At 61.7% G+C, this 224,661-nt stretch carries 224 protein-coding genes, 4 tRNA genes and 1 rRNA gene; 143 read left to right on the plus strand and 86 right to left on the minus strand.

Annotated features, from left to right (window positions below; translation table 11 throughout):
- From rrf to bfr, 49 genes are all read left to right on the plus strand, one after another.
- Positions 1 to 78 (plus strand): 5S ribosomal RNA (gene rrf, locus AC788_RS22215); the annotation flags it as partial.
- A gap of 151 nt (positions 79 to 229) precedes the next feature.
- The gene (gene birA, locus AC788_RS11460; RefSeq protein WP_049860767.1) at positions 230 to 1,222 is read left to right on the plus strand and encodes a bifunctional biotin--[acetyl-CoA-carboxylase] ligase/biotin operon repressor BirA; all 993 of its coding nucleotides are present in this window, start codon (positions 230 to 232) and stop codon (positions 1,220 to 1,222) included.
- Complete coding sequence (locus tag AC788_RS21865) at positions 1,219 to 1,386, plus strand: hypothetical protein (RefSeq protein ID WP_177327965.1); 168 nt, start codon at positions 1,219 to 1,221, stop codon at positions 1,384 to 1,386. The genes birA and AC788_RS21865 overlap by 4 nt, the downstream gene beginning before the upstream one ends.
- A gap of 290 nt (positions 1,387 to 1,676) precedes the next feature.
- Positions 1,677 to 1,761, plus strand: a tRNA-Tyr gene (locus AC788_RS11465).
- A gap of 24 nt (positions 1,762 to 1,785) precedes the next feature.
- Positions 1,786 to 1,859, plus strand: a tRNA-Gly gene (locus AC788_RS11470).
- A gap of 26 nt (positions 1,860 to 1,885) precedes the next feature.
- A tRNA-Thr gene (locus tag AC788_RS11475) sits at positions 1,886 to 1,961 on the plus strand.
- Positions 1,962 to 2,171: 210 nt separating this feature from the next.
- Positions 2,172 to 2,247: transfer RNA gene (locus tag AC788_RS11480), tRNA-Trp, on the plus strand.
- Positions 2,248 to 2,292: 45 nt separating this feature from the next.
- Positions 2,293 to 2,661: a preprotein translocase subunit SecE gene (gene secE / locus AC788_RS11485; protein WP_043192508.1), complete on the plus strand. Its 369-nt coding sequence runs from the start codon at positions 2,293 to 2,295 to the stop codon at positions 2,659 to 2,661.
- A gap of 9 nt (positions 2,662 to 2,670) precedes the next feature.
- Entirely contained in the window at positions 2,671 to 3,204 is a 534-nt protein-coding gene (gene nusG / locus AC788_RS11490) for a transcription termination/antitermination protein NusG (RefSeq protein ID WP_010443972.1), read from the plus strand.
- 115 nt (positions 3,205 to 3,319) lie between these two features.
- Positions 3,320 to 3,751, plus strand: a complete 432-nt coding sequence (gene rplK, locus AC788_RS11495; RefSeq protein ID WP_049860768.1) for a 50S ribosomal protein L11 — start codon at positions 3,320 to 3,322, stop codon at positions 3,749 to 3,751.
- Complete coding sequence (rplA, locus tag AC788_RS11500) at positions 3,751 to 4,446, plus strand: 50S ribosomal protein L1 (protein WP_043192511.1); 696 nt, start codon at positions 3,751 to 3,753, stop codon at positions 4,444 to 4,446. The genes rplK and rplA overlap by 1 nt, the downstream gene beginning before the upstream one ends.
- 203 nt (positions 4,447 to 4,649) lie before the next feature.
- Complete coding sequence (rplJ, locus tag AC788_RS11505; RefSeq protein WP_049860769.1) at positions 4,650 to 5,150, plus strand: 50S ribosomal protein L10; 501 nt, start codon at positions 4,650 to 4,652, stop codon at positions 5,148 to 5,150.
- A gap of 80 nt (positions 5,151 to 5,230) precedes the next feature.
- Complete coding sequence (gene rplL / locus AC788_RS11510; protein ID WP_043192515.1) at positions 5,231 to 5,599, plus strand: 50S ribosomal protein L7/L12; 369 nt, start codon at positions 5,231 to 5,233, stop codon at positions 5,597 to 5,599.
- Positions 5,600 to 5,815: 216 nt separating this feature from the next.
- On the plus strand, positions 5,816 to 9,889 hold the full coding sequence (gene rpoB / locus AC788_RS11515) for a DNA-directed RNA polymerase subunit beta (protein WP_049860770.1): 4,074 nt from the start codon (positions 5,816 to 5,818) through the stop codon (positions 9,887 to 9,889).
- Positions 9,890 to 9,953: 64 nt separating this feature from the next.
- Positions 9,954 to 14,153, plus strand: coding sequence for a DNA-directed RNA polymerase subunit beta' (gene rpoC / locus AC788_RS11520; protein WP_043192517.1), 4,200 nt, complete (start codon positions 9,954 to 9,956; stop codon positions 14,151 to 14,153).
- A 218-nt stretch (positions 14,154 to 14,371) separates the two neighbouring features.
- Complete coding sequence (rpsL, locus tag AC788_RS11525) at positions 14,372 to 14,743, plus strand: 30S ribosomal protein S12 (protein WP_003186084.1); 372 nt, start codon at positions 14,372 to 14,374, stop codon at positions 14,741 to 14,743.
- A 101-nt stretch (positions 14,744 to 14,844) separates the two neighbouring features.
- Positions 14,845 to 15,315, plus strand: a complete 471-nt coding sequence (gene rpsG, locus AC788_RS11530; RefSeq protein ID WP_010490886.1) for a 30S ribosomal protein S7 — start codon at positions 14,845 to 14,847, stop codon at positions 15,313 to 15,315.
- Between the two features lie 30 nt (positions 15,316 to 15,345).
- The gene (gene fusA / locus AC788_RS11535; protein WP_049860771.1) at positions 15,346 to 17,448 is read left to right on the plus strand and encodes an elongation factor G; all 2,103 of its coding nucleotides are present in this window, start codon (positions 15,346 to 15,348) and stop codon (positions 17,446 to 17,448) included.
- A 30-nt stretch (positions 17,449 to 17,478) separates the two neighbouring features.
- Positions 17,479 to 18,672 (plus strand): elongation factor Tu, encoded by a 1,194-nt coding sequence (gene tuf / locus AC788_RS11540; RefSeq protein WP_049860772.1) that lies wholly within the window; start codon positions 17,479 to 17,481, stop codon positions 18,670 to 18,672.
- A gap of 141 nt (positions 18,673 to 18,813) precedes the next feature.
- Entirely contained in the window at positions 18,814 to 19,125 is a 312-nt protein-coding gene (gene rpsJ, locus AC788_RS11545) for a 30S ribosomal protein S10 (protein WP_003186070.1), read from the plus strand.
- An 81-nt stretch (positions 19,126 to 19,206) separates the two neighbouring features.
- Entirely contained in the window at positions 19,207 to 19,842 is a 636-nt protein-coding gene (gene rplC, locus AC788_RS11550) for a 50S ribosomal protein L3 (protein ID WP_043192521.1), read from the plus strand.
- Positions 19,843 to 19,854: 12 nt separating this feature from the next.
- Positions 19,855 to 20,457, plus strand: coding sequence for a 50S ribosomal protein L4 (gene rplD / locus AC788_RS11555; protein WP_043192522.1), 603 nt, complete (start codon positions 19,855 to 19,857; stop codon positions 20,455 to 20,457).
- On the plus strand, positions 20,454 to 20,753 hold the full coding sequence (gene rplW / locus AC788_RS11560; protein ID WP_002555488.1) for a 50S ribosomal protein L23: 300 nt from the start codon (positions 20,454 to 20,456) through the stop codon (positions 20,751 to 20,753). Before rplD ends, rplW begins: the two co-directional genes overlap by 4 nt.
- 14 nt (positions 20,754 to 20,767) lie before the next feature.
- Entirely contained in the window at positions 20,768 to 21,592 is an 825-nt protein-coding gene (gene rplB / locus AC788_RS11565; protein WP_043192523.1) for a 50S ribosomal protein L2, read from the plus strand.
- A 16-nt stretch (positions 21,593 to 21,608) separates the two neighbouring features.
- Positions 21,609 to 21,884 carry a 30S ribosomal protein S19 gene (gene rpsS / locus AC788_RS11570; RefSeq protein ID WP_002555486.1) on the plus strand — a complete coding sequence of 92 codons (276 nt, stop codon included), beginning with the start codon at positions 21,609 to 21,611 and terminating at the stop codon, positions 21,882 to 21,884.
- An 11-nt stretch (positions 21,885 to 21,895) separates the two neighbouring features.
- Positions 21,896 to 22,228 carry a 50S ribosomal protein L22 gene (gene rplV, locus AC788_RS11575; RefSeq protein WP_003103908.1) on the plus strand — a complete coding sequence of 111 codons (333 nt, stop codon included), beginning with the start codon at positions 21,896 to 21,898 and terminating at the stop codon, positions 22,226 to 22,228.
- A gap of 13 nt (positions 22,229 to 22,241) precedes the next feature.
- Complete coding sequence (rpsC, locus tag AC788_RS11580) at positions 22,242 to 22,928, plus strand: 30S ribosomal protein S3 (RefSeq protein ID WP_003176422.1); 687 nt, start codon at positions 22,242 to 22,244, stop codon at positions 22,926 to 22,928.
- A 12-nt stretch (positions 22,929 to 22,940) separates the two neighbouring features.
- Entirely contained in the window at positions 22,941 to 23,354 is a 414-nt protein-coding gene (gene rplP, locus AC788_RS11585; RefSeq protein WP_003176421.1) for a 50S ribosomal protein L16, read from the plus strand.
- On the plus strand, positions 23,354 to 23,545 hold the full coding sequence (gene rpmC, locus AC788_RS11590) for a 50S ribosomal protein L29 (protein ID WP_002555481.1): 192 nt from the start codon (positions 23,354 to 23,356) through the stop codon (positions 23,543 to 23,545). Before rplP ends, rpmC begins: the two co-directional genes overlap by 1 nt.
- A gap of 2 nt (positions 23,546 to 23,547) precedes the next feature.
- Entirely contained in the window at positions 23,548 to 23,814 is a 267-nt protein-coding gene (rpsQ, locus tag AC788_RS11595; RefSeq protein WP_043192528.1) for a 30S ribosomal protein S17, read from the plus strand.
- Positions 23,815 to 23,837: 23 nt separating this feature from the next.
- The gene (gene rplN / locus AC788_RS11600) at positions 23,838 to 24,206 is read left to right on the plus strand and encodes a 50S ribosomal protein L14 (RefSeq protein ID WP_003243907.1); all 369 of its coding nucleotides are present in this window, start codon (positions 23,838 to 23,840) and stop codon (positions 24,204 to 24,206) included.
- Positions 24,207 to 24,217: 11 nt separating this feature from the next.
- Positions 24,218 to 24,532 (plus strand): 50S ribosomal protein L24, encoded by a 315-nt coding sequence (rplX, locus tag AC788_RS11605; RefSeq protein ID WP_049860773.1) that lies wholly within the window; start codon positions 24,218 to 24,220, stop codon positions 24,530 to 24,532.
- A gap of 20 nt (positions 24,533 to 24,552) precedes the next feature.
- Positions 24,553 to 25,092, plus strand: a complete 540-nt coding sequence (rplE, locus tag AC788_RS11610; RefSeq protein ID WP_049860774.1) for a 50S ribosomal protein L5 — start codon at positions 24,553 to 24,555, stop codon at positions 25,090 to 25,092.
- Between the two features lie 13 nt (positions 25,093 to 25,105).
- Positions 25,106 to 25,411 (plus strand): 30S ribosomal protein S14, encoded by a 306-nt coding sequence (rpsN, locus tag AC788_RS11615; protein WP_049860775.1) that lies wholly within the window; start codon positions 25,106 to 25,108, stop codon positions 25,409 to 25,411.
- A gap of 212 nt (positions 25,412 to 25,623) precedes the next feature.
- The gene (gene rpsH / locus AC788_RS11620) at positions 25,624 to 26,016 is read left to right on the plus strand and encodes a 30S ribosomal protein S8 (protein ID WP_043192534.1); all 393 of its coding nucleotides are present in this window, start codon (positions 25,624 to 25,626) and stop codon (positions 26,014 to 26,016) included.
- A gap of 12 nt (positions 26,017 to 26,028) precedes the next feature.
- Entirely contained in the window at positions 26,029 to 26,562 is a 534-nt protein-coding gene (gene rplF / locus AC788_RS11625; RefSeq protein ID WP_043192535.1) for a 50S ribosomal protein L6, read from the plus strand.
- A gap of 10 nt (positions 26,563 to 26,572) precedes the next feature.
- On the plus strand, positions 26,573 to 26,923 hold the full coding sequence (gene rplR / locus AC788_RS11630) for a 50S ribosomal protein L18 (RefSeq protein WP_043192536.1): 351 nt from the start codon (positions 26,573 to 26,575) through the stop codon (positions 26,921 to 26,923).
- Positions 26,924 to 26,926: 3 nt separating this feature from the next.
- On the plus strand, positions 26,927 to 27,427 hold the full coding sequence (gene rpsE / locus AC788_RS11635) for a 30S ribosomal protein S5 (protein WP_043192537.1): 501 nt from the start codon (positions 26,927 to 26,929) through the stop codon (positions 27,425 to 27,427).
- A gap of 2 nt (positions 27,428 to 27,429) precedes the next feature.
- Positions 27,430 to 27,606, plus strand: a complete 177-nt coding sequence (gene rpmD, locus AC788_RS11640; protein ID WP_003176408.1) for a 50S ribosomal protein L30 — start codon at positions 27,430 to 27,432, stop codon at positions 27,604 to 27,606.
- Positions 27,607 to 27,609: 3 nt separating this feature from the next.
- Entirely contained in the window at positions 27,610 to 28,044 is a 435-nt protein-coding gene (rplO, locus tag AC788_RS11645) for a 50S ribosomal protein L15 (protein WP_049860776.1), read from the plus strand.
- Positions 28,045 to 29,376 carry a preprotein translocase subunit SecY gene (gene secY, locus AC788_RS11650; RefSeq protein ID WP_043192540.1) on the plus strand — a complete coding sequence of 444 codons (1,332 nt, stop codon included), beginning with the start codon at positions 28,045 to 28,047 and terminating at the stop codon, positions 29,374 to 29,376.
- Between the two features lie 28 nt (positions 29,377 to 29,404).
- Positions 29,405 to 29,521, plus strand: a complete 117-nt coding sequence (rpmJ, locus tag AC788_RS21365) for a 50S ribosomal protein L36 (RefSeq protein WP_002555468.1) — start codon at positions 29,405 to 29,407, stop codon at positions 29,519 to 29,521.
- 129 nt (positions 29,522 to 29,650) lie between these two features.
- Positions 29,651 to 30,007, plus strand: a complete 357-nt coding sequence (gene rpsM / locus AC788_RS11655) for a 30S ribosomal protein S13 (protein WP_008374135.1) — start codon at positions 29,651 to 29,653, stop codon at positions 30,005 to 30,007.
- A 30-nt stretch (positions 30,008 to 30,037) separates the two neighbouring features.
- The gene (gene rpsK, locus AC788_RS11660; protein WP_002555466.1) at positions 30,038 to 30,427 is read left to right on the plus strand and encodes a 30S ribosomal protein S11; all 390 of its coding nucleotides are present in this window, start codon (positions 30,038 to 30,040) and stop codon (positions 30,425 to 30,427) included.
- 18 nt (positions 30,428 to 30,445) lie between these two features.
- A complete protein-coding gene (gene rpsD, locus AC788_RS11665) occupies positions 30,446 to 31,066 on the plus strand; it encodes a 30S ribosomal protein S4 (protein WP_043192542.1) in 621 nt (206 codons plus the stop codon).
- Between the two features lie 22 nt (positions 31,067 to 31,088).
- The gene (locus AC788_RS11670) at positions 31,089 to 32,090 is read left to right on the plus strand and encodes a DNA-directed RNA polymerase subunit alpha (protein WP_007924176.1); all 1,002 of its coding nucleotides are present in this window, start codon (positions 31,089 to 31,091) and stop codon (positions 32,088 to 32,090) included.
- Positions 32,091 to 32,132: 42 nt separating this feature from the next.
- Entirely contained in the window at positions 32,133 to 32,519 is a 387-nt protein-coding gene (rplQ, locus tag AC788_RS11675) for a 50S ribosomal protein L17 (RefSeq protein ID WP_043192543.1), read from the plus strand.
- Positions 32,520 to 32,701: 182 nt separating this feature from the next.
- The gene (locus AC788_RS11680; RefSeq protein ID WP_049860777.1) at positions 32,702 to 34,150 is read left to right on the plus strand and encodes a catalase; all 1,449 of its coding nucleotides are present in this window, start codon (positions 32,702 to 32,704) and stop codon (positions 34,148 to 34,150) included.
- A gap of 154 nt (positions 34,151 to 34,304) precedes the next feature.
- A complete protein-coding gene (gene bfr, locus AC788_RS11685; protein WP_049860778.1) occupies positions 34,305 to 34,769 on the plus strand; it encodes a bacterioferritin in 465 nt (154 codons plus the stop codon).
- A gap of 138 nt (positions 34,770 to 34,907) precedes the next feature.
- Here bfr and uvrA read toward each other — a convergent pair whose 3' ends face one another.
- On the minus strand, positions 34,908 to 37,742 hold the full coding sequence (gene uvrA, locus AC788_RS11690; RefSeq protein WP_049860779.1) for an excinuclease ABC subunit UvrA: 2,835 nt from the start codon (positions 37,740 to 37,742) through the stop codon (positions 34,908 to 34,910).
- Positions 37,743 to 37,907: 165 nt separating this feature from the next.
- Here uvrA and AC788_RS11695 point away from each other — a divergent pair, with 165 nt between their 5' ends.
- The 12 genes from AC788_RS11695 to AC788_RS11740 all read left to right on the plus strand — a co-directional run bounded on the left by AC788_RS11695 (position 37,908) and on the right by AC788_RS11740 (position 48,309).
- Positions 37,908 to 39,302: an MFS transporter gene (locus AC788_RS11695; RefSeq protein ID WP_049860780.1), complete on the plus strand. Its 1,395-nt coding sequence runs from the start codon at positions 37,908 to 37,910 to the stop codon at positions 39,300 to 39,302.
- A gap of 9 nt (positions 39,303 to 39,311) precedes the next feature.
- On the plus strand, positions 39,312 to 39,842 hold the full coding sequence (locus tag AC788_RS11700) for a single-stranded DNA-binding protein (protein WP_049860781.1): 531 nt from the start codon (positions 39,312 to 39,314) through the stop codon (positions 39,840 to 39,842).
- Between the two features lie 132 nt (positions 39,843 to 39,974).
- Positions 39,975 to 40,826, plus strand: coding sequence for a site-specific integrase (locus tag AC788_RS11705; RefSeq protein WP_236690509.1), 852 nt, complete (start codon positions 39,975 to 39,977; stop codon positions 40,824 to 40,826).
- Positions 40,827 to 40,884: 58 nt separating this feature from the next.
- Complete coding sequence (locus AC788_RS22010) at positions 40,885 to 41,262, plus strand: hypothetical protein (protein WP_236690515.1); 378 nt, start codon at positions 40,885 to 40,887, stop codon at positions 41,260 to 41,262.
- On the plus strand, positions 41,255 to 42,814 hold the full coding sequence (locus tag AC788_RS11710; protein ID WP_049860782.1) for a site-specific integrase: 1,560 nt from the start codon (positions 41,255 to 41,257) through the stop codon (positions 42,812 to 42,814). The genes AC788_RS22010 and AC788_RS11710 overlap by 8 nt, the downstream gene beginning before the upstream one ends.
- Positions 42,807 to 44,078, plus strand: coding sequence for a hypothetical protein (locus AC788_RS11715; protein ID WP_236690510.1), 1,272 nt, complete (start codon positions 42,807 to 42,809; stop codon positions 44,076 to 44,078). Before AC788_RS11710 ends, AC788_RS11715 begins: the two co-directional genes overlap by 8 nt.
- Positions 44,079 to 44,174: 96 nt before the next feature.
- Positions 44,175 to 44,495: an IS66-like element accessory protein TnpA gene (gene tnpA / locus AC788_RS21370; protein ID WP_082223649.1), complete on the plus strand. Its 321-nt coding sequence runs from the start codon at positions 44,175 to 44,177 to the stop codon at positions 44,493 to 44,495.
- A complete protein-coding gene (tnpB, locus tag AC788_RS22015) occupies positions 44,492 to 44,827 on the plus strand; it encodes an IS66 family insertion sequence element accessory protein TnpB (RefSeq protein ID WP_004575513.1) in 336 nt (111 codons plus the stop codon). The genes tnpA and tnpB overlap by 4 nt, the downstream gene beginning before the upstream one ends.
- Before the next feature lie 63 nt (positions 44,828 to 44,890).
- Entirely contained in the window at positions 44,891 to 46,426 is a 1,536-nt protein-coding gene (tnpC, locus tag AC788_RS11725; RefSeq protein ID WP_049860783.1) for an IS66 family transposase, read from the plus strand.
- Between the two features lie 22 nt (positions 46,427 to 46,448).
- The gene (locus AC788_RS11730) at positions 46,449 to 47,033 is read left to right on the plus strand and encodes a nucleotidyltransferase family protein (protein ID WP_082223660.1); all 585 of its coding nucleotides are present in this window, start codon (positions 46,449 to 46,451) and stop codon (positions 47,031 to 47,033) included.
- Between the two features lie 15 nt (positions 47,034 to 47,048).
- On the plus strand, positions 47,049 to 47,855 hold the full coding sequence (locus AC788_RS11735) for a hypothetical protein (protein ID WP_236690511.1): 807 nt from the start codon (positions 47,049 to 47,051) through the stop codon (positions 47,853 to 47,855).
- Positions 47,848 to 48,309 (plus strand): hypothetical protein, encoded by a 462-nt coding sequence (locus tag AC788_RS11740; protein WP_049860784.1) that lies wholly within the window; start codon positions 47,848 to 47,850, stop codon positions 48,307 to 48,309. Before AC788_RS11735 ends, AC788_RS11740 begins: the two co-directional genes overlap by 8 nt.
- A gap of 518 nt (positions 48,310 to 48,827) precedes the next feature.
- Here AC788_RS11740 and AC788_RS11745 read toward each other — a convergent pair.
- The 4 genes from AC788_RS11745 to AC788_RS21625 form a co-directional block, all read right to left on the minus strand.
- Complete coding sequence (locus tag AC788_RS11745; RefSeq protein ID WP_049860785.1) at positions 48,828 to 49,496, minus strand: SLATT domain-containing protein; 669 nt, start codon at positions 49,494 to 49,496, stop codon at positions 48,828 to 48,830.
- Positions 49,497 to 49,700: 204 nt separating this feature from the next.
- Positions 49,701 to 51,137: a reverse transcriptase domain-containing protein gene (locus AC788_RS11750; RefSeq protein ID WP_049860786.1), complete on the minus strand. Its 1,437-nt coding sequence runs from the start codon at positions 51,135 to 51,137 to the stop codon at positions 49,701 to 49,703.
- A 694-nt stretch (positions 51,138 to 51,831) separates the two neighbouring features.
- Positions 51,832 to 52,386: a hypothetical protein gene (locus AC788_RS11755; protein ID WP_049860787.1), complete on the minus strand. Its 555-nt coding sequence runs from the start codon at positions 52,384 to 52,386 to the stop codon at positions 51,832 to 51,834.
- Positions 52,379 to 53,491 carry a hypothetical protein gene (locus AC788_RS21625; RefSeq protein WP_152965740.1) on the minus strand — a complete coding sequence of 371 codons (1,113 nt, stop codon included), beginning with the start codon at positions 53,489 to 53,491 and terminating at the stop codon, positions 52,379 to 52,381. Before AC788_RS21625 ends, AC788_RS11755 begins: the two co-directional genes overlap by 8 nt.
- A gap of 976 nt (positions 53,492 to 54,467) precedes the next feature.
- On the opposite strand from AC788_RS21625, the gene AC788_RS11760 reads away from it, so the two are divergent.
- The 3 genes from AC788_RS11760 (at position 54,468) to AC788_RS11770 (ending at position 57,569) form a co-directional block, all read left to right on the plus strand.
- Positions 54,468 to 55,601, plus strand: a complete 1,134-nt coding sequence (locus AC788_RS11760; RefSeq protein WP_049860788.1) for an acyltransferase family protein — start codon at positions 54,468 to 54,470, stop codon at positions 55,599 to 55,601.
- A gap of 161 nt (positions 55,602 to 55,762) precedes the next feature.
- Positions 55,763 to 56,647: a sugar nucleotide-binding protein gene (locus tag AC788_RS11765; RefSeq protein WP_049860789.1), complete on the plus strand. Its 885-nt coding sequence runs from the start codon at positions 55,763 to 55,765 to the stop codon at positions 56,645 to 56,647.
- Entirely contained in the window at positions 56,640 to 57,569 is a 930-nt protein-coding gene (locus AC788_RS11770) for an NAD-dependent epimerase/dehydratase family protein (RefSeq protein ID WP_049860790.1), read from the plus strand. Before AC788_RS11765 ends, AC788_RS11770 begins: the two co-directional genes overlap by 8 nt.
- 65 nt (positions 57,570 to 57,634) lie before the next feature.
- Here AC788_RS11770 and AC788_RS11775 read toward each other — a convergent pair whose 3' ends face one another.
- The 5 genes from AC788_RS11775 to AC788_RS11795 form a co-directional block, all read right to left on the minus strand.
- A complete protein-coding gene (locus AC788_RS11775; protein ID WP_049860791.1) occupies positions 57,635 to 58,333 on the minus strand; it encodes an OmpW/AlkL family protein in 699 nt (232 codons plus the stop codon).
- Positions 58,334 to 58,427: 94 nt separating this feature from the next.
- A complete protein-coding gene (locus AC788_RS11780; protein WP_049860792.1) occupies positions 58,428 to 58,943 on the minus strand; it encodes a DUF3299 domain-containing protein in 516 nt (171 codons plus the stop codon).
- A gap of 11 nt (positions 58,944 to 58,954) precedes the next feature.
- On the minus strand, positions 58,955 to 60,220 hold the full coding sequence (locus AC788_RS11785; protein ID WP_049860793.1) for an ABC transporter permease: 1,266 nt from the start codon (positions 60,218 to 60,220) through the stop codon (positions 58,955 to 58,957).
- Entirely contained in the window at positions 60,220 to 60,939 is a 720-nt protein-coding gene (locus AC788_RS11790) for an ABC transporter ATP-binding protein (RefSeq protein ID WP_049860794.1), read from the minus strand. Before AC788_RS11790 ends, AC788_RS11785 begins: the two co-directional genes overlap by 1 nt.
- 3 nt (positions 60,940 to 60,942) lie before the next feature.
- Positions 60,943 to 61,542 (minus strand): DUF2796 domain-containing protein, encoded by a 600-nt coding sequence (locus tag AC788_RS11795; RefSeq protein WP_049860795.1) that lies wholly within the window; start codon positions 61,540 to 61,542, stop codon positions 60,943 to 60,945.
- A gap of 183 nt (positions 61,543 to 61,725) precedes the next feature.
- On the opposite strand from AC788_RS11795, the gene AC788_RS11800 reads away from it, so the two are divergent.
- Positions 61,726 to 62,082 carry a hypothetical protein gene (locus AC788_RS11800; RefSeq protein ID WP_049860796.1) on the plus strand — a complete coding sequence of 119 codons (357 nt, stop codon included), beginning with the start codon at positions 61,726 to 61,728 and terminating at the stop codon, positions 62,080 to 62,082.
- Between the two features lie 40 nt (positions 62,083 to 62,122).
- On the opposite strand, the gene trxA is transcribed toward AC788_RS11800, so the two are convergent.
- Complete coding sequence (trxA, locus tag AC788_RS11805; RefSeq protein ID WP_049860797.1) at positions 62,123 to 62,995, minus strand: thioredoxin; 873 nt, start codon at positions 62,993 to 62,995, stop codon at positions 62,123 to 62,125.
- 100 nt (positions 62,996 to 63,095) lie between these two features.
- Positions 63,096 to 63,557: a YbaY family lipoprotein gene (locus AC788_RS11810; RefSeq protein WP_049860941.1), complete on the minus strand. Its 462-nt coding sequence runs from the start codon at positions 63,555 to 63,557 to the stop codon at positions 63,096 to 63,098.
- 107 nt (positions 63,558 to 63,664) lie between these two features.
- On the opposite strand from AC788_RS11810, the gene nrdR reads away from it, so the two are divergent.
- The 10 genes from nrdR to ribA all read left to right on the plus strand — a co-directional run bounded on the left by nrdR (position 63,665) and on the right by ribA (position 71,253).
- Positions 63,665 to 64,129: a transcriptional regulator NrdR gene (gene nrdR, locus AC788_RS11815; RefSeq protein WP_161804299.1), complete on the plus strand. Its 465-nt coding sequence runs from the start codon at positions 63,665 to 63,667 to the stop codon at positions 64,127 to 64,129.
- Between the two features lie 5 nt (positions 64,130 to 64,134).
- On the plus strand, positions 64,135 to 65,298 hold the full coding sequence (gene ribD / locus AC788_RS11820) for a bifunctional diaminohydroxyphosphoribosylaminopyrimidine deaminase/5-amino-6-(5-phosphoribosylamino)uracil reductase RibD (RefSeq protein WP_049860798.1): 1,164 nt from the start codon (positions 64,135 to 64,137) through the stop codon (positions 65,296 to 65,298).
- Between the two features lie 45 nt (positions 65,299 to 65,343).
- Positions 65,344 to 66,006, plus strand: coding sequence for a riboflavin synthase (locus tag AC788_RS11825; RefSeq protein WP_049860799.1), 663 nt, complete (start codon positions 65,344 to 65,346; stop codon positions 66,004 to 66,006).
- Positions 66,007 to 66,040: 34 nt separating this feature from the next.
- Positions 66,041 to 67,132 (plus strand): bifunctional 3,4-dihydroxy-2-butanone-4-phosphate synthase/GTP cyclohydrolase II, encoded by a 1,092-nt coding sequence (ribBA, locus tag AC788_RS11830; protein WP_049860800.1) that lies wholly within the window; start codon positions 66,041 to 66,043, stop codon positions 67,130 to 67,132.
- A 133-nt stretch (positions 67,133 to 67,265) separates the two neighbouring features.
- Positions 67,266 to 67,742 carry a 6,7-dimethyl-8-ribityllumazine synthase gene (gene ribH, locus AC788_RS11835; RefSeq protein WP_049860801.1) on the plus strand — a complete coding sequence of 159 codons (477 nt, stop codon included), beginning with the start codon at positions 67,266 to 67,268 and terminating at the stop codon, positions 67,740 to 67,742.
- Complete coding sequence (nusB, locus tag AC788_RS11840; RefSeq protein WP_049860802.1) at positions 67,739 to 68,239, plus strand: transcription antitermination factor NusB; 501 nt, start codon at positions 67,739 to 67,741, stop codon at positions 68,237 to 68,239. Before ribH ends, nusB begins: the two co-directional genes overlap by 4 nt.
- A 17-nt stretch (positions 68,240 to 68,256) precedes the next feature.
- Positions 68,257 to 69,222 (plus strand): thiamine-phosphate kinase, encoded by a 966-nt coding sequence (thiL, locus tag AC788_RS11845; RefSeq protein WP_049860942.1) that lies wholly within the window; start codon positions 68,257 to 68,259, stop codon positions 69,220 to 69,222.
- Positions 69,219 to 69,728: a phosphatidylglycerophosphatase A family protein gene (locus AC788_RS11850; RefSeq protein WP_049860803.1), complete on the plus strand. Its 510-nt coding sequence runs from the start codon at positions 69,219 to 69,221 to the stop codon at positions 69,726 to 69,728. The genes thiL and AC788_RS11850 overlap by 4 nt, the downstream gene beginning before the upstream one ends.
- Positions 69,729 to 69,765: 37 nt before the next feature.
- Complete coding sequence (locus AC788_RS11855; protein WP_049860804.1) at positions 69,766 to 70,509, plus strand: substrate-binding periplasmic protein; 744 nt, start codon at positions 69,766 to 69,768, stop codon at positions 70,507 to 70,509.
- A gap of 102 nt (positions 70,510 to 70,611) precedes the next feature.
- Positions 70,612 to 71,253 (plus strand): GTP cyclohydrolase II, encoded by a 642-nt coding sequence (ribA, locus tag AC788_RS11860; protein WP_049860805.1) that lies wholly within the window; start codon positions 70,612 to 70,614, stop codon positions 71,251 to 71,253.
- 45 nt (positions 71,254 to 71,298) lie between these two features.
- Here ribA and dxs read toward each other — a convergent pair whose 3' ends face one another.
- The 6 genes from dxs to AC788_RS11890 form a co-directional block, all read right to left on the minus strand.
- Positions 71,299 to 73,197, minus strand: coding sequence for a 1-deoxy-D-xylulose-5-phosphate synthase (gene dxs, locus AC788_RS11865; protein WP_049860806.1), 1,899 nt, complete (start codon positions 73,195 to 73,197; stop codon positions 71,299 to 71,301).
- Positions 73,198 to 73,267: 70 nt separating this feature from the next.
- Complete coding sequence (gene ispA, locus AC788_RS11870) at positions 73,268 to 74,155, minus strand: (2E,6E)-farnesyl diphosphate synthase (RefSeq protein ID WP_049860807.1); 888 nt, start codon at positions 74,153 to 74,155, stop codon at positions 73,268 to 73,270.
- A complete protein-coding gene (locus AC788_RS11875; RefSeq protein WP_049860808.1) occupies positions 74,152 to 74,394 on the minus strand; it encodes an exodeoxyribonuclease VII small subunit in 243 nt (80 codons plus the stop codon). The genes ispA and AC788_RS11875 overlap by 4 nt, the downstream gene beginning before the upstream one ends.
- Before the next feature lie 80 nt (positions 74,395 to 74,474).
- On the minus strand, positions 74,475 to 75,512 hold the full coding sequence (locus AC788_RS11880) for an NAD(P)-dependent alcohol dehydrogenase (protein ID WP_049860809.1): 1,038 nt from the start codon (positions 75,510 to 75,512) through the stop codon (positions 74,475 to 74,477).
- Positions 75,509 to 79,600, minus strand: a complete 4,092-nt coding sequence (locus tag AC788_RS11885; RefSeq protein ID WP_049860810.1) for an SDR family oxidoreductase — start codon at positions 79,598 to 79,600, stop codon at positions 75,509 to 75,511. The genes AC788_RS11880 and AC788_RS11885 overlap by 4 nt, the downstream gene beginning before the upstream one ends.
- Positions 79,601 to 79,614: 14 nt before the next feature.
- A complete protein-coding gene (locus AC788_RS11890; protein ID WP_236690512.1) occupies positions 79,615 to 80,562 on the minus strand; it encodes a DMT family transporter in 948 nt (315 codons plus the stop codon).
- Between the two features lie 62 nt (positions 80,563 to 80,624).
- Here AC788_RS11890 and AC788_RS11895 point away from each other — a divergent pair, with 62 nt between their 5' ends.
- A complete protein-coding gene (locus AC788_RS11895; protein WP_082223652.1) occupies positions 80,625 to 81,563 on the plus strand; it encodes a LysR substrate-binding domain-containing protein in 939 nt (312 codons plus the stop codon).
- 4 nt (positions 81,564 to 81,567) lie between these two features.
- Here AC788_RS11895 and cysC read toward each other — a convergent pair whose 3' ends face one another.
- Genes cysC through AC788_RS11925 form a run of 6 tightly spaced genes read right to left on the minus strand, consistent with a single transcriptional unit; the run spans position 81,568 to position 87,346 of the window.
- Positions 81,568 to 82,152, minus strand: coding sequence for an adenylyl-sulfate kinase (cysC, locus tag AC788_RS11900; RefSeq protein WP_049860813.1), 585 nt, complete (start codon positions 82,150 to 82,152; stop codon positions 81,568 to 81,570).
- Positions 82,145 to 83,299 (minus strand): aromatic ring-hydroxylating oxygenase subunit alpha, encoded by a 1,155-nt coding sequence (locus AC788_RS11905; protein ID WP_082223653.1) that lies wholly within the window; start codon positions 83,297 to 83,299, stop codon positions 82,145 to 82,147. Before AC788_RS11905 ends, cysC begins: the two co-directional genes overlap by 8 nt.
- A complete protein-coding gene (locus AC788_RS11910; RefSeq protein WP_049860814.1) occupies positions 83,292 to 84,395 on the minus strand; it encodes a mandelate racemase/muconate lactonizing enzyme family protein in 1,104 nt (367 codons plus the stop codon). The genes AC788_RS11905 and AC788_RS11910 overlap by 8 nt, the downstream gene beginning before the upstream one ends.
- A complete protein-coding gene (locus tag AC788_RS11915) occupies positions 84,392 to 85,711 on the minus strand; it encodes an NAD(P)-dependent oxidoreductase (RefSeq protein WP_049860815.1) in 1,320 nt (439 codons plus the stop codon). Before AC788_RS11915 ends, AC788_RS11910 begins: the two co-directional genes overlap by 4 nt.
- 19 nt (positions 85,712 to 85,730) lie before the next feature.
- Positions 85,731 to 86,672, minus strand: coding sequence for a 2-oxoglutarate and iron-dependent oxygenase domain-containing protein (locus tag AC788_RS21375; protein WP_082223654.1), 942 nt, complete (start codon positions 86,670 to 86,672; stop codon positions 85,731 to 85,733).
- Positions 86,669 to 87,346, minus strand: coding sequence for a class I SAM-dependent DNA methyltransferase (locus AC788_RS11925; protein WP_049860816.1), 678 nt, complete (start codon positions 87,344 to 87,346; stop codon positions 86,669 to 86,671). Before AC788_RS11925 ends, AC788_RS21375 begins: the two co-directional genes overlap by 4 nt.
- 492 nt (positions 87,347 to 87,838) lie before the next feature.
- Here AC788_RS11925 and AC788_RS11930 point away from each other — a divergent pair, with 492 nt between their 5' ends.
- The gene (locus tag AC788_RS11930) at positions 87,839 to 88,366 is read left to right on the plus strand and encodes a glyoxalase superfamily protein (RefSeq protein ID WP_049860817.1); all 528 of its coding nucleotides are present in this window, start codon (positions 87,839 to 87,841) and stop codon (positions 88,364 to 88,366) included.
- A 12-nt stretch (positions 88,367 to 88,378) separates the two neighbouring features.
- Here the strand turns inward: AC788_RS11930 and AC788_RS11935 are convergent, their stop codons facing one another.
- The 4 genes from AC788_RS11935 to AC788_RS11950 all read right to left on the minus strand — a co-directional run bounded on the left by AC788_RS11935 (position 88,379) and on the right by AC788_RS11950 (position 91,526).
- Positions 88,379 to 89,152 (minus strand): amino acid ABC transporter ATP-binding protein, encoded by a 774-nt coding sequence (locus AC788_RS11935; RefSeq protein WP_090360605.1) that lies wholly within the window; start codon positions 89,150 to 89,152, stop codon positions 88,379 to 88,381.
- Positions 89,145 to 89,807, minus strand: coding sequence for an amino acid ABC transporter permease (locus tag AC788_RS11940; RefSeq protein WP_049860818.1), 663 nt, complete (start codon positions 89,805 to 89,807; stop codon positions 89,145 to 89,147). The genes AC788_RS11935 and AC788_RS11940 overlap by 8 nt, the downstream gene beginning before the upstream one ends.
- Before the next feature lie 12 nt (positions 89,808 to 89,819).
- Positions 89,820 to 90,461 (minus strand): amino acid ABC transporter permease, encoded by a 642-nt coding sequence (locus tag AC788_RS11945; RefSeq protein WP_049860819.1) that lies wholly within the window; start codon positions 90,459 to 90,461, stop codon positions 89,820 to 89,822.
- 171 nt (positions 90,462 to 90,632) lie between these two features.
- Positions 90,633 to 91,526, minus strand: a complete 894-nt coding sequence (locus AC788_RS11950) for a transporter substrate-binding domain-containing protein (RefSeq protein WP_082223655.1) — start codon at positions 91,524 to 91,526, stop codon at positions 90,633 to 90,635.
- A 287-nt stretch (positions 91,527 to 91,813) separates the two neighbouring features.
- Here AC788_RS11950 and pdxR point away from each other — a divergent pair, with 287 nt between their 5' ends.
- Positions 91,814 to 93,310, plus strand: a complete 1,497-nt coding sequence (gene pdxR, locus AC788_RS11955; RefSeq protein ID WP_049860820.1) for a MocR-like pyridoxine biosynthesis transcription factor PdxR — start codon at positions 91,814 to 91,816, stop codon at positions 93,308 to 93,310.
- Between the two features lie 77 nt (positions 93,311 to 93,387).
- Here the strand turns inward: pdxR and AC788_RS11960 are convergent, their stop codons facing one another.
- A complete protein-coding gene (locus AC788_RS11960; protein ID WP_049860821.1) occupies positions 93,388 to 94,710 on the minus strand; it encodes an aspartate aminotransferase family protein in 1,323 nt (440 codons plus the stop codon).
- Positions 94,711 to 94,940: 230 nt separating this feature from the next.
- Between AC788_RS11960 and AC788_RS11965 the strand changes: the two genes are divergently transcribed.
- Complete coding sequence (locus AC788_RS11965) at positions 94,941 to 95,726, plus strand: aldolase (RefSeq protein WP_049860822.1); 786 nt, start codon at positions 94,941 to 94,943, stop codon at positions 95,724 to 95,726.
- 368 nt (positions 95,727 to 96,094) lie between these two features.
- Here AC788_RS11965 and ppa read toward each other — a convergent pair whose 3' ends face one another.
- The 4 genes from ppa to exaC all read right to left on the minus strand — a co-directional run bounded on the left by ppa (position 96,095) and on the right by exaC (position 100,040).
- Positions 96,095 to 96,622 (minus strand): inorganic diphosphatase, encoded by a 528-nt coding sequence (ppa, locus tag AC788_RS11970; RefSeq protein WP_049860823.1) that lies wholly within the window; start codon positions 96,620 to 96,622, stop codon positions 96,095 to 96,097.
- Positions 96,623 to 96,893: 271 nt separating this feature from the next.
- Entirely contained in the window at positions 96,894 to 97,685 is a 792-nt protein-coding gene (locus tag AC788_RS11975) for a zinc-dependent peptidase (protein WP_049860824.1), read from the minus strand.
- 4 nt (positions 97,686 to 97,689) lie between these two features.
- Positions 97,690 to 98,337 carry a DedA family protein gene (locus AC788_RS11980; RefSeq protein WP_049860825.1) on the minus strand — a complete coding sequence of 216 codons (648 nt, stop codon included), beginning with the start codon at positions 98,335 to 98,337 and terminating at the stop codon, positions 97,690 to 97,692.
- 182 nt (positions 98,338 to 98,519) lie between these two features.
- A complete protein-coding gene (gene exaC / locus AC788_RS11985) occupies positions 98,520 to 100,040 on the minus strand; it encodes an acetaldehyde dehydrogenase ExaC (RefSeq protein ID WP_049860826.1) in 1,521 nt (506 codons plus the stop codon).
- Between the two features lie 187 nt (positions 100,041 to 100,227).
- Between exaC and mpl the strand changes: the two genes are divergently transcribed.
- Positions 100,228 to 101,577, plus strand: a complete 1,350-nt coding sequence (gene mpl / locus AC788_RS11990; protein WP_049860827.1) for a UDP-N-acetylmuramate:L-alanyl-gamma-D-glutamyl-meso-diaminopimelate ligase — start codon at positions 100,228 to 100,230, stop codon at positions 101,575 to 101,577.
- Positions 101,574 to 102,203 (plus strand): flavin prenyltransferase UbiX, encoded by a 630-nt coding sequence (gene ubiX, locus AC788_RS11995; RefSeq protein WP_043192628.1) that lies wholly within the window; start codon positions 101,574 to 101,576, stop codon positions 102,201 to 102,203. Before mpl ends, ubiX begins: the two co-directional genes overlap by 4 nt.
- Positions 102,204 to 102,218: 15 nt before the next feature.
- On the opposite strand, the gene AC788_RS12000 is transcribed toward ubiX, so the two are convergent.
- Positions 102,219 to 102,860: an oxidoreductase gene (locus AC788_RS12000; RefSeq protein WP_049860828.1), complete on the minus strand. Its 642-nt coding sequence runs from the start codon at positions 102,858 to 102,860 to the stop codon at positions 102,219 to 102,221.
- A 40-nt stretch (positions 102,861 to 102,900) separates the two neighbouring features.
- Complete coding sequence (locus AC788_RS12005; protein WP_049860829.1) at positions 102,901 to 104,610, minus strand: C13 family peptidase; 1,710 nt, start codon at positions 104,608 to 104,610, stop codon at positions 102,901 to 102,903.
- Positions 104,611 to 104,833: 223 nt separating this feature from the next.
- On the opposite strand from AC788_RS12005, the gene AC788_RS12010 reads away from it, so the two are divergent.
- From AC788_RS12010 to AC788_RS12020, 3 genes are read left to right on the plus strand one after another with little or no spacing between them, the layout of a single operon-like run.
- A complete protein-coding gene (locus AC788_RS12010) occupies positions 104,834 to 105,199 on the plus strand; it encodes a CidA/LrgA family protein (protein WP_049860830.1) in 366 nt (121 codons plus the stop codon).
- Positions 105,196 to 105,912 carry an LrgB family protein gene (locus AC788_RS12015; protein WP_049860831.1) on the plus strand — a complete coding sequence of 239 codons (717 nt, stop codon included), beginning with the start codon at positions 105,196 to 105,198 and terminating at the stop codon, positions 105,910 to 105,912. Before AC788_RS12010 ends, AC788_RS12015 begins: the two co-directional genes overlap by 4 nt.
- Before the next feature lie 11 nt (positions 105,913 to 105,923).
- A complete protein-coding gene (locus AC788_RS12020; RefSeq protein WP_049860832.1) occupies positions 105,924 to 106,514 on the plus strand; it encodes an LON peptidase substrate-binding domain-containing protein in 591 nt (196 codons plus the stop codon).
- A 36-nt stretch (positions 106,515 to 106,550) separates the two neighbouring features.
- Here the strand turns inward: AC788_RS12020 and AC788_RS12025 are convergent, their stop codons facing one another.
- Together AC788_RS12025 and AC788_RS12030 are read right to left on the minus strand one after the other, a co-directional pair.
- Positions 106,551 to 107,870, minus strand: a complete 1,320-nt coding sequence (locus tag AC788_RS12025; protein WP_049860833.1) for a bifunctional DedA family/phosphatase PAP2 family protein — start codon at positions 107,868 to 107,870, stop codon at positions 106,551 to 106,553.
- 3 nt (positions 107,871 to 107,873) lie between these two features.
- Positions 107,874 to 108,545, minus strand: coding sequence for a DNA-3-methyladenine glycosylase (locus AC788_RS12030; RefSeq protein WP_049860834.1), 672 nt, complete (start codon positions 108,543 to 108,545; stop codon positions 107,874 to 107,876).
- A gap of 168 nt (positions 108,546 to 108,713) precedes the next feature.
- On the opposite strand from AC788_RS12030, the gene AC788_RS12035 reads away from it, so the two are divergent.
- The 13 genes from AC788_RS12035 to AC788_RS12095 all read left to right on the plus strand — a co-directional run bounded on the left by AC788_RS12035 (position 108,714) and on the right by AC788_RS12095 (position 120,974).
- Positions 108,714 to 109,985 carry a glutamate-5-semialdehyde dehydrogenase gene (locus AC788_RS12035; protein WP_049860835.1) on the plus strand — a complete coding sequence of 424 codons (1,272 nt, stop codon included), beginning with the start codon at positions 108,714 to 108,716 and terminating at the stop codon, positions 109,983 to 109,985.
- A 1-nt stretch (position 109,986) separates the two neighbouring features.
- Positions 109,987 to 110,676, plus strand: coding sequence for a nicotinate-nucleotide adenylyltransferase (nadD, locus tag AC788_RS12040; protein WP_049860836.1), 690 nt, complete (start codon positions 109,987 to 109,989; stop codon positions 110,674 to 110,676).
- A 17-nt stretch (positions 110,677 to 110,693) separates the two neighbouring features.
- Complete coding sequence (gene rsfS, locus AC788_RS12045; RefSeq protein ID WP_049860837.1) at positions 110,694 to 111,101, plus strand: ribosome silencing factor; 408 nt, start codon at positions 110,694 to 110,696, stop codon at positions 111,099 to 111,101.
- Between the two features lie 8 nt (positions 111,102 to 111,109).
- Positions 111,110 to 111,577 carry a 23S rRNA (pseudouridine(1915)-N(3))-methyltransferase RlmH gene (gene rlmH, locus AC788_RS12050; RefSeq protein ID WP_043192648.1) on the plus strand — a complete coding sequence of 156 codons (468 nt, stop codon included), beginning with the start codon at positions 111,110 to 111,112 and terminating at the stop codon, positions 111,575 to 111,577.
- A 15-nt stretch (positions 111,578 to 111,592) separates the two neighbouring features.
- On the plus strand, positions 111,593 to 113,488 hold the full coding sequence (gene mrdA / locus AC788_RS12055; protein ID WP_049860838.1) for a penicillin-binding protein 2: 1,896 nt from the start codon (positions 111,593 to 111,595) through the stop codon (positions 113,486 to 113,488).
- A gap of 31 nt (positions 113,489 to 113,519) precedes the next feature.
- Entirely contained in the window at positions 113,520 to 114,623 is a 1,104-nt protein-coding gene (gene rodA / locus AC788_RS12060) for a rod shape-determining protein RodA (RefSeq protein ID WP_049860839.1), read from the plus strand.
- A 17-nt stretch (positions 114,624 to 114,640) separates the two neighbouring features.
- Positions 114,641 to 115,651 (plus strand): lytic murein transglycosylase B, encoded by a 1,011-nt coding sequence (gene mltB, locus AC788_RS12065; RefSeq protein ID WP_049860840.1) that lies wholly within the window; start codon positions 114,641 to 114,643, stop codon positions 115,649 to 115,651.
- The gene (locus tag AC788_RS12070; protein ID WP_049860841.1) at positions 115,651 to 116,679 is read left to right on the plus strand and encodes a septal ring lytic transglycosylase RlpA family protein; all 1,029 of its coding nucleotides are present in this window, start codon (positions 115,651 to 115,653) and stop codon (positions 116,677 to 116,679) included. The genes mltB and AC788_RS12070 overlap by 1 nt, the downstream gene beginning before the upstream one ends.
- 122 nt (positions 116,680 to 116,801) lie before the next feature.
- The gene (locus tag AC788_RS12075) at positions 116,802 to 117,962 is read left to right on the plus strand and encodes a D-alanyl-D-alanine carboxypeptidase family protein (protein ID WP_049860842.1); all 1,161 of its coding nucleotides are present in this window, start codon (positions 116,802 to 116,804) and stop codon (positions 117,960 to 117,962) included.
- Between the two features lie 79 nt (positions 117,963 to 118,041).
- Positions 118,042 to 118,317: a DUF493 domain-containing protein gene (locus AC788_RS12080; RefSeq protein ID WP_049860843.1), complete on the plus strand. Its 276-nt coding sequence runs from the start codon at positions 118,042 to 118,044 to the stop codon at positions 118,315 to 118,317.
- A complete protein-coding gene (gene lipB, locus AC788_RS12085; RefSeq protein WP_049860844.1) occupies positions 118,317 to 118,964 on the plus strand; it encodes a lipoyl(octanoyl) transferase LipB in 648 nt (215 codons plus the stop codon). Before AC788_RS12080 ends, lipB begins: the two co-directional genes overlap by 1 nt.
- A gap of 1 nt (position 118,965) precedes the next feature.
- Positions 118,966 to 119,997, plus strand: a complete 1,032-nt coding sequence (gene lipA / locus AC788_RS12090; protein WP_049860845.1) for a lipoyl synthase — start codon at positions 118,966 to 118,968, stop codon at positions 119,995 to 119,997.
- A gap of 65 nt (positions 119,998 to 120,062) precedes the next feature.
- A complete protein-coding gene (locus AC788_RS12095; protein WP_049860846.1) occupies positions 120,063 to 120,974 on the plus strand; it encodes a S66 peptidase family protein in 912 nt (303 codons plus the stop codon).
- Between the two features lie 25 nt (positions 120,975 to 120,999).
- On the opposite strand, the gene AC788_RS12100 is transcribed toward AC788_RS12095, so the two are convergent.
- From AC788_RS12100 to leuS, 4 genes are all read right to left on the minus strand, one after another.
- The gene (locus AC788_RS12100; RefSeq protein WP_049860847.1) at positions 121,000 to 122,319 is read right to left on the minus strand and encodes a lytic murein transglycosylase; all 1,320 of its coding nucleotides are present in this window, start codon (positions 122,317 to 122,319) and stop codon (positions 121,000 to 121,002) included.
- Positions 122,320 to 122,582: 263 nt separating this feature from the next.
- Entirely contained in the window at positions 122,583 to 123,620 is a 1,038-nt protein-coding gene (gene holA / locus AC788_RS12105) for a DNA polymerase III subunit delta (protein ID WP_049860848.1), read from the minus strand.
- A 74-nt stretch (positions 123,621 to 123,694) separates the two neighbouring features.
- Complete coding sequence (locus AC788_RS12110; protein ID WP_049860849.1) at positions 123,695 to 124,300, minus strand: LPS-assembly lipoprotein LptE; 606 nt, start codon at positions 124,298 to 124,300, stop codon at positions 123,695 to 123,697.
- Between the two features lie 72 nt (positions 124,301 to 124,372).
- Positions 124,373 to 126,979: a leucine--tRNA ligase gene (gene leuS / locus AC788_RS12115; RefSeq protein ID WP_049860850.1), complete on the minus strand. Its 2,607-nt coding sequence runs from the start codon at positions 126,977 to 126,979 to the stop codon at positions 124,373 to 124,375.
- Positions 126,980 to 127,231: 252 nt separating this feature from the next.
- Between leuS and AC788_RS12120 the strand changes: the two genes are divergently transcribed.
- Both AC788_RS12120 and AC788_RS12125 read left to right on the plus strand, forming a co-directional pair.
- Positions 127,232 to 127,558 (plus strand): hypothetical protein, encoded by a 327-nt coding sequence (locus tag AC788_RS12120; RefSeq protein WP_049860851.1) that lies wholly within the window; start codon positions 127,232 to 127,234, stop codon positions 127,556 to 127,558.
- Between the two features lie 59 nt (positions 127,559 to 127,617).
- Positions 127,618 to 128,382 (plus strand): YdcF family protein, encoded by a 765-nt coding sequence (locus tag AC788_RS12125; protein ID WP_049860852.1) that lies wholly within the window; start codon positions 127,618 to 127,620, stop codon positions 128,380 to 128,382.
- Between the two features lie 35 nt (positions 128,383 to 128,417).
- Here AC788_RS12125 and lnt read toward each other — a convergent pair whose 3' ends face one another.
- The 5 genes from lnt to miaB all read right to left on the minus strand — a co-directional run bounded on the left by lnt (position 128,418) and on the right by miaB (position 133,793).
- Positions 128,418 to 129,935 (minus strand): apolipoprotein N-acyltransferase, encoded by a 1,518-nt coding sequence (gene lnt, locus AC788_RS12130; RefSeq protein WP_049860853.1) that lies wholly within the window; start codon positions 129,933 to 129,935, stop codon positions 128,418 to 128,420.
- Between the two features lie 33 nt (positions 129,936 to 129,968).
- Positions 129,969 to 130,808 (minus strand): HlyC/CorC family transporter, encoded by an 840-nt coding sequence (locus tag AC788_RS12135; RefSeq protein ID WP_049860854.1) that lies wholly within the window; start codon positions 130,806 to 130,808, stop codon positions 129,969 to 129,971.
- Positions 130,809 to 130,814: 6 nt separating this feature from the next.
- Positions 130,815 to 131,315, minus strand: a complete 501-nt coding sequence (ybeY, locus tag AC788_RS12140; protein ID WP_049860855.1) for an rRNA maturation RNase YbeY — start codon at positions 131,313 to 131,315, stop codon at positions 130,815 to 130,817.
- Positions 131,308 to 132,315: a PhoH family protein gene (locus AC788_RS12145; protein ID WP_049860856.1), complete on the minus strand. Its 1,008-nt coding sequence runs from the start codon at positions 132,313 to 132,315 to the stop codon at positions 131,308 to 131,310. The genes ybeY and AC788_RS12145 overlap by 8 nt, the downstream gene beginning before the upstream one ends.
- 149 nt (positions 132,316 to 132,464) lie before the next feature.
- Positions 132,465 to 133,793 (minus strand): tRNA (N6-isopentenyl adenosine(37)-C2)-methylthiotransferase MiaB, encoded by a 1,329-nt coding sequence (gene miaB, locus AC788_RS12150; RefSeq protein WP_043192685.1) that lies wholly within the window; start codon positions 133,791 to 133,793, stop codon positions 132,465 to 132,467.
- A gap of 133 nt (positions 133,794 to 133,926) precedes the next feature.
- Here miaB and AC788_RS12155 point away from each other — a divergent pair, with 133 nt between their 5' ends.
- Positions 133,927 to 134,253, plus strand: coding sequence for a DUF1820 family protein (locus tag AC788_RS12155; RefSeq protein ID WP_043192686.1), 327 nt, complete (start codon positions 133,927 to 133,929; stop codon positions 134,251 to 134,253).
- Between the two features lie 24 nt (positions 134,254 to 134,277).
- Here the strand turns inward: AC788_RS12155 and AC788_RS12160 are convergent, their stop codons facing one another.
- The 4 genes from AC788_RS12160 to AC788_RS12175 form a co-directional block, all read right to left on the minus strand.
- Complete coding sequence (locus tag AC788_RS12160; protein ID WP_049860857.1) at positions 134,278 to 134,832, minus strand: tetratricopeptide repeat protein; 555 nt, start codon at positions 134,830 to 134,832, stop codon at positions 134,278 to 134,280.
- Positions 134,833 to 135,147: 315 nt separating this feature from the next.
- Entirely contained in the window at positions 135,148 to 136,431 is a 1,284-nt protein-coding gene (hemL, locus tag AC788_RS12165) for a glutamate-1-semialdehyde 2,1-aminomutase (RefSeq protein WP_049860858.1), read from the minus strand.
- 17 nt (positions 136,432 to 136,448) lie between these two features.
- Entirely contained in the window at positions 136,449 to 137,075 is a 627-nt protein-coding gene (thiE, locus tag AC788_RS12170; protein ID WP_049860859.1) for a thiamine phosphate synthase, read from the minus strand.
- 34 nt (positions 137,076 to 137,109) lie between these two features.
- A complete protein-coding gene (locus AC788_RS12175) occupies positions 137,110 to 137,907 on the minus strand; it encodes a hydroxymethylpyrimidine/phosphomethylpyrimidine kinase (RefSeq protein WP_049860860.1) in 798 nt (265 codons plus the stop codon).
- A 310-nt stretch (positions 137,908 to 138,217) separates the two neighbouring features.
- On the opposite strand from AC788_RS12175, the gene AC788_RS12180 reads away from it, so the two are divergent.
- The 3 genes from AC788_RS12180 to AC788_RS12190 all read left to right on the plus strand — a co-directional run bounded on the left by AC788_RS12180 (position 138,218) and on the right by AC788_RS12190 (position 142,878).
- Positions 138,218 to 140,644 carry a hybrid sensor histidine kinase/response regulator gene (locus AC788_RS12180; RefSeq protein ID WP_049860861.1) on the plus strand — a complete coding sequence of 809 codons (2,427 nt, stop codon included), beginning with the start codon at positions 138,218 to 138,220 and terminating at the stop codon, positions 140,642 to 140,644.
- Positions 140,645 to 140,724: 80 nt separating this feature from the next.
- Positions 140,725 to 142,194: an AMP nucleosidase gene (gene amn / locus AC788_RS12185; protein ID WP_049860862.1), complete on the plus strand. Its 1,470-nt coding sequence runs from the start codon at positions 140,725 to 140,727 to the stop codon at positions 142,192 to 142,194.
- Between the two features lie 117 nt (positions 142,195 to 142,311).
- A complete protein-coding gene (locus AC788_RS12190; RefSeq protein ID WP_161804300.1) occupies positions 142,312 to 142,878 on the plus strand; it encodes a pseudouridine synthase in 567 nt (188 codons plus the stop codon).
- Between the two features lie 118 nt (positions 142,879 to 142,996).
- Here the strand turns inward: AC788_RS12190 and AC788_RS12195 are convergent, their stop codons facing one another.
- Positions 142,997 to 143,482: an Lrp/AsnC family transcriptional regulator gene (locus tag AC788_RS12195; RefSeq protein ID WP_049860864.1), complete on the minus strand. Its 486-nt coding sequence runs from the start codon at positions 143,480 to 143,482 to the stop codon at positions 142,997 to 142,999.
- A gap of 473 nt (positions 143,483 to 143,955) precedes the next feature.
- Here AC788_RS12195 and AC788_RS12200 point away from each other — a divergent pair, with 473 nt between their 5' ends.
- Positions 143,956 to 144,984 carry a DUF6515 family protein gene (locus AC788_RS12200; RefSeq protein WP_049860865.1) on the plus strand — a complete coding sequence of 343 codons (1,029 nt, stop codon included), beginning with the start codon at positions 143,956 to 143,958 and terminating at the stop codon, positions 144,982 to 144,984.
- A gap of 190 nt (positions 144,985 to 145,174) precedes the next feature.
- Here the strand turns inward: AC788_RS12200 and AC788_RS12205 are convergent, their stop codons facing one another.
- Positions 145,175 to 146,044 (minus strand): cation diffusion facilitator family transporter, encoded by an 870-nt coding sequence (locus AC788_RS12205; protein WP_049860866.1) that lies wholly within the window; start codon positions 146,042 to 146,044, stop codon positions 145,175 to 145,177.
- Between the two features lie 8 nt (positions 146,045 to 146,052).
- A complete protein-coding gene (locus tag AC788_RS12210; protein ID WP_049860867.1) occupies positions 146,053 to 146,472 on the minus strand; it encodes a hypothetical protein in 420 nt (139 codons plus the stop codon).
- Between the two features lie 430 nt (positions 146,473 to 146,902).
- Here AC788_RS12210 and AC788_RS12220 point away from each other — a divergent pair, with 430 nt between their 5' ends.
- Positions 146,903 to 147,919 carry a hypothetical protein gene (locus AC788_RS12220; RefSeq protein ID WP_152965743.1) on the plus strand — a complete coding sequence of 339 codons (1,017 nt, stop codon included), beginning with the start codon at positions 146,903 to 146,905 and terminating at the stop codon, positions 147,917 to 147,919.
- A 70-nt stretch (positions 147,920 to 147,989) separates the two neighbouring features.
- Entirely contained in the window at positions 147,990 to 149,051 is a 1,062-nt protein-coding gene (locus AC788_RS12225; protein ID WP_049860870.1) for a hypothetical protein, read from the plus strand.
- A gap of 78 nt (positions 149,052 to 149,129) precedes the next feature.
- Here AC788_RS12225 and AC788_RS12230 read toward each other — a convergent pair whose 3' ends face one another.
- On the minus strand, positions 149,130 to 149,417 hold the full coding sequence (locus AC788_RS12230) for a winged helix-turn-helix transcriptional regulator (protein ID WP_049860871.1): 288 nt from the start codon (positions 149,415 to 149,417) through the stop codon (positions 149,130 to 149,132).
- A 191-nt stretch (positions 149,418 to 149,608) separates the two neighbouring features.
- On the opposite strand from AC788_RS12230, the gene AC788_RS12235 reads away from it, so the two are divergent.
- Positions 149,609 to 150,046 carry a YqaA family protein gene (locus tag AC788_RS12235; protein ID WP_043192698.1) on the plus strand — a complete coding sequence of 146 codons (438 nt, stop codon included), beginning with the start codon at positions 149,609 to 149,611 and terminating at the stop codon, positions 150,044 to 150,046.
- A 78-nt stretch (positions 150,047 to 150,124) separates the two neighbouring features.
- Positions 150,125 to 152,632 (plus strand): ATP-dependent helicase HrpB, encoded by a 2,508-nt coding sequence (gene hrpB, locus AC788_RS12240; protein ID WP_049860872.1) that lies wholly within the window; start codon positions 150,125 to 150,127, stop codon positions 152,630 to 152,632.
- Between the two features lie 9 nt (positions 152,633 to 152,641).
- Here hrpB and AC788_RS12245 read toward each other — a convergent pair whose 3' ends face one another.
- The 3 genes from AC788_RS12245 to AC788_RS12255 all read right to left on the minus strand — a co-directional run bounded on the left by AC788_RS12245 (position 152,642) and on the right by AC788_RS12255 (position 156,398).
- Positions 152,642 to 153,832 (minus strand): OprD family porin, encoded by a 1,191-nt coding sequence (locus AC788_RS12245; protein WP_236690516.1) that lies wholly within the window; start codon positions 153,830 to 153,832, stop codon positions 152,642 to 152,644.
- 101 nt (positions 153,833 to 153,933) lie between these two features.
- Entirely contained in the window at positions 153,934 to 155,238 is a 1,305-nt protein-coding gene (locus tag AC788_RS12250) for a CitMHS family transporter (RefSeq protein ID WP_043192708.1), read from the minus strand.
- A 77-nt stretch (positions 155,239 to 155,315) separates the two neighbouring features.
- The gene (locus AC788_RS12255; RefSeq protein WP_049860874.1) at positions 155,316 to 156,398 is read right to left on the minus strand and encodes a 4-oxalomesaconate tautomerase; all 1,083 of its coding nucleotides are present in this window, start codon (positions 156,396 to 156,398) and stop codon (positions 155,316 to 155,318) included.
- 157 nt (positions 156,399 to 156,555) lie between these two features.
- Between AC788_RS12255 and AC788_RS12260 the strand changes: the two genes are divergently transcribed.
- Positions 156,556 to 157,446, plus strand: coding sequence for a LysR family transcriptional regulator (locus tag AC788_RS12260; RefSeq protein ID WP_043192710.1), 891 nt, complete (start codon positions 156,556 to 156,558; stop codon positions 157,444 to 157,446).
- Between the two features lie 61 nt (positions 157,447 to 157,507).
- Here the strand turns inward: AC788_RS12260 and AC788_RS12265 are convergent, their stop codons facing one another.
- The 8 genes from AC788_RS12265 to rutR form a co-directional block, all read right to left on the minus strand.
- Positions 157,508 to 158,284: a substrate-binding domain-containing protein gene (locus AC788_RS12265; protein ID WP_049860875.1), complete on the minus strand. Its 777-nt coding sequence runs from the start codon at positions 158,282 to 158,284 to the stop codon at positions 157,508 to 157,510.
- Between the two features lie 222 nt (positions 158,285 to 158,506).
- Positions 158,507 to 159,298, minus strand: a complete 792-nt coding sequence (locus AC788_RS12270; protein ID WP_049860876.1) for an outer membrane protein OmpK — start codon at positions 159,296 to 159,298, stop codon at positions 158,507 to 158,509.
- A 179-nt stretch (positions 159,299 to 159,477) separates the two neighbouring features.
- Positions 159,478 to 160,236: an SDR family NAD(P)-dependent oxidoreductase gene (locus tag AC788_RS12275; protein WP_049860877.1), complete on the minus strand. Its 759-nt coding sequence runs from the start codon at positions 160,234 to 160,236 to the stop codon at positions 159,478 to 159,480.
- Between the two features lie 43 nt (positions 160,237 to 160,279).
- Positions 160,280 to 161,206: an ABC transporter permease gene (locus AC788_RS12280; protein WP_049860878.1), complete on the minus strand. Its 927-nt coding sequence runs from the start codon at positions 161,204 to 161,206 to the stop codon at positions 160,280 to 160,282.
- On the minus strand, positions 161,206 to 162,318 hold the full coding sequence (locus AC788_RS12285) for an ABC transporter permease (RefSeq protein WP_049860879.1): 1,113 nt from the start codon (positions 162,316 to 162,318) through the stop codon (positions 161,206 to 161,208). Before AC788_RS12285 ends, AC788_RS12280 begins: the two co-directional genes overlap by 1 nt.
- A complete protein-coding gene (locus AC788_RS12290; RefSeq protein ID WP_049860880.1) occupies positions 162,311 to 163,825 on the minus strand; it encodes an ABC transporter ATP-binding protein in 1,515 nt (504 codons plus the stop codon). Before AC788_RS12290 ends, AC788_RS12285 begins: the two co-directional genes overlap by 8 nt.
- Positions 163,822 to 164,913, minus strand: coding sequence for a BMP family ABC transporter substrate-binding protein (locus AC788_RS12295; protein ID WP_049860881.1), 1,092 nt, complete (start codon positions 164,911 to 164,913; stop codon positions 163,822 to 163,824). Before AC788_RS12295 ends, AC788_RS12290 begins: the two co-directional genes overlap by 4 nt.
- A gap of 212 nt (positions 164,914 to 165,125) precedes the next feature.
- A complete protein-coding gene (rutR, locus tag AC788_RS12300) occupies positions 165,126 to 165,848 on the minus strand; it encodes an HTH-type transcriptional regulator RutR (protein WP_049860882.1) in 723 nt (240 codons plus the stop codon).
- Positions 165,849 to 166,127: 279 nt separating this feature from the next.
- Between rutR and rutA the strand changes: the two genes are divergently transcribed.
- Genes rutA through rutF form a run of 5 tightly spaced genes read left to right on the plus strand, consistent with a single transcriptional unit; the run spans position 166,128 to position 169,659 of the window.
- The gene (gene rutA / locus AC788_RS12305; protein WP_043192722.1) at positions 166,128 to 167,210 is read left to right on the plus strand and encodes a pyrimidine utilization protein A; all 1,083 of its coding nucleotides are present in this window, start codon (positions 166,128 to 166,130) and stop codon (positions 167,208 to 167,210) included.
- Entirely contained in the window at positions 167,210 to 167,950 is a 741-nt protein-coding gene (gene rutB / locus AC788_RS12310; RefSeq protein WP_049860883.1) for a pyrimidine utilization protein B, read from the plus strand. The genes rutA and rutB overlap by 1 nt, the downstream gene beginning before the upstream one ends.
- 10 nt (positions 167,951 to 167,960) lie before the next feature.
- On the plus strand, positions 167,961 to 168,344 hold the full coding sequence (gene rutC, locus AC788_RS12315; RefSeq protein WP_049860884.1) for a pyrimidine utilization protein C: 384 nt from the start codon (positions 167,961 to 167,963) through the stop codon (positions 168,342 to 168,344).
- A gap of 20 nt (positions 168,345 to 168,364) precedes the next feature.
- The gene (gene rutD, locus AC788_RS12320; RefSeq protein WP_049860885.1) at positions 168,365 to 169,147 is read left to right on the plus strand and encodes a pyrimidine utilization protein D; all 783 of its coding nucleotides are present in this window, start codon (positions 168,365 to 168,367) and stop codon (positions 169,145 to 169,147) included.
- The gene (rutF, locus tag AC788_RS12325) at positions 169,144 to 169,659 is read left to right on the plus strand and encodes an NADH-dependent FMN reductase RutF (protein WP_049860886.1); all 516 of its coding nucleotides are present in this window, start codon (positions 169,144 to 169,146) and stop codon (positions 169,657 to 169,659) included. Before rutD ends, rutF begins: the two co-directional genes overlap by 4 nt.
- Positions 169,660 to 169,668: 9 nt before the next feature.
- Here the strand turns inward: rutF and AC788_RS12330 are convergent, their stop codons facing one another.
- Complete coding sequence (locus tag AC788_RS12330; RefSeq protein ID WP_049860887.1) at positions 169,669 to 170,322, minus strand: YciC family protein; 654 nt, start codon at positions 170,320 to 170,322, stop codon at positions 169,669 to 169,671.
- Positions 170,323 to 170,542: 220 nt separating this feature from the next.
- Between AC788_RS12330 and AC788_RS12335 the strand changes: the two genes are divergently transcribed.
- The 5 genes from AC788_RS12335 to AC788_RS12355 all read left to right on the plus strand — a co-directional run bounded on the left by AC788_RS12335 (position 170,543) and on the right by AC788_RS12355 (position 175,033).
- Positions 170,543 to 171,262, plus strand: a complete 720-nt coding sequence (locus tag AC788_RS12335; RefSeq protein WP_049860888.1) for a DUF2076 domain-containing protein — start codon at positions 170,543 to 170,545, stop codon at positions 171,260 to 171,262.
- A gap of 307 nt (positions 171,263 to 171,569) precedes the next feature.
- Complete coding sequence (locus AC788_RS12340; protein ID WP_043192734.1) at positions 171,570 to 172,049, plus strand: LabA-like NYN domain-containing protein; 480 nt, start codon at positions 171,570 to 171,572, stop codon at positions 172,047 to 172,049.
- 12 nt (positions 172,050 to 172,061) lie between these two features.
- Positions 172,062 to 172,673 (plus strand): 3'-5' exonuclease, encoded by a 612-nt coding sequence (locus tag AC788_RS12345; protein WP_049860889.1) that lies wholly within the window; start codon positions 172,062 to 172,064, stop codon positions 172,671 to 172,673.
- Between the two features lie 86 nt (positions 172,674 to 172,759).
- The gene (gene yedA / locus AC788_RS12350; protein WP_049860890.1) at positions 172,760 to 173,647 is read left to right on the plus strand and encodes a drug/metabolite exporter YedA; all 888 of its coding nucleotides are present in this window, start codon (positions 172,760 to 172,762) and stop codon (positions 173,645 to 173,647) included.
- Positions 173,648 to 173,698: 51 nt separating this feature from the next.
- A complete protein-coding gene (locus AC788_RS12355) occupies positions 173,699 to 175,033 on the plus strand; it encodes a DEAD/DEAH box helicase (protein WP_049860891.1) in 1,335 nt (444 codons plus the stop codon).
- A gap of 170 nt (positions 175,034 to 175,203) precedes the next feature.
- Here AC788_RS12355 and AC788_RS12360 read toward each other — a convergent pair whose 3' ends face one another.
- The 7 genes from AC788_RS12360 to AC788_RS12390 all read right to left on the minus strand — a co-directional run bounded on the left by AC788_RS12360 (position 175,204) and on the right by AC788_RS12390 (position 184,064).
- Positions 175,204 to 176,430 carry a TIGR03862 family flavoprotein gene (locus AC788_RS12360; protein ID WP_049860892.1) on the minus strand — a complete coding sequence of 409 codons (1,227 nt, stop codon included), beginning with the start codon at positions 176,428 to 176,430 and terminating at the stop codon, positions 175,204 to 175,206.
- A gap of 338 nt (positions 176,431 to 176,768) precedes the next feature.
- Positions 176,769 to 177,683, minus strand: coding sequence for a lysine exporter LysO family protein (locus AC788_RS12365; protein ID WP_082223657.1), 915 nt, complete (start codon positions 177,681 to 177,683; stop codon positions 176,769 to 176,771).
- A gap of 157 nt (positions 177,684 to 177,840) precedes the next feature.
- Positions 177,841 to 179,604 (minus strand): acetyl/propionyl/methylcrotonyl-CoA carboxylase subunit alpha, encoded by a 1,764-nt coding sequence (locus AC788_RS12370; RefSeq protein WP_049860893.1) that lies wholly within the window; start codon positions 179,602 to 179,604, stop codon positions 177,841 to 177,843.
- Complete coding sequence (locus tag AC788_RS12375; protein ID WP_049860894.1) at positions 179,601 to 181,220, minus strand: 5-oxoprolinase/urea amidolyase family protein; 1,620 nt, start codon at positions 181,218 to 181,220, stop codon at positions 179,601 to 179,603. The genes AC788_RS12370 and AC788_RS12375 overlap by 4 nt, the downstream gene beginning before the upstream one ends.
- Before the next feature lie 9 nt (positions 181,221 to 181,229).
- On the minus strand, positions 181,230 to 182,036 hold the full coding sequence (locus tag AC788_RS12380) for a putative hydro-lyase (protein ID WP_049860895.1): 807 nt from the start codon (positions 182,034 to 182,036) through the stop codon (positions 181,230 to 181,232).
- Positions 182,033 to 182,803: a LamB/YcsF family protein gene (locus AC788_RS12385; RefSeq protein WP_049860896.1), complete on the minus strand. Its 771-nt coding sequence runs from the start codon at positions 182,801 to 182,803 to the stop codon at positions 182,033 to 182,035. Before AC788_RS12385 ends, AC788_RS12380 begins: the two co-directional genes overlap by 4 nt.
- A 28-nt stretch (positions 182,804 to 182,831) precedes the next feature.
- Positions 182,832 to 184,064, minus strand: a complete 1,233-nt coding sequence (locus AC788_RS12390) for an NRAMP family divalent metal transporter (RefSeq protein WP_049860947.1) — start codon at positions 184,062 to 184,064, stop codon at positions 182,832 to 182,834.
- 270 nt (positions 184,065 to 184,334) lie between these two features.
- On the opposite strand from AC788_RS12390, the gene AC788_RS12395 reads away from it, so the two are divergent.
- From AC788_RS12395 to AC788_RS12410, 4 genes are all read left to right on the plus strand, one after another.
- Positions 184,335 to 185,000: a GntR family transcriptional regulator gene (locus tag AC788_RS12395; RefSeq protein ID WP_049860897.1), complete on the plus strand. Its 666-nt coding sequence runs from the start codon at positions 184,335 to 184,337 to the stop codon at positions 184,998 to 185,000.
- A 153-nt stretch (positions 185,001 to 185,153) separates the two neighbouring features.
- Entirely contained in the window at positions 185,154 to 185,714 is a 561-nt protein-coding gene (locus AC788_RS12400) for a GNAT family N-acetyltransferase (protein ID WP_049860898.1), read from the plus strand.
- Between the two features lie 166 nt (positions 185,715 to 185,880).
- On the plus strand, positions 185,881 to 186,750 hold the full coding sequence (gene tesB, locus AC788_RS12405; RefSeq protein ID WP_049860899.1) for an acyl-CoA thioesterase II: 870 nt from the start codon (positions 185,881 to 185,883) through the stop codon (positions 186,748 to 186,750).
- Positions 186,747 to 187,334 (plus strand): HAD family hydrolase, encoded by a 588-nt coding sequence (locus AC788_RS12410; RefSeq protein WP_049860900.1) that lies wholly within the window; start codon positions 186,747 to 186,749, stop codon positions 187,332 to 187,334. Before tesB ends, AC788_RS12410 begins: the two co-directional genes overlap by 4 nt.
- A gap of 60 nt (positions 187,335 to 187,394) precedes the next feature.
- Here the strand turns inward: AC788_RS12410 and ypfJ are convergent, their stop codons facing one another.
- A complete protein-coding gene (gene ypfJ, locus AC788_RS12415) occupies positions 187,395 to 188,282 on the minus strand; it encodes a KPN_02809 family neutral zinc metallopeptidase (RefSeq protein WP_049860901.1) in 888 nt (295 codons plus the stop codon).
- Positions 188,283 to 188,425: 143 nt separating this feature from the next.
- On the opposite strand from ypfJ, the gene pcaH reads away from it, so the two are divergent.
- A complete protein-coding gene (gene pcaH / locus AC788_RS12420) occupies positions 188,426 to 189,145 on the plus strand; it encodes a protocatechuate 3,4-dioxygenase subunit beta (protein ID WP_043192756.1) in 720 nt (239 codons plus the stop codon).
- Positions 189,146 to 189,157: 12 nt separating this feature from the next.
- Positions 189,158 to 189,763 (plus strand): protocatechuate 3,4-dioxygenase subunit alpha, encoded by a 606-nt coding sequence (pcaG, locus tag AC788_RS12425; RefSeq protein WP_049860902.1) that lies wholly within the window; start codon positions 189,158 to 189,160, stop codon positions 189,761 to 189,763.
- Between the two features lie 121 nt (positions 189,764 to 189,884).
- Here pcaG and AC788_RS12430 read toward each other — a convergent pair whose 3' ends face one another.
- Entirely contained in the window at positions 189,885 to 190,709 is an 825-nt protein-coding gene (locus tag AC788_RS12430) for an aldo/keto reductase (protein ID WP_049860903.1), read from the minus strand.
- A 24-nt stretch (positions 190,710 to 190,733) separates the two neighbouring features.
- A complete protein-coding gene (locus tag AC788_RS12435) occupies positions 190,734 to 192,455 on the minus strand; it encodes an FAD-dependent oxidoreductase (RefSeq protein WP_049860904.1) in 1,722 nt (573 codons plus the stop codon).
- A gap of 140 nt (positions 192,456 to 192,595) precedes the next feature.
- Between AC788_RS12435 and AC788_RS12440 the strand changes: the two genes are divergently transcribed.
- From AC788_RS12440 to AC788_RS12450, 3 genes are all read left to right on the plus strand, one after another.
- Complete coding sequence (locus AC788_RS12440; RefSeq protein ID WP_049860905.1) at positions 192,596 to 193,372, plus strand: IclR family transcriptional regulator; 777 nt, start codon at positions 192,596 to 192,598, stop codon at positions 193,370 to 193,372.
- Between the two features lie 128 nt (positions 193,373 to 193,500).
- Positions 193,501 to 194,562, plus strand: a complete 1,062-nt coding sequence (locus AC788_RS12445) for a Gfo/Idh/MocA family protein (RefSeq protein WP_049860906.1) — start codon at positions 193,501 to 193,503, stop codon at positions 194,560 to 194,562.
- Between the two features lie 54 nt (positions 194,563 to 194,616).
- Positions 194,617 to 195,432, plus strand: a complete 816-nt coding sequence (locus tag AC788_RS12450; RefSeq protein WP_049860907.1) for a sugar phosphate isomerase/epimerase family protein — start codon at positions 194,617 to 194,619, stop codon at positions 195,430 to 195,432.
- Positions 195,433 to 195,560: 128 nt separating this feature from the next.
- Here the strand turns inward: AC788_RS12450 and AC788_RS12455 are convergent, their stop codons facing one another.
- Complete coding sequence (locus tag AC788_RS12455; RefSeq protein WP_049860908.1) at positions 195,561 to 196,901, minus strand: MFS transporter; 1,341 nt, start codon at positions 196,899 to 196,901, stop codon at positions 195,561 to 195,563.
- Between the two features lie 556 nt (positions 196,902 to 197,457).
- Here AC788_RS12455 and quiC point away from each other — a divergent pair.
- Both quiC and AC788_RS12465 read left to right on the plus strand, forming a co-directional pair.
- A complete protein-coding gene (gene quiC, locus AC788_RS12460) occupies positions 197,458 to 199,368 on the plus strand; it encodes a 3-dehydroshikimate dehydratase QuiC (protein WP_049860909.1) in 1,911 nt (636 codons plus the stop codon).
- Between the two features lie 94 nt (positions 199,369 to 199,462).
- Entirely contained in the window at positions 199,463 to 200,134 is a 672-nt protein-coding gene (locus AC788_RS12465) for a TetR/AcrR family transcriptional regulator (protein ID WP_049860910.1), read from the plus strand.
- A 177-nt stretch (positions 200,135 to 200,311) separates the two neighbouring features.
- Here AC788_RS12465 and AC788_RS12470 read toward each other — a convergent pair whose 3' ends face one another.
- The 4 genes from AC788_RS12470 to AC788_RS12485 all read right to left on the minus strand — a co-directional run bounded on the left by AC788_RS12470 (position 200,312) and on the right by AC788_RS12485 (position 205,198).
- A complete protein-coding gene (locus AC788_RS12470; protein WP_049860911.1) occupies positions 200,312 to 201,163 on the minus strand; it encodes a shikimate dehydrogenase in 852 nt (283 codons plus the stop codon).
- Between the two features lie 68 nt (positions 201,164 to 201,231).
- Positions 201,232 to 202,665 carry an MFS transporter gene (locus AC788_RS12475; RefSeq protein WP_330218329.1) on the minus strand — a complete coding sequence of 478 codons (1,434 nt, stop codon included), beginning with the start codon at positions 202,663 to 202,665 and terminating at the stop codon, positions 201,232 to 201,234.
- 158 nt (positions 202,666 to 202,823) lie between these two features.
- Positions 202,824 to 203,909: a tRNA (uridine(54)-C5)-methyltransferase TrmA gene (gene trmA, locus AC788_RS12480; protein ID WP_049860913.1), complete on the minus strand. Its 1,086-nt coding sequence runs from the start codon at positions 203,907 to 203,909 to the stop codon at positions 202,824 to 202,826.
- A complete protein-coding gene (locus AC788_RS12485; RefSeq protein WP_049860914.1) occupies positions 203,906 to 205,198 on the minus strand; it encodes an NCS2 family permease in 1,293 nt (430 codons plus the stop codon). The genes trmA and AC788_RS12485 overlap by 4 nt, the downstream gene beginning before the upstream one ends.
- 237 nt (positions 205,199 to 205,435) lie before the next feature.
- Here AC788_RS12485 and AC788_RS12490 point away from each other — a divergent pair, with 237 nt between their 5' ends.
- The 6 genes from AC788_RS12490 to AC788_RS21380 all read left to right on the plus strand — a co-directional run bounded on the left by AC788_RS12490 (position 205,436) and on the right by AC788_RS21380 (position 212,117).
- Positions 205,436 to 205,954: a (2Fe-2S)-binding protein gene (locus AC788_RS12490; protein ID WP_049860915.1), complete on the plus strand. Its 519-nt coding sequence runs from the start codon at positions 205,436 to 205,438 to the stop codon at positions 205,952 to 205,954.
- Positions 205,951 to 206,940: an FAD binding domain-containing protein gene (locus tag AC788_RS12495; protein ID WP_049860916.1), complete on the plus strand. Its 990-nt coding sequence runs from the start codon at positions 205,951 to 205,953 to the stop codon at positions 206,938 to 206,940. Before AC788_RS12490 ends, AC788_RS12495 begins: the two co-directional genes overlap by 4 nt.
- Positions 206,937 to 209,126, plus strand: coding sequence for a xanthine dehydrogenase family protein molybdopterin-binding subunit (locus AC788_RS12500; protein ID WP_049860917.1), 2,190 nt, complete (start codon positions 206,937 to 206,939; stop codon positions 209,124 to 209,126). Before AC788_RS12495 ends, AC788_RS12500 begins: the two co-directional genes overlap by 4 nt.
- 330 nt (positions 209,127 to 209,456) lie before the next feature.
- Positions 209,457 to 210,893 (plus strand): cytochrome ubiquinol oxidase subunit I, encoded by a 1,437-nt coding sequence (locus AC788_RS12505; protein ID WP_049860918.1) that lies wholly within the window; start codon positions 209,457 to 209,459, stop codon positions 210,891 to 210,893.
- A gap of 2 nt (positions 210,894 to 210,895) precedes the next feature.
- Complete coding sequence (gene cydB / locus AC788_RS12510) at positions 210,896 to 211,903, plus strand: cytochrome d ubiquinol oxidase subunit II (protein WP_049860919.1); 1,008 nt, start codon at positions 210,896 to 210,898, stop codon at positions 211,901 to 211,903.
- Between the two features lie 52 nt (positions 211,904 to 211,955).
- A complete protein-coding gene (locus tag AC788_RS21380) occupies positions 211,956 to 212,117 on the plus strand; it encodes a DUF2474 domain-containing protein (RefSeq protein WP_082223659.1) in 162 nt (53 codons plus the stop codon).
- An 85-nt stretch (positions 212,118 to 212,202) separates the two neighbouring features.
- Here AC788_RS21380 and AC788_RS12515 read toward each other — a convergent pair whose 3' ends face one another.
- Positions 212,203 to 213,327: a methyltransferase gene (locus AC788_RS12515; RefSeq protein ID WP_049860920.1), complete on the minus strand. Its 1,125-nt coding sequence runs from the start codon at positions 213,325 to 213,327 to the stop codon at positions 212,203 to 212,205.
- A gap of 150 nt (positions 213,328 to 213,477) precedes the next feature.
- Between AC788_RS12515 and AC788_RS12520 the strand changes: the two genes are divergently transcribed.
- The gene (locus AC788_RS12520; protein WP_049860921.1) at positions 213,478 to 214,254 is read left to right on the plus strand and encodes a ferredoxin--NADP reductase; all 777 of its coding nucleotides are present in this window, start codon (positions 213,478 to 213,480) and stop codon (positions 214,252 to 214,254) included.
- A 154-nt stretch (positions 214,255 to 214,408) separates the two neighbouring features.
- Here AC788_RS12520 and mscL read toward each other — a convergent pair whose 3' ends face one another.
- Positions 214,409 to 214,861 carry a large-conductance mechanosensitive channel protein MscL gene (mscL, locus tag AC788_RS12525; RefSeq protein WP_049860922.1) on the minus strand — a complete coding sequence of 151 codons (453 nt, stop codon included), beginning with the start codon at positions 214,859 to 214,861 and terminating at the stop codon, positions 214,409 to 214,411.
- A gap of 211 nt (positions 214,862 to 215,072) precedes the next feature.
- On the opposite strand from mscL, the gene radA reads away from it, so the two are divergent.
- From radA to AC788_RS12540, 3 genes are all read left to right on the plus strand, one after another.
- Entirely contained in the window at positions 215,073 to 216,440 is a 1,368-nt protein-coding gene (gene radA / locus AC788_RS12530; protein ID WP_049860923.1) for a DNA repair protein RadA, read from the plus strand.
- A 151-nt stretch (positions 216,441 to 216,591) separates the two neighbouring features.
- Entirely contained in the window at positions 216,592 to 217,827 is a 1,236-nt protein-coding gene (locus tag AC788_RS12535) for a M20/M25/M40 family metallo-hydrolase (protein ID WP_049860924.1), read from the plus strand.
- Between the two features lie 106 nt (positions 217,828 to 217,933).
- A complete protein-coding gene (locus AC788_RS12540) occupies positions 217,934 to 218,626 on the plus strand; it encodes an HAD-IA family hydrolase (RefSeq protein ID WP_049860925.1) in 693 nt (230 codons plus the stop codon).
- A 51-nt stretch (positions 218,627 to 218,677) separates the two neighbouring features.
- Here AC788_RS12540 and AC788_RS12545 read toward each other — a convergent pair whose 3' ends face one another.
- Together AC788_RS12545 and AC788_RS12550 are read right to left on the minus strand one after the other, a co-directional pair.
- Positions 218,678 to 219,046 (minus strand): PilZ domain-containing protein, encoded by a 369-nt coding sequence (locus tag AC788_RS12545; RefSeq protein ID WP_049860926.1) that lies wholly within the window; start codon positions 219,044 to 219,046, stop codon positions 218,678 to 218,680.
- Between the two features lie 40 nt (positions 219,047 to 219,086).
- A complete protein-coding gene (locus AC788_RS12550) occupies positions 219,087 to 219,548 on the minus strand; it encodes a methyltransferase family protein (RefSeq protein ID WP_049860927.1) in 462 nt (153 codons plus the stop codon).
- A 173-nt stretch (positions 219,549 to 219,721) separates the two neighbouring features.
- On the opposite strand from AC788_RS12550, the gene AC788_RS12555 reads away from it, so the two are divergent.
- The 3 genes from AC788_RS12555 (at position 219,722) to yjiA (ending at position 223,110) form a co-directional block, all read left to right on the plus strand.
- Entirely contained in the window at positions 219,722 to 221,788 is a 2,067-nt protein-coding gene (locus AC788_RS12555) for a carbon starvation CstA family protein (protein WP_049860928.1), read from the plus strand.
- An 18-nt stretch (positions 221,789 to 221,806) separates the two neighbouring features.
- Complete coding sequence (locus AC788_RS12560; RefSeq protein ID WP_049860929.1) at positions 221,807 to 222,004, plus strand: YbdD/YjiX family protein; 198 nt, start codon at positions 221,807 to 221,809, stop codon at positions 222,002 to 222,004.
- Positions 222,005 to 222,150: 146 nt separating this feature from the next.
- The gene (gene yjiA, locus AC788_RS12565; protein WP_236690514.1) at positions 222,151 to 223,110 is read left to right on the plus strand and encodes a GTPase; all 960 of its coding nucleotides are present in this window, start codon (positions 222,151 to 222,153) and stop codon (positions 223,108 to 223,110) included.
- Positions 223,111 to 223,312: 202 nt separating this feature from the next.
- Here yjiA and glyA read toward each other — a convergent pair whose 3' ends face one another.
- Positions 223,313 to 224,566 (minus strand): serine hydroxymethyltransferase, encoded by a 1,254-nt coding sequence (glyA, locus tag AC788_RS12570; protein ID WP_043192788.1) that lies wholly within the window; start codon positions 224,564 to 224,566, stop codon positions 223,313 to 223,315.
- Positions 224,567 to 224,661 lie beyond the last annotated feature (95 nt).

Raw genomic sequence — 224,661 nt, forward strand, 5'->3', positions numbered from 1 at the left:
CCCGAACTCAGCAGTGAAACGATGCATCGCCGATGGTAGTGTGGGGTTTCCCCATGTGAGAGTAGGTCATCGTCAAGATTCAATTCCGAAACCCCTATCTGCGTGAGCAGGTAGGGGTTTTGTCTTTTCCGCATCTCGCGTTTCCAATCGTTATCCTTCATTTTTGCCAGTGTTCGAAGCTTACGGGCATGGCTATCATTGCGGCCTTACCACAGGCGCCGAGTTGGCTATGTCACCATTACTGGATTTGCTTAAAGACGGTCAGTTTCACTCGGGCGAAGTACTTGGCGAAGTCCTGGGGGTTAGCCGTAGCGCTGTGTGGAAACAGCTTCAGCAGTTGCAGGCAGAGCTTGGCATCGAGGTGCACAAGGTTCGTGGCAAAGGTTATCGTCTGGCTGACCCGATCTCTTCGTTGTGCCTGGAGGCAGTGAGGGCAGGAGCACCTGCTGGCTGGGACGTACGTATCATGCAAAGCGCTGATTCCACCAATGCCCAGGCACTGCACGCCATAGCCAAGGGATGCCCACTGCCGCTGCTGGTGCTGGCAGAGCGTCAGACTGCAGGCAGAGGGCGACGAGGCAGGCCGTGGGTGAGCCCGTATGCACAAAACCTCTATTACAGCCTGGCGCTGCGCATAGAGGGCGGTATGACGCGTTTGGAAGGATTGAGTCTGGTTGTCGGTCTTGCCGTGGTACGAGCCCTGCATGCGCAAGGCGTGAGCGAGGCAAGACTCAAGTGGCCCAACGATATCCTGGTGGGAGACAAGAAGCTGGCAGGGATACTGCTGGAGCTGGTCGGTGACCCCAGTGACGTGTGTTACGTGGTGATCGGTATCGGTATCAACGTGAACATGAAGCTGAATACCGAGGTGGATCGACCTTGGACGTCCATGCGTCTGCAGCGCATGAGTCTGGTGGACCGCAATGTTCTGGTTACCGAGCTCACTGACCAATTGCAGTGTTACCTGGAGCGTCATGCAGTGTCCGGCTTCGAGCAGTTGCGCGAGGAATGGGAGGCCCTTCATGCTTGGCAGGGCAGGTCGGTGGTACTCAGTGCCGGTTTGAAAGCCATTGAGGGCCAGGTACTTGGAATAGACGGACAAGGTGGCCTGCGGCTCGCGGTGGACGGAGCAGAGCAGGTATTCAATGGCGGAGAGCTGAGTCTGCGACTTGCAGCAAACGACCAGCCCTTAGCGGCTTCTGACCAAGGCGAGGAAAGATGATGCGCTGGCTGGTACTGCTTCTATTGGTGCTCAATGTGTTTTATGCCGGGTGGCACAACCAGGAGTTGCCGGTACGACCAAAGGAATTCGAGCCGCTCTCTACCTACAAAGGCGAGCGGCACAACATCCAGCTGCTCAACGAAAAGCCTGCGAGTGAGCACTGACTGACTTGCGCTGCGTGTGCCTGCAGGTCTGAATGCCCAAGGCACGACTTGCAATGACTCGTGTATCGAGGGCCCAGCAGGGGCTCAATGAATTCAATAACTTAAAACGTAAAATAATCGTATCCAGGGTATTGCAAGGGTGTAATGGTTTGCATAGAATGGCGCCCGCTTCACAGCGATGGTGCGAATGCCCGGCGATGTGAAACGGCTGTCAATGTAGCTAACCTCAAGATTTTAATGAGAAAAAGCTTGACAGCAAGGTGGCATAGCGTAAAATGCCGCCACGTTAAGGAGGGGTTCCCGAGCGGCCAAAGGGATCAGACTGTAAATCTGACGTCTACGACTTCGAAGGTTCGAATCCTTCTCCCTCCACCATTTTTAGCGTGAGCCGCAAGCTCCGCGGGTATAGTTTAGTGGTAGAACCTCAGCCTTCCAAGCTGATGATGCGGGTTCGATTCCCGCTACCCGCTCCAAGTTTGCTGTTTGTGCATGGTTTCAAGCTCTTGTAGCTCAGTTGGTAGAGCACACCCTTGGTAAGGGTGAGGTCAGCGGTTCAAATCCGCTCAAGAGCTCCATTTTTGCAAGGCAGATATGAAAATATCTGCCTTTGTTTTAATGGTAGACGTGTCTTGCTCCTGTGGGCATTGCAGGTCTCTGCTGTTGGCATCTTGGGTTGTGAGGTCCATGCCAGGTGAAGTGTTATCTTCTCTTGTGCAATTCGGAAGTCCAATCAGGTGTTGAAATAGCTTTCCCGGGTCGGCATAATGTTCGGCCTGATTTGTTTTAGGTCAGTAGCTCAATTGGCAGAGCGACGGTCTCCAAAACCGTAGGTTGGGGGTTCGATTCCCTCCTGACCTGCCAGATTCACACGGTGTGTCTGGCTTTCTTTTCACAGGATCCTCCTAGATGACTCCCAAGGCTGAAGCCCCAGAATCTCGTTTCGATCTGCTGAAGTGGCTCGTTGTTGTCGCTTTGGTCGTGGTTGGCGTGGTTGGTAATCAGTACTACTCCGCGTCGCCGATCCTGTACCGGGTGCTTGCACTTCTTGCCATTGCTGCTGTGGCTGCCTACGTGGCTCTGCAGACCGCCAAAGGCAAGTCGTTCTTCGTCCTGGCAAAGGAAGCGCGCACCGAAATCCGTAAAGTCGTTTGGCCGACTCGCCAAGAGACCACACAGACCACGCTGATCGTAGTTGCGGTCGTTCTGGTCATGGCGTTGCTGTTGTGGGGGCTAGATTCCCTGCTCGGCTGGCTTGTTTCCTTGATTGTTGGCTAAGGGTGTCCCGTGGCTAAGCGTTGGTACGTTGTGCATGCTTACTCGGGTTACGAGAAGCATGTTATGCGCTCTTTGATCGAGCGTGTAAAGCTGGCTGGTATGGAAGACGGTTTTGGCGAAATTCTCGTCCCCACTGAAGAAGTGGTCGAGATGCGAAATGGCCAAAAGCGTAAAAGTGAACGCAAGTTCTTTCCAGGCTATGTGCTGGTGCAGATGGACATGAACGAAGGCACTTGGCACTTGGTCAAGGACACGCCTCGGGTCATGGGTTTCATCGGCGGCACGGCGGACAAGCCGGCTCCGATCACAGACAAGGAAGCTGAAGCTATCCTGCGTCGTGTTGCTGATGGTAGCGACAAGCCCAAGCCCAAGACGTTGTTCGAGCCAGGCGAAGTGGTTCGCGTCACCGATGGTCCGTTCGCGGATTTCAACGGTACCGTCGAAGAAGTCAACTACGAAAAGAGCCGGATCCAGGTCGCGGTGCTCATTTTCGGTCGCTCTACTCCGGTAGAGCTCGAGTTCAGTCAGGTCGAAAAAGTCTGATTGGAAACGGATCCCATACCCCGCAGGCGTAAGCTGCGGGGTTTTGTCGTCACTGGGATAAAACGCAAGCAACTGGGGAGCCGCAAGGCGCTCGTACCCAATAGTGGAGTAGCTCATGGCTAAGAAAATCACGGCTTACATCAAGCTGCAAGTAAAGGCCGGCCAGGCCAACCCTAGCCCGCCCGTCGGCCCGGCCCTCGGCCAGCATGGCGTGAACATCATGGAATTCTGCAAGGCCTTCAACGCCCGTACTCAGGGTCAAGAAGCCGGCTTGCCGACTCCTGTAATCATCACTGTCTACAGTGACCGTAGCTTCACCTTCGAGACCAAAAGCACCCCTGCTTCGGTACTGCTGAAGAAAGCTGCTGGCCTGACCAGCGGCTCCGCCCGTCCGAACACCGTCAAAGTCGGTACCGTGACTCGCGCTCAGCTCGAAGAAATCGCTAAAGCCAAGAATGCGGACTTGACTGCCGCTGACATGGAAGCAGCCGTGCGTACCATCGCCGGTTCTGCTCGCTCCATGGGCCTCAACGTGGAGGGTGTGTGATGGCTAAGCTGACCAAGCGCCAAAAAGCTATTGCTTCCAAGATCGAAGCAGGCAAGCTGTACAACTTCGAAGATGCGGCTGCGCTGCTGACCGAACTGTCCACCGTCAAGTTCAGCGAATCCGTTGACGTGGCTGTGAACCTGGGCGTCGACCCACGTAAATCCGACCAGGTCGTACGTAGCGCTACCGTGCTGCCACACGGCACTGGCAAGACCGTACGTGTTGCCGTGTTCACCCAGGGTCCTGCTGCCGAAGCCGCTCTGGCTGCCGGTGCAGACCGCGTTGGCATGGACGACCTGGCTGCCGAAATGAAAGGCGGCGACCTGAACTATGACGTCGTCATTGCATCCCCGGATGCCATGCGCGTAGTAGGTCAGTTGGGTCAGATCCTCGGTCCACGTGGCCTGATGCCTAACCCGAAAGTCGGCACCGTGACGCCAGACGTCGCCAACGCCGTCAAGAATGCCAAGGCTGGTCAGGTTCGCTACCGCACCGACAAGAACGGCATCATCCACACTTCCGTTGGCAAGGTCGGCTTCGACGCCGTCAAGCTGAAGGAAAACGTTGAGGCCCTGATCGCTGATCTGAAGCGTATCAAGCCAGCTTCCTCGAAAGGTATCTACGTCAAGCGCGTTACCCTGAGCACCACCATGGGCCCAGGTCTGGTCATCGACCAAGGATCGCTGGACGCGTAAGACTTTGCCGATGGCTCGGGCGACCGGGCCATCGGCTGAAAAATTGGGGTCCCTGCCTGGCGGGGGCTATCCAAGACCGTAGGCGACGCAAGTCTTAAACCACAAGCCTACGCAGATGGTGCTCCCGGTTCCTTACCGAATCAGACACCAAAACGACATCCGGCCTCGGTTGGATGAAACGGTAACAAGCAGGAGTTGAACCCGTGGCAATTAAACTTGAAGACAAGAAGGCCATCGTCGCTGAAGTCAACAAGGCTGCCCAAGTTGCTCTGTCCGCTGTCGTGGCTGATGCCCGTGGCGTAACAGTAGGCGCTATGACCGGACTCCGTAAAGAGGCTCGTGAAGCTGGCGTATACGTACGTGTCGTACGTAACACCCTGCTCAAGCGCGCCGTTGCAGACACTCCTTACAGTGTTCTGAACGACGTGTTCACTGGCCCGACCTTGATCGCCTTCTCCAACGAACATCCAGGTGCTGCTGCCCGTTTGTTCAAGGAGTTCGCTAAAGGTCAGGACAAGTTCGAGATCAAGGCAGCTGCGTTCGAGGGTAACTACCTCGCAGCTAACCAAATCGACGTGCTGGCAAGCTTGCCGACCCGTGACGAAGCCATTTCCCAGCTGATGAGCGTGATTCAAGGCGCTACCAGCAAACTGGCTCGTACTCTGGCGGCCCTTCGCGACCAGAAAGAAGCTGCAGCAGCCTGAGGCTGAGCGACTTCTCTCTACGTTTATTGTTTATTTCGATGGCCGCCTAGGCCGTCACCCCAATACAGGAATTTATAGTCATGTCTCTGACTAACGACCAAATCATCGAAGCAATCGGCGAGAAATCCGTTCTGGAAATCGTTGAGCTGATCAAAGCGATGGAAGAAAAGTTCGGCGTTTCGGCTGCTGCCGCTTCCGCCGGTCCAGCTGCTGGTCCAGCTGCCGTTGTTGAAGAGCAAACTGAATTCAACGTCATGCTGCTGGAAGCTGGCGAGAAGAAAGTAAACGTCATCAAGGCAGTTCGTGAACTGACCGGTCTGGGCCTGAAAGAAGCCAAGGCTGTTGTTGACGGCGCTCCTGCCATGGTTCTGGAAGCTGTTGCCAAAGACGCAGCCGACAAAGCCAAAGCAACGCTGGAAGAAGCAGGCGCCAAAGTCGAGCTCAAGTAAGCATCGACCTTGCGTCTCCAGCCCGAGCGTCAAGCGAAAGGCTGATGGCTGGTGGCTCATGCCACCGGCCTTTTTCCGTTACTGGCAGTCGATCAGGTCGACGCCGGCAACGCGCTGTAACCACCCGAGGGTGGCGCAAACCACGGGGTTTGCACGATTTTCTGGCTGCTCCCGTCGGGAGAAGCCACAAGCAGGTGACCAAGCTGGGGAACGCTGATGGCTTACTCATATACTGAGAAAAAACGTATCCGCAAGGACTTTAGCAAGTTGCCGGACGTCATGGACGTACCGTACCTCTTGGCTATCCAGCTGGATTCGTATCGCGAATTCTTGCAGGCGGGCGCGACCAAGGACCAGTTCCGTGATGTCGGTCTGCATGCGGCCTTCAAATCCGTTTTCCCGATCATCAGCTACTCCGGCAACGCTGCTCTGGAGTACGTTGGTTATCGTCTGGGCGAACCGGCCTTTGACGTCAAAGAGTGCGTACTGCGTGGCGTGACCTACGCCGTGCCGCTGCGTGTAAAAGTGCGCCTGATCATTTTCGACAAAGAATCGTCGAACAAAGCGATCAAGGACATCAAAGAGCAGGAAGTCTACATGGGGGAAATCCCCCTGATGACCGAGAACGGTACCTTCGTAATCAACGGTACCGAGCGCGTTATCGTTTCCCAGCTGCACCGTTCGCCAGGTGTGTTCTTCGACCACGACCGTGGCAAGACGCACAGCTCGGGCAAGCTGCTCTACTCGGCCCGTATCATTCCTTACCGTGGCTCCTGGCTGGACTTCGAGTTCGATCCGAAAGACTGTGTATTCGTCCGTATCGACCGTCGTCGCAAGCTGCCTGCCTCGGTGCTGCTGCGCGCCCTGGGTTACAGCACCGAGGAAGTCCTCGATGCGTTCTACACCACCAACGTATTCCACGTGCAGGGCGAGCAGCTCAGCCTGGAACTGGTGCCCCAGCGCCTGCGCGGTGAAATCGCCGTTCTCGACATCGTCGACGACAAGGGCAAGGTCATTGTAGAGCAGGGCCGCCGTATCACTGCCCGGCACATCAACCAGATCGAAAAGGCCGGCATCAAGCAGCTGGAAGTGCCACTGGACTACGTCCTGGGTCGCACCACGGCCAAGGCCATCGTGCACCCGGCCACCGGTGAGATCCTGTGCGAGTGCAACACCGAGCTGACCACCGAACTGCTGCTCAAGATCGCCAAGGCGCAGGTCGTTCGCATCGAGACGTTGTACACCAACGACATCGATTGCGGTCCGTTCATCTCCGACACCCTGAAGATCGACTCCACCGGCAATCAGCTTGAAGCCCTGGTGGAAATCTATCGCATGATGCGTCCAGGCGAGCCGCCAACCAAGGATGCTGCCGAGACCCTGTTCAACAACCTGTTCTTCAGCCCTGAGCGCTATGACCTGTCTGCGGTCGGCCGCATGAAGTTCAACCGTCGTATCGGTCGTACCGAGATCGAAGGTTCGGGTGTATTGAGCAAGGAAGACATCGTTGCCGTATTGAAGACCCTGGTCGACATCCGCAACGGCAAAGGCATCGTCGATGACATCGACCACCTGGGCAACCGTCGTGTTCGCTGCGTGGGCGAAATGGCCGAGAACCAGTTCCGTGTTGGCCTGGTGCGTGTAGAACGCGCGGTCAAGGAACGTCTGTCGATGGCCGAAAGCGAAGGCCTGATGCCGCAGGACCTGATCAACGCCAAGCCAGTGGCTGCCGCGGTCAAGGAGTTCTTCGGTTCCAGCCAGCTGTCGCAGTTCATGGACCAGAACAACCCGCTGTCCGAGATCACCCACAAGCGTCGCGTCTCCGCGCTCGGCCCTGGTGGTCTGACCCGCGAACGTGCAGGCTTCGAAGTGCGTGACGTTCACCCGACGCACTATGGTCGCGTGTGCCCGATCGAAACGCCGGAAGGCCCGAACATCGGTCTGATCAACTCCCTGGCGGCCTATGCGCGCACCAACCAGTACGGCTTCCTGGAAAGCCCGTACCGTGTGGTGAAAGACGCTCTGGTCACCGACGAGATCGTGTTCCTGTCCGCCATCGAAGAAGCCGATCACGTGATCGCTCAGGCTTCGGCCACGATGAACGACAAGAAGGTGCTGATCGACGAGCTGGTAGCCGTACGTCACTTGAACGAATTCACCGTCAAGGCGCCGGAAGACGTCACCCTGATGGACGTTTCGCCCAAGCAGGTCGTGTCGGTAGCCGCATCGCTGATTCCGTTCCTCGAGCACGACGACGCCAACCGTGCGTTGATGGGTTCGAACATGCAGCGTCAGGCTGTACCTACCCTGCGTGCCGACAAGCCGCTGGTCGGTACCGGCATGGAGCGTAACGTTGCCCGTGACTCCGGCGTTTGCGTCGTGGCTCGTCGTGGCGGCGTGATCGACTCCGTCGATGCCAGCCGTATCGTGGTCCGGGTTGCCGATGACGAAGTCGAGACTGGCGAAGCCGGTGTCGACATCTACAACCTGACCAAGTACACCCGCTCGAACCAGAACACCTGCATCAACCAGCGTCCGCTGGTCAACAAGGGTGACGTGGTTCAGCGCAGCGACATCATGGCCGATGGCCCGTCCACCGACATGGGTGAACTGGCGCTGGGTCAGAACATGCGCATCGCGTTCATGGCGTGGAACGGCTTCAACTTCGAAGACTCCATCTGCCTGTCCGAGCGTGTGGTTCAGGAAGATCGCTTCACCACGATCCACATCCAGGAACTGACCTGTGTGGCCCGTGACACCAAGCTTGGCCCAGAGGAAATCACTGCCGACATCCCGAACGTGGGTGAAGCGGCGCTGAACAAGCTGGACGAAGCCGGTATCGTTTACGTAGGTGCCGAAGTCGGCGCCGGCGACATTCTGGTCGGCAAGGTGACGCCTAAAGGCGAAACCCAGCTCACGCCGGAAGAAAAACTGCTGCGCGCGATCTTCGGCGAGAAGGCCAGCGACGTTAAGGACACCTCCCTGCGCGTGCCTACCGGCACCAAGGGTACCGTCATCGACGTACAGGTCTTCACCCGCGACGGTGTCGAGCGTGATGCTCGTGCTCTGTCGATCGAGAAGAGCCAGCTGGACGAGATCCGCAAGGACCTGAACGAAGAGTTCCGTATCGTTGAAGGCGCGACCTTCGAACGTCTGCGCTCGGCCCTGATGGGTCAGATCATCGAAGGCGGCGCTGGCCTGAAGAAAGGCACCGAGGTGACCCACGAGGTCCTCGACGGTCTGGAGCATGGTCAGTGGTTCAAGCTGCGCATGGCCGAAGACGCGCTGAACGAACAGCTCGAGAAGGCTCAGGCCTACATCGTCGATCGTCGCCGTCTGCTGGATGACAAGTTCGAAGACAAGAAGCGCAAGCTGCAGCAAGGCGATGACCTGGCTCCGGGCGTGCTGAAGATCGTCAAGGTCTACCTGGCCATTCGCCGTCGCATCCAGCCGGGTGACAAGATGGCCGGTCGTCACGGTAACAAGGGTGTGGTTTCCGTGATCATGCCTGTCGAGGACATGCCGCACGACGCCAACGGTACGCCGGTGGACGTGGTACTCAACCCGCTGGGTGTACCTTCGCGTATGAACGTTGGTCAGATTCTTGAAACCCACCTGGGCCTCGCGGCCAAGGGTCTGGGCGAGAAGATCAACACCATGCTCGAAGAGCAGCGTAAGGTAGCTGATCTGCGCAAGTTCCTGACCGAGATCTACAACGAGATCGGTGGCCGTCAAGAACAGCTGGAAACCTTCTCCGACCAGGAAATCCTGGATCTGGCGAAGAACCTCAAGGGCGGCGTTCCAATGGCTACCCCGGTGTTCGACGGTGCCAAGGAAAGCGAAATCAAGGCCATGCTGAAATTGGCCGACATGCCGGAAAGCGGCCAGATGCAGCTTTTCGACGGTCGTACCGGCAACAAGTTCGAGCGTCCGGTTACCGTTGGCTACATGTACATGCTGAAGCTGAACCACTTGGTGGACGACAAGATGCACGCGCGTTCCACTGGTTCTTACAGCCTGGTTACCCAGCAGCCGCTGGGTGGTAAGGCGCAGTTCGGTGGTCAGCGTTTCGGGGAGATGGAGGTGTGGGCGCTGGAAGCATACGGCGCGGCATACACCCTGCAAGAAATGCTCACAGTGAAGTCGGACGATGTGAACGGTCGTACCAAGATGTACAAGAACATCGTGGACGGCGATCACCGTATGGAGCCGGGCATGCCCGAGTCCTTCAACGTGTTGATCAAAGAGATCCGTTCTCTGGGTATCGATATCGATCTGGAAACCGAATAACACGTGACGCGAATCGGGAGTGGACGGCTACCGTCCACTCCCTGCTCCGCCAGGAGGAAAGGCCTTGAAAGACCTACTGAATTTGCTGAAAAACCAGGGTCAAGTCGAAGAGTTCGATGCGATCCGCATCGGCCTCGCGTCGCCTGAGATGATCCGTTCGTGGTCGTTCGGTGAAGTTAAAAAGCCGGAAACCATCAACTACCGTACGTTCAAGCCTGAGCGTGACGGCCTGTTCTGCGCCAAGATCTTTGGCCCGGTCAAGGACTACGAGTGCCTGTGCGGTAAGTACAAGCGCTTGAAGCACCGTGGCGTGATCTGTGAGAAGTGCGGCGTCGAAGTCGCGCTGGCCAAGGTTCGTCGCGAGCGCATGGCTCACATCGAACTGGCTTCGCCGGTCGCTCACATCTGGTTCCTGAAATCGCTGCCGTCCCGTATCGGTCTGCTGATGGACATGACCCTGCGTGATATCGAACGCGTTCTCTACTTCGAGAGCTACGTCGTTATCGATCCGGGCATGACTACCCTTGAAAAGGGCCAGCTGCTGAACGACGAGCAGTACTTCGAAGCACTCGAAGAGTTCGGTGACGACTTCGACGCCCGCATGGGTGCCGAGGCCGTCCGCGAGCTGCTGCACGCCATTGACCTGGAACACGAGATCGGTCGCCTGCGCGAAGAGATTCCGCAGACCAACTCGGAAACCAAGATCAAGAAGCTGTCCAAGCGCCTGAAGCTGATGGAAGCTTTCCAGGGCTCCGGCAACCTGCCTGAGTGGATGGTGTTGACCGTTCTGCCGGTTCTGCCGCCAGATCTGCGTCCACTGGTTCCACTGGATGGCGGTCGTTTCGCAACGTCCGACCTCAACGATCTGTATCGTCGAGTGATCAACCGTAACAACCGTCTGAAGCGCCTGCTGGATCTGTCGGCTCCCGACATCATCGTGCGCAACGAAAAGCGCATGCTGCAGGAAGCTGTGGATGCGCTGCTCGACAACGGTCGTCGCGGTCGTGCCATCACTGGTTCGAACAAGCGTCCTCTGAAATCCCTGGCTGACATGATCAAGGGTAAGCAGGGTCGTTTCCGTCAGAACCTGCTCGGCAAGCGCGTTGACTACTCGGGTCGTTCGGTAATTACCGTAGGCCCGACCCTGCGCCTGCACCAGTGCGGTCTTCCGAAGAAGATGGCTCTGGAACTGTTCAAGCCGTTCATCTTCGGCAAGCTGGAAATGCGTGGTCTGGCGACCACCATCAAGGCCGCCAAGAAGATGGTCGAGCGCGAGCTGCCAGAAGTGTGGGACGTACTCGCCGAAGTCATTCGCGAACACCCCGTGCTGCTCAACCGCGCACCGACCCTTCACCGTCTGGGTATCCAGGCGTTCGAGCCGGTATTGATCGAAGGCAAGGCCATCCAGCTGCATCCGCTGGTCTGCGCCGCGTACAACGCCGACTTCGACGGTGACCAGATGGCGGTTCACGTACCGCTGACCCTGGAAGCCCAGCTCGAAGCTCGTGCGCTGATGATGTCGACCAACAACATCCTGTCGCCAGCCAACGGTGAGCCGATCATCGTTCCTTCGCAGGACGTTGTACTGGGTCTGTACTACATGACCCGTGAAGCGATCAACGCCAAGGGCGAAGGCCGTATCTTTGCCGACCTGCAGGAAGTCGACCGCGTTTTCCGCGCCGGCGAAGCTGCCCTGCACGCCAAGATCAAGGTTCGTATCAACGAAACCGTCAACGATCGTGATGGCGGCAGCGTGAGCGGCACCCGTATCGTCGACACCACTGTCGGCCGTGCGCTGCTGTTCCAAGTCGTGCCTAAAGGCCTGTCCTTCGACGTCGTCAACCTGCCGATGAAGAAGAAGGCGATCTCCAAGCTGATCAACCAGTGCTACCGCGTGGTAGGTCTGAAAGAGACCGTGATCTTCGCTGACCAGTTGATGTACACCGGTTTTGCCTACTCGACGATTTCGGGTGTTTCCATCGGCGTTAACGACTTCGTTATCCCGGATGAGAAAGCTCGCATCATCGGTACTGCGACCGACGAAGTGAAAGAGATCGAAAGCCAGTATGCGTCCGGCCTGGTAACCCAGGGCGAGAAGTACAACAAGGTGATCGACCTCTGGTCCAAGGCCAACGACGAAGTGTCCAAGGCAATGATGTCGAACCTCTCGAAAGAGAAGGTCATCGATCGTCATGGCAACGAAGTCGACCAGGAATCGTTCAACTCGATGTACATGATGGCTGACTCCGGTGCCCGGGGTTCGGCTGCTCAGATTCGTCAGTTGGCCGGTATGCGTGGCCTGATGGCCAAGCCGGACGGCTCGATCATCGAGACGCCGATCACCGCGAACTTCCGTGAAGGTCTGAGCGTACTTCAGTACTTCATCTCCACTCACGGTGCTCGTAAGGGTCTGGCGGATACCGCCTTGAAGACTGCGAACTCCGGTTACCTGACTCGTCGTCTGGTAGACGTGGCGCAGGATCTGGTGGTGACCGAGGTCGATTGCGGTACCGAACACGGCCTGCTGATGACCCCGCACATCGAAGGCGGCGACGTCGTCGAGCCTCTGGGCGAGCGCGTACTGGGTCGAGTGATCGCCCGTGACGTGTTCAAGCCAGGCACCGACGAAGTCATCGTTCCAGGCGGTACGCTGGTAGACGAGAAGTGGGTTGAATTCATCGAGCTGAACAGCATCGACGAAGTCATCGTGCGCTCGCCGATCAGCTGCGAAACCCGCTACGGTATCTGCGCCAAGTGCTACGGTCGTGACCTGGCTCGCGGGCATCAGGTGAACATCGGTGAAGCGGTCGGCGTTATCGCTGCCCAGTCCATCGGTGAGCCGGGCACCCAGCTGACCATGCGTACGTTCCACATCGGTGGTGCGGCAAGCCGGACCTCGGCTGCAGACAGCGTCCAGGTGAAGAATGGCGGCACCGTCCGTCTGCACAACCTGAAGCACGTAGAGCGTGCCGACGGCAACCTGGTAGCCGTGTCGCGTTCCGGTGAGTTGGCGATTGCCGACGAATTCGGTCGTGAGCGTGAGCGTTACAAACTGCCGTACGGTGCAGTGATTTCGGTGAAGGAAGGCGACAAGGTCGACGCTGGCGCCATCGTGGCCAAGTGGGATCCGCACACTCACCCAATCGTCACCGAGATGAAAGGTACCGTGACCTACGTAGGCATGGAAGAAGGCATCACGATCAAGCGTCAGACAGACGAATTGACCGGCCTGACCAACATCGAAGTACTCGATGCCAAGGATCGTCCAGCGGCGGGTAAGGAAATTCGTCCAGCTGTGAAGATGGTCGGCGTCGATGGCAAGGATCTGCTGCTGCCGGGTACCGACGTACCGGCCCAGTACTTCCTGCCAGCCAACGCCCTGGTCGGCGTGGCGGATGGTGCGCAAGTGGGTGTGGGTGACGTTATCGCCCGTATCCCGCAGGAAACATCGAAGACGCGTGACATCACCGGTGGTCTGCCGCGTGTTGCCGACCTGTTCGAAGCGCGTCGTCCGAAGGAAGCTTCGATTCTGGCGGAAGTCAGCGGCACCATTGCGTTCGGTAAAGAGACCAAGGGCAAGCGCCGTCTGGTCATCACTCCGAACGACGGTACCGATCCGTACGAAGAGCTGATTCCGAAGTGGCGTCACCTGAACGTCTTCGAAGGCGAACAAGTGAACCGCGGCGAAGTGATCTCCGACGGTCCAAGCGATCCACACGACATCCTGCGTCTGCTGGGTGTGAGTGCGCTGGCCAAGTACATCGTCAACGAGATTCAGGACGTATACCGTCTGCAAGGCGTGAAGATCAACGACAAGCACATCGAGACGATCCTGCGTCAGATGCTGCGCAAGGTTGAGATCTCCGAGTCGGGCGACAGCAGCTTCATCAAGGGCGACCAGATGGAACTGACCCAGGTACTTGGCGAGAACGAGCGTTTGAGCGGTGACGACAAGTTCGTTTCCAAGTTCACCCGTGTTCTGCTGGGTATCACCAAGGCGTCGTTGTCCACCGAATCGTTCATCTCGGCGGCTTCCTTCCAGGAAACCACTCGAGTGCTGACCGAAGCGGCGGTTACCGGCAAGCGCGACTACCTGCGCGGCCTGAAGGAAAACGTGGTCGTGGGTCGTCTGATCCCGGCCGGTACCGGTCTGGCGTATCACAGCGAGCGCAAGCGTCGTCGTGAACTCGACAAACCAACCCGCGTCAGCGCCAGTGAAGTTGAAGCTGCGTTGACCGAAGCGCTGAACTCAAGCGGTAATTGAGACCAGCGGTAGTGATGACAGGGCCTCGGTAGCCCTTGCAGGCTCCGCAACGACACGAAAGTCGCGGCGGAGTGGGCAGGGGAGGCCGGGGCCTTGTCTTGACTGGGGACGAGATCCTCTTTAGACTCTTGTACCCCTAAATTTGGCGGGATTGATTCCTGCCATTTTTGCTTTTCTTGCAAGACAATAGCGTCGCAAGACAACAGTGGAGCTAGTAGATGGCAACTATCAACCAGCTGGTACGTCAGCCGCGTAAGCGTATCGTCGAGAAATCCGACGTACCTGCGCTGCAGAACTGCCCGCAACGTCGTGGCGTGTGCACCCGTGTGTACACCACCACGCCGAAAAAACCTAACTCGGCACTGCGTAAAGTATGCCGTGTGCGTCTGACCAACGGTTTCGAGGTTTCCTCGTACATCGGCGGTGAAGGCCACAACCTGCAAGAGCACAGCGTGGTACTGATCCGCGGCGGTCGTGTAAAAGACTTGCCAGGTGTTCGTTACCACACCGTTCGCGGCTCCCTGGATACCTCCGGCGTCAAAGGTCGTAACCAAGGTCGTTCGAAGTACGGTACCAAGCGTCCGAAGTAATCGGCGTTTGCGGAATACTGCAGTTATCTATTTTTCTGAGTCGATAAGAGTAAGGTCGGGCCTGTCCCGAGCTAACCTGAAGACCGTTTGAGGGCTTATCCATGCCAAGAAGACGCGTAGCAGCCAAGCGCGAAGTGCTTGACGATCCAAAATACGGCAGCCAGATCCTGGCCAAGTTCATGAACCACGTGATGGAAAGCGGCAAGAAAGCCGTTGCCGAGCGTATCGTTTATGGCGCGCTGGACAAGGTTAAAGAACGCAAGAACAGCGACCCCCTGGAAATCTTCGAGAAAGCTCTCGACGCCATCGCTCCGCTGGTCGAAGTGAAGTCGCGCCGTGTAGGCGGTGCTACTTACCAGGTTCCGGTCGAAGTTCGTCCGTCCCGTCGTAACGCTCTGGCAATGCGCTGGCTGGTAGACTTCGCGCGCAAGCGCGGTGAAAAGTCCATGGCTCTGCGCTTGGCCGGCGAACTGCTGGACGCTGCCGAAGGCAAAGGTGCTGCAGTTAAGAAGCGTGAAGACGTTCACCGTATGGCTGAAGCCAACAAAGCGTTCTCGCACTACCGCTTCTAAATTCGGCGTCACTTATTTTGCGAGGGCTTTATGGCTCGTACAACTGATATCAATCGCTACCGTAACATCGGTATCGTCGCTCACGTGGATGCGGGTAAAACCACCACCACCGAGCGCGTCCTGTTCTATACGGGCGTGAACCACAAGATGGGCGAGGTGCATGATGGCGCCGCGACCATGGACTGGATGGTGCAGGAGCAGGAGCGGGGTATTACCATTACTTCCGCTGCTACTACCGCGTTCTGGGAAGGCTCCAACAAGCAGTTCCCACGGCACCGCTTCAACATCATCGATACCCCCGGCCACGTTGACTTCACTATTGAAGTAGAGCGTTCGCTGCGTGTACTCGACGGTGCGGTCGTGGTGTTCTGCGGTACCTCCGGTGTCGAGCCTCAGTCCGAAACCGTATGGCGTCAAGCCAACAAGTACGGTGTTCCACGTCTCGTCTACGTGAACAAGATGGACCGTGCCGGTGCCAACTTCCTGCGCGTGATCGGTCAGATCAAACAGCGCCTGGGTCACACCCCGGTGCCGATTCAGCTGGCCATCGGTGCAGAAGACAACTTCCAGGGCCAGATCGATCTGATGTCCATGGAAGCGGTCTACTGGAACGACGCTGACAAAGGCATGGCTGCACGCCGTGAGCCGATCCCTGCCGAGCTGCAGGAACTGGCTGACGAATGGCGCAGCAACATGGTCGAGGCTGCGGCCGAAGCCAGCGAAGAGCTGATGAACAAGTACCTCGAAGGTGAAGAACTCACCAACGACGAAATCAAGGCCGCTCTGCGTCAGCGTACCATCGCTGGTGAAATCGTCCTGGCTGTTTGCGGTTCCTCGTTCAAGAACAAGGGCGTTCCCCTGGTTCTGGATGCGGTCATCGACTACCTGCCGGCCCCTGTCGACATTCCTGCCATCAAGGGTTCCGATCCGGATGACGAGACTGTGGCCATGGAGCGTCATGCAGACGACAGCGAGCCGTTCTCGGCTCTGGCGTTCAAGATCGCTACCGACCCATTCGTGGGTACCCTGACCTTCGCCCGTGTCTACTCGGGTGTGTTGAGCTCCGGCGACGGCGTGATCAACTCGGTCAAGGGCAAGAAAGAGCGCGTGGGTCGTATGGTGCAGATGCACGCAAACACCCGCGAAGAGATCAAGGAAGTACGCGCTGGCGACATCGCGGCCTTGATCGGCATGAAAGATGTCACCACCGGTGACACCCTGTGCTCGGCCGACAAGCCGATCATCCTGGTTCGCATGGACTTCCCGGAGCCGGTAATCTCGGTTGCCGTTGAGCCCAAGACCAAGGATGACCAGGAAAAAATGGGTATCGCACTGGGCAAGCTTGCTCAGGAAGACCCGTCTTTCCGCGTCAAGACCGATGAAGAGACTGGTCAAACGATCATCTCGGGTATGGGTGAGTTGCACCTGGACATTCTGGTTGACCGCATGCGCCGCGAGTTCAACGTAGAAGCCAACATCGGTAAACCGCAGGTTTCCTACCGTGAGAAGATCACGAAGGCCTGTGAGATCGAAGGCAAGTTCGTTCGTCAGTCCGGCGGTCGTGGTCAGTTTGGCCATTGCTGGATCCGTTTTGCTCCTGCTGACGAAGGTCAGGAAGGTCTGCAGTTCGTGAACGAAGTCGTAGGTGGTGTTGTTCCGAAGGAATACATCCCGGCGATCCAGAAGGGTATCGAAGAGCAGATGAAGAACGGCGTCGTTGCCGGCTATCCGCTGATCGGCCTGAAGGCGACCGTTTTCGATGGCTCTTACCACGACGTCGACTCCAACGAGATGGCGTTCAAGGTGGCTGCCTCCATGGCGACCAAGCAGCTGGCCTCCAAAGGCGGCGGTGTTGTGCTTGAACCGATCATGAAGGTGGAAGTTGTAACACCTGAGGACTACATGGGTGACGTGATGGGAGACCTGAACCGTCGTCGTGGTCTGATCCAGGGTATGGAAGATACGGTGTCCGGCAAGGTTATCCGTGCCGAGGTTCCGTTGGGCGAAATGTTCGGTTATGCGACCGATGTTCGTTCCATGTCCCAGGGTCGCGCGAGCTACTCTATGGAATTCTCCAAATACTCCGAGGCTCCGTCGAACGTCGTCGAAGCTATCGTTAAAAAACAAGGCTGATTCAGCCCCTTAGGCTAGGAGTTTATTGTCGTGGCTAAAGAAAAATTTGATCGTTCCCTACCTCACGTCAACGTCGGCACCATCGGCCACGTTGACCACGGTAAAACCACTCTGACCGCTGCTCTGACTCGCGTCTGCTCCGAAGTTTTCGGTTCGGCTCGTGTTGACTTCGACAAGATCGACAGCGCACCAGAAGAAAAAGCTCGTGGTATCACCATCAACACCGCGCACGTCGAATACAACTCGACCATTCGTCACTACGCTCACGTTGACTGCCCAGGTCACGCTGACTACGTGAAGAACATGATCACCGGTGCTGCCCAGATGGACGGCGCTATCCTGGTCTGCTCGGCCGCTGATGGTCCGATGCCACAAACCCGTGAGCACATCCTGCTGTCCCGTCAGGTAGGCGTTCCGTACATCGTGGTCTTCCTGAACAAGGCTGACCTGGTAGACGACGCTGAGCTGCTGGAACTGGTCGAGATGGAAGTTCGTGACCTGCTGTCCACCTACGACTTCCCAGGCGACGACACTCCGATCATCATCGGTTCGGCTCGTATGGCTCTGGAAGGCAACGACGAAAACGAAATGGGCACCACTGCCGTTCGTAAACTGGTTGAAACTCTGGACAGCTACATCCCAGAACCAGTTCGTCTGACCGACAAGCCGTTCCTGATGCCAATCGAAGACGTGTTCTCGATCTCCGGTCGCGGTACTGTTGTTACCGGTCGTATCGAGCGCGGTATCGTTCGCGTACAGGATTCGCTGGAAATCGTTGGTCTGCGTGACACCACCGTCACCACCTGCACCGGTGTTGAAATGTTCCGCAAACTGCTCGACGAAGGTCGTGCTGGCGAGAACTGCGGCGTGCTGCTGCGCGGCACCAAGCGTGACGACGTTGAACGTGGCCAGGTTCTGGTCAAGCCAGGTTCGGTCAAGCCGCACACCAAGTTCACCGCAGAAGTCTACGTTCTGAGCAAGGAAGAAGGCGGTCGCCACACTCCGTTCTTCAAAGGCTACCGTCCACAGTTCTACTTCCGTACAACTGACGTGACTGGTAACTGCGAACTGCCAGAAGGCGTTGAAATGGTAATGCCAGGTGACAACATCCAGATGACTGTCACTCTGATCAAGACCATCGCAATGGAAGACGGCCTGCGTTTCGCTATCCGTGAAGGCGGTCGTACCGTCGGCGCCGGCGTCGTAGCCAAAATCATCGAGTAATCGTTGATCGCTTGAAAGAGCCCCCGCTTAGCGGGGGCTTTTTTATTGGGTTGACACTCGATAGGCGCGTCTATAGAATTGCGCCTCCTTTTAACGGGTGCATTGCGCCCGGTGGGAACAGCAGCCGGAGTCTGAAATCCAATGCAAAATCAGCAAATCCGTATCAGGTTGAAGGCTTTCGACCATCGCCTGATCGACCAATCCACCCAGGAAATCGTGGAAACCGCGAAACGTACTGGTGCTCAGGTGCGTGGTCCAATTCCACTCCCTACCCGTAAAGAGCGGTTCACTGTTCTGGTTTCCCCGCACGTCAACAAAGACGCGCGTGACCAGTACGAGATCCGTACTCATAAGCGCGTTCTGGACATCGTCCAGCCAACGGACAAAACCGTTGATGCGCTGATGAAGCTTGATCTTGCGGCAGGTGTGGAAGTGCAGATCAGCCTCGGCTAAGACTTGGGTCTTAGTCGTGTAACGCTCTGAAATGGGCGGCCATAGCGGGTGAAAGCCCCGTACACTCATGAGGTTTACAACATGACTATTGGTGTAGTCGGTCGTAAATGCGGTATGACCCGTATTTTCACCGAAGAAGGTGTCTCCATTCCGGTCACGGTCATTGAGATCGAGCCGAATCGCGTCACCCAGTTCAAAACTGAAGAAACTGATGGCTATCGTGCAGTGCAAGTCACTGTAGGCGAGCGTCGTGCTTCGCGCGTGACTGCTGCTCAGGCAGGTCACTTCGCCAAGGCGAACGTTGCTGCCGGTCGTGGCGTCTGGGAATTCCGCCTTGCAGAAGGCGAGTACCAGGCTGGCGACTTGATCAATGCTGAACTCTTCGCAGCGGGCCAACTGGTAGACGTTACCGGTCAGTCCAAAGGTAAAGGCTTTGCCGGTACCATCAAGCGTTGGAACTTCCGCGGTCAAGACAACACCCACGGTAACTCCGTTTCCCACCGCGTCCCTGGCTCCATCGGCCAGTGCCAGACTCCTGGCCGTGTATTCAAGGGCAAAAAAATGTCCGGTCATATGGGCGCTGAGCGCGTGACCGTGCAGTCCCTGGAAGTTGTGCGCGTCGACGCTGAACGCAATCTGCTGCTCGTCAAGGGTGCTGTTCCTGGCGCAACCGGCGGCAACCTGGTTGTGCGTCCGGCAGCCAAGGCTCGCGGTTAAGGGGAAGCGAAAATGCAATTAAATGTAAATGACGCTCAGGCGATCGAAGTTTCCGAACTGACTTTCGGCGGCGAGTTCAACGAGACACTGGTGCACCAGGCAGTCGTGGCCTACATGGCTGGCGGTCGTCAGGGCAGCAAGCAGCAGAAGACCCGTTCCGACGTTCGTGGTGGCGGTAAGCGCCCTTGGCGTCAAAAGGGTACTGGCCGCGCGCGTGCCGGTACTATCCGTAGCCCAATCTGGCGTGGCGGTGGTACCACTTTCGCAGCTCGTCCTCAGGATCACACCCAGAAGCTGAACAAGAAGATGTATCGCGCAGCACTGCGCTCCATCCTTGCTGAGCTGGTGCGTACCGATCGTCTGGTCGTGGTTCAGGACTTCGCTGTCGAAGCACCGAAAACCAAAGACCTGCTGGGCAAGCTGAATGGCATGGGCCTCACCGACGTTCTGATCGTATCGGACTCCGTCGACGAGAACCTGTACCTGGCTGCTCGCAACCTTCCGCACGTCGATGTACGTGACGTTCAAGGTTCCGACCCAGTTAGTCTGATCGCATACGACAAGGTGTTGATCACCGTGTCGGCCGTGAAGAAATTCGAGGAGCTGCTGGGATGAACCAGGAACGCGTATTTAAAGTTCTGCTTGGCCCGCACGTTTCCGAGAAGGCTACGGTTCTGGCAGACAAGAAAGGTCAGTTCGTTTTCAAGGTTGCTACCGACGCAACCAAGCTGGAAATCAAGAAGGCCGTCGAAAGCCTGTTCAGCGTGAAAGTAGAGCGTGTTACTACCCTGAACGTACTGGGTAAAAGCAAGCGCACTGCTCGCGGTCTGGGCAAGCGTAATGACTGGAAGAAGGCAGTTATCTCCCTTCAGCCAGGCCAAGATCTCGATTTCAGCAGCAGTGCTGAGTAAGGAAGGGGTGCATCATGGCAATCGTTAAATGCAAACCGACTTCCCCTGGCCGCCGTTTCGTGGTCAAGGTGGTCAACCAGGAGCTGCATAAAGGCGCTCCTCACGCACCGCTGCTCGAGAAAAAATCGAAGTCTGGTGGTCGTAACAACAATGGCCGTATTACCACCCGTCACATCGGTGGTGGTCACAAGCAGCATTACCGCATGATCGACTTCCGTCGCAACGACAAAGATGGCATCACCGCCACTGTCGAGCGTATCGAATACGATCCTAACCGTACTGCTCACATCGCTCTGGTTCTGTACGCAGACGGCGAGCGTCGCTACATCCTCGCACCGAAAGGCGTGAGCGCTGGCGACCAGCTGATTGCAGGTGCTCTGGCACCAATCAAGCCAGGCAACTCGCTGCAGCTGCGCAACATCCCGGTTGGTAGCACCATCCACGGCATCGAACTGAAGCCGGGTAAAGGTGCTCAGATCGCTCGCTCTGCTGGTGCTTCGGCTCAGCTGATCGCTCGTGAAGGTGTCTATGTGACCCTGCGCCTGCGTTCGGGCGAAATGCGCAAAGTGCTGTCCGAGTGCCGTGCAACGCTGGGTGAGGTTTCGAACTCCGAGCACAGCCTGCGCTCGCTGGGTAAAGCCGGTGCCAAACGCTGGCGTGGCGTTCGCCCAACCGTTCGTGGCGTTGCCATGAACCCGGTTGACCACCCACATGGTGGTGGTGAAGGTCGTACCTCCGGTGGTCGTCATCCGGTATCGCCATGGGGCTTCCCGACTAAGGGCGCGAAGACTCGTGGTAATAAGCGTACCGACAAAATGATCGTCCGTCGTCGCAAGTAAATAGAGGGATACGACAGTGCCACGTTCTCTGAAAAAAGGTCCTTTTATTGATCTTCACCTACTGAAGAAGATCGAAGTGGCGGCGGAAAAGAACGATCGCAAACCAGTTAAGACCTGGTCGCGTCGTTCGATGATCCTGCCACAAATGGTCGGTCTGACCATCGCAGTACACAACGGTCGTCAGCACGTCCCCGTTCTCGTGAACGAAGACATGGTCGGCCACAAACTGGGCGAGTTCGCCGGTACCCGTACATATCGCGGGCACGTGGCTGACAAGAAAGCCAAGCGTTAAGGGGTAAGGAAATGGAAGTAGCCGCTAAGTTGTCGGGCGCTCGAATCTCCGCCCAGAAAGCCCGCTTGGTCGCCGACCAGATCCGCGGGAAGAAGGTGGGCGAAGCGCTCAACCTGCTGGCTTTTAGCAGTAAAAAAGCCGCGGAAATCATGAAGAAAGTGCTGGAGTCGGCCGTAGCCAACGCCGAGCACAACGAAGGCGCAGACGTTGATGACCTGAAGGTCAGCACCGTTTTCGTCAACGAAGGGCGTTCGCTGAAGCGCATCATGCCTCGTGCCAAAGGCCGGGCTGATCGCATCGTCAAGCGGTCTTGCCATATCACTGTCAAGGTTGCTGACAAGTAACGGAGTCGATCAGATGGGTCAGAAAGTACATCCCATTGGCATTCGCCTGGGAATCGTCAAGGAGCACACCTCCGTCTGGTACGCAGACGGTCGGACTTATGCGGACTACTTGTTCGCAGATCTGAAGGTGCGTGAGTATCTCCAAGACAAACTAAAAAGCGCGTCCGTAAGCCGTATCGATATCCATCGTCCGGCCCAAACTGCACGCATCACCATTCACACCGCTCGTCCTGGTATCGTTATCGGGAAGAAAGGTGAGGACGTTGAGAAGCTGCGTCAGGACCTGACCAAGCAAATGGGTGTGCCTGTGCACATCAATATCGAAGAGATCCGCAAGCCGGAGCTCGACGGTATGCTGGTTGCGCAGAGCGTAGCTCAGCAGCTGGAGCGTCGTGTGATGTTCCGTCGCGCCATGAAGCGCGCCGTACAGAACGCCATGCGCATTGGTGCCAAAGGCATCAAGATCCAAGTGAGCGGTCGTCTCGGCGGTGCTGAAATCGCACGTACTGAATGGTATCGCGAAGGTCGTGTGCCATTGCACACCCTGCGTGCCGACATCGACTATGCCAACTACGAAGCTCACACCACCTACGGTGTGATCGGTGTGAAGGTTTGGATTTTCAAAGGCGAAGTAATCGGTGGTCGCCAAGAAGAACTGAAACCACAAGCACCTGCGCCTCGTAAAAAAGCTGCTAAGTAAGGGGTACGCCAAATGTTGCAACCTAAGCGTACGAAGTTCCGCAAGCAGATGACTGGCCACAACCGTGGTCTGGCTCAGCGCGGTAGCAAAGTCAGCTTCGGCGAGTTCGCGCTGAAGTCTGTAGCTCGTGGTCGTCTCACCGCTCGTCAGATCGAGTCAGCGCGTCGTGCACTGACCCGTCACGTAAAACGTGGCGGCAAGATTTGGATCCGTGTATTCCCGGACAAGCCTATCTCCAAAAAGCCCCTCGAAGTTCGTATGGGTAAAGGTAAGGGTAACGTGGAATATTGGGTTGCCCAGATTCAGCCAGGCAAAGTCCTGTATGAAATCGAGGGTGTTTCCGAAGAGCTGGCGCGTGAGGCTTTCGCCTTGGCGGCTGCAAAGCTGCCTCTCGCCACCTCCTTTGTTAAGCGGACGGTGATGTGATGAAAGCGAATGAACTTCGTGAAAAATCAGCACAGCAACTGAACGAGCAACTGCTCGGCTTGCTGCGCGACCAGTTCAATCTGCGCATGCAGAAAGCAACTGGCCAGTTGGGGCAGTCTCACCTGCTCTCGCAAGTGAAGCGCGACATCGCTCGCGTGAAAACTGTGCTCAACCAGCAGGCAGGTAAGTGATCATGGCTGAAGCCGAAAAAACCGTCCGTACGCTGACTGGCCGTGTGGTCAGCGACAAGATGGACAAAACCATCACCGTATTGATCGAGCGTCGCGTAAAGCACCCGATCTACGGTAAATACGTTAAGCGTTCGACTAAGCTGCACGCTCACGACGAAACCAACCAGTGCAAGATCGGCGACAAGGTCACTATTCGTGAAACCCGTCCGCTGGCCAAGACCAAGTCCTGGGCACTGGTTGACGTTCTCGAACGCGCTGTTGAAGTCTAAGGGCTAGGGGTCGGAGAAATTCTATGATTCAGACTCAATCCATGCTCGATGTGGCCGATAACAGCGGCGCTCGTCGCGTCATGTGCATCAAGGTACTGGGCGGCTCGCACCGCCGGTACGCTGGCATCGGCGACATCATCAAGGTGACCGTGAAGGAAGCAATTCCTCGTGGCAAGGTGAAGAAGGGTCAAGTGATGACTGCTGTTGTAGTCCGCACTCGCCACGGCGTTCGTCGTGCTGACGGCTCCATCATCCGCTTCGATGGCAACGCTGCTGTTCTGTTGAACAACAAGCAAGAGCCAATCGGCACCCGTATCTTTGGGCCAGTGACCCGTGAACTTCGTTCTGAGAAGTTCATGAAGATCGTCTCGCTCGCCCCAGAAGTGCTGTAAGGAGATCCGACATGCAAAAGATTCGTCGTGACGACGAGATCATCGTGATCGCCGGCAAAGACAAAGGCAAGCGCGGTAAGGTGCTCAAGGTTCTCGCTGACGACCGTCTGGTCGTTGGTGGGGTCAACCTGGTGAAGCGTCATACCAAGCCTAACCCGATGTCGGGCGTACAGGGCGGTATCGTCGAGAAAGAAGCGCCTCTGCACGCTTCCAACGTCGCCATTTTCAACGGCGAAACCAACAAGGCTGACCGCGTTGGTTTCAAAGTAGAAGAAGGCAAAAAAATTCGTGTCTTCAAGTCGACCCAAAAAGCGGTTGATGCTTGAACACTGCTAGGTAGAAGACCATGGCACGACTGAAAGAGATTTACCGGAAGGAAATCGCTCCCAAGCTTAAGGAAGAACTTAAGCTGGCGAACGTGATGGAAGTTCCGCGCGTTACCAAGATCACCCTGAACATGGGTCTGGGCGAAGCGATCGGCGACAAGAAAGTCATCGAGCACGCTGTAGCCGACATCGAGAAGATCACCGGCCAGAAAGCCGTTGTGACCTTCGCTCGTAAATCCATCGCGGGCTTCAAAGTCCGTGAAGGCTGGCCGATCGGTGTCAAGGTGACCTTGCGTCGCGAAAAGATGTACGAATTCCTGGACCGCCTGCTGGCGATCTCCCTGCCTCGGGTACGCGACTTCCGCGGCCTGAATGCCAAGTCCTTCGATGGTCGTGGCAACTACAGCATGGGCGTGAAAGAGCAGATCATTTTCCCGGAAATCGATTACGACAAGATCGATGCTCTGCGCGGTCTGGACATTACCCTGACCACCACTGCTCGTTCGGATGAAGAAGGTCGCGCCTTGCTGCGTGCTTTCAACTTCCCGTTCCGCAACTGATTGGAGTAGGAAAATGGCCAAGAAGAGCATGAAGAACCGTGAGCTGAAGCGTCAGCTGACGGTAGCTAAATACGCCAAGAAGCGTGCTGAGCTGAAAGCTATCATCGTCGATCTGAACGCAAGTGAAGAAGAACGCTGGAATGCTTCCGTAGCTCTGCAGAAGCAGCCACGTGACGCAAGCGCCTCGCGCATGCGTAACCGCTGCCGCCTGACTGGTCGTCCACATGGCGTATACCGCAAGTTCGGCCTGGGCCGTAACATGCTGCGCCAGGCCGCCATGCGCGGTGACGTACCAGGTCTGGTAAAAGCCAGCTGGTAAGTCGGACCGGCCTGGTGCCGGCGGAAAATTGAGCAATCAACCGACCGCCGGTGTCATGGCGATTGAATCAAGCCCCTTATGGGGCTTGATTCATTTCTGGCGTACGTCTAGAATTGCCGGCTCGCCTGAGTCCGGGTTTTTGGACCGGATCACACGCTCGGCGACGTTGTAGCCGCAAGGCTAATTATTTTTGTATCAGGAGCGTCTAGCCCATGAGTATGCAGGACCCGTTAGCGGACATGCTAACTCGAATCCGTAATGCCCAGATGGCTGAAAAGTCCGTCGTAAGCATGCCATCTTCCACGTTGAAGGTAGCTGTGGCCAAAGTTCTGAAGGACGAAGGTTACATCGCGGGTTTTCAGGTAAGCAGCGAAGCAAAACCGTCGCTTTCCATCGAGCTGAAATACTTCGAAGGCCGTCCGGTCATCGAGGAAGTCAAGCGCGTAAGTCGTCCAGGCCTGCGTCAGTACAAATCCGTTGAAGATCTGCCAAAAGTTCGTGGCGGTCTCGGCGTATCCATCGTCTCCACCAACAAAGGTGTGATGACGGATCGTGCTGCGCGCGCTGCCGGTGTCGGCGGCGAAGTACTTTGCACAGTGTTCTAAGGGGGGATAAGCATGTCTCGCGTCGCTAAGAACCCCGTTAAGCTGCCAGCTGGTGTCGAAGTCAAATTCGCCGGCCAACAGCTTTCGGTGAAGGGTGCCAAGGGCACTCTGGAACTGAACGTTCACTCGTCGGTTGAAATCGTTGAAGAGGCTGGCGAACTGCGTTTCGCTGCCAAGAATGGCGATCAGCAGACCCGTGCAATGGCCGGTACCACTCGCGCTTTGGTCAACAACATGGTCCAGGGCGTAAGCCAAGGCTTCGAGCGCAAGCTCCAGCTGGTCGGTGTTGGCTACAAGGCACAAGCAAAAGGCACAGTGCTGAACCTGTCGCTGGGCTTCTCTCATCCGGTGGATTACGAGTTGCCGCAAGGCATCACCGCTGAGACTCCTAGCCAGACCGATATCCTGATCAAGGGCATCGACAAGCAGCTGGTGGGTCAAGTGGCCGCTGAAATCCGCGATTTCCGTCCGCCAGAGCCTTACAAAGGCAAAGGTGTACGTTACGCAGACGAAGTCGTCCGCCGTAAAGAAGCCAAGAAGAAGTAGGGCATAGCAAATGACCGACAAAAAAGTTACTCGACTGCGTCGCGCTCGCAAAGCACGCCTGAAAATGCACGAACTCGAAGTCGTGCGTCTCTGCGTGTTCCGCTCTTCGCAGCACATCTATGCCCAGGTCATCTCGGCCGACGGCAGCAAGGTCCTGGCAAGTGCCTCGACTTTGGACAAAGAATTGCGTGATGGTGCCACTGGCAACATTGACGCGGCCACTAAGGTTGGCCAGCTGGTCGCTTCGCGTGCTAAGGCCGCTGGCGTCTCGCAGGTGGCTTTCGACCGCTCTGGCTTCAAGTACCACGGTCGCGTCAAAGCGCTGGCCGATGGCGCTCGTGAAGCTGGGCTGGAGTTCTAAGTTATGTCAAATAACGACCAAAAGCGCGACGAAGGCTACATCGAGAAGCTGGTTCAAGTTAACCGCGTTGCCAAGACCGTCAAAGGCGGCCGTATCTTCACCTTCACCGCGTTGACCGTGGTAGGTGATGGCAAGGGCCGTGTTGGCTTCGGCCGTGGCAAGTCTCGTGAAGTGCCTGCTGCCATCCAGAAAGCTATGGAAGCAGCTCGTCGCAACATGATTCAAGTGGACCTGAACGGGACCACCTTGCAGTACGCCATGAAGTCCGCCCACGGCGCTTCGAAGGTGTACATGCAGCCTGCTTCGGAAGGTACCGGTATCATCGCTGGCGGCGCAATGCGTGCCGTTCTCGAAGTCGCTGGTGTTCAGAACGTTCTGGCCAAGTGCTACGGCTCTACCAACCCCGTCAACGTGGTTCACGCTACGTTCAAGGGTCTGAAAGCCATGCAGTCCCCGTCGTCCATCGCCGCCAAGCGCGGTCTGAACGTTGAGGAGATCATCTGATCATGGCTACCGTAAAAGTTACGCTGATCAAAAGCATGACCGGCCGTATCCCTAACCACAAACTGTGCGTTAAGGGTCTGGGTCTGCGTCGCATCGGTCACACTGTAGAAGTCCAGGATACTCCCGAGAATCGCGGGATGATCAACAAGGCCTACTACATGCTTCGCGTAGAGGGTTAATCGATGAAACTCAATGATCTGAGTCCAGCTCCCGGTTCGCGTCGCGAAAAGCACCGTCCGGGTCGTGGTATCGGTAGTGGTTTGGGCAAGACCGGTGGCCGCGGCCACAAAGGTCAGACCTCCCGCTCCGGTGGCACCATCGCTCCAGGCTTTGAAGGCGGTCAACAGCCGCTGCATCGTCGCCTGCCGAAGTTCGGTTTCGTTTCCCTGAAAGCCATGGACCGCGCAGAAGTGCGTCTGTCCGAGCTGGCCAAAGTGGAAGGCGACATCGTCTCCGTGCAGTCCCTGAAGGATGCCAACGTGATCAACCAGAACGTTCAGCGTGTGAAAATCATGCTGTCGGGCGAAGTGACTCGCGCTGTAACCATCCAGGGTATCGCCGCCACCAAAGGTGCGCGTGCGGCTATCGAAGCAGCTGGCGGCAAGTTCGAGGAATAAATGGCTAAGCAAGGTGCTCTCTCAGCGCTAGGCAAGGGCGGTATGTCTGAACTCTGGGCTCGTCTGCGTTTTCTGTTCCTGGCGATCATCGTCTACAGAATTGGCGCACACATCCCGGTTCCAGGTATCAACCCGGACCGACTCGCAGACCTGTTTCGACAGAATGAGGGGACCATTCTTAGCTTGTTCAACATGTTTTCCGGCGGCGCGCTGGAACGGATGAGCATCTTTGCACTGGGGATCATGCCGTACATTTCGGCATCGATCATCATGCAGCTGATGACCGCCGTGAGCCCGCAGCTGGAGCAGTTGAAGAAGGAAGGTGAAGCTGGCCGTCGCAAGATCAGCCAGTACACCCGCTATGGCACCGTCATCCTGGCCTTGGTGCAGGCGATCGGCATGTCGATCGGCCTGGCCAACCAGGGTGTGGCGTTCACTGCAAGCTTCAGCTTCTACTTCGTGGCGGTCTCCACGTTCGTGGCGGGCGCCATGTTCATGATGTGGCTGGGTGAGCAGATTACTGAGCGTGGTGTGGGTAACGGTATCTCGATGTTGATCTTCGCGGGTATCGTTGCTGGTCTTCCGAGAGCGATTGGGCAGTCTTTCGAGTCTGCACGTCAGGGCGACATCAACATCTTCGCGCTGGTTGCAATCGGTCTGCTGGCGGTGGCGATTATCGGTTTCGTGGTGTTCATCGAGCGTGGTCAGCGGCGAATCGCCGTTCACTATGCCAAGCGTCAGCAGGGCCGCAAGGTCTTCGCTGCGCAGACGAGCCACTTGCCGCTGAAAGTGAACATGGCCGGTGTGATTCCTGCCATTTTCGCGAGCAGCATCTTGCTGTTCCCGGCTTCGCTGGGCTCCTGGTTCGGTCAGTCCGAAGGTATGGGCTGGTTGCAGGACGTCTCGCAGTCGATCGCTCCTGGTCAGCCGTTGAACATTCTGCTGTTTAGTGCAGGGATCATTTTCTTCTGCTTCTTCTATACGGCGTTGATGTTCAATCCGAAAGACGTAGCGGAAAACCTGAAGAAGTCCGGTGCCTTTATTCCGGGTATTCGTCCAGGCGAACAGTCGGCGCGCTACATTGATGGCGTTCTGACTCGTTTGACCATGTTCGGTGCCCTGTACATGATGTGCGTCTGCTTGCTTCCACAGTTTCTGGTGGTGGCTGCAAACGTTCCGTTCTACCTTGGCGGGACCTCGTTGCTGATTGTGGTAGTGGTTGTGATGGACTTTATGTCCCAAGTACAATCGCACCTCGTTTCGCACCAGTACGAATCCCTGATGAAGAAAGCCAACCTGAAAGGCTACGGTGGCAGCGGTCTGCTGCGCTGACAGTCCCTTAAGGTTCGAGGAGTTGGCAATGAAAGTTCGTGCATCGGTGAAAAAGCTGTGCCGTAACTGCAAAATCATTCGTCGCGAAGGCGTCGTTCGAGTCATTTGCAGCGCAGAGCCGCGTCACAAACAGCGCCAAGGCTGACTGTGATGTGCTACAAGCCCGGCAGCTAGTGCGCTGCCGGGTTGATTATTTGTTATTACAGCGATATTATCTCGCGCCCTATTTCTTGGCTTCCGGGGCGTAGGTAGCTGTCAATTGGAGTCCCACTGAATGGCCCGTATTGCAGGCGTCAACATTCCAGATAACAAGCACACTGTTATCTCGCTGACCTACATCTATGGTGTTGGTCGCACTACTGCACAGAAAATCTGTGCAGACACTGGGGTCAACCCAGCCGCAAAGATCAAGGATCTGAGCGACGAGCAGATTGAACAGCTGCGTGGCGAAGTGGCGAAGTTCACCACCGAAGGTGATCTGCGCCGCGAAATCAACATGAAAATCAAGCGCTTGATGGATCTGGGCTGCTACCGCGGTCTTCGTCATCGTCGTGGTCTGCCAGTACGCGGTCAGCGTACCAAGACCAACGCGCGTACCCGTAAAGGTCCGCGTAAGCCGATCCGCAAGTAATCGCACCAGCGAATCGACAGGAATCTAGTCATGGCAAAACCTGCTGCTCGTCCTCGTAAGAAAGTCAAAAAGACAGTGGTTGATGGCATCGCCCACATCCACGCGTCTTTCAACAACACCATCGTGACCATTACCGATCGTCAAGGTAACGCCCTGTCCTGGGCTACTTCCGGCGGTTCGGGTTTCCGCGGTTCTCGCAAGTCCACCCCGTTCGCTGCCCAGGTGGCTGCTGAGCGTGCTGGTCAAGCTGCGCTGGAATATGGCCTGAAGAACCTCGACGTCAACGTCAAGGGTCCAGGTCCAGGTCGTGAGTCCGCTGTCCGTGCATTGAACGGCTGTGGCTATAAGATCGCCAGCATCACCGACGTGACGCCAATCCCGCATAACGGGTGCCGTCCGCCGAAGAAGCGCCGCGTGTAATTCAGGAGACGATAGATAATGGCTCGTTACATTGGTCCAAAATGCAAACTGGCTCGTCGTGAAGGCACTGACCTGTTCCTGAAAAGCGGCGTTCGCGCCCTGGAATCGAAGTGCAATATCGAAGCAGCCCCAGGTATCCACGGTCAGCGCCGTGGCCGCCAGTCCGACTACGGCACCCAGCTGCGTGAAAAGCAGAAAGTCCGTCGTATCTATGGCGTTCTCGAGCGTCAGTTCAGCGGTTACTACAAGGAAGCTGCCGGCAAGAAAGGCGCAACCGGTGAGAACTTGCTGCAACTGCTCGAATGCCGTCTGGACAACGTTGTATACCGTATGGGCTTCGGCTCGACTCGTGCCGAATCCCGTCAGTTGGTATCGCACAAGTCCGTCAGCGTCAACGGCAAGACCGTTAACGTTCCGTCCTACCAGGTTCGTGCTGGTGACGTGGTCGCGATTCGCGAGAAAGCAAAAAACCAGCTTCGCATTGTCCAAGCTCTCGATCTGTGTGCCCAACGTGGCCGCGTAGAATGGGTAGAAGTAGACACTGAGAAGAAGTCGGGCGTTTTCAAGAACGTTCCTGCTCGCAGTGATCTGTCCGCCGACATCAACGAAAGCCTGATTGTCGAGCTCTACTCCAAGTAAGGGCTAGAAAATAGGTGCATCCATGCAGATTTCGGTAAATGAGTTCCTGACGCCCCGCCACATTGATGTGCAGGTCGTCAGTCCAACCCGCGCCAAAATCACTCTCGAGCCTCTCGAGCGTGGTTTCGGCCATACCCTGGGCAACGCGCTGCGACGCATCCTGTTGTCCTCAATGCCCGGCTGCGCAGTAGTCGAGGCCGAGATTGACGGTGTACTCCACGAGTACAGCGCCATCGAAGGTGTACAGGAAGACGTCATTGAAATCCTGTTGAACCTGAAAGGCCTGGCTATCAAGCTGCACGGTCGTGACGAAGTTACGCTGACCTTGTCGAAAAAGGGTTCGGGGGTGGTTACCGCTGCCGATATTCAGCTGGATCATGATGTCGAGATCGTTAATCCCGATCACGTAATCGCTAACCTGGCGTCTAACGGCGCCCTGAACATGAAGCTCGTCGTAGCTCGTGGTCGTGGTTATGAACCGGCCGACTCGCGTCAAAGCGATGAAGACGAAAGCCGCAGCATTGGTCGCTTGCAGCTCGACTCTTCGTTCAGCCCGGTACGTCGTATCGCATACGTGGTGGAAAACGCCCGTGTCGAGCAGCGCACCAACCTGGACAAGCTGGTTATTGATCTGGAAACCAACGGTACCCTGGATCCTGAAGAGGCCATCCGCCGCGCCGCAACCATCCTGCAACAGCAGTTGGCTGCGTTCGTCGATCTCAAAGGTGACAGCGAGCCTGTGGTAATCGAGCAAGAAGACGAGATCGATCCGATCCTGCTTCGCCCGGTTGACGATCTGGAACTGACTGTACGTTCGGCTAACTGCCTTAAGGCGGAAAACATTTACTACATCGGCGACCTGATTCAGCGTACCGAAGTAGAACTGTTGAAGACTCCGAACCTGGGCAAGAAATCCTTGACCGAAATCAAGGACGTTCTGGCCTCCCGCGGTCTGTCCCTCGGCATGCGCCTCGACAACTGGCCGCCTGCAAGTCTTAAGAAGGACGACAAGGCGACTGCCTGATCGTCGTAATCACCGAACGTAGTGTTTGGTAAGGAATGAACCATGCGTCATCGTAAAAGTGGACGTCACCTGAGCCGTACCAGCTCGCACCGCAAGGCCATGTTTCAGAACATGGCGGTGTCGCTGTTCGAGCACGAGCTGATCAAGACTACCCTGCCGAAAGCCAAGGAACTGCGCCGCGTTGCCGAGCCGCTGATCACTCTGGCCAAGGTAGACAGCGTTGCAAACCGCCGTCTCGCTTTCGACCGTACTCGCTCGAAAGAAATGGTTGGTAAGCTGTTCAACGATCTGGGCAAGCGCTATGCAACCCGTCAGGGCGGCTACCTGCGTATCCTCAAGTGCGGCTTCCGCGCTGGCGATAACGCACCTATGGCGTACGTCGAGCTGGTTGATCGTCCTGTCGGTGGCTCGGTTGAAGCTGCCGAATAAGACGAAAAGTCTGTTCTGAAAAAACCGGGCCCTGGCCCGGTTTTTTTATGCCTGCTCGTTAGCCAAAATCTATCGGCTAAAGATAATTTCCCGATTAGTGCTATGGATAGGATTCTTGGATACTTGCTTCAAGCCGCTCAAGTCGGCACCTACACAGCAAGCCAGACCAAGGAACATCGTCCATGAGCCAGAGCAAGATCCTCACCACTGCCAGCGGCGCACCTGTCGCCGACAACCAGAATTCCCGCTCGGCGGGACCTCGTGGTCCCTTGTTGCTGGACGATTTCCATCTGATTGAAAAACTCGCGCACTTCAACCGCGAGAACATTCCAGAACGTCGCGTGCATGCCAAAGGTTCGGGCGCGTACGGTACCTTTACCGTTACTCGGGACATCACTGAATACTCCAGCGCCAAGCTGTTCAGCGCGGTAGGCAAGCAGACCGAAACCTTCTTGCGGTTCTCCACCGTGGGTGGCGAGCGTGGTTCGGCAGATACCGAGCGCGACCCGCGTGGTTTCGCGCTCAAGTTCTACACCGAGGAAGGCAACTGGGACATCGTAGGCAACAACACGCCGGTGTTCTTCATTCGCGATCCGATGAAGTTTCCAGACTTTATCCACACACAGAAACGCTTGCCTCAGAGCAATCTGAAAAGCGCGCAGATGATGTGGGACTTCTGGTCGCATTCGCCTGAGTCATTGCATCAGGTCACCATCCTGTTCTCGGATCGGGGTATTCCTGATGGCTATCGTCACATGCACGGCTTTGGTAGCCATACTTACAGCCTGATCAACGCCAAGGGCGATCGGCACTGGGTCAAGTGGCACTACAAGACGGCTCAGGGGATCAAGAACCTGGCACCTGCCGACGCGGCTCGTATTGCCGGCACCGATCCGGATTACGCTCAGCGCGATCTGTTCGATGCGATCGAGCGTGGGGATTACCCCAAGTGGCGCGTATGCATGCAGATCATGAGCGAGGACCAGGCGAACCGTCATCACGAGAACCCCTTCGACGTGACCAAGACCTGGTCGCAGAAGGAGTTCCCGTTGATCGAAGTGGGCATGCTGGAACTGAACCGTAATCCGCTGAACTACTTTGCCGAAGTCGAGCAAGCGACCTTTGGCCCGAGCAACATGGTGCCCGGTGTAGGGCTGTCACCTGACCGCATGCTGCAAGGTCGTGTGTTCGCTTACGCCGATGCCCACCGCTATCGCGTCGGCACCAATCACCAGCAGCTGCCGGTGAACGCGCCGCGCAGCCCGGTCCATTCGTACCAGCGAGACGGCTCCATGGCGTTTGGCAGCAATGGCGGTGCAGCACCCAACTACGAGCCGAACAGCTATGCAGATGCGCCCAAGCAAGCGCCTCAGTACCGCGAACCTGCCTTGGCCTTGCAGGGCGATGCGGATCGCTTCGATCATCGCGTGGACGCGGACTACTACAGCCAGGCTGGTGCTCTGTTCCGTTTGATGAGTGCCGAGCAGCAGGCGCTGCTGATCGACAACATCGCCGGTGCGATGATGGGTGTGAGCGCGGACGTGGTGGAGCGCCAGCTGCAGCACTTCTACCATGCGGATGAAGCCTACGGTAATGGCATCGCCAAAGCATTGGGCATCCAGCTCGGCTGAACCTAAGTGATAAAAAGAACCGCCCTCATTTGGGCGGTTTTTCGCTTTATTTCGTCACTTTTTCTCTGCTTTTTAGCGTATTTCTGCACCGCAGGCCGTGACGTATCCGCGACCTTGGTTCAAACTATGCCTTTCTGCTAGGAGATCTACGGCGATGCAAGGCCACCCGGACGTAATCGATTACCTCAATACTTTGCTCACTGGCGAGCTGGCTGCCCGTGACCAGTATTTCATCCACTCGCGGATGTACGAGGACTGGGGCTTCGCCAAGCTCTTCGAGCGTATCAATCACGAAATGGAAGAAGAGGCGGGTCATGCCGACGCCTTGATGCGCCGCATCCTGATGCTCGAAGGCACGCCGCGCATGCGCCCGGACGATCTCGAGGTCGGGACCGATGTGCCGAGCATGATCGCCGCCGATCTGCGTTTGGAATACAAGGTGCGCGCTGCGCTGTGCAAGGGGATCGAGTTGTGCGAACAGCACAATGACTACGTGACCCGCGACATTCTGCGCGTGCAGTTGGCAGATACCGAGGAAGACCATACGTATTGGTTGGAAAAGCAGCAGGGGCTGATCAAGTCGATTGGGCTGGAGAATTATCTGCAGTCGCAGTTCTGATCGATGGCAGGCTGTGGTTTGATTCGGCCGGTGGAATGTAGAGATCGCTGACGCGGCTTGCGCCGCTGCTACAGGGGTCGCGCTGCTGATACAGGGATTGTGTTGAGAAAAGCCCCGCTTGCGCGGGGCTTTTTGTTTTCAGGCTTTGTCGCGTTCCAGCAGGGGCTTGAGGTAGTGGCCGGTATAGGACTGCTTCATCTCGGCGACCTGCTCCGGGGTGCCGACGGCGATGATCTGGCCACCTTTGGATCCGCCTTCCGGACCCAGGTCGACCAGCCAGTCGGCCGTCTTGATGACGTCCAGGTTGTGCTCGATCACCACCACGGTGTTGCCGTGATCGCGCAGACGATGCAGCACGTCGAGCAATTGCTGGATGTCGGCAAAATGCAGGCCTGTTGTGGGTTCGTCGAGGATGTAGAGGGTTTTGCCCGTGTCGCGCTTGGACAGTTCGCGCGACAGCTTGACCCTCTGCGCTTCGCCACCAGACAGCGTGGTCGCCGACTGGCCCAGCTTGATGTAGGAAAGGCCCACGTCCATCAGCGTCTGCAATTTGCGGGCAAGCGCCGGTACCGCGTCGAAGAATTCACGAGCTTCCTCGATGGTCATCTCGAGTGTTTCGTGGATGTTCTTGCCCTTGTACTTGATCTCCAGGGTTTCGCGGTTGTAGCGCTTGCTCTTGCAGACGTCGCACGGCACGTAGATGTCAGGCAGGAAGTGCATTTCGACCTTGATCAAGCCGTCGCCCTGGCAGGCTTCGCAGCGTCCGCCCTTGACGTTGAAGGAGAATCGGCCCGGGCCATAGCCGCGTGAACGCGACTCAGGAACCCCGGCGAACAGTTCACGGATCGGCGTGAACAGCCCGGTGTAGGTGGCCGGGTTGGAGCGTGGCGTACGTCCGATCGGGCTTTGATCGATGTCCACGACCTTGTCCAGGTGCTGCAGGCCATTGATGCTGTCGTGTGCAGACGCTTCCAGCGTGGTTGCGCCGTTCAGGGCAGTTGCACTGAGGGGGAACAGAGTGTTGTTGATCAGCGTCGACTTGCCCGAGCCTGACACGCCGGTCACGCAGGTGAGCAGGCCGATCGGGATCTCCAGATCGACGTTGCGCAGGTTGTTGCCGCGGGCGCCCTTCAGGGTCAGGGCAAGCTTCTTGTTGCGTGGTGTGCGCTTGGCAGGTACGGCGATCTTCACGCGGCCGGACAGGTACTTGCCAGTCAGTGAGTCAGGATGGTCCATGACCTCCTGTGCGGTACCCTGGGCGACGATGTGGCCACCGTGGACGCCGGCGCCGGGGCCGATGTCGACCACGTAGTCGGCGAGGCGAATGGCATCTTCGTCATGCTCGACGACAATGACGGTATTACCGATGTCGCGCAGGTGCTTGAGGGTACCCAGCAGGCGGTCGTTGTCGCGTTGGTGCAGACCAATGGATGGCTCGTCGAGGATGTACATGACGCCCACCAGGCCCGCGCCGATCTGGCTGGCCAGGCGGATGCGCTGGGCCTCGCCGCCGGACAGGGTGTCGGCGCTGCGGTCCAGGGTCAGGTAGTCCAGGCCTACGTTGACGAGGAACTGCAGGCGCTCGCGGATTTCCTTGAGGATCTTGTCGGCGATTTCACCCTTGCGACCGGTCAGACTGAGGCTGCCGAAATAATCCGTGGCATCGCCGATCGGCAGACCCGTGACGGCAGGCAGGGTTTTTTCGCCCACCCATACGTGACGTGCCTCGCGGCGCAGGCGAGTGCCGCGGCAGTCTGGGCATGGCTGGGTGCTGAGGAATTTGGCGAGTTCCTCACGCACGCTGGCCGATTCGGTTTCGCGGTAGCGACGCTCGAGGTTGGGCACGATGCCCTCGAAGGGGTGCGAGCGCTTGACGATATCGCCCCGGTCATTCAGGTAGCGGAAGTCGACATTATGGGTGCCGCTGCCGGTGAGGATGACTTTCTGCTGATCGGCAGGCAGTTCATTGAACGGCACGTCCAGGCTGAACTGGTAGTGGCTGGCAAGCGAGCCGAGCATCTGGAAGTAATAGACGTTGCGCCTGTCCCAGCCGCGGATCGCGCCCTCGGCCAGGGTCAGCTCGCCGTTTACCAGGCGCTTGTTGTCGAAGAACTGCTTCACACCCAGGCCATCGCAGGTCGGGCAGGCACCGGCCGGGTTGTTGAAGGAGAACAGCTTGGGTTCCAGCTCGCTGATCGCATGTCCGCAGATCGGGCAGGCGAAACGTGCGGAGAAGATGATCTCTTCGAACGCGTCGTCATCCATCGAGGCGACCAGGGCGATGCCATCGGCCAGCTTCAGGGCCGTCTCGAAGGATTCGGCCAGGCGTTGCTGCAAGTCGGAACGGACCTTGAAGCGGTCCACGACGACTTCGATGGTGTGCTTCTTCTGCTTGTCGAGCTTGGGCAGTTCGTCCATCTCGTAGAGCTTGCCGTTGATGCGTGCGCGGACGAAGCCCTGGGCGCGCAGCTCTTCGAAAATGGCCAAGTGTTCGCCTTTGCGCTCACGGATGACCGGGGCCAGCAGCATCAGCCGCGCGCCTTCGGGCTGGGCCAGGACCAGGTCGACCATCTGGCTGACGGTCTGGGCTTCCAGCGGGATGTCGTGATCCGGGCAGCGCGGCGTCCCTACGCGGGCGTAGAGCAGGCGTAGGTAGTCGTAGATCTCGGTGATGGTGCCGACGGTGGAGCGGGGGTTGTGCGACGTCGACTTCTGTTCGATGGAAATGGCCGGCGACAGACCTTCGATGGTGTCGACGTCGGGCTTTTCCATCATCGACAGGAACTGCCGGGCATAGGCCGACAGCGATTCGACGTAGCGGCGTTGGCCTTCGGCGTAGAGGGTGTCGAAAGCCAGGGAGGATTTGCCTGAACCCGACAGCCCGGTGATGACGATCAGTTTGTCACGGGGCAGGGTCAGGTCGATGTTTTTCAAATTGTGGGTTCGAGCCCCACGTACCAGAATCTTGTCCAAGGCGGCCTCGCGCGGCGGGCGTAAACAGGTGAGTATACGGGGCTTGTCAATGGCACCGCACGGTGCGTGCGCGCAAAGATGAAGAAGGCGCGTCATAGCGTCGCCATCTGTGCCGTTAATGGGTGGGACTGGTAGAATCGTCACCGGTTCACACGAGGTTTATCCATGCACGATCCCCACAGCGAACGCATGAGCAGCGGTGAAACCCGCGCAGCCAGCGGGTTGGCCCTGGTGTTCGCTTTCCGCATGCTGGGCATGTTCATGGTCTTGCCGGTACTGGCGACCTATGGCATGGACCTGGCAGGTGCCACCCCGGCCTTGATCGGTCTGGCGATCGGCGCCTATGGCTTGACCCAAGCCTTTCTGCAAATCCCTTTCGGGGTCATTTCCGACCGCATCGGCCGTCGCCCGGTGATCTACGGCGGCCTGGTGATCTTCGCCATCGGCAGTGTGGTCGCGGCCCAGGCCGATTCCATCTGGGGCGTGATCGCAGGACGCATCCTGCAGGGTGCCGGCGCGATATCGGCGGCGGTCATGGCTCTGCTCTCGGACCTGACTCGCGAGCAGAACCGCACCAAGGCGATGGCCATGATTGGCATGAGCATCGGTGTGTCCTTCGCCGTGGCGATGGTGGTCGGGCCGCTGCTGACCCGCGCCTTCGGCCTGCATGGGCTGTTCCTGGCGACCGGTGTGCTGGCTCTGGTCGGCATCGCGCTGGTGGCCTTCTTGGTGCCCAAGGCGACTGCCCACACTCGGCATCGCGAGTCGGGCGTGGCCCGTGGCGAGATGCTGGCCACGCTCAAGCACCCCGACCTGCTGCGCCTGGACCTGGGCATCTTCGTCCTCCACTCGATCCTGATGGCCAGCTTCGTTGCGTTGCCGCTGGCGCTGGTGGAGCGCGCCGGGTTGCCCAAGGAACAGCATTGGTGGGTTTACCTGACGGCGCTGGTCGTATCTTTTTTCGCAATGATTCCGTTCATCATCTACGGCGAAAAGAAGCGCAAGATGAAGCGTGTTCTGCTGGGCGCGGTGGCAACCCTGATGCTGGTGGAGCTGTTCTTCTGGGCGTTCGGCGACGGTCTCAAGGCGCTGGTGATCGGTACGGTGGTGTTCTTCACCGCGTTCAACCTGCTCGAGGCGTCGCTGCCTTCGTTGATCAGCAAGGTTTCGCCGGCCGGTGGGAAGGGGACGGCCATGGGGGTGTATTCCACTAGTCAATTCCTGGGGTCGGCCATGGGCGGCATCCTGGGTGGCTGGCTGTTCCAGCACGGTGGCCTGGGTGTGGTCTTCATCGGATGCGCGGCGCTGTGCGCCCTGTGGCTGGCCATAGCTGTTACTATGCGCGAACCACCCTACGTGACCAGTCTGCGCTTGCCGCTTTCGCCCCAAGCGATGCGCGAGACGGGATTGGCCGAGCGGTTGAAAACCGTGCCCGGTGTAACAGATGCGGTGGTGGTAGCAGAAGAAGCTGCCATCTATATCAAATTGGACAAAGAAATTTTGGATCGCACCGCCCTCGAGCGCCTGGTCAACCCAGCGCCGACTGCGTGCGAAGCCTAGGAGAACGATATGGCCCGTGGGGTTAACAAAGTCATTTTGGTCGGCACCTGTGGTCAGGATCCGGAAATTCGCTACCTGCCCAACGGCAACGCGGTCACCAACCTGAGCCTGGCCACCAGCGAGCAGTGGACCGACAAGCAGAGCGGCCAGAAGGTCGAGCGTACCGAGTGGCACCGTGTGTCGATGTTCGGCAAGGTCGCGGAGATCGCCGGTGAGTACCTGCGCAAAGGCTCGCAGGTGTACATCGAAGGCAAGCTGCAGACCCGCGAGTGGGAAAAGGACGGTATCAAGCGGTACACCACCGAGATCATCGTCGACATGCAGGGCACCATGCAGCTGCTGGGCGGCCGTCCGCAGAACAACGACCAGCAGGGCGGCGGTGGCAACAACTACCAGCAGTCGGCACCGGCTCCCCGTCAGCAGGCCCCGCGTCCACAGCAGTCGGCACCGCAGCAGCGTTCGGCTCCGCCTGCCCAGCAGCAGCCGGCGCAGCAACCGGCTCCGGACTTTGACAGCTTTGATGATGATATTCCGTTCTGAAGTGTAGGTTTCTCAGAACCGTAAACATTAGGAGCGAAGCCATTGATTTGGCTTCGCTTTTTTGTTGTTTGCAGATTTTTAAGGAGTAGAGGCTACATTTGTTAAGCGTTTACCTTTCAAAGGTGTAAACAAATGTCCCTCAATCCCTACGCGGTAAAGACGCTTGTATTGGCTTCTGGAGAACGCTTGCCCGTGCTGATTGCACTGGCTACGGGTGCTCCCCTATTCGAGCCCTCTGTTTACGTGCTCAGCCAGATTCGGGCCACCAACAGAGCGAGCAACACGATTGACCAGGTCTTGCGGTCGATCATGGTACTGCAGCTTTTCCTCGACTCAAGTGGAATTGATATCGCGCATCGAGTCCGTCAGGGCGGAGTTTTTCGTCTAAGCGAGCTCGATGAACTTGCCCGGCACTGTAGGCGGCCTATTGCGGATCAGTTGAAGCACAGTTCACTTCCCCGCTCTCAGCAATCCATTCGTAAAACCTCCGCGGAAAGCGTGCGACTTCTTCAACGACAGCCCTCCTGCGCTGAGGTGGGGGGCCATACCGCAGCTAACCGTATTCGGGTCATCCGTAACTATCTTGACTGGCTAGTGAGATACCACATGGCTACCTATCGCTCGGGTGCAAGTGAGCGAGAGCGGCTTTGGAATGAGTGGACCTCTTGCAAAGATGCACTGGACGCGCGGCTGCCGCGTCACAAGGGCCGGAATACCATCGGGCAGCGGGAAGGGCTTCAGCCAGAAGTGACGGAGCGACTTCTCAACGTTACGTCACCGACATCGCCGGAAAACCCATGGAAAGGGGAAGGCACATGTATTCGAAACGCTCTCCTGGTCCGCTGGTTCTATGAGCTTGGTCTGCGTCGTGGCGAAGTTTTGAACGTAAAAATTCCCGACATTAATTTTCAGTCGGAGCAGCTAACGGTGGCTAGGAGGGCAGACGATCCGGAGGATCCCCGAAAGGACCAACCTCTGGTTTAAGACGCGCGACCGAAAGATTCCGTTAACCTCAGACCTTTGTAAGCTGACGCACGAATACATAACGAACACACGCCGAGCAATTGAGGGGGCCAGGCGTCATCCATTTTTATTTATTGCCATGGGCACAGGAGCGCCCCTGTCGCTCAGTGGCGTAAATGCGGTCTTCGCCGAACTGCGGAATGCTTTTAATGGTGAGTTCGATACAGTAACTCCGCATGTTCTTCGCCACACTTGGAATGATCGCTTCTCGGAGGTAATGGACAGAGCGAAAATTTCCGAAGCCGAAGAAGAGCGCATGCGTTCGTTCCTAATGGGATGGGCACCGACCTCAAAGACCTCTGTGAGCTACACCCGTCGGCATGTGCGATTGAAAGCTCAGCAAGTCTCCCTAGCGATGCAAACTAAGCAAACAGAGGGGGTGTCGAGTTATGACTGAAAGCCGGACGATTACCTGTCTGTCGGCGAGTAGTCCCAGCCTGCCAACCACTGTAAGGGCGCTAAACGGAGCAGTTTTCGATCCAAGTGCCAAACGTTGGGCGTTCCACGATGGTCTCCGTTCAGTCAGTGTGAATTTTGAGAGCCTGCTAGCCTGTGCGACAGACGAATTGATTGCGGCAGCTAGGTTTCCCTTTATTTGGTACGCCGAAAATGCTGATGGGAGGACTGTTATCAGCCTATTTGGCAACTTCAAGCGATTGCTGGAATCGGTATCGGCTGCTCAGGGGCAGCCCGTCGGTATCGTTGATGCGTCGTTGCTCGCCAGCTATCGAGCATCCTTGACAAGGGAAACCGAGTGGAAGCTTGGAGCCTTGAGCGGCTTTTTCAAGAAGTGGCACGGTTTGGGCGTCCCAGGCGTGACGGAGGCTGCCGTACGCTTGCTGAAGAACTCTCGGCTCAGAGGGAATCGCAAGGGGACTGCAGTCCTGACGATGGACCCGCTCAGAGGACCGCTTACGGATATCGAGCGCTCAGCCGCGCAGGCAGCCCTTAACGATGCCTACGTCGCCAGAACGATTGCTCTGGAAGACTATCTTTTGGCATGGCTCTGTTTGCTCTTAGGGCAGCGAAATATCCAATTTGCGATGTTGAAGGTAGACGATGTCAAGGAGATTACGAAGGCTGATGGGACCTCGGAGTACGTGCTCCGTGTGCCCAGGGTTAAACAGGGAGCGGAGGCGCGACGAAAGCAATTCAAGGAACGGCTGATAGCCCCCAGCATTGGAAAGATGCTCGTAGGCTACGCGAGCAGCGTTCGCAGACGTTTCGAGGAGGACGATAAATTCTCTATTGCGCCATCGCAAGCTCCGCTCTTTCCTCAGAGGGGGAAGACGAGAATAGCTCGCCCAAGCTTTCACCATCACACATCACCTGAGGGGATAGGGAGCAGAATCAGAGCAGTATTTGAAGTTTTGCAAGTGTTCTCGGAGCGGACCGGTGAGCCCGTCAAAATTACATCTAAACGGCTGCGACATACGGTGGCCACTGCAGCGGCAAGAGAAGGGCATGGTGAGCTGGTCATCGCTGAATTACTCGACCACAGCGATACACAAAATGTCGGGATCTATGTGAAGGCTACGCCGGAAATCATCGAGCGGATCGATCGTGCCGTGGCGCTTCGAATGGCCCCGCTTGCTCATGCCTTTGCGGGTGTCGTCATTGGTCGTGAGTCTACCGCGATCTGTGGCCACGATCCGGCGAGTCGTATTGTCGATCCGCGCTTCGACGAAACGATGAAACCGATGGGGAACTGCGGTCTCGAAGGGTCGTGTGGTTTTTTGGCTCCTATCGCTTGCTACACCTGTAGAAACTTCCAAGCTTGGATCGACGGCCCTCATGACGCAGTGCTGGAGTATCTTTTGATTGAGCGTGAGCGTCTGAGCGCGGAGGTGGACGCGCGTATCGCAACAGTAAATGACCGCACGATTCTTGCCGTTGCCGAAGTGGTTCAGCTTGTACGAGAGAGGCGTGAGGAGGTGAAGGGTGCCTGATAGCGTAATAGTCTTCTCTCCAAAGGCAGAGCGCGATGCTGCCGAAAATCTGAGCGCATTTATTTCAATGAGCCGCTCCCAACTCACCATCTTCGGAGCCGGCCTGCAATTTGACGATATGGAGTGGGATGTCACCGAGGCCATTCAGCAAAAAGGGCGTGGAAAGGAGCGGGTCCGGATCTACTTTTCTACTCAAGAGTCAGCAGGAGATACGTTACCGACTCAGATGGCTGAGCCCTTTGTGCTTTTTGCGAAAGCGTATGTCCGATATATGCAAGGTATACGACCGACCAAGAATCAAGCTTTTCGCGTCACTGCGCTGCGGGCCCTTGATGCTGCCTTCAGACAGAGTGATCACCCATCTCTAGTGATGATTGATGGAGAGACATTCAATCGCGCGGCGCGAGTAATTGCTGAACGGCTTAAACAGTCTACAGCCTATCGAGTTGGTACTCAGCTTGAGCTGATTGCCAAATTCATCTCCGAACACCGTTTAACAGCAACTCCTCTCTCATGGCGTTGCCCTATCAAACGACCGCTCGACGCCGTCCGAGTGGGGCCAGAGTTTGACAAACGCCGCAGCGAAAAAATGCCATCTCAAGCCGCACTGGATGCGCTCCCTAAGACGTTCCTTGTTGCCACCCAACCCAAAGACCTGCTGTTTTCATCGATAGCCGCGATTCTCTGTTCTGCGCCTGATCGCATCAATGAGGTGTTGTTGCTTACCGACGACTGTGAGGTTCATGAACAAACGTCGGACGGTAAAGCTGCCTATGGCTTGCGATGGAAACCGGCTAAGGGGGCTGATCCAATGGTTAAATGGATTATCCCCTCGATGGCTCCTGTTGTCGCTGAGGCCATCGCCAAAATCAGACGACTGACGGAAGACGCGCGGTGTATTGCTAGATGGTACGAGCTGAATCCAGAAAAGCTTTATCTACCTCAGAATTTAGAACACCTTAGAATCAAGCCGCTTCTGACTATGGATGAGGTTAAAGAGATAATATTGCAGGAGGAAGGATCAGCTTCCTTTGCCAGTTTATGGTGTTCTACAAATAACGTATTGCTGATTAAGAGCAGGGGTCGCATGTGCGCGCGATTTGCTGATGTCGAAAAGGCAGTCATAGCTCTTCTTCCGGTCGGATTCCCGCTGTTAAACGCGGAACTGGGGCTTAAGTTTTCAGAGGCGCTCATCCTCGTACGGCGTAATGAACTGCACTCCGCAAGAAGTACATTTGGATGTGTCGTGGAGCCAGTGAGGTAAGCGTCCGGCGAACTCACCTTCCGAACTCCAGCATTAAGGGCGATGGTGTCCGCGTATTTTTAAGTGGACGCGATCACCCTTATCGCCAGGATTTCCATGCGCCAACGAAGCTCTTATCCGAAACCATTCAAAGCCCAAGTCGTTCGGGAATGCCTGCAACCTGGCGCAACGGTGTCCAGTGTCGCCATCAGCCACGGCATCAACGCCAATGTCATTCGCAAATGGTTGCCGCTTTATCGAGACCAGCCCGCAGCAACTTCACTACCGGCATTCGTCCCGCTAAAAGCCGCACCTAAACGGCCAGTCGAAGCGTCAGTGATCATCGAGTTGCCCATCGCCGGCCAAGTGATCACCGTTAAATGGCCAACCTCAGATCCCGAGGGCTGCGCGCAATTTATCCGGGCTGTCGCTCGATGATCCGTATCGATGCAATCTGGCTGGCCACCGAGCCGATGGACATGCGCGCCGGCACCGAAACGGCATTGGCCCGCGTGATCGCGGTGTTCGGTGCGGCGAAGCCGCACTGCGCTTATCTATTCGCCAATCGCCGGGCTAATCGAATGAAAGTGCTGGTGCATGACGGCGTGGGCGTCTGGCTTGCAGCGCGGCGGCTGAATCAAGGCAAGTTCCACTGGCCCGGCATTCGCCATGGGTGCGAGGTCGAACTCGACAGCGAACAACTCCAGGCTTTGGTGCTGGGCCTGCCGTGGCAGCGCGTCGGCGCAGGTGGTGTGATCAGCATGCTGTAATCGCTGACCATTTGACCGGTCTGCTTGTCGTTGTTTCGGGCCTGCTCTGGCACAATCGGCGGCATGACTTTCTCGCCCATTCTCGACCAGATGACTCCGGAACAGCTTCGTGCCTTGGCGGCACAGGCGTTGCAATTGCAGTCCCAGGTCGAGGCGATGAGCAGGAAGATCCAGAACGATGAGATCCTCATCGAACAGTTCAAGTTCGAAATCGCCCTGCTCAAACGCCACAAGTTTGCCAAGCGCAGCGAGCAAATCAGCCCGGCGCAAGGCAGCTTGCTGGATGACCTGCTCGATACAGACCTTGAAGCTATCGAGGCCGAGCTGAAACAGCTTCTTCCCGCTTCGTCACAGGCCGAGCCACGGCAATCGCCCAAACGTGCGCCATTGCCACCGCAGTTTCCGCGCACTGTGATTCGTCACGAACCAGAAAACACCCAGTGCGCCTGTGGCTGCCAACTTCAGCGCATCGGCGAAGATGTCAGCGAAAAGCTGGATTACATGCCAGGCGTGTTCACGGTCGAGCAACATGTGCGTGGCAAATGGGCCTGCCGTCATTGCGAAACACTGATCCAGGCGCCGGTGCCAGCGCAGGTCATCGACAAAGGTATTCCAACCGCAGGCCTGTTGGCCCACGTGATGGTGGCCAAATTTGCCGATCACTTGCCACTCTACCGGCAGGAGAAAATCTTTGGCCGCGCCGGGCTGGCCATCGCTCGCTCGACCTTGGCCCAGTGGGTCGGACAAACCGGCGTGCGACTCCAGCCGCTGGTCGATGCTCTGCGTGAAGCGGTGCTGAGCCAAAGCGTAATTCACGCCGATGAAACACCGGTACAATTGCTTGCGCCGGGCGAGAAGAAAACCCACCGAGCCTACGTCTGGGCCTATAGCACTACGCCGTTTTCGGCGCTCAAAGCGGTGGTTTACGACTTCAGCCCAAGCCGTGCCGGCGAACATGCGCGTAACTTCCTGGGCAACTGGAGCGGCAAGTTGGTCTGCGATGACTTCGCTGGCTACAAAGCTGGTTTTGAGCAAGGCATCACTGAAATCGGTTGCATGGCCCACGCCCGTCGCAAGTTTTTCGATCTGCATGTGGCGAACAAAAGCCAGTTGGCTGAACAGGCGCTGCACTCGATAAGCGGCTTGTACGAGATCGAACGCCAGGCGCGGGACATGAGTGATGAAGATCGTTGGCGAATACGTCAGGAACTGGCGGTACCGATCAGCAAAACACTGCATGAGTGGATGTTGGCCCAGCGTGACCTAGTGCCCAACGGATCAGCCACGGCCAAAGCCCTCGACTACAGCCTAAAACGCTGGGTAGCGCTGACGCGTTACTTGGACGACGGGGTTGTGCCCATCGACAACAACCAAGTCGAGAACCAGATACGACCATGGGCACTCGGGCGCTCGAACTGGCTGTTTGCCGGGTCGCTGCGCAGTGGTAAACGAGCGGCTGCGATCATGAGTTTGATCCAGTCGGCGCGCATGAACGGGCATGACCCGTATGCCTATCTCAAAGATGTGCTGACGCGGTTGCCGACACAGCGGGCCAGTGAGATCGGGCAATTGCTGCCGCATCAGTGGGTGCAGGCCTAGCTTCAATGAGGTGATCTTCCAAGTGGACAATAGCTCGACAATTCAAGCAATTATTTCGAATGACCCCATTCGGCGAAGGATGCTCGAAATAGTGCGCTCCTTAAACTTGCCCGACTGCTGGATAGGAGCAGGTTTCGTCCGAAACGCGGTTTGGGATCATCTGCACGGTCGCAGCGTATCTACGGTCTCAACAGACGTTGATGTCATCTGGTTTGATGCCACGCGTTCTACCCACGAGCAAGATGAAGCCCTGGAGGCAGTCCTCAGAGACTTAGACCCGAACGTACTGTGGTCTGTGAAAAACCAAGCGAGAATGCATGTTCAGAACGGCGATGAGCCCTATCAGTCGGCGACCGATGCAATGCGTTACTGGCCAGAAACTGCCACAGCTGTAGCGATAAGACTGCGGGAGGACGGCACATATGAAATCGCTGCCCCGTTGGGGTTTGATGATCTTTTCGACTTGATAATCCGGCCAGCAGGAAGGTTCGCTACAGATAAAAATACTATCTATCAAGACCGCGTCACGTCCAAAAACTGGTTGAAGGTTTGGCCAATGCTTACGCTCTCGGGGCTACCTCCCAGCCGTTGCGTCAAGGTGACTTAACCGGACGCTTACCCAGTGAGCACCAATCAGGTCAATACAGCGCTCGGAACGAGAAGTGCGCATGGTTTTGAGTCGATATTTGACCGCCTTGGATTCACTGAACCGGACGGGAGTCGAATTCGAGTTTCTACCCATCAGTTTCGCCAATACCTGAACACCCTTGCTCAGTCGGGTGGGATGAGTCAATTGGACATTGCGAAGTGGTCGGGCCGTTTGGATGTCCGTCAAAACAAGGCGTATGACCATGTGACCGCAGATCAGATGGTTGCGAAAATTCGTGAATCCATTGGCGATCAAACCCTCATGTTTGGTCCGCTTGCAACGCTGCCAAAAAATATCCCGCTCTCACGAGATGAGTTCGCACGGCTTAAGATTCCGACGGCGCACACGACTGATTTAGGCTTCTGCGTGCATGACTACACGATGATGCCATGTGAGCGACATGCGGATTGTATCAACTGTAATGAGCATGTCTGTGTGAAGGGCGACGAAGGCAAGACTATGAGGGTGAGACGTCGATTAGAAGAGGCGAAGCAACTGCTAAGTCGTGCTCAGGAAGCTACGACACAAGACTACTACGGCGCTGACCGATGGATGGAGCACCACCAGAAGACGGTGCAGCGATTAGCACAGCTCACAGAGATTTTTGACAACCCTGCCGTTGCGGTTGGGGCTGTCATTCAGTTGGCGGATGTTCCGATTGTACCTTGGCCAGGTGTGGAGCAATCACTAGAGGGGCGTGACGCTTCTGATGGGAATTCGACGATGAGGCGCTTGGCTCCGGCGGACGTAAGCCGTATGAAAGGAAGTGAGCATGGTTAAGCGGCGGGCGAAAAATATTGATGACTGCGCCATCCAACAAATTGTTGGTGTGTTGGACGGGTGGGCAGCCAAGCTTTCCTGGGATTTACTCGTTGATGAGATTGAGAAGCGCTTGGGTGTTCGTTATACACGCCAGACCCTCGATAAACACGCTCGGATAAAAATTGCGTATCAATGCACAAAACAGAGGCTTAGCGAGGCGTACAGTCCCGAGCACCAGAAAAAACTAGCTTGCCAGGAGCTTGGGCCGATTATGGAGCGTCTTGAGCGATTGGCTGTAGAGAACGCTCGCCTGCGGGCGGAAAATGGGCATATGTTAGAGCAGTTCGTGACGTGGGCTTATAATGCACATTTAAAGGGATTGACGAAGGAATACCTCAATACTCCTCTTCCCAGAGTCGATCGTGAAGTGACTCTAGGCACACTTGGCAGGAGGGCTAATGGCAAAGTCTAAGCTTTACAAAGTATCTGATTTCAATAACTTTATACGCCGATTGGGCTGGTGGCTCTCTCACGAGCCAGCATCGGCCCATCGTCAGACGTCCTGTGGTACCTTGGCAGTTTAAGCCGGTGCCTTAATAATACGGTCTGACGTATTGGCTGAAGTCGACGCAGAGCGTGGGATCGGGGACACGTTGCGGCACCCTTTGAGGAGCACTCAGAGCGGTTACGATTCTGCTGACTAGCAGGGCATTCGTATATCGCCGATACTGCTTGGCTACGCGTAATTTACTAATTTCTATAGATAATTACAGTCTTGCAGGCTTGCAGATGTTGTCGGTGATATACGAATCCGCAGGCTCAAATGGGCTGACCGGCCACCCTGTCTCCTACTTGGGCGGAAAAGCCCCGACAGTAAGGAGGCTCGTGGCCACAGTATAAATCGCCGAAACACTGCCGCGAGGGTGAGTAGGGCGCGGTTTCTCATGTCCCACTAAGGTAGTTTTGTGCCATTGAGTAGTAATGTGTCAATTAAGCCAGGTTGTTGCCGCATGAAACTGTGGAAATGAAATGGATGCTTTTGATTACAGGGATCGTAGACATAATAATAATAGACCAGAGAATCAAGTAATACCAAATGCTAGAAAGCTGCCATTTGAATGAAGTCCAGTAAGCGCTATACCACTTGATGTTTCTTGCTGCGAACTCTGGTGATTCTCTGTGCTGACTGACAAAGTAAAAGTCGTCAAGGGGCGTGTGGTTAATGTCGCAGCGGCTTTTCACTTCCTCGTAGCGGGACAGATATTCTTCTGAAGATGCCCAAGCTGCGTCTTCAGATAAATTGGTTTTGGAGGCTTGGAGACTAATTTCTTTTCGAAGCGCATTCAGCTCTTGCGCGTTTTTGTAAAGGGCATCTGCGTTCGAGCCATTTCTGGCACCCCATTCCATCAGGGATATAATAAGGATGAAAATGCCCGATAAAATTGAAATGGATGTCAAATAGCTGTTTAGCGCAGGTGTAGCGCCCACCTCTGTAGCGTAAGTTTGCTGTATGACAGCTAAAGCAATACTTAATGCAGAAAAGAAAGCCAAGCTTATCGTCGAAAAGTTTTCTTTTCTTTTCAATCGACGCGCAGCGTGATAACGGGCACTGGATGTTCGCCAGACATCATCTTGAAGGCTTTTAAGATACGTTGACATGGTTCATCCTGAAAAGTTGGAAGGTGGGGGCGCCTAAGGTTTTCAGTCAGATCCTCTCCTGCAGCGCTCACTGGGTGAGCCGACAAGAGGTATAACACTTTGTGTCACGCCCATTTTCAGAGCCCGGAGCACTTCCGCTTCGGCCCTGAGGCCGAAGGTACCGCGTCAGCGGTAGGCGCCACCCGCGGTCACTATACCTCAAAACTAGTAAACTTCACCCTCATCCTCATGCATTTTTGCCAATACAAATTTAACGTAGGATTCGTAACGCTCATTGATTTGCGCCTCAGTCAATGGGATGGCCGGGTCAACTCGCCCCCGGACCTCGAGAAAACGCAGTTTCTGCGCAACGCTGACGTTCAAGTCGTAATCGCGAATGTAGCCAGCTCGGGGACTAAATTTCATTTCGAAGTGAGCGCGTACCAGCTTCTTAAGAGGCGGACTACCCCCTTCGATTAGAGTTGGTACTCTGCTGACCATCCGTAAGATCGCTTGATCCATTTGATGAAGGAGCCTTTCGTCAGTGATCTGGTTGAAATAGGCTATCCAGCCGTAACGTTTATTTCCACTGAGGGCGCCTGTGATTTTTTCGTTTAGCTCTAAAAAGAAAATTTCTATTAGGCGTTCTTTATTCAAATACTTGTGCTTTTCCAGTCTGCGCGAATAGTTGTGCTTAAAGTCGCTGACCTTGGCTGCAATGGTTTGTAAGAAGCGCTCAAAGGTTGAGTCGCGAACTGTAATAGTGGGTAGTCGGAATTCATAACCTAGGTATGAGAACTTTCTATCAATCCTGCCAATATAGGTTTTATCGGAATTTCGGCCGTGTAAGGTGAGTCCTCGGGTGCGTAGGCGTCCCCGTAGAGAGTTGTAGGCAGAAGTAATGGTGTCGGGGTCGCCATACATAAGGACGTCGTCCACGTAGCGATAATACGTGATGTCAGGGATGGCCCTCATGACTTCATCTACTTCGGTCATATAAATGGCGGCAAGTATATTGGAGATGGCAAGCCCTTGCGGAACACCTACGTCTTGTCGGTAACTGGAATATTGAGATCGGCGCGTGTTTTTTGGGATTGTGGGTGTTTGCAGAGCGTGCGATATAAGCAAAATAGCCGGTTCACAACCTATTTTTTTCTTTAGAAGACGAATCAGTCTCGGTTGCTGAATAGAGTCATAGAATTTTTCAATGTCAGTGCAACATATCAGCGTTTTTGAAACGTCTAGCTTTGCCATGTCTTCAGCTACGGCTCTCACGTAGGTGCTGGCCACGTTCCTGGGTACGGTATCAGGAAATACTATAGCTAGATACTTATGGAGTTGATGCAGTACAACGCGGTCTCTGATGGTTGGTATTCCTATGATGCGCGGGTGCTTACCTCGCCCTTTTAGCTTCAGTTTTTCCAAAAAAGGCGAAAACCTAAAAGTACCATCTAGGCATTTTTGTGAGACCGTTTCTAATTCTAACTCCGACCTGGCTGAGTATTGAAAGCCATTGATTCTATCAACGCCTTTAGCCTGTGAGTTTTTGAATTTCTCTCTGTAAGCAAAGACTAGGGCGTTAGGAGAAAACATTCTCCTGAATAGTGTGCTTTCATTAATAAATCCGTGCTCGAAAAGTGTTGGATCAATAGCTCTGCCCATTTCTCCTCCCTGAACAGTTGAGTGCGCTCTCGAAGCATCTAGACTTGAGAGATTGATGATGGCATTGTAGCTCCATATGGCTTAGAAAAGGGAAGCCGTCAGCTGTCTACTACAGGTTGACAGCGCAGAGCCCTGGGCTCGCTTACCGCATGGCGTGCCGTTCCATTCGAAAATAGCTTTCACGCCCCGGACACGGCCTAAATATCTATATTCGCTGTCAGATCAGTTGCTTCGCGAAACCATGTTAGCAGCGGCTCCGTGGAATTTGCATCGCCGCTCGCTGGCTCGAACTGGCACCAACGATTCTGATGTGTGATCAGCTTTCGAATTCAAAATCAAGGATGCTCAAGATGGTGACAGGGGCCTGTCCACATCCCTTGGCAAGGTGAAGAAGTGAGTTTGGAAACTACCATGTCTGGTGAAGGCCATTTCGGATGGCATCGCTTTCATTTCATTGAACGCATGCCCGCCGATTTCATTGCGTAACTCATGAATTTCTCTCATAGGCGCCAAAATCTCCTTGGAGTGCTCGGCGCTGATCGAGCTTGCCACCATGATTTCTTACAGAATTATCAGGCCGCTTCGAAGGAGCTAGTTGAGCGCCTGTAAATCCGTGCAACGCTATTTCTCTGACCAACGCGATGGGTTAGGCAGAAGGTCCATTTTTCTTTACTGGGTGCAATGTATTGCTGACTTAGTTTTGTTTTTTTGGAAGTTCCTGCCTTTCAAGCCCTTCAGAGGCACTTCTATGTATTATTTTTTCAGCATAAGAGAAAAAAACCCTTAGTGTGGTTTTAGCCGCCCATACCGCACAAAAACATTGAATAACATAGCATATCGACAAGGGATAAAGAGAGTAATATCCAACCTGAGTCTTAAGATCTACTACTCCCGAAAGTCCATAGACGTACGAAATTACGAGTAATGTAATTAGAACGATCAGACTAAGAACTGCAGTTGTGGATATGTCCTTGAAAGCTACAACTTCATCATTTGACACGATATCCTTCACATTGCTTTTTGTAAGGGATTTCAATGCGCGTGGAAAAACTAACGCAATCCACGCTCCGCTAATCCCGAATAAAATCATTGCAATATTGATTAGCGAGTTTGTCAGGTTTACAATGTCAATTTCCTTTTTTTCAAAGGCCAATAAAACTTCTGCTTTATATTTGTAGATGAAAATGCATAAAACCGCAGCGATAATAGCGTGAATAATAACCGCCGCGGCTGTGCTTTTTTTAAGCATTATATGCCTCTATTTCATTTTCTGAAATTGGAGTTTTTGATAAAGGGTCAGCTGAATCACTATTTTCTGACTTGTGCGTTGTGACTCCCAATGGATTACGTGACATCTCTATAAACTCTTCGATTTTGTTATTCTTGTTGAAGAATGAGACCAAATCATGCGCTTTGTATGGCCACTCCTTGCCATTTAAATCAATAGAGGATGCTTTGCGCGCTTGAGTTCCATTGAGGTAATAAATGTGTTGCGATGTTTCAGTTGTTGTTCTTTTCGTAACCTTAAATCCAACGGTATCTTGTTTGCCATTCAGCTTTACGCATTCAATGTATTCGTCAATTTCACTCAGGCTTGTGAAATTTACTGGCACACTTATGCTAACAGTGCTCGATTTTCTTACTTCGCCAACGGTTTTTCGCACCCATGGACGCAACGCATTGAAAACAGCACCAAGATCCCTGGTTACGGTTTCAGTAGCTGTAATTTTATCTTTCATTACCACGCTTGAGATTGCCGAGAAATTCATTCTCAAGTATTCTTCAATCGTCTTGCTTGTAAATTTATTAATGCTGAAGGAAAAATAGCATGGTTTATCCTCTTCATTCGAAGGGTCGGCTTTCAATACGATTTCTTTATCTTTTTTAACGCCGTGCCCAGAAAAGTTATGAATGAAGTCTGATAAATAGTTTGTAAGCAATGACGAGTCGCCAGAAGCGCCGGGAAATTCCATTACCACAATTGAGTTGGTTTGAGCGGAAATGTAATAATAGGCGGGCATGCCGATTATTCCAGAAGCGTCACCTTTTGCTTGTTTCAAATCGCAACCAATTACCCCATTTTTTGGGAGGGATAAAATCTTCCTGCTTCCATAACTTGTGACTCCAAGCCACAATATGACAATAAAATCGCCATTGGCTAGTTTTTCAATGTCGTAACAATATACTTCTTCCTTGCGCGCCGAACTCATGCGGCTATTTTTTGCGGTTCTCCCCTTAATAAATGAGCTTAATAATTCAATGAAGTACGAGATGTCTGTTATTTTTGGCGTGTGTGTATAATCAAACAGGCCTATCCTTTCAATTTCAAAAAGTTTTAATTTACACTCGCTCAATTTCGCTCTCGCCCGTAGTGGTAAAAGGCCATATAAGCACATTTTTTTTTTGCGGCCTAGATAATTTCATCGATAGAATTGGCTCACCCAGCGGCAGGGAGGCTAAGCCACTGTGCCAGGATCGTCCATCGAGCGAAACGTCTTGGGGAATCTCGCGGTAATGGTGAGGTCATGCACCGAACTGCCGGTGATTTTGCAGGTAAAGTCGTGGTGTCCCCTGAAGGGCGACTGTACATTTCGCTCCATATGGCGGCTTCGTAACCTTGCGATGAGTCGCGTAGGATCTATAGCCACGCCGCGTGCATGACCATGGTTCTCATTGTGCCGCTGTCCTGTCGAGTAGGGATCAGCGCTGCCTTTAGAGGCCTTACCGTGATGTCGGTCAAGCCGGCAACCAATGATCAGGCGCTGTTGGGACAACCTTGCCTGCAACTGAGATGGTCACTAGAGAACGGGCGTGAGCGCGTTTCTGTGTCGTCGAGGACAGCCAAGGCCTGAAAATCCCGATCCGGCCGCTGGGTAGCGAGTCAGGTCCTGAATCAGGAAAAATGTAAACAACCCGTGCCTCCAATGCAGTTGTATTTACAATTTTTTGGAAGCAGCCACGCCTCTGATTTCTAGGGTCATGATTTCAGAGGAAAATTGGCGTTGTTTACAGCTTTCTGGTGAATAGAGCCGTTCTAAGCTGCCCGCTTGAACCGAAAAAGCCCCGCTGCCACCCGGCAGCGGGGCTTTTTGTTGCTCGCCAAAAAGCAGGCGAGGTCGCGGCTTGCAATCGGCCTTCGCAGCCTGATTTGGCGTCAGTTTTTCAGCTGTTTTTGCAGCGGCAAAATATAAATATATGCATCGCGTATTTTCTTGCCGCAGCCCCGTCGCTTCACTAAGCTTTTTCGAAACTTCGCGTCCTGTTGCCCACGTGCTGTTGCTTACAGCGCAATGCCTGCAGCCGATACATCCCTTCGAACGGAATCATTCCATGGCATCAGGTCATCGCTTTCATGCGCTCGACAGTCTTCGCGGCATCTGCGCATTGGCGGTGGTGTTGTACCACCTGCATGTGGTGGGCAGCCTGACCGAGCTGGCGTTCTTTCGCAGTGCCGATCTTTTCGTCGACTTCTTCTTCGTGCTCAGCGGGTTCGTGATCACTCATGCCTATGGTGCGCGGCGCGATCTGGACCTGCGGCGGTTCTTCATTCTGCGTACGTTTCGTCTGGCGCCACTGCATGTGTGCCTGCTGGGAGTGTTCATCGTCTTCGAGTTCGTGAAGTGGGGCGCGGCGCAGCAGGGGGTCAGCTTCAACAAGGAGCCGTTCACCGGCATGTATGCGCCTTCGCAGATCCTGCCAAACCTGTTGCTGATCCAGGCATGGACGCCGTTGACCGAGAACATGTCGTTCAACTATCCGTCCTGGAGCATCAGCATCGAGTACTACATGTATCTGATTTTCGCCGCGGTGGTGCTGTGCACGTCGGCGCGGCGGGTGCTGGTGTGGGCGGGGATCGTCATCGTCGCCGTGGCGATGCTGTACAGCGGGGCGGGGCCGTTTACCGAGCTGGCCTACAAGGGGCTGGCCTGCTTCTTCGCCGGTGCCTTGTGCTACAAGGTGTTCGAAGCGCTGCGCCAACGGGTGCAGCTGGGGTTTGGCGTGGCATCGCTGCTGGAAATGCTGGCGGGCGCTTTGATTGTGTGGACCTTGAGCAGCGACAGCCCGAACAAGGCCGTGCTGGCCGGCGGGCTGTTCTGCGTGACGGTGACCTTGTATGCGTTCGATGCCGGCATTGTTTCCAGCCTGCTCAAGGCGCGTCTGTTCGAGTTGCTGGGGCGGCTGTCATACTCGATCTACCTGACCCATGTGATCATTTTGAGTGTGTTGATCCTGCTGTTCATGGTGCTGGAGAAGAAGACCGGGTTGCCACTGGCGCCGGTGTTCGGAGATTTCCGTTATCTGGACAGCGGTTATCCGTGGCTCAACAACCTGCTCGTGGGCCTGGTATTGCTGGCCGTGATCGGAATTTCCTTCGTCACCTACCACTTGGTCGAGGTCAACGGACAGAAGTGGGGGCGTCGTTTACTGGGGCAGCGATTGCCTGCGCAGGCCGTGCCGGGCTGAGGCTGCGGCGCTGCCACGAACCCCTCTTTTTGATAGCGCGTGACGTCAGCGTCAGAAAAACGCAAAATGGCTGTTCGATTCGAGTGCGGGCGAAGGTTTGATCGTCGACCACGCGCCTGCGGTTAATCTGAACTGTCAATTTGAACGGACCTGCTGACTCTATGCGAATGCGCCTTATGCTGTTGGGCGGTGGGAATGCCCTGGGGCATGCGCTGATTCGCCTTGGAGCGGAAGAGGGCATCGGCTTCCTGGCTCCACGTCCACCGGACGCTGGTTGGGATGCGGCCAGCCTCACCGACCTGCTCGATGAAACCCGCCCCGATGCGCTGATCAACCTGGCGTACTACTTCGACTGGTTTCAGGCCGATGCCGTGAGTCAGGCGCGCCTGGACCAGCAGGAGCTCGCGGTGGAGCGTCTGGCCGAGCGATGCCAGGAGCATCAGATCGTGCTGCTGCAGCCTTCCAGCTATCGTGTGTTCGATGGCTCGCGGGCCACTGCCTATAGCGAAAAGGACGAGCCGGTGCCTCTGGGCCTGCGCGGTCAGGCACTTTGGCGAATCGAGCAGAGCGTGCGTGCGGCCTGCCCGCGGCATGTGCTGTTGCGTTTCGGCTGGCTGCTGGACGACAGCGCCGACGGCGTACTGGGCCGTTACCTGCGGCGTGCCGAGTTGCCGCAACCCTTGCCTCTGGCCGATGACCGACGCGGCAATCCGACCCCCGTGGACGATGCTGCACGGGTGATCCTCTCGGTGCTCAAGCAGCTGGACTGTGAAGCGCCGCTGTGGGGCACCTACCACTACGCCGGCAACGAGGCGACCACCGCCCTGGCCCTGGGCCAGGCGATCATCAGCGAAGCCAAGACGCTGCATTCGCTGGCGATCGATGCGCCCACCGCGCAGGCCCACGCCGCGCGACCCGATGCAGGGGAAGAACCGCAACACGCGGTACTGGCCTGCAAGAAAATTTTGCACACTTTCGGCATCAAGCCGCGCGCCTGGCGTTCGGGGTTGCCGAGCCTTCTGGACAGATACTACCGACATGGTTGATACACCCATTCTGATTACCGGCGGCGCCGGTTTCATTGGCTCCCACCTGGTCGATGCGTTGTTGGGCGCCGGTCACTCGGTGCGGGTGCTCGATGACTTGTCCACGGGCAAGCGCAGCAACCTGCCGATGGAAAACCCCCGGCTGGAACTGATCGAGGGCGATGTCGCCGACGCCGCGCTGATGACCCAGGTGGTGCGCGGCTGCAAGGCGGTGGTGCACCTGGCAGCGGTCGCTTCGGTGCAGGCCTCGGTGGACGATCCGGTGAAAACCCATCAGAGCAACTTCATCGGCACCCTGAACCTGTGCGAAGCCATGCGCCTGGCAGGGGTCAAGCGTGTGCTGTTCGCTTCCAGCGCCGCGGTGTATGGCAACAATGGCGAGGGCGAAGCGGTTGGCGAAGACACCACCAAGGCACCCTTGACGCCCTATGCCTCGGACAAGCTGGCCAGTGAGTACTACCTGGACTTCTACCGTCGCGAGCATGGGCTGGAGCCGGTGGTGTTTCGCTTCTTCAATATCTACGGGCCGCGGCAGGATCCTTCTTCGCCCTACTCGGGCGTCATCAGTATTTTCAGCGAGCGGGCGCAGCGTGGGCAACCGATCAGCCTGTTCGGCGATGGCGAGCAGACCCGCGATTTCTTCTATGTGGGCGATCTGGTGACCTTGCTGATGCAGGGGTTGCAGCAGCCGAATGTGCAGGCGGGGCCGGTGAACGTCGGGCTGAATCAGGCGACTTCATTGAATCAACTGCTGGCGGGGCTGGGGGCTGTGCTGGGTGGTTTGCCGGCGGTGAGCCATGGGCCGGCGAGGGGGGGCGATATCCGTCATTCGCGGGCCGACAATACCCGACTGCTGGAACGCTTCAAACTGGGGCCGGTGACGCCGCTGGAAGAAGGGCTGCGGCGCCTGCTCGGGTTGTAGGCTTTTCACTTTCACGTGCCAGCCCACGCCCGCAACGGGCGAAGGGCGGGCGACGGCAAGCGCGTCTAGAACTTGTAGCCTACACCGACCATGTACACCCACGGGTCGACTTCCAGGTCGACCTTGGTGCGGCCTACGCCCAGCGCCGTAGGACCGTCGACGCTGGCCTTGGTGTCGATGTCGACGTACCAGACCGACGCGTTGACCATCATGTGCTCGCTGAGCATGTAGTCGAACCCCAGTTGCCCGGCGAAGCCCACCGAATCCTGAATCTTCAGGTTGTTGAAGCCCTGTTGCTTGCGCGCACCGCTCAGGTCTTCGTCGTAGAACAGGGTGTAGTTGATGCCCACGCCCGCGTACGGCTGGAAGCGCGATGTCGGCGCCAGTGGGTAGTACTGCAGGGACAGGGTGGGAGGCAGTTGCTTGACGTCCGCCAGTTTCCCGTCCAGCCCGGCGATGCCGGTGGCAGCGCTGACTCCGCGTACACCCACGGTGTGCTGGAATGGCGTGGCTGCCAGCAGCTCGATGCCGACGTGGTCGGTGAGCATGTAGGCGAAGGCCAGGCCCAGTTGGGTGTCGCTGTCTAGGGTGGACTTGGTGCCCGCGACCTTGGCGCCGTCCAGCTTGAGTTGGCCGCTGTCTTCATTGGGGGCGGTGGTGGCGGCGCCGGCGCGGATGATCAGATCGCCGGCCTGGTGTGCCTGGGCCAGGGGGGTTGCCAGCGCCATGGCAATCAGTGAGGCGCCGAGCAAGGACTTGTTCATGGGAGCTCCATTGGGCAATGCGAAGGAAATTCGCCCAATGGTAGTCAGTGCACCGGCTCGGTTTTTTGATCTGGCTCAATAAAAGGCCAATGGCTCAGTCCGGTAGTTCGTAGGGGTAGATCTTCGCAGCAGCCATCTGGTAGCCGGCCTGCGCCAGCTCGCTGGTGCTGGCCTTGACCTGCATCGGCCCTTCGATCCAGTAAGGCTGGTAGAGCTCTTCGACCTTCACCCCTACGGCGCTGGTCACATGCACGATCTGGTTCGACGGCGGGGGCGGCACATGGATGCAGGCGCCGAAGTAAGGCACCAGCAGAAACTCGGTGGTCCGTCCCGACTCGTTGACCTCCAGCGGCACGATGTAGCCGGGGATGCGCAGCTGCTGACCGTCCAGTGCTTGGACCACCGGTGCGTCCGGCGCCTGCTGATGGGCGGCGGGCCCGGCTTCGGCCAGCGCGGTGCCCATCTGCGCTAGGTCGTGCATGGGTGTCATCTGCGGTACCAGCTTGGGCGCATCCGGCGGGATCAGTGCCTCCCAGCTGACTTCCTTGAGCTCGGCCGCGGACAGCGACAGGCTGGTCAGCAGTAACAAGGCCATTACCGCGCGCAACATAGGTTGAATCCTCACAGGTGGATCGACAGGCCGTCGGCCAGGGATTGTCGGTAGGCGCGCCAGGCCGGTATCGCGCCCATGACCACGGCGGCTGCGAGGATGATGCCCAGCAACGACCACTCATAGACACTGGGCAGGCTCAAGGGCAGGTACAGGCCGTAGTTGGACTGCACGTAGCCTTGGGCGCAGGCAATGCTCAGGTACAACAATGCCATGCCGGCCAGGATCCCCACCAGCGCCAGGGCGAAGGCTTCAAGAATCAGCAAACCGGCAATGTGCCAGGGACGGGCGCCGACCGAGCGCAGAATGGCCATCTCGCGGCGGCGCTCGTTGAGGCTGGTGACGATCGCCGTGAGCATGCCGATCAGACCGGTGAGCACGACGAACACCGAAATGACGAACAGGGCTTGTTCCGCCGTGCCCATCAGACTCCACAGCTCTTGCAGGGCGACGCCGGGAAGAATCGCCATCAGGGGTTCGCCGCGAAAGTCGTTGATGTCGCGTTGGAGGGCGAAGGTGGCGATCTTGCTGTTGAGGCCGACCATGAAGGCGGTGATGGCGCTGGGTGTCAGGTCCATGTTGCGCGCCTGGTCGGCGCTGATTCGTCCGGCGCCGCGGGCCGGTACGCCGTTTTTCCAGTCGATGTGGATGGCTTCCATGCCGCCCAGGCTGATGTGCAGCGTGCGATCGACCGGCGTGCCGGTGCGCGCCAGGATGCCGACGACGGTGAACGGCTTGTCGTCGTGCTTGACCAGGCTGATGGCCGCCACGCCGTGGGCCAGCACCAGTTTGTCGCCGAGTTTGTAGTGCAGGGCGTCGGCCACCTCCGCGCCGAGCACGACTTCGAAAGGATCGGTCTGGAAGGCGCGGCCCTGGGCCAGTTGAAGGGACTGATGACGGCCGTACTGGTAGTGCTCGAAATAACTCTGGTTGGTGCCCATGACCCGGTAGCCGCGGTGGGAGTCACCCAGCGAGATGGGGATGGCCCATTTGACCTGCGGGTTGCTGGCGTAATGCTCGAAGCTGTCCCAGCGGATGTTGTTGGTGGCGTTGCCGATGCGAAACACCGAGTAGAGCAGCAGATTCACCGAGCCGGAGCGGGCGCCGACGATCAGGTCGGTACCGCTGACGGTGCTGGCGAAGCTGGCGCGGGCTTCGTGGCGCACACGTTCCACAGCCAGCAGCAGGCACACCGACAGGGCAATGGCGAAGGCGGTCAGAAATGCGGTGAAGCGGCGATTGGCCAGGCTGGCCAGGGCAAGACGAAGCAGGTACATCAAGACACCTCGGATGAGGCAGGGCGCGCTGCGCGATTGAGCTCGGCCAGGGATAGATGACGGTCGAACAAGGGGGCCAGGCTTTGATCGTGACTGACGAACAGCAGGCTCGAGCCCGCTGCGCGGCATTCGGCGAACAGCAGTTGGATGAAGGCTTCGCGGGCATCGCTGTCCAGGGCCGAAGTCGGCTCGTCGGCGATCACCAGTTCGGGCTGGCCGATCAGCGCGCGTGCGGCGGCGACCCTTTGCTGCTGACCGATGGACAGGGTGTCGGCGCGACGCTGGAGCAGGTCCGGGTCGCGCAGTCCCAGGTGAGCCAGCAGTTGGGTAGCCGCCTGGGCAACACTGCCATGGCGCTGCCCGGCGCGATCGGCGCGGCGTCGGGAGAAGCGGCAGGGCAGTTCCACGTTTTCGCGCACCGACAGGAACGGCAGCAGGTTGAATTGCTGGAAGATGTAGCCGGTGTGCTCGACGCGAAACCGGTCACGGGCGGCGAAGCTGAGCTCGCTCAGGTTCTGACCGAGCAGGTGGACGCTGCCGCGTTGCGGAGTGTGCACGCCACCGAGCAAGCCGAGCAGGGTGGTTTTGCCGCTGCCGCTGGGGCCTTTGAGAAAGAGGGTTTCCCCACGCTCCAGGCGGAACGCAGGGATATCCAGCAACATCGCTTGGCCGGGCCAGGCAAAGCCCAGTTCGGCCAGCTCGATCAATGCATCGCTCATGGGTCAGAGTTTCAGGCTGCTTTGCGTGGGAGTGAGGTCCGTGCCCTGTTGGCCGGACGGGCCGATCAGTTGTACCTGAATTTTCTGGGTGGCGGGGAAGGTACTGAACAGGCGCGCAAGGTCCAGGTGGTCAAGGGCCTTCGGCGACGCGCAGGTGAAGTGGTAGTGGGCGTGAATCTCGCTGTGCTCGTGATGGTGCTCATCGCCTTGCTTGGCTTCGGTGGCGCCGTGCTCGTGATCCGGCTTGTCGCCGAACAGCGGGCTTTCCAGTTCCTGGTCGGTGACCTTGCAGCCCGCTGCGGCGGGCAGGCTGAACAGCGCCAGGGGTTGCTCCAGGGTCTTGCGGGCTGCGGCGACCTTGGCTTTGTCGGCATCGCTGCTGGCGGCGTGTTCGAAACCCACCAGGTTCATGGCCGGGCTTTGCAGTTCCAGTTCCAGCGTCTGCCCATCCAGGGCAGCGTCGAGGCGGGCCACGCCATGTTCATGGGCGCCGAGGCTGCCGTGCTCGTGCTCGTGTTCATGCTCGTGATCGTGGCCCTCTTCGTGGGCGTGGACGACGAGGGGCAGAAGGGCAAAGGGCAGGGCAAGCATGAGACGGCGCATAAGGGAATCTCGTGAGCGGTATGGAAACGCAATGTTATAACAAATTTACATTTTGTGACCATGCTTGGGGAAAGATTCATGTTCGCTTCAGGCAGCGGGCGCGGACGGCATGATGTCGAAGGCGGGATTGCTTCACTGGCGGGGCGCTGCTACAACGAGGCCTCGTTATGAAAGGGCATCCGCATGATCAGAATCAAAGGCACCGTCGGCAATCTGCCGGTGGACCTGGCCATAGAAATGGACGCCCAGGATTGGGCGCACCTCACCGGCCCATTGGCGACGGCTGTCGAAGCTGCGCCGACGTCGGCAGCGACGCCCGCGCCGGGCAAGGGCAAGGCGCAGGACGACGGCGCCTGGCGCAGCGTGCTGTTGCTGCTGGAGCAGGCGGGGCGTATCGAGGGGCCGGCGTTGCTGGATCAGGTCCAGGGGTTGGTGGGTGACGTGGCGGCCGGCAAGCGAATGCTGGTGCGCTTGCGCCATTGTCCGCAGGTGAAGGTGGAAGCCGGCGCGGATGCGCCGGTCTATTGCTGGGTCGGCTAGCGGGTAGGACCGTTCGCCTGGCAGGTCCCTGTGCAATCCATCAGTACAGGGCGGCGAACAGCTTGCGGCGGTAGGTGGTCACCAGTGGGTGATCGTTGCCGAGCAATTCGAACACTTGCAGCAAGGTCTTGTGCGGCAGCCCTTCGCTGTAGCTGCGATTGCGTATGAACAGCTGGAGCAAGCCGTCGAGGGCGGCTTCGTAATGCTGGCGCGACAGCTGCTGGATGCACAACTGGTACGCCGCTTCGTCGTCGCCCGCGTCGCGACCCAGGCGGGCCTTGAGATCGGCCACGTCGGGCAGGGTCTTCGCCTGGCGCAGGAACGTCAGCTGCGCCTTGGCACCGGCCAGCGCAGCCTTGTGCTCATCGCCGCTGACGGCGTCGAGCACCTGCTGCGCTTCGTCCAGCTCGCCGCGTTCGGCCAGGCAGCGGGCGAACAGGATCAACGCCCCAGGGTTGGCATTGTCTTCGGCCAGCAGCCCCTTCAAGGTCTGCTCGGCTTCGCCGAAACGGCTCTCGCTGAACAGTGCCTGCGCCAGTTCCAGCGGATCGGCTGCTGGCGGTGGCGGCATCTGCACATGGGGTTCGAGCAGCGCGCGAATGGTCGATTCAGGCTGGGCGCCTGCGAAACCATCCACCGGCTGACCATCCTTGAACAGCACCACGGTAGGCAGGCTGCGAATGCCGAAGCGGCCGACGATGTCGGGTTCGGCGTCGCAGTCGACCTTGGCCAGAACCAATTCGCCGGCATAGCTTTCGGCGATCTGTTGCAGCAAGGGCATCAGCACCTTGCAGGGGGCGCACCACTCGGCCCAGAAGTCCACCAGCACGGGCTTGATGTAGGAATTCTGGATGACGGCCTGATCGAAATCGGCAGTGGTCACGTCGAAGATGTAGGGGGTTTCTTGACTCATGTGAATCTCGAGGATCAGCGGTTCGGTGGACTATAAGGGATTCGAATCAGGCCCACCACCGCCGCTCGGATGGCCAGGTGGCGGGCGCTGTCAGGCCGTTTCAGGGGGCTTTGATCATTTCCAGGTTGCCCAGCAGTTGGGTGGTCGGTTGGCTGATCTGCACCGCAGGCAGGTGCAGGATCAACTGCCCCGACTGACTGGCACGGGCCCGCAACTCGACCCGCGAGCCTGCCGGGAAAGCCTCGGCGGCAAAGCGCAGTTGGAAGGGCAGTGGCTGATTGGTGCCGCGTTGCTTGGCGCTGGCCAGCAGCTTTTGCGGACGTCCCTTCGAATCGATCACCAGCAAGGCCATTTCAACCTCGGCACCGGCAGGCACGCCGAGCAGGTTGCCGCTGAGTTGACGCTGGTAGGCGGGCAACGGGCCGAGTTCGACGGGGGCCTTGATGACCGGCGCAGGCGCGGCTGCAGGCGGTGTGGCGCTGGCCGCGGGCTTGGGCGCATCACTGCTGCAGGCGGCGAGCAGGCTGAAAAGAGCGAGCAGAACGAGCGACTTGGACGGCATTTCGAGATCCAACAAAAGTAGATCCGTCTGTATACCGCAAAGGCTCGGGCTTGTCTTGCCAGTGGGATGCGCTACCATGGCCCTCCCTTTTTTTGTTGCCTGCCACCATGCACTGTCCCTTCTGCGGTGCCAACGACACCAAGGTCATCGATTCACGCCTGGTTGCCGAGGGCGAGCAAGTTCGCCGGCGCCGTGAGTGCCTGGCCTGTGGTGAGCGTTTCACCACCTTCGAAACCGCCGAACTGGTGCTGCCACGGCTGATCAAGCAAGACGGCAGCCGCCAGCCCTTCGACGAGGAAAAGCTGCGCGCCGGCATGCAGCGGGCCCTGGAAAAACGCCCGGTCAGCGTCGAGCGTCTTGAAGCGGCGTTGGTACACATCAAGCATCAGTTGCGCGCCACGGGCGAGCGCGAGGTCAAGTCGCTGGTCGTGGGCGAGTGGGTCATGACCGAGCTGCAGAAGCTCGATGAAGTGGCCTACATCCGTTTCGCTTCGGTCTACCGACGCTTCCAGGATCTGGACGAATTCCGTGAGGAAATCGACCGTCTGGCCCGCGAGCCGGCCAAGGAGTGACCTGCATGTCCGATCTGGCAGCCAACGACGCCCGGCACATGGCCCGTGCCCTGGAACTGGCACGCAAGGGGGTGTATTCCACGCACCCCAACCCGCGCGTGGGGTGCGTGATCGTGCGGGACGGCGAAACGGTTGGCGAAGGCTGGCATGTCCAGGCCGGAGGCCCTCATGCCGAAGTTCATGCACTGCGTCAGGCCGGTGATCGCGCCCGCGGTGCTACGGCCTATGTAACGCTGGAGCCGTGCAGCCACCATGGACGTACACCGCCGTGCGCCGAGGCGTTGGTCGAAGCAGGGGTGGCGCGGGTGGTGGTGGCGATGCAAGACCCCAATCCGCAGGTGGCGGGGCAGGGCCTGGAACGTCTGCGGCAAGCGGGCATCGCCGTTACCTGTCCGCTGCTCGCGACCGAGGCGCGTGCGCTGAACCTCGGTTTTCTCAAACGCATGGAGCACGGCCAGCCATACATTCGGGTGAAACTGGCCATGAGCCTGGACGGGCGCACGGCCATGGCCAGCGGCGAGAGTCAATGGATCACCGGGCCCGCTGCGCGCTCGGCGGTGCAGCGCCTGCGGGCGCAATCCAGTGCAGTGCTGACCGGCGCCGACAGTGTGATCGCCGACGGCGCCCGCATGACCGTACGCGCTGCCGAGCTGGGGCTGGATGCCGAGACCGTCGAACTGGCGACCCGCCGCACCCCGCTGCGCATCCTGATCGACGGCCGCCTGCGAGTGCCGCTGGATGCACCGTTCTTCCAGGCAGGGCCCGCGCTGGTGGTGACCTGCGCAGACGCGGCAGCGCATCCGCAATACGCCCATGGTGGCCATGAGTTGCTGAGTTTGTGTGGCGAGGACGGCCGGGTCGATCTGCTGAAGTTGTCCATCGAGCTGGCACGGCGAGGCATCAATGAAGTGCTGGTGGAAGCCGGGGCGAGTCTGGCCGGTGCCTTCGCGCGGCAAGGCCTGGTGGATGAATACCAGCTGTTCATCGCCGCCAAGTTCATGGGCTCCACGGCGCGACCGTTGCTCGACTGGCCGCTTGAGCGCATGAGCGAAGCGGCGCCTTTGCAGATCATCGAAATGACCGCGGTGGGCGACGACTGGCGGGTGATCGCCGTCCCGGCCCCAAACCCCGCGCCACAGCCCGCTACGGTGCCGACAAAGCGCGTATAATTTTCGGCTTGCGCCTGGCGCCAGCCCAGTTCTGGAGGAGAACTCATGTTCACCGGTATCATCGAATCCATCGGCAGCATCCGTGCGTTGACCCCCAAGGGCGGTGACGTGCGCGTCCACGTGGACACCGGCAAGCTCGACCTGGGTGACGTCAAGCTGGGCGACAGCATCGCCATCAATGGCGTCTGCCTCACAGCCGTCGAACTGCCAGGCCATGGTTTCGTTGCCGACGTCAGCCGCGAAACCCTGGACTGCACCGCCTTCCACCAGCTCAAGAACGGCAGCCGGGTCAATCTGGAAAAGGCCCTGACCCCCACCACGCGTCTGGGTGGGCACCTGGTCAGCGGCCATGTCGACGGTGTCGGCGAAGTGGTTTCGCGCCAGGAAAATGCCCGAGCCGTGGAATTCCGTATCCGCGCGCCCAAGGAACTGGCCAAGTACATCGCCCACAAGGGTTCGATCACCGTCGACGGCACCAGCCTGACCGTGAACGCCGTGGACGGCGCCGAGTTCGAGTTGACGATCATTCCGCACACGCTGAGCGAAACCATCATGGACGACTACCGTCCCGGTCGCCTGGTCAACCTCGAGGTCGATCTGCTGGCGCGCTACCTGGAGCGACTGCTGCTGGGCGACAAGGCCAGCGAGTCGAGTCATGGCGGGATCAGCGAAAGCTTTCTGGCCGCCAACGGCTACCTGAAATCCTGAACAGTCTGCTGTTCTGAACACAAGGGGGTGCCGCGTGGCGCTCAACACGATCGAGGAACTGGTGGAAGATATCCGCCAGGGCAAGATGGTCATCCTGATGGATGACGAAGACCGCGAAAACGAAGGCGACCTGATCATGGCCGCCGAATGCTGCAAGGCCGAGCACATCAACTTCATGGCCCGCCATGCGCGCGGCCTGATCTGCATGCCGATGACTCGCGAGCGCTGCGAGACGCTCAAGCTGCCGCTGATGGCACCGCGCAATGGGTCGGGCTTTGGTACCAAGTTCACCGTGTCCATCGAAGCAGCTACCGGCGTCACCACGGGCATCTCTGCCGCCGACCGCGCACGCACGGTTCAGGCTGCGGCCGCTCGCGAGGCCCGCGCCGAAGACATCGTCAGCCCCGGGCACATCTTTCCGCTGATGGCGCAGGCGGGCGGCACACTGGCCCGCGCCGGTCATACCGAAGCGGCCTGCGACCTGGCGCGCATGGCCGGTTTCGAACCGGCCGGGGTGATCTGCGAGGTGATGAACGACGATGGCACCATGTCGCGTCGCGCCGAGCTGGAAGTGTTCGCCGCCGAGCATGACATCAAGATCGGCACCATCGCCGATCTGATCCATTACCGGATGATCCATGAACGTACCGTTCAGCGGATTGCCGAGCAGCCGCTGGACAGTGAGCTGGGCCAGTTCAACCTGGTGACCTACCGCGATTCGGTGGAAGGCGACGTGCACATGGCGCTGACCCTGGGCACCGTGTCGCCGGACCAGCCGACCCTGGTGCGGGTGCACAACATGGACCCGTTGCGCGACCTGCTGATGGTCAAGCAGCCCGGCCGCTGGAGCCTGCGGGCCGCGATGAGCGCGGTGGCCGAGGCTGGCAGCGGCGTGGTGCTGCTGCTCGGTCATCAGCAGGACGGTGATGTGTTGCTGGCGCACCTGCGCGAAAGCGCCGGGCAGGCCACGGCAAAAACACCGACCACCTACAGCATCGTCGGCGCCGGTTCACAGATCCTGCGGGACCTGGGCGTGCGCAAGATGCGCCTGCTCAGTTCGCCGATGAAGTTCAATGCGATATCCGGATTCGATCTGGAAGTTGTAGAATACGTGCCCTCCGAATAAAGATAGGCTGCAAGGTTCGCCGCAGTACCGCCCAGATGGCGGTGTGCTCGAACCGCAGCGTCGATATTCGTGATCCATTATCCGCAGAGGCCGCCCACAGGCGGCCTGGCTCTTTAAGATGAGACAGACCCGAATGACCCTGAAGACCATCGAAGGTACCTTCATCGCCCCCAAAGGTCGCTACGCCCTGGTGGTTGGCCGCTTCAACAGCTTCGTCGTCGAAAGCCTGGTGAGCGGTGCCATCGATGCCCTGGTTCGCCATGGCGTCAGCGAAAGCGACATCACCATCATTCGCGCCCCCGGTGCGTTCGAGATTCCGCTGGTCGCACAGAAGGTCGCCCAGCAAAGTGAATACGCCGCGATCATCGCCCTGGGTGCGGTCATTCGGGGCGGTACGCCGCACTTCGAATACGTCGCCGGTGAATGCACCAAGGGCCTGTCCCAGGTGTCGATGGAGTTCGGCGTGCCGGTCGCCTTCGGCGTACTGACCGTGGACACCATCGAACAGGCCATCGAGCGTTCCGGCACTAAGGCCGGCAACAAGGGCGCTGAAGCCGCGCTTTCGGCCCTGGAAATGGTCAGCCTGCTGGCGCAGTTGGAGGCCAAGTGATCAACGACGAAAGCGATCGCTTCAACCCGCGCGATCCCAAGCCTGCAGACGCCGGCAAGCCTTCGCGCAGCGCCAAGCGCCGTGAAGCCCGCCAGTTGGCGACCCAGGCCCTATACCAGTGGCACATGGCCAAGCACTCGTTGAACGAGATCGAAGCGCAGTTTCGCGTCGATAACGACTTCAGCGACATAGATGGCGCCTACTTCCGCGAAATCCTGCACGGTGTGCCGGCCAGCCGCGATGAAATCGACAGCGCGCTGGCGCCCTGCCTGGACATCACCATCGAGGAGCTCGATCCGGTCGAGTTGGCCGTGCTGCGCCTGTCCACCTGGGAACTGCTCAAGCGTGTCGACGTGCCGTACCGCGTGGTCATCAACGAAGGCATCGAGTTGGCCAAGGTGTTCGGTTCCACCGACGGCCACAAGTTTGTCAATGGCGTGCTCGACAAGCTGGCGCCGAGCCTGCGTGGCCCGGAAGTAGCAGCGCACAAGCGCTGATCGCGGACATGCAGCCCATGGGCGAATTCGAGCTGATCCGACACTATTTCGCTGCGGCGTCCTGTGCGCGGGCCGGCGAGGGTGTCGCCTTGGGCATCGGCGACGACTGCGCCTTGCTGGCACTGGCGCCGGGTGAGCAGATGGCGGTTTCCACCGATACCTTGGTGGCGGGCGTGCATTTTCCCGACGGTGCCGATCCTTTCCTGCTGGGCCAGCGCGCCCTGGCCGTTGCGGCCAGCGACCTGGCCGCCATGGGCGCCAGCCCCTTGGGCTTTACCCTGGCCCTGACCTTGCCCAGCGTTTCGGCGCAATGGCTGGAAGAGTTCGCCAACGGCCTGGATGCCATGGCCGAACGCTGCGCCCTGCGCCTAGTCGGCGGCGACACGACCCGTGGCCCGCTGAGTTTGACCCTGACGGTCTTCGGCAGCATTCCCCGAGGTCAGGCCCTGACCCGCAGCGGCGCCCGACCGGGTGATCTGCTGTGCGTGGGCGGCAAGCTGGGCAACGCCGCAGGTGCCTTGCCACTGGTGCTCGGCCAGCGTCGCGCCGAGCCGGAGGTGGCCGGGCCGTTGCTGGCGCACTACTGGTCGCCGATGCCGCAGTTCGTACTGGGCCAGGCATTGCGTAGCCGGGCCAGCGCAGCGCTGGACATCTCCGACGGCCTGCTGGCCGACTGCGGCCACATCGCCAAGGCCTCGAAAGTCGCCTTGCGGGTGGAACGCGAGCGGCTACCGGTGTCCAATGCCCTGCAGGCGCTGCTGGGATTGGAAGGTGCCTGGTCGGCAGCCCTGAGTGGGGGTGACGACTATGTACTGGCGTTCACCCTGCCTCCTGAAGAAGAAGCCAGCCTGCGCGCGCAGGGCGAGGTGTTTTTCGTCATCGGCCAAGCGAGTGTTGGCGAAGGCGTCACGCTGGTCGATCATCACGGCCAGGACATCACCCCGACCATCCGGGGCTACCAACATTTTGCGGAGACACCGTGACAGACCATCCCAACCAGGTTCCAGCGGAGTTCGTGCCCCCCTCGGTGTGGCGTAATCCATGGCATTTCCTGGCCTTCGGTTTCGGTTCCGGAACCTTGCCCAAGGCGCCGGGCACCTGGGGGTCGATGGTCGCCGTGCCGTTCATTCCGTTGTGGCAGATGCTCCCGGATTGGGGCTACTGGCTGATGCTGGGTGTGAGCATGCTGTTCGGCATCTGGCTGTGCGGCAAGGTCGCCGACGATTTGCGTGTGCACGACCATGAAGGCATCGTCTGGGACGAGATGGTGGGCATGTGGATCACCCTGTGGCTGGTGCCCGAAGGCTGGGTGTGGTTGCTGGTGGGGTTTCTGGTGTTCCGCTTTTTCGACATTCTCAAGCCGTGGCCGATTCGCTGGATAGATCGCCATGTGCATGGGGGTGTGGGTATCATGTTCGACGATGTGCTGGCCGGGGTCTTCGCCTGGTTGGCCATGCAACTGCTGGTGTGGGGCTGGAGCTTCGTGTGAACCGGCCTGGCTTGGGTCGGCTATGAGGGCGCAACGGATGGGTCGATGGCGATGGCTGCTGGGCGCAGCGGTGCTGATCTGCGGGGCGGCCATCGCAGGCGCGTTGCCGCAGCCGGCCCGCATCGATCTGGTCAGTGAGGCATGGGAGGACTACACCGACGCCGATGGCAAGGGCTTGGCCTGGGACGTGTTGCGAGAAGTGTTCCAGCCGGCGGGTGTCACCGTGGTCATCCACATCGCGCCTTACATCCGCTCGGTGGGGTTGGTGCAGCAGGGTCAGGCCGATGCCTGGGTCGGTTCGTACCAGAACGAGACGCAGGCCCTGTACCCACGTTGGCATTACGACACCGATCATATCTACGCCCTGAGCCTGGTCGACAAGCCTCAGGTCGATTTCACCAGTCTGGGCGGCTATCGCCTGGCCTGGGTACGGGGCTACCAGTTCCAGAAATACCTGCCGAACGTGAAAATCTACAACGAGGTTCAGCGCCGCAACGGCATCCTGCCCATGCTCGAACACGACCGTGCCGACTATTACGTCGATGCCCTGACCGAAATCGAAGTCATCCTGCGCGAGGCGGCCGATCCCGCCCGTTTCAAGCGTATACACGTGGCCGAGCTGCCGTTGTACCTGGGCTTCAACGACAGCGCACGTGGGCGGGCGTTGCTGGCCATCTATGACCAGCGCATGGAGCAATTGGTCCAAGGCGGACAGTTGCGCGGGATCTACCAGCGCTGGGGCCAACCTTATCCATTCGATGCCCCCCAGCCAGCGCCTTGACCGGCGTGTGTAAAGCGCGCCACGATCATCCGCTGAGCAGGCCCGCAGAGCTGCTGTTACAATACTGCCCTTGTCAAGTTCATCAAGAATCAGGAGCACCCGGTGCCCGTCGTTTTTGTCGCTGCTTCTCAGCTTCCCACGCCTTTCGCTTTGTTCACCATGCATGGTTTTCTCGATGAGGCCACAGGCCGCGAGCATGTCGTGCTCAGCCTGGGCGATGTGGCTGACGGTGCACCCGTGTTGGGGCGCCTGCATTCGGAATGTCTGACGGGGGATGCGCTGTTCAGCCAGCGCTGTGACTGCGGATCGCAGCTCGAGGCCGCGTTGCAGGCCATTGCCCGTGAAGGCCGTGGCGTATTGCTGTACCTGCGTCAGGAGGGTCGAGGTATTGGCTTGCTGAACAAGATCCGTGCCTATGAACTGCAGGACGGCGGTGCCGATACGGTCGAGGCCAACGAGCGCCTGGGCTTCGCTGCCGATCAACGCGACTACGGCATGTGCGAACCGATGCTCGAACACCTGGGTGTCAAAGCCTTGCGCTTGATGACCAACAACCCGCGCAAGGTCAAAGCGTTGACCGACATGGGCATCAACGTTGCCGAGCGGGTGCCACTGCACACCGGGCACAACCCGCACAACAAATACTACCTGGCGACCAAAGCCGGCAAGCTTGGCCACATGATGGGCAACGAGCATCAGGGCGAAGTCGTCGGCACGATCCGCAAGGGTAGCGAAGGGCTGTAGTGTGCAATGCAGGGCCGACGCCGTCGGCCCTGCATTGCGATGTCGTCAGCGCTGCAACAGACGCTGACGCAGGGTGATGGCGGCTTCGATGCCGGCGGCATCCAGGCCGCACTCGGCCAGCATCTGCGCCGGCTTGGCGTGTTCCACGTAGGTGTCCGGCAAGCCCAGGTGCAATACAGGCTTGAGCACGCCTTCGCGGGCCAGGAACTCGCTGACCGCCGAACCGGCACCGCCCATGATGGCGTTCTCTTCCAACGTGACCAGCAGATCGTGACTCTCGGCCAGTTCGCGCACCAGTTGCTCGTCCAGCGGTTTGACGAAGCGCATGTCGGCGACGGTGGCATCCAGCTTCTGCGCCACCTTCAGTGCATCGGCCAGCTGCACGCCGAACACCAGAATGGCGATGCCACGGCCTTGCCGACGGACCACGCCCTTGCCGATCTCGATGCTGTCCAGGCCTTGGTGAATCGCCGCGCCCGGACCGTTGCCGCGTGGGTAGCGCACGGCTGCCGGACCTGGGTAGTGGTGACCGGTGCTGAGCATCAGGCGCAGCTCGTTTTCATCGCTGGGCGTCATCACCAGCATGCCGGGGATGCAGCGCAGGTACGACAGGTCGTAGCTGCCGGCGTGGGTCGGGCCGTCCTCGCCCACCAGGCCGGCGCGGTCGATGGCGAACAGGACGTCGAGGGTTTGCACCGCCACGTCGTGGATCAGTTGATCGTAACCGCGCTGGAGGAACGTCGAGTAGATCGCGACTACCGGCTTGGTGCCCTCACAGGCCATGCCGGCAGCCAAGGTCACCGCATGCTGCTCGGCAATGGCCACGTCAAAATACCGTTCGGGGAAGCGCTCGCTGAACGCCACCAGGTCCGAACCTTCCTTCATGGCCGGGGTGATGCCGACCAGGCGAGGATCGGCTTCTGCCATGTCGCACAGCCATTGCCCGAATACGCCCGAGTACTTCGGCCCGCTGGTCTTGGCGGGGGCGGCGCCCGGCGCGCCGAGCGGGTCGGGCTTGGTGGTGGCGGGGGAGCCGATCGGGGCGACCTCGGCCGGAGCGAACCCCTTGCCCTTCTTGGTGACCACATGCAGGAACTGCGGACCCTTGAGGTCGCGCATGTTACGCAGGGTGGCGACGAGTGTCGGCAGGTCATGGCCGTCGATCGGGCCGATGTAGTTCCAGCCCAGTTCTTCGAACAGGGTGCCGGGAACCAGCATGCCCTTGGCGTATTCCTCGGTACGGCGGGCGATTTCCCACGCACCGGGCAGGCGCGACAGGACCTTCTTGCTGCCCTCGCGCATGCTGGTGTAGGTGCGGCTGGAAAGAATCTTGGCCAGGTAGTTGGACAGGCCGCCGACATTGCGCGAAATCGACATGTCGTTGTCGTTGAGGATCACCAGCATGTCGGCGTTGACTTCCGGCGCATGGTTGAGCGCTTCGAAAGCCATGCCTGCGGTCAGGGCGCCATCGCCGATCACGGCAATGGCTTTGCGCCCGCTGTTCTGCAGGCGTGCGCCGATGGCCATGCCCAGCGCGGCGCTGATGGACGTGCTGGAGTGCCCGACGCCAAAGGTGTCGTATTCACTTTCACTGCGTCGCGGGAAGGCGGCGATGCCGTCCTTCTGACGCAGGCTGGCCATGCGTTCGCGGCGACCTGTAAGGATCTTGTGCGGGTAAGCCTGGTGGCCGACGTCCCAGACCAGACGATCGTCGGGTGTGTCGAAGACGTAGTGCAGGGCGATGGTCAGCTCGATGACGCCCAGACCGGCACCGAAATGCCCGCCGGTCTGGCCGACCGTGTAGAGCAGCTCCTGGCGCAGTTCGTCGGCCAGTGTTTCGAGCTCGGCTTCGCCCAGACGGCGCAGGCCGGCAGGAGTGTCAGCACGGTCGAGCAGAGGCGTCGCCGGGCGTTCGCGGGGGATCTCTTGAAACGTCGTGGGCATCAGGCGAATCGTTATGAGTTTTAAGAATGGAGCAGTTTACCTGATGCGGCGGCGGCTGCGCACGCGCTCGTCAGTTGCGTCGCGTCACAATGTAACGTGCCAGCTCGCGCAGCGGCTCGGCCGCGGCATCGAAAGGCTGCAACGCGTGCAAGGCCTGATCGCGCAGATCCAGGGCGTAGGCCTTGGCGGCTTCCAGACCGAGCAGGGCCGGGTAGGTCGGTTTGTTCAAGGCGATGTCGGCACCTTGCCGCTTGCCCAGAGTAGCGGTATCGCTTTCGACGTCGAGGATGTCGTCCTGCACCTGAAAGGCCAGTCCTACCGCTTGGGCATAGGCTTGCAGCGATTCGAGCTGCGCGGATTCGGCACGCGCGCTGGCCAGCGCGCCGAGGCGTACGCTGGCCTCGATCAAGGCACCGGTCTTGTGCCGGTGCATGAATTCGAGGGCGTGCCGGTCGAGCTGCAGACCCACCGAGCCCAGGTCGATGGCCTGGCCACCGACCATGCCGGCGGGGCCTGCGGCCTGGGCCAGCACCTGGACCATGCTCAGCCGGATAGCGTCGCTTTGCGGGCTCAGGCTCGGGTCGAGGAGGGCAGTGAAAGCCAGGCTCTGCAGGCCATCACCGGCAAGGATCGCGCAGGCTTCGTCGAACGCCTTGTGGGTGGTCGGCTGGCCACGGCGCAGATCGTCATCGTCCATGGCCGGCAGGTCGTCGTGCACCAGCGAGTAGGCATGGATCAGTTCGACCGCGCAGGCCGCGCCATTGGCCTGGCTTGCGTCGCCACCCAAGGCTTCGCACGCGGCGTAGGCCAGCAGCGGACGGACCCGCTTGCCACCGTTCATGACGCTGTAGCGCATGGCCTGGTAAAGCCGGGTCAGCTCTGCCGACGGGGGGATGAACAAACCTTGCAGCGCGCCATCCACGCGTTGTTGGCAGAGAGCCTGGTAGGCAGCGATCATTCAGGCTGTTCCGTGTCGAAGGGTTCTTCTGAGAGTTCGCCGTCCTTTTCCAGCAGCACCTGGACTTTCTGCTCGGCCTGGGCGAGCGCGCTCTGGCAGTCACGGGTGAGGCGGATACCGTTCTCGAAAGCGCTGAGCGAGTCTTCCAGCGAAAGCTCGCCGTTCTCCAGGCGTTCGACCAGCGTCTGCAGGTCGGCAAGGGATTGTTCGAAATCCAGGGAGGCTTTTTTGCGGGCCATGGCAGCGGTCTCGGCGAGAAGGATTGAAACCGGGCGACGTTATCAGACAGGCGGCTGCGGGGCAAATGGGAGCAACGCGGCTACTGGGGCTGGCTCTGCACGTCGCCGACGTGCACCACGGCGCGGTAGCGCACCCGTCCGTTGCGCAACTGCCGTATGGCCTGATTGACGTCTTCCATCGGCCACGACTGCACCCACGGTCTTACTTCGCGCGTCGCCGCGAAGTCCAGGGTGTCCAGAATATCCTGACGCCCACCGACATTGGCGGTGGTAATGCTCAAGGTCTTGTACATCATGGAGGCGATATCGAAGGTCACCGGTGGCGGCATGCCGGCGAAACACAACGTGCCGAAGGGCCGGAGCATGTCGACGATGGCCGTCCAGTCGCAGGTGACCGAGCTGGTCACCAGAATGTAGTCCAGGGCGTTGCGCACCTGTTTGCACTCGACAGGATTGCTCAGGTCGACGAAACGATTGGCACCCAAGGTCCGGGCATCGCGTTCCTTGTGCGGGCTGCTGGACAGCGCAGTGACGCGACAGCCGCGCTTGGCTGCGAACTGGACAGCGAGATGGCCCAAGCCACCAATGCCGACGATGCCGACCGCCATGCCGGGCCACGTGGCGCGTCTGAGCGCCGTGTACACGGTGACGCCTGCGCACAGCAGAGGCGCGGCGTGTTCGCTGCTCAGCGTGGTAGGGATGGGGAATACGAAGCGGCTGTCGCAGTGCATGTAGTCGGCCAGCCCACCGCGTTCGCCATGGGTGCAGGTGGCGATCAGGCAGGGGCAATGCTGCTCTTCCCCCCGAAGGCAGAATTCACAGCCCAGGCAGGCGCTGCGGTACCAGCCAACGCCGACCCGTTGGCCAAGGCTCAGGCCTGCGACGTTTTCACCCAAGGCACTGACGTGGCCAATCACTTCGTGCCCGCACACCTGTGGGTAGACACTCGCATCGCCCCAGTGGCCATCGATCAGGTGCAGGTCACTGCTGCACAGGCCGCAGTGAGTGACCTGGATTTCCACATCCATCGGCCTCAAGGGCGGGCTGCGGTAGCTGAGCGTCATCAGTTCGCGCTTGGATTGAGCGGCCGCCCACGCGGTGACCAGGCGTCCGTTCATGGACGGGCCTGCTCGAGGCTGTGGAGCAGTTGTCGAGTCAGCCGTGCGGCCCATCCCGAGTTGAGGCGAGGCGCCGAGGGCCCTGGGAATTCCAATTCGTTGCGCGCCGGTGTGGCGGCCAGGTCATCGAGAATCATCGGCAGGATCAAGCGGGTCTTGGCGATGATCGGGTGCTGGCGGGTGTCGCTGTCCAGGCGCTGTCGCCAGCGGTCCAGGGGTAGCGGGGCGAAGCTGCCCGGTGCGAGGGTGTCGGCCACCCAGCCACACAGGACCTTCCAGGACAGGGCTCCGTTTGGATGGCACAGGTTGGACGCTCGACCCAGTGTGCCGGCGGGTAGCTGGATCGCCAATTGCGCCAGGACCTGCGCGGCGGCGTCGACGGGTGTCAGGTCGATACCGCCGTCGAGGTCGGCTGGCCAGCATCCAAGTAAAATGCACGTGCCCAGTAGCAGGCACACGTAGTCGCTGTCGTTGACGGTGCTGTGCTCAACCCCGAGGGGCGCCGCCAGGTCGCCGCAACGGACGATGGTAACGGCCAGGCCATGTTCGCGTGCGGCGTTCAGCGCCATGGCTTCGGCAACCTGCTTGCTCTCTTCGTACCCAGTTCGCGCGCTACCGCCCCCGGCGAGAGTGGACACCAGCAGCAGCGGCATCGCACCATCGAGGGCCAGTTGCACGATCTGAGCGGTGCCTTCGACATTGCACGGCACCAGATTGGCATAGGGCTTGACCCAATTGACTTCGGCCCCTGCGTGAACAACGCAATCGACGGTTGCCGCCAGGCTCTGATAAGTATCTGCAGACAGCCCCAGTTGCGTGGCGGTGAGGCCGCCACATTCGATCTGCAGCTTGCCCAGCCAGTCCAGCGGCACGCCGGTTGGCACCAGGCCATGGCGGTGCAGGCTGTCCAGGCAGCGTTGCCGCGCTTCTGCCAGGTCCCTGGCACGGACCAGGCAGACCACCTGTTCGACCTCGAGCTGACGGGCCAGGGTGGCCAGGATGAATGCGCCGAAAAAACCCGTCGCGCCGGTCAGCAGGATGCGCTTGCGTGGTTTGGCTCGGTAGGCGTGGAGAACCTGTGCGCCGCTTTGCGGCCCAGGATTGAACGCGTAACGCGCTGCCTCCACAGCGACTTCGCGCAGGACCGAGGCCACAGGCAACCCGGCCTGGGCGCGATCAATGGCCAATGCCATGCCTTGCAGTCGCGTGTCCTTGATCAGTGTGGAGAGGGAAAGCTGTACATCGAAACGCTGGTTGAGTTCGAGCAGCAATTCGCTCAGTTGCAGGCTGCCGCCGCGGTCAAAGAAATCATCGTCTTCGTGCAAGGCCGGAATGTCGTCGCCCAGCAGGGTGCGCCAAACTGCGGAAACCTGTGCCTGGGTGGCGGTCAACGGCACTTGGTCTTCAGGCAGTGAAACGGCTTGCCCCAGGTAGGCTGCGCTCAACGCCCCGCGTTTCTGATTGCGGCCAGCGTCCAGGCTGGCCAACGCGTAGTAGGCGCTGGGTACCGCAAAGAAAGGCAGGTTCAGTGCAGCCCAGGCGCGCAGGGCAGTGGCTGTGGGCAGTTGCTTGGGGTTGGCAGGCACGACGTAGGCCAGCAATTGTCGGGCGGCGCCTTCGTGACGGCTGCCGACATAGGTTTGGGCCACCAGCGGATGGCTGTTCAAGACCTGCTCGACGTTTTCCGGATGCACCTTGTAGCCGCGGATCTTGAGGTGGGCGCTATCACGCCCGAGCAACCGCAGGCGGCCGTTGCCCAGCCAGATCACCCGATCGCCGCTGTCGAACAGCTGGCCGTTCAGCGCAGCGTCAGGCTGCCCGAGGTAGCCAGTGAACATCCCTGGCGTACGCAGGTGCAGGTGACCTGCGACGCGGTGGGGCACCGCCTGCCCGTCCCGGTCAAGCACCCGGGCTTCGACACCCCTGATCAATTGCAGGCTGCCGTCATCGTGTTTGAGCGCAACGTCGCCGGCTTCGTTGGAACCGTACAGGTCGATCAGGTGACAGTCGGGCAGTAATGCCTGCACGTGTGAACGCAAGGCCGCCGACAGGTTCTCCCCGCTGCTCCAGAGCACTTCCAGGCCCGCGCAGCAGGCCACGAAACGAACTTCTTCACGGACCAGGCCCTGCAACAACGATGGGGTAATCATGATCTGCTGCAGATGGTTGTCGGCGATGAAGTTCATCAGTCGGATCGGGTCCAGCACCACCTCATCGCCGATAAGCACCGTGGTACACCGGCTGAGCAGCGGGTAATACAGGTAGCTGGTCAGCCAGGCATTGAAGCCTACTCGTTGCCCAGGCTGCAGATAGCTCTGCCACAAGCCCAGGGAATCAAGCACGGCAGACGGTGGCATCAACGCCACCTTGGCAGGGCCGCTGGTGCCCGAGGTCAGCAGGCCGTAGGCGATGGCCGAACGAGCGGGTGCCCATGACGGACAGTCGGCAGGTACCTGGCGGGCGAATTGGCTTTCCAGCAAATGGGGCTGCGTGGCATCCAGCTGTCGCGCGCCATCGGCGTCGCACAGCACCAGGCAATCGCCCAGGCGCTCGAGCAACTGATGGCAATGTTGAGCGCTGTACCAGGCAGGCACCTCGAGATAGCGGCGGCCGGCCAGGGCACAGGCGGTCATGGCCACGGCCGTGTGGATGTTCTTGCGCTTGAACAACACCGCCCAGGCATCAGGCGCCAGGCGGGCTCGCAGCACCTGTGCCAACCGCTGCGCCTGATCGTGCAGTTGCTGCAGGGTCAGGCTGTCGCGCCCATCGCTGACGGCGACGTGATCCGGGTCGGCGGCCACGCAGGCATTGAACGTATCCAGCCAGTCAGGCACGGCTACCGGGCTCAGGTTGTGATGGTTGAAGGTGCCCCAGTCATCGAGACTGCGTTCGCGCAAGCGTTGCAGTTGCAAGGTGCAGGCCTGAGGCGCTGTCAGTGGCGAGGGGCCGGTTCGGCCTTGTGCATCCAGCAAATGGAAGCCGGTTTCGGTCAGCAGCCCGATCACGCAGGCTTGCGCCATCAGCTTGTCGATGGACGGCCGCTGCGCTGCGATGTCCGCTTCCCGGCACACCAACAACAGCGGCTGGCCGAGCAGTTCATGCAGTGGGGCCGGCGCGTCGGTCTTGGCCCAGGTGAGTGCCGAGGTATCCAGGGCATGGCAGTCCACCCTGGGGAACTGGGCCATGGCCCAGAGCAGGTGACCTAGGTCCTCGCTGCCGCTGTGCAGCCCGCTGTGCAGCAGGACGATATCCAGATTCGCCGAAGGTGCGCGGTGCAGATTGCTGAGCGTCCCGGCGGTACTGGCAGGTCGCTGCAGGCCGGCTAGCAGGGCGAAGAATCGATACGTCGGCTGGGCGTTGGCGGCGGTTTCGTCGACCACGGCGGGGTAGGCTTGCTCAGGGTGGTGCACGGGTGCAAAACCGGTCGAGCGTTGCGCCTCTTCGTGCCAGCCCTTGAAAAACTGCCAGGCAGGTACCGTTTGTGCTTCCCATTGCAGCATGGTCGGGTTGAACGGTACGCCCAGAAAGTCGCACAACGTGCTCAAGCCGCTGGCGCTGTCGTGCATCAAGTCCTGATCGCTTTCCAGGGCCAGCAGACTCTGGGCCGGGCACACTCGGTGCACGCGCCGGTACAGCGCCAGCAGTTCCTCGAATCCCGACTCCTCGGCATCGAACCACGTGTCCTCGCCCTGAGTGCCGACGCGATACAGTGAGCGCATGACCGCCTCCGGCTCGCGGACCAGAAACACATGCTTGAACTGCTGCAGCCAGTCGTCGCTGATCTGGGCAAAGTCGCAGAACCAGGCGATTTCCTTGCTCAACAACACCGACTTCCCTTCGGGCAATGGCGCCAGGGCCAGCGCGTCCAGAGCCTGGCCATAGGTGGGCACCAGGTCCCGGTTGCCGGTCTTGCGGTGGGTGTCGAGTACGTTGCGGTATTTTTCAGGCCAGTGCTGCATCAGGAACGGCTCGCTCAGTCGTTCGTGAAGTACGTGCACGGCGGGGTGTTCCATCACGCAGCGTTCAAGTGCAGTAGAGCGACTTCTGGACACGGCCCAGATGATCACTCGCAGCGGTCGCATCAACATGTCCAGCTCCTTGGTCAACCACGCAGCACCCAGACCCCGGATGCGGCAATCAGGCCCATGCCCACGATCATGATGGCGTCGGGGACTTCATTGAACAGGGCAAAGCCCCAGAACATCGCAAACAGCAGGTAGCTGTAATCGAACGTGCCCACGATCGTGCTCGGGCCTAACTGATAGGCCTTGGCAACGCCCACGCTCATCAGCACCATCAGTACCGCAAGTACACTCAGCAATCCCCACTGCGCAGGCCCCAGCGATACCCAATGCGGCGCCAGGAAACCTTCGTGCACAGGCTCCGATGATGGGCTCTGCAACCGATGGCCCAGCAACACCAGTGCCCCGACCAGGCACAGGCAGAGGTTGAGATTGAGCGCCAGCGACAACGCGCAGTGGCTGGCGCATCGAGTGCGCGTCACTACAGCCGCCACGGCGTAAAGCAAGGCTGCCAGCACCGGCAACAGCGACATGGCGGAAAAATGTTCAGCCGTTGGCCGCAGGATCAGCAGTACGCCAAGGAAACCCAAAGCAATGGCCATCCAGCGACGTGGATTTACCTGCTCGCGCAGCACCTTTGCCGACAGCAGGGCAATGAACAGCGGCGCGGTATAGAGCGCCAGCGCGGCCAGGCTCAGACTCACATGCGGCAGTGCAGCGTAGAAGGCGATCCACATCAGCGTGAGGGCCGCACTGCGCAGCAGTGTCCAGCGATCCCATGTCAGTTGAAGCCCCGTGGTGCTGCGCTGCGACAGGCACAGCCACAGCAGGAGCAGGGCAATGGCGATCGTGGAACGAATGACGTACAGCTGCCATACCGTGAACTGGGCGCTGCCCAGCTTGATCAATGCATCGGATGTCGCGACCAGGAATACCGAACCGGTGATCAGCCCCGCACCTGCGCGTGTATCGTTGAGGTGCCGTCGCTGTTCCATGCCGTGGTGAGTCCAGGCGGTGAGTCTTTGCATGATGCCCTAAAAGGTGACATGGTCTGTAACGACCATTTATTCGGCCAGGGCAACTTCAGGTTATGGAAAACCTCCGGCGTAAATTACCGCCACTTTCAAGTCTCATCCCATTCGAAGCAGCCGCCAGGCTACAGAGTTTCTCCCGTGCGGCGGACGAGTTGCACCTTACCCAGACCGCCATCAGCCGCCAGATTCGTTCGCTCGAAGAGAACCTGGGTGTGCAGTTGTTCGATCGCAAGAGCCGTGGCGTTTTTCTTACCGACGCCGGTGAAAGCTATCGCCAGACGGTTGCCGCCGCCTTGCGGGATATTGCCCAGCGGACCGAAGAGCTGCGTCAGCATCAGTCGTCGGCACGGGTCGTGGTGCTGTCGTCGCAATTGGTCGAAGCGTTCTACCTGTTCATGCCCGCGCTGGCAGGCTTTCATCAGAAGCATCCGCAGATCGAATTACGCCTGCATTCGACATTGGCTGCTATCGGTGACGAGCGCGAGCGCTTCGATGTGGCGGTCCAGACCCTGGGCCGTGCCAGTGCCGATCACGTCCTGCTGTTCAGCGCACCTGATGAAGTCTTCCCGGTCTGCAGCCCTGCCTACTTCGATAGCATCTGCCGGCGGTTGACCCTTGAAGAGTTGCCCAACTGCCGCCTGCTGCACTACGAGCCGAGCAGGCAAGATTTCGTGGGCTGGGACCAGTGGCTGGAATATGTCGGTGCGCCGTTTCGGGTGGGTCGCAAGGGGATGGGCTTCAACAGTTTTCCGGTCATGATGCAAGCGGCGTTGGAAGGCCATGGCGTGGCACTGGGCTGGGGGATGACGACACGGCAGATGCTTGAAGATGGCAGGTTGGTGCGCCTGTTCGACAAGCGCTTGGCGATGACCGACGCACTGGGCGTCTACAAGTGGCATGCCAATCCGCTCTCGCCGGCGGCCGGCCTGTTGGTGCAATGGCTGCAACAGCTTTTGCTCGAGTTCAAGCCCGGCGTGGAGTCGGTCTCGGCCTGAGGGGTCACATCACCGCGTTGCGCAGCGACAGGCAGCCAAGCAACGACTGCACGCAGCACGTGGCACTCATGTTGGCGGTCGTCAGCCTGACCTGGGGAGCCAGCGGCGCTTCGTAAGCGGCGCTCACGCCGGTGAAATGGCTCAGGGCACCGCCGCGTGCCTGGCGATACAGGCCTTTGGGATCCCGCGCTTCGGCGAGCGCCAGGGGGGTATCGACGAAGACTTCGACGAAGGCATCGCTGCCGATGATTTTCTGCGCCAGCGCCCGGTGTGCAGAGCGCGGCGAGATCAACGCGGCCAGGACGATGCAGCCCTGGAGGCAGAACAGGCGCGCGACTTCAGCGGTTCGACGTACGTGCTCCAGGCGGTCGCTATCGCTGAAGCCGAGGTCTTGGCAGAGCCCACGCCGCAATTCGTCACCGTCGAGCACTACACAGGCATAGCCCAACTCTTCGAGCTCCACTTGCGTGGCCCGGGCGATGGTGGTCTTGCCAGCGGCGGGGATGCCGGTCAGCCACAGCACCGTGGGGCGCGTGCTGGCCAGCCGCCGGTGTGGCAGTCGAAAGGTGCCGTGGGGGGATCTAAGCATCGCGTGCTCCAGGGTCGGCAAGTGCTGCCAGTACCCTCTTCTGGATATCGTGTACGGCATGTTCGCTGAAACCGCTGCGCAGCGCATCCACCATCAACCGTCCCCCAGAGTAGCCCAGGCTGTGCAGGCCTTTCTGGACACTCTCGCACAGGGGCAGATCTTCTTCACGGACCACCGCAACGAAATCGATCACGGCCTGCTCCTGGGGATCGGGCTGGGGGCCTTGGGTGAACCATTGCACACGCTGCTCACAGCGTTGCGGTCCCGTGGGTACGTGATGCAACAGGTTCATGTACCCGCCCGGATAGACCTCGATGCACAGGTTTGGCCAAACGTACCAGGCACCGAATTCGCCCGTGCGCGGCGCGCCGGGGTTGGTCGCGTAGCCTTGCCGTTCGCCTTGGTCGGCGCTCAGATGGGCATGGAAGCCCGGATGCAGATCGATACGGTAGCTGCTCAGGTCCAGTGTCTGCTGCGACAGGCTGGGATGACAGCCGGGGCAGTGATAGCACTCTGAATAGTTTTCCACCGAGACCTTCCAGTTTGCCTGCAGTGCATAGGTATGGCTGTAGCTGTGGTAGAGCGACTCTGGCGCAGGCGAGAAGCTGCGCAGTTGCGCCTCCAGCCCGGCGAGCTGGCTGGCCAATGGTGCGGCGTCGGGGTCCAGATTGAAGAAGACCAGCCCGCACATCACCTCCAGGCGCACGCTGGCCAGGCGGGCACGCCCAGGTTCGAAACCTGCCACGTCGCAGCTGTGCCGAGCGCTGAGCAAGCTGCCTGCGTGGTCGTAGCGCCAGGCATGGTAGGGGCAGGTGATTGCGCCACGCAGTTGCCCGCAGCCTTCGAGCAGGCGATGGGCGCGGTGCTGGCAGACGTTGTGGAACGCCCTGAGCTGGCCGTCCTGGCCATGCACCACCAGTACGCTCTGCTGGCCGATGTCGCAGACGATAAAGCTGCCTTCGACCGCCAGCGCGGAAACATGGCAGGCGTACTGCCAAGTGCGATGGAAAATGGCCTGCAGTTCCTGATCGTAATGTGCGGCGTCGAAATAGAAAGCGCCGGGGAGGTTGTAGGCGTGCTCGGCATCGGGATGAAAAGCACCGACGTCGAGGCTCGTACAGAGGTGTTCTGCGCCATATTCATTCATGGACGGCCACCGCATCGCCCAGGGTTTGCGGGCACAAGGTCAGGCCCAAGCCGGGGCTGTCATCCAGTCGCGCAATGCCGCGGGTCACGCTTACGCCGCCATGTGCGGTGACGATGCTGTGATGGCGGCAGGCGTTCCAGCTGGCGCGCAGGTATTGATGGGGGGTGGCGATGGCCAGGTGCATGGCCGCAGTGTCGGCGATCTGGCTGCCGCCCACGTCTTCGATGTTCATCTGGATGCCGCGCTCAATGCAGTAGTCGCGCAGATGCCGGGCCTTGGTCAGCCCGCCGACCCGGGCGATCTTCAAACCGATGACCTGGGCGGTATGGCGGGCACAGGCGCGGTACAGATCGCCGGCGTCGTGAATGCATTCGTCCAGAATCAGCGGCTGGTGCGTCAGCCTGCGCACATGCTGGCACTGTTCCAGTGTCTGGCAAGGCTGCTCGAAATGAACCTCGGGGTCCTTGACGGCGTTCATCACCGCGATTGCCTGGGCCGGCAGCCAAGCGCGATTGGCGTCGAAGGTCAGGTGGTCTCCGCGCACGCGATCGGCCAACAGGCTCTGGATCCGTGAAAGGTCGGCCGACACACCCGATCCGACCTTGCACGAATGGGTCCGGTAGCCTTCGGCATGCGCTTGGTGCATGTCGACAACCATCTGCCGGGGCGTTGAGGTGGGGATGCTGCTTTGCAGGGTCAATTCGGTGTTCAGGCGTCCGCCGAGGAGCGTGTGCACTGGCAGGTTGCAGTAGCGCCCCAGAATGTCCCAGCAAGCCATGTCCACGGCGGTCTTGACGTAGGGGTGGCCTGGCAATGCCAGGTCCATGACCTGATTGATCGCATTCAGGTTCAGCGGGTTGCAGCCCAGCAGATGAGGCGCCAGTTCGGCCAGTCCGGCGCGCACGCCGCGGGCGAAGGCCGGCAGGTAGGACGAGCCCCACGGACAGCTTTCGCCGATCCCGGACAAGCCTTGGTCCGTCTCGATCACCACGATGGTACTGTCCAGCGCGCTGTAGTGCAGACGTCCGCCGGACAGTGCGTAGGGCTTGTCCAGAGGCAGGTCCACTTGGTAGATGCGCAGGCGGCTGATTTTCATGATGCCTGCCTCGCAGGCTGGGGGGCGAGCACAGTGTCGAGCGCCAGGGCTTGCAGAATGGGCAGATGCAACGATTCCATCAGCCTTGGGAAATCGTGCAGCAGTGCCACATGAGGTACATAGCTGTCACGTTGATCATCCACCCAGCTGGCGCCACAACTGTGGCTGACCACCTGCTCGAGCAGCGATGGCTCCAGGCCCATGGCGTCCCCCAGTTGCAATGCTTCCTGCAGGATGGTGTGGTTGGTCCAGGCCATGACTTCCAGTAGGCACTGGGCGTAGTGGCCGCATGCAGGATGGGTGAGCGTATAGCCAAAGTGCTCCGGCAGGCTGGGCTTGCGTCGGCCGCGTGCGTCGATCACGAAAGTGTCGGGATGGCGATAGGTTCGGTCGGCGCCATAAGGCGAGGGTGCGGTGAAACCGTCGATCAACAGGCGACGCTGGTTTTCGGCTTCCATCAATGCCACCACCTTGAGGTGGTTGGCGTGGGCCGGGTAACGACCGCCGGCCTGGCGATAGCGCGCCTCGATCAGCCGACCCAGTGGCAGGTCAACGCCGAGCTCGTCGGCCAGAGCCACCGTCAGGGCCATGTCCTTGACGGTGATTTCCAAGGTGCAGGAGTGATCGTAACTGCCGTCCAGGAGCATTGGCGTGACCTGGTCGACGACGAAGCAGTTGGCTTGCGAATGCTTCGCCACATTCCATAACCAATGCAGGTCCAGTCCCTGGTTCTGGGCTACCAGCAGCAACTCGCCCCACGCCAGGGTCGCGCAGTAGAACAGCAGGTTGGTCAGTAACTTGACCGACTGACCATGGCCGATGGCACCCACGTGGAAGCGGTGTTGACCCATCGCGTCCAGTGCCGGACGGGCAATGTCATAGGCCTTTTTCTCACCGCCGACATAGAAGCAGACGTTGTTGAAGTCCACGCCCATGTGCGAGAGGTTGCTCACGGGGGCCTCCAGGCTCATGACGCCGCGCAGCACGGCCATTCGGGCGATGTCCAGGGTGTTGTGGTAATCGGTGGTCGAGGTGTCGATCCATACTGCACCGCTGGCCAGGGCGGTGAGTGCGCCATTGTTGCCGATCATGGTTTCGCGCACATGGCTGGGCAGTGGCAGGCAGGTGATCAGGATGGCGTTGCCCACGGCCGCTGCCGCAGGGGTCGATGCCCACTGCGCGCCTTGACCGCAAACCCAGCGTTCGCAGCTGGGATCATGATCGTGGACAGTCACGATGAAGCCTTTTTTCAGCAGTGCAGTCACGAACGGGCGCCCCATGTTGCCGGCACCGATAAAGCCAATGGAAAGGGTCATCGAGCGATTCCTTGAATGTTCAAACCAGTTGGCGGGCCCTTCCAGCGCCCTGTTTGCGTACCCAGATCGAGTCGAAGTTGTCCAGCATGACTTCGGCCGTGGAAAAGCTTGGCCCGTCGTCGATGGGCGTGATGATCGCGTCGATGTCCGGGTAGATGAAAAAAGCCAGAGACACCCGAGCGCTGGGCTGACGATGCAGGACTTGGTGAGCGGTACTGACCAGACGTCCATGGGTCCAGCGTTGCAGCAGATCACCCAGATTGACCAGCACGGCGTCTTCCAGGCACGGCACGTCGCGCCACTGGCCGCGGGTATGGACGCGCAGTGACGGCTGCGGCAGGGGTTGCTGGATCAGCACGGTAAGAAAGCCGTTGTCGGTGTGCTTTCCGGCCGTTCCCGACCTGGCCGGGTAATACGAGGCGCGCTGGATCAGGGTTGGCCGGCGAAAATGTGCATCGAAGGCGTGCGCAGGCAGGGTCAGCGCGGTGGCGATCGCACGGCGCAGGTTCGGGAACAGGTGTTCCATGACCTCGCCCTGCAAGGCATAGGCGCTGGCGTTGAGGCCAGGAGCCACATGCTCGTCGGGCAGTACGCTGGGGCCACTGAAGGGCGCGCATCCGGGCCGGTCGATGCCCCAGTCCAGATGCTGCTTGTTGTCCGGGCCGGCATCCGGGTGCAGGGTTTCGCCGTATGCACCGACGTAGCCGCGTGCAGTGGGCGGGTAGCCGGGCTGCTGATCATGACCGAAACGCTGCTTGACCGACTCGGGTAGCGCGAAAAAGGCCTGGGCGGCGTTCAGGTATCGCTCGATCAGCACGGCCGAGAGGCCATATTCGACCAGATAGAAAAAGCCGTCGTGCACGCATGCATCGTGCAGCTGGGCAACAGACTGCGGTTCGCATGCGGCCAGTTGCGCAAGGGAAATGACCGGCAGTACCGGTGTGTCATGAGCGCCGTTCATGCGACGTGCAAGGCCAGGTAGTGGGCTTTGGCGTTCTGCAGGTAGCGGGCCGACATCTGCCCTTGCAGTACGCTCACCCCCTGCTCATCCTCGAGTGCCTGCAGCAGTGGCTCGAAGCCGGCGGTGTCGTAATAGGCCTCGCGAATGCTCACCACCACCACGCCACCCGATTGCGTCATGCCGATCAGGCCACGCAGCGCGGAGGCCGGCAGATGCCCAGGAATAAAGGCACCGCAGCACACAACCGCATCGAAGCGGCGGAGCATATCGGGCGGCAGCGGCTGGGTCAGATCTATCTGGCTGTACAGATGCTGATAGGCCTGGGTAGCTTGGGCCTGGTCGATCATGGGTTTGGACAGGTCACACCCGCTGATCTGGCGATAGCCGCGTTCATGCAGCGTACGCCCGACCAGGCCGGTACCGCAGCAGGCATCGAGAACACTGCTGACGTGGCGGACAGCGGGGCACTGCGCCACGGCGTCGAGCAGATCGACCACCATGGTTGGGCCGCAATAGGCTTCGGCTTCGACATCGGCATCGTAGTGACGAGCCCAGTGATCGTAGTAACGCTCCAGATGGTGAGTGCTGTGGTGCGACAGCGCATCAGCAATCGAACGGGTGCTCGAAGTCTTCGGCGCAAGAGCCGAAGGTATGACGGTGGTGGCTGCATCCATGATTCGAATCTCGAAGGAAAACTGTTGGGCGGGTTGGCTGTCGTAAGAGTTAGCAGCGCCGCCAGACAGGGTCAATCGAGCTGAAATGGCCTTGATTCGAAAGAAAATTTACAGCCGCAGACGGGGCTCCTGGGCTGGCACGGTGTTGCACGCGCGTCGATCAAGGCAGCGTACCGCCGCCCCCCGGAAACACGCCTTGTCGGGACTGTAAGATCCTTTACGACGCACGATCACGCGCAATCGCCAATGCCCGATCCATGATTTTTTCGCCGGGCACGCCGTCAATTTAATCGTGGCTCACAGAGCAGGATTCACGGCACTTTTCGGGATGACCATCGTCCTGTTTTGCGCTAGGCTCTGCGACGGCCCATGCTGCCCGCCGCTCGCTCCGCAAGGAAAGGTGAAAGCATCTTCGAGCAACGCCCTCATACCTCTCTTGATCGTCGAGGTCTGGCAACGCGAGCACCAGCATGCATCGACTCGGGAGTTGTCATGTTTTCTATCGAGCAAGCCAAGCAGATGGCCAGGACGTTGCGCGTTGGGCTGCAGGCGCAGGGTCATGAAGTGTCCCATTCCAGCGCTTTGGAAATGGTCGCCCGGCAACTGGGGCACAAGGACTGGAACACCGCATCAGCCAGCCTGGCGCCGATCGCTTCTTCGATCATCGGCTTCGACCGGGCCATCCCCATCCTGCGGATTTTCGACGAACCCAAGGCCCGCGAGTTCTACCTGGACTTTCTGGGCTTCGAGGTCGAGTTCGAGCATCGTTTCGAGGCCGACCTGCCGCTGTACCTGGGCGTCGTGCGCGGAGCTCTGCACCTGCATCTATCCGAACATCATGGCGATAGCTCGCCAGGCTCGACCGTGTTCGTGCCGATGCAGGGTGTGGAAGCGTTGCGCGACGAACTGCTGGCCAAGCGTTATGGCTATGGGCGCCCGCAGATCGTCGATCAGGGGTGGGGAAGGGTATTGGAAGTGTATGACCCGTTCGGCAACCGGATTCGCTTCTGCGAAGGGTGACAGCGGCCTGATCTAGGCCGTGATTTCGAGAAACTTGCGCACCCGTTCGGTATCAGGGTTGCTGAAGAACTTCGACGGTGGGGCTTTTTCGATGATCCGGCCCTTGTCCAGAAACACCACTTGATCGGACACGGCGCGGGCGAACTCCATTTCGTGGGTGACCACGATCATGGTGTAGCCCTCGCTGGACAGGTTCTTCATCACCTGCAACACCTCGCCGACCCGCTCGGGATCGAGTGCCGAAGTGGGCTCGTCGAACAGGATCACCTCCGGGCTCATGGCCAGCGCTCGGGCAATGGCCACCCGTTGCTTCTGGCCACCGGACAGCGTGTAGGGGTAGGCCTCGTGCTTGTCGGCCAGGCCGACCTTTTCCAGCAGTTCCACGGCGATGGCACGCGCTTGGTCCTTGGGCATGCGCTTGACGTAGATCGGTGACTCCATGACGTTCTGGATCACGCTCAGGTGCGGCCACAGGTTGAAGCCCTGAAACACCATGCCGGTGCGGGCGCGCAGCGTGGCCAGCTCTTTGCTGGTCATCTTGCGGCGGGTCTGCTCATTGATGCCGATGCGCTGGCCAGCGATGTGGATGCTGCCCCGATCCGGCTCCTCCAGCCAGTTGATGCAGCGCAGCATGGTCGACTTGCCGGAGCCCGAGGAGCCCAGCACGCTGACCACTTCGCCCTTGTTCACCACCAGGTCGATGTCGCGCAACACCTCGACGCCGTCGAAACTCTTGGACAGCTTGCGGATACTGACCGCCGGGATGGCGATGCTGGGTTCAGACATGGTCGAATCCTCTTCTGGCGCCGAAACGGCCGGCGCGCTTGAGCGCCAGCTCCAGGCAGATGCTGATCAGCCAATACATCACGATCACCACCACGAACGCCTGGGTCGGGATGAAATAGGTGGACTGCACCGAGTTGGCGGCGGCAGTGAGTTCCTGCACGGTGATGATGGTCAGAAAAGCGGTGTCCTTCAGCGCAATGATCAACTGGTTGCCCAGCAGGGGACGGGTCTTGATCAGCAGTTGCGGCAGGGTGATGTGCAGGTACAGACGCAGCGGGGTGAAACCGTGCGCCTTGGCGGCTTCGATGTAACCCTCGGGCAATACCAGGCGGCTGCCGCGCAGGATCTCGGCGAAATACGCTGCATGGTAGATCACCAGTGCCAGCAGGCCGGCGGTCCAGGCGCTCATGCGCAGACCCAGTTCCGGTAGGCCGTAATACAGCAGGTAAGCGAGAATCAGGAACGGCAGGGTGCGCATCAGGTTGATCCAACCGCGCACGACTATGGACAGCCGGTTGCGCTCCTCGAGCAGGAACACCCAGGCGCAGCCCAGTACGAAGGCGCAGAGGATCGATAGCGCGAACAGCCCCAGAGTGGCCAGCAGGCCATCGAGGAACAGCGTCCGTGCCTCCCACAGAATGGTCCATTCAGTCATGTCGATGATTCCTCACATGGCCAGCCGATTGGCTTTTCGTTCCGCCAGCCCTTGCAGCTTGAGCAGTACGCCGATGATCAGCATGTACAGCACGGCGGCGGCGAGGATGGGCGGCAGCGGATCGTAGGTCACCGCCGAGATGCGGTTGGTGACGCGGGTCAGGTCGACGATGCCGATCACGGCCACGGCCGGGCTGCCCTTGATCAGAAACGACATCTCGTTGACCAGGCCGGGCAGGCTGGTGGTGATCATTTGCGGCAACATGATGCGGCGAAAGAACACCCCACCGGTCATGCCGCAGGCCAGCGCGGCCTCGCGCTGGTCGCGGGAGAAACTGAGGAAGGCGGCACGCCAGATTTCCGCATTGAACGCGGCGGTGTTCAGGGTCATGGCGACGATGGCGGCCGTGTTGCGGTTCATGTTGATGCCGAACACCGGCGCCGAGAGGAACAGGAACAGCACCAGGGTCACCAGCGGTGTGGCCCTGGCCAGGCTGATATAGAGCACCAGCAATTGCTCGACGAACGGGACCTTGGCCAGGCGGATCAGGGCGATGACCAGACCCAGGACGACACCGATGCCGATGGCGATGCCGCATAGCCACAGGGTGGTCCAGGCGCCTTCGAGCAAGAGTAGCCAGGCGTGTGTGTTCATGGCAGGCATCCTTGGCTGGGGGTTTTGCGTTGTATGTTCCGGCCTCTTCGCGGGCAGAGCCCGCTCCCACAGGGATGAGTGATAAGCCGCGTAGACCTGTGGGAGCGGGGCGGGCGGCGAGCCATCTGCCCGCGAAGAGGCCAGACCGGTACAACCCGATCATTCAGGCGATCACTTCATCCCCGCCAACGTGTGGAACTGCTCGACGTTGGTGATCGGCTCCTTGGGCATGTCCGGGAAGGCTTCGCCGAACCACTTGGTCTGCAACGCGGCCAGACGCCCGTTGGCGCGGATCTGGTCCATGAAGCCGCTGAGGAACGTGAGCAGCTCCGGGCTGTTCTTCGGCACGGGCCAGGCGGCGAAGCCGGCGCCCGACACGGCAATGCCCTTGGCGAAGGTGTCGCCGCGGGTCTTGATCAGGTCGTTCACCGAGATCAGCGCGTTCACGGCGTAGTCCAGGCGACCGTTGGCCAAATCGGCGTAGATTTCCGGGTACGACGGATACTCCACCACCTTGCCCATCTCGCAACCCTTGTCCTTCATCATTTTCTTGAGCTCGGGCAGGCGTGCCAGCAGTGCGCTGCCGGCCTGCACGCCGACGGTCTTGCCGCACAGGCTGGCGATATCGCTGAGGCGCTTGTCATCGGCACGCTTGACGTAGAAGTGCTGGGCGGACGCGAAAGGCGGGGCGAAGTTGAACACGCGCAGACGTTCATCGGTGACCAGGGCGCCGGTGAAGGCCACGTCGTACTGGCCGGAAGAAACCGACGCAAGCAGCCCGGTCCAGGGCAGGATGTCTTGCTTGACATCGATGTTCTGGGTTTTGGCGTAGGCCTTGAGGTCCTCCAGCAGCTCCTTGTGAAAGCCTTCGGGTTTGCCATCGACGATGTAGTTGAACGGTGCGTAGTCATCCTCGGTGGCGACACTCAGGAAACCTTTGCTCTTCACCTCGGCGAGGTCGGCATGGGCGCCGAACGAGGCCGAGAGTACCAGCGTGGCCAGGCTCAACGTGCGCAGCAGGCCCAGGGATGTGCCGGTCATCGAACGCTTGCGGGGTTGCTTCATGGATGCTGCTCCCGAGGGTTGAAATAGGCCTGATCGTTTCGCTGAACGAAGGCGTTCAGTGGCATGGCCTCAACCTTAGTGAGGCGTCTGCGCACAGCGATAGGGGCAGTTGGGCACATTCGACTGGCCAGTTGCGTGCGCAAAAAAGCATGGCGCGCTATTTGCAAAGTCCATCGATCGGCATGGGTGCCAACAGGTTGGCTCGCCCTGGGAACCGGGCGGGTCCAGGACAGGTGAAAGCGCTTCGACGCGGATCAATCCGCGGCGGGCCATCGCGGAGCGAGAGCATGATCGATCACGTGTTTTACCTGGATTTCGACCAGCAGCGCGGCTTGCAGGAGCAACTGCGCGAGTCTCTGGTGTCGGCGATTCTGGGCGGAGGGTTTCCACCCGATGAGCCCTTGCCGTCGTGCCGCAAGCTGTCCCAGCAATTGAGCATCTCGCGCAATACCGTGGCACTGGTGTACGAGAGCCTGCTGGATAACGGCTATCTGGTGAGCCGCCCTCGCAGTGGTTACTACCTGCATGCCGACTACTGCGGCGGCGATGCGCGCAACGCCTGGCCATCGTTCAGTCGTCACCGTCCGGTCGGCTACAGCGATACCTGCGATGCGGAGCGCGCTCCGGATTGGGCCGGGCGCCTGAAGATGCTCCCCAGTTTGAAGCACGGCGTCCTGCGGCCCGGTGACTGGAGTGGCTTCAGCTACCCGTTCATCTACGGGCAGCCCATACGGGACTTGTTCCCGTTGGAACGCTGGCGTGAAGTGTCGCGCAATACCCTGCGCAGCGAACGCGATCAAGGCTGGTTGTGCGATCGTTTCGACCGCGACGATCAGATGCTCATCGAACAGCTGCGCACCCGCGTGCTGCCCAAGCGGGGCATCTGGGCCAGCTCTGACGAAATCCTCCTGACCCTGGGCTCGCAGAACGCGCTGTACCTGCTGGCTACATTGCTGATGACGCATGGCGTCAAGGTGGCCATCGAGAACCCCGGTTTTCGCGATGCCCTGAGCATCTTCGAATTGCAAGGCGCTCACGTGCACAAGCAGGACATCGACGCTGAAGGGCTGGTGGTGGATGCTCGCCTGGACGACTGTGACTACCTCTATGTGACGCCGGGCCATCAGGTGCCCACCGGCATCGCCATGAGTGCCGCACGACGGACCCGTTTGCTGCAGCATATTCGCCAGCACGACCAGATCCTCATCGAGGACGACTACGACGCCGAGCTCAACCTGGACCATCATCCGCAGCCCGCGCTCAAGGCCAGCGACAGCAGTGGACGGGTGATCTACCTGAGCAGCTTGTCGAAAGCCTTTTCACCGGGGCTGCGCCTGGGTTACATGGTGGCCGATGCCGAACTGATCAGCGAGCTGCGGGCCCTGCGCCGCTTGATGTACCGGCACCCGCCGTTGAACAACCAGCGCATGCTGGCCGAGTTTCTCGCTCAAGGTCACTACGATGCCCACCTGCGCCGCTTTCGCGAGGAGCATGGGCGGCGACGTGCCTCGATGCAGGACGCTGTGAGCCGATGTCTGAGCAGTTGCCAGCACCTGGGCAGCGATAGTTCCAGCGCATTCTGGCTCAAGGCACCGGCCGGCGTGGATACCCAGAAACTGGCGTGGGCGGCGGCGCAGAAGAGCATTCTGATCGAATCCGGAGCGCAGTTCTTCTTCAAGCCCGCACCGCCCGGGAATTTCATGCGGCTGGGGTTTCATGCCATCGACGCCGACAAGATCCGGCCAGGGATAGAGCAGTTGGCCGGGGTGCTGGAGGGTGTGTGAGGAGCTTGAGTCTTGTGGTGCTTGTGCTGGCCTCTTCGCGGGCGGCGAGCTCTCTGCCCGCGAAGAGCCCAGCCCATTCACCGCATATACCTGCCCGAAAACTCACCGATCACCTCATCGAAAATCCCCAGCGCTTCCTCCACCTGGGCGGCATTGACGATGCACGGCGGCACCACGTGCAAGCGGTTCTCGACGATGAACGTCAGCAATCCGCGCGCCTGAAACGCCGCTTTCATCTGGCCCATCACCGGAGCGGCCAGCGGCGTCTTGAGCTTTCTGTCGCTGATGAACTCCAGCGCCCAGAACAGGCCGATCCCGCGGGCCTCGCCGATCAACGGGTACTTCGCCGCCAGCGCCCGCAAGCCAGGCCCCAGCACTTCATGGCCGATCTGCCGGGCGTTGTCGACGATGCCTTCCTCGGCCATCACATCCAGCGTCGCCACAATGGCCGCCATGGCCAGCGGATGCCCGGAATAGGTCAGGCCGCCGGGGAAGAAATGGTCATCGAAATACTCGGCAATGGGTTTGGAAATCATCACCCCGCCGGCGGGCACGTAGCCGGAGTTGACCCCTTTGGCGAAGCAGATCAGGTCCGGCACGATGTCGAAATGGTCCAGTGCCAGCCAGCTGCCGGTGCGCCCGAAACCGGCCATCACTTCATCGAGAATCACCAGAATGCCGTACTCGTCGGCCAGCGCGCGCACGCCGGCCAGGTAGCCCTTGGGCGGCACCAGGATGCCGGCCGTGCCGGGTACGCTTTCCAGCAGGATGGCCGCAATGGCAGCCGGGCCTTCGCATTCGATGACCCGGCGCAGGTACTGCAGTGCGCGTTCACATTCTTCCTGCTCGTTGGTGGCATGAAACTCGGTGCGAAACAGGTACGGATTGAAGAAATGCACATGGCCGCGGGCGAATTCATTGGGCACTCGCCGTGGATCGCCCGTGGCGACGATGGCCGCGCCGGTGCTGCCATGGTAGGAGCGGTAAGCGGAAAGAATCTTGTCGCGCCCGGTGAACAGCCGCGCCATGCGCATGGCGTTCTCGTTGGCGTCCGCGCCGGCATTGGTGAAAAACACTTTGCTGAAGTGGCTCGGCGCCCGCGCCAGGGTGCGCTTGGCCGCCCCACCGCGCATCAGGTTGGCCGTGGCTGGGGCCACCGTGACCAGGCTGCTGGCCTGCTCGACGATGGCCGCGATGACTTTCGGATGCTGATGGCCAATGTTGGTGTTGACCAACTGACTGCTGAAGTCCAGATACTCGCGCCCCTCGTAGTCCCACAGCGTGCAGCCCTGGCCACCGGCGATCACCAGCGGGTTCAGCGCGCCCTGGGTCGACCAGGAATGGAACACGAATTCGCGGTCCAGGGCGTACACGTAGTCGTTGGAAACGGGCGTGCTCATGGGCTACCTCTGCAGGATCGTAGTCAGCCAAGGCTGGTGGCGGGGCCGTGAGCGCACGGCGGTGGCTCACGATAGGAACAAACAGGGCCGCGTCCGTAGGGCCAGATGGGCTGAAACAGTGGGTCAGGCAGTTCGACTGGCCCAGGCAAACCGCGTAACTGTCCCTTGGCCCGCGGCTGGTTTTGGCTACGCTTGGCAGTCTCTCTCCAGCATTTTCAGGACCCGTGACCATGGCTCATAGTTTCGATATCCACCCCGCTGTCAGCCCTATGACGCGTACGGCCAGTCTCGACAGCCCCGAGATCCGTCAGGCGCGCATCGACTTGGCGGCCTGTTTTCGCATGGCGGCGAAACTGGGTATGGCCGAGGGGATCTGCAACCACTTTTCCTTTGTGCTGCCCGGCCATCCGCAGTTGTTTCTGGTCAACCCGTTCGGTCTGGCGTTCGCCGAAGTCACCGCGTCCTCGTTGCTGATCTGCGATTTTCAGGGGCGGGTCCTGGCCGGTGAAGGCCAGCCGGAGGCGACGGCGTTTTTCATCCACGCCCAACTGCATCGCCTCAACCCGCGTGCCACCGCCGCGTTCCATACCCATATGCCCAACGCCACGGCGCTGTGCATGCTCGAAGGCGACCCCTTCGTGTGGGCCGGGCAAACAGCGTTGAAGTTCTATGAGCGGATGGTGGTGGACGAGCACTACAACGGCCTGGCCCTGGACGATGCCGAGGGCGAGCGCATTTCGCGCGCGGCCGGTGAGGCGGATATCGTCATGCTCAAGAATCACGGCCCGCTGGTGCTCGGCCCCAGCATCGCCGAAGCGTGGGATGACCTGTACTACTTGGAACGGGCCGCCGAAGTGCAACTCAAGGCCATGGCCAGCGGCCGTCCGCTCAAGCCCGTACCCCACGCCATCGCCAGCGCCGCGTGCCGGCAGATGCTGGTCGGCAACGCCGAAAGCGCGCGTCTGCATCTGGAAAGTGTCAAGCGCGGTCTGGCGGGCAGCGGCTACGACCTGTAGATGCAGCGAGTTATCATGAAGAGGCTGGACTCGATGGCGACCCGAAGGACGCTTTCGCGGCCGATGACCGCTCCTACAGGAGTGTACGGTGTTTCGTAGGAGCGGTCTGTGGCCGCGAAACAGGCGCTGCGCAGTTTCTTGCAGCCATTAAAAAGCCGGCTTATGGCCGGCTTCTCGTCGACGATCTTGCCTTACTTTTGGTAAGCCGCAACCGCCTGCAAACTGTTGACCAGCCTGAGCTGGTGAGGGCCAAAGAATACGCACGGGCGGGTGCCTGTGCAAATCTCTTTTTCCCCTCAAGGCCAAATGCCTTCACCGCGCCCATGAAAAACCCCGGCCTTGGCCGGGGTTTTCGGTACAGCGACGGATCAGCCTTTGTACGCGGCGACCGACTTGGTGATTTCGGCGCGGGCAGCGTCTGCGTCGCCCCAGCCTTCGATCTTCACCCATTTGCCTTTTTCGAGATCCTTGTAGTTCTCGAAGAAGTGCTTGATCTGTTCCAGCAGCAGCGGCGGCAGATCGGTGTATTCCTTGACGTCCACATACAGCTGCGACAGCTTGTCGTGCGGTACGGCGATGACCTTGGCGTCGCCGCCGCCGTCGTCGGTCATGTGCAGGATGCCGACCGGACGGGCGCGGATGACCGAGCCTGGCGCAACCGGGTAAGGGGTGACGACCAGCACGTCGAGGGGGTCGCCGTCATCGGCCAGAGTGTTGGGGATGAAGCCGTAGTTGGCCGGGTAGAACATCGGCGTGGCCATGAAACGATCGACGAACAGGGTGTCGCTGTCCTTGTCGATTTCGTATTTGATCGGCGCGTGGTTGGCCGGAATCTCGATGGCGACGTAGATGTCGTTCGGCAGGTCTTTGCCAGCCGGAATCTTGCTGTAGCTCATTGGGCGTTGCCCCCGTGGTTTGGGCCAGTCTGAAGGCCGTGCAGGCCGAAAATGTGGGCGCGATTATAGGCACATTGTAGGACCGCATGCCACACGCGCCGCGGTCCGGCCCCGGTCGTGTGCAGCGCCTGCCGACGCGGCTTGCGCCGCTGCTACAGGGAATGGGTTTGCCATTAAACGTGGCGTTGGGGAATGGGATTGGCTGTCGACGACCGACGCGGTACGGATGAACGCGGTCCCCTGTAGCAGCGGCGCAAGCCGCGTCCGGGCGTTATGCAGGTCGGGGGAGGGCCGCGAGCCGTTCGAGCGGATCCTGGCGATAGAACAGGCGCAACTGCTCGTAGACCTGCAGATAGGCCTCGTGCAGCAAATCCGGCGCGGCGAAGAAATACTCGCTGGTGACGGCGAAGAACTCCGCCGGGTTTTCCGCCGCATAGGGGTCGATGGCCGTTTCCGCATCCGGATCGGCATCGAGCTGGCGATTGAGGTCGTCGTAGGCGTGCTGCATGGCGCTGGCCCAGTCGCTCACACGCATGTCGCCGTGCAGCGGTGGCAGGCCGTTGGCGTCGCCGTTGAGCATGTCGAGCTTGTGCGCCAGTTCGTGGATGACCAGGTTGTAGCCGTCCCAGCCACCGCTGGTCATCACCCCCGACCAGGCAAGGATGACCGGCCCCTGTTGCCAGGCCTCGCCACTGTGCTCGCCGTCCCACTGGTGCTCCACGCCGCTGGGATCGCGGTAACGCTGCGGGCTGACGAAATCGTCGGCGTACAGGACGATTTCGTGAAAGCCCTGATACCAGTCCAGATCGCCCAATTGCAGCAACGGTAACTGCGCCTGTGCCGCAAGGTGAAGGCGGGCGCGATCGTCGAGTTCGACACCGGGCAGACACGTCAGAGCCTTGTCCTGCAGGAACAGCACGCAGGCCTCGCGCAGGTGCTGGTCCTGCTGTGCATCGAGGCCATCGAGAATCGGCAGGTCTTCACGCACCGTTTGCCACAGTGCTTCATCGACACGGTGGCGGTCCAGAATCCGCTGGCGCCGCCAGGCCTTGTACGACCACATGATTTCAGCGCGACGGGGCAGGGCCGCCCATACGGCTGCGCACCAGGCCGATGATCATCGGCAGCAGCGAAATCAGGATGATCGCGACGATCAGCAGGGTCAGGTTCTGTTTGATGAACGGCATGTTGCCGAAGAAGTAGCCCAGGGTTACCAGGCCGCAGACCCACAACACCGTGCCCAGCACGCTGAAGCCCAGGAAGCGCGGGTAGTGCATCTTGCCGACACCAGCCACGAACGGGGCGAAGGTGCGCAGGATCGGCAGGAACCGCGCCAGGGTCACGGTCTTGCCGCCGTGGCGGGCATAGAAGGCGTGGGTCTGATCCAGATAGTCGCGACGGAAGATCTTGGAATCCGGGTTGCTGAACAGCTTGTCGCCCACGGTACGCCCGACGATGTAGTTGGTGCTGTCGCCCAGGATGGCAGCGGTCATCAGCAGGCCCGCGAGCAGGAACGGGTCCATGCCGCCACCGGCCGCCACGGCACCAGCGATGAACAACAGCGAGTCACCGGGCAGGAAAGGCATCACCACCAGGCCGGTTTCGCAGAAGATCACCAGGAACAGGATCGCGTAGACCCAGGTGCCGTACTGGGTCACCAGCATGTTGAGGTACACATCCAGGTGCAGGATGAGGTCGATGAAGCTGAATTCCATGGCGGGTACCTGTGCTGATTCGATCTTTGAGAATCCGCGCAGTATACCGATGGGTGAAGCAGGTTTGTTGGTGGGTTTACCAGGCACGCGCAACCGACCGACGGTCGCGTGTCGGTCCAGCGAAACTGACAAGGTCGGCAGAGCAGGCAAGGGAAGCCAAGGCATCCCTCGCTGTCGTTGGGTCAGAAGAAGCCCAGTGGATTGATGTCGTAGCTGACCAGCAGGTTCTTGGTCTGCTGGTAGTGGTCGAGCATCATCTTGTGGGTCTCGCGGCCCACGCCGGATTTCTTGTAGCCACCGAACGCGGCATGCGCCGGGTACAGGTGGTAGCAGTTGGTCCAGACCCGTCCGGCCTTGATGCCGCGGCCCATGCGCCAGGCACGGTTGATGTCGCGGGTCCAGACCCCGGCACCCAGGCCGAACTCGGTGTCGTTGGCGATGGCCAGGGCTTCGGCTTCGTCCTTGAAGGTGGTGATGCTGACCACCGGGCCGAAGATTTCCTCCTGGAACACGCGCATCTTGTTCGTGCCTTTGAGCAGGGTCGGCTGGATGTAGTAGCCGGTCGACAGGTCACCTTCGAGTTTCTGCACCTGACCGCCGGTGAGCAGTTCGGCACCTTCACCCTTGGCGATTTCCAGGTAGGAGAGAATCTTGTCGAACTGCTGCTCCGACGCCTGGGCGCCGACCATGGTGTCGGTGTCCAGCGGATCGCCGCGCTTGATCTGCTCGACCTTCTTCATGACTTCCTTCATGAAGGCCGGGTAGATGGATTCCTGCACCAACGCGCGTGAAGGGCAGGTGCACACCTCGCCCTGGTTGAAGAAGGCCAGCACCAGGCCTTCGGCGGCTTTCTCGATGAAGGTCTGCTCGGCCTGCATGATGTCTTCGAAAAAGATGTTCGGTGATTTGCCGCCCAGCTCCACCGTCGAGGGAATGATGTTCTCGGCAGCGCATTTCATGATGTGCGAGCCCACCGGTGTCGAGCCGGTGAAGGCGATCTTGGCGATACGCTTGCTGGTGGCCAGCGCTTCGCCGGCCTCCTTGCCGAAACCCTGGACCACGTTGAGCACGCCCGGTGGCAGCAGGTCACCGATCAACTCCATCAGTACCGTGATGCCCAGCGGCGTCTGTTCGGCCGGCTTGAGCACCACGCAGTTGCCGGCGGCCAGTGCCGGGGCGAGCTTCCAGGCGGCCATCAGGATCGGGAAGTTCCAGGGGATGATCTGCCCGACCACGCCCAAGGGTTCGTGGATATGGTAGGCGACGGTGTTGCCATCGATTTCGGCGGCGCTGCCTTCCTGGGCCCGCAGGCATCCGGCGAAGTAGCGGAAATGATCGGCCGCCAGCGGAATGTCGGCGTTCAGGGTTTCGCGAATGGCCTTGCCGTTGTCCCAGGTTTCGGTGATGGCCAGGGTTTCCAGATTCTGTTCGATACGGTCGGCGATCTTCAGCAGGATCAGCGAGCGAGCCTGTACCGATGTCGTACCCCACGCCTCGGCGGCGGCATGGGCGGCGTCCAGCGCCTTGTCGATGTCGCGGGCATTGGAGCGGGGGAATTCGGCGATGGGCTTGCCGTTGACGGGTGAGGTGGTGGTGAAGTAGTTGCCGTCCACCGGCGCGACGAATTCGCCGCCAATATAGTTGCCGTACTTGGCCTTGAACTCGACCTTGGCGCCTTCGGTGCCCGGGTGTGCGTAACGCATGGGGAGTCTCCTGCTGTTGTGGTTCTGTGGAGGACGCGCGGTAGCGCCCCTTAAGCGTAGAACAAAGCCGGGCAGGGCGCCTTGAAACCACTGCAGGGCGGCAGGCCGGAGGCGGGTGATCGCCAATCAAAGGATGCGATTTTTCCTACCCTACGCTACCCTGCCTCGACGTTTTACGAGGCCAACCATGCACATTCACATTCTCGGTATCTGCGGCACCTTCATGGGCTCTCTGGCGGTGCTCGCCAAGGAACTGGGCCACCGTGTCACGGGGTCGGACGCCAACGTCTATCCGCCCATGAGCACCCAGCTGCAGGCTCAGGGCATCGAGTTGACCCAAGGCTACGACGCCGCTCAGCTGGAGCCTGCACCCGATCTGGTGGTGATCGGCAATGCCCTGTCGCGCGGCAACCCCGCGGTCGAATACGTGCTGAACAAAGGCCTGCCCTACGTTTCCGGCCCCCAATGGCTGGCCGACCATGTGCTGCAGGGGCGCTGGGTGCTGGCCGTTGCCGGCACCCACGGCAAGACCACCACCAGCAGCATGCTGGCCTGGGTGCTGGAGCATGCTGGCATGGCGCCGGGCTTCCTGATCGGCGGCGTGCCACAGAATTTCGCGGTGTCCGCCCGCCTGGGGCAGACGCCGTTCTTCGTGGTCGAGGCAGACGAATACGACAGCGCGTTTTTCGACAAGCGCTCCAAGTTCGTCCACTACCGTCCGCGGACTACGATCCTCAACAACCTGGAATTCGATCACGCTGACATCTTCCCCGACCTGGCGGCTATCGAGCGTCAGTTTCATCACCTCATCCGCACGGTGCCCAGCGAGGGGCTGGTCATCCACCCCACTACCGAGCCGGCTTTGAGTCGCGTGATCGAGATGGGTTGCTGGACACCGGTGCAGACCACGGGCGAGAACGGTCAGTGGCAGGCGAATCTGCTCAGTGCAGATGGCTCGCGCTTCGAGGTGTCGTTCGAAGGTGTGGTGCAGGGCACGGTGGATTGGCCGCTGACCGGCCAGCACAACGTGGCCAATGCCTTGGCAACCCTGGCCGCCGCCCGCCACGTCGGCGTGGTTGCGCCGTTGGGTATCGAGGCACTGTGCGCGTTCAAGAGCGTCAAGCGGCGCATGGAATGGGTCGCCGAAGTGCAGGGCGTTACCCTCTACGACGATTTCGCGCACCACCCCACGGCCATCGCCACGACGTTGGACGGCCTGCGCAAGCGCATTGGTGATGCGGCATTGATCGCGGTGATCGAGCCGCGTTCCAACTCCATGAGGCTTGGCGCCCACCGCGACGGCCTGCCCGAGAGCGTCCGCGACGCCGATCAGGTGATCTGGTACGCGCCCCCCAATCTGGGCTGGGACCTGGCCGCGACGGCGGCGCAGTGCCCGGTCCCGGCGGTCGTGGCCGATTCGCTGGAAGCGATCATCGAGCGGGTCAAGGGCCAGGCTCGGCCCGGCACCCATGTGGTGATCATGAGCAACGGCGGCTTCGGCGGCCTGCATCTGAAACTGGCGGAGGCGCTTAAATGAGCGGTCCGCAGCGCATCACCCTGGCCATGACCGGCGCCTCGGGCGCGCAGTATGGCTTGCGCCTGCTCGACTGCCTGGTGCGTGAGGACCGCGAGGTGCATTTCCTCATCTCCAAGGCCGCGCAACTGGTGCTGGCCACCGAGACCGACGTCACCCTGCCGGCCAAACCGCAGGCCATGCAGGCTTTTCTCAACGAGTACACCGGAGCGTCCGCCGGGCAGATCCGCGTGTATGGCAAGGAAGACTGGATGTCGCCGGTGGCCTCGGGTTCCGGCGCGCCCAGTGCGATGGTGGTGGTACCGTGCTCGACGGGAACGCTGTCGGCCATTGCCACCGGCGCCTGCAACAACCTCATCGAGCGCGCCGCCGACGTCACCCTCAAGGAGCGTCGGCAGTTGATTCTGGTGCCGCGGGAAGCACCGTTCTCGACCATTCACCTGGAAAACATGCTCAAGCTGTCGCAGATGGGCGCGGTGATTCTGCCGGCGGCACCGGGTTTCTATCACCAGCCGCAGACCATCGACGACCTGATCGACTTCGTCGTCGCGCGCGTACTGAATCTGCTCGATATTCCCCAGGACATGCTGCCGCGTTGGGGCGAGCACCACCACGGCAGCGACGACTGAGGCGCGGGCGGCAAGCTATTTGCCCAGGCGCCGCAGCTCGTCCGATTCCACCACGCGCACGCCGTCCTGTTCCTCCAGCGCCAGGCGCCACAACGCACGGGCCAGTTGCAGCGCTTCGATGCCGTGGTACTTGCCCGGAATCAGTTTCGACAGGGGCCCGGCAATGCGCTCGGCCAGGCGTGCCTCGACGCGGTCACCGATCAGCAGCGAAGGCCGGGCGATGGTCAGTTGCGGCCAGCCCTGCGCACGCAGGGCCTCTTCGGTTTCGCCCTTCACCCGATTGTAGAAAACCGAGGATTGCGGGTCGGCGTCGATGGCGCTGATCAGCAGAAAGTGTCGCGCACCCAGTTCCAGGGCGCGCTGGGCATAGGCGACGATGAGCGTATGGTCGACTTCGCGAAACGCCTCCTGGGAGCCGGCTTGCTTGATGGTCGTGCCCAGGCACGAGAAGGCGATGTCCACCGGCCCTTGCAGGTCTGCCAGCAGGGGCAACAACGGCCCCACCGGGTTTTCCAGGTGCGCGTGCTCGGCGAGGGGGCGGCGGGTGGGCGCCAGGACTCTTTTCACGGTGGGTTCGGCGAGCAGGCGATCGAGCAGGTGCTCGCCGGTCAGGCCCGTGGCGCCCGCGAGAAGGATGTGCTGCGGCGTCAAGTACATGCGGTATCTCCCTTGATACAGGCAGCGTGAAGCGGATGCCCTATGGCGTGTTCTCAGGCGCTGCGGCAGCGTGCAATGCGCGCTTGGCCTGTTGTTGGCGCAATCGCTGCCAATGCGCGAGCACCCCCTTGGGCGCCCAGATCTGTGGCTGCGAGGCCTCGTAATTGTCGGCGATCTCCCGTTCGGCAACGTGCCGGCTGGCAAGTTCGAATGCCTGCTGCAGGTCATCCGTCTGGTTCAGGGCCTGGGCGAACAGGGCATCGCCGAAATAGGTGAAGTCGGCCTCTTCGGAGCAGCCGAAGGACACGCGGTCGGCTCGCGAGGCGGTCATGATCAGGGTTTTCTCGTCCCTGAGCGCCGGGATGAACCCGCCCGAGTAGCAGGCCGAGATGACCACCACCTTGTCACGGCCCTTGAGCGGTGCCAGCACGGCGGCCAGTTCATCGGCCGGCAGGTCGCCCAGTTGCAGGCGAGGTTGGTCGAGCACCAGTTCGTGCTCGCTGGTGCCGTGGCTGGTCAGGTAGATGAACACCAGGTCTTCCGGGCCGCTGCGCGCCGCCAGCGTCTGGACGCTGCGGCTCAGGGTCTCGCGACTGGCCATCACGCGATCGGCCAGGTGATCGCGATGGTTGGCCAGGGTGATCTGGCCGACGGCGCCGAAACGGCTGGCGAGCATGCCGGTGACGTAGTCGGCTTCGCGCATGAACACGCTTTGCTTGCCATCCCCGGCCAGCGCCAGGCTGTACAGTTCGATCGCCGCGGTGGACGGCGGAACGGCGGCAAGCGCCTGCTCCAGCAGCCGGCCTTGGTTGAGCAGCCCCTGCTCCAGCGGATCGGGCAACAGGTGGCCCTGGGCATCGCGGATGCGCTGGCCATTGAGCCAATAGCCGACCTGGGTGCTGCCATCCTTGAGGGTCAGGGTGCCCTGGCCTTGATAGGTGTCGTTCTCGAAGGTGCCGCTGTAGGTGCTGCCGTCGGCCAGGGCCAGCCAACCCTTGCCGCTGAAGCGCCAATCGGCGAATTCGCCCTTGTAGTGGCTGCCATCGCTGGCGAACATTTCGCCCTTGCCGCTGAGCACGCCTTCCTTGAAGGTGCCGATCCACACGTCGCCTGCGGCATTCTCGTAGCGGCCACGGCCGTGCAGCTGGTTGAGGTGGAAGTTGCCGATGTACTGGTCGCCGTCGGCGTTGCTGAACGTGCCGTGGCCTTCGAGCAGGCCGTTGACGAAGGTGCCAGTGAACTGATTGCCCGCCGCATCGCTGCGCGTGCCTTCGCCATTGGGTTTGCCGTGGGCGAACCAGCCCTGGTACTGGCTGCCATCGTCGAGCTCGATGTGGCCTTCACCCCAGTACTGATCTTCCTTGAAGCCGCCGCGGTACGACACGCCGGCTTCCTTGAAGGTGCCTTCGCCCTGGCGCCGTCCCTTGACGAAGCCGCCGGTGTAGGTGGTGCCGCGCGCGATCAGCGTTCCCTGGCCATGAAACAGTCCATGGTCGAAGCCGCCGGTATAGACCTCGCCATTGCGCCCGTGCCATTGGCCCAGGCCCTGCCACTGGCCGTCCTTGAACTGCCCGGCGTAGCCGCTACCGTTGGGGTAGTCGACCCGGCCCTGGCCCTGCAACAGCCCATTGACCACGTCCCCGCGATAGCGACCGCCATCGGGCAGTCGCGCATCGGGCGGCGACAGTGGCTCGCCATCTCCGCAAGCGGCGATCAACAACGACAGGGCGAGGGGAACGAGAGGGCGCATGAGCGGGTCCGGGCGACTGAGGCGCCGAGTATGCCGCAGATGCAAGGGTGGAAAACAGATGCAGGGTGCTTTTCGGCCACGCGCTGCCTGCACGCCGACAGCGTTCGGATCATCGTCGCCTGCCTGCTCGGTCCGTAACCCGCCAAGGGGTGCGCCATCTTGCATCACCCAGGCGTACGCCCGAGGTGCTTATAATGCCTGGCTTGCGAAGGAGACCCCCCCAATGTTGCTACGCGGTTTGACCTGGCTGGTCCTGTTCCAGCTGTTGGGCACGGCCCTCAATCATCTGATCCTGCCTGTGTTGCCCGGCCCGATCATCGGTCTGGTGCTGCTGCTGATCTACCTGATGGTCCGTGGCGAGGTCAGCGAGCCGCTGAGCCTGGCGGCCAACAACCTGTTGCGCTATCTGCCCTTGCTGCTGGTGCCGCCTGCGGTGGGCGTGATGGTGTATGCCCAGCAGATCGCCGATGACTTCTGGGCCATCGTCGGCTCGCTGGTGATTTCCGTCACGGTATCCACGGTGTTCGTCGGCTGGCTGATGCAGCGCCTGATCCGTCGCCGCCGACACGACACCCCGGTGCAACCATGATGCTGGACTGGCAGGGCGCGGTGCAGGCCGTCATCCATCATCCGCTGTTCGGCATCGGCATCACCCTGGGCGCCTATCAACTGGTGCTGGCCGGCTACGAGAAGACCCGCTGGATCTTCCTGCAACCGGTGCTGCTGTCGATGCTGCTGCTGGTCGCGGTGCTGGTCGGCTGCGGGATCAGCTATGCCGAATACCGCAAGAGCACGGAAATTCTCGGCATTCTGCTGGGCCCGGCGACGGTGGCCCTGGCGGTGCCGCTGTTTCTCAACCTGCGGCGGATTCGTCAGCTGCTGTGGCCGACGCTGATCACCTTGGGCCTGGGCGGCCTGTTCGCCACGGCCTTGTGCCTGCTGCTGGGGCGTTGGCTGGGGGCCGATCACATGATTCTGATGACCATGGCGCCCAAGTCGGTCACCTCGCCGATCGCCATGCTGGTGGCGGAGCAGATTGGTGGCGTCGCAGCGCTGGCGGCCGTGTTCGTGCTGATCACCGGCGTCATCGGTGGAATCTTCGGCCCCGGCCTGCTGTCTCTGCTGGGCGTCGAGCATCCGGCGGCGCGCGGGATGGCACTGGGCCTGAACGCGCATGCGGTGGGCACCTCGGTGGCACTGCAGGAAAGTGAAGAAACCGGCGCCTTCGCGGCGCTGGCCATGAGTCTGATGGGCGTCGGCACGGCGGTTTTCCTGCCGTTGGCCATCAGCGCATTCGCGTGAGGACACAAGCCATGACATTGCCGCTCTTTCCCCTCAACACCGTGCTGTTCCCAGGCTGCGTGCTGGACTTGCAGCTCTTCGAGGCGCGTTACCTGGACATGATCGGTCGCTGCATGAAGCAGGGCACCGGATTCGGGGTGGTCGGTATCGTCGACGGCGCAGAAGTCGGTCACGCGCCGAGCGCGCACGCCCATGTGGGCTGTGAGGCGGTGATTATCGACTTCCAGAAGCAGGACAATGGCCTGCTGGGTATTCGCGTGAAAGGTGCGCGGCGCTTCCGCGTCGAGCGTACCGAGGTGCAGAAGGATCAGTTGCTGGTGGCCGACGTCAGCTGGCTGGATGAGCAGACGGACCCGCCGCTGACCGAAGAGCATGCCGATCTGCAGGCCCTGTTGCAGGCATTGGCCGAACATCCGATGGTCGCCGCTCTGGGCATGACCGAAGGCGCGCACGGACAGCAGTCGTTGGCCAACCAGTTGGCCTATCTGCTGCCGTTCACCGAGCAGGAGAAAAGCCGATTGCTGGCCCAGAGCGACCCTGGCGTGAGCCTGACGCAGATCCAGGCCCTGCTCGATACCCTGCAGGGCGACGCCCAGGCCTGATCTTTCGCAGGATCATGGGCGTTCCCCGCGCTTGGGCTACATATAGCGATACTGTTCCAGTGCCATCGGCAGCCCGTGCACGGCGAAGAAGCCGAGCAGCAGCGCGCACGCTGGCACCACCAGCCACCAGACATGCAGGGGCATGGCCGGCAGCGGCTTGCGATATTCCACGGCCGCCAGGCACGAGGCGCAGACGAAGCAGGCCAGCATGGTTCCGGCCATGATATCGGTCGGCCAATGGGCGCCCAGGTAGACCCGCGACAAGGCAATCGACAGCGCTGGAATGCTCGCCAGGATGACCCAGACCAGGCGCATACGCGGCGTCTGCCGACGTCCGGCCAGGATCGCCAGGCTCAGAAAGAACGCGAAGGCCGCCGAGCTGTGCCCGCTGGGCATGCTGAAGGTGGTCAGCGGTTCGAGCAACACGTCGGGCCGCTGCCGCGCCACCAGGTGTTTCAGCGAGCCGTTGAGCAATGCGGTGATCAGCATGGTCGAGCAGGCGAACAGGGCCGGCCGCCATTGGCGAGTGATCAGCAGCAGTGCGGTGAGCAATCCGGCCACCATGAACTGGGTGCGGAAATCACCGATGCGTGTCACCAGCACCACGAAGGTTTCCGCGGCCTCGCTGCGGTGCTCCTGCACCAGGGTCTTGAGGCCGTTGTCCAGCGCGCTCAGGTGCGGGAAGCCGAAGAACAAGGCAATCAGCATGATCAAGGAGGCGAGGGCGATCAGCATCGTGCCGCGCTCGCGGTTGCGCCAAGTGGCATGCAGGCTCAGGCCCATCAGCAGGGCGATGCAGGCAACGACGATACCTGCCTGTGGCCAGAAGTCATCGGGCAGGGGCAGGCGGAATGCCGCGCCGGTTGCCCAGCCTGGTAGCAGATAGGCCACCGACCAGCCGGCTGCCGCCACCAGGCTGACGAGGATGAAGCGCGGCAAGGGCATGTCGAGCATGCCGGCGACCATGGGCAGCATCGGCCGCAGCGGGCCGATGAAGCGGCCGACCAGCAGGCTGGCGACGCCGTAGCGCTGGAAATAGCTCTCGGCGGTCTCCAGCCATTGCGGGTGCGTGCGCAGCAACGGCAGGCCACGGATGTTCTGGTGAAAGCGCCTGCCCAAGGCGTATGAAATGGCGTCGCCCAACAGGCCGCCGGCGTAGCCCAGCAGCAGGGTTTCGCTGAGCGACAGCGCACCGTTGCCCGCCAGCACCGCCACGGCGAATAAAACCACCGTGCCGGGTACGACGATCCCGGCGATCGCCAGGCATTCGATGCAGGCGATGGCGAAGATCGCCACGCCCAGCCACTGCGGATGCAACGTCAGCCAGCCTGTCAGACTGTCCAGCCATTCGCCCATGAGTCAGGTTCCTTGAAAGATCGAGAAGTAATCGCGGCCTTCGATCTGGCCGCGACGCAGGGGGTTGCGCGTGCAGAAGCGGGCATAGCCGGCATCCACGAAGCGATAGGGCAGGTGTTCGTCACGGCCCAGCGGAATGCCCAGGCGCGTGGTCTGCACCACGTGCGGGACAGTGGCGCCGACGTTGTCGACGAACAGGTGCTCGGTGTCGAAGCGCTGGGCGTCCCACACCGGCACTTTCAGGCCCAGGGCCTTGCACAGCAGAGTCTGCCCGGCGCACAGGCGCTCGGCCGGACGTGGCTGGCCGCTCGCATCGGGATTGTTGAGCTGCATCTGGACGAAGGCGTTGTCGTCGGTGCAGGCGTCGAGCCAGGGGTAGGCCGACTTGATCAGCACCGCGTTGCCCGGCCCCTGGGCACTGAAATTCAGCGAATCGCCACCGCGGGCGTAATACATATAGATGTGGCCGCCGTCCAGGAACAGCGCGCGGCGCTTGTGGGTATAGCCAAGCGAGGCATGGCTGCCGCGATCCGTGACGTAGTACGCCTCGGTTTCGATGATGCGCGCCGACAGCCAATAGGGACCCTGACGGTGGCGAATCACCTTGCCGAGCAACGCACGGGCCAGGGATTGCGCGTCGGTATCGAAGAAGGCGTCGGGCAACGGGTTGAACATAACGGGGTCCATTCGGTGTCGCGGTGGATGATAGCAATTGCACATCGGCCAGGCCCGTGGACATATGTTTAAAGAGGTGTTTTCGACCATCCGCCCGTCACCGCTGTTAGTGGGCGTACGTGACAGCTATAATCAGCCGCTTTCCTCTTTGCCAAGACCATAGAGACCATGACCGAGTCCGTTCTTGACTACATGACCCGCCTGGGTCGCGCCGCCCGCGAAGCCTCGCGGGTCATTGGCCGTGCCAGCACCGCGCAGAAGAATCGCGCCCTGCAGGCGGCGGCCAGTGCCTTGGACAGCGCCCGCGCCGAACTGGTTGCCGCCAACGAGCAGGATTTGGCATCGGGTCGCGCCAATGGCCTGGACGCGGCCATGCTCGAGCGCCTGGCGCTGACCCCTGCGCGCATCGACGGCATGATCGTCGGCCTGCGCCAGGTGGCCAGCCTGCCGGACCCGGTCGGGGCGATCCGCGACATGAGCTACCGGCCTTCGGGCATTCAGGTCGGCAAGATGCGCGTGCCCCTGGGCGTGGTCGGTATCATCTACGAGTCGCGGCCCAACGTGACCATCGACGCCGCCAGCCTGTGCCTGAAGTCGGGCAACGCGACCATCCTGCGCGGCGGCTCCGAGGCCATCCACTCCAACCGTGCCATCGCCGCCTGCATCCAGCGCGGCCTGGCCGAAGCCGGCTTGCCCGCCGCCGTGGTGCAGGTGGTCGACACCACTGACCGCGCGGCGGTCGGCGCCCTGATCAGCATGCCCGAGTACGTGGACATCATCGTGCCGCGCGGCGGACGTGGTCTGATCGAGCGCGTCGGCCGCGAGGCCAAGGTGCCGGTGATCAAGCACCTGGACGGTATCTGCCATGTGTTCGTCGACGCCGGGGCCGACCTGGCAAAGGCGCAACGCATCGCTTTCAACGCCAAGACCTACCGCTACGGCATTTGCGGGGCCATGGAAACCCTGCTGGTCGACCAGTCGGTGGCGGCCAGCTTCCTGCCGCCGATGGCCGCCCAGTTCCGCGAGAAAGGCGTCGAGCTGCGCGGTTGCCCGCGCACCCGCGACCTCATCGACGCGGTACCGGCCAGCGAAGAGGACTGGGATACCGAGTACCTGGCGGCCATCCTGTCGATCCGTGTGGTCGACGGCCTGGACCAGGCGATCGAGCACATCAACCACCACGGCTCGCACCACACCGATGCGATCGTGACCGAGCAGCAGGGCCACGCCCGGCGTTTCGTCGCCGAAGTCGACTCGGCCTCGGTGATGGTCAATGCCCCGACCTGTTTCGCTGATGGCTTCGAGTATGGTCTGGGCGCCGAGATCGGCATTTCCACTGACAAGATCCACGCTCGCGGTCCAGTGGGGCTGGAAGGCCTGACCTGCGAGAAATACGTGGTGATCGGCGACGGCCAGCTGCGCGGCCAGGAGCCGGTCTGAGTTGACCGCACCGAGCCGCCCCGGTCCCCACGCTGTACACTCCCGCGCTGCGCGTCGAATCGGCGTGCTGGGCGGTACCTTCGACCCGGTGCACATCGGTCATCTGCGCGGCGCCGTGGAGGTGGTCGAGGCACTGGGTCTGGACGACCTGCGGCTGGTGCCCAGCGCGCGGCCGCCGCACCGCGACCAGCCGCAGGTATCGGCCGAGCAGCGCTTGGCCATGGTGCGTGCCGCGGTGCAGGGTCTGGCGCCCTTGAGCGTGGATGACCGCGAACTGGCGCGCGACAAACCGTCGTACACACTCGACACCCTGGTGTCGATGCGTGCCGAGCTGGACCCGCAAGACCAGTTGCTCCTGCTGCTGGGCTGGGACGCCTTTTGTGGCCTGCCCACCTGGTACCGCTGGGAAGAACTGCTGCAGCACTGCCATATCGTCGTGTTGCAGCGACCTGATGCCGACACCGAGCTGCCCGATGCCCTGCGCAATCTGGTGGCGGCGCGTTCCATCAGCGACCCGCAAGCCCTCAAGGGGCCCTGCGGGCAGATTACTTTCGTCTGGCAGGCACCGCTCGCGGTGTCGGCCACCCAGATCCGTCAACTGCTGGCCAGCGGCAAGTCGGTGCGTTTCCTGGTGCCTGACGCTGTACTGGCCTACATCGAGGCGCACGGGCTGTACCGTGCGTCCAATTGAACTGAACGAGTTTTTTTATGAGCAATAAGCAAGCAATCCCCGCAGAAGAAATCGTCGAGCTGACCAAAGCCGCTCTGGAAGACGTCAAGGCCCAGGACATCCTGGTCATCGACGTGCGCGACAAGAACAGCATCACCGACTTCATGGTCATCGCCACCGGTACCTCCAACCGCCAGATCAGCGCCATGCGCGAGAAGGTTCGCGAACTGGTCAAGGCCAAGGGCGTCAAGCCGCTGGGCGAAGAAGGCGCGGGCGACAGCGACTGGGTCCTGCTGGACCTGGACACCGTGGTGGTGCACATGATGACCGCCGCCGCGCGCCAGTTCTACGACCTGGAACGCCTGTGGCAGGGCGCCGAGCAGAGCCGTGCCGCCAGCGCTGCGCACCATACCCCTGGCCACCAGGCTCTTAACGACCAAGAGTAGCCTGGGCCATGCGTCTGCGTCTGATCGCGGTGGGTTCGCGCATGCCCAAGTGGGTGGAAGAAGGCTGGCATGAGTATGCCAAGCGTCTGCCTGCCGAGCTTGCGCTGGACCTGGTCGAAATACCGCTGAACACCCGCGGCAAGAATGCCGACGTCGCACGCTTCATCCGTCAGGAAGGCGAAGCGATGCTGGCCAAGGTCGGCCCGGGCGAGCGCATCGTCACCCTGGAAGTGCACGGCAAGCCCTGGAGCACCGAGCAGTTGGCGGTGGAGCTGGATCGCTGGCGCCTGGACTCGCGCACGGTGAACTTCATGGTCGGTGGCCCCGAGGGGCTGGCGCCGGAAGTCTGCGCCCGTGCCGAGCAGCGCTGGTCGTTGTCGCCGCTGACCTTGCCTCACCCGCTGGTACGGATACTCATCGGCGAGCAGCTGTATCGCGCCTGGACCGTACTGTCCGGGCACCCTTATCACAAATAGGCCGTAAACCAGCCGATGTCCCAGCCGATTCGCCTCAAGGACCACGAGAAAGACGCGCGCACCGTGCGCAGCCGCGTCGTGGTCGGTGCGGCGGCGATTCTGGTGCTGATCTGCGTCCTGATCGCGCGCCTGTATTTCCTGCAGGTGATCCAGTACGAGTATCACTCCACCCTGTCGGAAAACAATCGGGTGCACGTGCAGCCGATCCCGCCCACGCGCGGGCTGATCTTCGATCGCAATGGCGTGGTCGTGGCCGACAACCGGCCCAGTTTCAGCCTGAGCATGACCCGCGAGCGCTCCGGCGACTGGCGTCAGGTGCTCGACACCATCGTCGAGGTGCTGGAGCTCAGCGACGAAGACCGGCAATTGTTCGAACGGCGCATGAAACAGGGACGCCGGCCGTTCGAGCCGGTGCCGATCCTGTTCGAGCTCAACGAAGAACAAATCGCCCGGGTCGCGGTGAACCAGTTTCGTCTGCCCGGTGTGGAAGTGGTCGCGCAGTTGGTGCGGCACTACCCGCAGGGCGCGCATTTCGCGCACTCGGTGGGCTACGTCGGACGCATCAACGAGAAGGAACTCAAGACCCTGGATCCGGTGGACTACAGCGGTACTCATCACATCGGCAAAACCGGCATCGAGCGCTTCTACGAGCCGGAACTGCACGGCACGGTGGGTTACGAGGAAGTCGAGACCAATGCTCGCGGCCGTGTGCTGCGGGTGCTCAAGCGGACCGATCCGAAACCGGGCAAGGACATCGTCCTGAGCCTGGACATCAAGCTTCAGGAAGCCGCCGAAGAAGCGTTGGGCGGTCGGCGCGGTGCCATCGTGGCGATGGACCCGCGCACCGGTGAAGTGCTGGCCATGGTCAGCCAGCCCAGTTTCGACCCCAACCTGTTCGTCACCGGCATCGGTTTCCAGGCCTACGCCGACCTGCGCGACTCGATCGACCGACCGCTGTTCAACCGTGTATTGCGCGGCCTGTATCCACCCGGTTCGACGATCAAGCCCGCAGTGGCGATCGCCGGCCTGGATTCCGGCGTGATCAACGCCGGTTCGCGGGTGTTCGACCCCGGCTTCTATCAGTTGCCCAACTACGACCACAAGTACCGCAACTGGAACCGCACCGGCGATGGCTGGGTGGACCTGGACACCGCCATCATGCGCTCCAACGACACCTATTTCTATGACTTGGCGCACAAGCTGGGCATCGACAAGCTGGACAGTTACATGGGCCAGTTCGGCATCGGCCAGAAGGTGTCCTTGGACATGTTCGAGGAGTCGCCGGGTCTGATGCCTTCGCGCGAATGGAAGCGCAAGACCCGTCGCCAAGCCTGGTTCCCCGGCGAAACGCTCATTCTGGGTATCGGCCAGGGCTACATGCAGGCTACTCCGCTGCAACTGGCCCAGGCCACAGCCCTGGTGGCCAACAAGGGCAAATGGAATCGTCCGCGGCTGGCGCGCACCATCGAGGGAGCGCCGCCGGTGGACGAAAACCCCATGCCCGACATCGTGCTGCGCAACCCCTCGGATTGGGGCAAGGTCACCCATGGCATGGAGATGGTCATGCAAGGTGCCCGCGGTACCGCGCGCAAGGCGGCCATCGGCGCCAAGTACCGCATCGCCGGCAAGTCCGGTACGGCTCAGGTCGTCGCCATTCGCCAGGGCGAAAAGTACGACCGCAGCAAGGTCCAGGAACGTCATCGCGACCATGCCCTGTTCGTCGGCTTCGCGCCTGCCGACAACCCGCGCATCGTGGTGTCGGTGATGGTCGAGAACGGGGAGTCCGGTTCAGGCGTCGCCGCGCCTGTGGTGCGGCAGATCATGGATGCCTGGCTGCTCGGCCCCGACGGCCAGTTGAAACCCGAATACGCCAGCGCCGCGGGCGCGGAGATCACCGCCCTTGAAGAGTAATTTCGACCGCATCCTCTCCAGCGAGGATGTGATGCGTCGCCGCGCGACGTTCCTGCAACGCATCCACGTCGACGGCCCCCTGCTGATCCTGCTGCTGACCCTGGCGGCCGGCAGCCTGTTCGTCCTGTATTCGGCCAGCGGCAAGAACTGGGACCTGCTGATCAAGCAGGCGACCTCGTTCGGTCTGGGTCTGGTCTCGATGTTCGTCATCGCCCAGCTGGAGCCGCGCTTCATGGCGCGCTGGGTGCCCCTGGCCTACGTGGCCGGGGTGATATTGCTGGTGGTGGTGGACGTGATGGGCCACAACGCCATGGGCGCCACGCGCTGGATCAACATTCCCGGGGTCATCCGCTTTCAGCCCTCGGAATTCATGAAGATCATCATGCCGGCGACCATCGCCTGGTACCTGGCCAAGCGAACCCTGCCTCCCACGCTCAAGCACGTGGCGGCCAGCCTGGCCCTGATCGGCATTCCCTTCGTGCTGATCGTGCGTCAGCCGGACCTGGGCACGTCGCTGCTGATCCTGGCTTCGGGCGCCTTCGTGCTGTTCATGGCCGGGCTGCGCTGGCGCTGGATCCTCAGCGTGCTGGCTGCCGCCGTGCCCGTTGCCGTGGCCATGTGGTTCTTCATCATGCACGACTACCAGAAGCAGCGGATCCTGACTTTCCTCGACCCGGAGAGCGATCCGCTGGGGACCGGCTGGAACATCATCCAGTCCAAGGCGGCCATCGGCTCCGGCGGCGTGTTCGGCAAGGGCTGGCTGCTGGGCACCCAGTCGCACCTGGACTTCCTGCCCGAAAGCCATACCGACTTCATTATCGCGGTGCTGGGCGAGGAGTTCGGCCTGGTCGGTATCTGTGCGCTGCTGTTGATCTATCTGTTGTTGATCGGCCGCGGGCTGGTGATCACTGCGCAGGCCCAGACCCTGTACGGAAAGTTGCTGGCCGGCAGCCTGACCATGACTTTTTTTGTTTACGTTTTCGTCAATATCGGTATGGTCAGTGGCCTGCTGCCGGTGGTGGGGGTGCCGTTGCCATTCATTAGCTACGGCGGAACTTCGTTGGTGACCCTACTGTCAGCGTTTGGCGTTTTGATGTCGATCCACACCCATCGCAAGTGGATCGCACAGGTTTGAATAAGGTGAGCAATTGCATGCAAGTAATGCGTAGCTGGGCAGCTCGAAGCGTTCCCTGGATCGGCCTGATGGGCCTGTTGGGGTCGGCACAGCAAGCCAGCGCCGGCGACTACGGTGGCTCACCGCAGGTGACCCAGTTCATTGGTGAGATGACCCGCGACTATGGCTTCGCCAGCGACCAGTTGAACGAGGTGTTCAGGGAAGTCGAGCGCAAGCAGTCTATTCTCGACGCGATCTCGCGTCCCGCCGAACGGGTCAAGCCGTGGAGCGAGTACCGGCCGATGTTCATTACCGATGCGCGTATCGCCCGCGGCGTCGACTTCTGGCGTCAGCACGAAGCGGTACTGGCCCGTGCGGAACGCGAATACGGCGTCCCGGCGCAGGTCATCGTCGCGATCATCGGTGTCGAAACCTTCTTCGGCCGCAACACCGGCAATTATCGGGTGATCGATGCGCTGTCCACCCTGAGCTTCGATTACCCGCCGCGCGCGCCATTCTTCCGCAAGGAGCTGCGCGAGTTCCTCATGCTGGCGCGCGACGAGCAGCTCGATCCGTTGACCCTCAAGGGCTCGTACGCGGGGGCCATGGGCCTGCCGCAGTTCATGCCCAGCAGCTTCCGCGCCTATGCGGTGGATTTCGACGGCGACGGCCACATCAATATCTGGACCGACGCCGATGACGCCATCGGCAGCGTCGCCAGCTATTTCAAGGAGCATGGATGGGTCGCCGGCCAGCCAGTGGTCAGCCGGGCCAGCGTTTCCGGTCCACAGGTCGACGATGGCTTGAGCCCGGGCATCGACCCGGTCAAGAATGTCGGGCAGTTGCGGGCGCTGGGCTGGTCGAGTCATGATGCGCTGCGCGACGACCTGCCAGTGACCGCCTTCCGCCTGCAGGGCGCCGAAGGTCCGGAATACTGGATGGGCCTGAAGAATTTCTATGCAATCACTCGCTACAACCGCAGTGTGATGTACGCCATGGCTGTGCACCAACTGTCGGAATCGCTGGTTCAAGCACGGGGCGTCAAGTAATGCGGGCAATGCCGATACGTACATCCTCAGCCATCGCGGCCATCGCGGCCTGCGCGGCACTGGGCCTGTTGCTCGCCAGCTGCTCGTCGACCCCGCCGCCGTCGCGTACCGTCAAGCAATCGGGCCCGACCGTCAAAGCCATTCCCGGCCTGAACATCAATCGGGCTCACAAGGACGGCGCGCCATGGTGGGACGTCGACGTGTCGAAGATCCCCGACGCCGTACCGACCCTGCACACCGGTCCCTACAAGGCCAACCCCTACACGGTGCTGGGCAAGACCTACTTCCCGATAGCCGAGTCGCGCCAGTATCAGGCCACCGGCACGGCGTCCTGGTATGGCACCAAGTTCCACGGCCAGAACACCGCCAACGGTGAGGTCTACGACCTGTATGGCATGAGCGCGGCGCACAAGACCCTGCCGCTGCCCAGCTATGTGCGCGTGACCAACCTGGACAACAATCGCACGGTGGTGCTGCGGGTCAACGACCGCGGGCCTTTCTATTCCGACCGGATCATCGACCTGTCCTATGCTGCCGCCAAGAAGCTGGGCTACGCCGAAACGGGCACTGCGCGCGTCCGGGTCGAGGGGATCGATCCTCAGGAATGGTGGGCCCAGCGTGGTCGCCCGGCGCCGCTGGTGCTGAACCATGGGCCGGTGGTGGCTCAGGCCCGGCCCAACATCACGCCGTCGGCCGGCACGGTCGAGCAATACACGCCGCCGCCCCAGCAACACGCGGTCGCCACGCTGCCGGTGCAGATGGACGCAAAAAAAAACGGTTCTGCACAAGCGTCTGGCCTGTATCTCCAGGTGGGAGCGTTCGCCAACCCCGACGCTGCGGAGCTGCTGCGTTCCAAGCTGAGCTCGATGGTCAGCGCACCGGCCTTCACCAGCCAGATCGCGGTCAACCAGCAGACGTTCTATCGGGTGCGCCTGGGACCGATCAATTCCCAGGGTGAAGCCCAGCAGATACAGGACAACGTGCGCATGGCCAACCTCGGCGTGCCCAAGTTGGTGACACTGGATTGAACCGCGCCGCCTGCGGGCGGCGCTGCAATGAACGCCCGGCAACGGGCGTGCGACACCGGGCCGCCCGCCCACAACAAGACTGCCCGCAAGGGCATGTGCCCATCAGCAATTTCGAGAGACGGATGAACATCACCACATTTGCCAAACGCCTGTGCCTGCTTGTACCGCTGATCATTGCCCCTGCCGCTTGGGCGGCAGATCAGATGATGCCAGCGCCGCCGCAACTGGCTGCCAAATCCTACGTGCTGATGGAAGCTTCCAGCGGTAACGTGCTGGTTGAAAACAACGGCGACCAGCGTCTGCCGCCAGCCAGCCTGACCAAACTGATGACCGCGTACATCGCCACCCTGGAGATCCGTCGCGGCCAGATCGGCGAGAACGACCCGGTCACCGTCAGCGAAAACGCCTGGCGCACCGGCGGCTCGCGGATGTTCATCAAGGTCGGCACCCAGGTGTCGGTCAGCGACCTGTTGCACGGCATCATCATCCAGTCGGGCAACGACGCCTCGGTGGCGCTCTCCGAGCACATCGCCGGCAGCGAAGACGCCTTCGCCGACATGATGAACACCACCGCCGGCAAACTGGGCATGAGCAACAGCCACTTCATGAACCCGACCGGTCTGCCGAACCCTGAGCACTATTCCACCGCTCACGACATGGCACTGCTGGCTCGCGCCATCATCCACGAAGACCCGGCCCACTATGCGATCTACTCGCAGAAGGAGTTCTTCTGGAACAACATCAAGCAGCCCAACCGCAACCTGCTGCTGTGGCGTGACAAGACCGTCGACGGTCTGAAGACCGGCCACACCGAAGAAGCCGGCTACTGCATGGTGTCCTCGGCCGTGCGCGACGGCATGCGTCTGATCGCCGTGGTGTTCGGCACCAACAGCGAGCAGGCCCGTGCAGCCGAAACCCAAAAGCTGCTGACCTACGGCTTCCGCTTCTACGAAACCCAGACCTTCTACCAGAAGGGCACCGAGCTGGCCAAAGCGCCGGTGTGGAAGGGCGACATCCGCGAGATCAAGGCCGGCCTGGCTGAAGACCTGACCATGACGCTGCCCAAGGGCCAGTTGAAGAACCTGGCTGCCAGCATGACCATCAACCCGCAGCTGACCGCGCCCATCGCCAAGGGCGATGTGATCGGCAAGGTCGAAGTGAAGAACGGTGACAAGATCGTTCAGACCTCCGATCTGATCGCGTTGGACGATGTACAGGAAGGTGGTATTTTCCGCCGCGTGTGGGATAGCGTTCGTCTATTCTTCTACGGCTTGTTCAACTGATATCGCGATCGCGCGCCCTCGCCTTGGCAACAGGCGGGGGCGTTGTTGTTTTCACGGTTTACCCGAGGCCGTCATCGTCATGACCGATACCGAAGTAAAAGAACCTAAGATCGAATTCCCCTGCGCCGACTACCCGATCAAGATCATCGGCGACACCGGCGTGGGCTTTCGCGACACGGTGGTGAAGATCGTCGAGAAGCACGCCACCGTCAATCACGATAAGAACGCCGAGCGCCAGAGCACCAACGGCAACTACACCACTCTGCAGTTGCACATCCTGGCGACCGGCCAGGAACAGCTCTACAACATCAATAGTGAGCTGCGCGCCACCGGCATCGTCAAAATGGTGCTTTGATGCCGCAATGCCTGGGGTTTCGCGAACTCGGTCTGATGCCTTACGAGCCCGTCTGGCACGCGATGCAGCGGTTCACCGATCAGCGCGATGCGGACGCCGCCGATGAAGTCTGGCTGGTCCAGCATCCGGCGGTCTTCACCCAGGGCCAGGCGGGCAAGGCCGAGCACCTGCTGGTGCCCGGCGAGATCCCGGTGGTGCAGGTCGACCGCGGTGGTCAGGTGACCTACCATGGCCCTGGCCAACTGGTGGTGTACCTGCTGCTGGACGTGCGCCGGCTGGGCTACGGTGTGCGCGAGCTGGTCACGCGCATGGAGCATACCCTGATCGATCTGCTGGCCTCCTATGGGGTGCCTGCCGCAGCCCGTGCGGATGCCCCCGGCGTCTACGTGGACGGCGCGAAGATCGCCTCGCTGGGCCTGCGTATCCGCCGTGGTTGTTCATTCCACGGCCTGGCGCTGAACGTCGACATGGACCTCGCGCCTTTTCGGCGGATAAATCCATGTGGATATGCCGGCCTGCCGATGACGCAGATGTGCGATCATGTCGCACCCCTTGAATTTGCCGAGGTCAGTGCAAGGCTGCGAGCGCAGCTGGTCAAGCACCTCGACTATGTTGAGCAGACGACCCTTACGGGCGGAATCGACTGATATGACTACCGCGACAGAAGCTGTGCAAACGCTGATCCCCCTGCAGAACCTCGCCGAGGGTGCGCCCAAGGCCAACGCGCCGCGGCCCAAGGTCGAGGCGGGCGTCAAGCTGCGCGGTGCCGAAAAGGTCGCGCGCATCCCGGTCAAGATCATCCCCACCGAAGAGCTGCCGAAAAAGCCCGACTGGATCCGTGTGCGCATTCCGGTGTCGCCCGAAGTCGACCGTATCAAGCAGCTGCTGCGCAAGCACAAGCTGCACAGCGTCTGCGAAGAGGCCAGTTGCCCCAACCTGGGCGAATGCTTCTCCGGCGGTACCGCGACCTTCATGATCATGGGCGACATCTGCACCCGTCGCTGCCCGTTCTGCGATGTGGGTCATGGTCGCCCCAAGGCGTTGGACGCCGACGAGCCGATGAACCTCGCCGTGGCCATCGCCGATCTGCGCCTCAAGTACGTGGTGATCACCTCGGTGGATCGCGACGACCTGCGCGACGGCGGTGCCCAGCACTTCGCCGACTGCCTGCGCGAGATCCGCAAGCTGTCACCCGGCGTGCAGTTGGAAACCCTGGTGCCCGACTACCGTGGGCGCATGGATGTGGCGCTGGCCATCACGGCGCAAGAGCCGCCGGATGTGTTCAACCACAACCTGGAAACCGTACCGCGCCTGTACAAGGCTGCGCGTCCGGGTTCGGACTATCAGTGGTCGCTGACCCTGCTGCAGAAGTTCAAGGAGCTGGTGCCCCATGTGCCGACCAAGTCCGGCCTGATGCTGGGTCTGGGCGAAACCGACGAGGAAGTGATCGAGGTCATGCACCGCATGCGCGAGCACAACATCGACATGTTGACCCTGGGGCAGTACCTGCAGCCCTCGCGCAGCCACTTGCCGGTCCAGCGCTTCGTGCACCCGGACACCTTCGCCTGGTTCGCCGAGGAAGGCTACAAGATGGGCTTCAAGAACGTCGCCTCCGGGCCGTTGGTGCGCTCCTCGTACCATGCCGACCAGCAGGCGCACGAAGCCAAGATCAAGCTCTGACATCTGCCGGCGTAGAGCAGGCACCGCCTGGTCTACGCCGGACCCACGATTGCGGAGTTTTTCCCATGCAATTACCCCCACGCCTGCCCGACCACGGCACGATCGCCCTGATCGCGCCGGCGGGCCCCATCGAGCTGGACATCGAAGCAGCTTGCGCCTGGGCCCGAGCGCGCGGCTACACGCTGCGGATCTACCCCGGTGTTGCGCTGGCCCAGGGTTATCTGGCCGGTAGCGACGAGGCCCGCCTGCAAGACCTCCACGACGCGTTTTCCGATCCTGAAGTAGATGCCATTTTCTGCCTGCGTGGTGGCTACGGTACGCCCCGTCTGCTGGACAAGATCGACTTCCCGCTGCTGGCGCGCCACCCCAAACCCTTCGTGGGTTACAGCGATATCACCGCGCTGCATGTGGCCATCGCTCGCCATGCCGGGTTCGTGACCTTCCATGGGCCGCTGTTCAAATCCGATCTGCTGACGCAGAAGCAGGCGCCGACCGAGTCTTCGTTGTGGCAGATGCTGCGCGGAGAGCTGGGGGCAGGGGACCTGTTGCGGCATCCGTCAGCGTGGCCGCTGACCACGATACTGCCTGGCCAGGCTCAAGGGCGATTGATGGGTGGCAACCTGGCGATGATCAGTGCCACGCTGGGAACGCCGTACGAGCTGCCTGACGATGACATCGTGCTGTTCATCGAGGACGTCAACGAGCCGCTGTACCGCGTGGATCGTTTCCTGACCCACCTGCGCCTGGCCGGCAAGCTGCGTGGGGTGCGGGGTGTGATCGTGGGCGACTTCGCGGGCATCGGTGTCGAGCAGATAACGCCGCTGCTGCTCGATACGTTTCAGGCCGATGGCATTCCAGTGCTGGCCGGCTGGCGCAGTGGTCATTGCGATCCGAACCTGACTTTGCCGCTGGGCGTGCAGGTCAGGCTTGACGCCACTGAGCGGCAGGTCTGGTTGGAGCAGGATGTGGTGGCCTAGGCGACGCCAAGGCCACCACATCCTGTTACTGCTGCGCCCGCAAGGCTTCCAGCAGCTTGTGGGTCGGATAGCCGTCAGCTGGCCAGCCCAGGGTTTGCTGCGCACTGCGGATAGCCTTGCGTGTGTTGGCGCCGATGATGCCGTCCGGAGCGCCGGCGTCGTAATTGCGCGCAGTCAATCGGCTCTGCAACTCGATGCGCTCGGTGCGTGTGAGGGGCATGTCATCTTTCGGCCAAGTGCCTTGAATGTAGCCCGAACCCTGGAAGCGCTGTGCCAGCAGGCTCACGCCCAATGCGTACGACGAGGAGTTGTTGTACTTCAGGATCGCGCGGAAATTATCGAACACCAGAAAGGCCGGGCCGCGGTAGCCGGCGGGCAGAAGCAGCGCCGCCGAGGCATTCTCGCTGCCCGCCGGGACTGCGCCGCCGGGCATCGTCGCTACACCTAGACGCTGCCATTCGCTGACCGGCTTGCGGCTGCTGCCGTCGGCCAGGGCGTAGTCGAAGCCGTCGGGCAGGCGTACTTCCAGGCCCCAGGTCTGGCCGCTCTGCCAGCCAGAGCTTTGCAGGTAGTGGGCCGTAGAGGCGAGGGCGTCGGCGGCGCTGTTCCAGATGTCGCGGCGACCATCGCCGTCGAAGTCCACAGCGTGGGAATTGTAGGTGGTGGGGATGAACTGGGTCTGGCCCATGGCACCGGCCCACGAGCCGAGCATGCGCTCAGGTTGGATGTCGCCATTCTGCAGGATCTGCAACGCAGCCAGCAGCTGGCTTTGCGCGAACTCAGGGCGGCGGCCTTCGTAAGCCAGGGTCGCCAACGAGCGGATCACCGATTTGTCGCCCTGGATCTGACCGAAGCTGCTTTCCATGCCCCACACGGCAACCAGCACCTGGCGCTCGACGCCGTAGCGCTGCTCGATGCTCGTCAGCACGTCCGCATACTGGTCAAGCATGGCCTGGCCACGGCGCACGCGAGTCGGGGAGATGGCGCCGTCGAGGTATTCCCACACCGGACGGCTGAATTCAGGTTGGCTGCGATCAGCCTTGATTACGCTCAGGTCGGGCGTGACGCCTTCAAAGGCGCGGTCGAACAGCTGCGCGTCGACGCCGCTGCGCAGCGCTTGCTGGCGGAAGCCCTGTTGCCATTCTGCGAATGTCTGGGTTGGCAGCACCGGGGTGTCGACGCTGCTCGGCGCGGGCGCCATGGGCACCGGCAGGGAAGGCTGGACGATCGGAGCGGGCAGGGTGTCGGCGACGGTGGGTTTTTCCGCGCAGGCAACCAGCAAGGCCAGGCAGGTAGTCACGGCGAACTGGCGCATGGGCCAGCCAGAGGTACGACGAGAAGACATTCACAAGTCCAGGGCTTTCGGGGCAGAGGCAAACCTTAACATGCCAGCCGAACCTGTAGCATGGGTTTAGCCTTGTCAGCGATCAGCCTGACACTCTGCGGTGCAGCTTTGTGGGAGCGGGCTCTGCCCGCGCATGCAGCGCCCGTGTGTATCTCGCATACCGCAGCGGGGCTTTGTGGGAGCGGGCTCTGTCCGCGAATGCAGCGACGCAATGTATCTGACACACCGCAGTGAATGCTCCATCTGCCCACCAGAATGCTGCGCTATTCGGCAGGAAGGGCCAGGCGCTGGCCCGCCATCAACAGCGATAACCGCGACAACCCCACCCACACCGAACCTGGCGCCTGGCCCTTGATCTGCGCGTCGATGCGTTGCGCATCCTGCAGCAACTGCGCCCAGCGCAGTGCCGAATGCCGCTGCAGAGCCTTGCTCATCAGCGGCTTGCGCTTGTCCCAGACGGGCGGGCGAGCCTGGCTGAAAGCCTTGTCCAGCGGCACCCCCTGGCTGTACTGCTGTGACAGGCTGGCCAGCAGGCGTAGCTCGCGGGCCAGCGCCCAGAGGATGACCGGCGGCTCGACACCTTCGCCGCGCAACCCTTCGAGCATGCGCAGAGCATGTTCGGCCTGGCCATTGAGGATCGCATCGATCAGGCCGAACACGTCGAAGCGAGCACTGTCGGCGACCGCCGATTGCACCGTCTCCAGCGTGATCTGGTTACCCTCGGCCAGCAACTTGAGCTTTTCGATCTCCTGCGCGGCCGCCAGCAGATTGCCCTCAACCCGCGCGGCGATCAGCTCCACCGCATCCGGTTGCGCCGCCAGCCCGGCCTGGGCCAAGCGCTGGCGGATCCATTGCGGCAACTGCTGCGCATCCACCGGCCAGATCTGCACGAACTGCGTGTGCGCACCATCCACCAGGGCCTTGCCCCATTTGGTTTTCTGCGCACTGCCGTCCAGCTTGGGCAGGCTGATCAACAGCACGGTATCTTCGGCAGGTCGTGAGCAGTATTCGATCAGCGCCGCAGCGCCCTTGTCACCCGGCTTGCCTGAAGGCAGGCGCAGTTCCAGCAGGCGCCGCTCGGCAAATAGCGACAGGCTGGCACCGGCCTGCAGCAGCGTGCCCCAATCGAAGTTGCTGTCGGCACTGAACACCTGACGTTCGTCGAAGCCTTGCTGACGCGCCGTGGCACGTATGGCGTCCGCCGCTTCCTGGCAGAGCAGCGGATCGTCGCCGCTGACCACATAGACAGGCGCAAGCGGGCCTTGCAGGTGTTTGCCGAGCTGGGCGGGGCTGATTTTCATGGACGCATCGACAGGATTGAACACTTCACGGGTGCGATGGCAGCGAAAAGGGCGCCTGAGCGCCCTTGTCTGCCTTACTGATTGGGGATCTGGATCGGCGACTGCTGGGGCGTTGCATCCATCACACGCTGAGCTTCGGCGGCCGCATCGGCTTCGGCCTTGGCGCGTGCGTCGGCATCTACCTGCAGCTTTTGCAGCTGGGCAGGGGTGATCTGCTGCAGACGCAGCATCATCCGCTGGACCAACTCGTTACGCATTTCACGACGCACCTGGCTGGCTTCCTGGTCCGAACCGGTCAGGTTGTTGCCGTCGTGGACATAAACCTTCTGCACTTCGATCTTGTCGTTGAGCAAGCTCAGGTTGTTCTGCCCGCGAATCTCATATTGCAGCATGTTGCTCAGCTCGTACTCGGACGAGCGCGCCGAACCGCTGTAGCTGGCGGTGCGACGATCCTCGCGCTCGTTTACCAGGTCCAGGGTGTACGGTGCGCCGCTGGCCACGTGGACCCCGCTGTTCTGCAACGCCTTGCGCAGTTGCACCACGGTCTGGCCGTAGGCGTCGCGCGCAGTAAGGTTGAGTTCCTTGATGGCCATCTCGTTGGTGCCGGTGCCGCGGAGCTGGAAACCACAGGCGCTCAGCAGGACAGCCAGGCCCATAACCAGCAGATTGCGTTTGATCATCTTGTTGCTCCCTAGAAACCTTGTTGGCTGTGGCATGCGTGACGGGCGCCCGGTGAAGCGGGCGCCGGTCGATCAGCTGGCGACGATGTTGACCAGTTTACCTGGTACGACGATGACCTTGCGGATGGTCAGGCCGTCGGTGAAACGCAGCACGTTTTCGTTGACCCGTGCGGCGGCTTCGATCTCTTCGCGGCTGGCACTGGCAGGCATGTCGATCTGGCCGCGCAGCTTGCCGTTGACCTGGATGACCAACTGCAGACTGTCCTGCACCAGGGCCGATTCGTCCAATACAGGCCAGCCGGCATCGATTACCGCATCGGCGTGGCCCAGCTGCTGCCAGAGCTCGTGGCTGATGTGCGGCGTGATCGGTGCCAGCAGCAGGGTCACGGTTTCCAGACCTTCGTGCAGCAAGGCACGATCCTGAGCCGTGGCCTGCGGGGCCTTCTCCAGCACGTTCATCAGCGTCATCACCTGGGCGATGGCGGTGTTGAACTTGTGGTTCTGGCCCACATCCTGACTGGCCTGCTTGATCGCCAGGTGGATCGCGCGGCGAACGGCTTTCTGTTCGTCGTCCAGAGCTGCGACGTCGAGCGGGGCATGCGAACCCTGGCCGACATGTGCCTGCGCCAGACGCCAGACGCGCTTGAGGAAGCGGTGCGAGCCTTCCACGCCGGAGTCGGACCACTCCAGGCTCATGTCCGGTGGCGAGGCGAACATCATGAACAGGCGGCAGGTATCGGCACCGTACTGGTCGATCATCGATTGCGGATCGACGCCGTTGTTCTTCGACTTGGCCATCTTCTCGGTGCCGCCGATTTCCACCGGCAGGCCGTCGCTGATGAGCTTGGCCGAGACAACCTTGGCCTTGGCATCACGAACCAGCTCGACGTCGGCCGGGTTGAACCAGGTCTTGCTGCCGTTGGCTTCGAGACGGTAGTAGGTTTCGGCGATGACCATGCCCTGGGTGAGCAGGTTCTTGAACGGCTCGTTGGAGCTGACCAGGCCTTCGTCGCGCATCAGCTTGTGGAAGAAGCGCGCGTACAGCAGGTGCAGGATCGCATGCTCGATACCACCGATGTACTGATCCACCGGCAACCAGTGGTTGGCAGCGGCCGGATCGACCATGCCGCCTTCATAGTGCGGCGAAGCGTAACGGGCGAAGTACCAGGACGATTCCACGAAGGTGTCCATGGTGTCGGTTTCGCGCTTGGCCGGTGCGCCGCATTTAGGGCAGGTGCACTCGTAGAACTCGGGCATGCGCGCCAGTGGCGAACCGGCACCATCGGGGACCACGTCTTCGGGCAACACGACCGGCAGTTGATCCTCGGGGACCGGAACGTCGCCGCAGGCATCGCAGTGCACGATCGGGATCGGGCAGCCCCAGTAGCGCTGGCGGCTGATGCCCCAGTCACGCAGGCGGAACTGGGTGCGCGACTTGCCCAGGTCCTTCTTGATCAAGGCCACTTCGATGGCGTCGAAAGCGCCTTCGAAGTCGAGGCCGTCGAATTCCCCGGAGTTGATCAGCGGACCGTGCTCGTTGTAGGCCGCGACCCATGGCGCAGGCGTCAGGTCGCCCGCACTGGTGCGCACCACCGGCTTGATCGGCAGGTCGTACTTCAAGGCGAACTCGAAATCGCGCTCGTCGTGGGCCGGAACGGCCATGACCGCACCGTCGCCGTAGTGCATCAGTACATAGTTGGCGACCCAGACCGGCAGCTTCTCGCCGGTGAGCGGATGCTCGACGAACAGCGCGGTCGGCATCCCGCGTTTTTCCTGGGTAGCGACGTCGGCCTCGGCCACGCTGCCGCTCTTGCACTCCTCGATGAAGGCCTGCAGCGCGGCATCGGAGCGTGCGGCCAGGGTCGCCAGCGGATGTTCTGCGGCAACGGCAACGTAGGTGGCGCCCATCAGCGTGTCGGGACGTGTGGTGAACACCTTCAGCGTCCCGGCCTCACCGATCGAAGACTGATCGTAAGGGAACTGGACTTCCATGCCCTTGGACTTGCCGATCCAGTTGCGCTGCATGGTCTTGACCTGTTCCGGCCAGCCCGGCAGTTCGTCGAGGCTCTCCAGGAGCTCGTCGGCGTATGCAGTGATCTTGAAGTAGTACATCGGGATTTCGCGCTTCTCGATGAGCGCGCCCGAACGCCAGCCACGACCGTCGATGACCTGTTCGTTGGCCAGCACCGTCTGGTCGACCGGGTCCCAGTTCACGGTACCGTTCTTGCGGTAGATCACGCCTTTTTCGAACAGGCGGGTGAACAGCCATTGTTCCCAGCGGTAGTAGTCGGGCTTGCAGGTGGTGACTTCGCGCGACCAGTCGATGGCCAGGCCCAGGCTCTTGAGCTGGGTCTTCATGTAGGCGATGTTTTCGTACGTCCACTTGGCCGGCGCGACGTTGTTCTTCATGGCCGCGTTTTCCGCAGGCATGCCGAAGGCGTCCCAACCCATGGGCTGCAGGACGTTCTTGCCCTGCATGCGCTGATAGCGAGCGATCACATCGCCAATGGTGTAGTTGCGCACGTGCCCCATGTGCAGTTTGCCGCTGGGGTAGGGGAACATCGACAGGCAGTAGTACGTGTCCTTGCCTGGCTGTTCACTCACTTCAAAAGACTTCTTCGCATCCCAGAAGGACTGGGCGGCGGCTTCGATTTCGCGGGGCTGATAGAGTTCGTGCATGGCTACTTTGCGCTGAGAAATGGGTGACCTTATCCGGCAGCTGCTAAATAGGCTGAGCCTGTTGGCAAGGTACGATGATATTAAACGCCGTAGCATACATGACCCCCCTCTATCGAGGGAAACCTTGATTGCAGCTGCCACGGCTCGACCAAGCGCCTGGCGCGATCCGTTGGTCGCTGCAACCGACTGATTTTCCAGCCAGCGCTAAGCTTGGGGAGGATAGAGCGTTTTTTTCTGGAGTGAGGTGAGCCAATGGTAGAGCCGCATATCAAGGCCATGCAGCCTGATGTTTACGAACGTCTCATCGACCGTCTGGGGCTGGCCCTGGATGTGGCCCGAACAGCGGTTCGCCTGCGCGATGAAAAGCCTGCGGAACTGGAGTTGCGTGGCTTGAGCCGGGCCGAGTACGAATTGATCGACGCCTACCTGCATGTCTGTGGCGAGCGCGCCTTTGCCGAGCCGTCGGCGCCCACTGTGCCGGTACGCGAGGCATCGGCCAAGGTGTACTGGCTGCACGAGCGCGACCGACGCAGGTCGTCCATCGGCAGGCATGGCCGCGGGTATTCCGGGAAACCGTGAGCGCAGTTGTTCGCCAGCGCGGCAACGCTTAGGCTTCGGGCATTTTCTGGAGATGCCCGATGTTTTCACGTTTCATCCTCAAACAGTTGTTGCTGCCGCCCGGAATTTTTTTCGTCCTGTTGCTGGTCGCCTGGTGGCTGCGCCGTCGCTGGCCACGGTTGGCGGGCGCCTGCCTCGTCGCCGGATTAGGTGGGCTATGGCTGATGAGCCTGCCGGTGGTGATGCAGCAGGCGGCGAACTGGCTCGAAAGCGAACCGGCACTGCCAGTGCAGGGGTGGAGCACCTTGGCGCAGCGCGCCGACGCCATCGTGATTCTGGGAGCCGGTCGCGAGCGCGGCGACCCGGCCTGGGACGGCATCGATCAGCCGACCGGTGTCGCGCTCGAACGGGTCCGCTACGCGGCCAGGCTGGCCAAGGCGTCCGGGCTTCCGGTGCTGACTTCCGGTGGCCTGCACTATGGCTCGCCGCCCAGCGAGGCGTGGATCATGGCGCAGTCGTTGCGCGACGATTTCGGCACCTCGGCGCGCTGGATGGAAGAGCGCAGCCGCACGACCTGGGAGAACGCCGAGTTCAGCGCCCAGTTACTTGCTGAGCACGGCATCAAGCGTGTGGTGGTGGTCACTCAGGCCTGGCACATGCAGCGCTCGCGCTGGAGCTTCGAGCAGCACGGGCTGCAGGTGGTGCCAGCACCGGTGGGCTTTCTGGGTACCGACAATGCACGGCCGCTGGGAGGGTGGTTGCCTGAAAGCAAGGCCATCTGGCAGAACGGCCAGCTGCTCAATGAAGCGGTGGGGTTGGTGGGGTACAAGATGTTTTATCGGTGATCTCGAGGGCCTCTTCGCGGGCAGCACAAACACCATCAAACTTGGCCGGCAGCCCGTTTACGCAACAACGCCCACCCCAGCAGCAACACGCACACCACTGTCATCGGCCACGACCGCAGCTGCAGATAAGGCGTCAGACCCTGCATCGGCGTCACCTCGCCATACATCACCGCCTCCTCGAACTGCGGCACCTGGGTGGTGATGTTGCCGAACGGATCGATCAACGCAGTAACACCGTTGTTGGTGGCGCGGATCATCCAGCGGCCGGCCTCCAGCGCGCGCATTTGTGCCATCTGCAGGTGTTGCAGCGGACCTATCGAAGTGCCGAACCAGGTGTCGTTGCTGATCGTCAGCAGCAGGTCGCTGCGTGCGGCCATGCTCGCGGCCAACTCCGGATACACCACTTCGTAGCAGATGAACGGCGCGATCTGGTATCCCTTGGCCTGCAGCAACGGCTGGTCGGCCGGGCCGCGGGCGAAGTCGGACATGGGCAGGTCGAAGAACGCGATCAGGCCGCGCAGCAGATCCTGCAAGGGCACGTATTCGCCGAAGGGCACCAGCTTCTGCTTGCGGTACAAGCCTTCGCCGTCACCTACCACGGTAATGCCGTTGTAGAACCGGCGCTGACCGTCTTCCACCTGGCGAATGGGCACGCCGGTGATCAGTGCCGAATGCCGGTCGCTGGCAAACCTGCCCATCATCGCCAGATAGCCTTGAGCCGAGTCCATCAGTACCGGCACCGCCGTTTCCGGCCAGACGATGAGGTCCACGGGCTTGGAAACGAAGGTTTTGTCGCGATACAGCTGCAACTGGTGATCGACCGCTTCGGGGTTCCACTTGATGCTCTGGGCAATGTTGCCCTGGATCGCCGCCACGTTCAGCGGCTCGCCGGCCGGGGTCGTCCAGTTGTGGCCCTTGAATGCCTGGGCGAGGATCCACGGCGCCAGCAGCAACACCACAGCGCCCGCCAGCAATGGCTTGCGGTGGCGCAGGCGTGCAAGGTTGCACAACAGCGCCGCGGTCAAGGCGAGGGCGAAGGACACCAGCCACATGCCGCCCACTGGCGCCAGGCCGGCAAGCGGACCATGCAACTGGCTGTAGCCGCTGTACAGCCAGGGGAAACCGGTCAAAAACCAGCCGCGGAATGCTTCCTGGCCCAACCACAGCGCGGCAAAGGCCAGAGCGTCAGCCAATGGCGCATCGGTGCGCCGCAGCCAGCGCGCCCACACCCAGGCGGGCAGGGCGAAGAACAGCGCGACCGCAGCGACGAAGCCGAGCATCAGCAAGCCTGCCAACGCCACCGACGCGCCGCCATAAGTATGGATGCTGACGTAGATCCAGCTGGTACCGGCACCGAACAGACCGAAACCGTAGCACCAGCCACGGCCCAGCGCCTGGCGCGGTTTCAGCTCGCGCAGGCCGAGATAGAACAACGCCAGCGAAAGTAGGGCCAGCGGCCAGAGATCGAAGGGGGCCAGGAACAGCGGGGTCATCCCGCCGGCCGCCATGGCCAGCAGGTTACCGGGCCAGCCGGGGCGGGTGATCCAGCGCATTATTTTCCTTAACGAGGGGTCTGGGCAGATGCCTCAGCGGGCGATTGGCGTAAGGCGCAGCAAGTGGATGCGGCGGCTGTCGGCGTTGAGGATGCGAAAGCGCCAGGCACCGATTTCGGTCGTCTCGTTGCGCTTGGGCAGGTGGCCAAAGGCACTCATCACCAGGCCGCCGACGGTGTCGAATTCATCGTCGGAGAACTGGCTTTCGAAGAACTCGTTGAAGTTCTCGATCGGGGTCAGCGCCTTGATCAGGAAGTCACCGCTGGGCAGCGGCTTGATGTAGCTGTCTTCCTCGACGTCGTGCTCGTCTTCGATGTCGCCGACGATCTGTTCCAGCACGTCTTCGATGGCCCCCGGGCCCGCCACACCGCCGTATTCGTCGATCACGATGGCCATGTGGTTATGGTTGGCGCGGAACTCGCGCAGCAACACGTTCAGACGCTTGGACTCGGGCACGAAGGTGGCCGGGCGCAGCAGATCCTTGATGTTGAAGTTCGCGTGGTCGTTCTGCAGGATCAACGGCAGCAGGTCTTTGGCCAGCAGCACGCCGATCACGTCGTCGTGGTTCTCGCCGACCACCGGGTAGCGCGAGTGCGCAGCATCGATGACCGCCGGCAGAAATTCGTGCAGGGTCTGCGTGGACTTGATGCTGATCAGCTGCGAGCGCGGCACCATGATGTCGCGCACTTGCAGGTCGGCGACCTGGATGGCGCCTTCCACGATGGTCAATGCTTCGCTGTCCAGGAGCTTGTTCTGGTGCGCTTCGCGCAGCAGTTCCAGCAGTTCCTGGCGGTTCTTGGGCTCATGGGCAAAGGCCTGGGTCAGTTTACCCAACCATGACTTCTGCCCGTTGCTCGATCGATCTTCGCTCATAGCCCTTTACTCGTGATCCTTGCCAATTGCTTTGGTGGGGGTGTCGTCGACGTCTTCGTCGGCGGCATAGGGGTCCGGATGACCCAATTCTGCTAGCAACTCTCGTTCCAGCGCTTCCATTTCCTCGGCCTCATCGTCGTCAATGTGGTCGTAGCCCAGCAGGTGCAGGCAGCCGTGCATCACCAGGTGCGCCCAGTGTGCGTCCAGGGCCTTGCCCTGTTCGGCGGCTTCGCGCTCGACCACCGGGACGCAGATGACCAGGTCGCCCAGCAGCGGAATGTCGAGCAGGTCGTCGGGCACGTCTGCGGGAAATGAAAGCACGTTGGTTGCGTAATCTTTGTGACGATAGGTGAGATTCAGCTCGCGGCCTTCGGTTTCATCGACCAGGCGTATGGTCATTTCCGAATCGGCGCTGCGCTGGCGCAACGCCAGCTCGCACCAGCGGCGGAACTCGGCATCGCTCGGGCCAGGCGCGGTGCTGGCCCGTTGCAGGTCAAGCTCAAGCATCGCGGCGTTTGTCCCCGGCCTCGTTGACGGTGGCGGGCTGGGCGTCGAAACGCTCGTAGGCCTCGACGATGCGCTGCACCAGCGGGTGACGAACGACGTCCTTGGGCATGAAGTGGGTGAAGCTAATGCCCGGAACGTCCTTGAGCACTTCGATGACCTGGCCCAGGCCCGACTTGGTGCCCTTGGGCAGGTCGACCTGGGTGATGTCGCCGGTGATCACCGCGGTCGAGCCGAAGCCGATGCGGGTCAGGAACATCTTCATCTGTTCCACGGTGGTGTTCTGGCTCTCATCGAGGATGATGAAGCTGTTGTTCAGGGTGCGTCCGCGCATGTAGGCCAGTGGCGCGATCTCGATGACCTGTTTTTCGATCAGCTTGGCGACGTGTTCGAAGCCGAGCATTTCATACAGGGCGTCGTACAGTGGGCGCAGGTAGGGGTCGATCTTCTGGGCCAGGTCGCCGGGCAGGAACCCGAGCTTTTCGCCCGCTTCCACGGCAGGGCGCACCAGAAGAATGCGTCGAACCTGCTCGCGCTCCAGCGCATCGACGGCGGCGGCCACGGCCAGGTACGTCTTGCCGGTACCGGCCGGGCCGATGCCGAAGTTGATGTCGTTGCCCAGGATTTCCTTGACGTAGCGCTGCTGGTTCAAGCCGCGCGGCTTGATCATGCCCTTGCGGGTACGCAGCGCGACCGGCACTTCGCCCGAAGCCGGGTTGTACAGCTCCTCGACGGCCGATTCCTGCAAAAACAGGTGAACGGTGTCGGGGGACAACTCGGTGGCCTTGGTTTCCCGGTACAGGCGACGCAGCAGGTTTTCCGCCGAGCGCGTGTGCTGGGCGTCGCCGATCAGTTCGAACTGATTGCCACGGTTGCGAATTTCGATTTCCAGGCGCTGTTCGATCAAGCGCAGATGCTCGTCGAATTGTCCGCACAGGTTGGCGAAGCGGCGAGCCTCGAAAGGCTCGAGCAAGAAGCGATGTGGTTCGATAGGTGCGTTCAAGGTCGTATTCGGCCGCCCGACGGCAATTGAAATGAGTCCAAGGATAACCCCTGTCAGGGGCGGGGCGAAAGGGGCGAGCGGCGAATGGCGCTCGCCGCCTCCTTGTAGGAGCGGCCATCGGCCGCGCAGGGTTCGCCGTGGTGCGGCTGTCAGGCCAGCAGTTCACCACGCAGGGAGTGGGGCCGGGCCTCGGCGATGTGGATGTCGACGAACTGGCCGATCAGTCGGGCATCCGAGCAGGTGAAGTTGACGATACGGTTGTTCTCGGTACGCCCCTGCAACTGGCCCGGATCCTTGCGCGAATAATCGGTGACGAGGATGCGCTGGGTGGTCCCGACCATCTGCCGGCTGATCTCGAACCCTTGCTGATTCAAGCGATGCTGCAAGGCATCCAGGCGCTGTTTCTTCACCGCCTCGGGCGTGTCATCGGCCAGGTCGGCCGCAGGTGTGCCGGGCCGCTGGCTATAGATGAAGGAATACGAGAAATCCATGCCCACGTCGGCGACCAGTTTCATGGTCTGCTCGAAGTCTTTCTCGGTCTCGCCGGGGAAACCGATGATGAAGTCCGAGCTGATGCAGATGTCCGGCACCGCTGCCTTGAGCTTGCGCAACTTGGACTTGTATTCCAGCACCGTGTGCCCGCGCTTCATCGCGGCCAGCACGCGGTCCGAACCGGACTGCACCGGCAGGTGCAGGTGTTTCACCAGCTGCGGCACTTCGGCGTGGGCCAGGATCAGGCTGTCGGAAAACTCCAGCGGGTGCGAAGTGGTGTAGCGGATGCGCTCGATCCCGTCGATCTGGGCGACCACGCGGATCAGCTCGGCGAGATCGGCCAGGCGACCGTCGTGGGTCTGGCCTCGGTAGCCGTTGACGTTCTGGCCCAGCAGGGTGACTTCGCGCACGCCGTTGTCGGCCAGGTGCATGACCTCGGCCAGAACGTCGTCGAAGGGCCGGCTGACCTCTTCGCCACGGGTATAGGGCACCACGCAGAAGGTGCAGTATTTGCTGCAGCCTTCCATCACCGACACGTAGGCGGTCGGTCCGTCGATACGCGGTTCGGGCAGGTGGTCGAACTTCTCGATCTCGGGGAAGGAAATATCCACCTGCGGCAGGCGGGTGATGCGCGCTGCGTCGATCATCTCGGGCAGTCGGTGCAGGGTCTGCGGGCCGAACACCACGTCGACGTAGGGCGCGCGGTCGCGGATGGCCTCGCCTTCCTGGCTGGCCACGCAGCCGCCCACGGCGATGACCATTTCCGGCTTGGCCAGCTTGAGCTCGCGCCAGCGACCCAACTGCGAATAGACGCGGTCCTGGGCACGCTCGCGAATCGAACAGGTGTTGAGCAGAATCACGTCGGCATCTTCGGCGCGGGCCGTGACTTCCAGGGCTTGATGTTCACCCAGCAGGTCGACCATGCGCGAGCTGTCGTACTCGTTCATCTGGCAGCCGTGGGTTTCGATGTAAAGCTTCTTGGCCATTAGGTGATCATCAAGTGGTTCAAAGAACCGCGCATTATAGTGTCCGTGGTCGGTGGTTCCTAGCATTGCCTGTCGGGCGGCTATGCTATAGTTTTCGCCCTCTTTAAAGCTCACGACCTTGTATCTGCCGACGATGACCAAACGCGAAGCTCCAATCTACAAAGTGATTTTCCTCAATCAGGGCCAGGTATTCGAGATGTACGCCAAGCAGATCTACCAGAGCGATCTGTGGGGGTTTCTGGAGGTCGAGGAATTTGTCTTTGGCGAGCGCACCACCGTGGTCGTCGACCCCAGCGAAGAAAAGCTCAAGGCGCAGTTCGAAGGCGTCACGCGCAGCTTCGTGCCGATGCATTCGATCGTGCGGATCGATGAGGTCGAGCGTCTGGGCACGCCGAAGATCAGCGAGGCGCGCATGACTGGCAACGTGATGCCCTTCCCCATGCCGATGCCCGACAAGTAACCGCTCGCCGGACAGCGACCGGGCTCAGGGCAGGGGGGCGAAGGGCGAGCGGCTGCCGCCGTCGGCGGTCTGCAGTTCGAGCAGGTATTTGCGGAAAATCTGCCCCAGCACCTGGGTGGCCACTTCGAGGTCTTCGCGGCGCATCTGCCCGGACACCTCGTCGGCCACGTCCAGCGCATCCTCAGCGCCGTTGACCGCGGCCATCTTCAGTACGATGTAGGCCTGGATATTGTTGGCCGCCACGCCCTCACCCTTGAAGAACATGGTCCCCAGGTGATACTGCGCTTCGGCATGGCCTTGCAGGGAGGCCTGTTCGAAATAGCTCAGGGCCTGATTGAGGTCGCGCTCGGTGCGCGTGCCGTCGTAGTAGAACTGACCCAGCTCGAATTGGGCCTGCGCGTCGCCGTCCTTGGCCGCCTGCTGACAGGCAGCTAGCGCTGCGGGCAACGCCTGGGCAGAAGTATTGAGGGTGCAGCGACCCACCGCCGGGATCAACAACGAATTGCCGCCTGCGGTAGCCATTAGCGGCTGAAGAAGCAACAGGCAGCCCAATGCAAGGGCGCGGCCGGTGCGGTTCATGGGGATCGACTTACCTCTGCGGAATGCGGGCGGACCCGACGTGGAAACGTTGCCGGTGCTTCATTATGAAATAAGCGGGGGGGCGGTTACAAAGTCTTTACTCGTTTTTCTGCGATATCGTCCAGATGGTCAGACTTCACAGGGACAAGCGGCCGTTGGAAGGCGCGATCATGTGAACGGCTGGAAGGGGTGACAAGGCTATCTGTAGGAGCGGTCAGTGGCCGCGAAAGCTCATGCGCGGCAAATCTGACACTGCGCGGTGAATTCTTCGCGGCCACTGACCGCTCCTACAGGATGACTATTCCCGGTTTGGACTTACTTCAGCGCGGCGAACGCTTTCTCGGCAGCATCCAGGGTGATCTTCAGTTCCGCATCGCCGTGGGCGATGGAGGTGAAGCCTGCTTCGAACGCGCTCGGCGCCAGGTACACGCCGCCGTCGAGCATCAAATGGAAGAAGCGCTTGAAGCGCTCGGCATCGCTGCTCATGACGTCTTCGAAGGTGACGATGTCGTCGGCGCCGCTGAAGTACAGGCCGAACATGCCGCCCGCCTGGGTGGTCACGAACGGGATGCCTGCGGCATCGGCTCGCTGCTGCAGGCCATCGAGCAGGCGGGCGGTGTAGTCGCTCAGCTCGTCGTGAAAGCCTGGACGGCTGATCAGGTTCAGGGTGGTCAGGCCGGCGGCCATGGCCAAGGGATTGCCCGACAGCGTGCCAGCCTGGTAGACCGGGCCCAGCGGCGCGATGTGCGACATGATCTCGCGCTTGCCGCCGAAGCAGCCCACGGGCATGCCGCCACCGATGATCTTGCCGAACGTGCTCAGGTCGGGCGTGACGCCGTAGTACGCCTGGGCGCCGCCCAGGGCCACGCGGAAACCGGTCATCACTTCGTCGAAGATCAGCACTACGCCGTACTGGTCGCACAAGCGACGCAGGCCTTCCAGAAAACCGGGTGCCGGCGGTACGCAGTTCATGTTGCCCGCAACGGGTTCGACGATGATGCAGGCCACTTCATCGGCGACGTCGGCCAACATCTGCTCCACTGCAGCAATGTCGTTGAACGGCAGGGTCAGGGTATGTTTGGCGAACGCCGCCGGCACGCCGGGCGAGCTGGGCACACCGAGGGTGAGGGCGCCGGAGCCGGCCTTGACCAGCAGGCTGTCGGAGTGGCCGTGGTAGCAACCTTCGAACTTGATGATGCTGTCGCGACCGGTGAAACCACGGGCCAGACGAATGGCACTCATGGTCGCCTCGGTGCCCGAGCTGACCATGCGCACCATTTCCATGGATGGCACGATGGCGCAGACCAGGTCGGCCATCTGGGTTTCCATTTCGGTCGGCGCGCCGTATGACAAACCATGTTCGAGCTGCTTGCGCACGGCGTCGAGCACGTCCGGATGGCTGTGACCCAGAATCATCGGCCCCCAGGAACCGACGTAGTCCACGTAGCGCTTGTCGTCTTCGTCGGTGACATAGGCGCCGGCAGCGTGCTTGAAGAACAGCGGCGTGCCGCCGACGCTCTTGAAGGCACGCACGGGCGAGTTGACGCCGCCGGGGATGTGCTTCTGGGCATTGGCGAACAGGGTTTCGGAACGGGACATAGATGGACTCTCTTGCATCAGGCAGTTTCGAACAACGCGTTCAGAGCGCGGGCGCGGCGGGTGACTTCCTGGGCCGTGTCGGCGCCGAACAGCGCATGCACCACGGCCAGCAGGTCGGCACCGCAGGCCACCAGCGGCGCAGCGTTGTCCAGGGTGATGCCGCCAATGACGGCAATCGGCAATTTCAATTCGGCCCGCGCCTGGCTCAACAGTTCAATGCTGGCAGGCGATGCGTCGGGCTTGGTCTGGGAGGCGAAGAAGCGGCCAAAGGCGACGTAGCTCGCCCCTTCGCGGGCCGCCTGGCGCGCCAGGTCGAGGTTGGCATGGCAGGTGCTGCCGATGATCGCCTTGCGCCCCAGCAGGGCGCGGGCTGGAGTCAACGGACCATCGGTCTGGCCCAGGTGCACGCCGACGTTGAGTCGCGCGGCCAGTTCGGCGTCGTCGTTGATGATCAGGTGCGCCTTGTAGCGCTCGCACAGCTGACGCAGTTTTTCCGCTTCGCGCAGGCGACGGGCTTCGTCGTTGCTCTTGTCACGGTACTGCAGCATCGTGATGCCGCCATCCAGGGCGGCCTCGACGTACTTGAGGAACTTGCCGGCCAACAGCTGGCTGTCGGTGATGGCGTAGACGCCACGTAAGTTCATCGCTTGGGCCTCGGGCAGGGGGCGGAGATTTGGCTCAAGAGCAGAAATCCAGGGGCAGGCGACGGGGCACGAATTGCCCGTGGCCCAGTTGCTCGGCGTCGCGCAGGGTACGCCAGGTGTAGTCGAGGGCCGACTGCACGGCGCTTTCCAGGCCTTCGCCCAGGGCCAGGCGACCGGCCAGAGCACTGGCCAGGGTGCACCCGGAGCCGTGGTAGCTGCCGGGCAGGCGCTGGCAGGTGAAGGTGCGACGGCTGCCGTCGCGGCTGTACAGGCGGTTGTGCACTTCGTGCTCGTCGCCGTGGCCGCCGGTGATCAGCAGGTGCTTGCAGAACGGCAGCAGTTTTTGCGCGCATTCGTCGGCGCTGCCCTCGGGCAGGTCGGCGAGGATGCGTGCCTCGGGCAGGTTCGGCGTGGCGATGGTGGCCAGCGGCAGCAGCCGCTCGCGCATCGCATAGCCGACCTCGTCCTTGCCCAGACTGCCGCCACCGCCGGCCCGCAAAACCGGGTCGCAGACCATCGGCAGATGAGGGTGGGCCGACAACAGCTCGACCACGGTCGCGACCATGTCCACCGAGCCGAGCATGCCCAGCTTGACCGCCGCCACCGGCGAATCGCTGAGCACGGCATTGGCCTGGGCCAGGATCCATTCGCGGTCGAGCACACGGAAATCGCTGACGTTGACGGTGTTCTGCACGGTCAGCGCGGTAACCGTCGGCGCGGCATGGCAGCCCTGGGCAAGCAGGGCTTCGATATCTGCCTGCAGGCCGGCGCCGCCACTGGGGTCGTGGCCGGAGAGACAGAGGACAACGGGGCGGGAGCTATAGATATTCATGGTGCGCGAGCTTATCACGGCGCACGGCGTTGTAGCAGGGCTGCAAGCGCTGGGCAGGGTGCCCTGATGACTGGTTCGATGGACAGGGTTCGCGCTTTGTACGGTGCCTCTGTATCATATTGACATTACACTCTGACAGGTTCCGAAAGCAGTGGCCCAGAGCCGACTGAGGGAACATTGCGCACCGCCCGTCGTGCACGCAGACGCTGTGCTAGAGTCATTCGATATCGATAACAGGCTGTGCCGATTGCATCGAACCAAAGGGAATGGGGGCTTCCCGATGCGATCAGGTGTGCCACGCTGGGGCTGTATGCGCTATTTGCTTATCCTGATCATGGCCTTGCTGCCCATGCTGGCGTGTGCAGTCGACTTCGACGAGACCACGCGCAGCCTTGCGCTCGGCCGCTCGATGCAGGTCTACGAAGACGTGGCCGGCGATGCGACCATCGAGCAGATCACCCGCGACCTGGCCCCGGCCTTCCGTCAGCACCATGCCGACGTGCTCAATGCGGGCTATTCGAAGTCGGTGTTCTGGCTGCGTATCGATCTGCGCTATGTGCCGCGTGTCGACAGATCACCCCATAGCTGGCTGCTGGAGCTGGCGTATCCGCCGATGGATCACCTGGAACTGTACCTGCCCGATGCCGCCGGCCAGTACCACTTGGTGCAGCGAACCGGCGATGCGTTGCCGTACGACAGCCGCCAGATCAAGCAGAACAACTACCTGTTCGAAGTGCCTTTCCAGCCCGATGAAGCCAAGACGGTGTACCTGCGCCTGCACAGCCAGGGCTCGGTCCAGGCGCCGGTAAGCCTGTGGTCGGCCAATGCGTACCTGGAGGCGCAGCCTTCACGGCTGTACGTGCTCGGGCTGATCTACGGCGTGCTGCTGGGCATGCTGGTGTACAACCTGTTCATCTTCCTCAGCGTGCGCGACCGCAGCTATCTCTACTACATCGTCTATATCGCCTCATTCGGGCTCTACCAGGTGTCGGTGAACGGCGCCGGGGTCGAGTATTTCTGGCCGAACAACCCGTGGTGGGCCAACGCCGCCACGCCGTTCTTCATCGGCGCGGCCGGGTTCTTCGGCTGCCTGTTCTCGCGCAGTTTCCTACAGACCGCCCGCCACAGTCGTTGGATGGATCGACTGCTGATCGGTCTGATGGTGTACGGCGCCGTGGTCATGGCGCTGTCGCTGTCGACCAGCTACGCCTTGGCGTTGCGCCTGGCCACCGCGCTGGCGCTGTGTTTCACCGTGGTGATCTTCACCGCCGGTATCGTCGCCTGGTTGCGCGGCATGCGCCTGGCGCGCTATTTCATCATTGCCTGGAGCGCGTTCCTGCTGGGCGGCATCGTCAACACCCTCATGGTGTTGGGTTACCTGCCCAATGTGTTCATCACCATGTACGCCAGCCAGCTTGGCTCGGCGCTGGAGGTCGGCCTGCTGTCGCTGGCGCTGGCCGACCGCATCAACGTGCTGCGCGACCAGCAGGCACAGACCCTCAAGGAAGCCGGGCTCAAGCTTGAACTGGCGAACCAGGAGCTGGCGGCGAGCAACCGCTTGAAGGATGAGTTCCTGGCTACTGTCACCCACGAACTGCGCACGCCGATGAATGGCGTGATCGGCTCGCTGGAACTGATGCAGACCGTACCCATGGGGCCGGAGCTGGCCCAGTATCAACACACGGCAGCAGGCTCGGCGCGGGACATGATGCGCATGGTCGACGACATTCTGATCCTGACCGAACTGCAGGCCGGGCGGCTCTATCCGCGCAACGAGCCGTTCAGCCTGCAGGCGTTGCTCGACAGCATGCAGATGCAGTTCAGTCGCCAAGCCCATGCCAAGGGGCTGGCGTTCACCGTCGAGCGCGCCGCGGGGTTGCCCGATCGTCTGCGGGGAGACGTCAAGAAACTCGCGCTGTGCCTGGCCTGCCTGATCGACAACGGCATCAAGTTCACCCGCGAAGGCAGCGTCAACGTGCGGGTCAGCGGCGGCGAGCCGCAGGACGATCACCTGCAGGTCGTCTTCAAGGTCAGCGACAGCGGCATCGGCTTCACGCATCGTGACGAAGAGACGCTCTATCAGCGCTTCTACCAACTCGATGGTTCCATGACCCGCGAATACGGCGGGCTGGGCATCGGTCTGGCGATCTGTCGGCAATTGGCCGGGCTGGTGGGTGGTCAACTTCATCACCAGTCCGAGCCCGGACGCGGCAGCTGTTTCGAATTCAGCGTGCGTCTGGGGGTGGTCGAAGCCCATCCGGGCCGTGCCTTGAGCACCAGTGCCGGTGCCTTCGGTACCCAGCGCGCCGCCCACGAATGCACCGTGTTGCTGGTGGACGACAACAGCGTCGACCAGTTGGTCGTTCGCGGCATGCTGCTCAAGCTCGGCTATCGGGTACGGACCGCTGAGGACGGTTCAGGCGCATTGGCCCTGCTGGCGCGCGAGCGGTTCGATGCGGTGCTGATGGAGTGCAGCCTGCCGACCCAAAGCGCCCTGCAGACCATCCGCGCGCTGCGCAGCCTGCCAGGGTGCGAGCGGCTGCCGGTGCTGGCGATCATCGATGTCGGCCAGCAGGGGCAGCGCGAGCGGTGCCTGGAGGCAGGTGTGTCGGTGTGTCTGGCGCGTCCGGTGCGCTTCGAAGAACTGCAGGCGCTGTTGCATGGCTGCGTCCTCGCTCAGCCCAAGCCCCTCTCGGTGCTGGCTGCAGATGCTCCGACTGGAGCGGCTCCGGCATAACCCGGGACGTGTCACGGGGGTGCCTTTCATCGGCATTGCAGGCAAGATGCAAGACTGCCAGATCAGCCAGGACATGCCCCATGAGTAATGCCCCAGACTTCGTAGTTGTGGAAACTGCCGAACAAGCCGTGGATCGGTTGGCGGAGCTGCACGAACGGGCCACCCGCGCCCTGAGCCAGGCACTCAAGCGCTACCTCAAGGATCGCAGCGAGCCGGATGCGGCCGAACGTGACCTGTTCCGCTACCCCGAACTACGCCTGACCTACGCCTACAACGGCGAATTGCCGGCCATCACCCGCGCCTACGCCAAGGTCAACCTGCCCGGTGTCTATTCGGTGACCGTGACCCAGCCTGCGGCCTTCCGCGGCTATCTGCTGGACCAGTTGCGGCCCTTGATGCGCGACTTCGCGGTGACCATCGAAGTCGGTGTCAGCGAACAGAACATCCCTTACCCCTACGTAGTCGACCAGGGCGACGAGCTGGCCGGCAGCGGTGTGACCGCCGCAGCGCTGGCGCGAGTGTTCCCCAGCACCGACCTGTCCGCTGCCACCGACGGTATCGCCGACGGCCTGTACGATTGGGCCACGGCCGATCCGCTGCCGCTGGCGCTGTTCGATGCCGCGCGGGTGGATTTCTCCCTGCGCCGTTTGATCCACTACACCGGCAGCGACTGGAAGCATGTGCAGCCCTGGATCCTGCTGACCAACTATCACCGCTACGTCGACCAGTTCGTCACCCACGGCCTGGAGCAGCTGCGCAACGACCCACGCTTCGTGCGCCTGGTGATGCCGGGCAACGTGATCATCGAAAAGAGCATGGACAACGGTGAAGCCCAGGCGCTGGTGGCCAGCGTGGTCTGGCACCGCTACCAGATGCCGGCCTACCACCTGATCGCCGAGGACGGCGATGGCGTGACCCTGGTGAACATCGGCGTCGGCCCCTCGAATGCCAAGAACATCACCGACCACCTGGCCGTGCTGCGCCCGCATTGCTGGTTGATGATCGGCCACTGTGGTGGCCTGCGTCAGTCGCAGACCATAGGCGACTACGTCCTGGCCCACGCCTACATGCGCCAGGACGGGATTCTCGATCGGGTCCTGCCGCCCAACATCCCCATCCCGGCCCTGGCCGAAGTGCAGCTGGCCTTGCAGGAAGCGGCGGCGCAAGTCACCGGCGAGCGCGGCGATGACCTCAAGAAGCGCCTGCGCACCGGCACCGTGCTGACCTACGACGACCGCAACTGGGAACTGCGCTGGGCCCAGGAGCGGCCGCTGATCAACCTGTCGCGCGCCGTGGCGGTGGACATGGAAAGCGGCACCATCGCCGCTCAGGGCTATCGCCTGCGGGTGCCCTACGGCACCTTGCTGTGCGTGTCCGACAAGCCGCTGCACAGCGAGATCAAGCTGCCGGGTTCGGCCAACGCCTTCTATAACCGTGCGGTCAGCCAGCACCTGAACATCGGCATCGCTGCCTTGAACCTGCTGCGCAGCCAGCTCAATTCGCTGCACTCGCGCAAGCTGCGCAGCTTCGACGAGCCACCGTTCCGCTGACAGGTTTGCCGTGGCGGGCAAGGGCCTCTAGCATGAGCGCTCTTGCCCGTACGAAAGCCTTTTGTCATGCCTTTGCCTCCTCGCTCCAAGCAACGTCCCGCCGCCGGTAAACGCCGCGTGGCCAAGGCGCCACCTGCCCAACCTCGGCTGGTGCTGTTCAACAAGCCGTTCGATGTGCTGACCCAGTTCAGCGACGGTGAGGGGCGCGCGACCTTGAAGGATTTCATCGACATCGCCGGGATCTACCCAGCCGGCCGTCTGGACCGCGACAGCGAAGGGCTGTTGTTGCTGACCAACGATGGACAACTGCAGGCGCGCATCGCCGACCCGAAGCACAAGCTGGCCAAGACCTATTGGGTGCAGGTCGAAGGCGTGCCCGACGAGGCGCAATTGCAGCGTTTGCGCTGCGGGGTGGAACTCAACGATGGCATGACCTTGCCCGCCGAGGCGCGGTTGCTGGATGAGCCGGACCTGTGGCCGCGCGATCCGCCCGTGCGCTTTCGCAAGAGCGTGCCGACCCATTGGTTGGAACTGGTGATCAAGGAAGGGCGCAACCGTCAGGTGCGGCGCATGACGGCGGCGGTGGGCTTGCCGACCCTGCGTCTGGTACGGGTGCGCATCGGCGACTGGAGCCTCGAGGGCCTGGGACAGGGCGAATGGCGCGAGGTGCCCGCCAGTCTGTAGCAAGCCCCGCCCCCTGTGGGAGTGGGCTCTGCCCGCGAGGATCTGCCCGCCTGCCTCAGGCCCTGCCCCCTGTGGGAGCGGGCTCTGCCCGCGAAGATCTACCAGCCTGCCTCAGGCCTCAGCCTTGGCTACGCAGATGAGTCAACGGCAGTTCAGTGCTGGCCATGACCTGGTTGAGCACGAAGCTGGAACGCACGCTGGTCACCCCTTCGATCCGCGTCAGGTGGCCCAGCAGCAGCTTTTGATAGTGGTCCATGTCCGGCACTACTACCTTGAGCTGATAGTCGGCATCCATGCCGGTCACCAGGCTGCATTCGAGCACCTGCGGCAGTCCGCGAATGGCCGCTTCGAAGGTTTCGAAACGTTCCGGGGTGTGGCGGTCCATGCCGATCAGCACATAGGCGGTCAGGCTCAACCCCAGCTTCTTGCGGTCCAGCAGAGCGACCTGGCGGGAAATGTAGCCGTCGTCTTCGAGCTGCTTGACGCGCCGAGAGCAAGGCGACGGCGAGAGACCAATGCGTTCGGCCAGTTCCTGGTTGGAAATGCGCGCGTCACGCTGCAATTCAGCCAGGATGCTCAAATCATAGCGATCAAGTTTGCTCATCAAATCTGCCTTCGTGTTTTGCGTTGCGGCAAATTATCCATGCGAAGGCAAAAATTGCGCAAGTGCTGTGTAAATCAGCAATGTTCGCAATCGGCTGCCGCACCTGCGGCGCTATAGTTATCCACAGAATCACTGCCCGGACATGAGTCCACTGCGATCCGCTCAATCAGGCGGGTTGCGGCCACCACCCCCACCGGGGTTGCGCTGGCCCCCGGGCTGCACACTGCCCAGAAGGCGGCGTGAGGTGAGCCGACGTCACAAGCGTCGAGCAGGGACAGAGTTCGAAAGAGGAGGCCGACGGGTCTCCTTTTTTTTCGCCTGCGAAACGGTAGTGAGTGTGGCGTTGTGGGTCAGTCATGAAGTGGCTGCTTGTGCCGATAACCTGTGCAGGTCCCTGACGGGATCTTCACAGAACCGCGTTCGGGTTTGTCAGTCTGATGATGAGTAGCTCACCTTATCTTGCGAGGAACAGCATGAAATCGCCCCTCTGGCGTCTTGCCGGTGTCGCTGCGCTCTGCCTGGCCGTAGGCGCGCCGGCGTATGCGGAAGGTCCGCAGGATCAGTTGCGCGGCAGCTCCAACGGCGGCCAGCGCGGGCCGGGCGGGGGCAACGCCGGGCCGGGTCAGCAACCCGGGGGTGGTCAGTATCGGCCGCAGCCCGGTGGCAATCAGGGCCAGTGGCAAGGGCGGCCTGTGCAGGGCAATCAGGGGCAGTGGCAAGGCCGGCCAGGCGGCAATTCGAACCAGTGGCAGGGCAACAGGCCGGAACAGGGTCGCCCAGAACAGGGTCGCCCGGAGCAGGGTCGCCCCGAAGGTGGCCAGCAGGACAATCGGCCGCCGATCATCGGCAAGCCTGACGAAGTGCGCCAGACTCAGGCGCCGTTGCGGGGCAGCTACCCGGACCTGCGTCGCGACAACGACCGGCGCTGGGAAGGCGGTCGTGATCGCTGGCCCGGTGAGCACGGTGGCGGTTGGGGCCCCGGCCCGCAGTATCGTCCGGGGCAGGTGATCGACCGTTTCCCCGGCCAGAATTATCGCGTGCCGTATCGAGGCCAGGATTATTACTATTCGGGTGGGTATTGGTACCGACCCCAGGGCCCGCGGTACGTTGTGATCGAGCCACCGCGCGGCGTTCGAGTGCGCGTGCTGCCCGATTACGCGCAGCGCATGTGGATCGGCAGTTCGGTGTTCTTCGTGGCGGCGGGAACTTACTACCAGTGGGTCGATAACACCCAGGAATATGTAGTGGTGAATCCGCCGGTGAATGCCAGCATTCCACAGCCGGCGCCGACCTTGACCAGCTACGACGTCGCGGCGTATCCGGCCCAGGGCCAGAGTCCGCAGCAGATTGCCCAGGATCAATACGAGTGCAAGCGCTGGGCCGTGGAACAAAGCCGCTTCGACCCCGCCAGCGCCACCTATGCGCCATCGCCCGAAGTGGTCAGCGTGTATCGGCAAAGCCTCGCCAACTGCTTCGCGTCACGCGGCTACACGGTGAATTGATCGCGTACCGACGCAGCTTGCGCCGCAGCCACAAGGCACCGCGTTCTGCCTGACACACCGCATCCACCGCCGACGCGGCTTGCGCCGCTGCTACAGGGGGCGTACGTTTACGGGGCGCCGCGATCCCCTGTAGCAGCGGTGCAAGCCGCGTCCGGGAGCACTGCGGTTTTGCAGGCTGACCGCGTTTCTCTCAAATGGGATCGGCGTGAACCAGAACTTCGGCGCGTGGGTACTGGCTTTCGATGGCCGCTTCCACGTCCTCGCAGATGCCGTGGGCCTCGGCCAAAGATAACTGCCCCGGCAACTCCAGATGCACCTGCACGAACCAATGGTTGCCCGACATGCGCGTGCGCAGGTCATGAGCACCGAGCACCCCCGGCACATTGCACGCCAACGCCAGCATCTGTTCGCTGACATCCAGCGGCAGCTCCTGGTCCATCAGGATCGCCGTGCTTTCGCGGGCGATGTGCACCGCACTCCACAGAATGTACAGCGCAATGCCCAGGCCAAAGAAGGCATCCAACTGCGGCCAGCCATAGCTGGCCAGGACCAGCGCCACCAGGATGCTGCCGTTGAGCAGCAGGTCCGAACGATAATGCAGCGAGTCCGCGCGCACAGCCGTCGAACCGGTTTCGCGGATGACCTTGTATTGCAGGGCCAACAGCGCCACGGTCAGGGCCAGGGAAAGGATCATCACCGCGATGCCCACCCCCGCAGCGCCCAGCGGCTGGGGATCCTGCAACTGCTTCCACGCCTGATAACCGATCAGCACGGCGCTGGACCCGATGAACAACGCCTGGGCCATCCCCGCCAAGGCCTCGGCCTTGCCGTGCCCATAACGATGATCATCGTCGGCAGGACGCAGCGCATAGTGCACCGCCAGCAGATTGAGAAACGACGCCGCACCGTCGAGCACCGAATCGGTCAGCCCCGCCAGCAGGCTCACCGAACCACTGAGCCACCAGGCCACGGCCTTGGCCACGATGAGAATGCTGGCCACCGCCAGCGACGCCCGTGTCGCGAGGCGAAGCAGGCGCGCATGTTCCTTGCTGGTTGGCATCGCAATCCTTAAGCGGCGGGCTTCAGACCATACATGGCCAGCTGTTCGACACTGCCCTTGTGCTGGATCAGGCGTGGATCGTCGAGCGGCAGGCTGCGGCCCAGTTCGGTTTCAAGAATGGCCTGCAGTTTCAGGTTGTCCACCTTGCCATCGCGACCGACCGCTGGCTGCAGTTTTTCCGGCGAAATCTGCGCGGTCTTACCGTCGTTGAGGTAGATCGCGCCCGTGGCGAAGTCCACGCCGAAGGCGATCAACCCGGGAATCACATAGAACAGGATCCCGATGGCATCCAGCGCCGCCACGACCGGGTCGATACGGCCTTCGATCTGCCCGCGCCGATCGGGCCAGAACAAGGTGCCGCAAGCGGTCAACTGGGTCATCAGGGCAGCGGCAACGGCGCCGCAGAGCAAACGTTGGGGAATACGCATGTACATCTCCGAAAGTCAGGGCTCAAAGATACAAGCAAATGGCCAGAGCCAACAGCAGGACCGCTCGATGGACAGTTTTGAGTAGTCACGTTCGTTACTGTAATGGAAACGGCGGCATCCATCGACTAGCCGTGCGGTGGTCGCCTCGAAGGCGGGTGTCCTCGTGCGGCCGGCTGAAGCGCGTCAGGTTGATCAATCTTTAATCCAGGAATCTTTTACGTCGGACACCTGGAGCTTAAATGTGTCGGGTGGCGAAGCAGTTACGATAAATGCAGGTGCCGTCAGTTTCAGTTGGGCGATGTACCATTTTTTTTAATATGGAGAATTGTGTATAAAGATTATCTGGAAAAATACCTTGTGAAGTGTTGTGGATAAACTAAGGTTCAAAATAGCTTTCGAGTCCGTCAACGCACCTCAGAAGGGGCATATCATGGTCGCCTACATATCAGCTGAAAAATACTTGTCATTGAAAAACGTTCAAGGTAGCCGCGTCGAACTTCCTGCACCTTCGATTGATGAAGCCGTCGATGGTGTCATCAGTGCCGATGCGCTGCAGCAGGGTTTGACGCTTCGCGTCCCCGACACAGAATTGCCTGATAAAACGGCCGATGTCATAGCTCTTGGCTATAAGGAGATAAAATTCTATAACACGCGTAGCCAGAATGGACAGTTTCCACCGATTCATATGCCCGCCAGTGAGGCGCTGCAACTGAAGGGTGAGAGGATTGAATTGCGTTATTCCTTTAACGGCATTGTTCGATCCGAGTCCAGCTTTTATGATTTTGCCGTCAAGCTGCACGAAGTCCAGGTACCGGCTGCAGAAGGCTATATCATTCCTTGGTCTGCTACGGCTACCAGACTCGAACTAATAGTTCTTCCCTACGATGAGATGAAAGCAGAAGACACCGTAAGCGTGTATTTGATAGGTGAGAGGGGCGTAGGCGGCTTCGTCCGGCATATCGAAGTGGAAAGTCACGATGTTGGCCAGCCACTCAGTGTCGTGGTTGATGGCGACGTGGCCAGGTTGGCGGGTAATACGCATGTTCATATCTGGTACACCGTAAGCAACGCCGGTCTGGAGCGAAAGGGTCCCGTAGCGACTTACCGGGTGCGGGGGGATGTGGTTCTGGAAGTTGCACGCTCTAATGATAACGAGCTGATGTCCGGAGAGTTTCGAGTGTTCCCCGCCCAGAAGCAAGTTTTGACAATGCTACCGCCTTTGCAAATGACGCAGGGGGCGCGGCAGGTAATCTTGGTAATTCCGAAATTTCGAAACAGCATAGGCTTCAATTATGACATGCAGGCGCGAGTCTATGACGGCCAGGTACCATTCGAAGTGGCTTATCCCCAACAGGAAATAGATGAGGGTTTGCATGTCTACAGCTTTTCCGAACTTGTGGACGGTTCGATAGTGTCGGCGCCCTTTACGCGATTCATAGGTGTCTAATGTTCTATTTTTAAATTCTCGGTAGGGTTGAGTGCATGTTTGCGTGGCTGTGCTGCGCGAGGAGTTTGGTATGAGTAAGTTGATAAATTCCAGTGATTTCGTTAACCGTTATTCCCTGTCCGGTAAAGCTTCGCAGTCGGGGCATGTAACGATTGACGGTGCGGTAGATAATTTCGTGTCAGCTGAGCAGTTGACGTCGGATCTAATCGTTTTGGCGACGGCCCCGGCCCATTGGAACAGGGACGATCCCGTCGGATTTTTCATGGATTGGGAGGAGCGTGGCGGAGGGGAACCCGTCATCTGGATTCCTGCAGATTGGAAGGTTGGCACACAAGTATCGGCCGTGCTCAAGGCCGAGCTCGCAAGCAGTTTCGCTAATCAACATGTCATTCTGCAGCTGGCCCTGAATCCCTCCGAAGGCGAGTACCTGGGTACAGACCCGACACTCTTTGACTTTGACGTGGCGACCCCGTGCGTGCGCATCGTCGGAGCCGTTGGGAATTGGGAAGGGCGGATACCGGCTTCCGTTGCTGGGCAGGGGGCGGACTTGTTACTAAGGCTGGGGCCTGATCGCCAAGCAGGCGAGATCGTCTCTCTATATGGGGCGGGCTCAGCGCCGGGCGGTAGCTGGGTCGAACACATCGAAATCAAGGAAGCTGATCTGCAAACAGGTCTGCGCGTGCATTTATCTCCTGAAGTACTTACACCCTTGGTCGGTGGGCACTTGACGATTTTCTACACTGTGCTGGTTCTAGGCAATCACATACAAGGCCGTCAGAGTACGTTCGAGGTCGAAAGTCACCAGCCCAGGCCCTTCTTTCCTAGCCAGAAGCGTGAAGGTCCAAGAGACAGTGGTTCTTTCGATGAGGATCTGGATGCGTTCATCCAGCCTTATGAAGGCATGGCAGCCAAAGATCGGCTGACATTCAGTGTCGGTGTGGGGTCCGATAAGATCATGACTCAGTACTGGCTCTACAGTGAGCGTGTTGTTCAACCGGAAGAGGTAGGTCAAGCATTGCACTGGCATGTGCCGCGCGCGCTTTTGCCTATCAATTCCGGCGTGCTAAGTGTGCTCATCGAACGAGGTTCAGGTTTGCCCGTCATTGGCCTTATGGATTTCAAATTCGCATGACACCTACAGGGCATTCGATCAGGAGGTCGATCTCTGACGTCCGGTAATCATGCCGGGCGTAGCTCCCCAGTGATGCGCTTATTTGACCTGCGGTCTACCGCGCAGTCTACTGGGGCGTTTTGCGATTCCGCATTCGCGCCCTTTGACCCATGGCCCAAAGTGTTTCATGACCTCGACTACAGGCTCCAAGCGCCGTCCGTCAGCGGTGAGTTCATATTCAACCGTGACAGGCACGGTGGGAAGTACCGTGCGTTTCACGAGCCCCGCTTCCTCGAGCGCACGTAAATCCAGGGTCAGCATTCGTTGCGAGATAACGTGGATGTCTCGCCTGAGCGCAAAGCCGACATTCACTTCGACGATTTGCATAACCTCCGTGCCTGGTATGACCGGGTCAAGGTTCGTCCAGCGGTTCAGAAAGCGTTGCGGGAAGAAGGTCTTGTGTAAAGGCAGATACTGGCCGATTCGAGCACAAGAGCAGCAACATGACGCAGGAATCCCTGAGCAGGGCGACCGGTCTCCATGGCTGGATCGGCCCGAACCTGTAAGGCCAGTCCTTGATGTTTGAACTCACCAGTTACCTGGGGCTTTTCTTGGCAGCGTTCGGTGCCGCCACGTTGCTGCCGATGCAGTCCGAGGCGGTGCTGGTGGGCATGTTGTTGTCCGATCGCTACGTCATTTCGACCCTGTTGGCGGTCGCCATAGTCGGTAACGTACTGGGCTCTGTACTGAACTGGGTGCTGGGCCGCTGCGTTGAAAGATTCCGCCACAAGCGCTGGTTTCCAGTGAGCGAGGCAAAGCTCGCAAAGGCCCAGCAGTCCTATCTGCGCTACGGGCACTGGTCGTTGTTGCTGAGCTGGGTGCCGATCATTGGCGATCCGCTGACCGTCGTTGCCGGCGTCATGCGCGAGCCCTTCTGGCGCTTCCTGCTGATCGTCACCCTGGCCAAAGGCATGCGTTATCTGGTGCTGGCCGCCGTGGCGCTGGGGTGGACATGACGGCTGCGCATGGGGATCCGAGTACGCCCGTCGGCCGGCCGTAGCTTGTATAATTGCGGCACCACTGCCGGAGAGACCATGACCTCGTTGCCGATTGACGCCGCCTTGCCGGCGCTCCTCGAAGCCCTTCACGATCGCAATGAGGCCGTGCTGCAAGCGCCGCCCGGTGCCGGTAAAACCACACGCGTTCCGCTCGCGCTGCTGGATCAGCCATGGCTGGCCGGGCAGACCATCGTCATGCTCGAACCTCGTCGACTGGCCGCTCGCGCAGCAGCAGAACGGATGGCAAAGGAACTGGGCGAGGCGGTGGGCGAAACGGTCGGTTATCGAATCCGTCTCGAGAGCCGCGTTGGTCCCAGGACTCGAATCGAGGTGGTGACCGAAGGGATTCTTGCACGCAGGCTGCAGGACGATCCTTCGTTGGATGGCGTGGGCCTGATCATCTTCGACGAATTTCACCTGCGCAATCTGGACGCAGACCTGGCGCTCGCACTCGCCTTGAATGGCCGCGAGCTGTTCCGGGACGACTCGCCACTGAAGGTGCTGGTGATGTCCGCCACGCTGGACGGCGAGCGGATATCGGCCTTGCTCGACGGTGCGCCAATCGTCAGCAGCGAAGGCCGGATGTACCCGGTGGACGTGGTCTGGGGAAAGTCCACGCAGCCCGGAGAGTATGTAGAGCCTCGCGTCGTCTCGACCTGCATCGAGGTGATCGAGGAACAGGAAGGCAGCGTACTGGTGTTCCTCCCAGGCCAGGCCGAGATTCGACGTGTCCACCGCGACCTGGAAGACTGGCTCGGCAGGCAACCACCTGATCACGCGTCACGGATCCTGCTCTGTCCGCTGTATGGCGAGCTGTCCCTGAGCGAACAGCGCACCGCCATCGAGCCTGCGCCGTCCGGGAAACGCAAAGTCGTACTGGCCACGAACCTGGCCGAAACCAGCATCACCATCGAAGGGGTGCGGATCGTCATCGATTCCGGCTTGGAGCGAGTGCCCCGTTTCGATCCGCGCAGCTCGATGACCCGCCTCGCCACGCAGCGCATTTCCAAAGCCAGTGCCACTCAACGCGCTGGCCGGGCAGGGCGGCTGGAGCCTGGTGTCTGTTACCGCTTGTGGTCAGAAGCCCAGCATGAACAGCTCGCCAGCTTCAGCACCCCGGAAATCCAGCAAGCCGACCTCGCCGCGCTGGCGTTGCATCTGGCCCGCTGGGGGGTGACGCCCGATCAGTTGCACTGGCTGGATGCGCCACCGACGGCAGCGTTTTCCCAGGCCAGTGACTTGCTTTGTCGGCTGGGTGCTCTGGATGCCAAGGGCCTTCTCACAGCCCATGGCCAGGCCATGGCGCAGTTGCCTGCCCATCCGCGTATCGCCCATCTTCTGATCCGTGGGCACGAGCTCGGTCTGTCTCAGCATGCCTGTGACCTGGCGGCGCTATTGGGGGAGCGCGACATTCAGCGTGGAGGCGGTGCCGATGTGTACAGCCGAATGGCGATGCTGGCAGGGCCTCGTGTGCACCGCGATGCGCAACGGGCCAAGCAGTTGGCGAAGCAGTACCGTTCCTATCTGCAAGGACCCTCGCTGAATGCTGTCGCCGATGCAGATGATCCCAAGTGGGTAGGGTGCCTGTTGGCGCTTGCCTACCCGGATCGTATCGCCCGGCAGCGGCGCCCCGGCGGGGCCGAATACCGGTTGAGCAACGGGCGCGCGGCGATGTTCGCCGATGTCGACGCACTCATGAAGCAGGCCTGGCTGGTTATCGCCGATCTGGGCAGTCGCCAGGGCCAGCGCGAGGAACGAATCTATCTGGCGGCGGATCTTGATCCGCAACTGTTCGAGAGCGTTCTGCAGGATCAGGTCCGCCTGGTGGATGAGCTGGATTGGGATGAGCGTGAGGGAGCATTGCGTGCCGAGCGTCAGCGCAAAGTGGGCGAGCTGATCCTGAGCCGCGAATCCTTGCCAGGCCTGGACGCCGACGCTCGCGCCACGGCCCTGCTCGGGCTGGTGCGCCGCAAGGGCCTGGAACTGTTGCCCTGGACCCCGGAGCTGCGCCAGTGGCAGGCACGGGTCATGCTGTTGCGAGAAGTGGACGCCCAGAACCCTTGGCCGGACGTCAGCGACACCGCACTGTCGAAACAGCTGGAGCACTGGCTGCAGCCCTACCTGGGCAGGGTCACGCGCCTGAGCCATTTCGGCCAGCTCGACCTGTCCTCCATTCTGCGCAACAGCCTGCCGTGGCCGTTGCCGCAGAAACTCGACGAGCTGGCGCCGACCCACATCGCTGTGCCGTCAGGCTCATCGGTACGCCTGGACTATAGCGAGTATCCGCCCATTCTGGCGGTGCGCCTACAGGAATTGTTCGGCCTGGCCGAGACCCCGCGCGTCGCCGGTGGACGACAGGTGGTGAAGTTGCACCTGCTGTCGCCTGCGCGGCGACCGGTGCAGGTGACGCAGGATCTGGCGAGTTTCTGGGCCAATACCTACGAAGAGGTGAAGAAGGATTTAAAGGGGCGTTATCCCAAGCATTATTGGCCGGAGGATCCGTTGGTGGCGGAGGCTACTGCCCGCATCAAACCTCGCAAGTAAAAACCCCGGCTACCACACTGCAATGTCATACGTCAGATACAGCCGATTGCTGTCGCGCCCCCGTGCGGTGTCGGAGCGATAGACGTAGTTGCGCAGTTTTACGCCCAGGCCTTTCAGGGTGCCTGTCGGTACCACGTAGGCGAGTTCGATGTCGCGTTCCCATTCGTTCACACCGGCAGGTCCCGACTTTCCGTCCGAGCCGCTGATGTAGCGGGTCATGAAGCTCAGGCCGGGCAGCCCAAGCTGCTTGAAGTCGTAGCCGTAGCTGGCCAGCCAGGTCTTTTCATCTTCCTCGATGAATTTGCCGATGCCGACGTTGCTGAACGAGTACACGGTAGCGCCATTGATGTAGGGCAGGCCGCCGTCGCCGTGCAAGCGCTGGTAGCCGGCGGCGACCGTATGGCCGGCCACGGCGAAGCTCAGTTGGCCGCTGAACATGCCATTGTCGATCTTTCCGGAATAGTGGTTGCCCTCATCCCGGCTGAAGAAATAGCGCAGGTCGCTGGTCAGTACGCCGGCGCCCAGCGGCAGGGTGTGCAGCAGGCCGAAGAAGTCCTGGCTGTAGAAGTCGTCGAGCTGGCCACGAAAGTAGCTGAGCCGCAGCTGTTTGTTCACCGTGTAGTCGGCGCCTGCGTAGGTGAAGTCGCCACCTTCTCTGCCGGAATACCCGTCGGGAATGATCGAGCGGCTGTCGGTGGAGTCGCGCAGCTTGAACTGATCGAGCTGGCCGGCGGTGAGCAGCCAGTCATCGAAGTCCTTGCTGACCAGCTGGGTGCCCTGGTAGGTCTGCGGGACCAGGCGCGCATCGTTGTAGACCAGCACCGGTGTCTTGGGCAGCAGGGTGCCATGCTTGACCACTGTTTGCGCGAAGCGCGCCTTGGCGGTGAGGCCCAGGCTGGTCGACTCATCGGCTGCGCGACCGTCATCGTGCACAGGCAGCAGCCCGGTACCGCTGCGGCCACGGCCTGAGTCGAGCTTCACGCCCAACAGGCCGAGGGCATCGAACCCCAGGCCGAACGTTCCTTGCGTGTAGCCGGACTGGAAGTCCAGCAGCACGCCCTGTGCCCACTCGGTGCGCTCGCTTTTCGCAGTGGCGGCGGCGCGCGCACTCAGGCCGTTTTCATCACGGAAGTTTTCGTTGAAGTACACGTTGCGAAGTTGCAGCTTCAGGGTGCTGTCATCGATAAAACCTTGGGCCATCGCCGAGCCGTGCAACAAAACGCTCAGGCACGGTAAAGCGAACCCGCCGATCAGGGGTGTACGCATGGGTGAATTCTCTTCTTGTTATGGGTAGCGGGAGGTTATGCGAACAGGCTGATCGCACCGGTCAGCAGGGCCAGGGCGGTCACCACCAGGGAGGTCAGCACCGCCCATTTGACGGTTGCCTTCTGAAAGTCGCCGATGTCGCGGTCGACCATGCCGACCAGCAATAACGTCGACGCTACCAGCGGGCTCATCAGGTGCACGGGTTGACCGAGGATCGAGGCGCGGGCGATTTCCACGGGGGAGATGCCATAGGCTGCGGCGGCATTGGCCAGAATCGGCACCACCCCGAAGTAATAGGCGTCGTTGGACAGCACGAAGGTCAACGGCATGCTGGTCACCGCAACCACCAAGGGGAACAGGTGGCCCCAGGAAGGCGGAATCATGTCGACCAGCGACTGTGCCAAGGCGTCGACCATCTTCGTGCCGCTGAAGATGCCGGCGAACACGCCTGCTGCAAACACTAGCAAGACCACCGTCATGGCGTTGCCGGAGTGGGCGAGGATGCGCTCCTTCTGGATGTCCAGTTGTGGGTAGTTGATCATCAGCGCCAGCACGAAGCCGATCAGGAACAGCACCGCCGAGTGGGCCAGGCCCATGACCAGCGCCACCATCACGCCGATCACCAGCAGCAGGTTGACCCAGACCAGTTTCGGCCGCTTGTACGGTGTATCGCCCAGAATGGCTTCGATGTAGCACTCGCCGCCGCCACTCTGCAGGTGCACGCTGCCGATGCGCTTGCGTTCGGCCCTGCCCAGCAGGTACGCGGTGAACACCACCCAAGCGGCGCCGCCCGCCATCGTCGGCAACAGCGGAATGAAATACTCGCTCGCATCGATACCCAACACGGCAATGGCACGGGTGGCGGGGCCGCCCCAGGGCGACATGCCGCTCATGATGCCCAGCGCCAGCATGGCCACGGTGGCCAGGACCATCGGGTTCATGCCGATGCGCTTATACAGCGGCAGCATGGCTGCGCAGGTGATCATGTAGGTGGTGGTGCCGTCGCCGTCCAGTGCCACGGTCAGCGACAACAGTGCGGTGCCGATGGCGATCTTCACCGGATCGCCGTTGACCTTCTTGAGGATCTTGCGGATCAAGGGGTCGAACAGGCCGGAGTCGATCATCAGACCGAAGAACAGGATGGCGAACAGCAGCAGTGCAGCGGACGGTGCGACCACTTTCAGGCCATCGAGGATCATCTTGCCGGTGGTTCCGCCGAATCCGCCGATGATGGCGAACACGATCGGTACCACGGTCAGTGCGACGATGGGGGACAAGCGTTTGGACATGATCAGGTAGGTGAACACGACCACCATGGCTAAGCCTAACAGCGCCAGCATATGAGTTATCTCTTGTAGTTATTTGGGGAGTTGCGCTGATGCGAAAGCGGGTCACACAGGTTAGAGCGGGTGTGGCCTCAACCGGCCAATCGGTGTGTCGTTGGCACGTGGACAGTGCCTGAGAACAATCGGCGGGCCGTTCTCACGACCGAGGCTCGAACGGTACCGGCGTCGTGGCCGACGTAGGACAGGCTGACTTCGATTGCGCCGCTGGGGTGTTCGATCTTCACCGTGGTCAGGCGCTTCTGGTGGCGCTGGCCCAGCATCCGCTCCAGCACGGTCCCGTCGGTGACACAGGCGGTTGCCAATCCGATCGAGCCAGTAATGGCCAAGGCTTTGTGGCAATTATGCGGCATGAAGTAGCGCACTTGCAGCGTGCCGCCGGCCTGGGGCGGGGCTACCAGCACAGGCTTGGGAATGACCTTGTCGGTCACATCGCCCAGCCCCATCAACAGGCCCGCACGCAAGCGCAGGGTTTCCAGCTTGCGGAGAAAATCCTTGTCGGCGTCGAGCTCTGCCGGGGTTTCATTGCCGGTCTTGCCCATCTGCGACGCTTCGACAAGCATCATCGGCATGGCCATGTCGATGCACGTTACCGGCACATCGCCCAACCAGTCGACAGTGGCACCGGTGGGAAACAGCTTGCCGGTCTTGCTTCCTGCAGCATCGAGAAAGGTCAGCCCCACGGGGGCGGCGGTGCCAGGTACGCCGTCGATCGCGGTATCGCCTTCATAGGTGACCTCGCCGTTGGGCGTGCACACATCGGCGCAGATGAACGTGCCGGTATTGAGATTGCGGATGCGCACCTGAGTCACCCCTGGCTGTGCCTGGACCAGGCCTTGATCGATGGCGAACGGGCCGACCGCGCAGAGCATGTTGCCGCAGTTGGGCGCGGTGTCCACGCGTCGTTGCGAAACCATCACCTGGACGAACAGGTAGTCCACGTCCGCGTCCGGGTGATCGGAGCGAGACACGATGGCCACCTTGCTGGTTTGCGGGCTGCCGCCGCCAATGCCATCGATCTCCAGCTCGTGCCCGGAGCCCATCGCATCCAGCAGCATCTCATCGCGCTCGGCTGGTCTTGCCGGTAAATCGGAGGCCAGAAACACCGGCCCTTTGGAGGTCCCGCCACGCATCAGTACGCAAGGAATCAGTTGCATAAGTCACGACTCTGGTAATCAATGGACGTCATTGATGTATTGGAGTGAAGATTTACACAGCTTGAATTGCTAGATCCAATGCAAAGATCGTAGTGATTATTCCATCAAACGAAATAAAGAATCGACTGGAGCGTTCCAGTGTTGGAGAGTGAAATTCATGCAATATGAGCTGGTCGATATACGATCATTCGTGAAAATCGCCGAAGTGGGCAGCTTTCACGAGGCGGCGGATCAGCTGCACATTTCTCAGCCGGCACTGACCCGGCGTATCAAGAAGCTCGAAGAAGGTCTGGGTACATCTTTGCTCGACCGGACCACTCGCCGCGTCAGCCTGACCAGCGTCGGGCGCGATTTCCTGCCCAAGGCGCGGCGCCTGCTCGACGATTTCGAAGACTCCATCCTCAACATCAAGGAGTTGGCCGAGCGGCAGGTAGGGCAGGTGACGTTGGCGTGCATTCCCACGGCGGCGTTCTATTTCCTGCCGTCGGTCATTCGTATCTACAACCAGCAATACCCACAGATTCGCATCAGGCTTCTGGACCTCAGTGCCAACGAGGGGCTGGAGGCGGTTCTGCGGGGCGAGGCGGATTTCGGGATCAACATGATGAGCGGCCAGCATCCGGACATCGAGTTCCATGCCCTGGTCAAGGAGCCGTTCGTGCTTGCCTGCCGACGCGATCATGAGCTGGCGAGTCGCAAGTCGGTGAAGTGGACTGAGCTGGCGGGCCATCAGTTGATAGGGGTCGGCAGGCTGAGCGGCAATCGCATGCTGCTCGACAACGCCCTGGCAGGTTTGCCCTGGCGCCTGAAATGGTTCTACGAAGTGCAGCATCTGTCCACGTCGCTGGGCTTGGTGGAGGCCGGTCTGGGTATTTCGGTGATGCCCAGCCTGGCCATGCCGGCCGGGGAGCATCCTACCTTGGTGAGCGTGCCGCTGATCGAGCCGGTCGTAGACCGAACCCTGGGCCTGGTCACGCGCCGGGGCAGCTCGCTGTCGCCCGCCGCCGAGAAGTTCGTCGCGATCTTGCTGGAGCAGTGGCCGCAATAGTCACCCGACCTGAGGCGCAGGCGCCCCAGGTCGAACGATCATCGGCCAGTTGCCAGGGCGCTTAGCGCGGAACCGAATCCAGCCCGGTGGCACGTACCGCTTCCTGTGCAGTGGGTGAGGCCAGGTACTGGAGCAGTTGCTTGGCTTCGGCCGGATGCTGGGCGTTTTTCGGAATGCCGGCGGCGTAGCGAGTCACCGACTGCACGTCTTCCGGAATCTTGCCGACGAAGGTGATGCCGGGAATCGGCAGCAGTTCGGCGACTTGCTGGAAGCCCAGCTGGTAGTCGCCCTTGGCGACCACGGAAGCCACGGGAATGCGCTCGATCATCTTGCTCTTGGGCGCGAGTTGATCCTCGATGCCTAGTTTCTTGTACAGCTGTTTTTCGATGTAGACGCCACTGGCGCTGTCGGAGTAGGCCACTGACTTCGCCGCCAGCAGGGTCTGCTTGAGCTCGGCGTCGGTGCCGATGGCAGGTTTCGCTGCGCCGGCCTTGACCGCCAGGCCAATGCGCGAATCGGCAAGTTCGACGCGCGAGCTGGCGTCGACCTTGCCCTGCTTGATCAGCTCATCCAGCGCGTAGCCCACCATGATCACCACGTCGGCGTGTTCTCCACGGTCCAGTCGATTGGGAATGGCTTCCTGCGCCTTGCCCATGGACGGCCCCAGAATGGTGGTCAGGGTGTTGCCAGTGTCTTTGGTGTAGCCAGGAGCCAGGCTTTTGTAGGCGGCGGTGAAGCCACCGGACGTCATCACGGTCAGCTCTTGGGCTTGGGCGAGAGGACTCAGCGCAAAGGCGGCCAGGGCCAGTGCGGGCAGGGTTTTGACGAACGATTTCATGGTGTCTCCAACGCTTTCGAGAGGTTTGTAACCAGTTGTAACAGAGCATTCTCGGGCAAACCGGGCGTCAGGGTAATTGTTGATTTCGCATGAATCGATGCGCGAAAGCGATCAATGCGCTATTCGGCGTTCGAAGCCCGCCGTTCAGGCAGGGAAAATTTCGGCGGTGCTGGTGGGTTCTGCCGTGCCCGGTCAGTTGCCTGCCGGGCACGAAAGTGAGATCTAGAACTGATACTTCACCAACAAACTCGCCGTGTCCTGGTCGGTGGTGAAAGAGCCGTCATCCTTGATGCCGTATTTGTCGGACCAGTAATCGTATTCCACACCCACATACAGATGCTTGGCTTCGTAGCCCAGGCTTTTGCCCAAGTCATACTTGATCTGCGGGTTGAAGTGCAGGTTGGCGTGGTAGTCGGACTGGTTGTTGCCATGGCCGCTCTTGTTGTTCACCACCCAGTCGATGAAACCGTCGATCAACAGGTTCGAATTGCCCAGCGGCAAGGTGTAGGACCAGGCCGGGGTGATCTGCCAGGCGCCGGAAGGCACGCGGTTGCCGTCGGGTTTGCGGTAGTAGAAATTCAGCTGGAAATAGTCGAAGCCTGGAATGTCCAGGTCGAAGCCCGGACCTATCAGGTAGGCATCCACGTCGTCATCGCCGAACTCGTAGGTGGTGGCGAGCAGCACGTCTTTCACCGGTCCGAATGAGAGGTCCTGACCCAGCAACTTGCCGGCGCTGAAACGCGGGCTGAATTCGCCGTAGAGGCTGTAATGGCCATTGCCGGATCGCGCGCCGTTGTACCAGCTGTTGTCGACGAAGGCGAACAGGTCGCCCCACGTCCAGGCGCTGGCGTGTTCGACGGTGACGGTTTGCTGTATCGCCGGATCGACCTTGTAATTCTTGCCGTACAGGTAGGTCAGACTTTCTCCGTGCCACAGCAATGGCCCTTCAGCATGAGCACTGCCAGCGCCCAGCAGACCCAACATGCACAGTGATGCTCCCCAAGCGTTTTTCATGTTTTACCCATCAATCAATGTGGTGTTTATGGCGCACCGGCATTGGTCCGACAGATGTCGTGGACCGGGCGTCGAAGTTGTGGGCAGACAACCGAGTTGGCTTCCCGACCCCGTGCGGGGCGCGGGCTTGTTGCGCTGGCGTCTTGCTGGCCGAAACGGGCCGGACGACGCTTCTTGTTTCAGTCGCGATCGATCGCGAACGGTCCCCAGGCCTGACGCACGGGGACCATTTCCAGGCGATTGATGTTGATGTGGGCGGGCAGGGTGGCGACGTGGAAAATCTGTTCGGCGATATCTTCCGCCGTCAGTGGCGTGGTGCCCTGGTAGACCTGGCCGGCGGCCTGCTGGTCGCCCTGGGTGCGCACCAGGGTGAACTCGGTTTCGGCGATTCCGGGCGCCAGGTCGGTGACCCGTACACCGGTGCTCAGCAGGTCGCAGCGCAGGTTGTAGGAAAACTGTTTGACGAAGGCCTTGCTCGCGCCATAGACGTGGCTGCCGGGGTAGGGGCACTCACCGGCGATCGAGCCGATGTTGATGATGCTGGCCCCGGCGCCGGTTTCCAGCAGTGCTGGCAGCACCGAGTGGGTCACGTTGACCAGGCCGGTCACGTTGGTGTCGATCATGGTGTGCCAGTCAGCCAGGTTGGCCTGTTGCGCCGGTACCGGGGCCAGGGCCAGGCCGGCGTTGTTGATCAGTGCAGTCACGCGCTGGAAGGCCGGGGGCAAACCGGCGACGACGGCCGCGACCGCTGCGGCATCGCGCACATCCAGCGCAGCAACATGCACTGGCACCTGCGCGCCCAGTTCATCCAGCAGGGCATGCAGGCGCTCCAGGCGCCGCCCGGTGAGGATCAGCGACCAGCCGGCCTGGGCAAAACGACGGGCCGTGGCCCGCCCGAAACCGGACGTCGCACCGGTGATGAAAACAGTACCGCTCATGTGGAAACCTCGACAGCTTAAAAATCGACAGTTCAAAAATCGCTCAGCGTCGCTCTTCGCGAACATAGGGTTCACCCAGCGCGCCCGGTTGGCTGGCACCTGCGCGCTTGCTGGCAGCGACCCAGACCATGACCGCCAGGGTCACGGCATAGGGCGTCATCAGCATGAAATACTGCGGCAGTTGCACACCGGCGGCGGCCAGTTGCGGAATCAGTGCCTCGATACCGCCGAACAGCAGGGCACCGGCGAACGCGCGCCAAGGTGACCAGCGCGCGAAGATCACCAGGGCAATGGCGATCCAGCCACGGCCGCCGGTCATGTCGGCGATCCACATCTTGGTGCTGAGCACGGCAATGAATCCGCCCGCCAGCCCCATCAGTGCGCTGCCGGCCAGAATCGCGGCGAGCCGATAGCGCAGCACCGGCAGGCCGGCGGCATCGGCGGCCTGGGGGTTCTCGCCCACGGCGCGCAGTTTCAGCCCGGTGCGGGTGCGGTTGAGAAACCAGACCACGGCAAAAAAGATCACCACGGTGAGGAACACCATCGGGTTCTGCCTGAACAGGCCTCCCACTACCGGCAACTCGCTCAGCGGCCACAGCTCGACGGCCGTAAGTCCGCTGACCGGGCGATTGGTCCAGCCCAGCAGGGTGCCCAGCAAGCCGGTCAGGCCCTGACAGAAAAACACCAGGGCCAGCCCGGCAATGACCTGATTGATGCGCAGCACCAGCACCATCAGCGCGAACAGCAGCGAGACCACGCTGGCGGCCGCCATGGCCGCGAGCAGGGACAGCCCCGGCAGGCCCAGCGCCAGTTGCATGCCGATCCCGGCCAGGGCGCCCACCAGCATCATGCCTTCGGCACCCAGCGCCAGCACGCCGGCACGCTCGATGATGATCAACCCCAGTGCGGCGAGGGCGAAGGGCACGGCGAATTCGGGAACGCTGCTCAGCCAGTAAGTCACCAGATCCATTACTGTTCTCCCGCCTGGATGCGCCGCAAACGGTGCCGTATGAAGAAGTCCGAAGAGGCCACGCAGATCACCAGGATGGCCTGGATCAACTGCACCATCGAAAAGGGGATCTGGTAGAACACCTGCAGGTTGCGCCCGGCGACGAACAGCATCGCCACCAGCAAGGCGACGATGGCGGCAGCGAACGGGTTGTTGCGCGCCAGAAACGCGATGAGAATTCCCGAGAAACCATAGCCTTGGTAGAACGACTGGGTCAGTCGACCTTCTTGGCCTGCGCTGACGATGAAGCCCGCGACACCGGCCAGGGCGCCGGACAGCAGCACGGTGCCGAGGATCATCCGCCGTACCGGCACCCCGACGGCGCTGGCCACGCGCGGGTTGGCATCGACGAAGCGCAGGTACAGGCCGGCGCGCGATACGCTGATGAACCACACGGCCAGGGCCATGATGACCACGGCGATGACGATCGCCACGTTGTAGCCGGCGAACAGGTCGGGCAGCCGTTCGAACGAACGGAAGGCGGGCGAGTAGGGGAAGTTGTCCCGTGGGTCTTTCCAGCTGCCGTAGAGCAGGTGCAGCAGGAAGTTGGCGGCGATGTAGTTGAGCATCAAGGTCGAAATCACTTCGTTGACCTTCAGGCGCAATTTGAGCAGGACCGGTGCCAGGGTCCAGAGCATCGCGCAGACGATGGCCGAGGCCATCATCAACGGCAGGCGCAGGGCCTCGGGGCCGATCTGGAAGATCGAGATGGCCGCCGCGCCGATCCCGCCCCAGATCATCTGGCCTTCCAGGCCCAGGTTCCAGAAGCGTGCGCGAAACGCCAGGCAGCCGGCCATGCCGACCAGAATCATCGGCGCCGCCTGGAACAGCACGGCCTTGAAGTTGCCGGCATCGAGCAGCGTCTGGCCGACGAACTCTTCCAGCAGTTGGTCGGCCGGCACGCCCGCAGCCACCAGAATGGCTGTGCTCAGGGCCAGGCCGACGAGCACCGCCAGGCCGATCACCAGCGCCTGGCCGCCCCAGCCCATCTGCTGGCGCAGCTCCAGGGCGTAGCGTCGGCCGAGCAGCGGTTGACGTGGGGTCTTGAGCAGGGGTTGGGAGAGTTCAGTCATGGCTCACCATCGCTTTGCCAATGGCCTGGCGGTCGGCCGGGCAGTCGAATTCGGCGACGATGCGGCCGCCATTCATCACGCCGATGCGATCGGCCAGGGCCAGCACTTCGTCCAGGTCTTCACTGATCACCAGTACCGCCGCCCCGGCATCGCGGGCGGCGCGCAGGCGTGCATGCACCGCCTGGGTGGCGCGCACGTCCAGGCCGCGGCTGGGGCTGTGCACCAGAATCAGCTGTGGATTGCGGCTGAATTCCCGTGCGATCACCAGCTTCTGTGCATTGCCGCCGGACAGCAGGGCGGCTTTCTGCTGCAGCGAGCGCACACCCTGGACATCGAAGTCGGCTACCGCCTGGGCGGCGTCTTCCAGCAGCCGTTGGCTGCGCAGGCGCAGGAAAGAGCCGTAGCGGCCATCGTGCAGTTGGCCGATGGCGAAGTTCTCGGCTACCGACAGCGAGCCGGCCAGCGCCGCGCCGTACCGGTCGGCGGGGATGGCGGCGATACGCAAGGTTCGGCGTTGTTGGGCGCTGACCGTGCGCAGGTCGCCGAAGGACGCCAGGTGGATATCGCCCTCGGTCGGTTGTTCAAGGCCCATCAGTGCATTGGCCAACTCGCCCTGGCCGTTGCCACCGACCCCGGCGATGCCATAGATCTGTCCGGCGTAGAGTATCATATCCACGCCCTTCAGCCCGCCGGTGCCGGCCACGCTGGTGAGATTGCTGACCCGCAGCAACGGCTCGCCCGGCGCTGCCGGCAGGGTCGGGCTGAGCGCTGCCGATTCGCCGACGGTGAGGCGCACCAGCTCCTCGACGCTGACGCCCTGCGGGTCGAGGGTTTTGATCGTGCGGCCGCCGCGCATGACCGTCACCCGGTCGGCGTAGCGTTTCACATCGGCCATCTTGTGGGTGACCAGCACCACCGCAGCACCTTGGCGGGCGAAGGACTGCACCGTGCTCAGCAGGCGCTCGGCTTCCTGGTCGGTGAGCACCGCAGTGGGCTCATCGAGAATCAGGATCCGCGCGCCCGCCAGCAGCACCTTGAGAATTTCCACGCGCTGCTGCTCGGCCACCGACAGGGTTTCCACCACCTGGCGCGGATCGAGGACGAAACCCAGCTCTTCTGCCTTGCGGGCGATGGTCTGCTCAAGCGCTGCCAGCCGCTTGCGGTAGCTGCCTTCTCCCGGTTGCTCGGGCAGGCCGAGCAGGATGTTCTGCGCCACGGTGAAGGGGCGCACCAGCTTGAAATGCTGGTGAACCATGCCGATGCGATAGCGGCTGGCATCCTTGGGGCTGTGCAGCCGCACGCTGTTGTCGTCGATCAGCACGCTGCCGGTTTCCGGTGCGTACAGGCCGGCGGCAATGTTCATCAGCGACGACTTGCCAGCGCCGTTCTCGCCGAGCAGGGCATGCACCTCGCCCCAGCGGGCGCTGAAGTCGGCTTCGCTCAGCGCCTTGAAGCCGTCGAACGACTTGCTGATACCGGTGAGTTGGAGCGCGTTGGCCTGGCTCATTTCTGGGTCATCACGCCTTTGACGAACCAGTCCATTTTCCACAGATCCGGATCGCTCATGACCTGGCCTGGGGCGAGCCGCTGCTGTCCATCACGGTCAGCCATGGGCCCGGTATAGAGCGTCTTGGTGCCGGCCAGCAGCTCGGCCCGCGCCGCGTCGATCTTGGCTCGGTTCTCGGGGCTGATCACGGCGTCCTGGGTCAGGCTGATGTCGGTGCCGCCCTGCTGCATCGACAGCAGGGCGCCATTGGCCTGGGGAACCCAGTTGCCGGCCATGATCTTCTTCACCTCAGGGGTGAGGAAACGGTCCCACACCCACATCGACGAGCACACGGTGGCCTTGGGCGCGAACTCGCTCAGGTCCCGGTGATGACCGGTACCATGAATGCCCCGCTCCTGGGCGACGATCTGCGGTGTTGGGCTGTCGACGTGCTGGCCGATCACGTCGACACCGTTGTCGATCAGCGCCATGGTGGCAGCGCGTTCCTTGACCGGGTCGTTCCAAGCGCCGGTGTAGATGACCGTGACCGTGGCCGCAGGATTGATTTGCTGCGCGCCCAGTTCATACGCGTTGATGGTCCAGTTGACCTGGCCGAAGGGGTTGGCGGCCACGAAGCCCAGCTTGCCCGACTTCGACGCCGCACCCGCCGCCATGCCGCACAGGTACTGGCTTTCGTAGGTACGGCCGTAGAAGGATTCGAGGTTCGCGGCGTTGGTGGTGCCCGAACCGTTGAGGAAGGCCACGTCGGGGTATTTCTTCGCCAACGCCAGGAAGGTGTCGGAATAGCCGAACGCGGTGCCGATGATGATGTTGGCGCCGCGAGCGATTAGGCGATCGACCACCGGCGTGATGGCTGCGGCGTTTTCGGGAACGCTCTCGACGTACTGGATCTTCTGATCCAGGCTCATTTCCAGCTTGATGCGGGCTTCGTCGAATGCCTGGGTCCAGCCACCGTCGTTGCGCGGGCTGATGTAGACCATGGCGATCTTGGCCGGGCCCTTGAGGGTCAGTCCCTCGGCGTAGGCAGCAGTGCCTGTCCCACAGGCCGAAGCGGCTAGCAAAATTCCCGGTAGCAGTGTCTTGATCATGAGGCGCCTTCCTGAAATGTGAGCATGGGGCAGCGGGATGCTGCCGTGGCCAGGAACCCGCCCTAAGCCGCCCGGAGCTCGAAAGCAGCATCCGTGCCATTTCAGAAAAGCGCTTTGATTACAGTGTATTGGGTTATTTTCGGGGCTTAATTCAGATCAATTGGTCCGAACTAGAGCACTTGGTTTGTGCGCTCGGCACGATTAGAGGGCATTCACGCAGGTCTTGGCCGCACGCCATCGAGTATCAAACCGCGCAACCCCACCAGGACCTCTTCGAAAAATACCGGATCGTGCAGGGTCTTGCCGGTCACGGCCTCGACCTGGGTGCGGAAATCGGCGTAATGCTGGGTGGTTGCCCACAGCGAGAAGATGAAGTGGTGCGGGTTGATCGGTGCCAGTTGGCCTGTCGCGATCCAGTGTTCGATGACGGCCACTTTGGTGTCGACGGTTTCGCGCAAGGGCTGCTGCAGTTCGCTGAGCATCAGCGGCGCCCCCTGCATGATCTCCATGCAGAACAGACGCGACTCTGCCGCGTGATCCCGGGAAAGTTCGAGCTTGGCCTTGATGTAGGCGCCGATGGCCTCGACCGGGTTTTTGTCGGCGGTGAAGTACTGCAGGGGGCTGAGCCAGACCTCCAATAACTGCCTGAGCACGCTCAGGTAGAGATCGTCCTTGCTGGAAAAGTAGTACAGCAGGTTGGTCTTGGAGACGTCGGCCCGAGTGGCCACTTGGTCGAGGCTGCTGCCGTGCAGGCCATAGCGGGAGAACACATCCAGCGCGGCGCCCAGTATCGCGGTGCGTTTGCTTTCCATCAGCTGCAGCCGCCGCTTGAGTGCCGCCGCGCTCGGCTCGCGGGTGGCCTTGACCGCGGGCTTGGGCTTGACGTTGCGCGTGCGCTTGGCACGGGGCTCGTTGGCGGGGGGATGCTCTTTCACGCGTCTGGAACCTGCGGCTGGAGGTAGGCGGCCATGATAACGGGCGAATGTCCGCTGACGATACAGGCACGGGGACGTCGTGCATCGTTTTGCACCGCGACGCGGAAAATCGCACAAACCAAGTGCTCTACTTCGGACCGTTTGGTCCGACAAAGTTTGCCAATTGTTTGCAAACTGTTGAAAGTAAAGGATTAACCAAACATGGCCTGATCCCTGCTAAGTGACTTTCATGCGCAACCTGTCCGGTGCGTAACGATCATCACTCAGAAAGGGAACCACATGGATATCGGTGTTTTCACTCCTATTGGCAACAACGGCTGGCTGATTTCCGAAAACGCGCCGCAGTACCTGCCCACCTTCGAATTGAACAAGCAGATCGTGCAGAAGGCCGAGCACTACGGCTTCGACTTCGCGCTGTCGATGATCAAGTTGCGTGGCTTCGGCGGCAAGACGGAATTCTGGGAACACAACATGGAATCCTTCACGCTGATGGCCGGGCTTGCCGCCGTCACCAGCAAGATCCAGTTGTTCGCCACGGTCGCCACGCTGACCATCCCGCCTGCCATCACCGCACGCATGGCGGCGACCATCGATTCGATTTCCAACGGCCGCTTCGGGGTCAACCTGGTGACCGGTTGGCAGAAGCCTGAGTACGAGCAGATGGGCCTGTGGCCCGGCGACGAATTCTTCGGCACCCGCTATCAGTACCTGGGCGAATACGCGCAGGTCCTGCGCGACCTGTGGAGCACCGGGCGCAGCGACTTCAAGGGTGAACATTTCACCATGCAGGACTGCCGTGTCAGCCCGCGCCCACAGGCCGACATGAAGCTCATCTGCGCCGGCCAGAGCGAGGCGGGCATGGCCTTCTCGGCGCAGTACGCCGACTACAACTTCTGCTTCGGCAAAGGTGTGAACACCCCGACCGCGTTCGCGCCCACGGCCCAGGCGTTGCTCGAAGCCAACAAGAAGACCGGACGCCACGTGACCTCCTGCGTGCTGTTCATGATCATCGCCGCCGACACCGACGAGGCCGCCCGCGCGCGCTGGGAGCACATCAAGGCCGGTGCCGATCAGGAAGCCATCGCCTGGCTGGGCGAGAAGGGCTCGGCGGACAAGGGCGCCAGCTCCAACCTCCGGCAGATGGCCGACCCTACCTCGGCGGTCAACATCAACATGGGCACCCTGGTCGGTTCCTGGGCCAGCGTGGCGCGCATGCTCGACGAAGTCGCCAGCGTGCCGGGTACCCAGGGTGTGATGCTGACGTTCGATGATTTCGTGCAAGGCATCGAAGACTTCGGCCGCAAGATCCAGCCGCTGATGAGCAGCCGCCAGCACGTAATGCCTACCTTGGAGGCCGTATGATGAATGTGCCCGTCAACGTCGCCGGTGTGTCCCTGCCGCAGGACGCGCACCCCGCCCGTGAACTTCCCGCCCGCCCCGAAGCCCTGCGCATGAAGGCCAGCGAAACCGCGCTGGTGGTGGTCGACATGCAGAACGCCTACGCCAGCCTGGGCGGCTATCTGGACCTGGCCGGCTTCGACGTATCGAGTACGGGCCCGGTGATCGCCGCCATCGAGAAAGCCCTCGTGGCGGCGCGCGCGGCAGGTATTCCGGTGATCTTCCTGCAGAACGGCTGGGACGCTGACTACGTCGAGGCGGGCGGGCCGGGCTCACCCAACTGGCACAAGTCCAATGCCCTGAAAACCATGCGCAAGCGCCCCGAGCTGCAAGGCCAACTGCTGGCCAAGGGCGGGTGGGACTATGCGCTGGTCGACCCGCTCAAGCCCCAGCCCGGCGATATCGTGGTTCCGAAAACCCGCTACAGCGCGTTCTTCAACTCCACGTTCGACAGCACCCTGCGCGCTCGCGGCATCCGCAACCTGGTGTTCACCGGCATCGCCACCAACGTCTGCGTGGAGTCGACCCTGCGCGACGGTTTCCATCTGGAGTATTTCGGCGTGGTGCTGGCCGATGCCACCCACCAGGCCGGGCCGGCGTTCGCGCAGCAGGCAGCGCTGTTCAACATCGAAACCTTCTTCGGCTGGGTCTCCAGCGTTGACGACTTCTGCACCACCTTCGCCCCCGTCGGGGCTGTTTCCTGAGGATGCACAGATGAGCAAACGATCGATTATCCCTGCCGGCACCGGCAAGCCCCTGGCCCCTTTCGTTCCGGGCTCCATGGCCGACGGCGTGCTGTACGTGTCGGGCACGTTGCCATTCGACAAGGACAACAACGTGGTGCACGTGGGCGACGCGACGGCGCAGACCCGCCATGTGCTGGAGATCATCAAGGGCGTGGTCGAAGCGGCCGGCGGCACCCTGGATGACGTGACCTTCAACATGATCATGATCCGCGACTGGGCCGACTACGCCAAGGTCAACGAGGTGTACGCCGAGTACTTCGCCGGCGAGAAACCTGCGCGCTATTGCATCCAGTGCGGTCTGGTCAAACCAGACGCGCTGATCGAAATCGCCAGCATTGCGCACATCGGTTGATACTCACTGCGGAGGTTTGCATGTACCACGCCATACACGGTCGGCAGGATGCCGACGCACCCACTCTGGTACTGAGTTCGGGGCTCGGCGGTTCGGCCGGGTTCTGGGCCGGCGATCTGGCGCTGCTCGGCGAGCAGTTTCGCGTCGTGACCTATGACCATGCCGGAACCGGACGCAGCCCCGCGCAGTTGCCCGAGGGCTACAGCATCCAGCACATGGCCGAAGAGCTGCTGGGGCTGCTCGACGAACTCAATATCGAGCGATGCCATTTCATGGGCCACGCCCTGGGTGGCCTGGTGGGATTGGCGCTGGCAGCGCTGCAGCCCCAGCGCCTGAGCAGCCTGGTGTTGATCAATGCCTGGAGCAGCCCCAATCCGCACAGCGCGCGCTGTTTTGCCGTGCGCAAGAACCTGCTGCGTGACAGTGGCGCCGAGGCTTACGTACAGGCACAGGCGTTGTTCCTGTACCCGGCCGACTGGATTGCCAGCAACGGCGCGCGCCTGGCCGCCGACGAGGCCCATGCGCTGGCGCATTTCCCCAGCCATGACAACCTGCTGCGGCGGATCAACGCGCTGGAAACCTTCGACATCGAATCGCGCCTGGCGAGCATCGACACGCCTGCGCTGGTGATCGCCAACCGAGACGACATGCTGGTGCCCTGGCAGCGTTCCCGGCACCTGGCCGAGCATCTGCCCAACGCCAGATTGGTGGTGCTCGAATACGGCGGACACGCCTCGAGCGTCAGCGATCCACAACCCTTTCATCACGCCGTGCTGGACTACTTTCAAGGACTCTCACTATGAACGTGCCCCATTCGATTCCCGTCGAGCGTCAAGCCTTCCGCGATGCCATGGCAGGACTTGCGGCTGCGGTGAACGTCATCACCACCGACGGCCCCTACGGGCGGGCGGGATTCACGGCTACGGCGGTGTGCAGCGTGACCGATCAGCCGCCGACGCTGTTGGTGTGCATCAACCGCGCAGCCTCGGTCTACGAGTCTTTCACGGGCAACGGCATGGTATGCGTCAACACCTTGGGCAATGGCCAGCAAGCCCTGTCCAACGCCTTCGGCGGCAAGATTCCCCAGGAGGAGCGTTTCGCGGCGGGGCACTGGAGCCAGGGGATTACCGGTGCGCCGATTCTGGAGGGCGCCAAACTGTCCTTCGACTGCAGGATCACCAGCAGCACCAGTGTTGGCACCCACGACATTCTCTTTTGCGAGGTGCTGGACATTCGCCAACAGGACGAGGCCGACGTGCTGGTCTATTTCGCTCGCCGCTACCACGAACTGGCGGGTACTCAAGCCAGCGTGTGAGCGGTGCGGTCAGTCCGGCTTGCCCATGAGCATGAACAAGCGAAACAGCACCACGGTGGGCAGCAGTTGCAGAAAGCTGTTGACGCTGTCGACCAGCAGGCGCACCGGCGTGGGCTGGGTATCGGCCCAGGCCATGGCACTCAGGCCGTCGAGCAGCCAGAGCGGGATCATGATCGCCAGCAGGGTGAACAGGATCGGCCAGAACTTGCCTTTGGTCAGGTCGAAGCTTTCGCGCATGGCCTGCAACGGGGTGGTATTGCGCAGTACCAGCAGGTATTCCGAGAACGACAGCTTGATCATCAGGTACAGCCCCGGTAGTACGAACAGCCACATGCCGAACATGATCAGCAGGGTGCTGATGGCCGCCATCAGGGCGAAGCGTGGCCACAGGTGCAGGGCCTTGCCCAGCAGGTGCCGGCCCTTGGGCTCATAGCCGTCGGTGCGGGCATCGAGGAACAGGATCAACGCGGCGGTGTACAACGGATAGAACAGCAGGCCCACGGCCACGTCGTACATCACCGAGGCGTCAGGACCGTTGACGCGTGCCACCAACTCGCGCGCCAGCGCTTCGCAGACCACCAGCGGCAGGCACAGGCGCAGGATCGCCCACAGGTTGATGCGGAAAAAATAGAACGAGTCGCGCAATACGATCAGCGGGTTCATGGGGCCGGGTCACAGGTCAAAAAGCAGGTCGACACTTTAGCCGATGGTGGCGTTTTTCAACACCCGGTCGGGGCGTCATGGAGCGTGAGGGTGGGCGCAGGTGAACAAAGTTTAATCGCGGCCGGTCATTGAAAGACGGGGCAGCAGCCCCATCATTGCAGCAGAACCGACGCATTGTGCGCCGGCCACCCCATTTTCCGGGCAATCGAACGAGGTCGCCATGAACACTGATGAACAAAGCCTGATCGACGGTCTGTTCACCCGCCTCCAGCAGGCCGAAAAGGAGGGCAGTGCGCGCGATGCGCAGGCCGACGAGCGCATCAAGGGGCACGTCTCCGCCCAGCCCGCCGCGCCCTATTACATGGCGCAGGCGATCCTGGTCCAGGAAGCGGCGATCAAGCGCTTGAGCGAGCAGAACCAGCAGTTGCAGACTGAACTGCAGCAGGCGCGCAGCCAGGCGGCCGCGCCGGCGCAGCAGGGCGGTGGTGGTTTCCTGTCGAGCATTTTCGGCGGCGGCAACCGCGACGTGCAGCAACCGGCGCGGGCCGTGCAGCCGCAGGGCAACGGCTGGCGCGAACCGGCTCGCCAGGCGCCGGCGTACCAGCCGCCGCCACAGCAGAACTACGCCGCTCCAGGCGCTCAGGCGCCGGCGGGTGGCGGTTTCATGCGCGGCGCCCTGCAGACGGCTGCCGGTGTGGCCGGGGGCGTGATGCTGGCACAGGGCATCAGCAGCCTGTTTCACCACGACAACCCTCAGGAGATTGTCGAGGTGATCAAGGAAGAACCAGCCCAAGCCAGCGACAGCGGCGGCTGGAACGACAGCGGTGACGCCCAGCAGGTGAGCAATGACAGCTGGAACGACCAGGGCGGCATGGCCGATGCCGGCTATGACAGCAGCGGCGACAGTGGCTTCTTTTCCGACGATGATGATTTTGTGTAAGGCCTGAGGGCCTCTTCGCGGGCAGAGGGCTCGTCGACCTGCCTTTACATTGTTCGGTGGAGCTCATGGCCCCTTCGCGGGCAGAGCCCGCTCCCACAGGGTGGTGCGCGATCCTGTGGGAGCGGGTCTCTGCCCGCGAAGAAGCCGGCACAGTCACCCCCCTCACACATGGCACCACCACTGTGGGAGCGGGTCTCTGCCCGCGAAGAGGCCGGCACTGACACCCCATCCCCACCCCCATCCTCGCCCCAACACTGGCATACTGGCTCTCCAGAAGCTCAGGCGCCCAGCGCGACGAGGAAGTGCGGTGAAGAAGATCGCGGTGTTCGCCGATGTACAGAACCTTTACTACACCGTGCGCCAGGCCTATGGCTGTCACTTCAACTACGCCGCACTGTGGGCCGACATCGGCCAGCGCGGGCAGATCGTCGAGGCCTATGCCTACGCCATCGACCGTGGCGACAGCAAGCAGCAGCAGTTTCAGCAGATCCTGCGCAACCTCGGCTTCACGGTCAAACTCAAGCCCTACATCCAGCGCAGCGACGGCTCGGCCAAAGGCGACTGGGATGTGGGCATCACCATCGATATCATGGACGCCGCCGATCACGTCGACGAGATCGTGCTTGCCTCGGGCGACGGTGATTTCGACCTGCTGCTCGACCGCATCATCGGCAAGCATGGCGTCGAGGCCGTGGCCTATGGCGTGCCAGGTCTGACCGCCAACTCGCTGATCCGCGCCGCCACCCGCTACGTACCCATCGAAGGTGCGTTGCTGCTGAAGAATTGAGGTTTCACCGCTTTGGAACGCATTGCTGTCATCGACTTCGAAACCACCGGCATCTCGCCGAACATGGGTTGCCGCGCCACGGAAATCGCCGTGGTCATGCTCGAACGCGGCGAAATCGTCGGACGCTATCAGAGCCTGATGAACGCCGGCCTGCCCGTGCCCGGCTTCGTTGCCAGCCTGACTGGCATCACCACGGCCATGGTGCGCAAGGCGCCGCCTGCGGCCGAGGTAATGGCCGAAGTCGCCGAGTTCGTCGGCAGCACGCCGTTGTTGGCGCACAACGCCTCCTTCGACCAGAAGTTCTGGGATCACGAGCTCAGCCTGCTGCGCCGTGAGCGGGTGCAGAGCTTTGCGTGCTCGATGCTGATGGCCCGGCGCCTGTTCCCCGGCGCGCCGAATCACAAGCTGGGCACCTTGACCCAATGGGCGAGGCTGCCGCATACCGGCCAGGCTCACCGGGCCATGGCCGATGCCGAGATGGCGGCCAACCTGACACAGCATCTGGCACGCGAGTTGCGCGAGCGGCACGGGCTGGCCGAGGTGTCCCACGGGCTGTTCTGCACGCTGCAGAAAGTGCCGATGGCGAAGATGCGCGAGGTGTTGCAAAAGCATCGCTTAGGGTAGGGCTGGAAGGCCTCTTCGCGGGCAGAGGGCTCGCCGCCCGGTTCCCACCAGGAAAGAACAAAAACACACCATGGACGACCTTTGAAATGCCTGCTCAAGCCCGCTTTCCCCTGTTGCTCATCGGCGCCTTTCTGGCCCTGTATTTCGTCTGGGGTTCGACCTACCTGTTCATTCGTATCGGCGTCGAGTCGTGGCCGCCGTTGCTGATGGCCGGGGTGCGCTTTCTCATCGCCGGGACGATTCTCTATGCCTTCCTGCGCCTGCGTGGCGCGCCCAACCCGACCTGGCCACAGTGGCGCGCGGCCGGGTGCGTGGGGATCCTGTTACTCAGTTGCGGCAACGGCGGCGTGACGGTCGCCGAACATGCGGGCGTGTCGTCCGGGGTGGCGGCGCTGGCCGTGGCCACCGTGCCGCTGTTCACCCTGTTCTTCGGCCTGTTCCGGGGGCAGCGCAACACCCGCCTGGAGTGGGCGGGGATCGTCCTCGGGCTGGTCGGGATCGGCCTGCTCAACCTGGGTTCCAATCTGCAGGCCAGCCCACTGGGCGCGGCGCTGCTGATCTTCGCCGCGGCCGCCTGGGCCTTCGGCTCGGTCTGGAGCCGGAGTCTGCCATTGCCCCAGGGCGCGATGGCCGCGGCGACGGAAATGCTCATCGGCGGCGCGGTGCTGCTGCTGGGCAGCCTGATCTCGGGTGAGCGCATGCAGCAATGGCCCACCGCCGCCGGCTGGGGCGCGCTGGCCTACCTGGTGTGCTTCGGTTCGATCCTGGCCTTCAGTGCCTACATGTACCTGCTCAAGCACGTGCGCCCGGCGGCGGCCACCAGCTATGCCTACGTCAACCCGGCGGTGGCCGTGTTGCTGGGCATCCTGTTCGCCGGCGAGCACATCGGCGTCGAGGAATGCGTGGCCATGGCGGTGATCATCGGCGCGGTGGTGTTGATCGGCGTGCCGCAATGGCGCAAGGCGAAAGCCTAGCCAACAAGGTAAACTGCCGGCCATTGCGAAACATCTTCTGACGGTAGACCCATGACATTCGCCACCCTTGGCCTGATCGAACCCCTGCAACGCGCCCTTGAAACGCTTGGCTACCAGACGCCGACCCCGGTGCAGGCCCAAGCCATTCCTGCGGTGCTGGCCGGTCGCGACCTGATGGCCGCGGCCCAGACCGGCACCGGCAAGACCGCCGGTTTTGCCTTGCCGTTGCTGCAGTTGCTGGCCATGGAAGGCCCCAAGGTGGCGAGCAACTCGGTCCGCGCCCTGGTGCTGTGTCCCACGCGCGAGCTGGCCGAGCAGGTTCACGCCAATATCGTCGAGTACGGCGAGCACCTGCCGCTGAGCACCTATGCGGTGTACGGCGGGGTCAGCATCAACCCGCAGATGATGAAGCTGCGCAAGGGCGTCGACCTGTTGGTCGCAACGCCGGGGCGCCTGCTCGATCTGTATCGACAGAACGCGATCAAGTTCTCCCAGTTGCAGACCCTGGTGCTGGACGAAGCCGACCGCATGCTCGACCTGGGTTTTTCCGAGGAACTGCGGGACATCTATGCAGCCCTGCCGAAGAAGCGCCAGACCTTGCTGTTCTCGGCGACCTTTTCCGATTCCATCCGCCTGCTGGCCGGGCAGATGCTCAACGACCCGCTGAGCATCGAAGTCAGCCCGCGTAACGTGGCCGCCAGCTCGGTGCAGCAGTGGATCGTGCCGGTGGACAAGAAGCGCAAGGCGGAGCTGTTCTGCCATCTTCTGAAGAAGCAGCGCTGGAAGCAGGTGCTGGTGTTCGCCAAGACCCGCAACGGCGTGGACGCGCTGGTCGAGAAGCTGCAGGGGCTGGGCATCAACGCCGACGGCATCCACGGCGAGAAGCCGCAGGCTACGCGCCAGCGTGCACTGGATCGTTTCAAGGCTTCGGAGGTGCAGATCCTGGTGGCCACCGATGTCGCCGCGCGCGGCCTGGACATCGACGATCTGCCGCTGGTGGTCAACTTCGACCTGCCGATCGTGGCCGAAGACTACATTCACCGCATCGGCCGTACCGGCCGGGCAGGGGCCACGGGGGAGGCGATCTCGCTGGTCTGCGCCGACGAGGTGCAGTTGCTGTCGGCCATCGAAATGCTGACCCGGCAGACGTTGAAGCGCGTCGACGAACCGGACTTCGTGCCCGATCACCGGGTGCCTGACACCGATGCCAGCGGCCAAGTGGTGAAGAAGCCGAAAAAACCGAAGAAGCCCAAGGTCAGTGGTAGCAAGAAGAACCTGGGCAAGTGGGTCGATAGCGGCGATTCGCCGGTGGATGCGACCCCTGTGGTCAAGCCGGTGCGCAAGGTGCCGGTGTTCAATACGGGACCGCGCAAGCGCAAGCCTTGAGCTGTGTGGGGGGCTTGAGGGCCTCTTCGCGGGCAGAGGGCTCTCACATTGTGTGGTGTGACTGAGGGCCTCTTCGCGGGCAGAGCCCGCTCCCACATGTTCAACTGCACCCTGTGGGAGCGGGGCGGGCGGCGAGCCCTCTGCCCGCGAAGGGGCCCGAGAGGCAAACATCACTCCCGAGCCAACCACTCCAGAACGCCATCCGCCGCCCGCCGCCCGCTGGCGAAACAGGCCGTCAGCAGATAGCCACCGGTTGGCGCTTCCCAATCCAGCATTTCACCCGCACAGAACGTACCCGGCACATCGTTAAGCATCAGCTGCCGATTCAGCCCCTGCAGATCCACACCCCCCGCTGTGCTGATCGCTTCATCCAGCGGCCTGGCGCGTACCAGCGTCAAGGGCAGCGCCTTGATCGCCGAGGTCAGTGCGTCGAGATCGGCGAAGGTCGGCGCATCGGTCAGCTCACGCAACAGGCCGGCCTTGACCCCCTCCAGGCCCAGTTGCCCCTGCAGGTGCCGGGCCATGGACTTGGACCCCCGCGGTTTGTGCAACGCCGCACGGACTTTATCCACACGTCGATCCGGCAGCAGGTCAAGATGCAGGGTCGCTTCTCCCGTGCGGTTGATCGCCTCGCGAATCCCGGCGGACAGTGCATACACCAGGCTGCCTTCCACACCCGTTTCAGTCAGCACGAACTCGCCAGTGCGCAACGGTTCGCCCGCCAGCCCCAAGGCGACGTTCTTCAGCGGTGCCCCAGCGAATTTTTCCCGCAACAGCGCGCTCCAGCCCGGCACCTCGAAGCCGCAGTTGGAGGGTTGCAGCGGCTTGATGGGTACACCGCGCCCTTGCAGCCAAGGCACCCAGGCGCCGTCGGAACCCAGCCGCGCCCAACTGGCGCCGCCCAACGCCAGCACCGTGGCCGCCGGGCGCACCGCCGATTCGCCGTGCGGATGCTCGATACGCAAGCTGCCGTCGTCGTTCCACCCCAGCCAGCGGTGCCGGGTGTGGATAACCACACCGGCCTCGCGCAGGCGCTTGAGCCAGGCACGCAGCAGCGGTGCGGCCTTCATGTCGGTCGGAAATACGCGTCCGGAGGTGCCGACGAAGGTCTGGATGCCCAGGCCATGAATCCATTCGCGCAGCCGTGGGCCATCGAACGGGGCCAGCCATTCCCCCACCGCCTGCGCGCGTTCGGCGTAGCGAGCCACGAAGGCGGGCTGGGGCTCGGAATGGGTGATGTTCATGCCCCCGACGCCAGCGAGCAGGAATTTGCGGCCCACCGAGGGCATGCCGTCGTAGACGTCGCCGGCCACGCCAGCCAGGCTCAGCCCTTCGGCGGCCATCAGGCCCGCCGGGCCGCCGCCGATCACGGCAACGCGAGGGGGAGAAGAGTGCATGGAAACGGATCGACAGAGAAAGAAGGCGAATTCTACACGCCCCGTTCCGCTCCTGTATTCACACGCACTGCTGATCAAAATTTGATCGGCGCTCTGAAAGCCTTGCCGTATGCGGCCTGTGGCTTGTTTTGCGCAGGTTATCCACATGCGGTTGCACAGCGGATGTGAGTAACTCGCGCAGTCTGTGCAAAACAGGCCTGAAAAGCTGATCAAAAAATGATCGCATCGCGCAAGCCCCCGGCTACGCGGGCCGTCAGCCGCTTATGCGCAGATTATCCACAGGCGGTTGCACAGCCAATGTGTGTAACTTATCCACTGGCTGTCGCGATGTGCATAACTCATACGGTGAGGAAAAACACCATCAGCAAGGGCCCGATCACGGTCAGCAGAAAACCGCTGACCAGCGCTACGGGCAGCAATTCGGGCGGGCACTTCTGCTTGACGATCGGCAGGGTCGAATCCAGCGACGTGGCGCCGCCCGCGGCGATGCATTGCAAGGGTCGCCGGGCACCCAGGCTGTACAGCAGACCGATGGCCAGGATCTCGCGAAACAGGTCGGTCAACAGGGCCATGGCACCGAACGCTTCACCGGCATGGTGGCCCACCATCACTCCGGACAGGGTGAACCAGCCGAAGCCACTGGACAGCGCGAGGGAGATGGCCAACGGCTGGCCGGTGGCCCAGGCCGCCAGCAGGCCGCCCAGCAGCGAACCGATCACCACCATGGCGGGAATCTTCAAGGTGCGCAGCGAGTACCACGACGGGTCGGGCCTGACTCCGTAAAGGTCCAGCCCGACCAGCACGATCAGTACATAGAGGAAGTAGCTGGTCGAAGGCCAGCCAAACCCCGAGCCGTCGGCCGCGCCCCACAGGTGATACATGCCAACGCCCAAAGCCAGGGCCAGCAGGGCGATCAGGCATTCCTTGAGCGGCGGGACAATGCCGGCCAACCCCTGGCGGTCCGACGTCGGGCGTGGCACCACGGCACTGGCGCCTCGAGAGAGCAACAACCACGGCACCGCAGTCGTCAGCAGAGCGAAGACCAGCGCGGTGAGCGCCGATTCACGCGCCGAGTTCAGGGCGCCCAGGACGTTACCGAATTCGTAGCCGATCGAGAACAGCAGCAGCCAGATGAACGGGGTGATCAGCTTCACCAGCCGATGGCGCAGCTCGGGGCTGATGAAGATTGCCAACACCCAGCCGCCGGCCAACGCCAGCAGGATGGGCAGGAGTGAAGCCACTATCGAAAGCATTGTCGCAAGCCTTGTGCAGGAGATCCATGGAGTGCCGTGTGTGCCGAAGGCGGGCATTATTCCAGATGCGCGACCCGTCTGGCTGGGCTTTTTCCATGTCGCGGCACCTGGGCCAGGGCCCGGTGCCGCCGGCTGCTATTGGGCCTGCAGCCACCGCTCAGTTGTCGGTCTGGATACGACCGATCACGGCGCCAGCTTCGAAGTAGTCACCGGCTTGCTGGCCGATCTGCACGCGGCCTGCACACGGCGCCAGCACCGAGGTCTCCATCTTCATCGCTTCCACCACGGCCACTACCTGCCCGCTGGAAACGTCGGCGCCGTCTTCCACCACCCAGGTGTGCAGGTTGCCCGCCACTGGAGTGAGCAGCGCCTGGGCGTCCACCTCTGCCGAAGCCGAAGCCGAAGCCGAAGCCGAAGCCGAAGCCTGTGCCTGGGCAGCGGGTGCCGCGTCCAGGCTCATGCCGCGCAGCAATGCAGCGGGCAGACCGAGCGCGTGGCGCTTGCCGTCGATCTCGACGAAGGTGCGCAGGATGTCCGCGTCGGCCTTGGGTTCGACCCGCGGCGCCAGGGTGATGGATTCGGCGAAGTCGGTTTCGATCCAGCGCGTGTGCACGGCGAAGCGCTCGGGACCGGTGAAATCCGCGTGATCCATCACGGCGCGGTGGAACGGCAGTACCGAGGCGATGCCTTCGATACTGAATTCGGCCAGGGCGCGTCGGGCGCGGGCAATGGCCTGCTCACGGGTGGCGCCGGTGACGATGAGCTTGGCCATCATCGAGTCGAAGTGGCTGGGCACGCTCGACCCGCTGACCACGCCACTGTCCAGGCGTACGCCGGGGCCGAACGGCGGAAGGAACTCACCGATCTGGCCAGGTGTGGGCAGAAAGCCCTTGCCCGGGTCTTCGGCGTTGATGCGGAATTCGAAGCTGTGGCCTCGCGGCACGGGCGTTTCGGTGAACGACAAGGGCAAGCCGTCGGCGATCCGCAGTTGCTCGATCACCAGGTCCACGCCTGTGGTTTCCTCGGTGACCGGGTGTTCGACCTGCAGGCGCGTGTTGACCTCCAGGAACGACAGGGTGCCATCCTGGCTGAGCAGGAACTCGACCGTACCGGCGCCGACGTACCCGGCCTTGGCGCAGATGTCGCGGGCCGCCTGGTGGATACGCTCGCGCTGCTGTTGCGTGATGAACGGCGCGGGCGCTTCTTCCACCAGCTTCTGGTTACGGCGCTGCAAGGAGCAGTCGCGCGTGCCCACGACCACGACCTGGCCGTGCCGGTCGGCCAGGATCTGCGCTTCGATGTGGCGCGGGCGGTCGAGAAACTGTTCGACGTAGCATTCGCCGCGGCCGAAGGCGGCCTCGGCCTCGCGCACCGCCGAGGCGAACAGCTCAGTCACCTCGTCCAGGCGCCAGGCGACTTTCATACCGCGTCCGCCACCGCCGAACGCGGCCTTGATGGCGATCGGCAGGCCGTGCTGTTCGGCGAAGGCCAGCACCTCCTCGGCGCTTTCCACCGGCCCCGGCGTGCCGGCCACCAGAGGCGCACCCACGGCCTGGGCGATCTTGCGGGCTTCGACCTTGTCGCCCAGCACGTCGATGGTCTCGGGATTGGGGCCGACCCAGATCAGCCCGGCCTCGATGACGGCGCGGGCGAAATCGGCCCGCTCGGAGAGGAAACCATAGCCGGGGTGAACGGCATCGGCGCCACTGCGCTTGGCGACCGCCAGCAACTTCTCGATGTTCAGGTAGGTTTCGGCAGGGCGCTGGCCGTCGAGCCCATAGGCTTCGTCGGCGTGGCGTACATGCAGGGCGTCGATGTCGGCATCGGCGTACACCGCCACGCACTGCACGCCGTGGTCGCGGCAGGCACGGGCGATACGCACGGCGATCTCGCCGCGGTTGGCAATCAGGAGCTTTTTCATGGAAGTCGTTCCACATCGGCAGGTGAAGAAGGGGCAGGCGCGGTAGGGTGCAGCGCTTCGAAGGCGGCCACCGGGTTGAAGCGAATCCAGGCGTTGACCGGTATCTGTCCTGCCAGATCGAGGTGGTAGTTGGCGACCACGGCGATCACCGGGTAGCCGCCTGTCAGCGGGTGGTCGGCGAGGAACAGCACCGGCTGGCCGCTGGCGGGTACCTGAATGGCGCCCACGGCGGTGCCTTCGCTGGGCAGCTCCTGGTGATTGCTGCGTTCCAGCGGCGTTTCACCGGCCAGGCGAATGCCGACGCGGTTGGACTGTGCGGTGACCTGCCACGGCTGGCTGCTCAGGCGCTCGATGGCGTCGGCGGTGAACCAGTCGCTGCGCGGGCCCATCAGCACATCGAGAGTGACGGTGTCGGCGGTTTTCGGCAGGGCAAACGCCGGGGCTTCACTGAGCGATACGCTGGTGCCGCCCGTTGGCGGCGTGAACCCCAAATGGTCGCCGGCGGCCAGGGCGGGCGGACCGACCTGGGCCAGGGTGTCGGTCGACAGGCTGCCGAGCACCGGCGTCACGTCGAAGCCCCCGCGGATCGCCAGGTAGCTGCGCAGCCCGGCGCTGGGCGCACCTAGGGTAACGGTGTCGCCCGGCGCCAGTTCGATGGGCTGATAGTTGTCCACAGGCCATTGCAGGCCACTGGCGCTGGTGAGGGTGACCGGGGCCTGTGCGCCGGTGACGGCGATCACCGCGTGGCCATGGCAGGTGAAGCGCAGGCCGCCGAGCACGGTTTCCACGCAGGCCATGTCCGAGCGGTTACCAACGGCGCGGTTGGCGGCGCGCAGGGCGCCCAGGTCCAGCGCGCCGGAGCGGGACACGCCCTGGCCGGGCTGGCCGATGCGGCCGGTGTCCTGCAGCACGCTGTGCAGGCCGGGGCTGAGAATCTGCAGGTACGCGCCGCTCGGCGGCAGGGCCGCAGCGGGCGCAGCCGGTGCGGGCAGGCCGCCTGCGGGCAGAGGCCCGGCATCGACGAAACGCACCTTGTAACCGGGCCGCAACAGCGCCGGTTCGGCGCGCTCCAGGTCCCACATCTGCAAGGGCGTGACGCCGATGATCTGCCAGCCACCGGGGCTGGCCTTGGGGTAGATGCCACTGAATTCACCCGCCAGCGCCACGGCGCCCGCAGGGATGCGCGTGCGCGGCGTCTTCCGGCGCGGCACCGGGAACCCGGCCCCGCCGGTCAGGTAGCCGAATCCCGGGGCGAAGCCACAGAAGGCGACGCTGTAGTCCTCGGCGGTGTGGCGTCGGATCACTTCCTCGCGGCTGATCTGCAACAGCGCGGCAACCTCATCCAGGTCTTCGCCGTTGTAGTGCACCGGGATCTCCACACGCCGCTGCTCGACGGCACGGCGCTGGCTGGCATCGCGCCGGGCGAGTTGATCGACCAGTGTCTGCCGAGTGATGGCGCTGGGGCGGAACTGGATCAGCAGCGTCCGCGCGGCCGGAATGATTTCTTCCACGCCGGCGATCGGTTCGGCGCTCAAGGCATCGAACAGGGCCAGGGTCTGCTCGAGGTCGTCGAGCTCAACCATCAGGGTGTCCAGGTTGACCGGTAGAAAACGCACGGCAATCTCCTAGACGTGGTACGTGCTGTCAGGCACGTCGGTGATGAACATATGGCCCGGCGAATGGGTGATGGCGAACGGCACACCCGAGGCCATGACCGCAGCCTGGGGCGTGACCCCACAGGCCCAGAACACCGGTACTTCGCCCGGTTCGATGCGCACGGCGTCGCCGAAGTCGGGACGGGCCAGGTCGGCGATGCCCAGCAGCGCCGGGTCGCCCACGTGCACCGGCGCGCCATGCACCGAGGGATAGCGGGCGGTGATGGTGCAGGCTTCGGCCACGCGGTCGGCGCGGATCGGGCGCATGGACACCACCATGTCACCGCGCAGCCGCCCGGCGGGGCGGCAGGCACGGTTGCTCAGGTACATCGGCACGTTGCTGCCATCGGCGATGTGCCGGACTTCGATGCCCGCTTCCTGCAGCGCGGTTTCAAAGGTGAAGCTGCAACCGATGAGAAAGGTCACCATGTCGTCGTGCTCGGCCCAGGCGTGGCGGGCGTCGCTGATCTCTTCGACCAACTGGCCGTTGCGCCAGACACGGTACAGCGGCAGGTCGGTGCGCAGGTCTGCGCCCTCGGCCAGTACGGTGTGCGGGCTGCCAGCATCGGTGACGTCGAGGATGGGGCAGGCTTTCGGATTGCGCTGGGCGTACAGCAGAAAATCATAGGCCCAGTCGCGGGGCAGGGCGATCAGGTTGGCCTGGGTCATGCCTGGGGCGATGCCAGCGGAAGGCGCCACCCGCCCGCCGCGGTAGTCGGCGCGGGCTGCCCGAGCGGCCTCGATGGCGCTCTTCGCTGCGCGTTCGAGTGCGCTCATGGTCGGCCTCCGGCAAACGGCTGCAGTTGCATGTTCGCTTGCTCCAGCACGCGCCGCAGTTCGCGGGCCATGGCCACGGCGGCCGGGCTGTCGCCGTGCACGCAGATGGAATCGGCCTGGATGCGGGTGATGCTACCGTCGATGGCCTCCAGGGTGCCTTCCTCGACCAGGCGCAGCATGCGTTGGCCGATCAATTGTGGATCGTGCAGGACGGCACCGGGCTCGCGACGCGACACCAAGGTGCCTTCAGGCGTGTAGGCGCGATCGGCGAAGGCTTCGGCGACGCACGTCAGGCCTTCTTCACGGGCCAGTTCGATCAGGCTCGAACCGGCCAGGGCCACCAGTACCAGGCCAGGATCGACCGCGCGGATGGCAGCGATCACGGCCAGCCCCTGGCGGCGATCGTGGGCGATGGTGTTGTACAGGGCGCCATGGGGCTTGACGTAGCTGACGCGGGTGCCCGCGGCCTGGGCCAAGCCCTGCAGCGCGCCGATCTGGTAGATGACGTCGGCGGTCAGCTCGTCGCTGGTCACGTCCATGTTGCGGCGACCGAAACCGACCTTGTCCGGGTAGGACACATGGGCGCCGATGCTGACCTGCCTGGCCGCAGCCGCCTTGAGGGTGCGCAGGATGCCGGCCGGGTCACCCGCATGGAAGCCGCAGGCGACATTGGCGCTGGTCACGATGTCGAGCATGGCGTCGTCGTCGCCCATGCTCCAGGCGCCGAAGCTTTCACCCAGGTCGCTGTTGATATCTATGCTTGGCATTGTAGAGGTTCCTTGTGCGTTGTCCGGCTCATACGACAGAGAGGAAGGCGAAGATCGGCCCGACCGACTTGATCGCCATGTACCAGGTGAGCAGGCAGGTCAATACGCCCAGCACCAGCAGCCAGCGAGGGTAATGGTAGCCGTCCATGAGGTCGGACCGGCGCCAGCCGACGTAGGTGAAGATGCTCAGGCCAATGGGCAGGATAAGCCCGTTGAAGCCGCCGGCGAACAGCAGCAGCGCCGCCGGTGCGGTGCCCATCAGCACGAAGATCAGCAGCGACACGGCGATGAACACCGTGGTGGCGCGGTTGCGCGCCTGCTCGCTGATGTTCGGTGCGAACACCGTGATGAAGGAAATCGAGGTGTAGGCGGCGCCGATCACGCTGGTGATGCCGGCAGTCCACAGGATCAGGCCGAAGATGCGCAGGCCGAACTGGCCGGCTGCGGCCTGGAAGGCCTGGGCGGCCGGATTGGCGCCCTGGCCTGAGGTGTCGATGATTACGCCGCTGGCCACTACGCCGAGAATGGCCAGAAACAGCACGTAGCGCATGATGCCGGTGACCAGAATGCCGCTCAGGGCCGCCTTGTTCACGGCGTCCAGGTTTTCGATGCCGGTGGTGCCGCGGTCCAGCAAGCGGTGCGCCCCGGCGTAGGTGATGTAGCCGCCGACCGTGCCACCGACGATGGTGGTGATGATGGCGAAGTCAACCGTCTCGGGCAGGATGGTCTGGTACAGCGCCTGACCCAGCGGTGGGTTGGAAACAATGGCGACGAACACCGTCATGCCGATCATCACCAGACCCAGAACCACCATCAGACGATCCACGGCCACCCCGGCGCGGCGCGACATGAAGATGCCGATGGCGACCAGGGAACTCAGGGCGCCGCCCCATTTGGGGTCCAGCCCCATCAACGCATTCAGGCCCAGCCCGGCCCCGGCGATGTTGCCGACGTTGAACACCAGGCCGCCAAAGATCACCAGCACGGCCAGCAGGTAGCCGCTGCCGGGGATGGCCTTGTTGGCGATATCGGCGGCGCGCATCCGGGTCAGGGCAACGATGCGCCAGACGTTCAGCTGGACCACGAAGTCGATGAGAATCGAAGCCAGGATGCCGAACGCGAACGCCGCGCCCATCTTGGCCGTGAAGGTCGCGGTCTGGGTAATGAAACCTGGGCCGATGGCCGAAGTGGCCATCATGAAGATCGCGGCAATCAGGGAAGAGCGACGCGCCTTGGTGAAGTCCTTGGCGGTCTGTGTCACGGCTGTGTGTGTCACGGCATCGTTCCTGCGATGGGGGATGCAGGTGGTAGAGCAATCAGCATGCCAACGCCATGATAAAAGGCCAAGAGTGTTGATCTGCATGATGTGGATTGTTCAACAATGAATGCATGCATGACCCACAAAGTGCACCACTTTGTAACGCTTCCGGATGTCGCTGTTACTTAATGATGCACCGAGGCCGCACGGGTCTTGCCTGAGACCGGCCTGTGATGGAACATCGCCGAGACTCTTTTCGACCCTGGACCGAACATGAACGACACCTCGCTGTGCCCCCCTCGTTCGCTGGGTGAATCCATCACCCAGGAGATTCGCAGAATGCTGGTGGAAGGCGAGTTGGTTCCCGGCCAGCGCCTGTCCGAGGCCGCGCTGGCGGAAACCCTGCAGATCTCGCGCAACACCTTGCGCGAGGCCTTCAGGGGCCTGACCCGTGAAGGTTTGCTCAAGCACGAGCCGAACCGTGGGGTGACCGTTGCTGTGCCGGACATGGCCTCGATCATCGACATCTACCGGGTCCGCCGTTTCATCGAGTGCCAGGCCCTTGCCCAAGGCTATCCGCTGCATCCGGGCACCGTGCGCATGCGCGAAGCGGTCGCCATGGGCCAGCAGGCGAGCGAGGCGAAGGACTGGAAAGCCGTGGGCACGGCCAACATGATGTTCCACAAGGCGGTGGTGGAGCTGGCCGACAGCCCCCGATTGGAGGCGTTCTACGCGCAGATCTCGGCGGAGTTGCGATTGGCCTTCGGCCTGCTCGATGACCCGCGGTTTCTGCACATGCCCTACCTGGACATGAACGGCTCCATCCTGCACTGCCTGGAAGAGGGGCGTGCCGAGGAGGCCACGCAGTTGCTCGAAGCGTACCTGGTGCGCTCGGAACGCACCGTGCTCGCGGCGTACGAGCGCAGCACCCGACGCTAGCGTGCAGCGGGGTAGGATGTCCGCTCGCAAGTCCGGATACGCCGTTGGTCTTGCCGTGAAAACTCCCTTGTGACCTCGCGTTCGAAATGTGCGGGAAGGTGCCTGCGAGCTCGGAATCGAACCGGGGCGGGCGGTATCGGCAAGGAATCAGCGATGAAACAGATCCTCCAACTTGAAAGTGCGCGACTGATCCTGCGTCAGTGGCGTGACAGCGATTTGCCCGCGTTTGCCGACCTGTGCGCGGATCCGCGGGTCATGCGTTATTTTCCCGAAACCCTGGGGCGTTTGCAGAGCGCCGAAGTGATCGGTCGCGCACGCGGTCATTTCGCCGAATTGGGCTATGGCCTGTGGGCGCTGGAGCGCAAGGACAGCGGGCAGTTCATCGGCTTCACCGGCCTGGGGCAGGTGGGTTTCGACGCGCCCTTCGCCCCGGCCACCGAAATCGGCTGGCGCCTGGCCTATGAGCACTGGGGCCTGGGTTTCGCCAGCGAAGCGGCCTGGACCTGCCTGGCTTGCGCCTTCGACAGGCTGGGGCTGGAAGAGGTCGTGGCGTTCACCGCGTTGGCGAACGCGTCGTCGGAAAAGGTGATGCAGTCCATCGGTATGCAGCGCGATGTGGAGGGTGATTTCGACCATCCGAACCTGCCGGGGCACGAGTTGCAGCGGCACATGCTGTACCGCATCACCAAGCCCCAGTGGCAGCACAACCGGTAGGAGCGGCCAGTGGCCGCGAAGGGCGCGCTGCGGTGTGCCAGGTGTACCGTGTCGCGTTTTCGCGGCCGATGACCGTTCCTGCAGGTGTTCGCGGCGTGGCTGTCCGCTATCATTGCGCCCATTTGGTTCTGCTTATTTGGGTAATGCCTGTGCCGAGGAGTTTTGAATGAGCCATGTGTTGGACGATCTGGTCGAGCTGTTGAGCCTGGAACCCATCGAAGAAAACCTGTTTCGCGGTCGCAGCCAGGACCTGGGCTTTCGGCAGCTGTTCGGCGGCCAGGTACTCGGCCAGTCACTGTCGGCTGCCAGCCAGACGGTCGAGCCCGATCGCCACGTGCACTCCCTGCATGGCTATTTCCTGCGCCCCGGCGATGCGCAATTACCCGTGGTGTACATGGTCGACAGGGTGCGTGACGGGGGCAGCTTCAGCACCCGGCGCGTCACGGCGGTGCAGAAGGGCCAGCCCATCTTCACCGGTACCACCTCGTTCCAGTACGACGAAGAGGGCTTCGCCCATCAGAGCGCGATGCCTAACGTGGTCGGCCCGGAAAACCTGCCCACCGAGCTTGAGCTGATGCAGCAGGTCGCCCATCTGATCCCTGCGCACATGCGCGACAAGCTGCTGTGCGCCAAACCCATCGAGATGCGTCCGGTGGCCGAGCGTGACCCGTACAATCCATCGCCAACCGACCCGATCAAGTACATCTGGTTTCGCGCCGACGGCGCCCTGGCGCAGACCCCGGCGTTGCACAAGTACGTCATGGCCTATGCCTCCGACTTCAACCTGCTGACCACCTCGCTGCTGCCCCACGGTAAATCGGTCTGGCACCGCGACATGCAGATCGCCAGCCTCGACCATTCGCTGTGGTTCCATGGCAACCTGGTCGCCGACGACTGGCTGCTGTATGCCCTGGACAGCCCCTGGGCGGGCAACGCACGGGGCTTTGCCCGCGGCAGCGTGTACAACCGCGCCGGCCAGTTGGTGGCGTCCTCGGCCCAGGAAGGTCTGATCCGTCATCGGCAGGACTGGTCATGAGCCTGGCCCACGTCCGTCACTGGGTGTTCGATCTGGACGGCACCCTGACCGTGGCCGTGCACGACTTCGCTGCCATTCGCCGTCATCTGCAAATTCCGCCCGAGGCCGACATCCTCAGCCACCTGGCTGCCTTGCCGGCCCACGAGTCGAAAGCCAAGCACGTCTGGTTGCTCGAACACGAGCGCGCCCTGGCCGTGGCCTCGACGGCGGCGCCTGGAGCGGTGGAGCTGGTGCGTGAGCTGGCCGGTCGTGGTCATCGCCTGGGGATTCTCACCCGCAATGCGCGGGAGCTGGCGCATATCAGCCTGCAAGCAATCGGCATCGCCGACTGTTTCCAGCCGGACGATGTGCTGGGCCGCGACGAAGCCGCGCACAAGCCAGACCCGGCCGGTCTGCTGCACCTGGCCGGCGCCTGGTGCGTGCGCCATCCGGACATGGTCATGGTGGGTGATCATCAAATGGATCTGCAGGCAGGCCGAGCGGCTGGTACCGCCACAGTGCTGGTGAACCGGCCGGAGAACCTCTGGCCGGAACTGGCGGACTGGCATGCGTTGGATTGCACGCACCTGCGCAAACTGATCTGAATCGCTCGCCACCTGCGTTGGCGGGTGGCGAGCGTCAATACGTTCAGAGGCCCTTGAAAATCAGAGACTCTTGGCGCCGAACGTATCGCACTGGTCGATCTGACCCTGAGCAAACCCGGCCTTGAACCAGCGCACGCGCTGCGCCGAGGTGCCGTGGGTGAACGAGTCAGGCACCACACGGCCCTGGCCCTGCTGTTGCAGGCGGTCGTCGCCGATGGCGTTGGCCGCGTTCAGGGCTTCTTCGATGTCACCCGGCTCCAGCCAGTTCAGACGCTTCTGCCCGTTGAACGCCCAGACCCCCGCAAAACAGTCGGCCTGCAGTTCCTGACGCACCAGCAAGCCGTTGGCGCCCTCCATGCGCTGACCACTCTGGCGCGCCTGCTGAACCTGGTCCGATACGCCCAGCAAGGTCTGCACGTGATGGCCCACTTCGTGCGCGATCACATAGGCCTGAGCGAAATCGCCTGCGGCGCCGAAACGCTGCGACATCTCGCGGAAGAACGCCATGTCCAGGTACACCTGCTGGTCGGCCGGGCAGTAGAACGGTCCGCTGGCCGCCGTGGCGTGGCCGCAGGCCGACTGCACCTGGCCGCTGAACAGCACCAGTTTCGGTTCTTTGTAAGTCTGCCCGCCCTGCTGGAAGATCTGCTTCCAGGTGTCCTCGGTGTCGCCCAGTACCGTGCTGACGAATTCGGCCTGCTCGTCATTGGCCGGTGGCGCCTTGCGCTGGCTGGTGTCCACCGGCGCCGCCTGCTGGCTTTGGCCGGTCAGTTCGCCGAGGATCTGCATGGGGTCCTGGCCGGTCAGCAGGCCGAAGCCGACGATCAGCACCACTGCGGTCAGGCTCAGGCCCTTGCCGCCCATGCGCATCCCGCCGCCGCCACTGCCGCCACCGTCACCGCGGGCATCCACGACGTTATCGCTGCGTCGGCCTTTCTTCCATAACATGGCAAAATCCTCATTCGATTCATGCATAACCATTCGGGTATGCCTGTGACCGTGTTTTTCAATATTCGTTGTCGACCATTTCCTTGAGACTAGTCCGAAGCCTGGAAACAGGTCCTCTATAAATCGAATAACAGGAGAACGGCATGTCTTCCCAAGACAGCAGTCGCTTCATCATCCGTGATCGCAACTGGCACCCCAAAGCCCTGACGCCGGACTACAAGACCTCGACCATGCGCTCGCCCCGCCAGGCGCTGGTGAGCATTCCGCAGTCGGCCAGTGAAAGCACCGGCCCCAATTTCGCCCATCTCAAGTTCGGCGAGTTCGACAACGACCTGCTGCTCAACTACAACCATGGCGGCTTGCCGATCGGCGAGCGGATCATCCTGGCCGGGCGCGTCTGCGACCAGTTCGGCAAGCCCATTCCCAATACCTTGGTAGAAATGTGGCAGGCCAACGCCGGTGGCCGTTATCGGCACAAGAACGACCGCTACCTGGCGCCCCTGGACCCCAACTTCGGTGGCGTCGGCCGTACGCTGACCGACAGCGAGGGCTACTACAGTTTCCGCACCATCAAGCCGGGTCCGTACCCATGGCGCAACGGGCCGAACGACTGGCGTCCGGCCCACGTGCACTTCTCCATCAGTGGCCCGTCGATCGCCACCAAGTTGATCACCCAGCTGTATTTCGAAGGCGACCCGCTGATTCCGATGTGCCCCATCGTCAAGTCGATCAACGACCCCGAGGCGGTGCAGAGCCTGATCGCCAGGCTGGACATGGCCAACGCCAATCCGATGGATTGCCTGGCCTACCGTTTCGACATCGTGCTGCGCGGCCAGCGCAAGACTCACTTCGAAAACCGCTGAGGGGGAACCGACATGCCTATCGAATTGCTCAAAGAAACCCCTTCACAAACGGCCGGACCTTACGTCCACATCGGCCTGGCCCTGGCGGCAGCCGGCATCGAACCGCGCGAGCATGAAATCTGGAACCAGATGGCCAAGCCCGAAGCGCCGGGCGAGCACATCCTGCTGCTGGGCAACGTCTACGACGGCAACGGTCACCTGGTGCGCGACTCGTTTCTAGAGCTGTGGCAGGCTGACGATCAGGGCCACTACCACATCGATTTCGACCAGGACAAACCCTTCAACAGCTTCGGCCGTACCGCTACCACCTTCGACGCCGGTGAATGGACCGTGCAGACGATCAAGCCGGGCGTGGTGAACAACGCCGCCGGCGTGCCGATGGCGCCCCACATCAACATCAGCCTGTTCGCCCGTGGGGTGAACATCCACCTGCACACGCGGCTGTATTTCAGCGACGAGGCCGAAGCCAACGCCAAGGACCCGGTGCTGAACCTGATCGAACAGCCGGCGCGGCGCGAGACGCTGGTGGCGACTCGCTGCGAGGTGGATGGCAAGCTGGCCTACCGTTTCGATATGCGTATCCAAGGGGAAGGGGAGACGGTGTTTTTCGATTTCTGATCCAGATACTGCGGTGCTCCCCTTCGCGGGCAGAGCCCGCTCCCACAAATTTCGTGTGGGAGCGGGTCATGTGGGAGCGGGCTCTGCCCGCGAAGGGGTCACTGCGGTCCAGCGCCCTACCTCAATCCCACTCAGGCGCAAAATCCGGGCTCACCAACCGCTGATCCTTGGGCAACGCCGCAATGATCCGGCGATCTTCGTCGTCCAACTGCACCTTCAGCGCATCCAGGTTGCTCTGCTGGTTGGCCTTGCTGGCCGCCTTCGGGATTGCGGCGACATTGTCCTGATCCAGCAACCACTTCAACGCCACCTGAGTCGGCAGCACGCCATGCTTTTTGGCAATCGCCTGTAGCTCGGGAATCTGCGACACCTTGTTGCGAACCAGCGGGCTGTAGGCGGTCAGCGCCATGTCGTGCTGGCGGGCATAGTCGAGCAGGGCGCTCTGGTCCAAGGTCACATGATATTCAACCTGGATGGCCGCCAACGGCGCGTTCAACTCCTCGACCACATGGCGCAGCAACGGCAGAGGAAAGTTGGCCACGCCGATGTTCAGCGCACGGCCGTCCTGCTTGAACGACACCAGGGTCTCGATGGCCGCCTTCACATCCCAGCCCTCCTGGCCGGGCCAGTGGATCAGGAACAGGTCGATGTAGTCGCTTTGCAGCGCATTCAGACTGTTCTGGAACGATTCGCGCATGGCGTCGGGCGCCAGCTTGTCCCACCAGACCTTGCTGGTGACATGAATGTCGCCGCGCGGCACGCCGGATTCGGTCAGGCCGCGGCCCACGGCGGCTTCGTTGTTGTAGCCGGCAGCGGTATCGATGTGCCGGTAGCCCAGTTCCAGTGCCTGGATCACGGCCGAGGTGCATTCCTCGTCGAGCATCGGCCAGGTGCCCAGGCCCAGTTTCGGCATCTTCAGCTGTTGGGCGTTGGTGATGAGTTGCATGTCGATCTCCTTCTCTACTGGCGGTTATTCGTCGTGTGTCGCTCCGGCCATGTGTCGCGCGGCAATGTAGCCGAAGGTGGCGGCAGGGCCCAGGTTGATGCCTCCGGCCGGGTAATGGCCGCCCATGATGCTGGCCATGTCGCTGCCGGCTGCGTACAGCCCGGCAATCGGCAGGCCCTGGCGATCGAGCACCTGTGCGTGCTCATTGGTCTTGAGCCCGGCGAAGGTGCCGAAGCTGCCTGCTTCAACCTTGACCGCATAGAAGGGCCCCTGTTCGATCGGCGCCACGCACGGATTGGGTTGGTGCAGGGCATCACCCTGCTTGCGGTTGTAGGCGCTGCCGCCGCGGCCGAATGCCGGGTCCTGCCCCAGCCGCGCGTGCCGGTTGAAGTCGTCCACCGTGCGGCGCAGCCCTTGAGGGTCGATGCCGCAGGCGCTGGCCAGCGCTTCCAGCGTGTCGCCGACTTTCAGGTAGCCGCTGTCCAGATGCGGTTTGATCGGCAGGGGAAAGGGCCGCGAGATGCCCAGTCCGTAGCGGCGCTGGAAGCGATGACTGCAGATCAGCCAGGAGGCGACTTCGCTGCCGGGCGCGTGCTCGACCATCGCCTTGACGTAATCGTAGTAGCCGTCCGCCTCGTTGACGAAGCGCTTGCCGTTGGCCAGCACGCCGATGATGCCGGGCTTGGCGCGTTCGATGATGTGCGGGAAATGGCCGACACTGCCATCGGGGTAGGGCACACGCGAGACCGGGCACCAGGCCGCGGCCGAGGCCAGGTCCGTGGCCACTTCGCCGCCGGCGGCTTCGCCCAGGCGCAGGCCGTCGCCACTGACGCCCTGCGGTGGCAGGGCCAGGTGTTCGTGGCCGGTGGGTGTTCGCGCAAACAGCGTCCGCCGTCGCTCGATATCGTTGGCGAAACCGCCGGTGGCCAGCATCACGGCCTTGCGAGCGTGGATCACGACCTCGCCCCTGGCCGTCTCGACCACGGCACCGCAGACCCGCGAACCTTGCATCGACAGCCGTCGAACCGGCGCCGACTCCCACAGCAGTACGCCCAGGTCGTCGGCCGACTTGGCCAGCCGCGCCACCAGTGCCACACCGTTGCGCAACTGCATGGCGCGTCCGTGCCAGGCCAGGTCGAACAGATGTCGGCCCACTCGCTGGCTGACGTGCAGCAGCGAACGCCATGACCGGGTCAGCGTAAGAAAGGCGCTCAGGTCTGCCCCTGCCATGATCGGCATGCCCAGGAAGGAGGTTTCACGCATCGTTGTGCGCAGGCGCTTGAGCAGCTTCGTGCCCAGTTCGCGTGCGTCGTAGGGCGCAGCGATGACCGAGCGGCCACCGGTGCCGGCGCCCGGCGTATCGCCATGGATGTCGGCGATGGCATTGCCGCCGGCGAATTGCAGGCGGGTGTGTTTCTCGAAGAACGCGACCATCTTCGGGGCGGCTTCGAGAAAGGCATCGACCCGCGCCGGATCGAAGTGCGCCCCTAGTTCATGTTGCAGGTAGGTGCGCGGCAGGGCTGGATCCTCGTCGATGCCGGCGCGCCGTGCCAGCGGATTGCGCGGCACCCACATCCAGCCACCCGACCAGGCGGTTGCGCCGCCGAAGGTGCTGTCCTTTTCCACCACGATCACGCGCAACCCGTGGTAGGCGGCGGTGACGGCAGTGGCCAGGCCTGCGGCTCCCGAGCCGATCACCAGCACGTCGCACTCCACCGGGGTCGTTACGCAGTCGGGCGCAGGCATGGGATGAATCTCCAAGAAGCAGGTGGGTTAAATTGTAATTTTCTAGAACCTGGTTCCATATTCTATGGATTGCCGACCGGATCGCCAAGTGTAGAATCGGCGAAATTTTTTCATTCGTTACAACTTCACGAGACCCCATCATGGCCGGCAGTCAGATCGAACGGGCGCTCAGCCTGCTTGAGAGCCTTACCAACGAGCCTCGCGGCCAAGCCCTGCAAACCCTTGCCGAACAGTTGGGCATGCCCAAGAGTGCAGCCCATCGCATGCTGTCCGAACTGGGCCGGCTGGGGTATGTGCGGCAGAACGCCGAGACTTTGCGCTATCACTTGTCGACCAAGCTGGTCGCGCTGGGCTTTCAGTACCTGTCGGGCAGCGGCGCCGACATCGTGCAGCCGATCCTCGACCGGCTGGCCCAGGACACCGGCGAGCTGGTGCGCCTCGGCGTGATCGAAGGCGACCGGCAAACCTGGATCGCCAAATCCCAGGGCGCCCGTTCCGGCTTGCGCTACGACCCGGAAATGGGTCGCGATGCGCCCCTGTTCTACACCGCGTCCGGACATGCCTGGCTGGCCTCCCTCAGTGATGCCAAGGCATTGGCCCTGGTGGAGCAGCAAGGCATTGCCAGTCGTGACGATTTCGGACCGAACGCTCCGCGTTCCAACGCCGATCTGCTCGAACGCCTGCGGGTGGCTCGCGAGGCCGGTTATGCCTGGGTGGTCGAAAGTTCGGCGCTGGGCACGTCAGCCCTGGCTGCCGTGATCCGCCATCCGCGCGACGCTCATGTGGTGGGTGTACTGAGCGTCGCCGGCCCCAGCGCGCGCCTGTCCGAATCGCGCATGCATGAATTGGCCACGGGTTTGCTGGCTGCTGCGCAGGAGTTGTCTCAGGTCAGCGTGGCGTCGGAGCTGTTCAGCTGAGTGTAGAAACAAAGGGGGTGCCATCACGATCCGTGCAGTCGCCTGCACGATTGCGCTCTCGTTGACTTGAAATATTCCGGAACTTGGTTCTAAATATTTGGAGAAAACAAAAACCAAGGATCTGCATCGTGACCTCCCCTCTGCGAATCGCCCTGATCGGTGCTGGCAACATGGGCCGGCAGCATTACCAGCATCTGCAACAGATGGACGGCGCCCAGCTCTGCGCCATCGCCGACCCAGGCCCTCAAGCAGCCGCCTTCGCCGCTGAATGCGCGGTGCCGCATTTCACCGATCATCGGCAGATGCTGGCGCAGGTGGCGCCCGAGGCCGTCATCGTCGCCAACCCCAATGCCCAGCATGTGCGTACGGCTCTGGACTGTCTGGCGGCCGGTGTCCCCGTGTTGCTGGAAAAGCCGGTGGGGGTCGATCTGGACGAAGTGGCCGAGCTGGTGGCCGCCAGCTCGGCCAGCGGTGTGCCGGTCCTGGTCGGTCATCATCGGCGGCACAACCCGATGATTAGCCGCGCCCGACACGTCGTGCAAAGTGGCGTGCTCGGTCGGCTGACCACGGTGACGGCGCTGTGGCAGTTGCAGAAGCCCGACAGTTACTTCGACATCGCCTGGCGTCGCGAGCCGGGGGCAGGGATGCTGCTGACCAATCTGATTCATGACCTGGATCTGCTGCGCTACCTGTGCGGCGAAGTCCGCCAGGTGCAGGCCTTCGGCAGCAATGGCATTCGCGGTTTCGGCAACGAAGACAGTGTGGCGGTGTTGCTGCAGTTCGAAAACGGTGCGCTGGGCACCTTGACCGGTTCCGATGGGGTCGCCGCGCCCTGGAGCTGGGAGCTCGGCTCGGGCGAGAACCCGGTCTATCCACGCCAGGCCGATCAGCCGTGCTACCTGCTGGCAGGCACGGCCGGTGCGCTGAGCGTGCCGCAACTGACGCGTTGGCATTACGCCGAACCGGGCGCGGGCTGGCATGAACCCTTGCAGCAGGTGCAGGAAACCTTCGCCCCCGCCGAAGCGTTGGGCGTGCAGCTTGAGCATTTCATCGAGGTCGCGCGCGGGCAGGTCGAACCGCTGGTGAGTGTGGTGGATGCTGCGCGAACCCTGGCGTTGGTCGACGCCATCGGGGACGCGATGCGCACCGGGCGTGCCTGTGCACCCCGCGCGTTGGGCCAGGCCGGTTAGTTGGCTGAAACGCTCTCGCCTTGCCCAACACCTTCAAGCCCCAAGGAACCGCCCATGACCCACCGCATCCTGTCTCTGGCCGCCTTGACCGTGCTCGAGCTTTCGCCTCCCGAGATGGTCGAGGTCGCTGCCCGCGCCGGCTACAGCCACGTTGGCCTGCGCACCGAACCGGCCACCGCCGAGGAGCATCACTATCCTTTGCTGCGCGACAAGGCACTGCAACGCCAGACGGCTGCACGTTTGCGTGATACCGGCATCAAGGTGCTGGACATCGAAATCCTGCGGCTGAAACCGCTGACCCGTGTGGCGGATTTCGAAGCTCATCTGGCGCTGGGCGCCGAGTTCGGTGCCAGCGAATTGCTGGTGGCGGGGAACGATCCAGACGTGCAGCGAGCCAGCGACAACCTCGCCCAGCTGTGTGATCTGGCGCGGCCCTATGGCATCCATCCGCACCTGGAATTCATGCCCTGGACGGACTGCCCGGACCTGGCCAGCGCGAGGGTGATGCTCGACAAGGCCGGTCGCGACAATGCCTGCATCCTGGTCGATGCCTTTCATTTCGACCGCTCCAACTCGCGACTTGAAGACCTGCGCAGCCTGCCACCGCAACGCTTGCGTTATGCCCAACTGTGCGACGTGGCGGGTCCATGCCCTGATGACATGGCCGAGATACTGCGCCAGGCCCGCCAGGAACGTCGTTTTCCGGGAGACGGCGACTGCGACCTGGTTGGCTTGTTGCGAGCGCTGCCCGAGGATGTGCCGCTGAGCCTGGAGATACCCACGGCGCGGCTGTTGGAGCAGGGGGTGAGCGCTTATGAGAGGGCCCGGATGGCCCTCGAGAAAACCCAGGCTTTACTGGCTGAGATCTAGGGTGATGCCACTGGCCTCTTCGCGGGCAGAGCGCTCGCCGCCCGCCCCGCTCCCACATGGATATGCGGCGAGCCTCTGTGGGAGCGGGCTCTGCCCGCGAATAGCCCCACCGCCACCCCGCGCCTGGCTCAAGCCCCCTGCGGCACCTTGCGCGGTGCCATCAGGTACAACCACACCAAGGCAATGAAATACATCGCCGGAATGATCGTGAACAACACCGTGTAGTTGTTGTTCGTCACGGTCAGGATATAGCCCACCACCTGGGTCATGAACATCCCGCCGACCGCCGCGCACATGCCGCCGAAGCCGAACACCGTGCTCATCATGTGCTTGGGCGTGTAGTCCATCACCACGCTCCAGATGTTCGCCGTCCACGCCTGGTGCGCGGCGATGGCCAGCGAGATCGCCGCCACCGCCACCCACAGGTTGGCCGCGCCAGCAGCGAACACCACGCTGATGATCGCCAGCGCAAACACGAGCATCGACAGCAGCCGCGCCTTGACCGGTTGCATGCCGCGTCCGATCAGGAACGAGGACAGCACGCCACCGCCCACGCTGCCGACGTCGGCACTCAGGTAGATGATGATCAGCGGGATGCCCATCTGGGTGACGTTGATGCCCAACTGGTATTGCTGGTTGAGAAACGGCGGCAGCCAGTACAGGTAGAACCAGAACACCGGGGCCGTCATCATGAAGGCCCCGGCAAACGCCCAGGTGCCGCGCATGGTCATGATCTTCCAGAACGGCACGCCCGGTTGCTCGGGGGCTTCCTGATCCTGGATGTATTCAAGCTCGCTGGCTTTTACCCGTGGATGCTGGTCCGGATCGAAGTACTTGATGCCCCAGAACACCGCCCAGGCCAGCCCCAGCAGGGCGATGGTGAGAAACGCCGCCTGCCAGCCCCAGACACTGAGAATCAACGGCAGCATCATCGGTGTCAGCAGCGCGCCGACGTTGGTCCCGGCATTGAAGATGCCGGTGGCCACTGCGCGCTCCTTGGCCGGGAACCACAGCCGAGTGGTCTTCACACACGCGGGGTAGTTGGCGGCCTCGGTCAGGCCGAGGATGAACCGGCAGACCATGAAGCCCACCGCCGAGGTCGCCAGGCCGTGGGCACCGGTGGCCAGGCTCCAGAGCAACACCGCACAGAAAAACACACGCTTGACGCCGATCCGATCGATCAGGCGGCCTTGCAGCAGGAAGCCGATGGCATAGCCGACCTGGAACCAGAAATTGATGTTGGCGTAGTCCATCGCCGTCCAGCTCATTTCCTTGGCCAGAATCGGCTGCATCACGCCCAGTGCGGCGCGATCGATGTAGTTCAAGGTTGTCGCGAAGAACACCAGGGCGAGCATGCCCCAGCGAGTCTTGCCGACGGCGGCGCCGGCCTTGACCATGTCCCTGAAGCCGACTTTGGTCTCAGGCGCTTGTTGGGCGCGGGGCAGAGCGGAGCTGTGGGGTTGTGTCATCGTTGGGACCATCCGTACAGGCGCGGTGGTTTCGACCACCGCCGAACTTCGACTGAGCGTGAGGCAGTCTGATACAGGGCATGCACGGTATCAGAGACATTGCCGTCAGGGAGCACTCGGTGGCGTCAAACGCGTGCGTATTGACTGGCTTCGACACCGCTGGGGAAGGTCACAGGTACGGGATTGATGCGAAATCGGATGGGCATGAGTGATTACCTGAGTTCTTGAAATTCTTATGGGGTGTTGGCCGCCACGGCGGGCGGTCTGCGCCGGGTCGATTGCAATCTGCGTCTCGACCAGCTTCACTGTCGGGACCGATGGTGCGCACACCGCCTGGGCTAATCAATCGATGCACACGGTAAGTGGTCGATAATCGCACGCAAAACTAACCAGTTGGTACGTGCTCGGGTAGAGTGGCAAACTGATACAACCCCCTTTTTTCATCACGGTTCTGCCTGCCCTCAGGCGCTGGGCGGAACCGCAGAAAAGGCGCGTAGTCGAGGCCTCGGCGCAAGCCCTCGTAGCGCCTTTTCGTAGAGCCTTATTGGAGCGTGCCATGCAGCGTTCGATCGCCACCGTATCCTTGAGCGGTACCCTGCCGGAAAAACTCGAAGCCATTGCCGCCGCCGGCTTCGATGGCGTGGAAATCTTCGAGAATGACCTGCTGTACTACGACGGCAGTCCGCGTGAAGTGCGGCAGATGTGCGCCGACCTGGGCATCGCCATCACCCTGTTCCAACCGTTCCGCGACTTCGAAGGCGGCAATCGCTCGCGCATGGCGCGCAACTTCGACCGCGCCGAGCACAAGTTCGACCTGATGCAGGAACTGGGCACCGACCTGGTGCTGGTGTGCAGCAACACCGCCGCCGACTCGCTGGGCGAGCAGCAGATCCTCGTCGACGATCTGCGCGAGCTGGGCGAACGCGCCGGCAAGCGTGGCTTGCGCATTGGCTATGAAGCCTTGGCGTGGGGCCGCCACGTGAATACCTATCAGCAGGTCTGGGACATCGTCCGGCAGGCCGATCACCCGGCCCTGGGTGTGTTGCTCGACAGTTTCCACACGCTGTCGCTCAAGGGCGACCCGCGCGCCATCGCCGACATTCCCGGCGACAAGATCTTCTTCGTGCAAATGGCCGATGCGCCCATCCTGGCCATGGACGTGCTGGAATGGAGCCGGCATTTCCGCTGCTTCCCAGGGCAGGGCGAGTTCGACCTGCCGGGCTTCCTCGCACCGATCATCAAGACCGGTTACACCGGCCCGTTGTCGCTGGAAATCTTCAACGATGGTTTCCGCGCCGCGCCGCCTCGGGCCAATGCCGCCGATGGCCTGCGCTCGCTGCTGTACCTGGAGGAAAAGACCCGCAAGCTGCTGGAACAGGAGGCCACACCGGTGGCGAACCTGGACATCCTCTTCGCACCGCCTCCCGCAGATGACTACAAAGGCATCGAATTTCTCGAATTCGCGGTCGACGAAGCCTTGGGGGCCAAGCTCAGCCACTGGCTGCAGCAACTGGGCTTCGCCAAGGCCGGCCAGCATCGTTCCAAGAACGTCAGCCTGCTGCGTCAGGGCGATATCAACCTGATCCTCAATGCCGAACCCTATTCGTTCGCCCACAACTTCTTCGAGTCCCACGGCCCATCGCTGTGTGCCACCGCGTTGCGGGTGAAGGACAGCGCCAAGTCCCTGGAGCGCGCCGTGGCCTACAAGGCCCAGCCGTTCCGCGGCCTGGTCGGGCCCAACGAGCGCCAGCTGGCGGCCGTGCGGGCGCTGGATGGCAGCCTGATCTACCTGGTGGACGAGGCCAGCGACGGGCCGACCATCTACGAGAGCGACTTCAGCCTCAGCCCATCGCCAGCGACGCCGGGCATGCTCAAGTCCATCGACCACATGGCCATGGCCATTCCGCCGGACACCCTCGACAGCTGGGTGCTGTTCTACAAGACCGTGCTCGATTTCAAGGCCGACGACGAGGTGGTGCTGCCCGACCCCTATGGCTTGGTGAAAAGCCGTGCGGTGCGCAGCCAGTGCAGTTCGATCCGCCTGCCGCTGAACATCTCGGAAAACCGCAACACCGCGATTTCCCATGCGCTGTCGACCTATCGCGGTTCGGGTGTGCATCACATCGCCTTCGATTGCGACGACATTTTCGCGGCCGTCAGCAAGGCCAAGGAGGCCGGGGTGGCGCTGCTGGACATCCCGCTCAACTACTACGATGACCTCGGTGCGCGGTTCGATTTCGACGACGAATTCCTCAGCGAGCTGGCGTACTACAACGTGCTGTACGACCGTGACGCCAACGGCGGTGAGCTGTTCCATGTCTATACCGAGCCGTTCGAGGAGCGCTTCTTCTTCGAAGTGCTGCAGCGTCGCGGCGGTTATGCCGGCTATGGTGCTGCCAACGTTGCAGTGCGCCTGTCGGCCATGGCCAAGGCGCGCGCCGGTGGCATACGCCACGCCAAGCTCTGATCGGGTGCCCGCCGCGCAGGTGCGCGGCGGGCTTTGCTTGCCTGCGCGGCGCGCCGCATAATGCCCGCTGACCAACGACGGCCGTGAGCCCAGCATGACTACAATCTCAGAGGCCGACGCGCACGCTGCCGACGTTCCTCGCAAGCCCCGCAAGAACAACCCCGAGAAGACCCGCGAGAACATTCTGCAGGCGGCCATCACCGAGTTCGTCGAGCAGGGCCTGGCGGGCGCCCGCGTCGATGCCATCGCCGAGCGTACGCACACCTCCAAGCGCATGATCTACTACTACTTCAGCAGCAAGGAGCAGCTTTACCTGGAGGTGCTGGAAAAGCTCTATGGGGATATTCGCGGCACCGAAGCCAAGTTGCATCTGGACGAGCTGACGCCGGTGGAAGGCATTCGCCGGCTGGTGGAATTCAGCTTCGATCACCACGATCGCAACGAGGATTTCGTGCGTATCGTGTGCAACGAAAACATGCACAAGGGCGAGTACGTCAAGAAATCCACGAGCATTCGCGAGTTGAACAAGACCGTGCTGCTGGCACTGGCCGACCTGTTGCGGCGCGGCACCGAGCAGGGCGTGTTCCGTCCGGGGCTGGATGCCATGGACGTGCATTTGATGATCAGCTCGTTCTGCTTCTACCGAGTGTCCAACAAGCACACCTTCGGCCAGTTGTTCCAGGTGGATTTCAACGAAGCCACGTTGAAGCTGCACCACCGCGAAATGCTCTGCGAATCACTCCTGCGCTTCATCCAGGCCCCATAGCAGCCACAGACGCCGCATCCACCGCCGACGCGGCTCGCGCCGCTGCTACAGACACCGCGATCCCCTGTAGCAGCGGCGCAAGCCGCGTCCGGCCGCACCGCGTTGTACCTGACACACCGCATCGATCGCCGACGCGGCTTGCGCCGCTGCTACACGGGTCGTGATCCGGGTCTTGGCTTATCCGTTCATTTCGGCAAAATGCGCCATCATGCGTTCGGCATCGGCTTGCCGGCCGCTGAACAGCTCGAACGCCTTCACGGCCTGGAACACGGCCATGGTGCCGCCGTCCAGCGTGCGGCAACCCAAAGCCCGGGCTTCGCGCAGCAGTTCGGTCTCGAGCGGAAAATAGACGATCTCGGCCACCCACAGCGCCGGGCGCAGGGCCGACTTGGGCACCGGCATGCCTGGCAGCTTGGCCATGCCCATCGGTGTGGTGTTGACCAGGCCATCGGCCTCGGCCAAGGCCGTCAGCAGGTCGCTGCCCGCCTGTGCCGGCTGCCCCGGAAAATGCTGGTTGAGGTTGTCGGCCAGGGCCTGCGCCCGCGCCGGCTCGACATCGAAGATGCTCAACTGCTGCACGCCTTCGAGCAGCAACGCATGGGCCACCGCCGCACCGGCACCGCCGGCACCCATCTGCACCACACGGTCGCGCTTGGCCTCGTGCATGCCGCGGCGGAAACCTTCGGCGAACCCCAGGCAATCGGTGTTGTGGCCGACCCGTTTACCATCCTTGAGCACCACAGTGTTCACGGCGCCGATTCCAGACGCCTCCGGCGACAGCTCATCGAGCAGGGGAATGATCGCCTGCTTGGCCGGAAAGGTGATGTTGAGGCCAGTGAAGCTCATGCGTTGAGCCGCAGTGAGCAGTTCTTCAAGGGCACCGTTGTCGAGCTTCAGTGCATCCAGGTCGATCAACCGGTAGACATACCCCAAGCCCTGCGCCGCGCCTTCGCGCTCGTGCATGGCTGGAGTTCGGGACTGCTGGATACCGGCGCCGATCAGGCCCGCCAGGACGTTTTTACCGCTCATCGAGTGACTCCATTATTTTTGTTGGGTGCGATGCAGGTAAATTGTACTAACCAGTTAATTACGTCAAATCATTTTGTCGGCGTCGTCTGCTTGCCATGGCCCGACACGGCAGCGCCCGCATTACGGGGCAATTGCCAGAGGTCGAACATCGATACCAAGGTCAGAATCCCCACCAGCACGAACGCCATGTGATAGCTGGCCAGGGATTCGCCGTTCACGCCCAGCACCGATTCGCTCAGGCGCAGGAAGATCACCGCCAACGCCACGCCCAGGCCGAAAGCCAACTGCTGAGTCATGCTGAACAGCGTGTTGGCCGAAGACATCAGCGGCTGCGGCATGTCGGCGAAGGCGACGCTGCTGTAGGCGGTGAACCCCATCGAACGAGCCATGCCCGACACCAACAACACCGGCAGGATCACCGCCAGTGGCGTGGCCGCGGTCATTGCCGCGCAGGCGAAGGTAGTGCTCGCTAGCACCAGGCTGCTGCCGATCAGCGGTGTCCGGAAACCCCAGCGACGCAGCACCCAAGAGGTCATGGGCTTCATCCCGATGTTGCCGGCGAACAGCGTGAGCACCAGCAGGCCGGCGGTGAAGGCGTCATGACCGAACCCCAGTTGGAACATCAGCGGCAGCAAAAAAGGGTGTGCGCTGACCATGGCACGAAACAGCGAGCCGCCGTTGAAGGTTATCCGGTAGGTAGGGATCTTCAGGGCGTCCAGTTTCAACAGGGGCGTGGGGTGCCGGGTGAAGTGACGGTACATCGCCCACAGCAGGACGGCACTGGTGGTCAGCATCAGATAGCCGTACCCGCTGCGTGGAGCCTGGCCTATGAAATCGAGGCCGAACAGCAGGCCCACGCACGCCAGGGCACAGAGTACAAAACCCACTGTGTCGAAGGGGCGGTGGGGATGTTCGCCTCGGCCCTCGGGCATCAGCTTGTAGGCACACACCAGAGCGATCAGGCCCAAAGGCAGGTTGAGCAGGAAGATCCAATGCCATGACGCATAGGTGGCCAGGAAGCCCCCCACCGGCGGGCCCAGCACCGGCGCCACCAGTCCGGGCCAGGTGATGAAGGCGATGGCAGTGAGCAGGTCGGACTTCTCGGTGTTGCGCAGTACCGCCAGGCGCCCCACCGGCACCATCATGGCCCCACCGATGCCCTGCAGCACCCGCGCGGCGGTGAACTGCCAGAGCTCCTGCGAGGCTGCGCACAGTACCGAGGCCAAGGTGAACAGCGCCAGCGCTGTCATGAACACGCGACGATGCCCCCAACGATCAGCGACCCAGCCACTACCGGGAATGAAGATCGCCAGGGTCATGACGTAGGCGGTGATGCCGATGTTCAGGTCCACGGCGGTGGCCTGGAAGGATCTGGCCATGTCCGGCAGGGCGGTGACGATCACCGTGGCGTCCAGGTTTTCCATGAAGAACGCCGCGGCCACCAGAAGAGCCATCAAGCGTGAGCGCGAAGCGGACAGAGGGGCAGTGGCAGCGTTGTTCAAGCCGGTCTCCATGACAGTGGTAACTTCTTGTTACTTCTGTTCTACCACAGGCACGTCCGCCGTTGCAGCCACGCAGGCCGCGTTAGGGGCCTGCGTGGTTTGCCTGACAGGGCGCGTAACCGTCTCGCGTGGTTCGGCCCGTCACTGCAGCACGGCGTTCAACGGCGTACCAGCAAGACCCCTGATTCCATGTGATGGGTGTACGGAAACTGATCGAACAAGGCGCACTTGGCCACCCGATGGGTATCGTGCAATTGCTCGATATTGGCCGCCAGCGTTTCCGGATTGCAGGAGATGTACAGGATGTTGTCGAAACGCCGGGTCAGCTCGCAGGTGTCCACGTCCATGCCGGCCCGTGGTGGATCGACGAACACGCTGCCGAAGTCATAGGCCTTGAGATCGATACCCTGCAGACGACGGAACGGACGCACCTCGTTGAGCGCTTCGGTCAGCTCTTCGGCCGACAGGCGCACCAGGGTCACGTTGTCGACGCCGTTGTCATCGAGGTTGTGCAAGGCGGCGGCGACCGACGTCTTGCTGATTTCCGTGGCCAGCACCTTGCGCACCTGCGTGGCCAGCGGCAGGGTGAAATTGCCGTTGCCGCAGTACAGCTCCAGCAGATCGTCGTCGCGCGGGCCCAGGGCCTCGTACGCCCAGTTGAGCATCTTCTGGTTGACCGTGCCGTTGGGCTGGGTGAACGCGCCTTCGGGCTGGCGATAGCGGAACGTACGACCAGCCACCTCGAGCGCCTCGACCGCATAGTCGCGGCCGATGACCACACGCTTGCCCTTGGAGCGACCGATGATGCTTACACCCAGGTCGCTCGCCAGTTGCTCGGCAGCACGCTGCCAGTGCTCGTCCAGCGGGCGGTGATAGCACAGCGTTACCATGGCATCGCCGTCCAGTGTGGTCAGAAACTCCACCTGGAACAGCTTGTTGCTCAGCGCCGCATCGGCCTGCCAGGCGGCCTTCAGGCGCGGCATCAGTTCGTTGATGCGCGCGCTGGCGATGGGAAAGCTGTCGATCAGGATCGGCACATGCTTCTCGCCGGGCGCGAACATCGCGTAGTGACGCTGGCCGTCCTCGCGCCACAGGCGAAATTCCGCGCGCAGCCGGTAGTGCTCGCGAGGCGAATCGAACACAGCCGGTTCCGGCGCATCGAACGGCGCCAGCAACGCGCGCAGGCGCGCTACCTTTTCATCCAGCTGCTGGGTGTAGGAGGAGGGGTCGAGAACAACACTCATGGATACCAGCCCAGTTTCACAACGAACAGAATGGAGAGGATCACCAGCGCCGAGTTCAAGTCGCGGGCACGGCCCGCCAGCAGCTTGATCAAGGTCCAGGCGATGAAGCCGAAGGCGATGCCGTTGGCGATCGAATAGGTCAGCGGCATGGCCAGGGCGGTGACCACCACCGGAGCGGCTTCGGTAATGTCGTCCCACTCGATTTCAGCCAGGCCCGACGCCATCAATACCGCCACGAAGAACAACGCCGGTGCGGTGGCATAGGCCGGCACGCTGCCTGCCAGCGGGGCGAAGAACAGTGCCAGCAGAAACAGCACCGCGACCACGATGGCGGTCAGGCCGGTACGGCCCCCGGCGCTGACGCCCGCTGCCGACTCGATGTAGCTGGTGGTGGTGGAAGTACCCAGCAGCGAACCGGCCATGGCCGCCGTGCTGTCAGCGATCAGCGCCCGACCCATCTTCGGCATGTGGCCGTCCTTGCCCATCAGACCGGCGCGCTTGGCCACGCCGATCAAGGTCCCGGAGTTGTCGAACAGGTCGACGAACAGGAAGGCGAAGATCACGCTGAGCAGGCCGATGTCCAAGGCCCCGGCGATGTCCAGCTGCATGAAGGTCGGCGCCAGCGATGGTGGCATCGACACCAGCCCGTTGAATGGGCTGAAGCCCAGCAGGATCGACGCGGTGGTCACCACCAGAATGCCGATCAGCACCGCCCCGCGAACCTTGCGCGCCTCCAGGGCGACGATCAGGAAAAAGCCCAAGATCGCCAGCACCGCACCGGGCTTGGTCAGGTCGCCCATGCCCACCACGGTGGCCGGGTTACCCACCACGATCCCGGCGCCTTGCAGCGCGATCAGCGCCAGGAACAGGCCGATGCCCGCAGCGATGGCCGAACGCAATGGCAGGGGGATGCTGTTGACGATCCACTCGCGGATCCGAAAGATCGACAGCAGGAAAAAGCACACCGCCGAGATGAACACCGCGCCCAGCGCCACCTGCCAGGTGTGGCCCATGTGCAGCACGACGGTGTAGGTGAAGAAGGCGTTCAGGCCCATCCCCGGCGCCAGGGCGATCGGGTAGTTGGCGATCAGGCCCATGACCGTCGAGCCGATGGCCGCGGCCAGGCAGGTGGCGACGAAGACCGCGCCCTTGTCCATGCCGGTTTCGCCCAGGATGCTGGGGTTGACGAACAGGATGTAGGCCATCGCCAGAAAGGTCGTGACCCCGGCGAGTATTTCCGTGCGCACGTTGGTGTTGTGCGCCTTGAGTTGAAACAGCCTTTCCAGCATGCCCGCTCCCTGTGGCGCGTTTTGCGCCGTTACCGTTGTTGTCGAGTGTTGTCGTGTCGACCCTGATAGCAAAGCACATCCGGGCGGTAAAAAAAGCCGCGCATCATACCAGCACGGTCGCGGGGAAACACTCATCAGCTCGTCTGAACGAATGACCGGCGTGCCAAGTCGTACCTGCAAACGACGCGACATGAAAAATGCCGCGCACGCAAGCTGAACCACCGTGAGGTCGACCCGATGAGCACCCTTTCTTCCAGCGCTGGCGCGCAGCCGTACGCCAGCCACAGCATTTCCCTGCAACTCAATGGCCAGTCGCGCCAGCTCGATGTATTGCCCTGGACCACCCTGCTGGATCTGCTGCGCGAACAGCTCGACCTGGTCGGCAGCAAAAAAGGCTGCGACCACGGTCAGTGCGGCGCCTGCACCGTGCTGCTCAATGGCAAGCGGGTCAACGCCTGCCTGACCCTGGCCGTGATGTGCGACGGCGCCGAGCTGACCACCATTGAAGGCCTGGCGCAGGGTGATCAACTGCATCCGGTCCAGGCCGCGTTCATCAAGCACGATGCCTTCCAGTGCGGTTACTGCACGCCGGGGCAGATCTGCTCGGCCGTTGGCCTGATCAACGAAGGCCGCGCCGACTCCAGCGCCGACATCAAGGAATTGATGAGCGGCAACCTGTGCCGTTGCGGCGCCTACAGCAACATCCGCGCGGCCATCGAAGAAGTGGTCGAAGTGCAGGGAGGGGAGCGCTCATGAATCCGTTTACCTACGCCAAGCCTGCCGGCGTCGATGAGGCCGTGCGCCTGGCCGGTCCTCGCTCGCGCTTCATCGCTGGTGGTACCAACCTGCTCGACCTGATGAAAGAGAACGTCCTGCAGCCCGAGCAGCTCATCGACATCACCGGGTTGCCCCTGCGCGAAGTCGAGGAAACCGCCGAGGGCGGCGTGCGCATCGGCGCCCTGGTCAGCAATGCCGACCTGGCCTGGCACCCGTTGATCGAGCAGCGTTACCCATTGCTCAGCCAGGCGATCCTGGCCGGTGCTTCGCCGCAGCTGCGCAACATGGCCAGCACCGGCGGCAACCTGCTGCAGCGCACGCGCTGCTACTACTTCTACGATTCGAAGATGCCGTGCAACAAACGCGAGCCCGGCACCGGTTGCCCGGCCAAGGACGGCTTGAATCGCATCCACGCCATCCTGGGCGCCAGCGAGCAGTGCGTCGCCACCCATCCTTCGGACATGTGTGTGGCCCTGGCAGCGTTGGCTGCCGTGGTCCATGTGCAGGGTCCGAACGGCGCGCGCACCATCGAATTCGCCGACTTTCATCGCCTGCCCGCGGACGCGCCCGAGCGCGACAACCAGTTGGCCGATGACGAACTGATCACCGCGGTAGAACTGCCCGCCGCCGGTTTCACCGCCCACAGCCAGTACCTGAAGATCCGCGATCGGGCGTCTTACGCTTTCGCGCTGGTATCGGTTGCCGCAGCGCTGGAGCTGGATGGCGAGACCATTCGCGACGCCCGCCTGGCGCTGGGCGGTGTCGCCCACAAGCCGTGGCGCGATGAAGCGGTGGAGCGCCTGCTGATCGGCCAGCCCGCCACCGCCGAGACCTTCGGCAAAGCTGCCGACGCCCTGTTGCAGGACGCTCGCGGTCTGCAACACAACACCTTCAAGATCAAGCTGGCCCGCCGCGCGATAGTCCGTGCCCTGAGCGACGCCGCCAAAGGGGAGATGCAGCGATGAGCACACTTGGCAAACCCATGGACCGCGTCGACGGTCTGCTCAAGGTGACCGGTCAGGCGCGCTACGCTGGCGAGTTTCCTGAAGATGGCCTGCTGTTCGGCAGTGTGGTTTCCAGCACCATCGCCAACGGTCGCGTGCTGTCCATCGATGCGTCCAAAGCCTTGGCGCTGCCGGGCGTGGTGGCCGTGATCGACCACACCAACCGCCCTAAGCTGGCCAGCTACGACAAAAAATACGAAGACGACGATGCCGCCGACGGCTCGCCGTTTCGCCCGCTGTACAACGACAACGTGCTCTACAGCGGCCAGCCGCTGGCGCTGGTCGTCGCGGAAAACCTGGAACTGGCGCGCCATGCAGGCGCTCTGGTGCAGATCAAATACGCCCAGGAACCTCACCAGACCGACCTGCGCGCACAGCTGTCCGCCGCCAAGCCGGCGCCGGCTGAACTGCCCGAACCGCGGGGCGATTTCGCCGGGCAATACGCTGCCGCCCCGATTACCGTCGACGCCACCTACGACACGCCGGTCGAGCACCACAACCCGATGGAGCCCCATGCCAGCACCGCGCTGTATCAGGCCGACGGCAGCCTGGTGATCCACGACAAGACCCAGAGCACGCAGAACTGCCAGACCTATCTGTCCAACGTGTTCGGCCTGGACAAGGACAGGATCCGCGTCATGGCTGCTTTCGTCGGCGGCGCCTTCGGCTCCGGCCTGCGTCCGCAGTACCAGCTGCCGCTGGCCGTGATGGCCGCTCTGCACCTCAAGCGCTCGGTACGCGTTACCCTGACCCGCCAGCAGATGTTCACCTTCGGCTACCGTCCGCGCACCGTGCAGCAGCTGCAACTGGCCTGCAACGCCGACGGCAAGCTGCAGGCAGTCGGCCACACCGCGACCGGTCAGACCTCGCGTTTCGAAGACTTCTCCGAGCACGTCGTGGAGTGGAGCGGCATGCTCTACCACTGCGACAACGTCAAGCTGACCTACAACCTGGTGCCCTTGGACGTGTTCACGCCCCTGGACATGCGCGCCCCCGGCGCAGCCCTGGGCATGATCGGCCTGGAATGCGCGATGGACGAGCTGGCCGTGGCGGCCAAGATCGACCCCGTGCAACTGCGCCTGGTCAATTTCTCCGACACCAACCAGAACGAAGGCAAGCCGTATTCCAGCAAGGAACTCAAGGCCTGCTACCAGCAGGGCGCCGAACGTTTCGGCTGGAGCCAGCGCACGGTCGAGCCGCGCAGCATGCGCCGTGACAACCAGTTGGTTGGCATGGGCATGGCCGGTGGGGTCTGGGAGGCCATGCAGATGCCGGCCAGCGCCAAGGCCAAGATCGACAAGCAAGGCAAGCTGGTGGTCAGCAGCGCGACCACTGACATCGGCACCGGTACCTACACGGTGATGACCCAGATCGCCGCGGCAGCGGCCGGTGTCGCCGCGCAGGACGTGGAGTTCAAGCTGGGCGACTCGTCGCTGCCCACCGCGCCACTGCAAGGTGGCTCGTTTACCGTATCGTCGGTAGGAACCGCCGTGCAGCAGGCCTGTGAAGCGCTCAAGGCCAAGCTGATCCACGCCGCCAGCCAGGTGCATCCGGCGTTTGCCGATGCCGACCCTGCACAGGTGTTCATCGAGGACGGCGAGCTGCGCTGCCCAGGCCATCACGTGTCGCTGCAGAACCTGAGCGGCATCGACGGCATGGACACCTTCGAAGCCCAGGTCGATGCCGAGCCGGACAAGAAGCGTGAAGGCTATGCCACGGCCACGCATTCGGCGGTGTTCGTCGAAGTGGAAGTGGACGAAGATCTGGGCACCATCCGCGTCACCCGCGTAGTGAGTGCCGTGGCCGCCGGTCGTGTGGTGAACCCGAAGATGGCCCGCAGCCAGATCCTCGGCGGCGTGGTCTGGGGCTTGGGCATGGCCCTGCAGGAAGAAACCCAGACCGACCATAACCTGGGCCGCTTCATGAACCATAGCCTGGCCGAGTACCACATTCCGGTGAATGCCGACATCAACGACATCGACGTGATCTTCGTCGACGAGCCCGACGACATCGTCAACGCCCTGGGTTCCAAGGGCGTCGGCGAGATCGGCATCGTCGGTGTCGCGGCCGCCGTGGCCAACGCCATCTACCACGCCACCGGCAAGCGTGTCCGCGAGTTCCCCATCACCCTCGACAAGGTGCTCTGAAAGCTCGATTCCGGCCGGTGCGCACTGCACCGGCCGGTGTTTTCGGGCAACAGATGAGCTGCGCAAACCCCATACCAGACGAAAGTAAACCGGGTGCGACATCCGGTCGTGCGGCACTAAACCACACAGCCCAATCGCGCAAACAGGGCTACTCTTTGACGGTATCTTGATCCATGTCAACGCCTCGTCCGGCGCGGCATGGCGGCCAAACGGCCACAATCCCTGCGTCGTGGAACCAAGCAGAACGAAGTCATCAGACCGCGCTTCCCTCGCAGGGGCCGCTGGCATGGGCTGCCCGCCCGCGCCGGTTCACCTGATAGAGGAAGCCCCATGTTCGGTTTAGAGGCAATCGATCTCGCCCGAATGCAGTTTGCGTTTACGGTCTCGTTCCACATTCTGTTTCCTGCCATCACCATCGGTCTGGCCAGCTACCTGGCCGTGCTCGAAGGCATGTGGCTGAAAACCCGTGACGACACCTACCGCGACCTGTATCACTTCTGGTCGAAGATATTCGCAGTCAACTTCGGCATGGGCGTGGTCTCCGGCCTGGTCATGGCGTACCAATTCGGCACCAACTGGAGTCGCTTCTCCGACTTCGCCGGCGCCGTCACCGGCCCGTTGCTCACCTACGAAGTACTGACCGCATTCTTTCTGGAAGCGGGCTTCCTGGGCGTCATGCTGTTTGGCTGGAACCGCGTGGGCCGAGGCCTGCACTTCTTCTCGACGGTCATGGTGGCGATCGGCACCTTGATCTCGACGTTCTGGATCCTGGCGTCCAACAGCTGGATGCAGACCCCTCAGGGCCACGAGATCATCGACGGTCGAGTGATTCCGGTCGACTGGTTCGCAGTGATCTTCAACCCCTCATTCCCGTTCCGCCTGGCGCACATGTCCATCGCTGCCTTCGTCGCCACGGCGTTCTTCGTCGGCGCCTCGGCCGCCTGGCACCTGCTGCGCGGGCGCAACACGCCGGCCATCCGCCGGATGTTTTCCATGGCCATGTGGATGGCGTTGATCGTCGCCCCGGTGCAGGCCTTCGTCGGCGACATGCACGGCCTGAACACCCTGGAGCACCAGCCCGCCAAGATCGCCGCGATCGAAGGTCACTGGGAAAACAAGGGTGACGAAGCCACCCCGCTGATCCTCTTCGGCTGGCCCGATATGGAAGCGGAGAAAACCCGCTTCGCGGTCGAGATTCCCTACCTGGGCAGCCTGATCCTGACCCACAGCCTGGACAAGCAGGTGCCGGCGCTCAAATCCTTTCCCAAGGAAGACCGGCCCAATTCGACCATCGTCTTCTGGTCGTTCCGGGTAATGGCCGGCCTGGGCATGCTGATGATCTTCGTCGGTCTGTGGAGCGTGTGGCTGCGCAAGAAAGACGCGCTGTTCACCTGCCGTCCATTTCTCTACCTGACCCTGTGGATGGGGCCATCGGGCTTGATCGCCTTGCTGGCGGGCTGGTTCACCACCGAGATCGGCCGTCAGCCGTGGGTGGTCTATGGCCTGATGCGCACCGCCGATGCCTCTTCCAACCACAGCGTCACGCAGATGAGCATCACCCTGGTGATGTTCGTCGTGGTGTACTTCTCGCTGTTCGGCGTGGGCCTGGGCTACATGATGCGCCTGGTGCGCAAGGGTCCGAAGGCACACGAAGAAACAATCAACACCGGCGGTCCTGGTACCCAGCGCACCCCTGCACGTCCTCTGTCCGCAGCCCATGAAGGCACGGAAGAAGGCCAAACCGACACCTTGAGCAAGGGGCACTAAGCATGGGTATCGATCTTCCATTCATCTGGGCCGTGATCATCATCTTCGGCATCATGATGTACGTGATCATGGACGGCTTCGACCTGGGCATCGGCATCCTGTTTCCCTTCATGAAGGATGAAGGCGACCGCGACGTCATGATGAACACCGTGGCACCGGTCTGGGACGGCAACGAAACCTGGCTGGTACTGGGCGGTGCGGCGCTGTTCGGCGCGTTTCCGCTGGCCTACTCGGTGGTGCTGTCGGCCCTGTACCTGCCGCTGATTCTGATGCTGATGGGTTTGATCTTCCGCGGCGTGGCGTTCGAGTTCCGCTTCAAGGCGACCGCAGCCAAGCGCCACGTGTGGGACAAGGCGTTCATCGGCGGCTCGCTGACAGCGACCTTCTTCCAGGGCGTGGCTTTGGGCGCGTACATCGACGGCATTCCCGTGGTCGGCCGCAACTACGCCGGGGGCGGCCTGGACTGGCTGACGCCGTTCAGTCTGTTTTGTGGCCTGGCGCTGATCGTGGCCTACGCCTTGCTCGGCTGCACCTGGCTGATCATGAAGACCGAAGGCAGCCTGCAGCAGGCCATGCACAAGCTCGCACCGCCACTGACCTACGGGCTGCTGATCGTCACCGGTATCGTGAGCATCTGGACACCGTTGGCCCATGGCGACATCGCCACGCGCTGGTTCAGCACGCCGAACCTGTTCTACTTCCTGCCGGTGCCGATCCTGGTGCTGGCCACGGTGGTCGGGTTGCTGCGTTCGGTGAAGCGTAACGCGCACTACACGCCGTTCCTGCTGACCCTGCTGCTGGTGTTCCTGGGTTACAGCGGGCTGGGCATCAGCCTGTGGCCGAACATCATCCCACCGTCGATCTCGATCTGGGACGCGTCGTCGCCGCCACAGAGCCAGGGCTTCATCCTGGTGGGCACGCTGTTCATCATCCCGATCATCCTGGTGTACACCTTCTGGAGCTACTACGTGTTCCGCGGCAAGGTCACCCACGAGGCCGGCTACCACTAGCCCAACCGCCGCTGCCCAGGCTGCAAGGCCTGGGTCGGGCAGGAGTAGAAGCATGAGCGAGAAACCGATCGTTACGCACAGCGAAGAGAAAAAGCCCTTGTGGAAACGCTTGGGCTGGCTGGTGGTGATCTACGCCGGCAGCGTCGTCGCGCTGGGCCTGTTTGCCATGTTGATCCGCCTGTTCATGACGGCGGCCGGGATGAAATCCCACTGAATCCCATCAGTGCTGCTCTGGCAGTGCTTTTTTTACAGCCCTCCTTGCGAGGGCTTTTTTTTGCTCTTCAAACGCACCGTTGCGCTCACTTGCGCGCGCGTAGCACCACGAACTTGGGCGTGGCAGCCACCTGTTCGACGCCGCGGAACAGCCTGGCCAGTTTGCTGTGATAACCCAGATGGCGGTTGCCGACGATGTACAGGTCGCCGCCGGTGACCAGCGCTTCGCGTGCCTGCTGGAACATGCGCCAGGCGAGGAAGTCGCCCACTACCTGCTGCTGGTGGAACGGCGGATTGCACAGCACCACGTCCAGCGACTGCGGCGCCTGGCTGGCAAGGCCATCACCGGCGCGCACCTCGACCTGACGCGCACCCAGGGCCGCCTGCCAGTTTTCCTGCGCCGATTGCACGGCCATGAATGACTCGTCTACCAGCGTGTAGTGAGCCTGCGGATTGGCCAGGGCGCTGGCGATGGCCAGCACGCCGTTGCCACAGCCCAGGTCGGCGACCCGCGCTGCGCCGAGGTTGCGCGGCAGGTGCGGGAGGAACGCGCGGGTGCCGATGTCCAGCCCTTCGCGGCAGAACACGTTGGCGTGGTTGAGCAGCGTCAGCCTGGGGTCGTCCAGCTGATAGCGGGTCGGGTAGGGCGATACCGGCGCGGGCTTGCCTTCGTCAGTGGCGATCAACAGTCGAGCCTTCTTGACCGCCAGTGACGGTCGCATCGTGCCGATGTATTTCTCCAGCAGATCACCTGCAGCGTGGGGCAAGTGCTTGACCATGCCGGCAGCGACCACCTCGGCACCGGGCGCCAGGTGGCCGTGCAGGCGGATCAGCTGTTCTTCGAGCAGGGCCAGGGTCTTGGGTACACGCACCAGCACGCGGTCGAACGGACCCTGCACCGGCGCGCTCGCGGGGATGAATTCGATGCTGTCAAATGGCAGGCCATTGCGGGTCAGGTTCTTCTCCAGCCCCAATGCGCCGAGGAATGAATCGCCACTGCTGACCACCTGCACCGAGCCTTGCAGGCTGATGGCCAGCGCGCCGAAGCTGTCGTTGAGAATCAGCACGCGTGCCTGGGCGGGCAGGGGATGCTCGGCCATGTGCGCCAGTAGGTACTCGTCGGCCGCATCGAACGCCTGCAACGGCTCGTTGGGTTGATCGGGCTGGCGGATCAGGTCGAGCTCAGCGAAGGGCGAAGTCAGTACAGGCATGGCAGAAGGCACGAAGCGGCAATAAAGGCGCGATTCTACCCGATCGCATGCAGTTCCTACAGGCGCGCTCCCCGGTGGCCACACAAACCAACGGTGTTTATCTGCAGCGGTTTGCGGGAAAATACCAGCACTTGAGCCCCGGAGCGCCCCATGACTGCCAGCGCAGAAAAATTCACCCGCCAGACCATCCTCGAGGTCCAGCCGCTGACCCCCAGCCTGTTCACCTTGCGCACCACCCGCGACGCCGGTTTCCGCTTCGTCGCCGGCCAGTTCGCCCGCCTGGGGGTGACCAAGGCCGATGGCAGCGTGGTGTGGCGCGCCTATTCGATGGCGTCCTCGCCCTTCGATGAGTTTCTCGAATTCTTCTCCATCGTCGTGCCGGGCGGCGAGTTCACCAGTGAACTTAGCCGGTTGCGCCCGGGAGACGAGCTGCTGGTGGAAAAGCTGGCAACGGGTTATCTGACCCTGGATCGCTTCGTCGACGGCCGTGACCTGTGGATGCTGGCGACCGGCACCGGCGTGGCCCCTTTCGTGTCGATCCTGCAGGACTTTCCCGTGTGGGAAAAATTCGAGCACATCAAGCTCGTATACAGCGCGCGGGAAGGTCAGGAGTTGGCGTACCGAGAGTTGATCGCTGGCCTGGAACAGCGGGACTACCTGGCCGAGTTTGCCGGCAAGCTACAGTTCATCCCGATCGTGACCCGGGAGCAGGTGCCGGGCACGTTGCACGGCCGTATCACCGATCTCATTCAGAATGGCGAGCTGGAAAAAGCTGCAGGGTTGGAACTGGTGCCGGAGCATTCACGGGTGATGATCTGCGGCAATCCCCAGATGATCGACGACACCCGCCAACTGCTCAAGGGCCGCGACATGAACCTCAGCCTGAGCCGCCGCCCTGGCCAGGTCGCCGTCGAGAACTACTGGTAGCAGTCATCCCGTAGGAGCGGTCTATGGCCGCGAAAGCCTCACCGAGGTTTACCTGACTCACCGCATTGGCCCTTCGCGGCCACAGACCGCTCCTACAGAGCCAGTGTGGCCCTTCTGTAGGAGCAGTCATCGGTCGCGAAAGCTTGACGCGGTATCAGATCTGCGGCCCAGGCGTCGGTGCAGTGGTCACCACGGTGCCCTTGCCATTCTGCTCTTTGAGCAGGTCACGAATTTCACCCAGCAGCACTTCTTCCTTGGAAGGTGCAGCAGGCGCCGCAGGTTTCTTCTCTTCCTGATGGCGCAGGCGGTTGATGGCCTTCACCCCCATGAAGATGGCAAACGCCACGATGATGAAGTCGACGACTGTCTGGATGAATTTGCCATAGGCCAATACCACCGCCGGCGCATCACCGACCGCCGCACGCAGCGTGATGGCCAGGTCGCTGAAGTCCACGCCACCAATCAGCAGCCCGAGCGGCGGCATGATCACATCGCCCACGAAGGATGAAACGATCTTGCCGAAGGCTGCACCGATGATGATACCAACGGCCATGTCGACTACATTGCCCTTGACCGCAAAGGCCTTGAATTCACTTAGCACGCTCATGAGGTTATTCCTTATTACAGATGAGGTTGGTCAACGCAGTCCAAGTCAGCGTATTGCTTCATTTTCCACGCCTGCTGCAAGGGACACAGCTGCGCCCGAGAAGTTTTGTCAAAGTACAGACTAGCCGTTTTTCCGTGCTGCAAGGGCTTGATTTAACCACTAATACAGCGCGCTCGATTATCATGAGCGCACTTTTCGAACAGGAATTTTCATGGCCAAGGCTAAGCGCATGTACGGCTGCACCGAGTGCGGTGCCACGTTCCCCAAATGGGCCGGCCAATGCGGCGAATGCGGTGCCTGGAACACCCTGGTGGAAACGGTCATCGAAAGCGGCGCCGCCGCACCGCCCAGCGGCCGCACCGGCTGGGCAGGGCAGCAGGCCCAGCTCAAGACCCTGGCCGAAGTCAGCATCGAGGAGATCCCGCGCTTTTCCACCGCCTCGGCCGAACTGGACCGTGTGCTCGGCGGCGGTCTGGTCGATGGCTCGGTGGTGCTGATCGGCGGCGATCCGGGCATCGGCAAGTCGACCATCCTCCTGCAGACCCTGTGCAACATCGCCACGCGCATGCCTGCGCTGTACGTCACCGGCGAAGAGTCGCAGCAACAGGTCGCCATGCGCGCGCGGCGCCTGGGGTTGCCCCAGGACAAGCTCAAGGTGATGACCGAGACCTGCATCGAAACCATCATCGCCACCGCCAAGGTCGAACAGCCCAAGGTCATGGTGATCGACTCGATCCAGACCATCTTCACCGAAAACCTGCAGTCCGCGCCCGGCGGCGTGTCCCAGGTGCGTGAAAGCGCGGCGCTGCTGGTGCGCTACGCCAAGCAGAGCGGCACGGCCATCTTCCTGGTCGGCCACGTGACCAAGGAAGGCGCCCTGGCGGGCCCTCGCGTGCTCGAGCACATGGTCGACACCGTGCTCTACTTCGAAGGCGAATCCGATGGCCGCCTGCGCTTGCTGCGCGCCGTGAAGAACCGCTTCGGTGCGGTCAACGAACTGGGCGTGTTCGGCATGACCGACAAGGGCCTCAAGGAAGTCTCCAACCCGTCGGCGATCTTTCTGACCCGAGCCCAGGAAGAAGTCCCCGGCAGTGTGGTCATGGCTACGTGGGAAGGCACTCGGCCGATGCTGGTGGAAGTGCAGGCCCTGGTCGACGACAGCCATCTGTCCAACCCACGGCGAGTCACCCTGGGCCTGGACCAGAACCGTCTGGCCATGCTGCTGGCGGTGCTGCATCGGCACGGCGGCATTCCCACCCACGACCAGGACGTGTTCCTCAACGTGGTGGGCGGGGTGAAAGTGCTGGAAACCGCCTCCGACCTGGCGCTGCTTGCGGCGATCATGTCCAGCCTGCGCAACCGCCCGCTGCCCCACGACCTGCTGGTGTTCGGCGAAGTGGGTCTGTCCGGCGAGGTGCGCCCGGTCCCCAGTGGTCAGGAGCGGCTCAAGGAAGCGGCCAAGCACGGCTTCAAGCGCGCCATCGTGCCCAAGGCCAACGCCCCCAAGGAGGCCCCACCGGGCCTGCAGATCATCGCCGTGACCCGCCTCGAGCAGGCGCTGGATGCTTTGTTCGAGTAGCACGATCACCGCAGTAGGCTAAGGTTGTTGAGTGTCAGGACTTGCCCTATCGGCGCAGACGCTCCCGCTGTTCCATTGTGGGAGCGGGTCTCTGCCCGCGAAGAGGCCAATCCTGCCCACAAAAACCGCTCCTGCCCGAGGCTTCCGACCCATGCCTGTTCGACCCTCACGCATCACCGCAATCGCTGCAGCCTGCCTGTTCTCCTTGTCGACCCACGCCGCCGAGCTACCCGCCGCCGACCTCTATAAACAAGCCCAGGCCGAACAACCCAGCTACCTGGAAACGGTCAAGGAGCTGGTTTCGGTCGACACCGGTACCGGCCAGGAAAAGGGCCTGGCGACGATCAGTGCACTGCTGGTCAAGCGTCTCAAGGAACTGGGCGCCACGGTCCAGACCACCCCGGCCACGCCGTCGGTAGGCGACAACATCGTCGGCACCTTCAAGGGCACCGGCAGCAAGAATTTCCTGCTCATGGTCCACTACGACACCGTGTTCGGCCCCGGCACTGCGGCCAAGCGCCCGTTCCGCACCGACCAGGAGCGTGCCTACGGCCCAGGTGTGGCCGATGCCAGGGGCGGGATGGCGATGATCCTGCACGCGCTGAAACTGCTCAAGGCCCAGGGCTTCGACGGCTACGGCACGCTCACCGTGCTGTTCAACCCGGACGAAGAAATGGGCTCGGCCGGCTCGAAAAAAATCATCGCCGAACTGGCCGCTCAACACGACTACGTCTTTTCCTACGAACCACCGAACAAGGATGCAGTGACCACCGCCACCAACGGCATCAACGGGCTGTTCTTGGAGGTCAAGGGGCGTTCGTCCCACGCCGGCTCCGCGCCCGAAGACGGGCGCAATGCGCTCACCGAACTGGCCCACCAGCTGGTCCAGCTCAAGGACCTGGGTGATCCCGACAAGGGCACCACGGTGAACTGGACCATGGCCAAGGCGGGTGAGAAGCGCAACATCATCCCCGCCATCGCGACGGCCGAGGCCGACATGCGCTACTCGGACATCGAGGAAACCGACCGCGTGCTTGCGCAAGGCCAGCGGCTGATCCGCAAGCAACTGATCGACGACACCCAGGTCAGCCTGCGTCTGGAAAAAGGCCGGCCGCCCCTGGCCAAGAACAGCGGCTCCGAGCAGTTGGCCGGGGTCGCGCAGAAGGCCTACGCGGCGATCGACAAGTCCATCGAACCGATCGCCATGCGCTTCGGCACCGACGCCGGCTACGCCTATGTGCCAGGCAGCGACAAGCCTGCGGTACTGGAAACCATGGGCGTGGTGGGCGCGGGCTTGCACGCCGATGACGAATACATCGAGCTGAGCAGCATTGCGCCGCGGCTGTACCTGACGTTGTCGATGATTCGCACCCTGTCGGCGCCGTGAGCTACCGCAGCGCTGGGGCCTGGTGAAGGCGTCGGCGCTGCGACTTGCTCAACCCCCGACCGCACCCGTACTCTGGGGCCTTCTCAACGACCACGGAGCACGCCCTATGAACACTGCAGTAACGGGCATGGGCCCCGTCAAGGCCGTCATCTTCGATATGGATGGCCTGCTTCTGAACACCGAGGGCATCTACACCGAAGTCACGCAGATGATTGCCGAGCGGTACGGCAAGGTCTTCGACTGGAGCATCAAGCAGAACACCATTGGCCTGGGCGCCAACGACCTGTCGACCTATATCGTCGAAACCCTGGGCCTGCCCCTGACGCCCGCCGAATTCATGGAAGCGCGCGCACCGCTGATGGCTGAGCGCTTTCCCCACGCGCAGGCCATGGCCGGCGCCGAGGCACTGGTGCGGCACTTGAAGGCGCACAATATTCCGATCGCTGTGGGCACCAGTTCGTCCCGTGGGCATTTCGCGATGAAAACGACGTTGCATGAAGAGTGGTTCGCGCTGTTCGACACCATCGTCACCGCCGATGACCCGGAAGTGGGCGCGGCCAAGCCGGCGCCGGATATCTTTCTGGTAGCGGCCAAGCGCCTGGGCGTGGAGCCCAAGGACTGCCTGGTGTTCGAGGACTCACCCTTCGGCGTCACCGCCGCCAAGGCCGCTGGCATGTTCGCCATCGCCGTCCCCGATGCCGCCATGGCCCCGGAGCGCTACCACCACGCCGACGATCGGCTGCAAAGCCTGCTGGGCTTCGACCCCGCCCAATGGGGGCTGCCGGCCCACCTGGTGTAGCAATATTCGCCGTAGGAGCGGTCATCGGCCGCGAAGGCCTCGCCGCCGACCTCAAACCTCCAACAAAGCCCCCAGCTCGCGCTCCAGCTCCTGGGGGTCGCCCAGATTGAGTTCGATCAGCCGACGCAAATGGCTGATCGAATCCAGGCCAATATGGGTGCACACGAACCCCAGCTGCCCATGGTCGTCATGGGCCAGCTTGACCTCCATCACCACATCTTCCTGTGGCCCCAGTTTCACATCCACATTGAAGGGCTTGTCGGCATCGCCCAGCCAAGGCGACGGCTTTTCGATCAACAGCCCCTTCAATGACAGGTCGAGCAGCTTCACCGGCCAGCGCTCGGTGCCTTGGCGCAGTTCGGTCTTGGCATCGAAGGCGATGCGTTTGAAGCGACGGCGTTCGGTATGGGGTTGCGTCATGATCGGGTCCTCGAGTTTTGCTGGACTATAGCGCAGTGGCTCAGAGCCAGCGGCGAACCCGTCGACAATACTGGCGATAAGTGTCGCCAAACAGCGCTTCGAGCTGGATTTCGTCGGGCTGGATCACCAACCAGTTCATCAGGTACAGCAACACCGGCAGCAATAACCATGGCCACAGGCTGCCCATCAGCAGCGACAGCGCGACATAGGCCAGGGTGTCGCCCAGGTTGATCGGGTTGCGCGACAGCGCGAACGGTCCGTCGCGCTGCAGTTCCTGAGGCGCATCGAAGTTGCTGGTCGCGGTGTGCTGACGCTTGAAACGCAGCATGGCCCAGAACGACAGACCCTGACCGAGGATGATCAAGGCCGCCGCGGTCGCTGCGGTCCAGCTGTTGACCGGCAGTGCGATGGGCAGTGCATAGCTCAACGCCATGGCCACGGCGATGAACGCCAGATACAGCAATGGCGGGGGGAGGGCGGCGCGTGCGGGTGGCTTGGGCATGGGGCGGACTCGCAAGGGACACCTTTAGTGCGACCGGCACGGGCGCCGGGTGTTCCGGTCCATCATCGGGTCATGCGCCGCGCCGCTCTAGACCAACGTGGGGATGGCCTTCGGACAAAAAATCGCTAGACTCGATAAGGCTGACACTCATCCACTGAGCTGGAAACAATAATATGAAAAACAATAGCAGTGCGTTCCGCCACGTTCCGTGGCTGATCGTGGCGATCATTGGTGCCTGTGCCTTGGGCGTCGTTGCGCTTCGCCGCGGTGAAGCAATCAACGCGTTATGGATCGTCGTCGCGGCCGTGGCCATCTACCTGGTCGCCTACCGCTACTACAGCCTGTTCATCGCCAACCACGTCATGCAGCTCGACCCGCGCCGCGCCACGCCCGCGGTGCTCAACAACGACGGTCTGGACTACGTACCGACCAACAAGCACATCCTCTTCGGGCACCACTTCGCCGCCATCGCCGGCGCCGGACCCCTGGTCGGCCCGGTACTCGCCGCGCAGATGGGCTATCTGCCCGGCACGCTGTGGCTGATCGCCGGCGTGGTGCTGGCCGGTGCCGTGCAGGACTTCATGGTGCTGTTCCTGTCCACCCGCCGCAACGGCCGCTCGCTGGGCGACATGGTGCGCGAGGAAATGGGCCGCATCCCCGGCACCATCGCCCTGTTCGGTTGCTTCCTGATCATGATCATCATCCTCGCCGTGCTGGCGCTGATCGTGGTCAAGGCGCTCGCCGAAAGTCCGTGGGGCATCTTCACGGTCATGGCCACCATTCCCATCGCGATGTTCATGGGCGTGTACATGCGCTACATCCGCCCGGGCCGCATCGGTGAAATCTCCATCATCGGCGTGCTCCTGCTGCTGCTCTCGATCTGGCTGGGTGGTCAGGTGGCCGCCGATCCGGTCTGGGCCAAGGCCTTCACCTTCACCGGTGTGCAGATCGTCTGGATGCTGATCGGCTATGGCTTCGTTGCCGCCGTGCTGCCCGTGTGGCTGATCCTGGCCCCGCGCGACTACCTCTCCACCTTCCTCAAGATCGGCACCATCATCGCCTTGGCCATCGGCATTCTGGTGACCATGCCGGAACTGAAGATGCCCGCGCTGACCCAGTTCACCGACGGGACCGGCCCGGTATGGAAGGGCGGTCTGTTCCCGTTCCTGTTCATCACCATCGCCTGTGGCGCGGTGTCCGGCTTCCACGCGCTGATCTCCTCGGGCACCACGCCCAAGCTGCTGGACAACGAAACCAACGCCCGCTACATCGGCTACGGCGGCATGTTGATGGAGTCGTTCGTGGCGATCATGGCCATGGTCGCCGCTTCGGTGATCGAGCCAGGCGTGTACTTCGCCATGAACAGCCCGGCTGCAGTGGTCGGTACCGATGTGGTCGCAGTGGCCACGGCGGTCAGCAGCTGGGGCTTCGCCATCACGCCGGAAGCGCTGCAGGCAGTCGCCCATGACATCGGTGAGACCACCATCCTGGCGCGCGCCGGTGGTGCGCCGACATTGGCCGTGGGTATCGCGCAGATCCTGCACTCGGTGTTGCCGGGTGAAAACACCATGGCCTTCTGGTACCACTTCGCGATCCTGTTCGAGGCACTGTTCATCCTGACCGCCGTGGACGCGGGTACCCGTGCCGGCCGCTTCATGCTTCAGGATCTGCTCGGCTCGTTCGTCCCGGCGCTCAAGCGCACCGAGTCCTGGACCGCCAACGTCATCGCCACCGCCGGCTGCGTCGCGTTGTGGGGCTGGTTGCTGTACCAAGGCGTGATCGATCCGTTGGGCGGCATCAATACCTTGTGGCCCCTGTTCGGCATCTCCAACCAGATGCTCGCCGGTATCGCCCTGATGCTCGCCACCGTCGTGCTGATCAAGATGAAGCGCCAGCGCTACATCTGGGTCACCATGCTGCCGGCCGTCTGGCTGCTGATCTGCACCACCACCGCAGGCTTCATCAAGCTGTTCGACGCCAATCCGGCGGTCGGTTTCCTGGCCCTGGCCAACAAGTACAGCGCCGCTCTGGCCCAGGGCCAGGTGCTTGCGCCGGCCAAAAGCGTGGAGCAGATGCAGCACGTGATCTTCAATGCCTACACCAACGCAACCCTGGCCGTACTGTTCCTGCTGGTGGTCTTCAGCATCCTGTTCTTCGCCTTGAAGGTCGGCGTTGCGGCCTGGGGCAAGAAGGAACGTACCGACAAGGAAGCACCGTTCCAGCCGTTCCCCAATGCGTGATGACCGAGGGCTGCCGCCATGTTCAACGACCTGAGCAAGTTGGGAAAATACCTGGGCCAGGCGGCACGTCTGATGGTGGGCATGCCGGACTACGACAATTACGTCGAGCACATGCAGACCAAGCACCCGGACAAGCCGATGATGGACTACGAGGCGTTCTTCTGCGAACGCCAGGAGGCCAGATACGGCGGCAAGGGTGGGCCCAAGTGCTGTTGAGGCATGCCATCTCGTAGAGATGTGTCTTGAGTGATGGCCCTTTCGCGGCCACTGGCCGCTCCTACATGTGATCGAATATCCCTGTAGGAGCGGCCAATGGCCGCGAAGAGGCCATTTGCATTTAAATGATTGTGGAGCCAACAACCTTGTCCGAAGCCGCCCCCCCCATTCCCGTCACCATCCTCAGCGGCTTTCTCGGCGCCGGCAAGACCACCTTGCTGCGCCACATGCTCAAGGCCGAACACGGCCTGAAGATCGCCGTGATCGAGAACGAATTCAGCGATGCCGGCATCGACACTCAGCTGTTGGGCGACGAGCCCGTGCAGACCATGACCCTGGCCAACGGCTGCGTGTGCTGCACCATTCACACCGACCTGACCAAGGCGCTGTACCTGCTGCTGGAGCGTCTGGACAGCGGCGAAATCGCCTTCGATCGGCTGGTCATCGAATGCACCGGCCTGGCCGACCCGGCGCCGGTGGCCCAGACCTTCTTCATCGATGAAGAACTGCGCGAACGCTACATTCTGGACGGCATCCTGACGTTGGTGGACGCTGCCCACGCGGGTATCCATCTGGCTCAGACCATCGCCCAGGCACAGGTGGGTTTCGCCGATCGCCTGCTGATCAGCAAGACCGATCTGGTCGCGCCTTCGGTGTTCGACGAATTGAGCGAGCGCCTGACCCGCATCAACCGACGCGCGCCGATCCGTGTGGTCGAGCACGGTCGAATCGATCTGGCGGAGCTGCTCGATGTGCGTGGCTTCAATCTCAATGCCGGCCTAGCGCTGCGCCCGGTCAATCAGGGTCCCAGCGTGGACCGCATCGCCAGCCTGGTGCTGCGCACCGACAAGCCGCTGGACATCGACCGCCTCAGTACCTTCATGAACGAACTGCTGGAAGAGCACGGCAAGCAACTGCTGCGCTACAAAGGCGTCTTGAGTATCGCGGGGGAGGATCGACGCCTGGTGTTCCAGGGCGTATTGAAGCTCTATGGCTTCGACTGGGACACCGAATGGGCCCCGGGGGAGGTACGCGAAAGCGTGATGGTCTTCATCGCCGATGATCTACCCGAAGCCAAGATCCGCGCCGGATTCGACCAGCTCTGAATCCCGCGTACCCGATACACCGCGGCGACGCCGGACGCGGCTCGCGCCGCTGCTACAGAGGGCGGCGCTGGACGCGGCTACAAACTGATGCGATCCCTGTAGCAGCGGCGCAAGCCGCGTCGGCGGTCTCCGCGAAATATCTGACACAACGCGGTGACGCCTGACGCGGCCTGCGCCGCAGCAACAGGAATACCGCCAACCCTTACGCCGAATAAACCGGCAGCTTGGCGCAGATGGCCTGGACCTTCTGGCGCACGGCATCGATCACTGCTTCATTGTTCAGATCAGCCAGAATGTCGCAGATCCAGCCGGCCAGTTCCTGGCACTCGGCTTCCTTGAAACCACGAGTGGTCACAGCAGGCGTACCAAAGCGCAGGCCGGAGGTCACGAACGGCGAGCGAGGGTCATTGGGCACCGAGTTCTTGTTGACGGTAATGAATGCCTTGCCCAGCGCCGCGTCTGCGTCCTTGCCGGAAATGTCCTGCTTGATCAGCGACAGCAGGAACAGATGGTTCTCGGTACCACCGGAAACCACGTCGAAACCACGGTCGATGAACACCTTGGCCATGGCCTGGGCGTTCTTCACGACCTGCTGCTGGTAGGTCTTGAATTCAGGCTGCAGCGCTTCCTTGAAGCACACGGCCTTGGCGGCAATGACGTGCTCCAGCGGGCCACCCTGGGCACCTGGGAACACCGCCGAGTTGAGCTTCTTCTCGATCTCGGCATTGGCACGCGCCAGAATCAGGCCGCCACGAGGGCCGCGCAGGGTCTTGTGGGTAGTGGTGGTGACCACGTCGGCGAACGGCACCGGGTTGGGGTACACGCCAGCGGCAACCAGACCGGCCACGTGGGCCATGTCGACGAACAGGTAGGCACCGACCTTGTCGGCGATTTCACGGAAGCGCGGGAAGTCGAGGATCTGCGAGTAGGCGGAGAAACCGGCCACGATCATCTTCGGCTTGTGCTCCAGAGCCAGGCGCTCGACTTCGTCGTAGTCGATCAGGCCCTGGGCATCGATGCCGTACTGGACGGCGTTGTACAGCTTGCCCGACGAAGAAACGCTGGCGCCGTGGGTCAGGTGACCGCCGTGGGCCAGGCTCATGCCCAGGATGGTATCGCCTGCCTGCAGCAGGGCCAGGTAGACCGCGCTGTTGGCTTGGGAGCCGGCGTGCGGCTGAACGTTGGCGTAGTCGGCGCCGAACAGCTCCTTGGCGCGGTCGATGGCCAGTTGCTCTATCACGTCGACGAACTCGCAGCCGCCGTAGTAGCGCTTGCCAGGATAGCCTTCGGCGTACTTGTTGGTCAGCACCGAGCCCTGGGCTTCCATCACAGCGGGACTGGTGTAGTTTTCCGAGGCAATCAGCTCGATGTGATCTTCCTGGCGCTGGGCTTCTTGCTCCATGGCGGCAAAGAGATCGGCATCGTACTTGGCGAGTGTCTGGCTACGGCTGAACATGGCGGTCCTCAGGGATCGGGATGTTGGGAAAGGCGAGCATTCTACCCCATCGGCTTTTGTCTGGCATATGAAAGGCAGTCATCGCGTGGACAAGC

The sequence above is a fragment of the Pseudomonas sp. RIT-PI-a genome, assembly GCF_001187875.1.
GTDB classification, from domain to species: Bacteria; Pseudomonadota; Gammaproteobacteria; order Pseudomonadales; family Pseudomonadaceae; genus Aquipseudomonas; species Aquipseudomonas coleopterorum.

Excerpts from the sequence above, each read along its gene's own strand:
- mrdA (WP_049860838.1), top strand. The coding sequence starts at position 111,593 with ATGTCCCAGCCGATTCGCCTCAAGGACCACGAGAAAGACGCGCGCACC.
- AC788_RS11755 (WP_049860787.1), bottom strand. The coding sequence starts at position 52,386 with ATGCTTAAAAAAAGCACAGCCGCGGCGGTTATTATTCACGCTATTATC.
- AC788_RS11740 (WP_049860784.1), top strand. The coding sequence starts at position 47,848 with ATGGTTAAGCGGCGGGCGAAAAATATTGATGACTGCGCCATCCAACAA.
- birA (WP_049860767.1), top strand. The coding sequence starts at position 230 with ATGTCACCATTACTGGATTTGCTTAAAGACGGTCAGTTTCACTCGGGC.
- rutD (WP_049860885.1), top strand. The coding sequence starts at position 168,365 with ATGTACCACGCCATACACGGTCGGCAGGATGCCGACGCACCCACTCTG.
- rpsM (WP_008374135.1), top strand. The coding sequence starts at position 29,651 with ATGGCCCGTATTGCAGGCGTCAACATTCCAGATAACAAGCACACTGTT.
- tesB (WP_049860899.1), top strand. The coding sequence starts at position 185,881 with ATGAGCCATGTGTTGGACGATCTGGTCGAGCTGTTGAGCCTGGAACCC.
- AC788_RS12075 (WP_049860842.1), top strand. The coding sequence starts at position 116,802 with ATGAACATCACCACATTTGCCAAACGCCTGTGCCTGCTTGTACCGCTG.
- AC788_RS11705 (WP_236690509.1), top strand. The coding sequence starts at position 39,975 with ATGTCCCTCAATCCCTACGCGGTAAAGACGCTTGTATTGGCTTCTGGA.
- AC788_RS12245 (WP_236690516.1), bottom strand. The coding sequence starts at position 153,832 with ATGGCCCAAGGTTTTATCGATGACAGCACCCTGAAGCTGCAACTTCGC.
- rplQ (WP_043192543.1), top strand. The coding sequence starts at position 32,133 with ATGCGTCATCGTAAAAGTGGACGTCACCTGAGCCGTACCAGCTCGCAC.
- AC788_RS11880 (WP_049860809.1), bottom strand. The coding sequence starts at position 75,512 with ATGAACGGACGCCTGGTCACCGCGTGGGCGGCCGCTCAATCCAAGCGC.
- AC788_RS11775 (WP_049860791.1), bottom strand. The coding sequence starts at position 58,333 with ATGAACAAGTCCTTGCTCGGCGCCTCACTGATTGCCATGGCGCTGGCA.
- rplN (WP_003243907.1), top strand. The coding sequence starts at position 23,838 with ATGATTCAGACTCAATCCATGCTCGATGTGGCCGATAACAGCGGCGCT.
- AC788_RS12450 (WP_049860907.1), top strand. The coding sequence starts at position 194,617 with ATGACCCACCGCATCCTGTCTCTGGCCGCCTTGACCGTGCTCGAGCTT.
- rplB (WP_043192523.1), top strand. The coding sequence starts at position 20,768 with ATGGCAATCGTTAAATGCAAACCGACTTCCCCTGGCCGCCGTTTCGTG.
- AC788_RS12080 (WP_049860843.1), top strand. The coding sequence starts at position 118,042 with ATGACCGATACCGAAGTAAAAGAACCTAAGATCGAATTCCCCTGCGCC.
- AC788_RS11795 (WP_049860795.1), bottom strand. The coding sequence starts at position 61,542 with ATGCGCCGTCTCATGCTTGCCCTGCCCTTTGCCCTTCTGCCCCTCGTC.
- tnpC (WP_049860783.1), top strand. The coding sequence starts at position 44,891 with ATGACTTTCTCGCCCATTCTCGACCAGATGACTCCGGAACAGCTTCGT.
- AC788_RS12535 (WP_049860924.1), top strand. The coding sequence starts at position 216,592 with ATGCCTGTTCGACCCTCACGCATCACCGCAATCGCTGCAGCCTGCCTG.
- AC788_RS12125 (WP_049860852.1), top strand. The coding sequence starts at position 127,618 with ATGTTTTCACGTTTCATCCTCAAACAGTTGTTGCTGCCGCCCGGAATT.
- AC788_RS11915 (WP_049860815.1), bottom strand. The coding sequence starts at position 85,711 with ATGACCCTTTCCATTGGCTTTATCGGTGCCGGCAACATGGGGCGCCCG.
- thiE (WP_049860859.1), bottom strand. The coding sequence starts at position 137,075 with ATGAACTTACGTGGCGTCTACGCCATCACCGACAGCCAGCTGTTGGCC.
- AC788_RS12470 (WP_049860911.1), bottom strand. The coding sequence starts at position 201,163 with ATGAGCGGTAAAAACGTCCTGGCGGGCCTGATCGGCGCCGGTATCCAG.
- AC788_RS11855 (WP_049860804.1), top strand. The coding sequence starts at position 69,766 with ATGGGTCGATGGCGATGGCTGCTGGGCGCAGCGGTGCTGATCTGCGGG.
- AC788_RS12540 (WP_049860925.1), top strand. The coding sequence starts at position 217,934 with ATGAACACTGCAGTAACGGGCATGGGCCCCGTCAAGGCCGTCATCTTC.
- AC788_RS12255 (WP_049860874.1), bottom strand. The coding sequence starts at position 156,398 with ATGCAACTGATTCCTTGCGTACTGATGCGTGGCGGGACCTCCAAAGGG.
- AC788_RS11885 (WP_049860810.1), bottom strand. The coding sequence starts at position 79,600 with ATGTTGATGCGACCGCTGCGAGTGATCATCTGGGCCGTGTCCAGAAGT.
- rplW (WP_002555488.1), top strand. The coding sequence starts at position 20,454 with ATGAACCAGGAACGCGTATTTAAAGTTCTGCTTGGCCCGCACGTTTCC.
- AC788_RS11895 (WP_082223652.1), top strand. The coding sequence starts at position 80,625 with ATGGAAAACCTCCGGCGTAAATTACCGCCACTTTCAAGTCTCATCCCA.
- rpsE (WP_043192537.1), top strand. The coding sequence starts at position 26,927 with ATGTCAAATAACGACCAAAAGCGCGACGAAGGCTACATCGAGAAGCTG.
- AC788_RS11925 (WP_049860816.1), bottom strand. The coding sequence starts at position 87,346 with ATGGATGCAGCCACCACCGTCATACCTTCGGCTCTTGCGCCGAAGACT.
- AC788_RS12230 (WP_049860871.1), bottom strand. The coding sequence starts at position 149,417 with ATGCAAATCGTCGAAGTGAATGTCGGCTTTGCGCTCAGGCGAGACATC.
- trmA (WP_049860913.1), bottom strand. The coding sequence starts at position 203,909 with ATGAGTGTTGTTCTCGACCCCTCCTCCTACACCCAGCAGCTGGATGAA.
- AC788_RS12545 (WP_049860926.1), bottom strand. The coding sequence starts at position 219,046 with ATGACGCAACCCCATACCGAACGCCGTCGCTTCAAACGCATCGCCTTC.
- AC788_RS12235 (WP_043192698.1), top strand. The coding sequence starts at position 149,609 with ATGTTTGAACTCACCAGTTACCTGGGGCTTTTCTTGGCAGCGTTCGGT.
- AC788_RS12435 (WP_049860904.1), bottom strand. The coding sequence starts at position 192,455 with ATGCCTGCGCCCGACTGCGTAACGACCCCGGTGGAGTGCGACGTGCTG.
- rplE (WP_049860774.1), top strand. The coding sequence starts at position 24,553 with ATGGCACGACTGAAAGAGATTTACCGGAAGGAAATCGCTCCCAAGCTT.
- AC788_RS12095 (WP_049860846.1), top strand. The coding sequence starts at position 120,063 with ATGCAATTACCCCCACGCCTGCCCGACCACGGCACGATCGCCCTGATC.
- AC788_RS12430 (WP_049860903.1), bottom strand. The coding sequence starts at position 190,709 with ATGCAACTCATCACCAACGCCCAACAGCTGAAGATGCCGAAACTGGGC.
- AC788_RS11875 (WP_049860808.1), bottom strand. The coding sequence starts at position 74,394 with ATGGCCCGCAAAAAAGCCTCCCTGGATTTCGAACAATCCCTTGCCGAC.
- AC788_RS11760 (WP_049860788.1), top strand. The coding sequence starts at position 54,468 with ATGGCATCAGGTCATCGCTTTCATGCGCTCGACAGTCTTCGCGGCATC.
- AC788_RS12330 (WP_049860887.1), bottom strand. The coding sequence starts at position 170,322 with ATGAACCCGCTGATCGTATTGCGCGACTCGTTCTATTTTTTCCGCATC.
- AC788_RS12020 (WP_049860832.1), top strand. The coding sequence starts at position 105,924 with ATGACATTGCCGCTCTTTCCCCTCAACACCGTGCTGTTCCCAGGCTGC.
- rodA (WP_049860839.1), top strand. The coding sequence starts at position 113,520 with ATGCGTCGCCGCGCGACGTTCCTGCAACGCATCCACGTCGACGGCCCC.
- AC788_RS12005 (WP_049860829.1), bottom strand. The coding sequence starts at position 104,610 with ATGCGCCCTCTCGTTCCCCTCGCCCTGTCGTTGTTGATCGCCGCTTGC.
- AC788_RS12440 (WP_049860905.1), top strand. The coding sequence starts at position 192,596 with ATGGCCGGCAGTCAGATCGAACGGGCGCTCAGCCTGCTTGAGAGCCTT.
- AC788_RS12155 (WP_043192686.1), top strand. The coding sequence starts at position 133,927 with ATGACCAAACGCGAAGCTCCAATCTACAAAGTGATTTTCCTCAATCAG.
- AC788_RS11935 (WP_090360605.1), bottom strand. The coding sequence starts at position 89,152 with ATGTCTGAACCCAGCATCGCCATCCCGGCGGTCAGTATCCGCAAGCTG.
- AC788_RS11810 (WP_049860941.1), bottom strand. The coding sequence starts at position 63,557 with ATGCCGTCCAAGTCGCTCGTTCTGCTCGCTCTTTTCAGCCTGCTCGCC.
- AC788_RS12110 (WP_049860849.1), bottom strand. The coding sequence starts at position 124,300 with ATGATCAAACGCAATCTGCTGGTTATGGGCCTGGCTGTCCTGCTGAGC.
- tnpB (WP_004575513.1), top strand. The coding sequence starts at position 44,492 with ATGATCCGTATCGATGCAATCTGGCTGGCCACCGAGCCGATGGACATG.
- fusA (WP_049860771.1), top strand. The coding sequence starts at position 15,346 with ATGGCTCGTACAACTGATATCAATCGCTACCGTAACATCGGTATCGTC.
- AC788_RS11930 (WP_049860817.1), top strand. The coding sequence starts at position 87,839 with ATGTTTTCTATCGAGCAAGCCAAGCAGATGGCCAGGACGTTGCGCGTT.
- AC788_RS11960 (WP_049860821.1), bottom strand. The coding sequence starts at position 94,710 with ATGAGCACGCCCGTTTCCAACGACTACGTGTACGCCCTGGACCGCGAA.
- rutA (WP_043192722.1), top strand. The coding sequence starts at position 166,128 with ATGGATATCGGTGTTTTCACTCCTATTGGCAACAACGGCTGGCTGATT.
- rplC (WP_043192521.1), top strand. The coding sequence starts at position 19,207 with ATGACTATTGGTGTAGTCGGTCGTAAATGCGGTATGACCCGTATTTTC.
- AC788_RS11905 (WP_082223653.1), bottom strand. The coding sequence starts at position 83,299 with ATGAATGAATATGGCGCAGAACACCTCTGTACGAGCCTCGACGTCGGT.
- lipB (WP_049860844.1), top strand. The coding sequence starts at position 118,317 with ATGCCGCAATGCCTGGGGTTTCGCGAACTCGGTCTGATGCCTTACGAG.
- AC788_RS11940 (WP_049860818.1), bottom strand. The coding sequence starts at position 89,807 with ATGACTGAATGGACCATTCTGTGGGAGGCACGGACGCTGTTCCTCGAT.
- AC788_RS12410 (WP_049860900.1), top strand. The coding sequence starts at position 186,747 with ATGAGCCTGGCCCACGTCCGTCACTGGGTGTTCGATCTGGACGGCACC.
- AC788_RS12120 (WP_049860851.1), top strand. The coding sequence starts at position 127,232 with ATGGTAGAGCCGCATATCAAGGCCATGCAGCCTGATGTTTACGAACGT.
- hemL (WP_049860858.1), bottom strand. The coding sequence starts at position 136,431 with ATGTCCCGTTCCGAAACCCTGTTCGCCAATGCCCAGAAGCACATCCCC.
- AC788_RS12280 (WP_049860878.1), bottom strand. The coding sequence starts at position 161,206 with ATGGATCTGGTGACTTACTGGCTGAGCAGCGTTCCCGAATTCGCCGTG.
- AC788_RS12560 (WP_049860929.1), top strand. The coding sequence starts at position 221,807 with ATGTTCAACGACCTGAGCAAGTTGGGAAAATACCTGGGCCAGGCGGCA.
- miaB (WP_043192685.1), bottom strand. The coding sequence starts at position 133,793 with ATGGCCAAGAAGCTTTACATCGAAACCCACGGCTGCCAGATGAACGAG.
- leuS (WP_049860850.1), bottom strand. The coding sequence starts at position 126,979 with ATGCACGAACTCTATCAGCCCCGCGAAATCGAAGCCGCCGCCCAGTCC.
- AC788_RS11800 (WP_049860796.1), top strand. The coding sequence starts at position 61,726 with ATGATCAGAATCAAAGGCACCGTCGGCAATCTGCCGGTGGACCTGGCC.
- rplA (WP_043192511.1), top strand. The coding sequence starts at position 3,751 with ATGGCTAAGCTGACCAAGCGCCAAAAAGCTATTGCTTCCAAGATCGAA.
- AC788_RS12275 (WP_049860877.1), bottom strand. The coding sequence starts at position 160,236 with ATGAGCGGTACTGTTTTCATCACCGGTGCGACGTCCGGTTTCGGGCGG.
- AC788_RS12225 (WP_049860870.1), top strand. The coding sequence starts at position 147,990 with ATGAGTAAGTTGATAAATTCCAGTGATTTCGTTAACCGTTATTCCCTG.
- AC788_RS11975 (WP_049860824.1), bottom strand. The coding sequence starts at position 97,685 with ATGTGGTCGTACAAGGCCTGGCGGCGCCAGCGGATTCTGGACCGCCAC.
- AC788_RS12400 (WP_049860898.1), top strand. The coding sequence starts at position 185,154 with ATGAAACAGATCCTCCAACTTGAAAGTGCGCGACTGATCCTGCGTCAG.
- AC788_RS11965 (WP_049860822.1), top strand. The coding sequence starts at position 94,941 with ATGGCTCATAGTTTCGATATCCACCCCGCTGTCAGCCCTATGACGCGT.
- AC788_RS12025 (WP_049860833.1), bottom strand. The coding sequence starts at position 107,870 with ATGGGCGAATGGCTGGACAGTCTGACAGGCTGGCTGACGTTGCATCCG.
- rpsD (WP_043192542.1), top strand. The coding sequence starts at position 30,446 with ATGGCTCGTTACATTGGTCCAAAATGCAAACTGGCTCGTCGTGAAGGC.
- rsfS (WP_049860837.1), top strand. The coding sequence starts at position 110,694 with ATGAGCAATAAGCAAGCAATCCCCGCAGAAGAAATCGTCGAGCTGACC.
- AC788_RS11710 (WP_049860782.1), top strand. The coding sequence starts at position 41,255 with ATGACTGAAAGCCGGACGATTACCTGTCTGTCGGCGAGTAGTCCCAGC.
- AC788_RS11890 (WP_236690512.1), bottom strand. The coding sequence starts at position 80,562 with ATGCAAAGACTCACCGCCTGGACTCACCACGGCATGGAACAGCGACGG.
- AC788_RS12260 (WP_043192710.1), top strand. The coding sequence starts at position 156,556 with ATGCAATATGAGCTGGTCGATATACGATCATTCGTGAAAATCGCCGAA.
- quiC (WP_049860909.1), top strand. The coding sequence starts at position 197,458 with ATGCAGCGTTCGATCGCCACCGTATCCTTGAGCGGTACCCTGCCGGAA.
- radA (WP_049860923.1), top strand. The coding sequence starts at position 215,073 with ATGGCCAAGGCTAAGCGCATGTACGGCTGCACCGAGTGCGGTGCCACG.
- AC788_RS12000 (WP_049860828.1), bottom strand. The coding sequence starts at position 102,860 with ATGTACTTGACGCCGCAGCACATCCTTCTCGCGGGCGCCACGGGCCTG.
- AC788_RS12010 (WP_049860830.1), top strand. The coding sequence starts at position 104,834 with ATGTTGCTACGCGGTTTGACCTGGCTGGTCCTGTTCCAGCTGTTGGGC.
- AC788_RS12210 (WP_049860867.1), bottom strand. The coding sequence starts at position 146,472 with ATGCGTATTCCCCAACGTTTGCTCTGCGGCGCCGTTGCCGCTGCCCTG.
- trxA (WP_049860797.1), bottom strand. The coding sequence starts at position 62,995 with ATGAGTCAAGAAACCCCCTACATCTTCGACGTGACCACTGCCGATTTC.
- ubiX (WP_043192628.1), top strand. The coding sequence starts at position 101,574 with ATGAGCGGTCCGCAGCGCATCACCCTGGCCATGACCGGCGCCTCGGGC.
- secE (WP_043192508.1), top strand. The coding sequence starts at position 2,293 with ATGACTCCCAAGGCTGAAGCCCCAGAATCTCGTTTCGATCTGCTGAAG.
- AC788_RS12265 (WP_049860875.1), bottom strand. The coding sequence starts at position 158,284 with ATGAAATCGTTCGTCAAAACCCTGCCCGCACTGGCCCTGGCCGCCTTT.
- AC788_RS12485 (WP_049860914.1), bottom strand. The coding sequence starts at position 205,198 with ATGCTGGAAAGGCTGTTTCAACTCAAGGCGCACAACACCAACGTGCGC.
- hrpB (WP_049860872.1), top strand. The coding sequence starts at position 150,125 with ATGACCTCGTTGCCGATTGACGCCGCCTTGCCGGCGCTCCTCGAAGCC.
- AC788_RS12360 (WP_049860892.1), bottom strand. The coding sequence starts at position 176,430 with ATGCACTCTTCTCCCCCTCGCGTTGCCGTGATCGGCGGCGGCCCGGCG.
- AC788_RS11680 (WP_049860777.1), top strand. The coding sequence starts at position 32,702 with ATGAGCCAGAGCAAGATCCTCACCACTGCCAGCGGCGCACCTGTCGCC.
- rpsQ (WP_043192528.1), top strand. The coding sequence starts at position 23,548 with ATGGCTGAAGCCGAAAAAACCGTCCGTACGCTGACTGGCCGTGTGGTC.
- AC788_RS12355 (WP_049860891.1), top strand. The coding sequence starts at position 173,699 with ATGACATTCGCCACCCTTGGCCTGATCGAACCCCTGCAACGCGCCCTT.
- AC788_RS12520 (WP_049860921.1), top strand. The coding sequence starts at position 213,478 with ATGACTGCCAGCGCAGAAAAATTCACCCGCCAGACCATCCTCGAGGTC.
- pdxR (WP_049860820.1), top strand. The coding sequence starts at position 91,814 with ATGATCGATCACGTGTTTTACCTGGATTTCGACCAGCAGCGCGGCTTG.
- rplP (WP_003176421.1), top strand. The coding sequence starts at position 22,941 with ATGTTGCAACCTAAGCGTACGAAGTTCCGCAAGCAGATGACTGGCCAC.
- AC788_RS12285 (WP_049860879.1), bottom strand. The coding sequence starts at position 162,318 with ATGACTGAACTCTCCCAACCCCTGCTCAAGACCCCACGTCAACCGCTG.
- AC788_RS11770 (WP_049860790.1), top strand. The coding sequence starts at position 56,640 with ATGGTTGATACACCCATTCTGATTACCGGCGGCGCCGGTTTCATTGGC.
- AC788_RS12290 (WP_049860880.1), bottom strand. The coding sequence starts at position 163,825 with ATGAGCCAGGCCAACGCGCTCCAACTCACCGGTATCAGCAAGTCGTTC.
- AC788_RS12555 (WP_049860928.1), top strand. The coding sequence starts at position 219,722 with ATGAAAAACAATAGCAGTGCGTTCCGCCACGTTCCGTGGCTGATCGTG.
- rplD (WP_043192522.1), top strand. The coding sequence starts at position 19,855 with ATGCAATTAAATGTAAATGACGCTCAGGCGATCGAAGTTTCCGAACTG.
- rpoB (WP_049860770.1), top strand. The coding sequence starts at position 5,816 with ATGGCTTACTCATATACTGAGAAAAAACGTATCCGCAAGGACTTTAGC.
- AC788_RS12135 (WP_049860854.1), bottom strand. The coding sequence starts at position 130,808 with ATGAGCGAAGATCGATCGAGCAACGGGCAGAAGTCATGGTTGGGTAAA.
- AC788_RS11825 (WP_049860799.1), top strand. The coding sequence starts at position 65,344 with ATGTTCACCGGTATCATCGAATCCATCGGCAGCATCCGTGCGTTGACC.
- ypfJ (WP_049860901.1), bottom strand. The coding sequence starts at position 188,282 with ATGTTATGGAAGAAAGGCCGACGCAGCGATAACGTCGTGGATGCCCGC.
- AC788_RS12160 (WP_049860857.1), bottom strand. The coding sequence starts at position 134,832 with ATGAACCGCACCGGCCGCGCCCTTGCATTGGGCTGCCTGTTGCTTCTT.
- yedA (WP_049860890.1), top strand. The coding sequence starts at position 172,760 with ATGCCTGCTCAAGCCCGCTTTCCCCTGTTGCTCATCGGCGCCTTTCTG.
- rpsL (WP_003186084.1), top strand. The coding sequence starts at position 14,372 with ATGGCAACTATCAACCAGCTGGTACGTCAGCCGCGTAAGCGTATCGTC.
- mpl (WP_049860827.1), top strand. The coding sequence starts at position 100,228 with ATGCACATTCACATTCTCGGTATCTGCGGCACCTTCATGGGCTCTCTG.
- AC788_RS11910 (WP_049860814.1), bottom strand. The coding sequence starts at position 84,395 with ATGAAAATCAGCCGCCTGCGCATCTACCAAGTGGACCTGCCTCTGGAC.
- rpsG (WP_010490886.1), top strand. The coding sequence starts at position 14,845 with ATGCCAAGAAGACGCGTAGCAGCCAAGCGCGAAGTGCTTGACGATCCA.
- AC788_RS12015 (WP_049860831.1), top strand. The coding sequence starts at position 105,196 with ATGATGCTGGACTGGCAGGGCGCGGTGCAGGCCGTCATCCATCATCCG.
- bfr (WP_049860778.1), top strand. The coding sequence starts at position 34,305 with ATGCAAGGCCACCCGGACGTAATCGATTACCTCAATACTTTGCTCACT.
- rlmH (WP_043192648.1), top strand. The coding sequence starts at position 111,110 with ATGCGTCTGCGTCTGATCGCGGTGGGTTCGCGCATGCCCAAGTGGGTG.
- rplV (WP_003103908.1), top strand. The coding sequence starts at position 21,896 with ATGGAAGTAGCCGCTAAGTTGTCGGGCGCTCGAATCTCCGCCCAGAAA.
- AC788_RS12455 (WP_049860908.1), bottom strand. The coding sequence starts at position 196,901 with ATGACACAACCCCACAGCTCCGCTCTGCCCCGCGCCCAACAAGCGCCT.
- AC788_RS12030 (WP_049860834.1), bottom strand. The coding sequence starts at position 108,545 with ATGTTCAACCCGTTGCCCGACGCCTTCTTCGATACCGACGCGCAATCC.
- rpsK (WP_002555466.1), top strand. The coding sequence starts at position 30,038 with ATGGCAAAACCTGCTGCTCGTCCTCGTAAGAAAGTCAAAAAGACAGTG.
- ribD (WP_049860798.1), top strand. The coding sequence starts at position 64,135 with ATGTCCGATCTGGCAGCCAACGACGCCCGGCACATGGCCCGTGCCCTG.
- AC788_RS12250 (WP_043192708.1), bottom strand. The coding sequence starts at position 155,238 with ATGCTGGCGCTGTTAGGCTTAGCCATGGTGGTCGTGTTCACCTACCTG.
- AC788_RS11670 (WP_007924176.1), top strand. The coding sequence starts at position 31,089 with ATGCAGATTTCGGTAAATGAGTTCCTGACGCCCCGCCACATTGATGTG.
- AC788_RS11700 (WP_049860781.1), top strand. The coding sequence starts at position 39,312 with ATGGCCCGTGGGGTTAACAAAGTCATTTTGGTCGGCACCTGTGGTCAG.
- rutC (WP_049860884.1), top strand. The coding sequence starts at position 167,961 with ATGAGCAAACGATCGATTATCCCTGCCGGCACCGGCAAGCCCCTGGCC.
- AC788_RS12465 (WP_049860910.1), top strand. The coding sequence starts at position 199,463 with ATGACTACAATCTCAGAGGCCGACGCGCACGCTGCCGACGTTCCTCGC.
- AC788_RS12220 (WP_152965743.1), top strand. The coding sequence starts at position 146,903 with ATGGTCGCCTACATATCAGCTGAAAAATACTTGTCATTGAAAAACGTT.
- AC788_RS11950 (WP_082223655.1), bottom strand. The coding sequence starts at position 91,526 with ATGAAGCAACCCCGCAAGCGTTCGATGACCGGCACATCCCTGGGCCTG.
- AC788_RS12200 (WP_049860865.1), top strand. The coding sequence starts at position 143,956 with ATGAAATCGCCCCTCTGGCGTCTTGCCGGTGTCGCTGCGCTCTGCCTG.
- AC788_RS11750 (WP_049860786.1), bottom strand. The coding sequence starts at position 51,137 with ATGGGCAGAGCTATTGATCCAACACTTTTCGAGCACGGATTTATTAAT.
- rpmD (WP_003176408.1), top strand. The coding sequence starts at position 27,430 with ATGGCTACCGTAAAAGTTACGCTGATCAAAAGCATGACCGGCCGTATC.
- rpsN (WP_049860775.1), top strand. The coding sequence starts at position 25,106 with ATGGCCAAGAAGAGCATGAAGAACCGTGAGCTGAAGCGTCAGCTGACG.
- AC788_RS12395 (WP_049860897.1), top strand. The coding sequence starts at position 184,335 with ATGAACGACACCTCGCTGTGCCCCCCTCGTTCGCTGGGTGAATCCATC.
- AC788_RS11980 (WP_049860825.1), bottom strand. The coding sequence starts at position 98,337 with ATGGAATTCAGCTTCATCGACCTCATCCTGCACCTGGATGTGTACCTC.
- rpsH (WP_043192534.1), top strand. The coding sequence starts at position 25,624 with ATGAGTATGCAGGACCCGTTAGCGGACATGCTAACTCGAATCCGTAAT.
- cysC (WP_049860813.1), bottom strand. The coding sequence starts at position 82,152 with ATGCTTAGATCCCCCCACGGCACCTTTCGACTGCCACACCGGCGGCTG.
- AC788_RS12295 (WP_049860881.1), bottom strand. The coding sequence starts at position 164,913 with ATGATCAAGACACTGCTACCGGGAATTTTGCTAGCCGCTTCGGCCTGT.
- exaC (WP_049860826.1), bottom strand. The coding sequence starts at position 100,040 with ATGCGTTACGCACACCCGGGCACCGAAGGCGCCAAGGTCGAGTTCAAG.
- AC788_RS21380 (WP_082223659.1), top strand. The coding sequence starts at position 211,956 with ATGAGCGAGAAACCGATCGTTACGCACAGCGAAGAGAAAAAGCCCTTG.
- cydB (WP_049860919.1), top strand. The coding sequence starts at position 210,896 with ATGGGTATCGATCTTCCATTCATCTGGGCCGTGATCATCATCTTCGGC.
- AC788_RS12270 (WP_049860876.1), bottom strand. The coding sequence starts at position 159,298 with ATGAAAAACGCTTGGGGAGCATCACTGTGCATGTTGGGTCTGCTGGGC.
- rpsC (WP_003176422.1), top strand. The coding sequence starts at position 22,242 with ATGGGTCAGAAAGTACATCCCATTGGCATTCGCCTGGGAATCGTCAAG.
- AC788_RS11765 (WP_049860789.1), top strand. The coding sequence starts at position 55,763 with ATGCGAATGCGCCTTATGCTGTTGGGCGGTGGGAATGCCCTGGGGCAT.
- rpmJ (WP_002555468.1), top strand. The coding sequence starts at position 29,405 with ATGAAAGTTCGTGCATCGGTGAAAAAGCTGTGCCGTAACTGCAAAATC.
- AC788_RS12515 (WP_049860920.1), bottom strand. The coding sequence starts at position 213,327 with ATGCCTGTACTGACTTCGCCCTTCGCTGAGCTCGACCTGATCCGCCAG.
- ybeY (WP_049860855.1), bottom strand. The coding sequence starts at position 131,315 with ATGCTTGAGCTTGACCTGCAACGGGCCAGCACCGCGCCTGGCCCGAGC.
- rplX (WP_049860773.1), top strand. The coding sequence starts at position 24,218 with ATGCAAAAGATTCGTCGTGACGACGAGATCATCGTGATCGCCGGCAAA.
- rplR (WP_043192536.1), top strand. The coding sequence starts at position 26,573 with ATGACCGACAAAAAAGTTACTCGACTGCGTCGCGCTCGCAAAGCACGC.
- lnt (WP_049860853.1), bottom strand. The coding sequence starts at position 129,935 with ATGCGCTGGATCACCCGCCCCGGCTGGCCCGGTAACCTGCTGGCCATG.
- lipA (WP_049860845.1), top strand. The coding sequence starts at position 118,966 with ATGACTACCGCGACAGAAGCTGTGCAAACGCTGATCCCCCTGCAGAAC.
- AC788_RS11945 (WP_049860819.1), bottom strand. The coding sequence starts at position 90,461 with ATGAACACACACGCCTGGCTACTCTTGCTCGAAGGCGCCTGGACCACC.
- AC788_RS12180 (WP_049860861.1), top strand. The coding sequence starts at position 138,218 with ATGCGCTATTTGCTTATCCTGATCATGGCCTTGCTGCCCATGCTGGCG.
- pcaG (WP_049860902.1), top strand. The coding sequence starts at position 189,158 with ATGCCTATCGAATTGCTCAAAGAAACCCCTTCACAAACGGCCGGACCT.
- dxs (WP_049860806.1), bottom strand. The coding sequence starts at position 73,197 with ATGCCCACGACGTTTCAAGAGATCCCCCGCGAACGCCCGGCGACGCCT.
- AC788_RS12195 (WP_049860864.1), bottom strand. The coding sequence starts at position 143,482 with ATGAGCAAACTTGATCGCTATGATTTGAGCATCCTGGCTGAATTGCAG.
- AC788_RS12100 (WP_049860847.1), bottom strand. The coding sequence starts at position 122,319 with ATGTCTTCTCGTCGTACCTCTGGCTGGCCCATGCGCCAGTTCGCCGTG.
- AC788_RS12035 (WP_049860835.1), top strand. The coding sequence starts at position 108,714 with ATGACCGAGTCCGTTCTTGACTACATGACCCGCCTGGGTCGCGCCGCC.
- AC788_RS12335 (WP_049860888.1), top strand. The coding sequence starts at position 170,543 with ATGAACACTGATGAACAAAGCCTGATCGACGGTCTGTTCACCCGCCTC.
- AC788_RS11780 (WP_049860792.1), bottom strand. The coding sequence starts at position 58,943 with ATGTTGCGCGCGGTAATGGCCTTGTTACTGCTGACCAGCCTGTCGCTG.
- mltB (WP_049860840.1), top strand. The coding sequence starts at position 114,641 with ATGCAAGTAATGCGTAGCTGGGCAGCTCGAAGCGTTCCCTGGATCGGC.
- AC788_RS12070 (WP_049860841.1), top strand. The coding sequence starts at position 115,651 with ATGCGGGCAATGCCGATACGTACATCCTCAGCCATCGCGGCCATCGCG.
- AC788_RS11790 (WP_049860794.1), bottom strand. The coding sequence starts at position 60,939 with ATGAGCGATGCATTGATCGAGCTGGCCGAACTGGGCTTTGCCTGGCCC.
- tnpA (WP_082223649.1), top strand. The coding sequence starts at position 44,175 with ATGCGCCAACGAAGCTCTTATCCGAAACCATTCAAAGCCCAAGTCGTT.
- AC788_RS12500 (WP_049860917.1), top strand. The coding sequence starts at position 206,937 with ATGAGCACACTTGGCAAACCCATGGACCGCGTCGACGGTCTGCTCAAG.
- nrdR (WP_161804299.1), top strand. The coding sequence starts at position 63,665 with ATGCACTGTCCCTTCTGCGGTGCCAACGACACCAAGGTCATCGATTCA.
- glyA (WP_043192788.1), bottom strand. The coding sequence starts at position 224,566 with ATGTTCAGCCGTAGCCAGACACTCGCCAAGTACGATGCCGATCTCTTT.
- rplL (WP_043192515.1), top strand. The coding sequence starts at position 5,231 with ATGTCTCTGACTAACGACCAAATCATCGAAGCAATCGGCGAGAAATCC.
- AC788_RS12175 (WP_049860860.1), bottom strand. The coding sequence starts at position 137,907 with ATGAATATCTATAGCTCCCGCCCCGTTGTCCTCTGTCTCTCCGGCCAC.
- rutB (WP_049860883.1), top strand. The coding sequence starts at position 167,210 with ATGAATGTGCCCGTCAACGTCGCCGGTGTGTCCCTGCCGCAGGACGCG.
- rpmC (WP_002555481.1), top strand. The coding sequence starts at position 23,354 with ATGAAAGCGAATGAACTTCGTGAAAAATCAGCACAGCAACTGAACGAG.
- AC788_RS12205 (WP_049860866.1), bottom strand. The coding sequence starts at position 146,044 with ATGCCAACCAGCAAGGAACATGCGCGCCTGCTTCGCCTCGCGACACGG.
- AC788_RS12550 (WP_049860927.1), bottom strand. The coding sequence starts at position 219,548 with ATGCCCAAGCCACCCGCACGCGCCGCCCTCCCCCCGCCATTGCTGTAT.
- AC788_RS21375 (WP_082223654.1), bottom strand. The coding sequence starts at position 86,672 with ATGAACGGCGCTCATGACACACCGGTACTGCCGGTCATTTCCCTTGCG.
- AC788_RS12385 (WP_049860896.1), bottom strand. The coding sequence starts at position 182,803 with ATGCCAAGCATAGATATCAACAGCGACCTGGGTGAAAGCTTCGGCGCC.
- rplO (WP_049860776.1), top strand. The coding sequence starts at position 27,610 with ATGAAACTCAATGATCTGAGTCCAGCTCCCGGTTCGCGTCGCGAAAAG.
- mscL (WP_049860922.1), bottom strand. The coding sequence starts at position 214,861 with ATGAGCGTGCTAAGTGAATTCAAGGCCTTTGCGGTCAAGGGCAATGTA.
- pcaH (WP_043192756.1), top strand. The coding sequence starts at position 188,426 with ATGTCTTCCCAAGACAGCAGTCGCTTCATCATCCGTGATCGCAACTGG.
- AC788_RS12505 (WP_049860918.1), top strand. The coding sequence starts at position 209,457 with ATGTTCGGTTTAGAGGCAATCGATCTCGCCCGAATGCAGTTTGCGTTT.
- AC788_RS12380 (WP_049860895.1), bottom strand. The coding sequence starts at position 182,036 with ATGAGCGCACTCGAACGCGCAGCGAAGAGCGCCATCGAGGCCGCTCGG.
- thiL (WP_049860942.1), top strand. The coding sequence starts at position 68,257 with ATGGGCGAATTCGAGCTGATCCGACACTATTTCGCTGCGGCGTCCTGT.
- rpsJ (WP_003186070.1), top strand. The coding sequence starts at position 18,814 with ATGCAAAATCAGCAAATCCGTATCAGGTTGAAGGCTTTCGACCATCGC.
- AC788_RS12370 (WP_049860893.1), bottom strand. The coding sequence starts at position 179,604 with ATGAAAAAGCTCCTGATTGCCAACCGCGGCGAGATCGCCGTGCGTATC.
- AC788_RS11695 (WP_049860780.1), top strand. The coding sequence starts at position 37,908 with ATGCACGATCCCCACAGCGAACGCATGAGCAGCGGTGAAACCCGCGCA.
- holA (WP_049860848.1), bottom strand. The coding sequence starts at position 123,620 with ATGAAAATCAGCCCCGCCCAGCTCGGCAAACACCTGCAAGGCCCGCTT.
- rplF (WP_043192535.1), top strand. The coding sequence starts at position 26,029 with ATGTCTCGCGTCGCTAAGAACCCCGTTAAGCTGCCAGCTGGTGTCGAA.
- AC788_RS12495 (WP_049860916.1), top strand. The coding sequence starts at position 205,951 with ATGAATCCGTTTACCTACGCCAAGCCTGCCGGCGTCGATGAGGCCGTG.
- amn (WP_049860862.1), top strand. The coding sequence starts at position 140,725 with ATGAGTAATGCCCCAGACTTCGTAGTTGTGGAAACTGCCGAACAAGCC.
- ppa (WP_049860823.1), bottom strand. The coding sequence starts at position 96,622 with ATGAGCTACAGCAAGATTCCGGCTGGCAAAGACCTGCCGAACGACATC.
- ispA (WP_049860807.1), bottom strand. The coding sequence starts at position 74,155 with ATGATCGCTGCCTACCAGGCTCTCTGCCAACAACGCGTGGATGGCGCG.
- AC788_RS11785 (WP_049860793.1), bottom strand. The coding sequence starts at position 60,220 with ATGTACCTGCTTCGTCTTGCCCTGGCCAGCCTGGCCAATCGCCGCTTC.
- AC788_RS12490 (WP_049860915.1), top strand. The coding sequence starts at position 205,436 with ATGAGCACCCTTTCTTCCAGCGCTGGCGCGCAGCCGTACGCCAGCCAC.
- rplK (WP_049860768.1), top strand. The coding sequence starts at position 3,320 with ATGGCTAAGAAAATCACGGCTTACATCAAGCTGCAAGTAAAGGCCGGC.
- secY (WP_043192540.1), top strand. The coding sequence starts at position 28,045 with ATGGCTAAGCAAGGTGCTCTCTCAGCGCTAGGCAAGGGCGGTATGTCT.
- AC788_RS11745 (WP_049860785.1), bottom strand. The coding sequence starts at position 49,496 with ATGTCAACGTATCTTAAAAGCCTTCAAGATGATGTCTGGCGAACATCC.
- rutF (WP_049860886.1), top strand. The coding sequence starts at position 169,144 with ATGAACGTGCCCCATTCGATTCCCGTCGAGCGTCAAGCCTTCCGCGAT.
- AC788_RS12365 (WP_082223657.1), bottom strand. The coding sequence starts at position 177,683 with ATGCTTTCGATAGTGGCTTCACTCCTGCCCATCCTGCTGGCGTTGGCC.
- ribH (WP_049860801.1), top strand. The coding sequence starts at position 67,266 with ATGACCCTGAAGACCATCGAAGGTACCTTCATCGCCCCCAAAGGTCGC.
- AC788_RS21865 (WP_177327965.1), top strand. The coding sequence starts at position 1,219 with ATGATGCGCTGGCTGGTACTGCTTCTATTGGTGCTCAATGTGTTTTAT.